The organism is Pseudomonas sp. GD04019 (assembly GCF_029837695.1).
Lineage (GTDB): Bacteria > Pseudomonadota > Gammaproteobacteria > Pseudomonadales > Pseudomonadaceae > Aquipseudomonas.
The window spans coordinates 169,045-395,144 of sequence record NZ_JAOEEA010000002.1; the positions used below are offsets into that span (position 1 = coordinate 169,045).

A 226,100-nucleotide genomic window follows, 5' to 3' on the forward strand; every position below is an offset into this window, starting at 1 on the left:
TTCACCCGCGCGTTCCGCGAGCAGTTCGGCATCACGCCGGAAGCGCTGCGGGCGAGCGGCCAACTGGATGGCATCGAACTGAGGGAGGCCATGCGCATGCAACCCACCAGCACTTATCCACTCGCCGAGCCGCGCTTCGAACACGGCGAGGAGCTGCTGATCGCCGGGCTTGGCGAGCGCTTCAGCGTCGACAAGTCCCAAGGCATCAGCGCGCTGTGGCAACGCTTCGTGCCCTATATCGGCCAGGTGCCGGGCCAGCAGGGCTGGGAGACCTTCGGCCTGTGCTGCAACCCGGACGAGGACGGCAGCTTCGAGTACATCGCCGGGGTGCGGGTCAGCCGCAGCGACGAGCTGCCACCAGGCTTCACCCACCAGCGCCTGCCCGCGCGGCGCTACGCGGTGTTCCGCCACGCGGGGCATATCTCCAGCATCCACGAGACCTTCGCCGCAATCTTCCAACGCTGGCTGCCGGCCTCCGGGCTGCAGGCCGCGGATGCGCCGGAGTTCGAGCGCTACAGCGCCGATTTCGACCCCATGGCCGGCAAGGGGCACGTGGATATCTGGGTGCCGCTGCGCGACTGATCGGGGCGAGCCGGCCTACACTGCAGACATTGCTGATGACGATGTCTGCAGATGCCCAACCCGTTTCAATCCCCGTGCTTGGTTCGCCTCGCCGCCTTGCTGTGCGCCGTCCTGGCCTGGCAGATGGCCGGCGCCGCCACGCCCGTGCAGGAGTACCGCGTGGGTGTGGAGGAGGTGGACTACTACCCGATCTACTCGGCCGTGCCGCCGGACAACCACTACCGCGGCTACGCCCGTGACCTGCTGGACCTGTTCGCCGCCCGCGAGAACCTGCGCCTGACCTACGTGGCGCTGCCGGTGCGCCGGCTGTCGCACGCCTACCGCGCCGGCCAGCTGGACCTGGTGTTCCCCGACAACCCGCGCTGGGAGGCCCAGCACAAGCCGGCCAGCATCCGCTATTCGCAACCGGTGCTGCAATTCCAGGACGCCATGCTGGTGCTGCCCAGGCGCCTCGGCCAGCCGCGCGAGAGCTTCCGCAAGCTGGGCTTCGTGCGCGGCTTCACTCCGTGGAAATTCCAGGACGACATCGCCGCCGGCCGCGTCAGCATCCACGAGTCGCCCAACCCCGAGGGGCTGATCCGCATGACCCTGGCTGGCTATATCGACGCCGCCAACATGGCGCGCCAGGTGGCGCACTTCCACCTCAAGCGCCTGGGCCGGCCGGACAGCCTCGTGCCGGAGCCGGTCCTGTTGCCGCTGCGCGACAGCTACTACCACCTGTCGAGCATCCGCCATCCGCAGCTGATCCAGCGTTTCGATGCCTTCCTGCTGCGCGAGCAGCAGGCGGTGCAGGCGCTGAAAGACAAGTACGAACTCTGAGCGGTGCTGGCCGCTTGGCACGACTTGCCCGCCGTGGCGAGTGGCGCGATAGTCGCAGGCCCACCCGGCGAGACATGCAACGATGGACAGCTTGCGCAGCAACGGACTGACGCCGACCCTGGTACGCGGCGACCTGATCGACACCCCGCTCGGCGTGATGATCGCCCTGGTGGACGCCCAGGGCGCCCTGCAGCGCCTGGAATTTCTCGACGACGAGGTGCACGAGCCGGTGATCTGGCGTGGCTACCAGCTGCAGCGCGAAGCCGCGCTGGTGGCGCCAGTGGCGCTCCAGCTGGACGAATACTTCGCCGGCCACCGCCGCGAGTTCGAACTGGCCCTGGCACCAATGGGCAACGCCTTCCTCCACGAGGCCTGGAAGCACCTGCGCCAGGTGCCCTACGGCACCACCATGACCTACGGCGCCCTGGCCCTGAAGCTGGATCGCAACACCTCGGCACGCGCCGTGGGCCGCGCCAATGCGGTCAACCCCATCGCCATCATCGTGCCCTGCCACCGCATCATCGGCGCCAACGGCAGCCTCACCGGCTATGCCGGCGGCCTGCACCGCAAGCAGGCATTGCTGGAGCTGGAAGGCGTGCTCACCCCGGCGCGCCAGCAGTCGCTGCTGTAGGCGTTTCCGGTAGGCGCCGCAGGATTCTTTACGCATTCTTAACGGCCAGGCCCTGGCCGCCAGGCGAGAATTGACGCGTCAGGGTGGTGTGCTGGGCGGTTTGCCTTCGCGCATGCCCACAGTCTCAAGTGCGGCGTCCGCCGCCACTCTTTCCCTGAGGTGCGTCGTTGAGTTCCAGCATCGCGGAGTTGGACGGGGTTTCCCGTAGCAAATCGTCATCCTTCGGCCTGCTGGTGGCCGCCATCGGCGTGGTCTACGGCGACATCGGCACCAGCCCGCTGTACACCCTCAAGGAAGTCTTCGCCGGCCACTACGGCGTGCGGGTCGATCACGACGGCGTGCTGGGCATCCTCTCGCTGATCCTCTGGTCGCTGCTCTGGGTGGTCTCGCTCAAGTACGTGCTGTTCATGCTGCGTGCCGACAACGGCGGCGAGGGCGGGGTGATGGCGCTCACCGCCCTGGCCCGCCGCGCCACCGCCGCGCATCCACGGCTGAGTGGCGTGCTGGTGCTGCTCGGCCTGTTCGGCACCGCGCTGTTCTACGGCGACAGCATGATCACCCCGGCCATCTCGGTGCTCTCCGCGGTGGAGGGGCTGGAGGTGGCGCTGCCGGGCATGAGCCACTGGGTGGTGCCGGTCACGGTGATCCTTCTGATCGGCCTGTTCCTGATCCAGAAGCACGGCACGGCGCGCATCGGCATCCTCTTCGGCCCGGTGATGGTGCTGTGGTTCCTGGTCCTCGGCGTGCTCGGCATCCACGGCATCGTCCAGCGCCCCGAGGTGCTGCAGGCGCTCAATCCCTGGTGGGCAGTGAACTTCTTCATCGCCCATCCGGGCATCGGCGTGACCATCCTCGGCGCCGTGGTGCTGGCGCTGACCGGTGCCGAGGCGCTGTATGCCGACATGGGCCACTTCGGCCGCAAGCCCATCGCCCGCGCCTGGTTTTCGCTAGTGCTGCCGGGGCTGGTGCTCAACTACTTCGGCCAGGGCGCTCTGCTGCTGGAGAACCCCGAGGCGGCGCGCAACCCCTTCTACCTGCTGGCGCCGTCCTGGGCGCTGCTGCCGATGATCGGTCTGGCCACCCTGGCCACCATCATCGCCTCCCAGGCGGTGATCTCCGGCGCCTTCTCCCTCAGCCAGCAGGCCATGCAGCTCGGCTACATCCCGCGCATGCAGGTGCAGCACACCTCCAGCGCGGCCCAGGGGCAGATCTACGTCGGCGTGGTCAACTGGGCGCTGATGGTCGCCGTGGTGCTGCTGGTGATCGGCTTCGGCTCCTCCGGTGCGCTGGCCGCCGCCTATGGCGTGGCGGTGACCACCACCATGCTGATCGACACCCTGCTGGTCGCGGCCGTGATGCTCCTGCTGTGGCGCACGCCGCGCTGGCTGGCCATCCCGCTGCTGCTTGGCTTGCTTTTGGTAGATAGCCTGTTCTTCAGTGCCAACGTGCCGAAAGTCTTCCAAGGCGGCGCCTTCCCGGTGGTGGCCGGCATCGCCCTGTTCCTGCTGATGACCACCTGGAAGCGCGGCAAGCAGATGCTGTTCGCCCGCCTGGACGAGACGGCCCTGCCGCTGCCGGCCTTCCTCGACAGCATTCGCCTGCAGCCGCCGCACCGGGTCGCCGGCACCGCGATCTTCCTCAGCGCCCGGCCGGACGCCGTGCCCCACGCGCTGCTGCACAACCTGCTGCACAACCAGGTGCTGCACGAGCAGGTGGTGATGCTCACGGTGGTCAGCGAGGACGAGCCGCGCCTGGCGCCGGAGCGGCGCTTCGAAGTGACGGCCTATGGCGACGGCTTCTTCCGGGTGATCCTGCACTTCGGCTTCATGGAAGAGCCCAACGTGCCGGAGGCGCTGCGCCTGTGTCATCTGGACCAGCTGGATTTCTCGCCGATGCGCACCACCTATTTCCTCAGCCGCGAGACGGTGATCCCGACCAAGCGCTTCGGCATGGCGCCCTGGCGCGAGCGCCTGTTCGCCTTCCTGCAGAAGAACGCCAACAGCAGCATGAGCTACTTCCAGCTGCCGGTTAACCGGGTGATCGAGCTGGGCACCCAAGTGGAGATCTGAGCCCGGAGCGGCGTTGCGCCCGGTAGAATGCCGGCTAGAGCAACTTTCCGAGGCAAGGGCGTGGATCTACAGCAAGGCTTCGTCCTGACCCGGCACTGGCGCGACACGCCGGCCGGCACCGAGGTCGAATTCTGGCTGGCCAGCGACGCCGGCCCGCGCCGGGTGCGCCTGCCACCCCAGCCCTCGGTGGCCTTCATCCCCGAGGTGCAGCGCGAGCGCGCCGAGGCGCAGCTGCGCGGCGAGCGCGACGTGGAGCTGCGCCCGCTGGGCCTGCGCGACTTTCGCCAGCGGCCGATGCTCGGCCTGTACTGCCGCTCGCACCGCCAGCTGATCAAGCTCGACAAGCAGCTGCGCAAGGCCGGCGTCGACGTCTACGAGGCCGATATCCGCCCGCCCGAGCGCTTCCTGATGGAGCGCTTCATCACCGCGCCAGTGAGTTTCGCCGGCACGCCGGGCGAGGACGGCACGCTGCTCGACGCGCGGCTGAAGCCGGACGAGAGTTATCGCCCGCAGCTGCGCCTGGCCTCCCTGGACATCGAGACCAGCGAGCGTGGCGAGCTGTACTCCATCGCCATCGAGGGCTGCGGCCAGCGCCAGGTGTATATGCTCGGCGAGCGGCCGGAAGTCGCTACCGAGGTGGACTTCGACCTGACCTACTGCAGCAGCCGCGCCGAGCTGCTGCACCGCCTCAACGCCTGGCTGGCTACGCACGACCCGGACGCCATCATCGGCTGGAACCTGGTGCAGTTCGACCTGCGTGTGCTGCAGCGCCACTCCACCGAGTTGCAGGTGCCGCTGCTGTTCGGTCGAGGCGGCGAGACGATGGAGTGGCGCGAGCACGCCAGCCACAACCATTTCTTCGCGGCGGCGCCTGGCCGGCTGATCATCGACGGCATCGAGGCGCTGCGCTCGGCCACCTGGAGCTTCCCCTCGTTCAGCCTGGAGAATGTAGCGCAGACGCTGCTCGGCGAGGGCAAGGCGATCGATACGCCGTACCAGCGCATGGACGAGATCAACCGCATGTTCGCCGAGGACCAGCCGGCCCTGGCCCGCTACAACCTCAAGGACTGCGAGCTGGTCACGCGCATCTTCGCCCACACCCGGCTAATCGACTTCCTCCTCGAACGCGCGGCCACCACCGGCCTGCCGGCCGACCGCAGCGGCGGCTCGGTGGCGGCCTTCACCCACCTGTACCTGCCGGCGATGCACCGCATGGGCTTCGTCGCGCCGAATCTGGGCGAGAAGATGCCCCAGGCCAGCCCCGGCGGCTTCGTCATGGATTCGCGCCCGGGGCTGTACGAGTCGGTGCTGGTGCTGGACTACAAGAGCCTGTACCCGTCGATCATCCGCACCTTCCTGATCGACCCGGTGGGCCTGATCGAGGGCCTGCGCCAGCCAGACGACGAGCACTCGGTGGAGGGTTTTCGTGGCGCGCGCTTCTCGCGTACCCGTCACTGCCTGCCGGCCATCGTCGAGCGGGTCTGGCAGGGGCGCGAGGCGGCCAAGCGCGAGGGCAACGCGGCGTTGTCGCAGGCGTTGAAGATCATCATGAATGCCTTCTACGGCGTGCTCGGCTCCAGCGGCTGCCGCTTCTTCGACACCCGCTTGGCCTCGTCCATCACCCTGCGCGGCCACGCCATCATGAAGCGCACCCGCGAGCTGATCGAGGCCGAGGGCTACCGGGTAATCTACGGCGACACCGATTCCACCTTCGTCTGGCTCGGCCACGAGCATGCCGAGGAGGATGCGGCGCGTATCGGCCGCGCGCTGGTGGCGCGGGTCAACCAGTGGTGGCGCGAGCACCTGCGTGCGGAGATGGGCCTGGAGAGCGCGCTGGAGCTGCAGTACGAGAGCCACTACCGACGCTTCCTGATGCCCACCGTGCGCGGCGCGGATGAGGGCAGCAAGAAGCGCTACGCCGGCCTGGTGCGGCGCGCCGATGGCAGCGAGGAAATGGTGTTCAAGGGCCTGGAGACGGTGCGCACCGACTGGTCGCCGCTGGCCCAGCGCTTCCAGCAGGAGCTGTACCGCCTGATCTTCGAACGCAAGCCGCATCAGGAGTACATCCGCGACTATGTGCGGCGCACCCTGGCCGGCGAGCTGGATGAGCTGCTGATCTACCGCAAGCGCCTGCGCCGCAAGCTCGGCGACTACGAGCGCAACGTGCCGCCGCATGTGCGCGCCGCGCGCCTGGCCGACGAGTACAACGACCGCCTGGGCCGCCCGCGCCAGTACCAGCGCGGCGGCTCAATCAGCTACCTGATCACCGTGGCCGGGCCCGAGCCGCTGGAGACCCGCGCCGCCGCCATCGACTACGAGCACTACCTGACGCGCCAGCTGCAGCCGATTGCCGACGCCATCCTGCCGTTCGTGGGCGATGATTTCGCGCGCCTGGTCAATCCGCAGCTGGGGCTGTTCTGAGGCTAGCTGGCGGCAGATCGCCGCTGGCCAGGGCCTGGCGGTAGGCATCGAGGCGAGGGCAGGTGGGTGAAGACCGCGCTGGCGCTCGGCTATTCCTCTTGGCGTCCAGTGCCCTCGCGGTCGCGTGCGTAATGTCTGCCGAGCGGGAATGCCGGCAGCCAGGCTTCGCGGCGGAGGGTCCAGCTCTCGTAGGTCGGCTGCAGCTGGTCGGGGGCGTCCAGCGAGCCCAGGTTCACTTCGATCTCGTCGGCGCTGCGGGCGAACACCGAGGAGCCGCAGCGCGGGCAGAAGTGCCGCCCGGCGTAGTCACGCGTCTCGCCGCTGATGCTTACCGCTTCCTCGGGAAATATCGCCGAGGCGTGGAACAGCGCGCCGTGGTGCTTGCGGCAGTCCAGGCAATGGCACAGGCCGACTCGGTAAGGGCGCCCCGAGGCCTCCAGGCGCACGTTGCCGCACAGGCAGCCGCCGGTGAATCGTTGCATGGCGCATCTCCTCTGCTAATCGTTTGTCGTTGGGTGACGTTAGCAGCTGAATACCGGCAAGCGATGCTGGGCGGGAAGCAGGCCCGTTCAGGCCGTCGCCGCTGTCCGTTGCCCGCCCAAGTCGGAGACCCGCTCCGTCGCGCCTGCTCGAGTGCTACAGGGCAGATGGCCGCGGGCCCTGGCATTTGCATCCAGGCCCTGCAGCCGTTGGACCAGGCCTTCGCACAAATAGACAGGCATCACGGCTGGCCGACATGTCCTTCGATCGCGCCTCTGTAGCTCTGAGTGCCGCAGGCCTGCTCCAGGACAAGCGATTGGGATGTGCTTCTGTTATTTAATATTGGAATATAAAAATAATTAAACAATATTTTTAAGGAATAAGAAAAATCCCTACTGTCACTCCACCCGGCCTACCCGCTGGGACCAAAGCCCACCTGTCCGACGGCTGAAGATCCAGCCGCGGCGCCTGAATCGAGATCATGGACATGAAGAAGACCTTGCTGTTGACCGCTCTGGCGGCTGCCCTTTCAGCCACTCTGGCGCATGCCGGAGAGAAGCTCAGCGTTGCCGCCACGCCCGTGCCCCACGCGGAAATCCTCGAGCTGATCAAGCCGCAGCTGGCCAAGGAAGGCGTCGACCTGGACGTCAAAGTCTTCACCGACTACGTGCAACCCAACCTGCAGGTGAGCCAGAAACAACTGGACGCCAACTACTTCCAGACCAAGCCCTACCTGGACACCTTCAACCACGACCGCGGCACCGATCTAGTGATCGTCAAGGGTGTGCACGTGGAGCCCTTCGGCGGCTACTCGCTGAAGTACAAGTCGCTGGCCGATCTGCCGAAAGGCGCGACCATCGCCATCCCCAACGAGGGCAGCAACGGCGGCCGTGCCCTGCTCCTGCTGCAGAAGGCCGGCCTGCTCAAGCTCAAGGACCCGAGCAACGCCCTGGCCTCGCCCAAGGACATCGCCGAAAACCCGCACCAGTTCAAGTTCAAGGAGCTAGAAGCGGCCATCCTGCCGCGCGTGCTGGACCAGGTCGACCTGGCCCTGATCAACACCAACTACGCCCTGGAAGCCAAGCTCAACCCGGGCAAGGACGCGCTGGTCATCGAGGGCAGCGACTCGCCTTACGTGAACTACCTGGTGTCCCGCCCGGACAACCAGAGCAGCGACGCCATCAAGAAACTCTCCGCAGCCCTGACCAGCCCGGAAGTGAAGGCCTTTATCGAGAAGCGCTATTCGGGGGCCGTAGTCCCCGCGTTCTAAGTGCGGTCCTTTCTTTTGTGTCGCTGCTGCCCACCGTAAACCACGGTGGTGAAGGCTGAACTGCCTTCTCCTTTTGACGCCGACCCGCGCAAGCTGGTCGGCGTTGTTTTTTGTGGGATATGGAGGGGAGGAGAGGGAGTATCTTGGTCCATGCAGCTGAGTGAGATCGCAGCCCCCAGGGCCGCCAGCCACTTCATGCTGCAGGGAGGGAACATCCTCACCCTGCAGAAAATCCTGGGTCACTCCAGCTTGGCCATGACCATACGCTATGCGCATTAGATTCCGTAGCATCTGGCGGAGGCGGTGAGGCTTAGTCCGTCAGCAGGAGCATATCTATGCTCATCGCACGCCAAGGAAAATGAATAGGACTGCGCCAGCTGCAGATACTGAGTACCTGAAGCCAAAGACTTTTCTTAGAGACTTGAGGGCTGCAAGGCGTGGGGCTGGATAGGACTTGTTCCGCAGTTGGAGCTGCCAGGTCATTCTCATTAGAGAGTATGTGTTCATGGCATCTCGAATGAGCAGGATGAATGTCATCAGCCCTGTGGTGACTAGCATAGAGGGCTGTAGCATCAGCGGTAGCCAAGGAGCGCTACTGCTTTGAGCTAGGTAGGCTGCAATACAACCCAGAGTCCATAGGAGCAGAACGTTCCTTCTCGGGAAAAAGCGCTGAACAGGCTGAAGCCATTTATCAGCTTGCTCTAGCTTGGTCGAAAACCAGCCTGGAATCTTCGACTCATCAACTGACAGCTGCCCTAAGCGTCTGCTGCTGGTGTTAGTGAACCAAGCCCAGGTGTCGTCAGGCTGTTCTACGCCACTTATGTGCTGGGCGACTCTCTCGAAGATCACTGCCCGCTCTGGCCATCGAGAGCCGAGAGCTTTTCTGGTATTGGCGGGGGCTTCTAGCCGCCACTCTATTTCTTGTGAGTCACCTAGCCGGGTAACGACTAGCTTGAAGATAAGAGAAAGCTCGCCTTCTCGGTAAGCCGCACTGTAGACCTGAAGCCCATTTCGGTACTCCGGCTCTCTAGGGTCGCCGGAGTAGAAGTCCACTGTATATGGCAAGGGCTCTGTCACTTCTATGTCCATATTCGCGTGTGACATTTTGGGGACATTCCTATGTCCTGCTACGCAAAAGCCCCCGAGTTTCACTAGGAAAATCAGGGGCTTCTGCTGTTCTGAATTGGTGGAGCCGGGGGGATTTGAACCCCCGTCCGCCAGCTCTCCGCTATCGGTTCTACATGCTTAGCCATCTCTACTGAGTTAACTCCGCGCGGCCCGAGTGGCAGGGCGCTTGGAGCGAGCTGCATAAGTTTTAGCCGTTACACCTGCAGCGAGCTTGGCGGCGATCCTGTTCTATCTGACTGACCTAATCGTCGGGTTTACAGGCATCCCCTAGGGTCAGCTAGCGGCACTTAGGCGGCTAGAGCGTAGTTGTCGTCGTTGGCAACTATAAAGTTGTGGCAGCGGATTTACGAGAACTGTCACCTACTCGGCATGCCCCTCAAGTTTTGCTACCGGCGTCGAATCCTAATCGGCCCCAGAACGGTCTTGCGAGGTTGGACGCGCAGTGTACGGCAAAGGTTCATCAGCGTCGACCATCGAACTGCCAGTACAATCCCCGGCAGGCACTGGCCGTTCGGCGGTCTTGTGCCATTCTCTTCAGATTAGAATTCGAGGAGCGACGGATGCCGCTCGCACCACCACTCAAGCCTTTGCGCCGCTGGATCTGGCGGGCGTTCCTGCAGAGTGCGCTGATTCCCCTGGTACTGGTGGAGTCGGTGCTGATCGCCGTCTATCTCTATACCAACGAATCCATCCGCGAATCCCAGGTCGGTTATCTGCAGAGCAGCGCGCTGCAGGATTTGGACAGCGCCGTGCGCCGCGAAGGGCAGGTGATCGACAGTCGCCTGCGCGCCATCGAGGCCCAGGTCGGCATCTACCGCGACGCGGTGACCGAGGCCCTGAGCGACCACCGCTTCGCCCCGGACGAGCTGGAGCGCAAGCGTCACGCCAGCGCGCCGAGCGGCGTGTTCTACAGCGGCAGTGACGACGGCCGCGCCGCCTCGTTCTATTCCGCCGCTACGCCACCGGCCAGGCAGGACCGCGACAAGGCGCTGCGCCTATCGCGGGTGGACCCGCTGATGCGCTCGATCCGCCAGGCCGATCCGCTGGTGGCGGCGGTCTACTTCAATACCTGGGACAGCTACAACCGCATCTACCCGTACTTCGATGTGCTGCAGCAGTACCCGCACGACATGGTCATTCCGCAGTACAACTTCTATTACCTGGCTAACGCCGAGCACAACCCCAAGCGCAGTACCGTGTGGACCGAGGTCTACCTCGATCCGGCCGGTCAGGGCTGGATGATGTCGGCCATCGCCCCGGTCTATCGCGACAACTTCCTCGAAGGCGTCGCCGGCCTGGACGTGACGGTCGGGCAGATGCTGGCCGAGATCGGCAATCTACAGGTGCCCTGGCAGGGTTATGCGCTGCTGGTGGGCAGCGACAACGCGATCATGGCGCTGCCCACGGCGGGCGAGAAGGATTTCGGCCTGCGCGAGCTGACCAGCTACTCCTACGCCGAGGCGGTCAGCCGCGAGGTGCTCAAGCCGGCCGACTTCAAGCTGGATCGTCAGCCCGGGCTGCGCCCGTTGCTGGAGGCCATGGCCACCCGGCACCACGGCGTGGTCGAGGTACAGCTCGGCGGCCGTGGCCAGCTGATGGCCTGGAGCGAGATTCCGCAGACCGGCTGGCGCTTGCTGCTGGTGGTGGACGAGGCGAACATCTTCAGCGAGACCAACCGCCTGGCCGAGCAATACCAGATCATCGGCTACCTGCTGATCGCCGGCCTGGTGTTCTTCTACCTGCTGTTCGGTACCTGGATGTGGATGCGCTCACGGCGCCTGAGCAACGAGCTGGCCGAGCCCATCGCCGGCATCGTCGGCATGATGCGCAGCCTGGCGGTGGGCGAGCGCAAGCCGGCGGCGCCGCCGACCTCGATCGCCGAGATGGCCGAGATGGCAGTGGAGGTGCAGCACGCCGGCCAGCAGTTGCAGGCCAGCGAGGAGAGCCGCCTGCGTGCCCAGCGCACCCTGGAGCTGGTGCTGGAGAGCACCACCGAGAGCTTGTGGGAAGTGGAGGCGGACAGCCTCAGCATCCGCATCAGCGACCGCTTCGTGCGGCGTTTCGGCCTGCCCAGCGACTGCATGCCTTTCGCCGAATTCAACCAGCGCGTGCACCCGGACGACCTGCCGCGCGTGCGCCACCTGCGCCTGAGCATGGCCGACGACAGCGCCGAGGACTTCTTCGAGGCCGAGTATCGCTATGCCGATGGCCTGGGTCGCTACGTCTGGCTGCTCAGCCGCGGCAAGGTGATCGAGCGCGACGAGCAGGGCCGCGCCGTGCGTGCGGCGGGCACCCACGTCGACATCACCCGCCTCAAGCAGGTGCAGGAGGAGCTGCGCCGCGCCAGTCACGAGGCCCAGGCCGCCAGCCAGGCGAAGAGTCGCTTCCTGTCCAGCATGAGCCACGAGCTGCGCACGCCGCTCAATGCCATCCACGGCTTCGCCCAGCTGATCGAACTGGAGGCCCAGGACCATGCCGAGCGCAATCAGGAGGCCGAGTACGCCCGCGAGATCGTGCTGGCCAGCCGGCACCTGACTTCGCTGGTGGACGACATCCTCGACCTCTCCAGCATCGAGAGCCGCCAGCAGCAACTGCAGCTGCAACCGGTGGATATCGGCCCGCTGCTGCGCAGCTGCGCCGAGCTGATCCAGCCCGAGGTACAGCAGCGCCGCCTGCAGCTGCAGGTGCTGGCCGAGGCGCATCCGCCGCTGTTCGTCCTGGCCGATCCGCGCCGTTTGCGCCAGGTGCTGCTCAATCTGCTGTCCAACGCGATCAAGTACAACAGCCCGCAGGGCATGATCCGCATGGGCTACGAGGTGCGCGCCAGCGGTGTGCGCCTATGGGTCGACGACAGCGGCCCGGGCCTTAGCGCCGAGCAGCAGGCGCAGTTGTTCCAGCCATTCCAGCGTCTCGGTCGGGAGAACTCCAACATTCCCGGCACCGGCATCGGCCTGGTCCTGTGTCGCGAGCTGGCGGAGCTGATGGGCGGCGAGATGGGCTTTACCAGCGACATTGGTCTGGGTAGCCGTTTCTGGATCGAGCTGCCCAGCGCCGCCGAGCCGCAGCCCGATGGCGCTGTCGAACAGCCGTCCGCGGCGCGCGCGTGTCAGGTGCTGGCCCAGGTGCTTTGCGTGGAAGATCACCCGGCCTGCCTGCGAGTGTTGCAGGAAGGGCTACGCGACATGGCGGTGGTCGGTGGTGTGGGCTCGGTGCGCCGCGCGCTGCTGCAGCTCGGCGAGCAGACGCCGGCGCTGGTGTTGCTGGACCTCGACCTGCCCGACGGCAGTGGCCTGGAGGTGCTGGAGTACATGCGCAGCGAGCCGCACCTGGCCGAGGTGCCGGTACTGGTGGTCAGCGCTGCGGCCGATGAGGAGCTGTTGGCGGAAGCCCGCGCCAGGGGCGCGCAGGCCTGTCTGCTGAAGCCGGTGGACCTGCAGCAGCTGCGCCAGATGGCGCTATCGTTGCTCGGGCAGGAAGCCTGACTACTCGCTGGCCTGCAGCAGGTTCAGCGCTTCCTCCAGCACCTTGACCGACTCAGTGTGGTTGCCGGAGTTGTGCAACTGCTCGCCTTCTGCGCGCAGGCGCTGCACTTCGGCGAGCACTTCGGCATCGGCGGGCGGGTCGGTCTTGAGCATTTCGTCGATCTTGGCCATGTCCTGGGGACAGTGCATGGCCCACAGCGAGGTGCTGAACAGCAGGGTGGAGCAGAGCAGGAAGAGCCGGCGCATGGTGAGTCCTCCATGGATGGGTGAACTCAGTATAGAGACGGACGCCAGGTCCGCCGCGCCGCCGGCTCTCCAGCCGTTACTCGGACGCGGCGCCGTCACCCTTGCCGGTTTTTTCCAGCAGGGTCACGGCCTGTCCGGCGTAGCCGGCGCAGCCTTCCAAGTCGCCAGCCTGCTGGGCCTGCACGGCCTGTTTGCGCAGATCGTCGACCTGTTGCTTGGCCGCCGCGCCGAGTGCGGTCTGGCTGGCCAGGTGGTCGTCGACTTTCTGCAGGTGGGTGGTGCACAGATCGTCATTGGCGAACGCCGGCGAGGCGGCGAGGGCACAGGCAAAAATCAGGGCAGTACGCTTCATCGAGGTCTCTCCTCTTCAGTCGTCGAAGCGAGCCCGGCAAGCGGGCCCGTGTGTAGTCGACTGGGCTGGAACGGCCTCGGTTCAGAGTTTTTTGCCTGGGTGACGCGATCCACCAGGTAGACCAGGCTGTGATAGTCGATGCCGCTGTGGGTCGACAGGCCTATCTCGCAGGTGCGGCTGGTGGAGATGCCTTCCTCGCAGATTTGCACCGCATCCTTCAGCGAGCGCAGCGCGTGGGCGTTCAGTTCCGGGGTGGTGAAGCCCTTGTCGCCGGCGAAGCCGCAGCAGTGGATGCCCTCGGGAATCACCACTTCCCTGGCGCAGCGCCTGGCGATGTCGATCAGGCCCTGGGCCTCGCCCAGGTGCTGGGTGGAGCAGGTAACGTGCACCGCTACCGGCTTGTCCTGCGGGGTGAACTCCAGGCGCTCGAACAGCTGCTCGCGGATGAACTTCACCGGGTCGTGCAGGCTCAGTCGCGAATCCAGCCCGTCCTGGATCAGGCGCAGGGTGCAGGGGCTGGTGTCGCAGTAGATCGGATCGAGGCCGCCGCGGCTGGCCTTGAGCAGTGCGTCGACCAGCTCCTGCTTCTTGCGTTCGGCCTGTTCCGGGTAGCCCTTGGAGGCGAAGGGCTGGCCGCAGCAGAGGTTGTCCGCATCGTCGGGGAACACCACCTGGAAGCCGGCCTTTTCCAGCAGGCGGCGGGTCTTGTCGATCAGCGGTGTCTGCTCGGCGTCGGCGAAGGCCGGGCCCATGGCGCGCGAGATACACGCGGCGAGGTAGACCACGCGCGGCCGCGCATCATTGCTGAATGCGGGCAGGTCGAGGTTGCGCACCGGCTGCGGCATGGCCGGCGTCCACTGCGGCACGCGCCCGGCGCTGGCCTTGTGCAGCAGGGCCGAGGTCTTGCCCAGCAGCGGCGCGCCCATCAGCATGCGCGCACCGTTGGCCACGTGCAGCAGCACTCGCGCGCCCTGCAGGGTGCGCCGGAAGTTGGCGGCCAGCCAGTCGGCGCTGCGCCCGTGCTCGGCATCGCGGGCGCGCAGTTTGCGCACCAGGTCGCCGGTGTTGATGCCCACCGGGCAGCGCTGCGAGCACAGGCCGGTGGCGGCGCAGGTGTCCACGCCCTGGTAGTGATAGGCGGCTTCCAGCTCCGTGGTGTCGATGCCGGCGCGCTTTCGCGCCTGGATGTCACGCCAGATGACGATGCGCTGGCGCGGCGTCAGGGTCAGCCCCTTGGACGGGCAGACCGGCTCGCAGAAGCCGCACTCGATGCACTTGTCGACGATCTCGTCGGCGGCCGGCAGTGGCTTGAGGTTCTTCAGATGGATCTGCGGGTCTTCCGACAACACCACGTCCGGGTTGAGGATGCCCAGCGGGTCGAACAGGCGCTTGATGGCCCACATCAGCTGGTAGGCCTCGCTGCCCCACTCCAGCTCAACGAAGGGCGCCATGTTGCGCCCGGTGCCGTGCTCGGCCTTGAGTGCGCCGCCGAACTCCACCGCCACCAGCTGCGCCACGTCCTGCATGAAGGCCTCATAGCGTGCGACCTGCACCGGATCGTCGAAGCCCTGGGTGAAGACGAAGTGCAGGTTGCCCTCCAGGGCGTGGCCGAACAGGATGGCCTCGTCGTAGCGGTGTTTCTCCAGTAGCGCGATCAGGCGGTTGACGCCCTCGGCCAGGCGCTCCACCGGGAAGGTGACGTCCTCGATGATCACCGTGGTGCCGGTCTGGCGTACGGCGCCGACGGCGGGGAAGGTCTCCTTGCGGATCTTCCACAGCTGGTTGTAGACGGCCGGGTCCGCGCTGAAGTCGACCTGCTTCTCCACCGGGAAGTGGGCGATGGAGGCCATGATCTGGCCGATCTGCTCGTGCAGCAGCGACTGCGTCGCGGCGCGCGACTCGATCAGCAGGGCGCAGGCGCCGCCCGACAGGCTGTGCACCCACACCGGCATGCCCTGCATGTTCTCCACCGAGCGCAGGCTGCGCCGGTCGAGCAGCTCCACGGCGGACACCGGCTGCTGCTTGAGCAGCGGCACGGCCTGGCAGCAGCTCTCCACGTCGGGGAAGACGATCAGCGCGCTGGCCTTGTGCGGGTGCTCCGGCACGGTGTCGTAGGTCACCGCACTGATAAAGCCCAGGGTGCCTTCGGAGCCGACCATCAGGTGGTTGAGGATGTCGAGCGGCTCGTCGAAGTCGACCAGCGCATTGAGCGAGAAGCCGGTGGTGTTCTTCAGCCGGTACTTGTGGCGGATCTTGTCGGCCAGCGCGGTATTGGCGCGGGTCTGCCGGCCCAGCTCGGCCAGGGTGTCGAGCAGCGTGCCGTGGCTCTGGCGGAAGGCCTTGATGCTGGCGGCGTCTTCGCTGTCCAGCACGCTGCCGTCGGCCAGCACCACGCGCAGGCCGGCGAGGGTCTTGTAGCTGTTCTGCGCGGTGCCGCAGCACATGCCGCTGGAGTTGTTGGCGACGATGCCGCCGATCTTCGCCGCGTTGATCGAGGCCGGGTCGGGGCCGATCTTGCGGCCCAGTGGCGCCAGCCAGGCGTTGGCCTGGGCGCCGATCACACCGGGTTGCAGGCGAATCTGCGCACCGTTATCGCGAATGTCGCGGCCGTTCCAGCTGTCGCCGAGGACGATCAGCACCGAGTCGCTGATGGCCTGGCCGGAGAGGCTGGTGCCGGCGGCGCGGAAGGTCACCGGCACGCGCTCGGCGCTGGCCAGCTGTAGCAGGCGCACCACCTCGGCCTCGGATTCGACCCGCACCACCAGCTGGGGAATCAGTCGGTAGAAGCTGGCGTCGGTGCCGAAGGCCAGGGTCGACAGCGGGTCGTCGAACAGGCGCTCGCGCGGGATCAGGCGGTGGACTTCGGTGAGGAAGGCGGCGGGCAGGCTCATGCGTGCTCCATGTATCACAGCGTTTTATCTCCCCTCTCCCGCTGGGAGAGGGGCCGGGGGTGAGGGTGCCTTGGGCGACTCGAACTTTCCCTCACCCTAGCCCTCTCCCGGAGGGAGAGGGGACTAGAACGTCACACGCCCAGTTCCCGCACCAGCGAGTCGCGGCTGATGTCGGCAATCGACTTGGCACCGGTCAGGACCATGGCCACGCGCATCTCCTTCTCGAACAGCTCGAGCAGGTTGCTCACGCCGGCGCCGCCGGCGGCGGCCAGGGCGTAGACGAAGGCGCGGCCGAGCATCACGCCGTCTGCGCCGAGGGCGAGCATGCGCACCACGTCGAGGCCGGTGCGGATGCCGGAGTCGGCGAGGATCTTCAGCTCGCCTTTCACCGCGTCGGCGATGGCCGGCAGGGCGCGGGCGCTGGACAGCACGCCGTCGAGCTGGCGGCCGCCGTGGTTGGACACGACGATGCCGTCGGCACCGAATTTAACGGCGTCGCGGGCGTCCTCGGGGTCGAGGATGCCCTTGATCACCATCGGGCCATCCCAGAATTCACGGATCCATTCCAGGTCCTTCCAGGAGATCGATGGGTCGAAATTGGCCCCCAGCCAGCCGATGTAGTCGGCCAGGCCGGTGGGGTTGCCACGGTAGGTGGAGATGTTGCCGAGGTCGTGCGGGCGACCGAGCAGGCCGACATCCAGCGCCCAGAACGGGTGCGTCATGGCCTGCAGCATGCGGCGCAGGGCGGCGTTCGGGCCGCTCATGCCGGAATGGGCGTCGCGGTAGCGCGCGCCGGGGGTGGGCATGTCGACGGTGAACACCAGGGTGGTGATGCCGGCGGCCTTGGCCCGCTCCAGGGCGTTGCGCATGAAGCCGCGATCCTTGAGCACATAGAGCTGGAACCACATGGGCCGGTCGATGGCCGGCGCCACTTCCTCGATCGGGCAGACCGAGACGGTGGACAGGGTGAAGGGAATGCCCTTGGCCGCTGCCGCCTTGGCCGCCTGCACCTCGCCACGGCGTGCGTACATGCCGGTCAGGCCGACTGGGGCCAGGGCCACCGGCATGGCCAGCCTCTCGCCGAACAGCTCGGTTTCCAGGCTCAGTTCGGACATGTTCTTCAGCACGCGCTGACGCAGGGCGATGCCGGCCAGGTCCTCGACGTTGCGGCGCATCGTGTACTCGGCGTAAGCGCCGCCGTCGATGTAGTGGAACAGGAACGGCGGCAGCTTGCGCTGCGCAGCGGCGCGGTAGTCGGTGGAGGCGGAAATGATCATGGAGGCAGTTTCCCAAAATGAAGATGCCGGGCCTCGCGGCCCGGCGGGTCACTCATCAGTGCACAAGCATGCCGGTCAGCCAGTAGGCCTGGACCAGGGTGATGAGGCCGACGAAGGCGGCGAAGATCAGGCTGTGCTTGAGGGTGAAGCGGAACAGGTCGGATTCCTTGCCGACCATGCCGGTGGCGGCGCAGGCCACGGCGATGGATTGCGGCGAGATCATCTTGCCGGTCACGCCGCCGCTGGTGTTGGCGGCCACCAGCAGGGTGTCGTTGACCCCGATCTGGTGCGCGGTGGTGGCCTGCAGCGAGCCGAACAGGGCATTGGACGAGGTGTCCGAGCCGGTCAGGAACACGCCAAGCCAGCCGAGGAACGGCGAGAAGAACGGGAACAGCGAGCCGGTGCCGGCCAGAACCAGGGCCATGGTGGTGGACATGCCGGAGAAGTTGGTGACGAAGGCGAAGGCCAGCACCATGCCGATCGACAGGATCGGCCACTTCAGCTCGACGAAGGTTTCCTTGAAAGTGGTCAGACCAGTTTTGAAGTCGATCTTCAGGATCAGCATGGAGATCAGTGCGGAGAAGAAGATCGCGGTGCCGGTGGCGGAGATCGGGTCCAGCTTGAATACGGCCGGGATCGGCGTGGGGTTGGCGACGATCGGGGCGACCTTCATCACCAGCTGGTCCAGGTGCGGGATGGCGAACAGGAAGACGAAACTTTCCAGCGCGCCACCCGGGGCGAACATGGCCTTGAACGGCTTGAGGGTCCAGATGGTGACCAGCACGGTCAGCACCAGGAAGGGCGACCAGGCCTTGAGGATCTCACCGAAGCTGTAGGGCGACGGGGTGGCGCCGCTCTGGCCGCCGAAGCCGCCGAGGGTGGCGGCACCGCCGGAGACGCTGACCACCTCGCTGTCCTCGGCGCGGCGCGGGCTCCAGACCTTGAGGAACAGGGTCAGGCTGACCAGGCTGACCAGGGCCGAAGTGATGTCCGGCAGTTCCGGGCCGATGAAGTTGGACGTGAAGTACTGGGTGACGGCGAAGCTGCCACCGGCGACCAGCGCGGCAGGCCAGGTTTCCTTCACGCCTTTCCAGCCATCCATCATCGCCACCAGCCAGAACGGCACGATGATCGACAGCAGCGGCAGCTGACGACCGGTCATTGCGCCGATCTTGAACGGATCGATGCCGGTGACCTGGCCGGCCACGGTGATCGGAATGCCCAGGGCGCCGAAGGCCACCGGTGCGGTGTTGGCGATCAGGCACAGGCCGGCGGCGTACAGCGGGTTGAAGCCGAGGCCGACGAGCAGGGCGGCGGTGATCGCCACCGGCGCGCCGAAGCCCGCCGCGCCCTCGAGGAAGGCGCCGAAGGAGAAGCCGATCAGCAGCACCTGCAGGCGCTGGTCATCGGTGATCGACAGCACCGAGCTGCGGATGACCTCGAACTGGCCGCTCTTCACCGCGAGTTTGTAGAGGAACACTGCGGCGACGATGATCCAGGCGATTGGCCACAGGCCATAGGCGAAGCCGTAGCCGGCCGCGGCGAAGGCTTTTTCGGCGGGCATGCCGAAGGCGAAGATCGCCACCAGCAGCGACAGCGCCAGGGTGATGGTGCCGGCGATGTGGCCCTTGAGGCGGAACACGGCCAGGGCCAGGAAGAAGAAGATGATCGGAATCAGTGCGGCGAGCGCCGACAGGCCGAGGCTGCCGAGCGGGGTATAGAGCTGTTGCCAGGTTTGCATTGCGGGTGGCTCCCTAATTGTTTTTGGAGGTGCCTCGCGCTCGGTGATCCTCAGGCTTCTGGCCCGGCGGCGGCAGATCGAGCGACTCGATGACTTTGCGATAATTGGTAATACCAATTTACAAGGCCAGGCGCTCAGGGTAAAAGCCTGGCTTCGGCCGTGTCAATTTGTCGGTCTGCGACTTTGGTCGAGTAGGGCGCTCGCGCCGCACCGCTTGTGGCGCCGGGCGGGGCTGGTTAGGCTGCCCGGCAAATGCCGTGGCACAGGCCGCGGCGCGCTGGGAATGAAGGTGAAAGTGGTATGACATTCGGTCAGGTGCGGCAGCGCCGCCTGTCGGACGACATCGTCAGTCAGCTCGAATCGATGATCCTCGAGGGCACGCTCAAGCCGGGCGAGCGCCTGCCGGCGGAGCGGGTGCTGGCCGAGCAGTTCGGTGTGTCACGCCCGTCGCTGCGCGAGGCGATCCAAAAGCTGGCGGCCAAGGGCCTGCTGGTCAGTCGTCAGGGCGGCGGCAACTATGTGGCGGCCGAGCTGGGCTCGACCTTCAGCGACCCGCTGCTGCATCTGCTGGAGAGCAATCCGGATGCGCAGCGCGACCTGCTGGAATTTCGCCACACATTGGAGGGTTCCTGCGCCTTCTATGCGGCGCAGCGCGCCACGCCGGTCGATCATGAGCGCCTGCAGGCCGCCTTCGACGAGCTGCAGCGCTGCTATGCGCCGAACAGCAAGGCCAGCCGGGCGGAGGAGGGCGCGGCGGATGCGCGCTTCCATCTGGCCATCGCCGAGGCCAGCCACAACGCGGTGCTGCTGCACACCATTCGCGGCCTGTTCGATCTGCTCAAGCACAACGTGGTGACCAATATCGGCGGCATGTACCTGCAGCGCAGCGAGACCCGCGATCAGCTGCGCGCGCAGCACCAGGCGCTGTTCGAGGCGATTATCGAGCGGCGTGCTGAGGAGGCGCGGGAGCTGTCGCACCGGCATATCCAGTATGTGCAGGAGGTGCTGACCGAGGCACAGCAGGAGGCGCGGCGGCTGGAGCGGGCGCAGCGGCGCCAGGGGCTGTAAGAGAAAAGGGCGGATGATCCGCCCTTGGTGTTATTCGTCCTTGCCCTTGCTGCGCATGGCGCGCTGGACCTCGCGGTCGGCATCCCGTTCTTTCTCGGTATGGCGCTTGTCGAAGTCCTTCTTGCCCTTGGCCAGGGCGATTTCGCACTTGATCAGGTGCGCCTTCCAGTAGATCGACAGGGCCACGCAGGTGTAGCCCTTCTGCTGCACCGAGCCGAACAGCTTGTCCAGCTCGCGCTTGTTCAACAGCAGCTTGCGGGTGCGCGTCGGGTCGGCGATGACGTGGGTGCTGGCGGTCTTCAGTGGGGTGATGTGGCAACCCATCAGCCAGGCTTCGTCATCCTTGAGCAGGATGTAGCTGTCTACCAGCTGCGCCTTGCCGGCGCGCAGGCTCTTCACTTCCCAGCCGGACAGGACCAGGCCGGCCTCGAACTTGTGTTCGATGAAGTAGTCGTGCAGCGCCTTTTTGTTCAGCGCGATGGTCCCGGTGGGGTGTTTCTTCTGCTTGGCCATAGGGCGCGCATTATAGGGAGTCGATGCGCCCGTGGCGACAGGTGCGCTTGAGGGGGCAGGTCGAATTCCGCACAATGCGCGCTCCGTGGCGCCCGGCTAGCCGGCGCAGCAGTTCAGGATCCAAGGCTGATGAGCACCCGCATTCAACGCTCGGCCCTGTTGCCTTACCCGGCACAGGCCCTCTATGACCTGGTCAACGACGTGGCCAGCTATCCGCAATTCCTGCCCTGGTGCGCGGCGTCCGAGGTGCTGGAGTCCAGCGAGAGCGAGATGCGCGCCACTCTGACGGTGGCCAAGGGGGGCATCAGCCAGCAGTTCACCACGCGCAATCGCCTGGTACCGGGCAGGTCCATGGACATGCAGCTGGTGAGCGGTCCGTTCTCCAAGTTGCACGGTGTGTGGGAATTCAAGGCGCTCGGCGACAAGGCCTGCAAGATCAGCCTGGACATGACCTTCGATTACGCCGGGCCGCTGGTCAAGGCGACGCTCGGTCCGCTGTTCACCCAGGCGGCCAACACCATGGTCGATGCCTTCTGCCAGCGCGCCAAGCAGCTTTATGGCTGAGATCGACATCGAGGTGGTGTATGCCCTCGAAGGCCAGCAGCGCCTGCTGCGCCTGAGCGTGCCGGTAGGTACCACCGTGCGCGAGGCGGCGCTGCGCTCGGGCATGCAGGCGTATTTTCCGGGGCTGGAGCTGGCGCAGGTGCCCCTGGGCATCTTCGGCAAGCTGGTGGCCAAGCCGGAGGGGCGGGTGCTGGAGGCGGGGGAGCGGGTCGAGATTTATCGGCCGCTGCTGGCCGACCCCAAGGAAGTACGCAAGGCGCGCGCGGCGCGAGCCAAGGCGGCGCAGCAGGGCGACTGAGCCATTTTCAGCGGCCATGAAAAAGCCCGGCATTGACCGGGCTTTTTGTGTAACGGATTACTGCGGCTGCGGGTCCAGCGGCTCCGGGATCGGCACCGGGATCGGCTCGGCGGCATCCACTTCGTCCTGGATCTGCTCCAGCAGGGAGCCAGGTTTGGCCGGCTCTTCGGCCTGCTGCTGCGGCTGCTGGTTGATGCTGGTATCGCTGCCTTCGCCGAGGATTTCCTGGTCGCGGCTGACGCCCGGCATGAAATCGCCGGCCAGGCCGATCAGTTGATCGCTGCCGTCGAACATCAGGCTGATGCGTTCCTGGTAACGCTGACGACCGCCAGGTTGAATGCTGTACAGATAATCCCAGCGCTTGGCGTGGAAGGTATCGGTGATCAGCGGGTTGCCCATGATAAACCGCACTTGGCGTTGGGTCATTCCGGGCTTCAACTGGTCTATCATGTCTTGTGTAACGACATTGCCCTGCTGGATGTCGATTTTGTAGACCCCGGGAAACGAACAGCCGGCGAGTGCGAACAGACCCACGAGGGTGAGGCTGGGCAGCAAGAGCTTGGTGTTTTGCATCGGTGGGTGACTTCCACTATCTTGGCTGGGCAAATTAAACCCCGATCATACCCGCATTAACGGGAGCTGCGAAGCAGCAACCACGAGAAAGCTGACCATGGTTGAAAACAACGAACTGCGTAAGGCTGGCCTCAAGGTCACCCTGCCGCGCGTGAAGATTCTGCAGATGCTCGATTCGGCCACTTCCGGCCAGCGCCACATGAGTGCGGAAGACGTATACAAGGCCCTGATGGAGGCCGGCGAAGATGTAGGCCTGGCCACCGTCTACCGCGTGCTGACCCAGTTCGAGGCCGCTGGCCTGGTCGAACGCCACAATTTCGATGGCGGTCATGCCGTGTTCGAGCTGGCCGACGGCGGTCACCACGACCACATGGTTTGCGTGGATAGCGGCGAAGTGATCGAGTTCTTCGATCCGGAAATCGAGAAGCTGCAGAAAGAGATCGTCAAGCAGCATGGCTTCGAGCTGGTCGATCACAATCTGGTGCTGTACGTGCGCAAGAAGAGCAAGTGATTCGAGCTGGATAAAAAAGGCGCCCCGCGGGGCGCTTTTTCATGGGCGGCTTTCGGCGTCAGCTCTGGGCGCTGGTGACCATCTTGCGGGCGTGCTGCAGGGATTCCTCGGTGAGGTCGACGCCGCCAAGCATGCGCGCGACTTCCTCGACCCGTTGTGCGGTGTCCAGGTTGGCCACGGCGGTGCGGGTCTCCGCGCTGTCGCGTTGCTTGTGCACGAACAGGTGGTGGTGGCCCTGGGCCGCGACCTGCGGTAAATGGGTCACGGTCAGCACCTGACCGCGCTCGCCCAGGCGGCGCAGCAGCTGGCCGACCACTTCGGCGGTGGGGCCGCCGATGCCGACGTCCACTTCGTCGAACACCAGGGTCGGTACCCGCGAGGTTTGCGCGGTGATCACCTGGATGGCCAGGCTGATACGCGACAGCTCGCCGCCCGAAGCGACCTTTGCAAGCGATTTCAGTGGCTGGCCCGGGTTGGCGCTGACCAGGAACTCCACCTGCTCCAGACCATAGGGTTGCGGTTCTTCGGCGCTACCCGCTTGCAATTCGATGCTGAAGCGACCGCCGGGCATGCCGAGGGTCTGCATTTCTACCTGCACGGCTTCGGCCAGGCGGCTGGCGGCCTGCTGGCGCAAGGTACTCAGCTCGGAGGCTTTCTCCTGATAGTGGCGGGCATAGGCGGCCAGCTCTTCGCCCAAACGCTCCACCGCCTCGTCGTCGGCGTTGAGGCTTTCCAGCTCTTCCAGCAATCGCTGCTGCAGTTCGGCCAGCTCGAAGGGCTGTACGCGGTGCTTGCGCGCGAGGCTGTAGATGGCGTCCAGGCGCTCTTCCAGCAACTGCTGGCGCTGCGGGTCGGCGTCGAAGTGGTCGAGGAAGCGATTCAGTTCGCCGACCGCTTCTTCGACCTGGATCTGCGCGCTGGCCAGCAGATTGGTCGCCTCGCCCAGGGCACCGGGCTGGCTGCTGAAGGCGGTGAGGCGGTTGAGGCTGGCGGTGAGAGCGGACAGCACATTGCCGGCGTCGCTCTCGCTACACAGGTCGAGCACCTGGCGGCAGGCGCCGAGCAGCTGTTCGGCGCTGCTCAGGGTCTTGTGCTCCTGCTCCAGCCTTTCCAGCTCGTTGTCGCCCAGGCCCAGGTTCTCCAGTTCTTCCAGCTGGTAGCTGAGCAACTGGTGGCGGGCACGCTGTTCGTCGCTGGTCGAGGACAGGCGCTGCAGCTCCTGACGAGTTTGGCGCCAGCGCTGGGCGGCCAGTTGTACCTGGCGAGCCAACTCCTGGCTGCCGGCATATTCGTCGAGCAGGCGGCGGTGGGTGTCGGGCTTGAGCAGTGATTGGTGCTCGTGCTGGCTGTGGATGTCGATCAGCAGCTCGCCCAGGGCCTTGAGGTCGCCGAGCGGGCAGGGCGCGCCGTTGATGTAGCCGCGCGAGCGGCCTTCGCTGGTGATGACGCGGCGCAGGATGCACGGGCCGTCGTTGTCCAGGTCGCGTTCGGCGAGCCAGGCGCGGGCCTCGGCGATGTCCTCCAGGTCGAAGCTGGCGAGGATGTCCGCTTTGTCGGCGCCGGGGCGGACCACGCCGCTGTCGGCGCGATCGCCCAAGGCCAGGCCGAGGGCGTCGAGCATGATCGACTTGCCGGCACCGGTTTCGCCGGTGATCACGGACATGCCGCGTTCCAGCTCCAGATCCAGGTGTTCGACGATGGCGTAGTTGTGAACGGACAGGTGCACCAGCATGGAGAGCGCTCCCAAAAGTTTGTGCTGGGTATTTATACAGTGTTTTGTTTTGTCCCGGCAATAACCCTTGAAACCGTGCGACCGGCCCCCATATAGGCGGCAAGAAGCGCGGGCCATGACCCGCCGATGTATAGACAGGAGGAACCAATGGCAGACGAACAGACCCTGGACACGACGAACCCGGAAGAGCAACTGGCGCCCGAGATGGCCGCCGGCGACGAGCTGGCTGCCCGTGTGCAGACCCTCGAAGAGCAGCTGGCCGCCGCCCAGGACAATTCCCTGCGCGTGGCCGCCGACCTGCAGAACGTGCGCCGCCGTGCCGAGCAGGACGTGGAGAAGGCGCACAAGTTCGCTCTGGAGAAATTCGCCAACGACCTGCTGCCGGTGGTCGACAGCCTGGAGCGTGGCCTGGAGCTGTCCAGCCCCAATGACGAGGCGATCAAGGCCGTGCGCGAAGGCATGGAGCTGACCCTCAAACTGTTCCACGACACCCTCAAGCGCTACCAGCTGGAGGCGGTCGATCCGCACGGCGCGCCGTTCAATCCAGAGCATCACCAGGCCATGGCCATGGAAGAGAGTACCCATGTCGAGCCGAACACCGTGCTCAAGGTGTTCCAGAAGGGCTACCTGCTCAACGGTCGCCTGCTGCGCCCGGCCATGGTCGTGGTGAGCAAGGCGCCAATCGCACCGCCGCCCTCCATCGACGAGCAGGCTTGAAATCCATCGGCTCGTCCCCATCTGTTACAGCAAGCGAATTCATAGCTGACGCGGCGGGCATGACAGGCCGCGGTTAACGACAAAGTTTCGGAGAGTTTGAACATGGGCAAAATCATCGGTATCGACCTGGGGACCACCAACTCCTGCGTCGCCATTCTGGAAAACGGTAACGTCAAGGTCATCGAGAACGCCGAGGGCGCGCGCACCACGCCGTCGATCATCGCGTACGCCAACGATGGCGAGATCCTGGTCGGCCAGTCCGCCAAGCGTCAGGCCGTGACCAACCCGCACAACACCCTGTACGCTGTGAAGCGTCTGATCGGTCGCCGCTTCGACGAAGAAGTCGTGCAGAAAGACATCAAGATGGTGCCGTACAAGATCGCCAAGGCCGACAACGGTGACGCCTGGGTCGAAGTGAACGGCCAGAAGATGGCGCCGCCGCAGATCTCCGCGGAAGTGCTGAAGAAGATGAAGAAGACCGCCGAAGACTACCTCGGCGAGCCGGTGACCGAGGCGGTCATCACCGTTCCGGCCTACTTCAACGACAGCCAGCGCCAGGCCACCAAGGACGCCGGCCGCATCGCCGGTCTGGACGTCAAACGCATCATCAACGAGCCGACCGCGGCTGCGCTGGCCTACGGCATGGACAAGGCCAAGGGCGACCACACCGTGATCGTCTATGACCTGGGCGGCGGTACCTTCGACGTGTCGGTGATCGAGATCGCCGAAGTCGACGGCGAGCACCAGTTCGAAGTGCTGGCCACCAACGGCGACACCTTCCTCGGTGGTGAGGACTTCGACATCCGTCTGATCGACTACCTCGTCGACGAGTTCAAGAAAGAGTCCGGCATCGACCTGAAAGGCGATCCGCTGGCCATGCAGCGCCTTAAGGAAGCTGCCGAGAAGGCCAAGATCGAGCTGTCGTCCGCCCAGCAGACCGACGTCAATCTGCCGTACATCACTGCCGATGCGAGCGGTCCGAAGCACCTCAACGTGAAGATTTCCCGCGCCAAGCTGGAAGCCCTGGTCGAGGAGCTGGTGACTCGCACCATCGAGCCGTGCCGCATCGCTCTGAAAGACTCCGGTCTGGACGTCGGCAGCATCGACGAAGTGATCCTGGTCGGTGGTCAGACCCGTATGCCGCTGGTACAGCAGAAGGTCGCCGAGTTCTTCGGCAAGGAAGCGCGCAAGGACGTCAACCCGGACGAAGCCGTGGCCATCGGTGCCGCCATCCAGGGCGCCGTGCTGGCTGGTGACGTGAAGGACGTGCTGCTGCTCGACGTCTCTCCGCTGACCCTGGGTATCGAAACCATGGGCGGCGTGATGACCGCGCTGATCGAGAAGAACACCACCATCCCGACCAAGAAGTCGCAGGTGTTCTCCACTGCCGACGACAACCAGAGCGCCGTGACCATCCACGTGCTGCAGGGCGAGCGCAAGCAGGCCGCGCAGAACAAGTCGCTGGGCAAGTTCGATCTGGCCGAGATCCCGCCGGCCCCGCGTGGCGTGCCGCAGATCGAAGTGACCTTCGACATCGACGCCAACGGCATTCTGCACGTCGGCGCCAAGGACAAGGCCACCGGCAAGCAGCAGTCGATCGTGATCAAGGCCAACTCCGGCCTGTCTGACGAGGAAATCGAGCGCATGGTGCGTGACGCCGAGGCCAACGCCGAGGAAGACCGCAAGTTCGAAGAGCTGGCCGCTGCCCGCAACCAGGGCGATGGTCTGGTCCATGCCACTCGCAAGATGATCACCGAGGCTGGCGACAAGGCGACCGCCGACGAGAAGGCGGCTATCGAGAAGGCCATCGGCGAACTGGAAGCTGCCTTGAAAGGCGACGACAAGGCTGCCATCGAGGCCAAGATCAACGCGCTGTCCGAAGCCACCACCCCGCTGGCGCAGAAGATGTACGCCGAGCAGCCGCAACCGGGCGCTGCCGCCCAGGGCGCGGATGACGTCAAGGACGCCGGCGACGATGTGGTCGATGCCGAGTTCGAAGAGGTCAAGGACAACAAGTAAGCTCCCGCTTACTGAAGGTGCCAGTCGGCCGGGTCCTACCCGGCTGGCGATTCTCCGCGCGGGGGCTTGCTCCCGCGTTGGTGTGTCTGGGGCAGACGAATTTAAAGGTGTAGATGTATGGCCAAACGTGACTATTACGAAGTGCTCGGTGTGGAGCGCGGCGCCAGCGAAGCGGACCTGAAAAAGGCCTACCGCCGCCTGGCGATGAAGCACCACCCCGACCGCAACCCGGACGACAAGGCCGCGGAAGAAAAATTCAAGGAAGCCAACGAGGCTTACGAGGTTCTCTCCGATGCCAGCAAGCGCTCGGCCTATGACCAGTACGGCCATGCCGGCGTCGACCCGCAGATGGGTGGCGGTGGCGGCTTCGGTGCCGGTGGAGCGAACTTCTCCGATATCTTCGGCGATGTGTTCAGCGATTTCTTCGGTGGTGGCGGTCGCGGCGGTCAGCGCGGTGGTGCGCAGCGCGGTAGTGACCTGCGCTACACCCTGGAGCTGGATCTGGAAGAGGCGGTGCGCGGCACCACCGTGACCATTCGCGTACCGACCCTGGTCGGCTGCAAGACCTGCGATGGCTCGGGTGCGAAGAAGGGCACCAGCCCGGTGACCTGTACCACCTGCGGCGGCATCGGTCAGGTGCGCATGCAGCAGGGCTTCTTCTCGGTGCAGCAGACCTGCCCGCGTTGCCACGGCAACGGCAAGATGATCACCGACCCCTGTGGCAGCTGCCACGGCCAGGGCCGTGTGGAAGAGAGCAAGACCCTGTCGGTCAAAGTGCCGGCGGGCGTCGATACCGGCGACCGCATTCGCCTGTCTGGCGAGGGCGAGGCGGGCTCCCATGGCGGGCCGGCCGGCGACCTCTACGTGGTGGTCAACGTGCGCGAGCACCCGATCTTCCAGCGTGACGGCAAGCATCTGTACTGCGAGGTGCCGATCAGCTTCGCCGACGCGGCGCTGGGAGGCGAGCTGGAAGTGCCGACCCTGGATGGCCGGGTCAAGCTGAAGATTCCGGAAGGCACCCAGACCGGCAAACTGTTCCGCCTGCGCGGCAAGGGTGTGGCTCCGGTGCGCGGCGGCGGTGCTGGCGACCTGATGTGCCGGGTGGCGGTGGAAACGCCGGTCAACCTGGACAAGCGTCAGCGCGAGCTGCTGGAAGAGTTCCGCAAGTCGCTGGAAGGCGACAGTTCCCATTCGCCCAAGGCCAGCGGCTGGTTCGATGGCATGAAGCGCTTCTTCGGCGACATCTAAGGAACAGGCTATGCAACGTATCGCAGTGATGGGCGCCGCCGGGCGCATGGGCAAGATCCTCATCGAGGCGGTCGGCCAGGCGGAAGGCGCGCAGCTGACCGCGGCGGTGGATCGCCCGGACAGCAGCCTGATCGGTGCCGATGCCGGCGAACTGGCGGCGCTGGGCAAGATCGGCGTGACCTTGATCGGCGACCTGAATGCCGTGCTGGGCCAATTCGATGTGCTGATCGACTTCACCCATCCGTCGGTGACTCTGAAGAACCTGGAAGTCTGCCGTCAGGCGGGCAAGGCCATGGTCATCGGCACCACCGGCTTCTCGCCGGAGGAGAAGCAGCTGCTGAGCGAGGCGGCCAAGCAGATCCCGATCGTCTTCGCTGCCAACTACAGCGTGGGCGTCAATCTGTGCCTGAAGTTGCTGGATACCGCCGCGCGCGTGCTGGGCGACGATGTCGATATCGAGATCATCGAGGCGCATCACCGGCACAAGGTGGACGCGCCGTCCGGCACTGCCCTGCGCATGGGTGAAGTGGTGGCCAGTGCCCTGGGGCGTGATCTGCAGAAGGTCGCGGTCTACGGTCGCGAGGGCCAGACCGGCGCTCGCGAGCGCGAGACCATCGGTTTCGCCACCGTGCGTGCCGGCGATGTGGTCGGCGATCACACCGTGCTGTTCGCTGCCGATGGCGAGCGCGTGGAGATCACCCACAAGGCCTCCAGTCGCATGACCTTCGCCAAGGGCGCGGTGCGTGCGGCGCAATGGCTGCAAGGGCAGTCTGCTGGCCTTTATGACATGCAAGACGTGTTGGGGTTGAACTGAAATGCCTGAACGGTCCATGCAAGCTGTGGACCGAAAAGGGCTTTTCCTGTAAGCTTCCCGCTTTAGTGTGTCCACTAAAAGTTACGCAGAATGAATCAGATAAAGAAGCGGGGTGACGGTCAATACGTCATCCCGCTTTTTTACAATCTGCGTTTGTGCAAGTTTCAGATCTAAGGGAGGTCTTCTTGACTAAGCCAGCCATTCTCGCCCTTGCCGACGGCAGCATTTTCCGCGGTGAAGCCATCGGGGCCGACGGCCATACCATTGGTGAGGTGGTGTTCAACACCGCCATGACCGGCTATCAGGAAATCCTCACCGATCCTTCCTATGCCCAGCAGATCGTTACCCTGACCTACCCGCACATCGGCAACACCGGCACTACGCCGGAAGACGCCGAGTCTAACCGCGTGTGGGCCGCCGGCCTGATCATTCGCGACCTGCCGCTGATCTCCAGCAACTGGCGTGACAAGCAGCCGCTGGACGAGTACCTGAAAGAGAACGGTACCGTCGCCATCGCCGGCATCGACACCCGCCGTCTGACTCGCATCCTGCGCGAGAAGGGCTCGCAGAACGGCTGCATCCTGGCTGGCGAAGACGCCACCGAGGAAAAAGCCCTGGAGCTGGCGCGCAGCTTCCCCGGCCTGAAAGGCATGGACCTGGCCAAGGTGGTTAGCTGCACCGAGCGCTACGAGTGGCGCACCAGCACCTGGAACCTGAAAGACGACAGCCATCCGGAAATCGCCGCCAGCGAACTGCCTTACCACGTGGTCGCTTATGACTACGGGGTCAAGACCAACATCCTGCGCATGCTGGTCGAGCGCGGCTGCCGCCTGACCGTGGTGCCGGCCCAGACTTCTGCCAAGGACGTGCTGGCGCTGAACCCGGACGGCGTGTTCCTCTCCAACGGCCCTGGCGACCCCGAGCCGTGCGACTACGCGATCGCCGCGATCAAGGAAGTGCTGCAGACCGAGATTCCGGTCTTCGGTATCTGCCTCGGCCACCAGCTGCTGGCCCTGGCCTCCGGCGCCAAGACCGTGAAGATGGGCACCGGCCACCACGGCGCCAACCACCCGGTCCAGGATCTGGATTCCGGCGTGGTGATGATCACCAGCCAGAACCACGGTTTCGCCGTGGACGAGCCGAGCCTGCCGGCCAACCTGCGTGCCACCCACAAGTCGCTGTTCGACGGCACCCTGCAAGGCATCGAGCGTACCGACAAGGACGCCTTCAGCTTCCAGGGCCACCCGGAAGCCAGCCCAGGCCCGCATGACGTCGCCCCGCTGTTCGACCGCTTCATCGAAGCCATGGCCAAGCGCCGCTAAGCCACGCCGACTGACCCAAGGATTCGAGTAAGAACCATGCCAAAACGTACAGACATCAAAAGCATCCTGATCCTCGGCGCCGGCCCCATCGTCATCGGCCAGGCCTGCGAGTTCGACTATTCCGGCGCCCAGGCCTGCAAGGCCCTGAAGGAAGAAGGCTTCCGCGTCATCCTGGTGAACTCCAACCCGGCCACCATCATGACCGACCCGGCCATGGCCGACGCCACCTACATCGAGCCGATCAAGTGGGCCACCGTGGCCAAGATCATCGAGAAGGAGCGTCCGGACGCGCTGCTGCCGACCATGGGTGGCCAGACCGCGCTGAACTGCGCCCTGGACCTGGAAAAGCACGGCATCCTGGAAAAATTCGGCGTCGAGATGATCGGCGCCAACGCCGACACCATCGACAAGGCCGAAGACCGTTCGCGCTTCGACAAGGCGATGAAAGACATCGGCCTGGCCTGCCCGGTTTCCGGCATCGCGCACAATATGGAAGAAGCCTACGGCGTGCTGGAGAAGGTCGGCTTCCCCTGCATCATCCGTCCGTCCTTCACCATGGGTGGCACCGGCGGCGGCATCGCCTACAACCGTGAAGAGTTCGAAGAGATCTGCGCCCGCGGCCTGGATCTGTCGCCGACCAGCGAGCTGCTGATCGACGAATCGCTGATCGGCTGGAAGGAATACGAGATGGAGGTGGTCCGCGACAAGAAGGACAACTGCATCATCGTCTGCTCCATCGAGAACTTCGACCCGATGGGCGTGCACACCGGTGACTCGATCACCGTGGCGCCGGCACAGACCCTGACCGACAAGGAATACCAGATCCTGCGTAACGCCTCCCTGGCGGTGCTGCGCGAGATCGGCGTGGAAACCGGCGGTTCCAACGTGCAGTTCGGCATCTGCCCGAACACCGGTCGCATGGTCGTCATCGAGATGAACCCGCGCGTGTCGCGTTCCTCGGCGCTGGCCTCCAAGGCCACCGGTTTCCCGATCGCCAAGATCGCCGCCAAGCTGGCCGTGGGTTACACCCTCGACGAGCTGCAGAACGACATCACCGGTGGTCGTACCCCGGCCTCGTTCGAGCCAGCCATCGACTACGTCGTGACCAAGATCCCGCGTTTCGCCTTCGAGAAATTCCCCAAAGCCGACGCCCGCCTGACCACCCAGATGAAGTCCGTGGGTGAAGTCATGGCCATCGGCCGCACCTTCCAGGAGTCCATGCAGAAAGCCCTGCGCGGTTTGGAAGTCGGCGTTGCCGGTTTCGACGAGAAGCTCGACCTGAACGACCCGGAAGCCGAGAGCACCCTGCGTCGCGAGCTGACCGTGCCGAGCGCCGACCGCGTCTGGTACGTGGCCGACGCCTTCCGCGCCGGCAAGACCGTCGCCGAAGTGTTCGACCTGACTCGCATCGACGAGTGGTTCCTGGTGCAGATCGAAGACCTGGTCAAGGACGAAGAGCGCATCAAGACCCTGGCGTTGTCGTCCATCGACCGCGACCTGATGTTCAAGCTCAAGCGCAAAGGTTTCTCCGACCTCCGTCTGGCCAAACTGCTGGGTGTGACCGAGAAGACCCTGCGCAGCCACCGCCACAAGCTGAAAGTGCTGCCGGTGTACAAGCGCGTCGACACCTGCGCCGCCGAATTCGCCACCGACACCGCCTACATGTACTCGACCTACGAGGAAGAGTGCGAGGCCAACCCGAGCGGCCGTGACAAGATCATGATCCTCGGCGGCGGCCCCAACCGGATTGGCCAGGGCATCGAGTTCGACTACTGCTGCGTACACGCGGCGCTGGCCATGCGTGAAGACGGGTACGAGACCATCATGGTCAACTGCAACCCGGAAACCGTATCGACCGACTACGACACCTCCGACCGCCTGTACTTCGAGCCGGTGACCCTGGAAGACGTACTGGAAATCGTCCGCGTCGAGCAGCCGAAAGGCGTGATCGTGCAGTACGGCGGCCAGACCCCGCTGAAGCTGTGTCGCGCCCTGGAAGAAGCCGGCGTGCCGATCATCGGTACCTCGCCTGACGCCATCGACCGCGCCGAAGACCGCGAGCGCTTCCAGCAGATGGTCCAGCGCCTGAACCTGCGCCAGCCGGCCAACGCCACCGCGCGTAGCGAAGACGAGGCCCTGGCCCTGTCCAAGGCCATCGGCTACCCGATGGTCGTGCGTCCGTCCTACGTGCTGGGCGGTCGTGCCATGGAAATCGTCTACCAGGAAGAAGAGCTCAAGCGTTACATGCGCGAAGCGGTGAAGGTGTCCAACGACAGCCCGGTGCTGCTGGACCGCTTCCTCAACTGCGCCATCGAAGTCGACATCGATGCGGTGTGCGACGGCGAGACCGTGGTGATCGGCGCGATCATGCAGCACATCGAACAGGCCGGCGTGCACTCCGGTGACTCCGCCTGCTCGCTGCCGCCATACTCGCTGCCGGCGCACATCCAGGACGAGATCCGCGACCAGGTCAAGAAAATGGCCCTGGAGCTCGGCGTGGTCGGCCTGATGAACGTGCAGATGGCCGTGCAGGGCGAAGACATCTACGTCATCGAGGTCAACCCGCGCGCCTCGCGTACCGTGCCGTTCGTTTCCAAGTGCGTCGGCGAGTCGCTGGCCAAGGTGGCGGCTCGCGTCATGGCCGGCAAGTCGCTGGCCGAAGCCGGCTACGCCGAGGAAGTGATTCCGCCGTACTTCAGCGTCAAGGAAGCGGTGTTCCCGTTCGCCAAGTTCCCGGGCGTCGACCCGATCCTCGGCCCGGAGATGAAGTCCACTGGTGAAGTGATGGGCGTCGGCGACAGCTTCGGCGAGGCCTTTGCCAAGGCCCAGCTGGGCGCCAGCGAAATCCTGCCGAACTCCGGCTGCGCCTTCATCAGCGTGCGCGAAGACGACAAGGCGCAGGCTGTCGAGGTCGCGCGCGACCTGGTCGGTCTGGGCTTCGAAGTGGTCGCCACCGCCGGTACCGCCAAGGTGATCGAGGCCGCCGGTCTGCCGGTACGTCGCGTGAACAAGGTGACCGAGGGTCGTCCGCACGTGGTCGACATGATCAAGAATGACGAAGTCACCCTGATCATCAACACCACCGAAGGCCGTCAGTCCATCGCTGACTCCTACTCCATCCGTCGTAACGCCCTGCAGCACAAGATCTACTGCACCACCACCATCGCGGCTGGTCAGGCGATCTGTGAAGCGCTCAAGTTCGGTCCCGAGAAGACCGTGCGCCGCCTGCAGGATCTGCATGCAGGAATCAAGGCATGAACAAGTACCCCATGACCGTCCAGGGCGCTCGCGCCCTGGAAGAAGAGCTGGCTCACCTGACCAAGGTGGTGCGTCCCAAGCTGAGCCAGGACATCGGTGAGGCGCGCGAGCTGGGCGACCTCAAGGAGAACGCCGAATACCATGCCGCGCGCGAACAGCAGGGCATGGTCGAGGCGCGTATCCGTGACATCGAAGGCCGCCTGCAGCATGCGGTGGTCATCGACGTCACCACCATCGCCCACACCGGCAAGGTGATTTTCGGCACCACTGTCGACATCGCCAACTGCGATACCGACGAGACCGTGACTTACCAGATCGTTGGCGAGGACGAAGCCGATATCAAGATCGGCAAGCTGTCGGTTAGCTCGCCCATCGCCCGCGCCCTGGTGGGCAAGGAAGAGGGCGACGTGGTGGCGGTGAAGACGCCGAGCGGCCTGGTCGAGTACGAGATTGTCGAAGTCCGTCATATTTAAGCGCCAACCGCTGCGGGCGGGTGCGATCAGCTGGCAGCTGGCTCAGACATTCTGGGTCGGCGGCCTGTGGCTGTTGCATTTCGTCATGCTGCCGACGCTGGAGAAGATGGGCCTGGCACCGCTGCTGATCGAAGAGGTCAATGCGGCGCTGAGTCCGCTGCTGATCGGCTTTGCCGCATTTTGTGCGGTGCTTCAGGGAATGGTGCTGGCGCAGGCGCAGGGGCTGTCCAGCCTGTGGCGCGAGTTGCGCGGCCAGCTGTTGCTGATCGTGTTGGTCATGGCCGTGGTGTTCTTCGCCGTACGCCAGTGGCAACCGGACGCCGAGCGTTGGTTGCTGTTCAACTATCTGGTGCTGGCCCTGTGCGGCCTGGTGCTGGTGCTGCAGCCGCTGCCGGGGCAGCGGAGCGAATGAGGCGGGACCGCTATCAGGCCTGATAGCGGTGGATGTTCGAGAGGTTCTTGTTCGGCTTGGGGTTCTTGCGATAGATCAGGGCCATCTTGCCGATCACCTGGACCAGCTCGCAGCGACCGACGGCGGCCAGTTCGTCGATCAGCGCACGACGGTCGTCGCGCTCGGTCAGGCGAAACTGCACCTTGATCAGCTCATGGTCGTTGAGTGCGCGCTCCAGCTCGGCCAGTACGCCTTCGGTCAGACCGTTCTCGGCGACGATCAATACCGGTTTAAGGTGGTGGCCGATGGATTTGAAGTGTTTCTTCTGTTCGTTGGTAAGCGCCATAATCTGATCCTGCTGCTGTTTGTATCGGCTCTGCCCGGCGGGTAGGTCGCAGCCTTTCACCCATTCCATTGCCGCGCGCCGGCCGCAAAAGCCGCGAAGTTTACCCGAGCCGGCCCGACTGCGGCCATTTCTCTTCGGGCGAGTAGTCCGAGGCATGCTCAAGACTAGTTGGCGTCGGGTAAGAAAGCTTCCGTAGCCTATCCGGGCGGGCTGTCGGGCGGGCCTTGTGATTTTCGATTTGGCCCCCACATGAGTGAGGTGGAGAGTTGCTGTCGGGTTCGCTGGCTGGTTCTGCTGCTGTGCGGCGCCTAGACTGGAACTGGCCCGACAGGGTCGGGTCGGATGGCCAAGTCTCATAAAGGGTTACAGACGGTTCCTGCCTGGGGTAGGGGTTGTGTAGTAAGTTAGGCTGGTAATCCACCAGCCGTCATGCGAAGCGCGTTTCCAGGACGAGGCTCGTTTCAGAGGGTAGCGAATTGAACGACATGGCAAAGAACCTGATCCTGTGGCTGATCATCGCAGCCGTCCTGGTCACGGTGATGAACAATTTCTCCAGCCCCAGCGAAGCCGGCAAGCTCAACTATTCCGAGTTCATCCAGCAGGTGCAGGAAGGCAAGGTCAAGCAAGTCACTGTCGATGGTTACATCATCAGCGGCAAGAACCTCGACGGTACTACCTTCGAAACCGTTCGTCCGGCCATCGAGGATCGCGGTCTGATCAAGGATCTGATCGACAACAACGTCGAGATCGTCGGCAAGCAGCCGGAGCGCCAGAGCATCTGGACCCAGTTGCTGGTGGCCAGCTTCCCGATTCTGGTGATCATTGCCGTGTTCATGTTCTTCATGCGCCAGATGCAGGGCGGCGGCGGTGGTCGAGGCGGTCCGATGAGCTTTGGCAAGTCCAAGGCGCGCCTGCTGTCCGAAGATCAGGTCAAGACCACCCTGGCTGACGTTGCCGGTTGCGACGAGGCTAAGGAAGAAGTCGGCGAGCTGGTCGAGTTCCTGCGTGACCCGGGCAAGTTCCAGCGCTTGGGTGGTCGTATTCCGCGCGGCGTGCTGATGGTCGGCCCGCCCGGTACCGGTAAAACCTTGCTGGCCAAAGCCATTGCTGGCGAAGCCAAGGTGCCGTTCTTCACCATTTCCGGTTCCGACTTCGTCGAGATGTTCGTCGGTGTCGGTGCTTCTCGCGTGCGTGACATGTTCGAGCAGGCCAAGAAGCACGCGCCGTGCATCATCTTCATCGACGAGATCGATGCCGTCGGTCGCCATCGTGGCGCCGGCCTGGGCGGTGGTCACGACGAGCGTGAACAGACTCTCAACCAGTTGCTGGTGGAGATGGATGGTTTTGAAATGAACGACGGCATCATCGTCATCGCCGCTACCAACCGTCCGGACGTGCTCGACCCGGCGCTGCTGCGTCCTGGTCGTTTCGACCGTCAGGTGGTGGTCGGTCTTCCTGATATCCGCGGTCGCGAACAGATTCTCAAGGTGCACATGCGCAAGGTGCCGGTGGGCGACAACGTCGAGCCCGCAGTCATCGCGCGCGGTACTCCTGGCTTCTCCGGTGCCGACCTGGCCAACCTGGTCAACGAGGCTTCGCTGTTCGCCGCTCGTGCCAGCAAGCGTCTGGTGGAGATGAAGGAATTCGAGCTGGCCAAGGACAAGATCATGATGGGCGCCGAGCGCAAGTCCATGGTCATGTCCGAGAAGGAGAAGCTCAATACCGCCTATCACGAGGCTGGTCATGCCATTGTCGGTCGTTTGGTGCCTGAGCATGATCCGGTCTACAAGGTGTCGATCATTCCGCGCGGACGCGCCCTGGGCGTAACCATGTTCCTGCCGGAGGAGGATCGCTACAGCCTGTCCAAGCGTGCGCTGACCAGCCAGATCTGCTCGCTGTTCGGCGGCCGCATCGCCGAGGAAATGACCCTCGGTTTCGATGGCGTCACCACTGGTGCCTCCAACGACATCATGCGTGCCACGCGCCTGGCGCGGAACATGGTGACCAAGTGGGGCCTGTCCGAGAAGCTCGGTCCGCTGATGTACGCGGAAGAGGAGGGCGAGGTGTTCCTCGGTCGTAGTGCCGGCAGTCAGCAGGCCAATGTCTCCGGCGAAACCGCCAAGGCCATCGACGAAGAGGTGCGCAGCATCATCGATGGCTGCTACGGCACCGCCAAGCGGCTGTTGGAGGAGAATCGCGACAAGCTGGACATGATGGCCGACGCGCTGATGAAGTACGAGACCATCGATGCCGACCAGATCGACGACATCATGGCCGGCCGTACTCCGCGCGAGCCGCGCGATTGGCAGGGCGGCTCCGGCACGCCTGCGCCCAAGGAGCAGACCGAGCGTCCGGAAACTCCGATCGGCGGCCCGGCGGGTGAGCACTAAGGCCCGAGCATGACCGTTCCGCAATACCCGCCCCGGCTGCCCTGCGGCAGCCGGGTGCTCGATCTGGCCCAGCCGCAAGTGATGGGCATCCTCAATGTCACCCCCGACTCCTTTTCCGATGGTGGTCGCTTCGCCGCGCGAGACGCCGCATTGCGTCATGCTGCGCAGATGATGGCGGCCGGCGCGACGCTGATCGATATCGGTGGTGAGTCAACCCGTCCAGGCGCTCGCCCGGTGTCGTCTGTCGAGGAGCTGGAGCGTGTGGCGCCAGTGGTCGAGGCCATTGCCGCCGAGCTGGATGTGATCATCTCCCTGGATACCTCGACTCCGGCAGTCATGCGCGAAGGCGCTCGGCTTGGGGCGGGACTGATCAATGATGTGCGCGCGTTACGTCGTGATGGTGCGCTGGAGGCAGCGGCAGACAGTGGTTTGCCGGTGTGCCTGATGCACATGCTCGGTGAGCCCGGCAACATGCAGCAGAATCCTCAGTATCGCGATGTGGTGGGCGAGGTTCGTGATTTTCTCGCTCAGCGCATGGCAGCTTGTGTCGAGGCGGGCATTCCCGCCGAGCGCATCGTTCTTGATCCTGGCTTCGGTTTCGCCAAGACTCTCGCCCACAACTTGAGCCTGTTCAAGCGCCTGGAGGTGTTGCATGAGCTCGGTCGGCCGCTACTGGTCGGTGTGTCGCGCAAGACCATCATCGGTCAGGCGCTGGGGCGCGAAATCCATGAGCGCCTGTCTGGCGGTCTGGCGCTGGCGGCGCTGGCGGTGGCCAAGGGGGCGTGTATCCTGCGCGTCCATGATGTCGCTGAAACTGTCGATGCGGTGCGCATGATCGCCGCCGTGCAGGCAGCAGAATAAGAAGTTGGAGTGACTATGAGCAGAAAGTATTTCGGTACCGACGGTATCCGCGGCCCTGTCGGCCAGTTCCCCATCACTCCCGAGTTCATCCTCAAGCTGGGCTGGGCTGCCGGCATGGCATTCCGCAAGCAGGGTAAGTGCCGCATCCTGATTGGCAAGGACACGCGCATTTCTGGCTATATGTTCGAGTCGGCGCTAGAGGCCGGGCTGGTGGCCGCTGGCGCGGATGTGATGCTGCTCGGTCCCATGCCGACCCCGGCCATTGCTTATCTGACGCGTACCTTCCAGGCCGATGCGGGCATCGTGATCAGCGCCTCGCACAATCCTCACCATGACAATGGCTTCAAGTTCTTCTCCGGCAAGGGTACCAAGCTGCCGGACGAGATTGAGTTGATGATCGAGGAGTTGCTCGATCAGCCGATGACGGTGGTGGAGTCTGATCAACTCGGCAAGGTCTCGCGCATCAACGATGCGGCGGGTCGCTATATCGAGTTCTGCAAGAGCAGTGTGCCGAGCAGCACCAGTTTCGCCGGCCTCAAGCTGGTCATCGACTGTGCCCATGGCGCCACCTACAAGGTTGCGCCCAGTGTGTTCCGAGAGTTGGGTGCTCATGTGTCCGTGTTGTCGGCCCAGCCCAACGGCCTGAACATCAACGACAACTGTGGCTCGACCCATGTCGAGTCGCTGCAGGTCGAGGTGCTGGCGCAGCAGGCGGACCTGGGCATTGCCTTCGATGGCGATGGCGATCGCGTGTTGATGGTCGATCACACCGGCACCGCAGTAGATGGCGATGAGCTGCTGTACATCATCGCGCGCGACTTGCAGGAACGCGGCAAGCTGCAGGGCGGTGTGGTCGGTACCCTGATGAGCAATCTGGGTCTCGAACTGGCGCTTGGCGAGCTGAGCATTCCCTTCGTGCGGGCCAAGGTTGGTGATCGTTATGTAATGGCCGAGCTGCAGGAGCGTGAGTGGCAGCTGGGTGGCGAGAACTCCGGGCACCTGGTGTGCTGTCAGCACACCACTACGGGCGATGCGATCATCGCTGCGTTGCAGGTGCTGATGGCGCTCAAACGCAGTGGGCAGACTCTGGCCGAGGCGCGCCAGGTGGTGCGCAAGTGCCCGCAGATACTGATCAACGTGCGTTTTTCCGGCGATGTCGATCCCGTGGAGCATGCCGCGGTCAAGGATGCCTGTGATCGAGTCACCGAGCGCATGGCGGGGCGCGGCCGTGTGCTGCTGCGCAAGTCCGGCACCGAACCGCTGGTGCGGGTGATGGTCGAGGGCGATGACGAAAATCAGGTGCGCGGCTATGCCGAGGAGCTGGCCAAAGTGGTCGGCGAGGTCTGTGCCTGATTCGGCTTGCTAGTGGAAAAGCTCTTGGGTAACATCTGCGCCCACTTTGAACGACGAGGTCTGGCATGCGTCGCCCCCTGGTAGCTGGTAACTGGAAAATGCACGGTACCCGCGCCAGCGTTGCAGAGCTGATCAAGGGCCTTCGTCAATTGGCGCTGCCTGGCGGTGTCGAGGTGGCAGTCATGCCGCCTTGCCTGTACATCAATCAGGCACTGGTTGGGCTGGAAGGCAAGGCGATTGCCGTTGGTGCGCAGAACTGCGCCGTGGAGCCCATGCAAGGTGCTCTGACTGGTGAGATTGCGCCCAGCCAGTTGGCCGATGCTGGTTGCAGCATGGTGCTGGTGGGGCACTCCGAGCGTCGCCTGATTATGGGTGAGCGTGACGAGCAGATAAGTCGCAAGTTTGCCGCTGCGCAATCCTGTGGTCTGGTTCCGGTGCTGTGCATCGGCGAGACCCTTGAGCAGCGTCAGGCGGGCAAGACGCTGGAAGTGGTCTCTGCCCAGTTGGGAAGTGTGATCGAGGAGTTGGGCGTAGGTGCCTTCTCCAAGGCTGTTGTGGCCTACGAGCCGGTCTGGGCCATTGGCACTGGATTGACTGCGTCGCCTCAACAGGCTCAGGAAGTCCATGCAGCTATTCGTGCGCAGCTGGATGCAGAAAATGCAGAAGTGGCGCGCGGTGTGAGAATTCTGTATGGCGGCAGTGTCAAGGCCGCCAATGCTGCCGAGTTGTTCGGTAAGCCGGATATTGATGGGGGGCTCATTGGTGGGGCCTCCTTGAACGCAGATGAGTTTGGTGCGATCTGTCGCGCCGCAGGAAACTGATAAATGCTGGAAACAGTCGTAATCGTCGTGCATCTGCTGGGCGCCATTGGCGTCGTTGGTCTGGTGCTGCTGCAGCAGGGTAAGGGTGCCGATGCTGGTGCTTCTTTCGGTGCGGGTGCTTCGGGTACCGTGTTCGGAAGTCAAGGTTCCGCTACCTTTCTGAGTCGCTTTACTGCTATACTTGCCGCGGCTTTTTTCATTACCAGCTTGGGTTTAGCCTTCTTTGCTAAAGAGAAAGCTGATAATCTGACGCAGGCTGGTCTGCCGGATCCGGCGGTGCTGGAAGTGCAGCAAGAGAAGCCGGCAGTTGAAGATGTTCCGGTGCTCGAAGAGCAGAAGCCGGCAGTCGAAAAGGCTGACGCGCCTCAGGTTCCGGAGCAGAAGTAATACCCTCTTTGCCGAGGTGGTGGAATTGGTAGACACGCTACCTTGAGGTGGTAGTGGCCATAGGCTGTAGGGGTTCGAGTCCCCTCCTCGGTACCATATTTCGGCAGGGCCCGCAGATTGCGGGCCTTGTCGTTTTCAGGAGTTCGGTTGACCCTCTGGGGTTAGGTCCGTATACTCTTGGCCCAGCTTTGGCGCGGGGTGGAGCAGTCTGGTAGCTCGTCGGGCTCATAACCCGAAGGTCGTTGGTTCAAATCCAGCCCCCGCAACCAGTCGTAAAGAAGCCCCTTATTCAGGGGCTTTTTGCTAGCTGGACAATCCGCCACCGGCATTATGATCGCGTGGCACGATGGATGGGCGTTTCGCCCATTTTTTATTTCTACGACATGCGCGGAGGGCTTCGGGTGTCGAGCAAGCTGGAACAGTTGCAGGCCATGTTGGCCCCGGTGATCGAATCTCTCGGCTATCAATGCTGGGGAATCGAGTTCATTTCCCAGGGGCGGCATTCCCTGCTGCGCGTGTACATCGATCATGCCAGCGGCATCTTGATCGAGGATTGCGAGGCGGTCAGCCGGCAGGTCAGCGCCGTGCTGGACGTCGAAGATCCGATCAGCAGCGAATACACCCTCGAGGTGTCTTCGCCAGGCATGGATCGACCGCTGTTCACCATCGAACAGTTCGCCAAGCATGTTGGCGAGCAGGTGAAGATCAAGCTGCGCTCGCCCTTCGATGGGCGACGCAATTTCCAGGGCCTCCTTCGCGGTGTGGAGGAGCAGGACGTGGTGGTGCTGGTGGATGACCACGAATTCCTGTTGCCGATCGATCTGATCGACAAGGCCAACATTATCCCCCGTTTTGACTGAGACGCGGATCCCGCGGATCCAATGGATTGCGAAAGGCGAGGCGTACGATGAGTAAAGAAGTACTGCTGGTTGTTGAGTCGGTATCCAACGAGAAAGGCGTACCGGCCGATGTGATTTTCGAAGCGCTGGAGCTGGCTCTGGCGACGGCGACCAAGAAACGTTTCGACGACGAAGTCGAGCTGCGTGTGGCGATTAATCGCCACAATGGCAGCTATGAGACTTTCCGTCGCTGGGAAGTGGTGGCCGAGGACGATCTGGAAAACCCGTCGGCCCAGCTGACCGTCGAGCAGGCGCAGGAGCGCGAGGCTGGCGCCAAGCTCGGCGATTTTGTCGAGGAGCCGGTCGAGTCCATCGAGTTCGGCCGTATCGCCGCGCAGACCGCGAAGCAGGTCATCGTGCAGAAAGTGCGCGAGGCCGAGCGTGCCCAAGTGGTCGACGCCTATCGCGAACGCGTTGGCGAGATCATCTCCGGCACCGTGAAGAAGGTCACCCGCGACAGCGTGATCGTCGATCTCGGCAACAACGCCGAAGCGCTGCTGGCCCGTGAAGACATCATCCCGCGCGAGACCTTCCGCGTCGGCGCACGCATGCGTGCCCTGCTCAAGGAAATCCGTACCGAGAACCGCGGTCCGCAACTGATCCTGTCGCGCACCGCGCCGCAGATGCTGATCGAGCTGTTCACCATCGAAGTGCCGGAAATCGCGGAAGGCCTGATCGAAGTGATGGCCGCCTCCCGTGATCCGGGTTCGCGCGCCAAGATCGCCGTGCGTTCCAAGGACAAGCGTATCGACCCGCAAGGCGCCTGCATCGGCATGCGTGGTTCGCGTGTCCAGGCCGTCTCCGGTGAGATCGGTGGCGAGCGCGTGGACATCGTGCTGTGGGACGAGAACGTCGCCCAGTTCGTGATCAACGCCATGGCTCCGGCCGAAGTGGCGGCGATCATCGTCGACGAAGATGCCCACGCCATGGACATCGCCGTCGGTGAAGACAACCTGGCCCAGGCCATCGGTCGTGGTGGCCAGAACGTGCGTCTGGCCAGCCAGCTGACCGGCTGGACCCTGAACGTGATGACCGAGGCCGACATCCAGGCCAAGCAGCAGGCCGAGACTGGCGACATCCTGCAGGCCTTCGTCGACGAGCTGGAAGTCGATGAAGAGCTGGCTCAGGTGCTGGTCGAAGAAGGCTTCACCAGGCTGGAAGAGATTGCCTACGTGCCGATGGAAGAGATGCTCAGCATCGACGGTTTCGACGAGGAGATCGTCAACGAGCTGCGCGCTCGTGCCAAGGACCGCCTGCTGACCAAGGCCATCGCCAACGAAGAGAAGCTGGCCGATGCCCAGCCGGCCGAAGACTTGCTTTCCCTGGAAGGCATGGACAAGACGCTGGCCCAGGAACTGGCGGTGCGTGGCGTAGTTACCCGCGAAGACCTGGCCGAGCAGTCGATCGACGACCTGCTCGACATCGACGGCATGCAAGAAGAGCGTGCCGGCAAGCTGATCATGGCCGCCCGAGCCCATTGGTTCGAGTAAGCGGTTGCGGCCTGAGGAGAGAGATGCATGACGCAAGTCACGGTGAAAGAACTGGCCCAAGTGGTCGATACACCAGTGGAGCGCCTGCTGCAGCAGATGCGTGAGGCAGGTTTGCCTCACACCAGTGCCGAGCAAGTGGTGACCGACAACGAGAAGCAGGCCCTGCTGGCGCACCTGAAAGGCAGCCACGGCGAGAAGCTGGAAGAGCCGCGCAAGATCACCCTGCAGCGCAAGACCACCACCACCCTGAAGGTTGCCGGTAGCAAGACCATCAGCGTGGAAGTGCGCAAGAAGAAAACCTACGTCAAGCGCAGTCCGGCCGAGATCGAGGCCGAGAAGCAGCGTGAGCTGGAAGAGCAGCGCGCCGCCGAAGAAGCTGTCCGCCTGAAGGCCGAGGAAGAGGCTCGCAAGCAGGCCGAAGCAGCCGCCAGCAAGCCGCAGGAAGCTGCTGCCCCGGCCGCCGCCGAAGCGCCTGTAGACGTTGCCCCGATCGTGGCTGCCGCCGCCGCTGCCGAACCTGCTGCTGCCGTCGAGCGCAAGAAGGAAGAGCCGCGCCGCGTCGAGAAAGACAAGCCGGCACGCAGCGACGACGACGAGCGTCGCGATCGCAAGCATGCCCAGCACCGTCCTTCCCTCAAGGAGAAGGAAAAGGCGCCGGCTCCGCGTGTCGCTCAGCGCAGCACCGACGAAGAAGTCGACGATTACCGCCGTCGCGGTGGTCGGATGAAGCCGAAGAAGCGTAACCAGCACGGGTTCCAGAGCCCGACAGGACCTATTGTGCGCGAAGTAGCGATCGGCGAGACCATTACCGTTGGCGACCTGGCTGCCCAGATGTCGGTCAAGGGCGCCGAAGTGGTCAAGTTCATGTTCAAGATGGGCTCCCCGGTGACCATCAACCAGGTCCTGGACCAGGAGACCGCGCAGCTGGTCGCCGAGGAAATGGGCCACAAGGTCAAGCTGGTCAGCGAGAACGCGCTCGAAGAGCAACTGGCCGAGTCCCTGAAATTCGAAGGCGAGGCTTTCTCCCGTGCGCCGGTAGTGACCGTGATGGGCCACGTCGACCACGGCAAAACCTCCCTGCTCGACTACATCCGTCGTGCCAAGGTAGCCGCAGGCGAGGCCGGTGGTATCACCCAGCACATCGGTGCCTACCACGTGGAAACCGACCGCGGCATGGTCACCTTCCTCGATACCCCGGGCCACGCTGCGTTCACCGCGATGCGTGCCCGCGGTGCCAAGGCCACCGACATCGTCATTCTGGTCGTCGCGGCCGATGACGGCGTGATGCCGCAGACCCAGGAAGCCGTGCAGCACGCGAAAGCGGCTGGCGTACCGATCGTGGTCGCGATCAACAAGATGGACAAGCCGGATGCCAATCCGGACAACATCAAGAACGGCCTGGCCGCGCTGGATGTGATTCCGGAAGAGTGGGGCGGCGATGCTCCGTTCGTAGGTGTTTCGGCGAAGGCCGGTACCGGGGTCGACGAGCTGCTCGAAGCCGTGCTGCTGCAGGCCGAGGTTCTCGAACTGAAAGCTACCCCGTCGGCTCCTGGCCGTGGTGTGGTGGTCGAATCGCGTCTGGACAAGGGCCGTGGCCCGGTGGCCACCGTGCTGGTCCAGGACGGTACCCTGCGTCAGGGCGACATGGTCCTGTGCGGTGTCAACTATGGCCGCATCCGTGCCATGCTCGACGAGAACGGCCAGCCGATCAAGGAAGCCGGCCCGTCGATTCCGGTCGAGATTCTCGGCCTGGACGGCACCCCGGACGCCGGTGACGACCTGACCGTGGTGGCGGACGAGAAGAAGGCCCGCGAAGTCGCTCTGTTCCGCCAGGGCAAGTTCCGCGAAGTGAAGCTGGCCCGTGCTCACGCCGGCAAGCTGGAAAACATCTTCGAGAACATGGGCCAGGAAGAGAAGAAGACGCTCAACATCGTCCTCAAGTCCGACGTCCGTGGCTCCCTCGAAGCGCTGCAAGGCTCGCTCAGCGGCCTGGGCAACGACGAAGTGCAGGTTCGCGTGGTCGGCGGCGGCGTCGGTGGTATCACCGAGTCCGATGCCAACTTGGCGCTGGCGTCCAACGCGGTGCTGTTCGGCTTCAACGTGCGTGCCGATGCCGGTGCGCGCAAGATCGTCGAGGCCGAAGGCCTGGACATGCGTTACTACAACGTGATCTACGACATCATCGAAGACGTCAAGAAAGCCCTGACCGGTATGCTCGGCAGCGATGTTCGCGAGAACATCCTGGGTACCGCCGAAGTGCGTGACGTGTTCCGTTCGCCGAAGTTCGGCGCCGTCGCTGGCTGCATGGTCATCGAGGGTACCGTCTATCGCAACCGTCCGATCCGCGTACTGCGCGAAGACGTGGTGATCTTCGAAGGCGAACTGGAATCCCTGCGTCGCTTCAAGGACGACGTCGCCGAAGTGCGTAACGGCATGGAGTGCGGTATCGGCGTGAAGAGCTACAACGACGTCAAGGTCGGGGACAAGATCGAAGTGTTCGAGAAGGTCCAGGTGGCTCGTACCCTGTAAGGGACGGCCCGCAACACCGGACGCCCGGCCCCGCATCAGCGCGGCCGGGCGTTTGCCGCTTGTGAACCCGCTGGCAGTGTCGCGGGTGAGGTAGGAAGAAATGGCAAAAGTGTATAGCCGTACCCAGCGTATCGGCGATCAGATCCAGCGCGAGCTGGCGCAGATGATTCCGCGCGAGGTCAAGGACCCGCGTCTGGGCTTCGTCACCATCACCGCCGTCGACGTCAGTCGCGATGTCGGCCACGCCAAGGTGTTCATCACCGTGATGGGCGAGAACGATGCGGAGAAGATCAAGCAGAACGTGCGTGTGCTCAATGACGCTGCCGGTTACCTGCGCATGCTGCTGGGCAAGGCGATGAAGCTGCGCAGCGTGCCGCAGCTGCATTTCCACTATGACGAGAGCATCTCTCGTGGTACGCACCTGTCGGCGCTGATCGATCGTGCGGTGTCCGAAGACAGCAAGCATCAGGACGACTGAGCGTGGCCCAGGTGAAACGTATCCGCCGCAATGTCAGTGGCATCCTGATCCTCGACAAGCCGCATGGCATGAGCTCCAACCAGGCCCTGCAGAAGGTGCGCTGGCTGCTCAATGCCGAGAAGGCCGGTCACACCGGCAGTCTCGATCCACTGGCCACCGGCGTGCTGCCGCTGTGCTTCGGCGAGGCCACCAAGTTCTCCCAGTATCTGCTGGATGCCGACAAGGGCTACGAGACCCTGGCGCAGCTCGGCGTGACCACCACCACCGGCGATGCCGAGGGGGACGTGCTCGAGCGTCGCGAGGTGACCGTCGGTCGGGATGACGTGGAGGCACAGCTGCCGCGTTTCCGTGGTGAAATCAAACAGATACCGCCGATGTACTCCGCCCTGAAGAAGGATGGCCAACCGCTGTACAAGCTGGCGCGTGCCGGCGAGGTAGTGGAGCGCGAAGCGCGATCTGTTACTATCGCGCGCTTGGATTTGCTGGCCCTGGATAATGCGCAGTTGCGCCTGTCCGTGGCCTGCAGCAAAGGCACCTATATCCGCACCCTGGTGGAGGATCTAGGTCGCGAGCTGGGCTGTGGTGCCCACGTAGCCGAGTTGCGGCGCACCCAGGCCGGGCCGTTCAGCCTGGCGCAGACGGTGACGCTGGCAGAGCTGGAGCGGGTACACGCGGAAGGCGGCAACGAGGCACTGGATCGCTTCCTGCTGCCATCGGACAGCGGCCTGGAGCACTGGCCACTGCTGCAGTTCAGCGAGCACAGCGCCTATTACTGGCTGCATGGCCAGCCGGTACGCGCTCCGGAAGCGCCGAAGTTCGGCATGGTCCGGGTGCAGGATCACAATGGTCGCTTCATCGGTATCGGTGAAGTGAGCGAAGACGGGCGCATCGCGCCGAAACGATTGATCTCTACCGCTACTTGATGCCGGTAGACGCTCCGGGCTCCGGCCCAGGGCAACTGATTCGGTCAAATGACCGGAACCGCGGGCGGACTCGTTCACTCGCGGCCAAGAGGGTGGCTGTCAACAGGCGCGGTCATTCCTCTATTTAAAACACGGGAGTCGCTCCCGGCCTGTTCACTCTAGGAGCCCATTACCATGGCACTGAGCGTTGAAGAAAAAGCCCAGATCGTTAACGACTACAAGCAAGCTGAAGGCGATACCGGTTCTCCGGAAGTGCAGGTTGCCCTGCTGACCGCCAACATCAACAAGCTGCAGGACCACTTCAAGGCCAACGGCAAAGACCACCACTCGCGTCGTGGTCTGATCCGCATGGTTAACCAGCGCCGCAAGCTGCTGGACTACCTGAAGGGTAAGGACACCAGTCGTTACAGCGCCCTGATCGGTCGCCTGGGTCTGCGTCGCTAAGACGTACACCTGAAGTGAGAAGCTGGAAGCTCGGAGTTGCAGGACGGTTGATACCGGCCCGTGGCTTCGGCCTTCCAGCTTCTGGCTTTCTACAGAACGGAATTTGAAACCCGTTCAAAAACCGGTTCCGCCGAGCCGAGTTCTGAACAGGTTTCAGGGGCAGCAGGCCCCTGTTGCAGCAGTTTCCCCCAAGGCAACAAAGAGAAGGAAAATACCGTGACTCCGGTTATTAAAAAGTTCCAGTTCGGTCAGTCGACCGTCACCCTCGAAACCGGGCGCATTGCCCGTCAGGCCTCCGGTGCCGTTCTGGTTACCGTGGACAACGATGTCAGCGTGCTGTGCACCGTGGTTGGCGCCAAGCAAGCCGACCCGGGCAAGGGCTTCTTCCCGCTGTCCGTGCACTACCAGGAAAAAACCTACGCTGCCGGCAAGATCCCTGGCGGCTTCTTCAAGCGTGAAGCGCGTCCTTCCGAGAAAGAGACCCTGACCTCGCGCCTGATCGACCGTCCGATCCGCCCGCTGTTCCCGGAAGGCTTCCTCAACGAAGTGCAGGTCATCTGCACCGTGGTCTCCACCAGCAAGAAGACCGATCCGGACATCGCCGCGATGATCGGCACCTCGGCCGCCCTGGCTATCTCCGGCATTCCGTTCGACGGCCCGATCGGCGCCGCGCGCGTGGCCTTCCACCCGGAAACCGGCTATCTGCTGAACCCGACCTACGAGCAGCTCAAGGCTTCCAGCCTGGACATGGTTGTGGCCGGTACCAAAGACGCCGTGCTGATGGTTGAATCCGAAGCCAAAGAGCTGACCGAAGACCAGATGCTGGGCGCCGTACTGTTCGCCCATGACGAGTTCCAGGCCGTGATCAAGGCCGTTGGCGAACTGGCTGCCGAAACCGGCAAACCGCGCTGGAACTGGACTGCCCCGGCCGAGAACACCGCTCTGCTCAGCGCCATCAAGGCCGAGTTCGGCGAGGCCATCTCCCAGGCCTACACCATCACCATCAAACAGGACCGCTACAACCGTCTGGACGAGCTGCGCGACCAGGTCGTTGCCAAGTTCTCCGGCGAAGAGGGCCAGCCGTCCTCCGGCGAAGTCAAAGACGCCTTCGGTCTGATCGAATACCGCACCGTGCGCGAGAACATCGTCAACGGCAAACCGCGTATCGACGGTCGCGACACCCGCACCGTGCGTGGCCTGAACATCGAAGTCGGCGTGCTCGACAAGACTCACGGTTCGGCCCTGTTCACCCGTGGCGAAACCCAGGCCCTGGTGGTTGCCACCCTCGGCACCGCTCGTGACGCGCAGCTGCTCGATACCCTGGAAGGCGAGAAGAAAGACCCCTTCATGCTGCACTACAACTTCCCGCCGTACTCGGTCGGCGAGTGTGGTCGCATGGGCGCCACCGGCCGCCGCGAAATCGGCCACGGTCGTCTGGCCCGCCGTGGCGTCGCCGCCATGCTGCCGGCTGCCGACGAGTTCCCGTACACCATCCGTATCGTCTCGGAAATCACCGAGTCCAACGGTTCGTCCTCCATGGCTTCGGTCTGCGGCGCTTCCCTGGCCCTGATGGACGCCGGCGTGCCGATGAAGGCCCCGGTTGCCGGTATCGCCATGGGTCTGGTCAAGGAAGGCGACAAGTTCGCCGTACTGACCGACATCCTCGGTGACGAAGACCACCTGGGCGACATGGACTTCAAGGTGGCCGGTACCGCCAATGGCGTGACCGCACTGCAGATGGACATCAAGATCCAGGGCATCACCGAAGAGATCATGGAGATCGCCCTGAACCAGGCCCTGGAAGCGCGCCTGAACATTCTCGGCCAGATGAACCAGGTCATCGCCCAGTCGCGCACCGAGCTGTCGGCCAACGCCCCGACCATGCTGGCGATGAAGATCGATCAGGACAAGATCCGCGACGTCATCGGCAAGGGTGGCGCCACCATCCGCGCTATCTGCGAAGAGACCAAGGCCTCGATCGACATCGAAGACGACGGCTCGATCAAGATCTTCGGCGAAACCAAGGAAGCGGCCGAGGCTGCGCGTCAGCGCGTTCTGGGCATCACCGCGGAAGCCGAGATCGGCAAGATCTACGTCGGCAAGGTCGAACGCATCGTTGACTTCGGCGCCTTCGTCAACATCCTGCCGGGCAAGGACGGTCTGGTGCACATCTCCATGCTGAGCGACGCTCGCGTGGAGAAGGTCACCGACGTACTGAAGGAAGGCCAGGAAGTCGAAGTGCTGGTACTGGACGTGGACAACCGCGGCCGCATCAAGCTGTCCATCAAGGACGTTGCTGCTGCCAAGGCTTCGGGCGTTTAAGTCCAAGTCAGGCGGTAAACAAGGAGGGCCCCTAGCGGGCCCTCTTTTTTTGCCCGCGATTTGCCCCGACAATGGCGCTTTGCGCAGTACCAACAAGGACGTCTGGCGATGGAAATCACTCACTGCCGCTATCACCCCGCCCAGCCCGCCACCTGGTATTGCCCACCCTGCCAGCGTGACTATGGCGATTGCTGCGTGCCGCTGAATGCCGACGCGCCGGAGCTGGAGCCGCAGTGTGCGCTGTGCGGCGGCAAGCTGCGCTTCCTGGGGGCGGCCAACACCGCGCAGCCGTTCTGGCAGCGCATTCCCGCATTCTTCCGCTATGGCCTGCAGCCGGGGCCGTTGGCCTTTGCCGCCGCGCTATGCCTGGCCAGCCTGTTCATGCCGGCCTGGAAGCTGCTGTGGCTGGCCCTGTTCTGCGTGGCCACCAAGTACCTGCAGAGCGTGATCGAGAGCGCCAGTCAGGGCACGCGCGAGGCGCCGACACTGCTCAGCGCCTTCGATGGCGAAGGCTTCAGCCTGTTCTGGCGCGTGCTGGTGATTTTCTTCCTGTCCTTCGCCGTGGTCTGGCTGGCGGCGGATTTCGACAGTGAGGCGCTGTTCTGGGCTGCCACCCTGGGCGTGCAGTTGCTGATCCCGGCCAGCCTGATCCGCCTGGCGCTGGACAAGACCCTGGGGGCCGCACTGAGCCCCGATCAGGTCGGCTCGGTGATCCAGGCCATGGGCTGGCGCTATCTGATTCTCTGGGTGTTCCTGTTCATCCTCTGGCAGTCGCCGGATTGGGTCATCTACATGCTGTCCAAGGGCTTGCCGGAGGTGGTACTGATCCCCGTCGCGGCGCTGCTGTTTGGTTATTTCAGCGTGGTGATGTGCGCCATGATGGGCTACGCCGTGTTCCAGTATCAGGGCGCCCTGGGTTACGTGGCGGTGGATGACGAGGCGTCGAGCGGCTTTCCCGCCGAGGAGTACCGGCGCCGCCGGGCTCTCGCCGATGCCGAGGTGCGATTGAAGGAAGGGCAGAGTGGCCATGCCCTGGAGGTGCTGGCCAAGGCGCTGGACGTGGCGCCCAATGACCTCAAGCTCAACGAGCGCTTCCATCAGCTGCTGTTCGGTCTCGATGCGCGCGAGCGCTGCCTGCGCCATTTGGCGCATTACCTGCCGCTGGCGGCACGCCTCAACCCGCCTCAGGCTGCCACGGCGCTGCTGAATGCCCGGCAGCTTAAGCCCGACTATCTGCCGGACGATGCCCAGGTCTGCGAGCGCGTGGCGGAGGCTCTGCTACAGCGGCACAAGACCCGCGAAGGGCTGAGCCTGCTGCGCAATCTGCATCAGCGCTTCCCAGATTATCCGCATATCCCGCGGGCCTATCTGTTGGCCGCGCGTGGCTTTGCCGAGGGGCTGGGGCAGCTGGAGCCGGCGCAGAAACTGCTCGGCTTTATTCGTGCCCGCTATCCGCAATCACCCTTGCTGGGAGAGGTGGCCGGCCTGGAGGCGATCATCGCCCAGCTGTCGGCACGGGCCTGACGCCAGGTATTGCAATCTGCACGGTCAATTCTTGCGGTTTCGGCATTTTGCATGCCCACGTTTGGCTTGTTGTTTCTTTAACTCTATGAAAAATAAAGATTTTTACTGATTTAAAAAGCTGGCATAGCGCTTGCGATATCTACTCCTGCAAGCGCAGCCAGGAGTTGGCTGCGAACACTTCCGAAGCAATCAGGAGTAGATCGCTATGAAACAGCCTTTCAACAAGTGGACCCTTGCCGCTCTTACTGCCGCTGTCATGGGCATGCCGCTGAGCAATGCGGCTTTCGCCGACGAACCTCTGCAGCTGGCCGCCAGTGAAACCGTCAACGAGGCGGAAGAAGCGGTTACCGATACCTGGATCACCAGCAAGGTGAAAGCCAGCTTCCTGGCCGACGACAGCATCAGCGGCCTGGATATCAAGGTGGAAACCAACGAAGGCGTGGTCTCGCTGTCCGGTGTGGTACCGACCGACGCCGAGCGTGATCTGGCGGTGGAAAAAGCCAAGGCGATCAAGGGCGTGACTTCCGTTTCCGCCGATGGCCTGAAATCCACCGAGTAATCCGCAGCGCTGCCGGCATGCCGGCAGCACGCCAAGGGAGGAAGCGCCATGAACTCCGATGTGATCAAAGGCAAATGGAAACAGCTCTCCGGCCGCATTCAGGAGCGCTGGGGCAATTTGACCAACGACGACCTGGATATTGTCGAAGGTCATAGCGAGTATCTGGAAGGCAAGCTGCAGGAGCGTTACGGCTGGACCAAGGAACGGGCGCAACAGGAAGTGCGCGACTTCAGCAGTAAGCTGTAGCAGCCGTTTGCCATAAAAAAGCCCCGATTCCGGGGCTTTTTTATTTGTGGCTTCATGGATTCAGCGCGCCAGATTCTGTTGATCGAAACTCAGTTGATGAGTCTGCTCCGCTTCGGGGAAGGCCTTGCGCAGATAGTGGGCCAGTTCGCTGACCGCGCGCAGATCCCGGCGCTGCCCCAGTTGCTTGGCCAGCTGCAAGGTCAGCGGCGGTAGCTGCGGGAGTGGTTGTGGCAGCTGGCTGAGCCGCCGCCATACAGCCAGGCCGTGAGGGCCTTCACCGAGGCGAATCAGCTTCTGCAGCAGGTGCAACTGCACGGCGGGATGCCCGAGCAGTTGGCGGTGCGTTTCGCTGCTGTCGTTGGCCATGCGCAGCAGCAGGGGCCTGGCCTCTAGCGTATCCGGCAGGGCGAACAGCTGTTTGAGTACCTGCGTCAGCAGCGCTTTGTCCTGGCGTCCGCAGGCGACTGTATAGAGGCGTTCCAGCAGTGCGGCGCGACCTGGATAGCGGGCTAGCAGGTCGGGGCCGCGCGTAGCGGCCTGGGGCAGGGCGAATTGGCCGATAAGCTGATCCAGCGCTGCCAATTCGCGCTTGAAGGGCGCGTCCGGGTCTTCCTTGAGCAGGTAGGCTTCATCCATCTGCAGGCGACCGCTGAGGCGCGCCAGCCACACGGCGAGGAAGCCTGCGCCGAGACCGCCGAGGTGGGCGTAGTAGTTGATGTGATCGTCCGCCGCCAGCAGGCCGTAGAGCTCCTTGCCTATCCAGACCGGCAGTATCCACAGGGCCGGTGCCTTGAAGTAGCCGATCAGCGGACCCAGCCAGTAGAAGAAGTTGATCCGGCGCAGGCCGTACACGCCGATATACATCCCCATCAGCCCAGAGATGGCGCCCGAGGCTCCCACGCCGGTGACCCACGCCGGGTCCAGCGCCCACCACAGCAGGTGCGAGGCTAGGCCACTGAGCAGGTACAGCCCCAGGTAGACCCAGCGGCCCAAGGCGATTTCCAGGGCGAAGCCGAAGATGAACAGGAACAGCATGTTGCCCAGCAGGTGGTCGAAGCTGCCATGCAGGAACATGGCGCCGAACAGCCCTTCGACGGTGAACTGCGCCGGAATGAAACCGAAGCGGAATGTGCTGAGCTGGTTGCGCGCCTCTTCGGCCCTGGCGCGTGCCGCCTGCCAGGCCGGATCGGCGCGGAAGTCGGCGCGCTGGTGCAGCGCGTGCTCGAACTGCAGATCGTGCAGTATCCACCCGGCCAGCTCCTGGCGGCGCATATGGTCGACATACTCGCGCTGCTCGTCGTCCAGCTTTTCCCGCTGGGCGATGTCCTCGAGGAACAGCGCCCGCTCGCGGCCGAGCAGACCGCCGTCGAGGTAGGCCTGCACCGCCACCTCGCGGCGAGCTTCGTCGCCGCCCTGGTAGGCGAAATAGATCAGGGTGTTGAGCAGAATCAGCAGCAGGGTGATGACTGGCGGGCGCTTCCAGTCCAGCGGGTGCTCGGCGGGGATGATCAGCATGGGGGTATGTCTGGGTCAGTTGCTGCGTTTGCTGTCGATCCGGACGAGACGTTCGCCCTCGAACTGCAGGAAGTACAGCATGCCGCCGTTTCTGGGGCCGTAGACCCACTCTTCCTTTTGAAATTTCTCGTTGCCGTCCTTGTCGAGGATATAGCCGGTCACGGCCTGGCTCGCCGGTGCCCCGCATTTGGCCAGTACTTCGGAGGTGCGATCACCCCTGTCGGCAATGCCATGCTCACAGCGCAGCGAGGCCTGAGCTTCCAGGGTTATAAGGGCACACAGAGTGGTAGCGAGCAGCTTCTTCATGGCGAGCATCCTTGTTCTGAAGGTGTTAACGGGCTGTCATTTGCCGCGTTTGCTTTCGATCTTGGTGACGCGGTTGCCTTCCAGGCGCAGGAAATAATACATGCCGTTCTTCGGCCCGTAGGTCCATTCCTCGACTTCTACCTCATGGACGTAGCCATAGATATCGAGCACTTCCTTGTAACCGAGGAAGTCGCGCTGAACCGGAGTCCCACACTTGTCTTCCACCTCGCCGGCCAGGTCATCCAGACTAATCAGGCGCGTGCCGCAGCGCAGCGTGGAGGCCGCTTCGGCCGTGGTGGCCAGCAGCAGGAGGAGGGCCGGCAACAGGTATCCGAGAGGCATGATGAGTGGCCCTGGGGGAGAGACGAAAGCCTACACGGTGGCCAGTCTTCTGTCAGTCGGCGCGCTTGGTTTCGATGCGGATCAGGCGATTGCCCTGGAAGGTGAGGATGCTGAGCATGCCATTCGTGGGGCCGTACACCCACTCTTCGATGACCAGCTCGCGGTCGCCATAGTTACCGCCGGTATAGCCGACCAGATCTCGATATTCGGGCTCCCCGCATTTACGCTGGACCTCGAAGGCGCGGTCGCCTTCGTTGATCAGCTTGCTACCACAGCGCAAGGTTCCCGCCTCGGCCAAGCCGCAGGCCAAGATCAGCGCAATAGCCAATAGACTTCGGTTCATCACAAGCTTCCCAAGTGCAGCGCCGTGGCCACCTGGCTACCAGCCGGGCCTTGGGCCAGGCTGACATCGAGCAGATAGATGCGTTGGTCTTCCAGACCGCCGCGCTCCACCAGGTAATCCTTGATGCTGGCCGCGCGGGCCTGGCCGAGTTGGCGCAGCAGCAGTTCGCTCTTGGACCACGATTCCAGCACGGCGTTGCGCATCTTCGCCGTGCGCTCTTCGTCCGGCAGCTCCTTCCATTCTGCGGGTGGTTGCTGCTTCAGCCGGGTGCGATAGATGCCTTCCAGCAGCACGGCCTTGTCGTCCTCGTCCACCACTAGCAGCTCGGGCTCGGCCGGTACCTGGTCGCCGTTGCGCTGCAGCATCTTGTACTGGGTGTTCTGGTATTCGCGCTCCAGACGTTGCGCGGCCAGCAGCGGGCCATCGCTGGCTTCGGCGCTCATGCCTTCGACCTCCAGGCGCAGCACCGGACGCTCCTTGAGTGCGGCAGCCAGGGTATCCAGGGACTTTTGCGCGGCGCCGTCCAGCTCGCTGCTGCCGGCGGCGAACTGCACCTGGCTGAGGTCGGCTTCGCCACCACCGACCAGGCCGGCGATGAACTTGAACGGTGCCTGGGCGGCGCGCAGCACCAGATTGCGCATGGTCTGCCAGACGATGGGCATGACGCTGAACTGCGGGTCGTTGAGGTTGCCTTGCACCGGCAGCTGGATGTCGATATTGCCCTGGGTGTCCTTGAGCAGGGCCACGGCCAGGCGAATCGGCAGGTCCACGGCGTCCTTGCTGTCGACCTTCTCGCCCAGCTGCAGGTCTTCCAGCAGCAGCTTGTTCTCGGCGTTCAGCTGGCCCTTCTCGATCTGGTAGTGCAGGTCCAGGTTCAGGCGCCCCTTGCGGATGCGGTAGCCGGCGAACTTGCCGGAGTAGGGGGTGAGGGTGGTCAGCTCGACGTTCTTGAAGCTGGTGGCGATATCCAGGCTGTTCATCGGGTCGAACGGCGTCAGCCCGCCCTTGATGGTGACCGGCGCGTACTTGTCGACCTTGCCCCTGATATCGACGCTGGCGGTCTTCGGGCTCTGGTTGTCCAGGATGCCGATCTGGCCATTGAGCTGCTGGATGGCGGTGGCGAAGTTGGGGGTCAGGCTGAAGTCGGCGAAGTTGGCCGAACCGTCCTTGATGTTTATGCCGCCGATGCGAATCGGCAGTTGCTTGCCGGCCGGCGCCGGTTTGGCAGTCGGATCGGCGGGCTGAGCGATGACCAGATCGTTGATGTTGGTGGTCAGGTCCTCGTTGATGATGAAGCGTGCATAGGGCTGCAGCAGATTGACTTTGTCGATCGCCAGGCCCTGCTCGTGCTGGTAGTTCAGCCCCTCTACCACCAATTGCTGCCACTTAAGGAAGTCGCGGTCCTTGAGGGTATCCAGGGTGTGCAGCTGGTTGACCTCGGCGCGACCGCCGATGCTGAAGGCCAGCGGGTCGACGCTCTTCAGGTCCACGGCCAGGTCGCTGCCGAGCAGGCCGCTGCGCAGCTCCAGACGGACGAAGGGACTGATGTAGGACTGGGCCAGGCGCAAGTCGATATCACGGGTGACCAGTTGTAGCTTGGCGGTGGTCGGCTGCAGCTGGACCTGACCTTCGGCCTTGAGCTGGCCGCGCTTGTTGACCCCGGTTTCCAGCTTGAGGCCGAAGGGCGAGGTGCCGAGGCTGTCGAAGTCCTTGATGTCGAGACTCAGCGGGGCCAGGTCGAGCTTGACCTCCTGGCTACCGGCGGCGCGGTCGGCCAGGTGGATCTGGTACTCACGCAACTGCACGTCGCGCAGCTGCACCTGCCAGGGTTTGGCCGGCTCTTGCGGTTTTTCTGGCTCTGCTGGTTTCGCGGCGCTGATGGTTTGCTGCTGTGCATCGACGGGGGCTGGCTCGGTTTTCTCCACGGTCGCTGGTGTGGGCGTGGAGCCGGCGCCACCCTCGTTTGGAGCTGGAGCTGGAGCTGGAGCTGGAGCTGGAGCATCGGGCGCGGCAACAGGGGGTTGTGGGGCGGCGGGCGTGGCTGCCGGTGCCGGCTTGCTATGGCTGGCGAACAGCTTCTGCCAGTCCAGTTGACCGTCCTTCTCCCGGGCCGCCCAGGTCTCCAGCTTGTGACTGCGAATCTTGCCCACGACCACCTGCTGCTTGGCCAGGTCCAGGCTGGTTTCGCTGACGTCCAGGCGTTCCAGGCGCGCCAGCGGTTTGTCCTCGGGGCTCTTGATGGCGAAGCTGGAGAGGGCCGCGCTGACATTGCTCAGCTGCAGCTCGGTGCCCTTGGCCAGGTTCAGCGAGTAGTCGGCGCTGAGGTCGAGCACGCCGTCTTCCAATACCAGTGGTACGGCATCGCGCACATAGGGCCACACGCCCTTGAGCTTGCCGTCGGTGATCTTGAGTTGGCCCTTTGACGTGATCGGAGTGAGGCTGACTTGGCCGTGCCAGTCGATGCGCCCGCCGCGGGGGCCGATGGCAACCATCTGCATGTCGGCGTTGTCGTCGGGCAGGGTACTGAGGTTCTTCAACTCCAGATTGAGCGAGTCGTAGATGAACTCCACCGGCTCGCTGGGGCGCAGGTCCTCGAAGTGCAGGCCGTTCTCGATCAGTTCGATGCGGCCGATACGCAGGGGGAAGGGTTCGCTCGGCTCTTCCGCTACAGGTTGCTCTGCGGAAGGCGGCAGCCGGAACAGGCCGGTCAGATTGAGCTGGCCGTCCTTGGCGAACAGCACCTCGGTATGCGCTTTCTCCAGCTCGATATCGGCCAGGTGCAGGGCGCCGCTCCACAGGCTGTCCAGTTGCAGATTGCCATACAGGCGCTGGAAGGCCACCTGCGGTTTGGCCGGCTCGCCGATATGCAGGCCCCAGAGCTGCAGCTCCAGGCTGAAGGGGTTGAGTTCGATGCGCTCCAGGCGCGCCGGCACGGTGGCCAGCTGGGTCAGTTGCTGGTTGGCCACCCGCAGCGCAATGCCTGGCAGGATCAGGAAGCCGAGCAGGCTGTACAGGCCGAATGCAATCGCGAGCGCGTAGGCGGCGCGTTTCAATCCTTTGGGCATGGTGCGGCACATCTTCCAGGCTGAGACGCCAGGAGTATGGCATGGGCCGTCACCCTTTGTGGGCCAGCACTGTGCCCTTGTGACCGACTTAGAAGCGCAGCACCAGGGTCTTCAACGGTGGCTGGCCGTCGCGCGAGGGGAAGTCGGCCGCGGGGACGATCTGCTCGTATTCGCGCACCGGGCGACCGAGTTTCTCGGCGCAGCGCAGCACCTGCGGGCGCCAGTCGTCCATCGCCACTTTCGCCAGATTGTTGCAGCAGATCAGCACACCATCCTCGGCAGTAGCGAGGATCGCCGGCTTGAGCAGGCTCTGGTAGTCGCGCAGCAGGTCGACGGTGCCGAACGCGCTCTTGGCCCAGGCCGGCGGGTCGAGCAGGACCAGGTCGAACTGGCGCTGTTCCAGGCGTGGGTAGCTGGGCAGCTTGTGCCCACGACGCGTGGCAATGGGCAGCCCAGCCAGCTGGCGGATGGCCGGGAAGTAGTCGGACTGCACGAAGTCCATCGCCAGGCCCGGATTGAGCGCCACGTTCTCGCGGCCCACCGCCAGGTTGCCTTCGGCGAAGTCCAGGTTGAGTACCTCGCGTGCACCACCGGCTGCGGCGCACAGGCCAACGCCGCAGGTGTAGGCGAACAGGTTGAGCACAGTCTTGCCGGCGCTGTTGGCCTTGATCCAGCCACGGGCGTTGCGCAGGTCGAGGAACAGCAGCGGGTCCTGGCCCGGATGGCGCCCGCGCACCCGGTAATTCAGCCCCCATTCGTGGCCGATCTGATCCTCTAGGGCCTCGGGCGTGGCCTGGTACACCGCGTCGCGGCGGTCGACACGCGAGTTGCCGCCGGAGCGGTCGTTGTAGACCAGCTGCAGATCGAGGCCGAGGCGTTCGTTGATGGCCTGGTGCAGGGCGAGCAGGGCATCGAGTTCCAGTGGCTGGTGGAAGCTCTGCACCATCAGCTGTGGGCCGTAGCGGTCGGCGGTGAGGCCGGGCGCGCCTTCCTGGCTGCCGTGGAACAGGCGGTAGCAGTCGGTCTGCTGCTGGTGCAGTTCGGCCAGCAGGGTCTGGCGGGCATCGAGGGCGGCGGAGAGCGCCTGGTCGAGCGAGGACATGGCGGCGTCTCGGAACGGGAGGGCGCGCAGTTTACCAAGAAAAACGCCGGCTCTCGGCCGGCGTGATTCGGTGCGGAGTGCGGATCAGCTGCGCTCGATGGCCAAGGCCACGCCCTGCCCGCCGCCGATGCACAGGGTGGCCAGGCCCTTCTTGGCGTCACGCTTGATCATCTCGTGCAGCAGAGTCACCAGCACGCGGCAGCCGGAGGCGCCGATCGGGTGGCCGAGGGCGATGGCGCCGCCGTTGACGTTGACCTTGGCCGCGTCCCAGCCCAGCTCCTTGCCGACCGACAGGGCCTGGGCGGCGAAGGCTTCGTTGGCCTCGATCAGGTCGAGGTCGGCCAGTTGCCAGCCGGCCTTCTCCAGGCAGCGCTTGGTCGCCGAGACCGGGCCGATACCCATGATCGCCGGGTCGACGCCGGCGTTGGCGTAGGAGGCGATCTTGGCCAGCACCGGCAGGCCGAGGGCCTTGGCCTTGTCTGCGCTCATCAGCAGCACGGCGGCGGCGCCGTCGTTGAGGCTGGAGGCGTTGCCGGCGGTGACGCTGCCGTCCTTCTTGAACGCCGGCTTGAGGCCGGCCAGGGATTCGGCGGTGGTGCCGGCGCGCGGCTGCTCATCCTTGGCGAAGCTGACCGGATCGCCCTTGCGCGACGGGATCAGGATCGGGGTGATCTCGTCGGCAAAGCGGCCGGCTTCGATGGCGGCCACGGCCTTCTGTTGGGAGGCGGCGGCGAAGGCGTCCTGCTGCTCGCGGCTGATGCCGTACTTGTCCACCAGGTTCTCGGCGGTGATGCCCATGTGGTAGTCGTTGAAGGCGTCCCACAGGCCGTCCTGGATCATGCTGTCGACTAGCTTGCCGTGGCCCATGCGTTGGCCGGTGCGGGCGGCGGGCATGACGTAGGGTGCCAGGCTCATGTTCTCCATGCCGCCGGCGATGATCACCTCGGCGTCGCCGCAGCGGATCGCCTGCGCTCCGAGGTGTAAGGCCTTAAGGCCGGAGCCGCAGACCTTGTTCAGGGTCAGGGCCGGCACGGCATTCGGCAGGCCGGCCTTGATCGAGGCCTGGCGCGCGGTGTTCTGCCCGGCACCGGCGGTCAGCACGTGGCCGAGGATCACCTCGTCCACTTCGCTGCCGTTGAGGCCGGTCTGCGCAAGCAACTGCTTGATCACCGCGGCGCCCAGCTCGACGGCGGGCACGCCGGCCAGGGAGCCCTGGAAGCTGCCGATGGCGGTGCGGGTGGCGGCGACGATGACGACTTCTTGCATGACGGGCTCCTCGAAATCGGGTGCGCGCACGGTGGGCGCGACGGGGGCGTTATGGTGGCATAGCCGATTCGACCCCGGCCAGTGCCGGAGCCGACCGCTCAGTCGCGCGGCGGCAGGCCCATGCGCTGGCGCGCGCGATGCACAGCGCCGCCGCGCACGGCCCAGCGCAGGGTGGGCGCCAGGCTGTTCACGCCCGTCTGAATCGCCCGACTGCGGGCGGCGCCGATGGGGTTGTCGAGCATGGCCTGGGCCCAGTTCGGTAGCAGGTCGAAGCCGGCCTGCATCAGCAGCCTGCCCACCGGTACGGCCAGGGCGCTGGGCGCCGGCGCGCCCTGCAGGATGCGCAGGATTTCCCGTGAACGCTCATCGCACAGCAGCTGCGGACGCACGGCGGCCAGGTAGGCGGCGACTTCGGTGCGCGAGCGCGGCACGTTCTCGGCACCGAGGCGTTCGGCGATCAGCGCCACCTCGGCGTAGTAGCGGTCCTGATCGGCTTCGCTCAGCTGTGGGTTGCGATAGCGCAGGTGGGCGGCGAGGAAGCTCGACACCTCGGCCACGTGCACCCAGGTCAGCAGTGCGGGATCGCTGGCGGCATAGGGGCGACCGTCTGGCGCGGTGCCGACCACTTTGAGGTGAATGGTGCGCACCTTGTCGATCAGCCACTCGGCATCGCGGCGCGAGCCGAAGGTGGTGCCGGAGATGAACTGGCCGGTGCGGCGCAGGCGGCCGATCAGGTCCTCGCGGAAGTTCGAGTGGTCCCACACGCCGGCCAACGCCAGCGGATGCAGGGCCTGCAGCAGCAGGGCGCTGATGCCGCCGACCATCATGCTGGTGAAGTCGCCGTGTACGCGCCAGCACACCGCGTCGGCGCCGAACAGGCCGGGGTCGCCCTGAGGCTGGCTGAAATCGATCTGGCCGAGGGCGATGCCGCTGAGGCTGAGGACCTGGGCTTCGATGCGGCGGCGGAGGAATTCCATGGGAGGTCTGTGCTGGCTCAAGTCCCTCACCCCCGGCCCCTCTCCCGGGGGAGAGGGGAGGGTCGTGGGGAAGGATTACTGGTTCAGGCGCTGCTCGATCAGGCTGTCCACCACCGACGGGTCGGCCAGGGTCGAGGTGTCGCCCATGTTGTCCAGCTCGTTGCAGGCGATCTTGCGCAGGATACGGCGCATGATCTTGCCCGAGCGGGTCTTGGGCAGGCCCGGCGCCCACTGGATCATCTCCGGCTTGGCGAAGCTGCCGATCTCCTTGCCGACCAGGGCCAGCAGTTCCTGCTTCAGCTCGTCGGAGGGCTCCAGGCCCTTCATGGTGGTGACGAAGGCGTAGATGCCCTGGCCCTTGAGGTCATGCGGATAGCCGACCACGGCGGCCTCGGCCACCGCGTCGTGCAGCACCAGGGCGCTCTCCACCTCGGCGGTGCCGATGCGGTGGCCGGAGACGTTGATCACGTCGTCGACGCGGCCGGTGATCCACCAGTAGCCGTCCTCGTCGCGGCGCGCGCCGTCACCGGTGAAGTAGTAGCCGGGGTAGGGCTTGAAGTAGGTGTCGATCATCCGCTGATGATCGCCGTAGACGCTGCGGATCTGGCTCGGCCAGCTGGCCTTGATCGCCAGCACGCCTGCACCGGGGCCCTCGATTTCCTTGCCCTGCTCGTCGAGCAGCACCGGCTGCACGCCGAAGAACGGGCGGGTCGCCGAGCCGGGCTTGAGATCGGTGGCGCCGGGCAGGGGGGTGATCAGGATCGAGCCGGTCTCGGTCTGCCACCAGGTGTCGACGATCGGGCAGCGCTGCTCGCCGACCACGTTGTAGTACCACTCCCAGGCTTCCGGGTTGATCGGCTCGCCCACCGAGCCGAGCAGGCGCAGGCTGGAGCGGTCGGTCTTCTTGACCGGCTCTTCGCCTTCGCGCATCAGGGCGCGCAGGGCGGTGGGGGCGGTGTAGAAGATGTTGACCTGGTGCTTGTCGATCACCTGCCAGAAGCGCGAGGCATCCGGGTAGTTGGGCACGCCCTCGAACATCAGGGTGATGGCGCCATTGGCCAGCGGGCCGTAGACGATGTAGCTGTGGCCTGTGACCCAGCCGACGTCGGCGGTGCACCAGTAGATGTCGCCCTCGTGGTAGTCGAACACGTACTTGTGGGTCATCGCCGCGCCCAGCAGGTAGCCGCCGGTGGTGTGCAGCACGCCCTTGGGTTTGCCGGTGCTGCCGGAGGTGTAGAGGATGAACAGCGGGTCCTCGGCGTCCATCGGCTCGGCCGGGCAGTCGGCATCGGCGTCCTTGAGGGCCTGGTGGTACCAGAGGTCGCGGCCGGGGGTCCAGGCGATCTCGCCCTGTGTGCGCTCGACCACCAGCACGGTGCTGACGTTCGGGCAGCTCTGCAGGGCCTTGTCGACGTTGTTCTTCAGCGCGATGTACTTGCCGCCGCGCACGCCCTCGTCGGCGGTGATCACGGTGCGGCAGTCGGCATCGAGGATGCGGTCGCGCAGGGCGTCCGGGGAGAAGCCGCCGAACACCACCGAGTGGATGGCGCCGATGCGCGTGCAGGCCAGCATGGCGTAGGCCGCCTCCGGCACCATGGGCATGTAGATGCACACCCGGTCGCCCTTCTTCACGCCGCGGCTCTTCAGTACGTTGGCCAGGCGGCTGACGTTGTGGTGCAGCTTGTTGTAGGTGATGTGGGCAGATTCGGCCGGGTTGTCGCCTTCCCAGATGATGGCGATCTGTTCGCCGCGTTTCTCCAGGTGGCGGTCGATGCAGTTGTAGGCGACGTTGAGCTGGCCACCCTTGAACCACTGCGCCTCGCCCTTGGCCAGGTCGCTGTGGTGGAGCTGGTCCCAGGGTTTGAACCAGTTCAGGAAGGCCTTCGCCTGCTCGCTCCAGAACTCTTCCGGCTGCTCGATGGACTGGCGGTAGAGGCGCTGGTAGGCCTCGTTGTCCAGGTGTGCACGCTGGCGAACCGCATCGTTGACCGGGTGAAGGCTGATTTCGAACATGGCGGGGGTCCTTGACTTATTGTTGAGCCGCAATGCCGAGCAGGGTGAACCAAGCAACTGCTCGGTTCAAGTGTCGGCGCCTCAGTGTGGCGTGCGCGGGTACTCAAGCTGCTGCATCACCAGCCGTTCGGTGGCCGTTCCATAACGTTCGGCAATGTCGCGCAGGGCCAGTTCCAGGCTGGCTATCGCCGTGGTTTGTCGGTCCGGCTCCGGCAGCAGCTGCAGGTCGCTACCCCGCTGCTGTGGCAACAGTAGCAGGCCCGAGTGGCTGCGCACCGGCCCCGCTGCTGCTGCCAGCACCTCGCTGCGGAAGGTGCGGCCGTAGGCGTCGGCGCGCAGGGCCAGGGCCACTTCGTCGAAGCCCTCGGTGACCACCAGGCCGAGACGCTGGTGCCGCCAGAAGGCCAGCCAATTGCCGGCGACCGTCAGGTAGTCGCCGCTGCTGAAGGCGAAGTCGCCGCTGGCATGCCGGGACGACCAGTTCTGCGCGCCTATCTCCCGGGCCACGCGCTCGGCCAGCGGCGTGCCGGCGATGGCCTCGACCAGCGCCAGGCTCAGCGGTACGGCGGCGCTGATGCCGGCACTGCTGACGATGCGCCCGTCCACCACGTAGCGGCGGTCGGTTTGCCAATCGGTCTCGGGGAACAACGCCTCGCGCTCTTCGCGCGAATACCAGTGACCGGTGGCGCGGCGCCCCTGCAGCAGACCGGCGTGGCCGAGCAAGAGTACGCCGTCGCAGATGGCCAGCAGCGTCGCGCCCTTGCTGGCCTGCGCGGCCAGCCAGGCGGTCAGGCGCGGATCGTCGCTGTGGTGCACGGCGGGCACGATCAGGTAGTCGGCGCCCTCCGGGTGGTCGCGATCGAACTCGGCGAGGCTGGCCTGCGCCTGGATGTGTAGCGCCGGCATCATCTCGATAGCACCCGGGTCGCGGGCCAGGGCCACCAGCTCGGCGACATCGGCGCGACCGAGGATGCCGTAGGGCACCAGGTAGTCGGCCAGTTCGGTCATGCGGTTATCGCCTACCACCGCCACCAGGGGGCGCTCGCGGCCGAAGCGCGGCTCATAGGCGGGCAGGCGCTCGTCGCCCAGGACGGGCAGCGAAAACAGTAGGAAAATGGCGAGCAGAGCAGGGCGCATGGCGGTTCTCCGCAGGAGACGGAGTTGCAGTCTGTGCGCGTGCAGGTTGGCGCGAATGACAGTCATGGATGAAAATCTGCCAGGTCTTCCCGAGATCTATGTCATGCCATCGCCCCACGAGGTTCTACTGCTGGTGTTTCCCGGCTTCCAGCTGCTCGATGCCAGTGGCCCGGCCGAGGTATTCGCCGCGGCCAACGATCTGCGGGGCCAGTCGCTGTATCGCTTGCGTCTGATCTCGCAGGAGGGCGGCCTGGTAGCGTCGTCCACCGGCCTGACCATGCACACCGAGCCGCTGCCGACGGCGGATGAACTGGCGGGCTGTACCTTGCTGGTCAGCGGCGGCTTCGGTGTGCAGCAGGCCATGGGTCGCGGCCTGCTGGCCGCCTGGCTGAAGCAGACGGCGCCGCAGCTGGCGCGTTGTGTGTCGGTATGTACCGGCGCTTTCCTGCTGGCCCAGGCCGGTCTGCTCGACGGGCGCCGCGCGACCACTCACTGGAGTTACGCCGAGTTGCTGCAGCGGCTGTTTCCTCGGGTGCGGGTCGAGGCGGATGCGTTGTTCGTCGAGGAGGAGCGGTTGTTCAGTTCGGCCGGTGTCAGTTCCGGGATCGACCTGTGCCTGGCCCTGCTGGAGGCCGATCACGGCCGCGAGCTGGCGCTGCAGGTGGCCAAGGGACTGGTGGTGCATCTGCGCCGCAGCGGTGGACAGCGGCAGTTCAGCGCCGAGTTGCTGGCTCAGGCGGCCGCGCCCGGCGGTGTGAGCGCGCGGCTGGTGGAGTGGTTACGTGAGCACCTGCACGAGGTGCTGGATATCGAGCGGATGGCGGCGGCGCAGGCTCTGTCGCCGCGCAGTCTGCACCGGCACTGCCAGGCGGAGTTGAGGGTGACTCCGGCGCGCCTGTTGCTGCAATTGCGCCTGGAACGGGCCTGTCGCCTGCTGGAGAACGGTGCGCCCTCGTTGAAGCGGGTGGCGCAGCAGACCGGCTTCGTCAGCGAGTACAACCTGCGGCGGGCCTTCCTGCAGGCGCTGGGCATTGCGCCCAGCGACTATCGGGCGCGCTTCAGCCGCGGTGACGACCGCGGAAGAAGTCGATCAGACCTTGGGTAGAGGCGTCCTCGGCCGGCGCAGCATCCCAGGCGGTGAGGCGCTGGTAGACGCCCTTGCCGAGATCCTTGCCCAGTTCCACGCCCCACTGGTCGAAGGCATTGATGCCCCAGATCACGCTCTGCACGAACACCTTGTGCTCGTACATCGCTACCAGCGCGCCGAGACGCCGTGGGCTGATGCGTTCCAGCACCAGGGTATTGCTCGGGCGGTTGCCAGGGATCACCTTGTGCGGCGCCAGGCGCTGCACTTCGTCCTCGCCCAGGCCCTTGGCGCGCAGCTCGGCCTCGGCTTCGTTGCGGCACTTGCCGAGCATCAGCGCCTGGCTCTGCGACAGGCAGTTGGCGTACAGCCACTGATGGTGGTCGGCCACCGGGTTGTAGCTGACCACCGGCACGATGAAGTCGGCCGGGATCAGCGGGGTGCCCTGATGCAGCAACTGGTGGTAGGCGTGCTGGCCGTTGCAGCCGACGCCGCCCCAGATCACCGGGCCGGTCTCGACGCTCACCGGGCTGCCATCCTGGCGCACGCTCTTGCCGTTGGACTCCATGTCCAGCTGCTGCAGGTGCTTGGTGATGTTCCGCAGGTAGTGGTCGTACGGCAGGATCGCGTGGCTCTGGGCGCCCCAGAAGTTGCCGTACCAGACGCCGAGCAGGGCCAGCAGCACCGGCATGTTCTTGTCGAAGCTGGTGCTGCGGAAGTGGTTGTCCATGCTGTAGGCGCCGGATAGCAGCTCCTTGAAGTTGGACATGCCGATGGCCAGGGCGATCGGCAGGCCGATGGCCGACCACAGCGAGTAGCGCCCGCCGACCCAGTCCCACATCGGGAAGATGTTCTTCTCGCGGATGCCGAACTCGATGGCCGCCTGGTTGTTGCTGGTGACCGCGATGAAGTGGCGGTACAGCTTCTCCTCGGTGCCTCCACGGGCCAGGTACCAGGAGCGGGCGGCCTGGGCGTTCTTCAGGGTTTCCAGCGTGCCGAAGGACTTGCTGGAAACGATAAACAGGGTGGTCTCGGCATTCAGCTTGGCGGCCAGTTCGTGGAACTCGCTGCCGTCGATATTGGCCAGGTAGTGGCAGCGCACGCCGTGCTGGGTGAACGGCAGCAGCGCCTCGGAGACCAGCTGCGGGCCGAGGAAGGAACCACCGATGCCGATGTTGACCACGTCGGTGATGGTCTTCTCGCTGTAGCCGCGCCACAGGTTGCTGTGAATGCGCCCGACGATGTCGGTCATCTGGTTGAGCACGCGGTGCACGTCCGGCATCACGTTGGCGCCGTCGACCATGACGCAGTCGCCAATGGGGCGGCGCAGGGCGGTGTGCAGGGCGGGGCGGCCTTCCGAGGAGTTGACCCGCTCGCCGTTGAACAGGGCCTCGATGGCCTCCTGCAGGCCGGCTTCCTCGGCCAGGTTGACCAGCAGCGTGCGGGTCTCCTCGCTGAGCAGGTTCTTCGAGTAATCGAGGAAGATGCCGCTGGTGCTTATGGAGAAGCGCTCGAAACGCTCGGCGTCGCTGGCGAAGGCGTCGCGCATGCTGAAGTCCTGCATGGCCTGGCGGTGTTGGCGCAGGGCCTGCCAGGCGGGCAGGGTGGTCACGTCGAGCGGTTGCTGGTAGTACGCCATGGGTGGCAATTTCCTTTTTATGCGGCGTTTCGGGCATTAAAAAGCCCGGAGATTCCGGGCTTGGAGTGTAGCGAGACGCGACCCGTTCAGGCGACTTGCACGGGAATCGCGTTGCTGGTGTGGCTCAGTTCGCCGTCGGCGCCCATGTACAGCACGCGCGGCTGGAAGTTGGCCAGCTCGGCCTCGCTGTAGTGGGCGTAGGCGCAGATGATCACGCGGTGACCGACGCCGGCCTTGTGCGCGGCGGCGCCATTGACCGAGATGATCTTCGAGCCTTCCTCGCCGCGGATGGCGTAGGTGGTGAAGCGTTCGCCGTTGTCGATGTTGTAGATCTGGATCTGCTCGTACTCGCGAATGCCGGACAGGTCCAGCCACTCGCCGTCGATGGCGCAGGAGCCCTCATAGTCGAGCACCGCATGGGTGACGATGGCGCGGTGCAGCTTGGCCTTGAGCATGATGGCGTGCATGACTATTTCCCTCTCGGAATACGGCGGCGGCAGAGTGTGCCCGAACCCCCGAAGGGGTTCAAGACCAGGCGATGTGCGGGTTACAGCTCAAGCGTCAGGTTATCGATCAGACGCGTGTTGCCCATGAAGGCGGCGCCCAGGATCACCAGCTGGCGGTCGTCGGCCTGGGCCGGACGCAGGCTCAGCGCCTCGCGAATCTCCAGGTAGTCGGGGCGGAAGCCGGCATCGGCCAAACTGGCCTGACCGCGCTCGATCAGGTGGGCGAACTGACGGTCGCCGCCGCGGATGGCTTCGGCCAACTGCTGCAGGGTGCGGTGCAGGGCCGGCGCCTGGGCGCGTTGCTCGGCGCTCAGGTAACCGTTGCGCGAGGACAGGGCCAGGCCGTCTTCGGCGCGCACGGTGGGCTCGCCGATGATCTGCACGGGCATGTTCAGGTCGCGCGCCAGGGTGCGGATCACCGCCAGTTGCTGGAAGTCCTTCTCGCCGAACACGGCGAGGTCCGGCTGGACCATGTTGAACAGCTTGGTCACCACCGTGGCCACGCCCTCGAAGTGGCCGGGGCGGCTGGCGCCGCACAGGCCCTCGGAGACGCCGGGTACGCCGACGCGGGTCTGGCCGTCCTGGCCGTGGGGATACATCTCCTCCACGTCCGGGTGGAACAGCAGGTGGCAACCGGCGGCGACCAATTTCTCCTGGTCGGCGGCCAGGGTGCGCGGGTACTTGGCCAGGTCTTCGTTGGGGCCGAACTGCAGCGGGTTGACGAAGATGCTGGCGACCACGAAGTCGGCGCGTTGGCCGGCCTTCTCCACCAGGGCCACGTGGCCCTCGTGCAGGTTGCCCATGGTCGGCACGAAGGCGATGCGCTTGCCTTCGCCGCGCGCGCGCGCCACGGCGGCGCGCAGTTCCAGTACGGTCTTGACGGTGTTCATGCGGAGAATCCGTGTTCCTCGGCGGGGAAGCTGACGTCCTTCACCGCGCGTACATAGGCGGCGAAGGCGGCCTGCACGTTGGCCTGGCCTTCCATGAAGTTCTTCACGAACTTCGGTGCGCGGCCGGTCAGGGACAGGCCAAGCATGTCGTGCATCACCAGCACCTGGCCATCGGTGGCCGAGCCGGCGCCGATGCCGATCACCGGGATCTTCACCGACTGGCTGATTTCGGCGGCCAGTTCGCTGGGTACACACTCGAGCAGCAGCATGGCGGCGCCGGCCTGCTCCAGGGCCATGGCGTCGGCGCGCAGCTGGCGGGCGGCGGCATCACCGCGGCCTTGTACCTTGTAACCGCCGAACACGTTGACCGCCTGCGGCGTCAGGCCCAGGTGGGCACACACCGGCACGCCGCGTTCGGCCAGCTGGCGGATCGGTTCGGCCAGCCAGCTCGCGCCTTCCAGCTTGATCATGTGGGCGCCGGCCTGCATCAGCGCAGCGCTGCTGGCGAAGGTCTGTTCCAGGGTGGCGTAGGCCATGAACGGCAGGTCGGCGAGGATCAGCGCGCCCTGGTTGCCGCGCTTCACCGCGGCGGTGTGGTAGGCCATGTCGGCCAGCGACACCGGCAGGGTGCTGTCGTGGCCCTGCAGGACCATACCTAGGGAGTCTCCCACCAGCAGCACTTCCACACCGGCCTGGCAGGCTGCCTGGGCGAAGGTGGCATCGTAGGCGGTGAGCATGGCGATCTTCTCGCCCTTCTGCTTCAGGCCCAGCAGGGTGCTTACGGTTACATCAGGCATGGGGGATTCCTCATCAGCGGGCCGGATTACGGCACTTGTGGCGCCTGCTCTCGGCCTCTTGGACGGCACTCTCTGCACCGCCTCGGGGCAACGGGACGCCTATAGTCCCGATGGGGGGGCGTGAAGTCAATCACGGGTGTTACCGCGTTGTTACGGCGTTACCGGCTGCGCTTACAGGCGCTCCAGCCCCTCGTAGGGGCAGGCGGCCAGCAGCTGCTCCAGGTTGCGTCCATCGGGCAGCTGCAGCTGCGGGGCGATCTCGGCCAGCGGGTAGAGGACGAAGGCACGCGCGTGCATGTGGTAGTGCGGCACGGTCAGGCGCTCCTCGGCGAGGATGCGCGAGCCGAACAGCAGGATGTCCAGGTCCAGGGTGCGCGGCCCCCAGCGCTCGGCCTTGCGCACGCGGCCCTGCCCCAGCTCGATGCGTTGCAGGGCGTCGAGCAGTTGCAGCGGTGCCAGTTCGGTGTCCAGCGCGGCCACGGCATTGACATAGCGCGGCTGGTCCGGCGGACCCAACGGGTCGCTGGCATAGAAGGAAGAGGTACTGGCCAGGGTCGTGTGCGGCAGCTCGGCGATGGCCGCGAGCGCGGCCCGCAGCTGCTGGTGTGGCTCGGCCAGGTTGCTGCCCAGACCGATATAGACCCTTTCCATTATTCGCCGGCCGGGGCTTCGCTGCGCGGGCCGCGGCGACGGTTGCGTCCGCCGCGCCGGCGTTTGCGCGCCGGGGCGCCTTCGCCGTCTTCTTCCTGGCGGTTGCCGAGCTCGCGGATCATGGCGCGGCGCTCGCTGTCGCTGGCGTCCTGGTAGTCGGTCCACCAGTCACCCAGGCCGTCGGTCTGCTCGCCGGCGTCTTCGCGCAGCAGCAGGAAGTCGTAGCCGGCACGGAAGCGCGGATTTTCCAGCAGCAGGTCGGCGCGCTTGCCGCTGCGGCGTGGCAGGCGCTCCTGCATGTCCCAGATCTCGCGGATCGGGATGGTGAAACGCTTGGGAATGGCAATGCGCTTGCACTGCTCGACGATCAGGTCGTGCGCCGCTTCCTGCATGGCCGGGATCGGCGGCATGCCGCGCGCCTGCAGCTGCGCGGCGCGGGCAGGTATGGCCGGCCAGAGCAGGGCGGCGAAGAGGAAGGCGGGCGTCACCGGTTTGCCCAGGGCGATGCGCTCGTCGGTATTGGCCAGGGCCTGGCGGATCAGGTCGCCGGCATACTCCGGGTCACGCTCCAGGGCCTTGGCACTGGCCGGGAACAGCGGGGCGAACAGGTCGTACTCGACCAGCAGTTCGAAGGTGCGTTCGGCGCGGCCGGCGAGGAACAGCTTGAGCACTTCCTCGAACAGGCGCGCGGCCGGGATGTCGCGCAGCATCGGCGCCAGGCGGCCGATCGGCGCGGCGCTGTGCTTCTCGATCTCGAAGCCGAGCTTGGCCGCGAAGCGCACCGCACGGAGCATGCGCACCGGGTCTTCCAGGTAGCGCTGCTCGGGGTCGCCGATCAGGCGGATCAGGCGGTTGCGGATGTCGTGCACGCCGTGGGCGTAGTCCAGCACGCGCTCGCCGCTGACGTCGAAATACAGGGCGTTGATGGTGAAGTCGCGGCGCTGGGCGTCGCTCTCCAGGGTGCCGTAGACGTTGTCGCGCAAGATGCGGCCGCTCTCGTGGCGTGCCGACTGGTGGCTGTCTTCCTCGTCATCGCCCTGCGGGTGATTGCTGCGGAAGGTGGCCACTTCGATGATCTCGCGGCCGAAGTGCACATGGGCCAGCTTGAAGCGGCGGCCGATCACCCGCGCATTGCGGAACTCGGCACGCACCTGCTCGGGAGTGGCGCTGGTGGCCACGTCGAAGTCCTTGGGCTGCACGCCGATCAGCAGGTCGCGTACGCAGCCACCCACCAGATAGGCCTGATAGCCGGCCTTCTGCAGACGATCTACCACGCCCACCGCATTTCGGCTGAACTGGCCACGCTGCAGCGAATGCTGGCGGGGACCGAGCACTTCAGGCGTGCTGCGAGGACGGGCTTGGCGCTTGAGCGAGAGCGGCGAACGAAGGGACTTGAACAGCTTTTTCAGCATGAGAGGCACTGTTTGCAGGAATAAGCGGCCGGAAATGCCGGTAACCGCACGATTGGCGCGGATTCTAGCATTGGGACGAAGAATGGTGGAGAAGGCAGGCTGGGGAAGGCGAGAGGGGTGAAGCGACTGGGGGAGCCGAGGCTCCCCCCCAAATAGGTGCGTGCTTTGTTTTTGTTATTGTGTCGGGCCTGTTGTTTTTGTTGTAGGCCCGTTTTAGGTATCCCAATTTGGGTACCAGGAGCAAACGGATTGCTTTGGATGCTGATATTGCCGTGGTCTTTCCGTGACCCAACCAGTACAGGCTCTGCTTTAGTGCAGTTTTTGTTGTTCTCAGCCTGGTCGTGGGGCGAACCCCAAAGGCACATCCTCTCCAAAAGAATCAGTTAGCTGCGCCTCCGCGTTATTGTTTTTGTTGTGCTGGAGTCGTTCTGTATTGTTTTTATTATTGAAGCTTGAAACGTTTTTTATTGTTGTTGTGCCAGAGATAAAGCAGGAGCCGTGCCAGTTTTTTAGAATCCTTGTTTTTCAAGGGCTTAGCGATATCGACGACAAGGCGGAGGCATAAAAAAGCCGGGTTCTCGTTACCGATGAACCCGGCTTTTGTTACGCGATGTTTGATTGGGGTAACAGCTGCGGAACCATCCGCCCGCAGCCCTGTCACCGCGCAGCGGCTCAGCCCGCCGCTGCGCCGGACTTGCGCCGCGGAATGCCCAGGCGCTGACGACGCTCCCACAGGCACTTGCGGCTGATGCCCAGCTTGCGTGCCAGTTCGGTCTCGGTCATGTGGTCCTGGTGTTCGAGCACGAAGTGCTGGAAGTAGTCCTCCAGCGACAGGTCTTCGGTCGGCTCGTGGTTATTCACGGCACCGGAGGGCATGGACTGCTCGCCGAAGTCATCGTCGCTGAGGTCGTCCAGCTCGATGTCGATGCCCAGCAGCTCCGCGGAGATCTCGTTGCCCTCGCAAAGGATCACCGAGCGCTCGATGGCGTTCTCCAGCTCACGCACGTTGCCCGGCCAGGGGTAGTGGCGGATCGCCTGTTCGGCATCGTGTGCAAAGCGCAGCCCCTCGCGGCCCATGCGTACACACTGGCGGGCGAGGAAGGCCTGGGCGATTTCCACCACGTCGGCACCGCGCTCGCGCAGCGGCGGCAGCTTGAGCGCAATGACGTGCAGGCGGTAATAGAGGTCTTCGCGAAATTGGCCGGTCTTGGCCAGGGTTTTCAGGTCGCGGTGGGTGGCGGCGATCAGGCGCACGTCGACCTTCTGAGACTGCACCGAGCCGACCCGACGGATCTCGCCCTCCTGCAGCACGCGCAGCAGGCGGGCTTGGGCTTCCAGCGGCAGCTCGCCGATCTCGTCGAGGAACAGGGTGCCGCCATCGGCCGCTTCCACTAAGCCGGCGCGGCCGGCGCTGGCGCCAGTGAAGGCGCCTTTCTCGTGGCCGAACAGTTCGGACTCGATCAGGGTCTCCGGAATCGCCGCGCAGTTCACCGAGATCAGCGGCGCCTTGGCGCGCTTGGACAAGTTGTGCAGGGCACGGGCGACCAGCTCCTTGCCGGTGCCGGATTCGCCCTGGATCAGCACGTTGGAGTCGGTGGGGGACACCTTGCGGATCTTGCCGTAGAGGTCCTGCATGGCGGCGCAGGAGCCGATGATGCCGATGTCGCCTTCGGCCGCGGCGCTGCCGGCCTTGCCGTTGGCCTTGCTCGGCGCGTCGCTGGGCGGATTGCGGCGGGCCTCCTGGTTGTCGCGCAGGATGCGCGCCACGGCCTGGAGCATTTCGTCGTGGTCGAAGGGCTTGGCGATGTAGTCCACCGCGCCCATCTTCATCGAGTCCACCGCCGAGCGCAGGCTGGCGTAGCTGGTCATGATCAGCACCGGGGTGCCTTCGGCCAGCTTGATCAGTTCGGTGCCGGGGGCGCCGGGCAGGCGCAGGTCGCTGACCACCAGATCGAAGCTGGAAACGCTGTAGCGCTCCTGGGCTTCCTGCACCGAACCGGCCTCGCTGACCTGGTACTGGTTGCGTTCCAGCAGGCGGCGCAGGGCGGAGCGGATGATGGTTTCGTCTTCGACGATGAGGATATGGGGCATTGATTCTCTCTCGACGGTCTCCGAATCGCGCGGGGCGCTTCACGGGCTCTCGGCGGTTCTAGGTCACTACTCAGGTCGCTACGGACGTCGCTTCGACATAGCGCGGCAGGGTAACGCGGAATCGAGTTCCGCGCTGGCGTTCGGGGTCGGCCGGGCTGTCGATGGTGATCTGCCCATAATGCTCTTCCACGATCGAATAGACCAGCGCGAGCCCCAAACCGGTGCCCTTGCCCGGATCCTTGGTGGTGAAGAAGGGTTCGAACAGGCGGTCCATGATCGTCTGCGGGATGCCCGTGCCCTCGTCTTCGACTATCAGTTCCACGCTCTGCTCCGAGGCATCGCTGGTCACCCGGATGGCGCCGCCGACCGGTGACGCGTCGCGGGCATTGGACAGCAGGTTGATCAGCACCTGGGCCAGGCGCTGCGGGTCGCCCTTGGCCAGGTGGTCGGGGTCGCACAGGTTGAAGAACTGCACTTCGGTGCTGTTGCGGTTCAGCGCCAGCAGGCCGATGGCGTCCTGCGCCACGTCGGCCAGGCTCACCGGATACTCGGCGCGCTGCTGCTGGCCGGCGTGGGCGAAGTTCATCAGCGACTGGACGATGCGCGAGATGCGCTTGGTCTGGTCGAGGATCTGCGTGCTCAGCTCACCCACTTCCTCGTCGCCCTCGCGCTCCTCGCGCAGGTTCTGCGCCAGGCAGGCGATGCCGGTGACCGGGTTGCCGATCTCGTGGGCCACGCCGGCGGCCAGGCGGCCGATGCTGGCCAGGCGCTCGGAGTGCACCAGCTGGTCTTCCAGTACGCGGGTCTCGGTAACGTCCTCGACCAGCAGCACCAGGCCGCTGTTGCCCGGCGCCAGCGGCTCGTCGATGGCGGCCTTGTGCAGGTTGAGCCAGCGCACCTCGCCATCCAGAGCCAGGTGCTGCTTGTGCAGGTGTTCCTCGTCCTGCTCGATGAAGTCCTTGAGCAGGCTGCGCCAGGGTTCATCCAGGCTGAGCAGGCGCGAGCCGACCACCTGCTGCGCGCTGATGTCGGTCAGCTCTTCCATGGCGCGGTTCCACATCAGCACTTCCTGGTCCTTGGCCAGGGAGCACACGCCCATCGGCAGTTCCTGCAAGGTCTGGCGGTGGAAGCGACGCAGGGCGTCCAGCTCGGCGGCCAGGCCGGTGAGGCGCGACTGGTAATCCTCCAGGCGGCTCTCGATGAAGTGAATGTCCTCGCTGACATAGGCCTCGCTGCCGGACTTGTAGGGCAGGAAGGTCTCGACCATGTCCTGGGCCACGCTCGGGCCCATCAGACCGGACAGGTTGGCCTCGAGGCGGTCGCGCAGGCGGCGCAGGGCATAGGGGCGGCGCTCGTCGAAGGGCAGGTGCAGGTCGCGCAGGGCGCGCTCCACTTCCTTCTGCGCGGTGACGGCGCCGAGCGGCTTGGCCAGCTCGGAGGCGAATTCCTGCGGCGAGCCGGCCAGCAGCTCACGACGCTGCGGGCGGCGCACGTTGTCCACGGTGCAGGCTTCGGCAGCGCTTTTTTCCTCGTCACCGGCTTCGGTGAACAGCGAGACCAGGGTGAATACCAGCACGTTGGCGGCCAGCGAGCCGACGGCGGCCAGGTGCCAGCTGTTCTCGTCGAGCACATAGACGATGTTGAACCAAGGCAGGTGCACGCCCTGCAGATTGCTGACCAGCGGCACCAGCATGCTCAACGCCCACACGCCGATGCCGGCCAGCAGGCCGGCGACGAAGCCGCGGTGATTGGCGGTGGGCCAGTACAGCACCGAGAGCACGCCGGGGAGGAACTGCAGGGTGGCGACGAAGGCGACGATGCCGAGGTTGGCCAGGTCCTGCTCGGCGCCCAGCAGCAGGTAGAAACCGTAGGCGGCGGCGATGATGGCGAGGATCAGCGCGCGCCGTGTCCACTTCAGCCAGCGGTAGATGTTGCCTTCGGCCGGCGGCTGATACAGCGGCAGCACCAGGTGGTTGAGCGCCATACCCGACAGCGCCAGGGTGCTGACGATGATCAGGCCGCTGGAGGCGGACAGGCCGCCGACATAGGCGAGCAGCGCCAGCGTGCGGTCACCGACGGCCAGGCCCAGGCCCAGGGTGAAGTATTCCGGATTGGTGGTGGCGCCGATCTTCAGGCTGGCCCAGAGGATCAGCGGCACCGACAGGCTCATCAGCAGCAGGAGCAGCGGCAGACCCCAGCTGGCGCTGACGATGGCACGCGGGTTGAGGTTCTCGGTGAAGGTCATGTGGTACATGTGCGGCATGACGATGGCCGAGGCGAAGAACACCAGCAGCAGGGTGCGCCAGGGGCCTTCCTGCAACGGGGTGTGCAGGGTGGTCAGCGCGTGCTGGTTCTGCAGCAGCCACTGCTCCAGCTCGCCGGGACCGCCGAACACGCCGTACAGGGCGTACAGGCCGATGCCGCCGAGGGCGACCAGCTTGACCACCGATTCGAAGGCGATGGCGAACACCAGGCCCTCGTGCTTCTCGCGGGTGGCGATATGGCGCGCACCGAAGAGGATGGTGAACAGGGTGATCAAGGCGCAGAAGCCGAGGGCGAAGCGGTCCTGCAGCGGCTCGCGGGTGAGGATGCCGATGGAGTCCGCCACCGCCTGGATCTGCAACGCCAGCAGCGGCAGCAGGCCGACCAGCATGAACAGGGTGGTGAGCACGCCGGCCCAGGTGCTGCGGAAGCGGAAGGCGAACAGGTCGGCCAGCGACGACAGCTGATAGGTGCGGGTGATGCGCAGGATCGGGTAGAGCAGCACCGGCGCCAGGAGAAAGGCGCCGGTCACCCCCAGGTAGCTGGCGAGGAAGCCGAAGCCGTACTGGTAGGCCAGGCCCACCGTGCCGTAGAAGGCCCAGGCGCTGGCGTACACGCCCAGCGACAGGGTGTAGGTCAGCGGGTGGCGGATGACCCAGCGTGGGATCAGGCCCTTCTCGCTGACCCAGGCCACGCCGAACAGCAGCAGCAGGTAGGCGGAGCTGATCAGGATCAGCTGGCTGAGATCAAAGCTGGTCGGCATTGCGCGGGCTCTGGGAGGGGATAGATGGGCAGTCGCACGGGCGCGGGTCAGAGTTCATCGGCATCGCGCTGACTCTGCAGGATCAGGGTGACGACGATGAGGATCAGCCACAACAGGTACGGGCGATACCAGGCGCCGTTGGGGTCGATCCACCAGTCCATGATGGCGGGGGAGAACAGGTAGATGCCCACCACCAGGATCAGTACCAGTCGGTAGATGTACATAGTTCGGGTCCGAAGGGGATGCTCGGATGGTACGGGAGCACGCGATGGTGGGAAAGCCGCCTCAGCGCAGCTGCGCCTCGGCCAGGGTTCGGCTGCGCGGAATACGCGTGGCGTCCCAGTGGGCGATGCCCCAGGCCAACACCTCGTGCGGCACGGCGCCGGCCAGCTCGGCCGGTGGCTGCTGGCCGAGGGCGCGCAGGGCGCGGGTCAGCAGCGGTGGCGCCTGGTCGGCGGGCAGCGGTGGCGAGCGGTAGCTCTTGCCCAGCTTGTGGCCATCCGGCTGGATGATCAGCGGTACGTGCAGGTAGCGCGGCTGCTGCAGGCCGAGCAGCTCCTGCAGATACAGCTGGCGCGGCGTGGAGTCGAGCAAATCGGCGCCGCGGACCACGTCGGTGACGCCCTGCCAGGCATCGTCCAGCACTACGGCCAACTGGTAAGCGAACAGGCCGTCCTTGCGACGAATGACGAAGTCGCCAACCTCGCGGCCCAGGTGCTGGCGGAATTCGCCCTGCACGCGGTCGATGAAGCGGTATTCCAGCTCGGGTACGCGCAGGCGGATGGCGGCATCATGATCGGGGTGGCCGACGTTGCGGCAGGTGCCGGGGTAGATGCCGCCCGAGCCTTCCAGCTGCTTGCGCGAGCAGGTGCAGGCATAGGCCAGGCCTTGGCCGAACAGGCGCTCGATCAGGGCGGCATATTCGGCGTGGCGATCGCTCTGTCGCACCAGTTCGCCGTCCCACTCGAAGCCGTACAGCTCCAGGCTGCGCAGGATCGCATCCTGGGCGCCGGGCACTTCGCGCGGCGGGTCGAGGTCTTCCATGCGCAGCAGCCACTGGCCGCCGACACTGCGTGCGTCCAGGTAGGAGGCGAGGGCCGCCACCAGCGAGCCGAAGTGCAGGTAGCCACTGGGCGTGGGGGCGAAGCGCCCGATGTAGGAGGAGTCTTTCATGGGCGGGAGGCTATCGGCTGGAGCCTTGCGGCGCCAGCCCGCTTATCGGTAGCCGGAAATGCAACGGGGCGCCTTAGCGCCCCGTCCGGAATCAGGAACCGATCTGCTTTTCCTTGATTTCCGCCAGCGTCTTGCAGTCGATGCACAGGGTCGCGGTCGGGCGGGCTTCGAGGCGGCGGATGCCGATTTCCACGCCGCAGGAATCGCACCAGCCGTAATCGTTGTCTTCGATCAGCTGCAGGGTCTCGTCGATCTTCTTGATCAGCTTGCGCTCGCGATCACGGGCGCGCAGTTCGAGGCTGAATTCCTCTTCCTGGCTGGCGCGGTCGGCCGGGTCCGGGAAGTTGGCGGCTTCGTCCTGCATGTGGTGCACGGTGCGATCCACTTCCTGCATCAGCTCCAGCTTCCACTTGTTGAGAATGCTGGTGAAGTGAGCACGCATCGGATCGCTCATGTACTCCTCGCCCTTTTTTTCTTTGTAGGGTTCGAAGCCACGAATCAGCTGGTTGCCGTTCTGTTTTGCTTTGGTGGGCATGGATGACCGCCTCTCACTCTCTCTGATCCATTGCGCAGGATCTGTTCCTTTGCCGGCTCGAACACCGGGCCTGCGGCTGCAAGCGGGCGAACTTACCAGATCGATTCCGGCGATGCTACTCCCGGTTGTCACGCTTCTTACTGGCAGCGTGGGCAGTTGGTTAGAATCCCCCCTTTTCCTTAATAAAGGAAGGCCAATGGCCCAGCCCTTCAGTGCGCGCAGTCGCGCCATCGAACCTTTCCATGTCATGGCGTTGCTGGCGCGGGCCAACGAACTGCAGGCCGCCGGCCATGACGTTATCCATCTGGAGATCGGCGAACCGGACTTCACCACCGCCGAGCCCATAGTGCGTGCCGGGCAAGCGGCCCTGGCCGCCGGCCACACCCGCTACACCGCGGCGCGCGGCATCCCGCAGTTGCGTCAGGCCATCGCCGGTTTCTACGCCAGCCGCTATGGTGTGGATATCGACCCCGAACGCGTGCTGATTACTCCCGGCGGTTCTGGCGCGCTGTTGCTGGCGTCCAGCCTGCTGGTCGATCCGGGCAAGCACTGGCTGCTGGCCGACCCCGGCTACCCGTGCAATCGCCACTTCCTGCGCCTGGTCGAAGGCGCCGCGCAGCTGGTGCCGGTGGGTCCCGAGAGCCGCTACCAGCTCACCCCGCAGCTGATCGAGCGGCACTGGGACGGTGACAGCGTCGGCGCTCTGGTCGCGTCGCCGGCCAACCCGACCGGCACCCTGTTGCACAAGGATGAGCTGGCGGCACTGGCGAGCACGCTCAAGCAGCGCGGCGGGCATCTGGTGGTGGACGAGATCTACCACGGCCTGACCTACGGCTGTGAGGCTGCCAGTGTGCTGGAAGTGGACGACGATGCCTTCGTTCTCAACAGCTTCTCCAAATACTTCGGCATGACCGGCTGGCGCCTGGGCTGGCTGGTGGCGCCACAGCACGCGGTGCAGGAGCTGGAGAAACTGGCGCAGAACCTCTACATCAGCGCGCCCTCCATGGCCCAGCATGCCGCCCTGGCCTGCTTCGAGCCGGCGACGATGGAGATCTTCGAGGAGCGTCGCCACGAGTTCCAGCGCCGCCGCGACTACCTGTTGCCGGCGTTGCGCGAGCTGGGCTTCCGCATCGCCGTGGAGCCGGAAGGTGCCTTCTATTTATATGCGGATATTTCAAGCTTCGGCGGCGACGCTTTCGCCTTCTGCCGGCACTTCATCGAGACCGAGCATGTGGCCTTCACCCCAGGCCTGGACTTCGGTCGCCACCTGGCCGGCCACCACGTGCGCTTCGCCTACACGCAGAACGTCGAGCGACTGGAGCAGGCGGTGGAGCGCATCGCCCGCGGCCTGAAGACCTGGAACCCCGATGCGCTTTGATCCGCCGCTGGAAGAGGGGCGCTTGCTGCGTCGCTACAAACGCTTTCTCGCCGATATCGAGACCAGCAGTGGCGAGACGCTGACCATCCACTGCCCCAACACCGGTTCCATGCTCAACTGCATGAGCGAGGGCTGCCGCGTCTGGTTCAGCCGCTCCAACGACCCCAAGCGCAAGCTGCCGGGCACCTGGGAACTGGGCGAGACGCCGCACGGCCGGCTGGCCTGCCTCAACACCGGCCGCGCCAATGCGCTGGTGGAGGAGGCGTTGCGCGCCGGCATCATCACCGAGCTGGCCGGCTTCACCGGCCTCAAGCGCGAAGTGGCTTATGGCAGCGAAGGCAGCCGCGCCGACTTCCGCCTGGACTACTTTTCGGGCTCGCTGTTTCTCGAGGTGAAGAGCGTCACCCTGGGCTTCGCCGACTCCAGCGTCGCCGCTTTCCCCGATGCGGTGACCGAGCGCGGCGCCAAGCACCTGCGCGAGCTGGCCGCGCTGGCCAGGCAAGGTGTGCGGGCGGTACTGCTGTACTGCGTGAACCTGTCCGGCATCGACGCGGTGCGCGCCGCCGAGGAGATCGACCCGGCCTATGCGACGGGGCTGCGTGAGGCGCGTGCGGCGGGTGTGGAGGTGCTGGCCTATGGCGCTTCGGTAGACACCGAGGAAGTGCGCCTGCTGCGTCGGCTGGAGGTGCTGCAGTAAGGGGCGGCTATAGCTCGATGCAGATCGACTCGGCATCTTCGCGGCAATCGACCTTGCGTAGCGATTGCCCGGCGCAGGGGCCGATCACGCACTCGCCATTCTCGATCAGAAACAGCGCGCCATGGTGGGCGCACTGGATCATGCTGCCGCTGGCATCGAGGAAGTCGTCCGCGCGCCATTCCAGCGTCAGGTCGCGATGGGGGCAGTTGTTCAGGTAGACATGGGCTTTGCCGTCGCGGCGTACCGCCAGCAGCTTGCGCCCTGCAACGAAAAAGCCCCGGCTCTGGCCTTCGACCAGCTCACCCGGGGCGCACAGATGAATCATGGGAATCTCCACGCCGAGGCGGGGATTATCCCGCACGGGCGTGGCGATGGGGTAGGGCGCGCGTCCTTGCGCGAAGTGGGTCGAGTTTTCCGGATCAGATTTCCCAGATCAGGTTGACCGCCGCATGGCGGCCCGGCTGGGTGTAGCGACCGATACTCGGGCTGTTTTCGGTAATGCTGCGTACGTCACCCCACTGGGTGTATTCCTTGTCGCCCAGGTTGAACAGGCCGGCGTTGACCGAGACCTCTTCGGTGACCTGCCAGTAGCCGGTCAGGTCGAGCGTGCCGTAGCCGGCTGGTTCGTACTGGTTGGCGATCTGGGTTTCATCCACGCGCTCCTTGGCTGCGACCAGGGTCCAGGCCAGTTCACCACCGAACTGTCCGCTCGGTGCGTCGTAGCCCAGGCCGAACACAGCCTTCAGCGGGTCGACGCTGTTGATCGGCTGGCCGCTCTCTTCATCCTTGCCGCGGGCATAGGCGATGGCGCCACGCAGGCGGGTGCCATCCGGCAGGCCGACGCTGTTGAGGAACAGCTCGCCCTTGGCTTCCGCGCCGCGGATGGTGACGCGATCCAGGTTCTGGTACTGGAAGGTCATGCGGCCGTTGCCGGTCGGGTCGTTGGCCAGGGTGACCTGCTCGATGAAGTCGTCGTACTGGTTGTAGAACAGTGCCAGGCCGAAGCTGCCTATGTCGTACTTGCCGCGCAGACCGAGCTCGTAACTGTCGCTGGTCTCCGCCTTGAGGTTGGGGTTGGCGATGGTCTGGTAGCCGCGAGCGAAGTTAACGAACTCGCCGAAGATGTCCACGGCGTTAGGCGCGCGGAAGCCAGCGGCGTATTGGCCATACACGCTGTGAGCGTCGTCGAGCTGGTAGGTGGCGCCGAATTTCGGCGAGATGGCGTCGTCCTTGTAGTCCGACGGATCTTGGTCGATCGGCTTGCTGTTCAGGTACTCCTGGGTGACGTCGGGCTTCATCTCGTAGTGGTCGTAGCGCAGGCCCGGCAGCAGGGTCCAGCGACCGATCTGGATGCTGTCCTGAGCGAACAGGGCGTACTCGGTGGATGTCGGATCCGGGAAGTCGCTCAGCGGGAAGGTCTCATCGCCCGGAACGGCTGGAACCGGCAGGCCGGTGGTGACGAACACATCGCGGCCGCGACGCAGGTCGCTGCTTTCCACGCGTTTGACGTCGATGCCATAGATCAGCTTGTGTTGCGCTGCGCCGGTGGCGAAGGCCTTGTCCAGTTTGGTGTTGAAGGCCCAGAGTTCTTCCTGGTACTTGGAGTCGCGGGTGCGGTCGCGATAGCGGCCACCGCTGAAGCGGGTCTGGTAGGTCTCCTGGCGAATCTGGCTATCCTGATGGCTGAGTTGCCATTCGGCGCTGTCGGCAATGGCGCTGCCGAGTTCAAAGCGGTGCTGCAGACTAATGCGCTCGCGGTCGGTGCTATCGACGGCATCCGAGGTGCGCACGGTCGCGGTGTTGCTGTACTCGCTGAGCACCTTGGTGTCGGCATCGTCTTCGTAGCGGTCGTAGGTCAGTTGCAGGCGATCGCTGTCGTTGTAGTTCCAGCCGAGCTTGGCCAGCAGGTTGTCGGCGCGGTAGTCCTGCGGGTTGGCCTCCTCACGCGCACTGCCGATGCCGCCACGGCCGCCATGGGTGTCGAGGGCCTGGCCATCGCGGCGGCCGAGGTGCAGCAGGCCGTCGAACTGGCCTTGGCGCGCGGCGAGAGTGGCACTGCGCATCCAGCTGTCGTCAGCACCGTCATAGCCGGTCTTAAGGCGCGCATAGGTGTCGTCGCCTTCATCCAGATAGTCGTCGGCGTCCTTGGTCAGGAAGCTTACGGCGCCACCGATGGCGTCGCTGCCATACAGCGAGCTGGCCGGGCCGCGAATGATCTCTACCTGCTTCAGGGTATCCGGATCGACATAGTTGCGGCGCGCGTCGAGGAACGGACCGAAGGTGAAGGCGTCGGGGGTCGGCACGCCGTCCACCTGGGTCAGTACACGGTTGCCGCCGATGCCGCGAATGGTAAAGCCGGCCAGGCCGAAGCGGGTGCCGGTGCCACTGACCGAGACGCCGGGCTCATAGCGCACCAGGTCTTTGATGTTCTTCACGTTCTTCTGGTCGATATCGCGCTCGGTCTGTACCGAGACGGTGTTCGGTACCTGGCCAATGGTTTGCTCGCTACGGGTCGCGGTCACCGTGACGGTGTCGAACTGGGTCGGATTTTTTTCCGCAGCCAGTGCAAGAGACGGAGACAGCAGGACGAGCGCCAGCCAGTGGCGGCGAGCGAAGGGTGGACGCAGTGACATGGATTACTCCCTGGTGTTATGGGCGTTCCAGAGGCTGACGTGCACGTCTTTTTCACGACTTGATGATCGAGAGGGCATCCCGCCCTGCGTGCTGAGTTATCGGCTTGTTCCTGCGCGAATGAGGTGTCAGTTCTTGAGCGCTGGTTGGCATCGGGGCGAGACCATAATCAGATTGACTTTTAAATGCAAACAATTATCAAATATATTCGTATTTAGATATTTGGCTCGCACATGTCGCGTTACGCTCTCTACTTCATGCTCTCGCTGGGTTTGCATGCCGGCGTGGGCTGGCTATTGCGCGACGTGCCTGTAGCGGCTGGTAGCAAGGTGGTTAGCGAAGCCCCGGTGACCATTCAGTTGGTTGAGCTAGTACCGCTGGAGCAGATAGAGAGGCATGGCTCCGTGGCGCAGCCAGTCGTCGAAGCGCGTCGAGAGCCCCCGGCAAAGGCAGCGCCGCAAGACGTCGAGCCAAAGGCTCCTGTGGTCAGCCAGACAGCGCGTCTTGCGGCAAAACCGGTCGCGCGCCCGGCGCCATCCGAGACTGTCGCGGCCAAGGGGCCAGCAACGCCTGCGCCCGTAACGCCGCGCAACGAGCCCAGCCGGCCTGTCGAGTCCGTTCGACAGGTGTCACGCCCCTCGGCCGTTCCCGCACCCAAGCGCGAAGTGTTTCGCCACGAGCCTGCGTTCCTTTCGCCGCCGCGGCCGCCGGTGTATCCGGCTCAGGCCAAGCGGCGCAATCAGCAGGGCGTAGTGCTGGTCGAAGTGCGCCTGGATGAATACGGAAAGCTGGTTGAGCTCAAGCTGCTGCGCTCTTCCGGTGTGGAAAGCCTTGACCGCTCCGCCATGAAGGCGGTCGCGGCCTGGCGTTTCCGAGCGGAGGTCGAGAACGGTCAGCCCGTTCCGAGCCGCGTTCACATACCTATCGAATTCGCCCTCACGGCGAGCCGTTGATCCTGAAGGAGAAGAAAAATGACTGCCCACATTCAACCTATCGCTGCTGCCAGCGACCTTTATCAGTCCTGGCAGAGCCTGCGTGCCGAGCAATCCGGCCTGCGTGCCCGCGATGCCGCTGCCAAGCTCGGTGTCAGCGAGGCCGAGCTGACTGCCAGCCGCCTGGGGGGGGATGCCGTGCGCCTGCGCACCGAGTGGGCCGAGCTGCTGCCGGCGCTGGGCGAGTTGGGCTACATCATGGCGCTGACCCGCAACGAGCATTGCGTGCACGAGCGCAAGGGCTACTACCGCGAGGTGTCGGTGATGGCCAATGGCGCCATGGGCCTGGTGGTCTCTCCCGATATCGACCTGCGCCTGTTCATGACCCAGTGGGCCAGCGTGTTCGCCGTCGCCGAAGACACCGAGCGCGGCGTGCAGCGCAGCATCCAGATCTTCGATCGCCAGGGCACCGCCGTGCACAAGGTCTACCTCACCGCCCAGAGCGAGGAGGCGGCCTGGGCGCCGCTGGTCGAGCGCTTCCGCGCCGCCGAGCAGAGCGCCGAGCTGGACCTGCAGCCGCTGGCCGAACGCAAGGCGCCGCGTGCCGATGCCGAGGTGGATGCCACCGCCCTGCGCGCCGACTGGGCCGAGCTGAAGGACACCCACCACTTCTTCGCCATGCTCAAGCGCCACGACGTGGCCCGTACCCAGGCCCTGCGTCTGGCCGGCCGCGAGTGGGCCGAGCCGCTGGCCACCGCCGAGCTGCCCAAGTTGCTGGAGGAAGCCGGTGCCCGTGAGGTGCCGATCATGGTCTTCGTCGGCAACCAGCACTGTATCCAGATCCACTCCGGCCCGGTGAAGAACCTGCGCTGGATGGGCGACTGGTTCAACGTGCTCGACCCCGAGTTCAACCTGCACCTGAAGACCCCGGGCGTGGTCGAGCTGTGGCGCGTACGCAAGCCCAGCAGCGACGGCATCATCACCAGCTATGAGGCCTTCGACGCCGACGGCGAACTGGTGGTGCAGCTGTTCGGCGCGCGCAAGCCGGGCGTGCCGGAGCTGGTCGAGTGGCGCGACCTGGCCGAATCCATTGCCGCCCTGGAGGCTTGAGATGCGCCTGTCCAAGATTCTCCTGCTGTGCGGCAGCCTGCTGTTCAGCCATGCCGCCGCGGCGGCCGATCTGCCGCAGCGCTGGGTCAGCTCCGGCGGTTCGCTGAGCGAGTGGGTAGTGCGTCTGGGTGGTGAAGGCAAGCTGGTCGGCGTCGACACCACCAGCCTGCACCCGCAGACCCTGCGCAAGCTGCCGAGCATCGGCTATCAGCGCGCGCTGTCCGCCGAGGGCGTGCTGTCGCTGCGCCCGGACATCCTGATCGGCAGCGAGGAGATGGGCCCGCCGCCGGTCATCACGCAGATCAAGGCCGCCGGCATCCGCATCGAGACCCTGCCGGCCAAGCCGGATCTGGAGACCCTGGAGCGCAACGTGCTGCGCCTCGGCGAGCTGCTCGGTACTCCCGAGCAGGCCCGCGAGCAGATGGCCGCCTACCGCGGCGACCTGCAGCGCCAGGCCGAGTGGGTCGCGCAGGCGCGCAAGAAACACGAGGCACCGCGCGTGCTGATGCTGCTCGGCCATGCCGGCAGCAACATCATGGCGGCAGGCAAGGACAGCCTGGCGGTGTGGCTGATCGAGCATGCCGGAGGCGAGAGCCGCACCGAGCACAACGGCTACAAGCCGATCTCCAACGAGGCGCTGCTGGCGATGGACCCGCAGGTGGTGATCTTCGCCGACCGCAGTCTGCACGGTGACGAGGCGCGCCAGGCGCTGCTGCAGCAGAACCCGGTGCTGCAGCAGACCAGCGCGGCGCGTGACGGGCGCCTGCTGACCCTCGACCCGACCCTGCTGGTCGGTGGCCTCGGCCCGCGCTTGCCCGAAGGGCTGGCCGAGTTGTCGGCGGCCTTTTATCCTGCTGAGCAAGCACTGACCGCCGAACTCGACCGATGAATCCTGTGTTTCGACCCCGCCCATTGCTGTTGGCAATGGGCGTTCTGCTGCTGCTCGCGTTCTGGCTGTCGCTGGCCCTCGGGCCGGTGAGCCTGCCGCTGGGTGACACCCTGCTGGCCGCCTTGCGCCTCATGGGCCTGCCCATCGATGGCGAAGGGCTGCAGCAGGCCGAGCTGATCCTCGGCCAGATTCGCCTACCCCGCAGCCTGCTGGGGCTGTGCGTGGGCATCGTGCTGGCGCTGTCCGGCGTGGCCATGCAGGGCCTGTTCCGCAACCCGCTGGCCGACCCCGGCCTGGTCGGTGTGGCCGGCGGTGCGGCGCTGGGCGCGGCCATCGCCATCGTCGGCGGCAGCATGGTCGGTGGCCTGCCCCCGGCACTGGCGCCGTACCTGCTGTCGATCTGCGCCTTCACCGGCGGCTTGATCGTGACGGCCGTGGTGTACCGTTTCGGCCGTCGCGATGGGCAGACCAATGTCGCCACCATGCTCCTGGCGGGCGTGGCGATGACCGCCATGTCCGGTGCCGGTGTCGGCCTGTTCACCTACCTGGCCGACGACGCCACCTTGCGCAGCCTGACCTTCTGGAACCTCGGCAGCCTCAACGGCGCCAGCTATCCGCGCCTGTGGCCGCTGCTGCTGGTGACATTGGGAGTGGCCGTCTGGCTGCCGCGGCGTGCCTCGGCACTCAATGCGCTGCTGCTCGGTGAGTCGGAGGCGCGCCACCTGGGCTTCAACGTCGAACGGATCAAGCTGGAGCTGGTGCTGTGCACCGCGCTCGGTGTCGGCGCTGCGGTGGCGGCGGCCGGGCTGATCGGCTTCATAGGTCTGGTGGTGCCGCACCTGATGCGCCTGCTGGTCGGCCCCGATCACCGCGTGCTGCTGCCGGCCTCGCTGCTGGCCGGCGCTACGTTGCTGCTGCTGGCCGATCTAGTCGCGCGCCTGGTACTGGCGCCGGCCGAGCTGCCGATCGGCATCGTCACGGCGCTGATTGGAGCGCCGTTCTTCCTTTATCTGCTGGTGCGGGGGCGAGCCTGATGTTGCGCGCGGAGAAATTGGGTGTGCGCCGCGGTGGTGCCACTGTGCTGGAAGGCGTCGACCTGGCGCTGCAGCCCGGCGAAGTACTCGGCGTGCTCGGCCCCAATGGCGCCGGCAAGAGCACCCTGCTCGGCGCCTTGTGTGGCGAGCTGGAGGCCGATGTCGGCAGCGTGACACTGGATGAGCGGGCGCTCGGCCAGTGGTCCGGCCAGGAGCGGGCGCGACGCCTGGCCGTACTGCCGCAGAGTTCGACCCTGAGCTTCGCCTTCACGGTGGCCGACGTGGTTGGCATGGGGCGGCTGCCGCATGACACAGGCCGCGTGCGCGATGCCGAGATCGTCGATGCGGCGCTGCGCGCGGCGGATGCCGAGCACCTGCGGGAGCGCAGCTACCTGGCGCTGTCCGGTGGCGAGCGTCAGCGCGTGCACCTGGCGCGGGTGCTGGCGCAGCTGTGGCCGGGCGGGGAAGGGCAGGTGCTGCTGCTCGACGAGCCGACCTCGGCCCTCGATCCGTTGCACCAGCACACCACCCTGCAGGCGGTGCGCGACTTCGCCGGGCAGGGCGCGGCGGTGCTGGTGATCCTCCACGACCTCAACCTGGCCGCCCGCTACTGCGACCGCATCCTGCTGCTGCAGGACGGCCGCCCGCATGCCTTCGGCAGCCCCGACGAGGTCATGCAGGCCGAGCCCCTGCGCGCGGTGTTCGGCCTCGACGTACTGATCCAGCGCCACCCGGAGCGCGGCCACCCGTTGATCGTGGCGCGCTGAAGTAGCCCGGAAGTAATCCAGGATGGTCCGCCCCCGGATTGCATCCGGGCTACGACCGATGCCTCTCTCTGATGAGGGAGGAACCGAACCAATAAGGAATCACCATGCGCATTCTGTTGCTCTGCCTCGTCTCCCTGCTGGCCGCCTGCCAGTCCCGCGGTGTGTTGCCGCCACCGGCGCCCATCGCTCCCGAGGGCCGCGATAACGCTCAACTGGGGCAGATCATCGATCTGGCCAGCGGCGAACACATCACGCCCGAGCAGCTGGTTGCACGCCTGGCCAAGGCGTCGCGCGTACTGGTCGGCGAACAGCACGACAATCCCGATCACCATGCCCTGCAGCTGTGGCTGTCGCGCGAGCTTTCGGCGCAGCGCGCCCAAGGCAGCGTACTGATGGAGATGCTCAACCCCAACCAACAGGCCAAGGTCGAGCAGGTACAGGCGCAGACCCGCGCCGGTCAGGCGCCAGCCGACACCTTCGCCGCGCTGGCCTGGCTGCCGAACTGGGATTGGGGCCTGTACGGCGCGCTGGTGCAGTACCAGTTGCGTCAGCCCTACCCGCTGCTGTCGGCCAACCTGGATCGCGCCGAGATCATGCAGATCTACGGCAAGCCGCCGGTTCTGCAGGGCCAGGCTTCCACGGCGCCGGCGGTGCAGGAGAAGTTGCAGGAAGACATTCGCGAGTCCCATTGCGGCCTGCTGCCGGACAGCCAGATTCCCGCGATGCTAGCCGTGCAGCAGCAGCGCGACCGGCGCATGGCCGAACGCCTGGCCGCCGCGCCGCAGCCGGCCATGCTGCTGGCCGGCGCCTTCCATGTACGCAAGGACCTGGGCGTGCCGCTGCATCTGAGTGATCTCGGCGCGGGCGAGGGCAATGCCGTGCTGATCCTCGCCGAAGTCGGCAAGGAACCGGCCGCCGGCAGTGCCGACTACGTCTGGTACACCGCCGCCAATGCCCCGGAGGATCACTGCGCCAAGCTGCGCAAGAAGTAGAGCCGCTCGCTCCTGCAGCGACAGCCTCACAACAAAAAGCCCCGCATTGCGGGGCTTTTTGTTTGCGATGCTAAGGATCGACTCTGCGAGCTAGAGCTGGGCAAGGCGCAACGATCAGCGGGAGTAACAGCCGTAGGCTGGCCCGAAGGGTAAGCGCCAGCGAATCAACTGGGTGAGGGCGCGGAGTTTACGAGCTGTAAATGAGCAGCCCGAACCCAGTTTCAACGCCGCCCGGCCGACGCGCAGCAAGTCGAAACGGACTTACAGGCGCAGGCCGCCGTCGAGCTCAAGAATACGACCGGTGTAGTAGTCGTTTTCCATGATGTAGGCCACCGAGTGGGCGATCTCGGTCGGCTTGCCCATGCGGCGCAGCGGGATGCCGGCGGTCATCTTCTCCAGGGCTTCCGGTTTCATGCCGCCGGTCATCTCGGTCTCGATGAAGCCCGGTGCCACGCCCGCTACGCGGATGCCGTAGCGCGCCAGTTCCTTGGCCCACACCACGGTGTCGGCGGCGACGCCGGCCTTGGCGGCGGAGTAGTTGGCCTGGCCCATGTTGCCGGCGCGGGAGATGGAGGAAATGTTGACGATCGCGCCCTGGTTCTTCAGCTCGATCATCTTGGCCGCCACTTCGCGGGTGCAGAGGAACACACCGGTCAGGTTGACGTCGATCACCGACTGCCACTGGGCCAGGCTCATCTTGGTCATCTCGCCGTCCTTGACCTTGATGGTCAGGCCGTCGCGCAGGATGCCGGCGTTGTTGACCAGGCCGTTGATGGCGCCGAAGTCCGCGGCCACCTGGGCGACCATGTGGGTCACCTGCTCTTCGTTGGCCACGTTGCACAGGTAGGCACGGGCATCGCCACCGGCGGCCTTGCAGGCGGCCACGGCGTCGTCCAGCTTCTCCTGGTTGAGGTCGACCAGCGCCAGCTTGGCGCCCTTGGCGGCCAGGTATTCGCCCATGGCGCGGCCCAGGCCCTGGCAGCCACCGGTGATGATGATGACTTTGTCTTTGAGTTCCATAACACTGCTCCTCGAAGGTCTTGAAGATTGCCCCGCTGGCGCTGGGCGCCTGTTCGTTTCGTTTTCGACGAATTCTTAGCGAGGAGTCATAAATTGAGCATGACAGCCGAGAAGCATGCCCGAGAATTGTTGCTCAAGGAATACCGCGGGGTGCTTTCCACCCACTCCAAGAGCATGCCAGGCTTCCCTTTCGGATCGGTGGTGCCCTACTGCCTGGATGAGCAGGGCCGGCCGCTGATTCTGATCAGCCGCATTGCCCAGCACACCCACAATCTGCAGAAGGACGCCAAGTGCTCGCTGCTGGTCGGCGAGCGCGACGCCGAGGACGTGCAGGCCGCCGGGCGCCTGACCCTGCTGGCCGAAGCTCGGCAGCTGGAGGAGGAGGCCGCCATCACTGCTGCGGCCGAGCGCTACTACCGCTATTTCCCCGATTCGCGCGACTACCACAGCGCCCACGACTTCGACTTCTGGGTGCTGGAGCCCGTGCGCTGGCGCTTCATCGGTGGTTTCGGCGCCATCCACTGGCTGCAGGGAGTCAACCTGGCCAATCCGCACGCCGGCGAGCCCGAGCGCAGCATGGTCGAACATATGAACGACGATCACGCCAGCGCCATCGCCCACTACGTCGAGCTGGCCGGGCTGCCGCGGCACGAGCCGGCACAGCTGGCCGGCATCGACAGCGAAGGCTTCCACCTGCGCATCGGCAAGGGCCTGTACTGGCTGGCGTTTCCAACATCCTGTAACAACCCCGGTGCGGTGCGCCAGGCCCTGGTATTGCTGGCTCGCGCCGCTACCTGGCCGACCGTCGAGCAGGCCTCAGCTTGAATTAAGCGCCAGGCCCCATACTTCATCCGTATCGGAAACCGTTCTTCCGCCAAGGACATCTGCAATGCGCGCTTTTCTGTTTCTGCTCCTGCTATTCCCCATCATCGAACTGGCCGTGCTGATCCAGGTCGGCAGTGCCATCGGTGTGCTGCCCACCCTGCTGCTGGTGATCGGCACCGCGGTGCTCGGCAGCGTTCTGCTGCGAGTGGCCGGCGTGGCCACCGCCTGGCGCGCCCGCGAGCGACTGGCGCGCGGCGAGATGCCTGAGCAGGAGATGTTCGAGGGTCTGCTAATCGCGGTCGGTGGCGGTCTGCTGTTGTTGCCCGGCTTTATCAGCGACGCGATCGGCCTGCTGTGCCTGATTCCCTTCACCCGCCGCCTGATGATCGGTCGCCTGCAGCGTCGCGCCCAGGAGCAGGCACTGCGCCAGCGGGCGTTCTTCGACGACGCCCAGGCCCGCAGCGGCCAGACCCACCCGCAGGTGATCGAGGGCGAGTACCAGCGCCGCGACTGCAGGCGGCTGTGTAAAAAAATTCACAGTCGCCCTTGAAATGCCTATCGCCGCCCCTATCTAGCGATCACCGCAAGGTTTCCACCGTTTCGGTGGAACAGTCTTCCGCGACTCGCCTTTGGCGTGCCGCGCCCGGCCCCAAGCCGGATTTGCCTAAACCCGCCGGCGCAGTCGCCGGCCAGTGAAAACAACTAATAGGAGAGATCGACAATGAAGCTTCGTCCTCTGCATGACCGCGTCGTCATCCGTCGCAGCGAAGAAGAAACCAAGACCGCTGGCGGCATCGTGCTGCCGGGTTCCGCTGCCGAGAAGCCGAACCAGGGTGTGATCGTTGCCGTAGGTACCGGCAAGGTCCTGGACAGCGGTGAAGTCCGTGCTCTGGCCGTCAAGGTCGGTGACAAGGTGGTGTTCGGCCCGTACAGCGGCAGCAACACCGTCAAGGTCGACGGCGAAGACCTGCTGGTGATGGGCGAGCACGAAATCCTCGCCGTTATCGAAGCCTGATTCGACACGCTCTCCGTTCAACCCAAGAATTTAAGGAACAACCACCATGGCTGCTAAAGAAGTCAAATTCGGCGATTCCGCTCGCAAGAAAATGCTGGTCGGCGTTAACGTCCTGGCTGATGCCGTCAAAGCTACCCTCGGCCCGAAAGGCCGCAACGTGGTCCTGGACCGCAGCTTCGGCGCTCCGCTGATCACCAAGGACGGCGTCTCCGTCGCCAAAGAAATCGAGCTGAAAGACAAGTTCGAGAACATGGGCGCCCAATTGGTCAAGGACGTTGCGTCCAAGGCCAACGACGCTGCCGGTGACGGCACCACCACCGCTACCGTTCTGGCTCAGGCCATCGTCAGCGAAGGCCTCAAGGCCGTTGCCGCCGGCATGAACCCGATGGACCTGAAGCGCGGCATCGACAAGGCGACCATCGCCATCGTCAACGAGCTGAAGAGCCTGTCCAAGCCGTGCACCGACACCAAGGCGATCGCCCAGGTCGGCACCATCTCCGCCAACTCCGACAACTCCATCGGCGACATCATTGCCGAAGCCATGGAAAAAGTCGGTAAAGAAGGCGTGATCACCGTTGAAGAAGGCTCGGGCCTGGAAAACGAACTGTCCGTCGTGGAAGGCATGCAGTTCGACCGCGGCTACCTGTCCCCCTACTTCATCAACAAGCCGGACACCATGGTCGCCGAGCTCGACGGCCCGCTGATCCTGCTGGTCGACAAGAAGATCTCCAACATCCGCGAGCTGCTGCCGGTGCTGGAAGCAGTCGCCAAAGCTGGCCGCCCGCTGCTGATCGTCGCTGAAGACGTGGAAGGCGAGGCCCTGGCTACCCTGGTCGTCAACAACATGCGCGGCATCGTCAAAGTCGCAGCCGTCAAGGCTCCGGGCTTCGGCGACCGTCGCAAGGCCATGCTGCAGGACATCGCCATCCTCACCGGCGGTACCGTGATTTCCGAAGAAGTCGGCCTGAGCCTGGAAAGCGCCACCCTGGAGCACCTGGGTAACGCCAAGCGCGTTCAGCTGAGCAAGGAAAACACCACCATCATCGACGGTGCTGGCCAGCAGGCTGACATCGAAGCCCGCGTTGCGCAGATCCGCAAGCAGGTCGAAGACACTTCCTCCGACTACGACAAAGAGAAGCTGCAAGAGCGTCTGGCCAAGCTGGCCGGCGGTGTTGCCGTGATCAAGGTCGGTGCCGGTACCGAAGTCGAGATGAAAGAGAAGAAGGCCCGCGTTGAAGACGCCCTGCACGCTACCCGCGCAGCCGTCGAAGAAGGCGTGGTACCTGGCGGTGGCGTGGCCCTGGTGCGCGCTCTGCTGGCCATCGAAGGCCTGAAAGGCGACAACGACGACCAGAACGTCGGTATCGCCCTGCTGCGTCGCGCCGTTGAAGCCCCGCTGCGCCAGATCGTGGCCAACGCCGGCGACGAGCCGAGCGTGGTGGTCGACAAGGTCAAGCAAGGTTCCGGCAACTACGGCTACAACGCCGCTACCGGCGTGTACGGCGACATGATCGAGATGGGTATTCTCGATCCGGCCAAAGTCACCCGTTCCGCCCTGCAGGCCGCTGCTTCCATCGGCAGCCTGATGATCACCACCGAAGCCATGGTCGCCGACATTCCGGAAGACAAGGCTGCTCCGGCCATGCCGGACATGGGTGGCATGGGTGGCATGGGCGGCATGATGTAAGCCGACCGGCTCCCTGAGCTGCAACGAAGAAGCCCCGCCCCGTGCGGGGCTTTTTCTTGCCCGTGAAAAATCCGTCAAAGGCGGCGGACGCCGGGACGTTCCGCGGTATCTTTGCCGGCATTGCGACGAATAGGGTTCTTTCCATGCGTATCCTCCTGGTCGAGGACAACCGCGACATCCTGGCCAACATGGCCGACTACCTGCAGATCAAGGGCTATACGGTGGATTGCGCCCAGGACGGGCTGTCCGGCCTGCGCCTGGCCAGCAGCGAGCATTACGACCTGCTGGTACTGGACATCATGCTGCCCGGCATCGATGGCTACACCCTGTGCCGCCGCCTGCGCGAGGAGGCGCGGCGCGACACGCCGGTGATCATGCTCACCGCCCGCGACCAATTGGACGACCGCCTGCAAGGCTTCCAGGCCGGCGCCGACGATTACCTGATCAAGCCGTTTGCTCTCTCCGAACTGGCTGCACGCATCGAGGCGGTGCTGCGCCGCAGCCTGGGCGGCGGCAAGCGTCTGCTGCAGGTGGCGGACCTCGGCTACGACCTCGATACCCTGGAGATCAACCGTGCCGGCAAGCCACTCCGGCTCAACCCGGTCGGCCTCAAGCTGCTCGCCATACTGATGCAGAAGAGCCCGCACGTGGTGCGCCGCGAGGTGCTGGAGGAGGCGCTGTGGGGCGACGACTGCCCGGACAGCGATAGCCTGCGCAGCCACGTGCACCAGTTGCGCCAGGTGATCGACAAACCCTTCGACAAGCCGCTGCTGCAGACCGTGCACGGCGTTGGCTATCGACTGGCGGAGCCGGGCGATGGCGTTTAGGGATGGTCTGTATCGGTACGGGCTGTCCAGGCAGAGCCTGTCACGCCGTATCGTCATCGCCTTCGTGCTGATGACCGCACTGGTCGGCGGCACCTTCTCTTTTGGCATCGTCGAGACCGTGCACCAAGTCGAGGAGCGGCTGATCTCCAGCGAACTGGGCGGCGATCTCGGGCGCTTCCTGAAGATGGAGAGCATCGACGAATGGCGCCATCGCCCCGAGCCCGGCCAGCTGTTCTATTTCAGCGATGGGCATGGCGAATTTGCCCTGCCGGAGGAGCTGCAGGACTTGTCGCCAGGTTTTCACGAGGTGTACCGCGAGGACACCTCCTACCACGGCTTCGTGCAACTGGTGGACGGTCGCCGCTATGTATTGCTGCAGGACCAGAGCGGTTTCGAGGAGCGCGAGCAGCTGTTGTTCGCCGTGGTGCTGGTGGGCTTCCTGATCAGCCTGGGGCTGTCCGGCCTGCTCGGCTGGCTGCTGGCGCGTAAGGTGATCGAGCCGGTGGTGCGCCTGTCGCGCCAGGTGCGTGCCCCCGAGCAGCTGCTGGACGAGGCTCCGCGGTTGGCGCGCGACTACGCCAGTGACGAGGTCGGTCAGCTGGCCGCCTCCTTCGACACCACCCTGGGCCTGCTGCGCCGCGCGCTGATGCGCGAGCGCCTGTTCACCAGCGACGTTAGCCACGAGCTGCGTACCCCGCTGATGGTGCTGGCCAGCTCCTGCGAACTATTGCTGGAGAGCCCGAGCCTGGATGCTCGCGGCAAGGCTCAGGTGCGGCGCATCGCCAACGCCTGCGAGGAGATGCGTGGCCTGGTGCAGACCTTCCTGATGCTGGCCCGCTCGCGCCAGGAAACCAGTGGCATACCTCAGGCCACTCTGCGTGAGGTGGCCGATGATCTGGTCGCCCAGTGGCGATCGGCCATCGAGGCCAAGGGCCTGGTGTTCGACTACTGCGCCGACCGGGTCTGCGAGCAACGCTACATCGCGCCGCTGCTGCGCTCGGTGCTGGGTAATCTGCTGCGCAATGCGCTGCACTACACCGAGCAGGGGCGTATCGGCCTGAGCCTGGGCGAGCAGGGCTTCCTGGTTGAGGACAGCGGTGTGGGCATCCCCGCCGCCGAGCGCGAGGCCATGTTCCAACCCTTCGTGCGCGGCGGCGCGGCGCGGGGCGAGGGGCTCGGTCTGGGGCTGTCGCTGGTGCAGCGCATCTGCGAGAGCCAGGGCTGGAGCGTCGAGCTGTCCGACGCCGAGCCCAATGGCTGTCGCTTTCAGGTCCGCCTGGGAGTTAGCGGCGCAGCCTGAGGCTTGGATCAAATGGGTATGCTGCTTGCTTATTTGTCTGAATTCGCTGCCATAGATCGGAAATGGCTACCGATATGTAGGCATTCGAGGCAGATTCGTTACCCGCTGTTACCCCGGCTATGCCTGTAGTCGTGTCCGCACAGTTTCTGGAGAGTTGATGTTGTCCGAGTTCATGTCCGGGGGCGCTATCGCCCCCGCTGGTCAGTTCGAGCATTGGTGGCAGTTGCAGGGCGAATGGGTCGAAGAGCCCAACCGACGCAGGGGCGGGGAGAGTGGGGTGCAGCGCCTGCACGATGCCCAGGGGCAGCTGCTGTACGCCAAGCGTCAGGTGGGGCATCTGTGCCGTAGCCTGAGTCACCCATTCGGTCGGCCCACCGTGCTGCGCGAGCGTGATGCGCTGCTGGGGCTGAGCCGCCTCGGTGTGCGTGTACCACGCCTGATCTACTGTGATGCGAGCTACCAGGAAGGGCAGGGTTGGCGTGGTCTGCTGGTCAGCGAGGCACTGGATGGCTTCAGCGATATCGACAGCTGGTATGCCGCCGGTGGTCGTGAACATTTCGGCCAGCAGCATGACGCACTACTGCAACAAATAGGTGCGACCCTGGCGCGCATGCACTTGGGACGCTGGCAGCATGGCTGCCTGTATGCCAAGCATGTGTTCGTCAAGGTGGCGGAGGAAGGCGTGGAAGTGGCGCTGCTCGATCTGGAGAAGAGTCGGCGTCGCCTGAGTCGCAAGCGCGCGGCGCTGCATGACCTGCGCCAGCTGCGGCGTCATTCGTCTTGGAGCGAAGCGGAATGGCAGCAACTTCTGTCGGGTTACCGCCGGCAGTGGGGCAGGGCGTTGCCGCTGGAGTGAAGGAACTTCGCCTCTGCATGGCGTTCTGATGAGCGCCATACCCGAGCCGAGAAACCATTCGTCGGCTGGGACGTTGCCAAGGACTGGCCTGAACTAGTTTTGCTTTTCAGGTGTTTGGCAGCGCCATCAAGGGGTTATCGAGATGAAATTAGAGATTGCTAGAGGATTGTTCCTCGTCGGTGCCCTGAGCGTCACGGCCCTCGCTGCGGCTGCCTGGCAGGAGCCAGCGCCGCAGGTAGTCGATTTGGTTAACTGTGCCGATCAGGTGTGTCCGGCAGTATCCGCCCGCCACGGCACGGCCCAGCCCTTGGAAGTGGATGGCAACAACCTGATGCTACTGGTGTTCGGCCTGTCCCATGCGATGAAGGGCGAGCAATAAGCCTTTCGCCCGATCCGGCCCGAGTGGCCCAGAAAAAAGCCCCGCCTAGGCGGGGCTTTTTCGTTTCCGGCTGATGTCTCAGTGTGCCGTCGCGGTCGATGCTGCCGGTGCCTTGTCCGGGCTGGCCAGCAGGGTATAGACGCAGGGCAGCACGAACAGGGTGAACAGGGTGCCGATGGACATGCCGGTGGCGATCACCAGGCCGATATCGTAGCGGCTCACTGCGCCGGCACCGGTGGCGAGGATCAGCGGCACCATGCCGAAGACCATGGCCGCGGTGGTCATCAGCACCGGGCGCAGGCGGATCGACGCGGCTTCCTCGATCGCCTCGCGCACCGACAGGCCCTTGTCGTGGCGCAGCTGGTTGGCGAACTCGACGATCAGGATGCCGTGCTTGCTGATCAGGCCGATCAGCGTCACCAGGCCCACCTGGGTGTAGATGTTCATGCTGGAGAAGCCGAGGAAGATCGGGATCAGCGCGCCGCAGATCGACAGCGGCACGGTGACCAGGATCACCAGCGGGTCGCGGAAGCTCTCGAACTGCGCTGCCAGCACCAGGAAGATGATCGCCAGGGCCAGGGCGAAGGTGATGAACAGCGCGCTGCCTTCCTGGATGTACTGGCGCGAGGCGCCGGCGTAGTCGAAGGTATAGCCGCGTGGCGCCTCCTTCTGCGCGATCTGCGCCACGGTGTCCACTGCCTCGCCCATGCTGACGATAGGCACGCCCTCGATGATCGCCGCGTTGAGCTGCTGGAACTGCTTGAGCTTGGTCGGCCGCGCACGGTCGCTAACCTTGATCAGGGTGCCCAGCGGCACCATCTGGCCGCTCTCGCTCTTCACGTGGTAGCTGCTCAGCCAGTTCGGGTTATCGCGGTAGGCGCGCTCGACCTGGGCGATCACCTTGTAGCTGCGACCGTCGATGGTGAAGCGGTTGACCTCGCCCTCACCGAGCAGGATGGCCAGGGTGGCGCCCAGGTCCTGCATGGACACGCCCATCTGCGCGGCCTTGGCACGGTCGATATCGACCACTACTTCGGGCTTGTCGAACGCCAGGTCGACGTTGAGGAAGGCGAACTTGCCGGACGCCATGGCCTCCTGCTTGATCTTCTCGGTCACCTGCAGCAGCGACTCGTAGTCGTTCGGCGTGTTGATCACGAACTGGAACGGCAGGCCCTCGCCGGTGCCGGGCAGGGACGGCAGGTTGAAGCCGAAGATCTGCAGGCCGGGGATGTCGTTGAGACGACCCTGGACGATCGGCAGCAGCTCCATCTGGGTGCGCTCGCGCTCGCCCCACGGCGTCAGCAGGAAGCCGCCGATGCCCGACTGCACGCCGTCGAAGCCGTTGATCTGGAAGGACGAGTAGTACTCGGGGAACTCCTTGAAGATCTTCACGAACTGGTCGGTATAGGCGTTCATGTAGTTCAGGTTGGTCGGCTGCGGCGCGTTGGCGAACAGGAACACGATGCCCTGATCTTCCTCGGGCGCCAGCTCGCTCTTGGTGAAGCTGAGCAGCACCGGGATCAGGCACATGACGATGATGCCGAACACGATCACCACCGGGCGGGTGTTGAGCGTGCCGTGCAGGGCCTTCTGGTAGCGGCGCTTGAGCTTGTCGAAGGCCATGTCCAGCTTGTGCGCCAGGCCCGTGGGATTCTCCTCGTGGCGCAGCAGCTTGGAGCACATCATCGGCGACAGGGTCAGGGCGACCACGCCGGAGATGATCACCGCGCCAGCCAGGGTCAGGGCGAACTCCTTGAACAGTGCGCCGGTCAGGCCCTCGAGGAAGCCGATGGGGGCGTACACCGCGGCCAGGGTGATGGTCATCGAGATTACCGGCACGGCGATCTCGCGGGCACCCTCGATGGCCGCATCGAATGGCGTCTTGCCCTCTTCGATATGGCGGTGGATGTTCTCCACCACCACGATGGCGTCGTCCACCACCAGACCGATGGCCAGGACCATCGCCAGCAGCGTCAGCAGGTTGATCGAATAGCCCATCAGCTGCATGAAGAACAGCACGCCGATCATCGACAGCGGGATGGTGATCACCGGGATCAGCACCGAGCGGAACGCGCCGAGGAACAGGAATACGACCACGATGACGATCAGCACCGCCTCGCCCAGGGTCTTCACCACTTCCTCGATGGAGGCGCGGATGAACTCGGTGGCGTCGTAGGCGATGGAGACCTTGAGGTTCGGTGGCAGCTGCGCCTCCAGCTCCGGCAGGATGCCGCGCACATGCTTGATCACATCCAGCGGGTTGGCGCTGGGCGTACCCTTGATAGCGATGTACACGGAAGGAATGCCGTCGAACGAGCTGATCGAGTCGTAGTTCTCGGCGCCCATCTCCACCCGGGCGATGTCGCGCACCAGCACGCGGCTGTCGCCGCTGGTCTTCACCGGAATGGCAGCGAAGGCCTCGGCCGACTTCAGGTCGGTGGTGGCGTTGATGCTGGTGACCACGTACTGGCCCTTCACCTCGCCGGCCGCGGCCAGGAAGTTGTAGCGCTGTACGGCGCTGGTCACGTCCACGGCGGTGATGCCGTAGGCGGCCATCTTCACCGGGTCCAGCCACAGGCGCATGGCGAACACCTGGTTGCCGAGGATCTCGGCTTCGGCCATGCCGGGCAGGGTGGCCAGCTTGGGCTGGATCACGCGTGACAGGTAGTCGGTGATCTGCGGGTTGGACAGCTCGTCGCTATAGAAGCTGACGTACATCAGCGCCGAGGCGTCGGCCGCTTCCTTGGACAGCACCGGGTCTTCGGCATCCTGCGGCAGCTGGTTCTTCACCTCGTTGGCCTTGGCCAGCAGCTCGGTGAACAGCCGGTCGGTATCCGCGCCGATGCGGGCGTAGATGGAGATGGTGGAGAAGTTCTGCTGGCTCGACGACGTCATGTAGTCGATGCCTTCGGCACTGGCCAGGCTCTGCTGCAGCGGCTGGGTGATATAGCCCTGGATGGTCTCGGCATTGGCACCGGGGTAGGCGGTGGACACCGTGATCAGGGCGTTTTCCATCTGCGGGTACTGGCGGATCACCAGCTTGCTGAAGGCCTGGAAGCCCAGCAGGATGATCAGCAGGCTGACCACGGTCGCCAGGACCGGGCGCCGGATGAACGGATCTGTGAAAGCCATAACGGGTTCCTTGGCGTCGAGTCTTACTGCTCGACGCTGGCTTGGGTGTCCTTGGTCAGGGACTGGTCATCGATGACAGTGACGTGGGCGCCGTTGTCCAGCTTGAGCTGGCCGGCAGTGACCACGCGCTCGCCGGCCTTCAGGCCCTTGCGCACCAGCACAACGCCAGCGCGGCGCTCGCCGGTCTCGACGAAGCGGCGCTCGACCGCCAGTTGGGTCTGGCCCTTGTCATCTTTCACCAGGGCACCCTGGTCGTCCTTCTGCTCGCCGATCACGTACACCGAGTTGCCGTACAGGGTGTAGGTGATGGCGGTTTCCGGCACCACGACCTGGGTCTTCTCGCCCGGCAGCAGCACCTCGAGGTTGGCGAACATGCCCGGCAGCAGTTTGTTGTCCGGGTTCGGCAGCGTGGCGCGGACCTGCACGTTGCGGGTGTTTTCCTCGACCTTGGGGTTGAGGGCGCTGATCTCGCCCTCGAAGACTTCGCCCGGATAGGCGGCGACCGACAGGCGCACGCGCTGGCCGATGGCCAGCTGCGGGTAGTCCTGCTCGGGCAGGAAGAAGTCGACGTACAGCTTGGACAGGTCCTGCAGGGTGGCGAAGTAGGTGCCCGGGCTCAGGTAGGCGCCGGTGTCCACCTGACGAATGCCGATGGTGCCGGCGAACGGCGCCAGTATGCGCTTCTTGTCCAGCTCGGCCTTGAGCTGGGAGACGCTCGCCTCGGCCTTGAGCAGTTCGGCGTTGAGGCGGTCGAACTCGCTCTTGGAGATGGCCTGCTTGCCGGCGATTTTCTTGCCGCGCTCGTACTCGACGCGGGCCAGGGCGCGCACCGCCTCGGCGGTGGCGAGGATCGCGCGCTCCACTTCGCTGTCCAGCTGCAGCAGCGGCTGACCGACAGTGACCTTCTCGCCGGACTGGAACAGTACTTCCTTGACCGTACCCTCCACCTCGGAGGTCAGGTCCACGCCCTGGAAGGCCTTGAGCGTGCCGATGGCCGGCAGGAGGCTCTGCCAGGGCTTCTCTTCGGCGACGGCGGCAGACACGCTGATGGCCGGCTGTGGGCCGGAGAACATCTGGATCTGCTGGTAAATGGAGAAGCCTTTGTAGGCGGCGAGGGCGAGCACCACGACGAGTACCACGCCCAGCATGATGAGCATGCGGCGGAGCAACATATTCCGAATCCTTGGCGAGGCGGAGAGGGCCTGGAATAGGCGAAGGTGGCACCTTAGTGCGACTTGACCATCAAGTCAAAAGCTTGGCGTTTGCAAAAGATTGCGTCGTTATTGTCGCGCAATGCAGCGTCGCGCGAACCGCACAGATGGATGAGAAATCGGTACTTCCCTGTACCGATTCAGAGCCTCAGGCGCCCAGGCGCTGGGTCACTTCGCTGAGTTCGCCGGACAGGCTGCGCAGGGTATGGCTGGCGGCCTGGGTACGCTCGACGTTCTCCTGGTTGGAGCTGGCGATGGCGGTGATCTCGGTGAGGTTGCGCGAGATGTCCTCGGCCACCGAGGTTTGTTCCTCGGCGGCGGTGGCGATCTGCCGATTCATGTCGCGAATCGCCTCCACCGCACCGGTGATGCGCTGCAGCATGGCGCCGGCCTCGGTCACCTGGGTCACGCCTTCCTCGCTGCGGTTCTGCCCGCTCTCGATGGCGCGCACGGCATTCAGCGCGCCGGATTGCACGGTGTCGATGATCTGATGGATCTCGGCGGTGGACTCGGCGGTACGCTGGGCCAGGGTGCGCACCTCGTCGGCCACCACGGCGAAGCCGCGCCCCTGCTCGCCGGCGCGGGCGGCCTCGATGGCGGCGTTGAGGGCCAGCAGGTTAGTCTGCTCGGCGATGCCGCGGATCACTTCCAGCACCTTGCCGATGCGGCCGCTGTCGGCCTCCAGGCGGCGGATCACCTCGGCGGTGTTGGCGATCTCTCCGCGCATGCCGGTGATGGTCTGGATGGTCGACTCCATCACCCGGCCGCCCTGGCGTGCCGAGCTGTCGGCGTCGTCGGCGGCGTGTGCGGCCTCGGCGGCATGGCGTGCCACCTCCTGGGCCGTGGCCGACATCTGGTGCATGGCGGTGGCGACCTGGTCGGTGCGCTCGAACTGCTCATTGATGCCCAGCGTCATGCGCGAGGCGATCTGGTTCAGCTCGCCGCTGGCGTTGTCCAGGTTGCCGCTGCTCAGGCGCAGGCTGTCGGTGGTGGCGGCGAGGAAGTCGCGCAGGGTGTTGGAGGCGATGGCTAGCATGCCCAGTTCGTCCTGGCGGGTGGCCTCGACACGCTGGCCGAAGTTGCCGTGGCTGAGCTGGTCGACATGGGTAATCAGATGGCGGATCGGGATGATCAGGTGGCGGTTGACCAGCCACAGGCTGAACAGGGCGATCACCACGCTGGCGGCGAGCATGACCAGCGTGCCCAGGGTGATGGTGCGGTCGGCGCTGGCGTTGATCTGCTCGGCCTGCTCGATGCTCTGCTCGCGCAGGTGGTCGACCAGGGCGGTCATCTGCTCGCTGGCGGCGCGGTCGATGCCCTTGACCGCGGCATCGCCGGCCTTGGCGTCACCGTTGGCGGCGACGAAGGCATCGCGGCCCTTGCGGTAATTGACGCCTAGGCTCTGGTGTTCGCTACGCAGGCGGTCCACCTGGCCCTTCAGCGTGGCATCGTCCTTGGCCTCCTGGGACAGCTCGCCGAGGATGTCCTGGACCTTGCGCTCCTGGGCCTCGAACTGGCCCCAGTACTTGTTCAGGTTCTCGGCATCCTGGCCGCGCAGCAGGACGTTCTTCCATTCCTGCACCTGGATCTTGAATTCGACGTTGGCCGAGTCGATCAGGCGGGCGGCCTGCAGCGGGCCGTCGAGCAGGCCGCGGTAGGCGTGCATGCCGCTGGAGAGGAAGCTGAAGCAGGCCAGGGCGGTGATCAGGATCAGCGCCAGGCTGCCGCCGAGCAGAGCGAGGATCTGCGCGCGCAGGGATTTCTGCAGGAACATGGGGATAAGCCTCTTCGGGGGGTGACTGCCCCCGGCGCTCGGGTGAGCGCCGGAACTGCGGATATCCCTATCACCCGGCCATGAAAAACCGGCGACACCGGCCGGCGGAAGCCGGCACGAGTGCAACGTGCAGTTCAGTATAGGTCGGCCGCGCTACGCTGGCCTTTAGCCGCATCTAGCTATTTTCAGGCCAGGCGCAGATGGTTGTCCCATAGCCCTGCCGGCAGCTCCAGCGGGCGCCCGGCGATCTGCTCGCCGCGGCAGTCGTACAGGCGGCAGCGGCCCTGGCCGGAGGTGACCACGAAGCCGTCGGCCACCGCGCCGACGCCGGCGCAGTCCGGCAGCGGCGCATCGAGCAGCAGCTCGGTGCTGTCCAGATTCCAGATGAAGAAGCGGTTGCCGCGCGGTGCGGTGAGCGCCAGCAGACGCAGCTCGTCGTGGATCGCCAGGCTGGCGGTGTACTGGTTCATCGCCACGCGCTGCGCCTCGCCCAGCGGGAAGGGCTGGAAGGCCTGGCCCGGGCGCTTGATCGCCAGCAGCGGCGCGGCATCCTGGGGGTCGCCCTCGTACTGCTGGCCGGAGACGATGGTGCCGTCCGCCGCCACGGCCAGGTGGCGCACGCTGTTCATCCGCTCGGGCAGCTGCTCCTTGCTGATCAGCGTGCCGTCGCGGTGCATCAGCACCAGGCTCGGCTCCATGGCGTCGAGGTTCATCATCACCCGGCTGTCGGCCTCGGTGCGGATGCCGCCGTTGGCTACCACCAGTTCTTCGCCGCCGGGCAGCCACAGCAGCTGGTGCGGGCCCAGACCATGGGTGCTGCGCTCGGCGACGCGCTCCAGGTGCTCGCCCTGCAGGCGGTAGACACCGAGTACGCCGCGGCCGGGCTGGCTGGTGTCGTTCTCGGTGCTGTAGAACCACTCGCCGCCCTTGTGGAACACGCCGTGGCCGTAGAAATGCCGCTCGGCCGGCGAGGCGATGGTCTGCAGCAGGCGGCCGTCGCGGGTGTCGATCAGGTAGCTCTCGCGGCTGGGCCGGCGGCCGACGAACACCGCCAGCGGCAGGCTGGGGTGCGGCACCACGTCATGGCAGCGCTCGCTCACGCGGGTGGCGAAGGCCTTGCTGCCGTCCAGGCGGTAGCCCACGGCGTAGTGGTGGCCGTCGCTGTCGTCGCGCGCCGACAACAACAGGGGCTGCGTACCGTGGCCGATCAGCTTCCAACCGCCCAATGCGCCGGTCGTCAGGGCGCCGGCGGCCAGGGCCAGGCCGCCGAGGCCGAGAAAGGCTCTGCGCTTCATTCAATCACCGTCGTGGGCGTTGAAGCCCAGCTGGATGCCGAGGGCCTTGGCCAGTTCGCCGCCCTGCAGGCGGTGCAGCTTGTTGAGTTCGTCGTAGAAGGCATTCAACTCGGCGCGGCCGGCCTCGTCGGCGAGCAGCTCGCCGAGCGGGCGCTGCAGCGCAGCCAGTTGCTGGCGGGTGTTGGCGTACTGCTGGTCGATGCTGGCGACCAGGGCCTGCTGGTCGTCGCCGAGCAGGCTGCGCACGCCATCCTTGTTGCCGCCCAGCCACAGGCGTTCGGCGCTGGCGACGCTGGCGGCGAGGCTGGCCAGGCTGGCGTTGCTGCGCCAGAACTCGGCCTGGTACGGCTGCGGTACACCCTTGCTCTGGCGGCCGAGGGCGGCGCCGAGCTTCTTCTTCAGGCCGTCGATGGCGTTGACCTGGGCGCGCAGCAGTTCGGCCACGGCCTCGGGGGCCTCGGCGTAGCGGGCGTTGGGGAACTCCTTGAGCTGGGCGGCCATGCCGCCTTCGGCCTGCCACTGGCCGAGCACGTCGGCGGAGAGCTTCTGCTGGTGCTCGCCGATGGCGCTCAGCAGCGGGCAGTAGCGGGTCTTCTGCGCGGCATCGGAGAGGTCGATGCCCGCATCGAACAGCACGTATTCATAGGCGGTCAGGCCCTGCACCACCACGCTGGCCTTCTCCACATCGGCCTGGGTCAGCTGCGGCTTGTTCTTTAGCAGAGCTTCCACCTGGCGCTGCACCAGGTTCTTCTTGTCCGGCCAGAACTGCACCTGCCAGGCGCGGTTGCCTTCGGCCAGCGGGCCGACCAGCAACGGCTGCAGGGCGGCCCAGCTGGCGACATCGGTGAGGAACGCCTGCTGCGCGTCGCCCAGCTCCTGTTTGCCTGCGCAGAATGCCTTGGCGCTCTCGGCCAGTTGCTGGTTGGACTGGTGCCAGGCGCTATAGGCCGGCAGCAGCACGCCGTCGACCAGGGCGGCGCTGGTGCGCTGTTGCGGGTCCTGCGGGCTGCAGGCGCTGAGGCCCAGGGCGAGCAGGGCGATGGCAATAGGGGAACGGGGCATTCCGGGCTCCTTACAGGGAGTTGAGGAAGGCCAGCAGCGCACCGCGCTCGCTGGCGTCGAAATCGATGACGGCCTGCCTGGCGCTCTGCGCCTCGCCGCCGTGCCAGAGGATGGCCTCCAGCAGGTTGCGCGCGCGGCCGTCGTGGAGGAACTGGGTGTGGCCATTGACGGCCTGGGTCAGGCCGATGCCCCACAGCGGCGCGGTGCGCCACTGGCTGCCGCTGGCCTGGAACTCCGGCCGGCCATCGGCCAGGCCCTCGCCCATGTCGTGCAGCAGCATATCGGTATAGGGGCGAATGGTCTGGTTGGCCAGTTCCGGCTCCGCGGCATCGGCGGCGGTGACGAAGCTGGGGATGTGGCATTGCTGGCAACCGGCGTCGCTGAACAGCTGCTTGCCGCGGCGCACTTCCAACTCGTCCACGCCACGGCGTGCCGGGACCGCCAGGTTGCGGGTGTAGAACAGCACGTTGGCGAGGATGTTGGGGCTGACCTCGGGCTTGCCGCCATCGGGCATGCCGCGGCAGTCGGTCTGGGTGGCACTGCAGTCGTCCTGCGGCAGCAGCGCGGTGGTCAGACCCATGTCGCCGGCGAAGGCATGCGCGTTCTGCTGGTTGAGGCTGGGCTGGCCGGCCTTCCAGCCGAAGCGGCCGAGCACCTGCTGGCCGCTGACGTCATCGTGCACGCGGTTGGGCGTGCCACGGATGCCATCGCCATCGCGGTCATCCGGGTCGGCATTGGCCAGGATCGCCGCCTCGGGAATCGCTTCCAGCAGGCCGAGGCCGATCATCGGCGGCGCCACGCGGGCGGAGAACAGGGTGTCGGGATGCAGCGCGCCGTAGCCCAGCTTGCTGATGAGCAGGCGCGGCTTGCGTAGCTCGACGGCGGTTCCGTCGGCGAGCGTCACCGTCTGCAGGTCGTAGTCGATCCGCACCTTGCCCTCGGGCGCCGCGCCAGGGTTGCTCATGTCCTGCAGCTGGCCGCCGTACACCGGCTCCGGCACTACGCCCAGGCGTTGGCGCAGCTCGGCGTGGGCCGGCGAGTCGTCGCCCTTGATGGACAGGCGCACCAGCATGGAGGCGGCGCTGAGCGCATCGCGCTGCGGCGGATGACCGCGGCCGTCCTTGATGTGGCAGTTCTGGCAGGCGTTGGTATTGAACAGCGGGCCGAGACCGTCGCGCGCCGTGGTGGTGGCCGGCGCGATTACCCAGGGATTGCGGAAGAAGCTGTTGCCCACGGCGAAGTCCAGACGCCGCGACGGCGCGAGGTTGGCAGAGGGCAGGGAGAAGGCGTTCTGGTCGCTCTGGCGCACCGTGGTGGCGCCACCGGACAGCGCCTCGCCCGGCTCGGCGGGAGGCGGCGTGCGCTCACAGGCCGCCAGGGCAAAGGCCAGCGGCAAAAAACAAAGGCGCAGCGGCGAGAGCATCGCGGAAAACCTGGACGGCCAATCAGGCCGGCAATCTTAGCAGGCTAAGGGAAGTCAAATAAGAGGAATTAGCGTTTGTGCCGGGGCCAGATTGTCGCGGGCATAAAGCGGTCGGGAGCAGTGTTGCGCGTCGCGTGGTGCGGGCCAGAAAAAGGCAGGCAAAAAAAACGGATGCGCCTTGTGGGCGCATCCGTCCTGGACAGCTCTGCGGGTATCAGAACTGGTGATCGGCGGTGTCCGGGTTCAGATCGCTGATGCCCAGAGCGGCCGAGGCCTTCTCGATGGCAGCGGTCTGCTTGACCAGGGCGGCGATGGCGTCACGAACGATCTGCTGGCCATCCTTGTTGTCGGCGGCGATCAGCTGGTCGAAGTGCACGTTGTTCTTCTCGGCGCTGTCGACCAGAGCCTGCAGCTTGGCTTCGCTGGCTTCCAGGTCGGCCTTCAGGGTGCTGTCGGCCTGGGCGTCAGCCTTGGCGACCAGGGCAGACAGGCTCGGGCCGGTCAGGGTGGTGCCGTCGACTTTCTTGTACTCGCCCAGGTAGACGTTGCGCACGCCCTTGCCGTTGTAGAAGTGCGAGTTGTGGGTGTTGTCGCTGAAGCAGTCGTGTTCGTCTTCGGTGGAGTTGGCTTCCAGGGCGACCTTCATGCGCTCGCCGGCCAGCTCGCCGAGGGACAGGCTGCCCATGCCGAACAGCATCTTGCGCAGGCCGCTCTCGGCCGGCTCGGCCTCCAGCTTGGCGCGGTAGTTGTCGGCGACGCCGGCTTTCCACTGGCCGACCATTTCGTCCAGATCGGCAACCAGCAGGTCGGTGGCGGCTTTCAGGTAGGCGCGACGACGCTCGTTGTGCTCGCCGGTGGCACCGGCGCCGACCACGAAGTCGGTAGCCGGACGGGCACCAGCGCCTGGGTTGGTGCCGTTCAGGTCCTGGCCCCAGAGGAGGAACTCGATGGCGTGGTAGCCGGTGGCGATGTTGGCTTCGGAACCGCCCAGCTCGTTCAGCTCGGCCAGCTTCGCGCTGGTGATCTCGGTGACGTCGATCTTGTCTTCACCGACCTGGATGGTGGTGTTGGCGATAATGTTGGCGGTGGCGCCCGGGTTGCCCTGAGCGTGCTGGTAGTCCTTGGCGACGTAGTCGATCAGGCCTTCGTCCAGCGGCCAGGCGTTGAGCTGGCCTTCCCAGTCGTCGACCACGGCGTTGCCGAAGCGGAACACTTCGGTCTGCATGTACGGTACGCGGGCGGCCAGCCAGGCTTCCTTGGCGGCTTTCAGGGTCTCTTCGCTAGGCTTGGCCAGCAGGGCGTCGATGGCGGCCTGCAGTTGCTTGCCGGTGCTGGCGGCGTCGCTGAATACGGCGGAGGCCAGATCGGCGTAGTGGCTGACCACGGCCTTGGCGGCGGCTTCGTCGACCTTGCCGACAGCGGCAGGAGCGGTGGCGGCAGCCGGAGCGGCGGCTTGCGGAGCAGCGGCCTCTTTCTTGTCGTCGCCGCAGCCGGCGAGGGAAATGGCGAGGGCCAGCAGGCTGGCGGTAGCCAGGGGCATACGAGTCATGGCGGAGTCCTTTGCTTCTAGTGTTGGAAGTCGGGAAAACCGCACAATGATGCGAAAGATTTTCATTAAATGCAAAGGGCGTTTTCCGTTCGTCGGCCGGGTAGACGCGGGGCATGGGGTCGCTAGAATGCCGGCAATTCACAAGGAGCGTTGTCCATGAGCCTCACTGCCGTTGCCGTACTCGTCGTGCTGTTTCTTCTCGCCGCCTGGGCGGTGGTTCTCTACAACGGTCTGGTGCGCCTCAAGCACGGCGTGAGCAAGGCCTGGTCGAACATCGACGTGCTGCTCAAGCAGCGCCACGACGAGCTGCCCAAGCTGGTGGAGACCTGCAAGCAGTACATGCAGCACGAGCGCACCACCCTGGAGCGGGTGATCGCCGCGCGCAGCGCCGTGGCGAGTGCCCGCGAGCAGCACGACGTGGGCGCCCTGGGCAAGGCCGAGAGCAGTCTGCGGGCCGGCCTCGGCCAACTGTTCGCCCTTGCCGAGAACTACCCGGACCTGAAGGCCAACGACAGCTTCCAGCATCTGCAGCAGCGCATCTCCGGGCTGGAGAACGCCATCGCCGATCGCCGCGAGCTGTACAACGAGGCGGTCAACCTGAACAACGTGCGCATCGAGCAGTTCCCGGACGTGATCCTGGCGCGCCTGTTCGCTTTCAAGGAAGCCGAGTTGCTGCAGTTCAGCGAGGAAGAGAAGGCCGACGTCGACCTCAAGTCGCTGTTCAACTGAAATGGATGTCCCGGGCTTGGCCATCAGCATGGCCTTCAGCGTCGGCGCGTGCGTCGGCGGCGGCTGGTGGTGCATCAAGCGCCTGTCCGAGGCGCGCTTTCTGCTCAACACGCCGACCTCGAAGATCCGCTCGGCGGCCCAGGGCTATGTCGAGCTGTATGGCGTGCTGCACGAACTCCCCGACGGTCCGCTGCAGGCGCCACTCACCGGTACGCCGTGCCTGTGGTGGCGCTTCAAGATCGAGGAGTACGACGACGATGGCAAGCGCAAGCGCTGGCGCGTGATCGAGAGCGGCGTCAGCGAAGGGCTGGTGCGCCTGCAGGACGCCACCGGCGAATGTCTGATCAACCCCAAGGGCGCCGAAGTGCGGCCGAGCACGCGCCAGGTCTGGAGCGGTAGCGAGCGGCATCCGCGTGGCCTGAGCGACGGTGGTGGATTGCTCGGCATGCTGTTCTCCGGCGGCAGCCAATATCGCTACACCGAGGAGCGCCTGCATGCCGGTCAGCCGCTCTACGCCATCGGCGATTTCCGTACCCTGGGCGGCACCGAGGCGTTCGACCTGACCCTGGCTCAGGGCGCGGTGGTGCGCGAGTGGAAGAGCGATTTCGCCGGCATGCTGCAGCGCTTCGACAGCAACGGCGACGGTCAGCTGGACCCGGCCGAGTGGGAGCGCATGCGCGAGTCGGCGCGGGTCGAGGCCCAGCGCCGCCAGACGGGGCGCAGCGAGGTGCCGGTGCATCATCAACTGCGCAAGCCGGGAGAGTCCTTCCCGTTCATCCTCTCCAATGGCGGCGAGGACGAACTGTCGCGTGGCTTCTACTGGCAGGCGGCGGGCGGCGCGCTGCTTTGCGTGATTGGGGCGCTGGCCACGACCTGGCTGGTGAGCAATGTGCTGCTGCCGGGGCTGGCTGGCGCCTGAGCCCTACTTGCCCTGCTTGTGGATGCCCTTGGGCAGTTGCACGACTCGGCTCTCCGAGTAGATGTCGTGCCAGCTGCGCTTGTCCTTGTCCCACAGCGCCCAGAGAAAGCCCAGGCCCAGGCACAGCCAGGAGCCGATGGCGATCACGAAGCGCAGCAGCGCCTGCCACAGGCTGATGGCCGAGCCGTCGGCGTTCTGGATACGCAGGCCCCAGGCCTGCATGCCGAGGGTCTGGCCGTTATGGGTCCAGAACTTGGCGAAGAAGCCGAACAGGCTGAGTAGCGCCAGGCTCGCCAGCATAGGGTCGTTATCCAGCGCGCCGGCCTGGGACAGCTGCATCAGGCGCTCGCTGCCGTAGATCAGGCGCAGCAGGCCCTGCTGGTAGAGCAGGCCCACCACCATGACCAGTGCCACGCACAGCAGGAAGTCGTAGAACATCGCGGCAAAGCGGCGGGGCAGGCCGGCGCCGGGGAATTCGCCCTGGGGGCGCAGCATGTGCTTGGGCATGGACAGCTCGGGAAGAAAAGACTGCGCGGGATTGTACGGGGTCGGCACCCGGGACAAAAACACCGGGCACAAAAAAGCCCCTGATGTTGCCATCAGGGGCTCTTCGTAGCAGCAGCGATTAGCCCAGAACCTGGACCTTGTCCGCTTGCATGCCTTTCTGGCCTTGCACGGCTTCGAAGGTGACCTTCTGGCCTTCTTTCAGGCTGCGGAAGCCCGAACCTTCGATAGCGCGGAAGTGCACGAACAGATCCGGACCGCTCTCAGGGGTGATGAAGCCGAAGCCCTTCTCGTCGTTGAACCACTTGACGGTGCCGGTTTGACGATTCGACATTGTCTTATTTCCTTGAAACTAGAGTTAGATGACAGCCTCGCGAGCTTGTGACGCGAGAGGGCTGGAACTGGTTGCAGAGAGTAAGAGAAGTCGAGCGGGATGTAGCGGATCTTAGGATCTACTGCACCAGGTCACGATTCAAGGCGACCCATGCAAACACAGTTGACCAACTCTACGCTAACTCAAATACGTTTGCCAACCCCCCTGGAATAGCTGATTCCAGAGGCCTTGCAGGCAATTAAGGAGGGAATATCGTGGTGCCCCGGGAGAGACTCGAACTCTCACTTCTTTCGAAAACGGATTTTGAATCCGCCGCGTCTACCGATTCCGCCACCGAGGCACGATGGGCGCGCAGTATAGGGAGGCGCCAAGGGGTGGTCAATCGCGCCGGCTTCGCCCGCAATGCCCTGCCATCCGTCCTCACAGATTTCCTGGATGGTGCTGATAAGTCCGCCAAATCAAGTGGTTAGGCCATGAGATCGGTTGCGTGGTGACCGCCGCAGCGGCGGGGCGGTTTGCACGGGAGGGCGCCGCGATGTATGCCCACGCCATCAGTTTCTTTCAGGAACTGGCCGTGATTATGCTGTTCCATCGCCAGCACCAGCCGGTGGTGCTGGGCTACCTGCTCGCCGGCTGCATCAATCGGCCCGCACACGCCAACCTTCGGCCTGATCCACGACGAGGGGTGATCAAGATCCTCGGGCTTGATCGTCCCGATGTTCTTCCTCGGTCTCGAATTCACCCTGCGCAAGCTGTTCAGTGTCGGCCACCGCTTTATCGCGGCCCTGCTGGAAATCGGCCTAGTGGCGGCGATCCGCATTGAGCGTGCCTTCAGTCGCCCGGTGCGTGGTCCGCCGGCCAGCTTTCCGGTAAGCTCTGCGCCCCCTGCGAGACTGACCCCATGCGTGTTGCCGACTTCCATTTCGACCTGCCCGATGCCCTGATCGCCCGCCATCCCCTGCCCGAGCGCCGTTCCAGCCGCCTGCTGGTGCTGGATGGTGAGAGTGGTGCGCTGGCCCACCGGCAGTTCGCCGACCTGCTCGAATACCTGCGCCCCGGCGACCTGATGGTGTTCAACGACACCCGCGTGATCCCAGCACGGCTCTTCGGCCAGAAGGCCTCCGGCGGCAAACTGGAGATACTGGTCGAGCGGGTGCTGGACAGTCATCGCGTGCTGGCCCATGTGCGCTCCAGCAAGTCGCCCAAGTCGGGCTCGCTGATCCATATAGAAGGTGGCGGTGAAGCCGAGATGCTGGCCCGCCACGATGCACTGTTCGAGCTGCGCTTCGCCGAAGAGGTGCTGCCGTTGCTGGAGCGGGTCGGCCACATGCCGCTGCCCCCCTATATCGACCGTGCCGACGACGCCTCCGATCGCGAGCGTTACCAGACCGTCTATTCCGATCGCGCCAAGGCCGGTGCCGTGGCCGCGCCGACCGCTGGTCTGCACTTCGACGAGGAGCTGCTGGCGGCGATTCGCGAGAAGGGCATCGAGACCGCCTTCGTCACCCTGCACGTGGGCGCCGGTACCTTCCAGCCGGTTCGGGTGGAGCGCATCGAGGATCACCACATGCACCGCGAGTGGCTGCAGGTCGGCCAGGACGTGGTCGATGCCGTCGCCGCCTGTCGCGCACGCGGCGGGCGAGTGATCGCCGTCGGCACCACCAGCGTGCGCTCGCTGGAGAGCGCTGCGCGCGATGGTGAGCTGAAGGCCTTCAGTGGTGATACCGACATCTTTCTCTACCCGGGCAAGCGCTTCCATGTGGTCGATGCCCTGGTCACCAACTTCCACCTGCCGGAGTCGACCCTGCTGATGCTGGTCTCGGCCTTCGCCGGTTACCCGCAGACCATGGCCGCCTATGCGGCAGCCGTGGAGCAGCAGTACCGCTTCTTCAGCTACGGTGATGCCATGTTCATCACCCGCAATCCCGCCCCGCGCGGTCCCGAGGAGACCCCATGAGCTATATGTCCTTCGAGCTGCTGGCCACCGACGGCCGTGCCCGTCGTGGCCGCCTGACCTTCCCGCGTGGCGTGGTGGAGACCCCGGCGTTCATGCCGGTGGGTACCTACGGCACGGTCAAGGGCATGCTGCCGCGCGATGTCGGCGATATCGGTGCGCAGATCATCCTCGGCAACACCTTCCACCTGTGGCTGCGTCCGGGCACCGAGGTGATCAAGAAGCACGGCGACCTGCACGACTTCATGCAGTGGCAGGGGCCGATCCTCACCGACTCCGGCGGCTTCCAGGTGTTCAGCCTGGGTGCCATGCGCAAGATCAAGGAGGAGGGCGTGTACTTCTCCTCGCCGGTGGACGGCGCCAAGGTGTTCATGGGGCCGGAAGAGTCGATGCAGGTACAGCGCGAGCTGGGCTCGGACATCGTGATGATCTTCGACGAGTGCACCCCGTACCCGGCCGATTTCGACGTGGCCAAGCGCTCCATGGAGCTGTCGCTGCGCTGGGCCAAGCGCTCGAAGAATGCCCACGAGGGCAACCCCTCGGCGCTGTTCGGTATCGTCCAGGGCGGCATGCACGAAGAGTTGCGCATGCGCTCGCTGGAAGGCCTGTGCGAGATCGGCTTCGACGGCCTGGCCATCGGCGGTCTGTCGGTCGGCGAGCCGAAGGAAGAGATGATCCGCGTGCTGGACTTCCTGCCGCCGCAGCTGCCGGCCGACAAGCCGCGCTACCTGATGGGCGTGGGCAAGCCGGAAGACCTGGTCGAGGGCGTGCGCCGCGGCGTGGACATGTTCGACTGCGTGATGCCGACCCGCAATGCGCGCAACGGCCATCTGTTCACCGAGACCGGGGTGGTCAAGATCCGCAATTCGGGGCACAAGCACGACGACTCGCCGCTGGATCCGAGCTGCGATTGCTACACCTGCAAACACTTCTCCCGCGCCTATCTGCATCACCTGGATAAATGCGGCGAAATGCTGGGAAGCATGCTCAATACCATCCACAACTTGCGCCATTACCAGAGCCTGATGGCTGGTTTGCGCGAGGCAATTCAACAGGGTACATTGGCCGCCTTTGTCGATGCCTTCTACGCCCGGCGCGGCCTGCCAACGCCGCCGCTGGAACCCTGATCGGTGATTCGCCGGCCTGCCGCTTGAAATACGGCGCGGCGCACCCATCTACTCGCGATGGCAGCCGACGCCCGTGCATTAAGCCCGGGCGCTCGCGAAAATAGCCTGAAAAACAACAGCTTCAAGACCTCGCAATAGGAGTTTTCCATGAGTTTTCTGATCCCCGCTGCTTACGCCGACACCGCAGCCCCGGCGGCAGGCGCCGCGCCCGGCGGTGACATGATGAGCATCCTGATGCTGGTCGGTTTCATGGTCATCTTCTATCTGATGATCTGGCGCCCCCAGGCCAAGCGCGCCAAGGAGCATAAGAACCTGCTCGGCGGCCTGCAAAAGGGCGACGAGGTAGTGACCAGCGGCGGCATCATCGGCAAGGTCAACAAAGTCACCGATGACTTCGTGGTGGTCGAGATCGCCGACAACGTCGAGCTGAAATTCCAGAAGCAGGCCATCGCAGCGACCCTGCCGAAGGGCACTCTGAAGTCCATCTAACGATTCTTCGTTCACCAATACGGGGCGCCTAAGGCGCCCCGTGTCATAACGGGCGGCGTCATGCTCAACAAATATCCTCTGTGGAAGTACCTGCTGATCCTGGCTGTGCTGGCGGTCGGCTTCATCTATTCCGCACCCAATCTGTATCCGGACGACCCGGCCATCCAGATCACCGGTGCCAGCACGGCGCTGGAAATCGGCCAGGCCGACCTCGACCGCATCGGCAAGGCGTTGAGCGATGCCAAGATTGAGGTCAAGTCCGCTCACCTGGGTGCCAAGCAGGGGCAGGGGGCGCTGCTGCGTCTGACCAAGAAGGATGACCAGCTGCCGGCCAAGGAGCTGGTACGCAAGCTGCTCGGTGACGAGTACGTGGTCGCCCTGAACCTGGCGCCGACCACGCCGCAGTGGTTGCGCAACCTGGGCGCCGGCCCGATGAAACTGGGTCTGGACCTGTCCGGTGGTGTGCACTTCCTGCTGGAAGTGGACATGGACAAGGCCATGGACGCGCGCATGAAGGTCTACGAGAGCGAGATCAAGAGCCTGCTGCGCAAGGATCGCGTACGTTACCGCAGCCTGCCGCAGCAGGACGGTGCCATCCAGCTCGGCTTCGCCGACAGCGAGTCGCTGGAAAAGGCCCGCGAGCTGATCCGTAGCAGCTTCAACGATTTCGAGCAGACCACCACCGAGCGCAACGACCAGCAGGTGCTGCGTCTGGCGCTGACCGAGGCCAAGCGCGCGGAAATCCGCGAGTACTCGATCAAGCAGAACCTGACCACCGTGCGTAACCGGGTCAACGAGCTGGGTGTGGCCGAGCCGCTGGTGCAGCGCCAGGGCGCCAACCGCATCGTGGTCGAGCTGCCGGGCGTGCAGGACACGGCGGAGGCCAAGCGTATTCTCGGCAAGACCGCCAACCTGGAGTTCCGTCTGCAGGCCGACGTCGATGCGGCGCGCGCTGCCACCGAGCCCTTCGAGTTCCGCGAGCCGGGCCGTCCGGCCGTGGCACTGGAGCGCAGCCTGATCATCACCGGTGACCAGGTCACCGATGCCCAGGCCAGCTACGACGAGAACGGTCGCCCGCAGGTGAACATCCGTCTGGATGGCCATGGTGGCGAGCTGATGAACCGGGCCACCCGCAACAATGTGGGGCGCAGCATGGCGGTGATCTTCATCGAGCAGAAGCCGCTGACCCGCTACGTCAAGCAGGTGGTCGACGGCGTCGAGAAGGAGGTGGCAGTGCCCTCCTTCAAGGAAGAGAAGAAGATCATCAGCCTGGCGACCATCCAGTCGCCTCTGGGCAGCCAGTTCCGCATAACCGGCCTCAATGGCCAGGGCGAATCCTCCGAGCTGGCCCTGCTGCTGCGTGCCGGTGGCCTGGCCGCGCCGATGTACTTCGCCGAAGAGCGCACCATCGGCCCGAGCCTGGGTGCCGACAACATCGCCAAGGGTATCGATGCGTCGATCTGGGGCATGATCTTCGTGTCCATCTTTATCATCGCCATCTACCGCTTCTTCGGCGTGCTGGCGACCGTGGCCTTGGGCTTCAACATGGTCCTGCTGCTGGCGCTGATGTCGGCGCTGAGTGCGACCCTGACCCTGCCGGGTATCGCCGGTATCGTGCTGACCATGGGTATGGCGGTGGACGCCAACGTGCTGATCTTCTCGCGGATACGCGAGGAAATCGCCAACGGCATGTCGGTGCAGCGCGCCATCCACGAAGGCTTCGATCGCGCCTACTCGGCGATCCTGGACGCCAACCTGACCACTCTGCTGGTCGGCGGCATCCTGTTCGCGATGGGCAGCGGTCCGGTCAAGGGCTTCGCCGTGACCATGTCGCTGGGTATCGTCACTTCGATGTTCACCGCCATCATGGTGACCCGCGCGATGGTCAACCTGATCTTCGGCGGGCGCGACTTCAAGAAGCTGTGGATCTAAGGGGCAGTCAGTCATGAAACTCGGAACTATCAACTTCATGGGCGTACGCAATTTTGCGTTTGCCCTGACCATGATCCTGACCGTCATCGCCCTTGGTAGCTGGTTCTTCAAGGGGCTCAACTTCGGTCTCGACTTTACCGGCGGCAGCCAGATCGAGCTGAGCTACGACAAGCCGGCCAACCTCGGCCAGGTGCGCGAGCAACTGGCGGCTGCCGGTTATGCCGATGCGGTGGTGCAGAGCTTTGGCGCGACCACCGATGTGGTGGTACGTCTGCAGGGCGATGACCCGCAGCTGGGCAACAAGGTGGCCTCCGTGCTGCAGGCGGCCAGCGGCGACAATTCGCTGCAGGTGAAGAAGGTCGAGTACGTCGGTCCCGCCGTGGGCGAGGAGCTGCGTGACCAGGGTGGTCTGGGCATGCTGCTGGCCCTCGGCGGCATCCTGATCTACGTGGCCTTCCGCTTCCAGTGGAAGTTCGCCGTCGGCGCCATCGTCTCGCTGGTGCATGACGTGGTCGTGACCATGGGTATTCTGTCGTTCTTCCAGATTACCTTCGACCTGACGGTGCTGGCCGCGGTGCTGGCCATCATCGGCTACTCGCTGAACGACACCATCGTGGTGTTCGACCGGGTGCGCGAGAACTTCCGCGTGCTGCGCAAGGCCAGCCTGATCGAGAACATCAACATCTCGACCACCCAGACCCTGCTGCGCACCATGGCCACGTCGATCTCCACCCTGCTGGCGATCATCGCGCTGCTGGTGTTCGCTGGCGACAACCTGTGGGGCTTCTCCATCGCCCTGTTCGTCGGCGTGCTGGCCGGTACCTACTCGTCGATCTACATCGCCAACGTGGTGCTGATCTGGCTGAACCTGACCACCGAAGACCTGATTCCGCCGGCGGTTGCCGAAGAGGTGGATGAGCTTCCCTGAGGCGCGCATGCCGATTGTCCGAAGCCCGGCCCAGCGCCGGGCTTCGTGTTTTATCGGTGTGCGTTTCGTCGCAGTTCTCGGGGCGCAGAGCAGCGAAGCCGGAACTCGCTCGGTCTGGCCTGATCCAAGGCAGGGAATAGGGCGTAATGCCTGGTAACCGAGAAGTCTCTGGAGGACCCCATGAACAAGTCGATGATCGTAGGTGCAGTATTGGGCGCGGTCGGTGTCACTGCCGGCGGTGCTGTGGCCACCTATAGCCTGGTGGGCGGTCCTCAGTATGCCGAGGTGCTGGCCGTGCAGCCGATCAAGGAGACCATCAAGACGCCGCGCGAGGTCTGCAAGGACGTTACCGTGACCCGCCAGCGCCCGGTCAAGGACCAGCACCAGATCGCCGGTACCGCCATCGGTGCGGTGGTAGGAGGCCTGCTGGGTAATCAGGTGGGTGGCGGCAACGGCAAGAAGATCGCCACCGTGGCCGGTGCTGTCGGCGGTGGCTATGCGGGCAACAAGGTTCAGGAAGGCATGCAGGGACGCGATACCTACACCACCACCGAGACCCGCTGTAACACCGTGACCGACACCAGCGAGAAGCTGGTGGGTTATGACGTGAAGTATCAGCTGGACGGCAAGGTCGGCCAGGTGCGAATGGATCGTGATCCGGGCAGTCAGATCCCGGTCAACAAGGAAGGCCAGTTGGTGCTGGTGCAGTCGCAAGTCGCCCAGTAAGCGACCTGAAACAAAAAAGCCGCCCTAGGGCGGCTTTTTCATGGGCTGGCGATCAGCGCTTCATCGAGGGCGCCAGATGCGGCTGGATGGCGGTCAGCACGGCCTTGAAGCACTTGGTATTGCCGGCAACGACCTGGCCTTTATCGAGGAAATCGTGGCCGCCGCTGAAATCGCTGACCAGGCCGCCTGCTTCCTGGATCAGCAGGGCGCCTGCGGCCATGTCCCACTCGGACAGGCCGAATTCCCAGAAGGCGTCGTAGCGGCCGGCGGCCACGTAGGCCAGGTCCAGGCTGGCGGCGCCGGCGCGGCGGATGCCGGCGGTCTGGCCGACCAGGCTGCGGAACATGCCCAGGTAGTTGTCCAGGTTGTCGACCTGCTCGGCGCGGAACGGGAAGCCGGTGCCGAGCAGGGCGCCGTCCAGGCTCTTGCGATTGCTGACGCGGATGCGGCGACCGTTGACGGCAGCGCCGCGGCCGCGGCTGGCGGTGAATTCTTCCTGGCGTACCGGGTCGAGCACCACGGCGTGCTCCAGACGGCCACGGTATTTGCAGGCGATGCTGACGGCGAAGTGCGGTACGCCGCGCAGGAAGTTGGTGGTGCCGTCCAGCGGGTCGATGATCCACTGGTAGTCGGCGCCGTCGCCAGTGCCGGCGATGCTGCCGCCTTCCTCGCCGAGGAAGCCGTGAGTCGGGTAGGCCTTCTGCAGCGCCTGGATGATGGTCTGCTCGGCGGCGCGATCGACTTCGCTGACGTAGTCGTTGGCATCTTTCTCGTTGACCGAGATGACGTCCAGGCGTTCGACGGAGCGGATGATCAGTTCGCCGGCACTGCGCGCAGCGCGCAGCGCGATATTCAGCATGGGCTGCATGGAAGGTTCACCTGGATCGTTAAAGAAGAAAGCCGGCCATTCTAGCAGACTAGCTTTTTCTGTGCAGCCGGCTCGTCGTTGTGCATGGCGCTGGGCTGGGGCCTTCTGTAACATTCATGGCCCTTTCGCATCCTTGGGCGGAGCTGGCGTTGCTGCAGAACATTCGCGTAGTGCTGGTCAATACCAGCCATCCCGGCAATATCGGCGGTGCCGCGCGGGCCATGAAGAACATGGGCCTGTCGCGTCTGGTGCTGGTCGATCCTGAAGACTTTCCCAGCAGCGAGGCGGTCGCGCGCGCCTCCGGCGCCACCGATATCCTTGATAACGCTGTGGTTGTGGCCACCTTGGAAGAGGCGCTGGCCGGTTGCAGTGTGGCGCTGGGTACCAGTGCGCGCGATCGGCGCATTCCCTGGCCGTTGCTCGACCCGCGCGAGTGCGCGACCACTGCGTTGCAGCAGGTCGAGCTGGGCGGCGAGGTGGCGCTGGTGTTCGGTCGCGAATATGCCGGCCTGACCAACGAGGAGCTGCAGCGCTGTCAGTTCCATGTGCATATCCCGTCCAATCCGGAGTTCAGCTCGCTGAACCTGGCGGCGGCCGTGCAGGTGCTGGCCTATGAGGTGCGCATGGCCTGGCTGGCGGCCGAGGGGCAGCCGACCAAGATGAACAAGCTGGAAACCACCGCGATGCTCAATACCCAGCCGGTGACCACGGATGAGCTGGAGCTGTTCTACGGCCATCTGGAGAGTACGCTGGTGGAGATCGGCTTCCTCGATCCGGCCAATCCGCGTCACCTGATGTCGCGCCTGCGTCGCCTGTATGGGCGCTCGGGCATCAGCAAACTGGAAATGAATATCCTGCGCGGCGTTCTCACGGAAACCCAGAAGGCGGTGCGTGGGGAGTCTCACAAGCGGAGAAAAGACGATGTTTGAGCGTGTGCGCGAAGATATCCAGAGTGTTTTTCATCGTGATCCGGCGGCGCGCAACGCTTTCGAGGTGGTGACCTGCTATCCGGGGCTGCATGCGGTGTGGTTGCACCGCGTGGCGCATGCGTTGTGGGGGGCGGGCTGGAAATGGCTGGCGCGCCTGGTGTCGAACTTCGGGCGCTGGATGACCGGCATCGAGATCCATCCGGGCGCGAAGATCGGGCGGCGCTTCTTCATCGACCACGGCATGGGCATCGTCATCGGCGAGACCGCCGAGATCGGTAATGACGTGACCCTCTATCAGGGCGTGACCCTGGGTGGCACCAGCTGGAACAAGGGCAAGCGCCATCCGACGTTAGAGGATGGTGTGGTGGTCGGCGCTGGCGCCAAGGTGCTCGGTCCATTCACTGTCGGTGCGGGTGCCAAGATCGGCTCCAATGCCGTGGTGACCAAGGCGGTGCCGGCTGGTGCTACGGCGGTCGGCATTCCGGGGCGGATCATCGCCAAAGCGGATGACGAGCGGGAGGCCAAGCGTCAGGCCATGGCTGAGAAGCTCGGTTTCGATGCCTATGGTGTCAGCCAGGACATGCCGGATCCGGTGGCGCGCGCCATTGGCCAGTTGCTCGATCACCTGCAGGCGGTCGACTCGCGTCTGGAAGGTATGTGCGGCGCGCTCAAGGCTCTGGGCAGCGACTATTGCGCCAAGGAGCTGCCGGCACTGCGCGACGAGGACTTCGCCGATGTGTGCAAGGAGCAGGGCGACAAGCCGGCTGCCTGACGACGCATAGTCTGCTATCATTCGCGCCCCGCACTGCCACTATATCCGACTGTTTTAATCGGTCTTATAGTTGACCTAAATAGTCGGAAAAGAGGATACTTGCGGCAACTCAGCTCACCCGTGGTGCGATAACCATGCGTCTGACCACCAAAGGCCGCTACGCCGTTACAGCCATGCTCGATCTGGCGCTGCATGCCCAGAGCGGGCCTGTGTCGCTGGCGGACATCTCCGAGCGGCAGGGCATTTCCCTGTCCTATCTGGAGCAACTGTTCGCCAAGTTGCGCCGCGGCAACCTGGTCAGCAGCGTGCGTGGTCCCGGTGGTGGCTATCAGTTGTCGCGCGACATGCGGGTGATTCAGGTGGCCCAAGTGATCGATGCGGTGAACGAATCGGTCGACGCTACTCGTTGTCAGGGCATGGGCGATTGCCATTCCGGCGACACCTGTCTGACCCACCATCTGTGGTGCGACCTCAGTCAGCAGATTCACGAATTTCTCAGCGGCATCAGCCTGGCTGATCTGGTGACCCGACGCGAAGTGCAGGAAGTCGCCCAGCGTCAGGATCAGCGCCGTTGTAACGGCAGGACGCCGCAGCTGGACAAGATCGAAGCGTCCGCCATCGAGTGAGCAGGGCGCCTGCCTGAATAGGAGATACCTGATGAGATTGCCGATTTACCTCGATTACTCCGCCACCACTCCGGTCGATCCGCGCGTGGCGCAGAAGATGAGCGAGTGCCTGCTGGTGGATGGCAATTTTGGCAACCCGGCATCGCGCTCCCACGTCTTCGGCTGGAAGGCCGAGGAAGCGGTCGAGAACGCCCGTCGCCAGGTGGCCGAGCTGGTCAATGCCGACCCGCGCGAGATCGTCTGGACCTCCGGTGCCACCGAGTCCGACAACCTGGCCATCAAGGGTGTCGCGCACTTCTATAGCACCAAGGGCAAGCACATCATCACCTCGAAGATCGAGCACAAAGCGGTGCTGGACACTGCGCGCCAACTGGAGCGCGAAGGCTTCGAAGTGACCTATCTCGAGCCGGGCGAAGATGGCCTGGTAACGCCGGCCATGGTCGAGGCGGCGCTGCGCGAGGACACCATTCTGGTGTCGATCATGCACGTCAATAACGAGATCGGCACCATCAACGACATCGCCGCCATCGGTGAGCTGACCCGCTCCCGCGGCGTGCTGTTCCATGTCGATGCGGCGCAGTCCACCGGCAAGGTCGAGATCGATCTGGAGAAACTGAAGGTCGACCTGATGTCCTTTTCCGCCCACAAGACCTATGGCCCGAAAGGTGTCGGCGCCCTGTACGTGCGCCGCAAGCCTCGCGTGCGTCTGGAAGCCCAGACCCACGGTGGCGGCCATGAGCGCGGCATGCGCTCCGGCACCCTGGCCACGCACCAGTGTGTCGGCATGGGCGAGGCCTTCCGTATCGCCAAGGAAGAGATGGCGCAGGAAAACCAGCGTGTGCTGGCTCTGCGTGATCGCTTCTACAAGCAGCTCGAGGGTATGGAAGAGCTGTACGTCAACGGCAGCCTGACCCAGCGCGTGCCGCACAACCTGAACCTCAGCTTCAACTACGTCGAAGGCGAGTCGCTGATCATGGCGCTCAAGGACCTGGCGGTCTCTTCCGGTTCCGCCTGTACCTCCGCCTCGCTGGAGCCGTCCTACGTGCTGCGCGCCCTGGGTCGCAACGACGAGCTGGCACACAGCTCGATTCGTTTCACCTTCGGCCGCTTCACCACCGAGGAAGAAGTCGATTACGCGGCCAGCAAAGTGGCCGGTGCGGTGAACAAGCTGCGTGAGCTGTCGCCGCTGTGGGACATGTTCAAAGAGGGTGTCGACATCTCCAAGGTCGAATGGCAGGCACACTGATTTTCGAGTCGCCTGTAGAGCGGCACCTGATGAGAGAGGATTTGCAACATGGCATACAGTGAAAAGGTCATCGACCATTACGAGAACCCGCGCAACGTCGGCAAGATGGACGCCGAGGACCCGAATGTCGGTACCGGCATGGTCGGCGCCCCGGCGTGTGGCGACGTGATGCGTCTGCAGATCAAGGTCAACGAGCAGGGCGTGATCGAAGACGCCAAGTTCAAGACCTACGGCTGCGGTTCGGCCATCGCCTCCAGCTCCCTCGCCACCGAGTGGATGAAGGGCAAGACCCTGGACGAGGCCGAGTCGATCAAGAACACCCAGCTGGCCGAAGAACTGGCCCTGCCGCCGGTGAAGATCCACTGCTCCGTGCTCGCCGAAGACGCCATCAAGGCCGCCGTGCACGACTACAAGCAGAAGAAAGGTCTGCTCTGATCCCGAGGAGTCGCTAATGGCCATTACCATGACTGAAGCCGCCGCTCGCCATGTGCAGCGCTCGATCGACGGGCGTGGCAAGGGCGAGGGCATTCGCCTGGGTGTGCGTACCACCGGTTGCTCGGGCCTCGCCTACGTGCTGGAGTTCGTCGACGAGGTGGCAGGCGAGGATCAGGTGTTCGAAAGCTTCGGCGTCAAGGTGATCATCGATCCGAAGAGCCTGGCCTACCTGGATGGCACCGAGCTGGACTTCGTCCGCGAAGGCCTCAACGAGGGCTTCAAGTTCAACAACCCCAACGTGCGCGGCGAGTGCGGCTGCGGCGAGAGCTTCAACGTCTGAGGCTGGTTGTGGGTAGTCCCTGTCATTTCGCCCTGTTCGAGCTGCAGCCCGCGTTCCGCGTGGATCAGGCGCAGTTGGCCGCGCGCTATCGCGAGCTGGCCAAGGCCGTGCATCCGGATCGTTTCGCCGATGCTGGCGAGCGCGAGCAGCGCCTGGCGCTGGAGCAGTCGGCCAGCCTTAATGAGGCCTACCAGACCCTGAAGAGCGGGCCGCGTCGCGCGCTCTACCTGTTGGCGCTGGGTGGTCGCGAACTGCCGCTGGAAGTGACGGTGCAGGACCCCGAGTTCCTGCTCCAGCAGATGCGCTGGCGCGAAGAGCTGGAAGACCTGCAGGACAGTGCTGATCTGGCTGGCGTGGCGGCCTTCAAGCAGCGCTTGAAAGTGGCTCAGGAAGAGCTGGACGAAGATTTCTCCGCCTGCTGGAGCGATGCCGCGCGACGCGAAGAGGCCGAGCGCCTGGTGCGCCGCATGCAATTCCTCGACAAGCTGGCTCACGAAGTGCGCGATCTGGAAGAGCGCCTCGACGACTAACCCGGCGCAGCTTCGCGCTGCGCGCCTGACACCTAGAGCACCATGGCCCTACTGCAGATCGCCGAGCCCGGGCAGAGCCCGCAACCCCACCAGCGCCGCCTGGCGGTGGGCATCGACCTGGGTACCACCAATTCGCTGGTTGCCGCCGTGCGCAGCGGCCTTTCCGAGCCGCTGGCCGACGCCGAAGGGCGAGTGATCCTGCCGTCTGCCGTGCGTTATCACGCCGATCGCGTCGAGGTGGGCGAGTCCGCCAAGGCCGCCGCCGCGCTGGATCCGCTGAACACCGTGCTGTCGGTCAAGCGCCTGATGGGGCGTGGTGTCGAGGACGTCAAACAGCTAGGCGACCAGTTGCCCTATCGTTTCGCCGAGGGCGAGTCGCACATGCCGTTCATCGAGACGGTGCAGGGTGCCAAGAGCCCGGTAGAGGTGTCTGCGGAGATTCTGCGGGCCCTGCGCCAGCGCGCGGAAGCCACGCTGGGTGGTGAGCTGGTCGGTGCGGTGATCACGGTGCCGGCCTATTTCGACGATGCCCAGCGCCAGGCCACCAAGGACGCCGCGCGCCTGGCCAATCTCAACGTGCTGCGTCTGCTCAACGAGCCCACTGCCGCCGCCGTGGCTTATGGTCTGGACAAGGGCGCCGAGGGCGTCGTGGCCATCTATGATCTGGGTGGCGGTACTTTCGATATCTCCGTGCTGCGCCTGACCCGAGGCGTGTTCGAGGTGCTCGCGACCGGCGGCGACAGCGCTCTGGGTGGCGATGACTTCGATCATGCCATCGCCGGCTGGATCATCGAGCAGGCCGGTCTGTCCCATGATCTCGATCCTGCGGCCCAGCGCCGCCTGCTGCAGTCTGCCTGTGCGGCGAAAGAGGCGCTGACCGATGCCGATAGCGTATCGGTGGCTTACGATGGCTGGTCTGGCGAGCTGAGCCGGGCGCAGTTCGAGGCTCTGATCGAGCCGATGGTCGCCCGCAGCCTCAAGGCCTGCCGTCGCGCGGTGCGTGACGCGAACATCGAGATCGAAGAGGTCGAGGCAGTGGTCATGGTGGGTGGTTCCACTCGTGTGCCGCGCGTACGCGAGGCGGTGGGCGAGCTGTTTGGTCGTCAGCCGCTGACCGATATCGACCCGGATCAGGTGGTGGCCATTGGTGCTGCCGTCCAAGCCGACACCCTGGCCGGCAATCAGCGCGGCAATGGCGAGGAGCTGTTGCTGCTCGACGTGATTCCGCTGTCCCTGGGGTTGGAGACCATGGGCGGGCTGATGGAGAAGGTCATTCCGCGCAATACCACGATCCCGGTGGCGCGGGCCCAGGACTTCACCACCTACAAGGACGGCCAGAGCGCCATGGCCATCCAGGTGCTGCAGGGCGAGCGCGAGTTGGTCAAGGACTGCCGTTCCCTGGCGCGCTTCGAGCTGCGCGGTATTCCGCCGATGGTCGCCGGGGCGGCGAAGATTCGCGTGACCTTCCAGGTCGACGCCGACGGCCTGCTCAGTGTTGCCGCGCGTGAATTGGGTTCTGGTGTAGAGGCGAGCATCCAGGTCAAGCCTTCCTACGGCCTGACCGATGGCGAGATCGCGCGCATGCTGCAGGACTCCTTCAGCAATGCCGGTGGCGACAAGGCGGCTCGCGCCTTGCGTGAGCAGCAAGTCGAGGCTGAACGTCTGCTCGAGGCCGTGCAATCGGCGCTGGACGTCGATGGCCAGCGCCTGCTCGACGAAGACGAGCGAATCGCCATTCTGGCGGCCATGGAAGAGCTGCGCGCGCTGGCGGCTAGCGACGATACTCATGCCATCGAGCAGCAGACCAAGCGTCTGTCGCAGATTACCGACGCTTTCGCCGCTCGGCGGATGGACTCGACGGTTAAGGCCGCCCTGGCGGGGCGCAATCTGAATGAAATCGAGGATAACTGATGCCACAGGTCATTTTTCTGCCGCACGAGAAGTTCTGTCCTGATGGCATGGTTGTGGAGGCCGAGCCCGGCACTTCCATTCTCGATCTAGCTCATGAGCACCATATTGAGATGGAAAGTGCCTGTGGCGGCGTATGCGCCTGCACTACTTGCCACTGCATCATTCGTGAGGGCTTCGACTCGCTGGAAGAGGCGGACGAGTTGGAGGAAGACTTCCTCGATCGGGCCTGGGGCCTGGAGGCGCAATCGCGGCTGGCTTGCCAGGCTGTCGTTGGCACCGAAGACCTGACCGTCGAGATCCCGAAATACTCGCTCAACCACGCCGCCGAAGCGCCGCACTGAGTCAAGGAGCCGACATGAGCCTGAAATGGACCGACGTGCTGGATATCGCCATCGAGCTGGCCGAGAGCAAGGCGGATGTCGATCCGCGCTACGTCAACTTCGTCGATCTGCATCGCTGGGTGCTGGCCCTGCCGGATTTTGCCGATGACCCGCAGCGCGGCGGCGAGAAGGTGCTGGAGGCCATCCAGGCGGCGTGGATCGAAGAGCTCGACTGAGTCGCACCGCTTCAGGGCACGGCCCTACGCATTTCCCCCTAACCCGCGTATAATTCGCGGGTTTAATTTTTCGCTTTAACTTTCTGGAGCTTCACATGGCCGTTCAACGCACTTTCTCCATCATCAAGCCGGATGCCGTTGCCAAAAACGTCATCGGTGAAATCACCACCCGTTTCGAGAAGGCCGGCCTGCGCGTCGTTGCTTCCAAGATGGTTCAGCTGTCCGAGCGTGAAGCCGCCGGTTTCTACGCCGAGCACAGCGAGCGCGGCTTCTTCAAGGATCTGGTTGCCTTCATGACCTCCGGTCCGGTCATCGTCCAGGTTCTGGAAGGCGAAGACGCCGTTCTGAAGAACCGTGAGCTGATGGGCGCCACTAACCCGAAAGAAGCTGCTGCCGGCACCATCCGCGCCGACTTCGCCGTTTCCATCGACGAGAACGCCGTGCACGGTTCCGATTCCGAGGCTTCCGCCGCTCGCGAAATCGCGTACTTCTTCTCCGCCACCGAGGTGTGCGCTCGCATTCGCTAAGCGCGAACCGGCGAGGGTGAATCCATGACTGATGCTGCCAAGACCAACCTGCTGGGGCTGACCCAGCCCGAGATGGAGAGCTTCTTCGAGAGCATCGGAGAGAAGCGCTTCCGTGCCGGTCAGGTCATGAAGTGGATTCACCATTTTGGCGTCGAGGATTTCGACGCCATGAGCAATCTCGGCAAGGCCCTGCGCGAAAAGCTCAGCGCCTGCGCCGAGATTCGCGGTCCTGAGATCGTCAGTCAGGACATCTCCAGCGATGGCACCCGCAAGTGGGTGGTGCGCGTGGCGTCCGGCAGCTGCGTCGAGACCGTGTATATCCCGCAAGGCGGCCGTGGCACCCTTTGTGTGTCGTCCCAGGCTGGCTGTGCGCTGGATTGCAGTTTCTGTTCCACCGGCAAACAGGGCTTCAACAGCGACCTGACTGCCGCGGAAATCATCGGCCAAGTGTGGATCGCCAACAAATCCTTCGGCACCGTACCGGCCAAGATCGACCGCGCCATCACCAACGTGGTGATGATGGGCATGGGCGAGCCCCTGCTGAATTTCGACAATGTCGTACCTGCCATGCAGATCATGATGGATGATCTCGGCTACGGCATTTCCAAGCGCAAGGTGACCCTGTCCACCTCTGGCGTGGTGCCGATGATCGACAAGCTGGCGACCGTCACCGATGTGTCCCTGGCTCTGTCTCTTCACGCACCGAACGACGAGTTGCGCAACCAGTTGGTGCCGCTCAACAAGAAGTATCCGCTGGAAGTGCTGCTGGCGGCTTGCCGCCGCTACATCGAGGGTCTGGGCGAGAAACGCTTCCTGACCGTCGAGTACACCCTGCTCAAGGACGTCAACGACCAGCCGGAACATGCTGCGCAGATGATCGCACTTCTCAAGGATTTCCCTTGCAAGATCAATCTGATTCCGTTTAATCCCTTCCCCCACTCCGGTTACGAACGGCCGAGCAACAACGCCATTCGCCGCTTCCAGGATCTGCTGCACAAGGCCGGCTTCAATGTCACTGTGCGCACCACCCGTGGCGACGACATCGACGCCGCCTGCGGGCAGCTGGTCGGGCAAGTGCAGGACCGTACCCGCCGCAGTGAGCGTTATATCGCCGTACGCCAGCTGGGTAACGAGGCCGCAGAGCCTCGCGATGCTGCCAACCGAAATTGAAGGGGGAGTAATTCATGACCTCGCGCGCTGCGCTGTACTTGCTTCTTGGTTGCCTTCTGGTCGGTTGCGTTACTGAAGGCAACGTTGATCCAATGAAAACCGGCAAGGGGAGAGATGAAGCGCGAGATGCATTCATTCAATTGGGCATTGGTTATCTCCAGCAAGGTGAAACCGGGCGTGCGAAAGTTCCACTTAAGAAGGCTTTAGAGCTTGATCCGAGCAGCGCTGATGCTCATGTGGCTCTGGCTCTGGTTTTTCAGCGAGAGATGGAGCCGGAACTCGCAGATGCACATTTCAGAAAGGCTCTTTCTCAAAATGGGAGCGATGCCAGAGTTCTCAATAACTACGGCTCCTTCCTGTTTGAGCAGAAACGTTACGAAGATGCACTAAGCAAATACGCCAAGGCCGCTGAAGATAGTTTGTATCCAGAGCGCGCCAGAGTTTTCGAAAACATGGGGTTGACTGCGCTACAACTTGGCAAGACTGGGGATGCCAAACTGTACTTTGAGCGTGCGCATCGCCTCAGCCCTCGTCAGCCTCGAACTTTGCTGGAGTTGGCATCGTTATCTTATGCGTCGCAGGACTTTGTTCAGGCCAGAAAGTACTACGACGAATTCCAGCGGGGATCAGGGCAGAATGCACGCAGCCTTTTACTCGGTGCGCGTCTGGCCAAAGTCTTCGAAGACCGCGACCACGCCGCCAGCCTCGGCCTGCAGCTGAAACGCCTCTATCCGGGCACCCCGGAATACCAGCAATACTTGTCGGAGCAGTGATGAAATCTACGCATCCTGAAGTTGCTGCCGCGCCCCGGATCAATCCCGGAGAGACGCTGCGCAAGGTGCGCGAGAGCCGAAGCCTGGCGCTGAACGATGTCGCCGTGCAGTTGAACCTGACTGCCCAGGCTCTGCGTAATGTGGAGGCGGGTGCCTTCGATCAATTGCCGGGACATACCTTCGCGCGTGGCTATATTCGTGCCTACGCCAAGTTGATGGGCATGGATCCCAGCCGTCTTGTCAGCGATTTTGACCACTACACCGGCACCGATGCCAATGGCAGTAGCGTCGCCAGTCTGGCGCGTATCGAAGAGCCGGCCCGGGTGTCGCAGAGCCTGGTGAAGGTCTTCAGTATCGTGGCCCTGGCCGCTCTGGGCGGTGTTGGCTTCTTCTGGTGGCAGGGCGAGACCGCACGCCTGGGCGCCGGCTCGGCCAAGGCGCCCATCGAGCATGTCGAAGTGGAGGCCGCAGACGGCACCACCGAAATTCATCCTCTGGACGAGCCGGAAGATCAGGCGGTCGCCGAAGCTCAGGCGGAAGCGCCCATCGCCGATATCCCGCCTGCTATCGACCCTGCGGCCAACGCCGAAGCGTCGCCAAGCGCCGAGATCAATCCAGCCGCTCCGGCACAGTCTGCTGCTCAGCCAGCGCCGGTTGTGCCGGCAGCGCCTCAGGCGTCGGCCAATGCCGAGCAACAGGCTCCTGTTGCCGCTGCGCCGCAATCGACCGAGCCGGCTGTTACTGCGCAGACTTCGGTTCCGGCCACGCCAGCTACCGAGCCGGCGGCGCCGGTCGCCAGCGCTCCGGTAGCGGCCGCTGCCGGTGAGGCCTTGGTCAATCTGCAGTTCACCGCCGATTGCTGGACCCAGCTCACCGATGCCAATGGCAAAGTGCTGCTTAGCGCCCTCAAACGCCGTGGCGACAGCGTCGAACTGGTTGGCAAGGCCCCGCTCGAGTTGCGCCTGGGTTACGCCCGCGGTGCCGTGGTGCTGGTCAATGGTCAGCCGGTCGATGTCGCTTCCTCCACCCACGGTGAAACCGCCCGCCTCAAACTGGGGCAGTGAGCCAGACCATGCATTGCGAATCTCCCATCAAGCGTCGCCTGTCCCGCAAGATCTGGGTCGGCTCGGTACCGGTTGGCGGCGATGCGCCGATTGCCGTGCAGAGCATGACCAACACCGAGACCTGTGACGTCGATGCCACGGTCGGCCAGATCCATCGTCTCGAAGATGCCGGCGCCGATATCGTGCGCGTCTCGGTGCCGTCCATGGAGGCGGCCGAGGCCTTCGGCAAGATCAAGCAGCAGGTGAAAGTGCCGCTGGTGGCCGATATCCACTTCGATTACCAGATCGCCCTGCGTGTGGCCGAGCTGGGCGTCGACTGCCTGCGCATCAACCCGGGCAACATCGGTCGTGAAGACCGCGTCAAGGCCGTGGTCGAGGCCGCGCGCGACAAGGGCATCCCGATCCGCATCGGCGTCAACGCCGGTTCGTTGGAGAAGGACCTGCAGAAGAAATACGGCGAGCCGACGCCCGAGGCGCTGGTGGAGTCCGCTCTGCGCCATGTCGAGCACCTCGATCGCCTGAACTTCCCCGATTTCAAGGTCAGCGTTAAGGCTTCCGACGTGTTCATGGCTGTCGCCGCCTATCGCCTGCTGGCCAAGCAGATCGAGCAGCCGCTGCACTTGGGCATCACCGAGGCCGGCGGTCTGCGCTCCGGCACCGTGAAGTCCGCGGTCGGCCTGGGCATGCTGCTGGCCGAGGGCATCGGCGACACCATCCGCATCTCCCTGGCCGCCGATCCGGTGGAGGAGATCAAGGTCGGTTACGACATCCTCAAGTCCCTGCGCCTGCGTTCGCGGGGCATCAACTTCATCGCCTGCCCGAGCTGCTCGCGGCAGAACTTCGACGTGGTCAAGACCATGAACGAGCTGGAGGCGCGGGTCGAAGACCTGCTGGTGCCGCTGGACGTCGCCGTGATCGGCTGCGTGGTCAACGGCCCGGGCGAGGCCAAGGAGGCCCATATCGGCCTTACCGGCGGCTCGCCGAACAACCTGGTGTACATCGACGGCGCGCCAGCCTCGAAACTGAACAACGACAATCTGGTGGACGAGCTGGAGAAGCTCATCCGCCGCAAGGCGGCCGAAAAGGCCGAAGCCGACGCAGCCGTTATCGCCCGCGGCTGATAAGGAAGATTCGTGAGCAAGACCCTGCAAGCCATCCGTGGCATGAACGACATCCTGCCGGAGCAGACGCCTGCCTGGCGCTACCTGGAAGGCACTCTGGCTAGCCTGCTCGACGGCTATGGCTACAAGGAAATCCGCCTGCCCATCCTCGAGTTCACCGAGCTGTTCGCCCGTGGTATCGGCGAGGGTACCGACGTGGTGGACAAGGAGATGTACACCTTCCTCGACCGCAACGAGGAGTCCCTGACCCTGCGTCCGGAAGGTACCGCCGGTTGCGTGCGCGCCGTACTGGAGCACGGCCTGTCCGGTGGTGGCCAGGTGCAGAAGCTGTGGTACGCCGGCCCGATGTTCCGCTACGAGAAGCCGCAGAAGGGGCGCTATCGCCAGTTCCACCAGATCGGCGTGGAGGCTTTCAATCTGCCGGGTCCGGACGTCGATGCCGAACTGATCGTGCTCACCGCGCGTTTGTGGCAGCAGCTCGGCCTGGCCGATGCGGTGACCCTGCAGCTCAACAGCCTGGGCTCCAGCGAGGCGCGTGCGGCCTACCGCGATGCCCTGGTGGCCTACCTCAACGAGCGCTTCGAGCAGCTCGACGAAGACAGCCAGCGCCGCCTGACCACCAATCCGCTGCGCATTCTCGACAGCAAGAACGCCCAGACCCAGGCCCTGCTGGTCGGCGCACCGACACTGTCCGACTATCTTGACGAGGAGTCGCGCCTGCACTTCGAGGGCGTCAAGGCACGCCTGGACGCTGTGGGCATCCGCTACGAGATCAACAACAAACTGGTTCGTGGCCTCGACTACTACAACCGCACCGTGTTCGAGTGGGTCACCGACAAACTCGGCGCCCAGGGCACAGTGTGCGCCGGCGGCCGTTACGACGGCCTGGTCACCCAGCTGGGCGGCAAGGCCACGCCGGGTGTCGGCTTCGCCATGGGCGTCGAGCGCCTGGTGCTGCTGCTGGAGACCCTGGAGCTGCTGCCGGCCGAGCTGAACGCCCCGGCGGATGTTTATCTGTGCGCCTTCGGCGAGGCCGCTGAGCTGGCCGGCCTGGGCCTGGCCGAGCGGCTGCGCGACGCCATTCCCGGTCTGCGCCTGCTGGTCAACAGTGGCGCTGGCAGCTTCAAGAGCCAGTTCAAGAAGGCCGACAAGAGTGGCGCACGCTTCGCCCTGATCCTGGGAGAGGACGAACTGACCGCCCGCGTGGTAGGTTGCAAGCCCCTGCGCGACGACGCAGAACAACAGAACATTGGCTGGGATGCGTTGGCACAGCATCTGGCCGCCTGCCTGCAGGCCTGAGAATAAAGAGAATCAAGGAGTTATTGGGGTGAGCATGACCGAAGAAGAACAAATTGCGCAGATGAAGGACTGGTGGCAGCGCAATGGCAAACCCCTGCTGACTGGTGGTGCCCTGGCCCTGGCCATCGTGGTCGGCTGGCAGGCCTGGCAGCAGTACCAAACCAACCAGGCCCAGGGTGGCGGCGCGCTGTATCAGCAACTGCTGGAAACCACCCTCACTCCTACCGGCCAGCCGGATGCCGGCAAAGTCACCGAACTGGCCGACAAGCTGAAATCCGAGTACGGCGGCAGCACTTACGCCCAGTACGGCAGCCTGTTCGTCGCCAAGGTGGCGGTGGACAACGCCAAGCTGGATGACGCCGTGGCCGAGCTCAAGCCGCTGGTGGACAAGCCCGCCGATGCCACCATCGGCGAACTGGCGCGCCAGCGTCTGGCCCGTGTGCTGGCCGCCCAGGGCAAGACCGAAGAAGGCCTCAAGCTGCTCGAAGGCGAGGCGGAAAAGGCCTGGCTGGCCAGCCGCGAAGAACTCAAAGGCGACCTGCTGGTACAGCTCGGTCGCAGCGATGAAGCCCATGCGGCCTACCAGAAGGCCAAGGATTCTCTGTCCGAGGACGCCGCTGTGGGCGGCCTGCAGATGAAGCTCGACGACCTGGCGAAAGGGGATGCCTGACGTGATGCGTTGGAAGAATGCCGCAGTGCTGGCCCTGGCCGTAGTGGCCGTGGGTTGCAGCAGCAACAGCAAGAAGGAACTGCCGCCGGCCGAGCTGCCCGATATCCAGGAAGAAGTACGCCTGGACGCTCAGTGGAGCCGCTCCATCGGTGATGGCCAGGGCGAGCTGTACAACCAGCTGACCCCCGCCGCCGACGGCGAGCGCCTGTACGCCGCCTCTGCCGATGGCGAAGTGGTCGCCCTGGATCGTCTGACCGGCGACAAGTTCTGGGAAGTCGAACTGGACCTGCCGATCTCCGGCGGCGTCGGCGCCGGCTACGGCCTGGTGCTGGTCGGCACCCTCAAGGGTGAAGTGGTTGCGCTGGACTCCAGTAACGGCGAAGAGAAATGGCGTGCCCGCGTGACCAGCGAAGTGCTGTCCGCGCCGGCCACCAACGGCGACGTCGTCGTGGTGCAGACCCAGGACGATCGCCTGATCGCCTTCGACGCCAGCACCGGCGAGCAGCGCTGGATCTACGAGAACAGCCCGGCCGTGCTGACCCTGCGTGGCACCAGCAGCCCGGTGATGACCAACCGCCTGGTGATGGCCGGCCTGTCCACCGGCAAGGTCCTGGCCCTCGACGCCAGCCGTGGCATCCCGGTTTGGGAACAGCGTGTGGCCGTGCCGCAAGGCCGTTCCGAACTGGAGCGCGTGGTTGATATCGACGGCAACCTGCTGCTCTCCGGCGGCACCCTGTACGTGGTGACCTACCAGGGCAATGTCGCGGCCATCGACGTGGAAAGCGGTCGTCCGCTGTGGAACCGCGAAGCCTCCAGCTACGTGGGCCTGGCCCAGGGCTTCGGCAGCGTCTACGTCAGCCTGGCCAGCGGCGCCGTGGAAGGCGTCGACGAGGGCTCCAATTCCGCCCTGTGGAACAACGACGCCCTGCAGCGCCGCCAGCTGTCGTCGCCGGAAGTGTTCTCCAGCTACGTGGCGGTCGGTGACTTCGAAGGCTACCTGCACCTGCTGAGCCAGGTGGACGGCCACTTCGTCGGCCGCAAGAAGATCGACGGCGACGGCCTGCGTGCCCGTCCGCTGGTGGTCGGTGACTGGATCTACGCCTACGGCAATAGCGGCAAGCTGGTCGGCCTGACCATCCGCTAAGCTGTTTTGCAATGTCCGGCCGCTGCCGTTCTACGGCAGCGGCCTTTGTGTTTTCTGGATTTAGCTGTGGAGGAGCCCAATGGTTCCGGTAATCGCCCTGGTGGGCCGTCCCAATGTGGGCAAGTCGACTCTGTTCAACCGCCTGACCCGCAGCCGCGATGCCATTGTCGGTGACCTGGCCGGCCTGACCCGCGATCGCCAGTATGGCGATGCCAAGTGGGAAGGGCGCAGCTACATCCTGGTCGACACCGGCGGCATCACCGGCGACGAGGAGGGCATCGACGAGAAGATGGCCGAGCAGTCGCTGCTGGCCATCGAAGAGGCCGACGTGGTGCTGTTCCTGGTCGACGCACGTGCCGGCCTGACCGCCAGCGACCAGATGATTGGCGAGCACCTGCGCAAGCGCAACAAGCGCAGCTACCTGGTGGTGAACAAGATCGACAACATCGATCCGGACATCGCCCGCGCCGAATTCGCCCCGATGGGCATGGGCGAAGCCCTGCCGATCGCCGGTGCCCATGGTCGCGGCATCACCCAGCTGCTGGAGACTACGCTCGGTGAGTACCCACGTGACGAGGACCACGATGCCCTCGACGAGAACGTCGCCGAGGGTGAGGAAGCCAAGCGCATTCCCGGGCCGAGCGAGAAGGATGGCATCAAGATCGCCATCATCGGCCGGCCCAACGTCGGCAAGTCGACCCTGGTCAATCGCATGCTCGGCGAGGAGCGCGTGGTGGTCTATGACCAGCCCGGCACCACCCGCGACAGCATCTACATCCCGTTCGAGCGCAACGAAGAAAAGTACACGCTGATCGACACCGCCGGCGTGCGCAAGCGCGGCAAGATCCACGAGGAAGTGGAAAAGTTCTCGGTGGTGAAGACCCTGCAGGCGATCAAGGACGCCAACGTGGTGATCTTCGTCATGGACGCCCGCGAAGGTGTGGTCGACCACGATCTCAACCTGCTCGGCTTCGCCATCGAATCCGGTCGCGCCCTGGTGATCGCCCTGAACAAGTGGGACGGCATGGAGCCCGGCGAGCGCGACTATGTGAAGACCGAGCTGGAGCGCCGGCTGTTCTTCGTCGATTACGCCGACATCCACTTCATCTCCGCCCTGCACGGCACCGGCGTGGGCAACCTGTACAAGTCGGTGCAGGCCTCGTTCAAGTCGGCGATCACCCGCTGGCCGACCAGCCGCCTGACGCAGATCCTCGAGGACGCGGTGCAGGAGCACCAGCCGCCGATGGTCAGCGGCCGGCGCATCAAGCTGCGCTATGCCCACCTCGGTGGTGCCAACCCGCCGCTGATCGTGATCCACGGCAACCAGGTCGATGCGGTACCGAAGTCCTACACTCGCTACCTGGAAAACACCTTCCGCCGCGTGCTCAAACTGGTCGGCACGCCGATCCGCATCGAGTACAAAGGTGGCGATAACCCCTACGAGGGCAAGAAGAACACCCTCACTGACCGCCAGGTGAACAAGAAGCGCCGCCTGATGAGCCACCACAAGAAGGCCGAGAAGAAGCGCAAGGACAAGAAGCGCTGATTCACCCGCGTTCCAGACAAAGGCGCAGCAGCTTCGGCTTCTGCGCCTTTTTCATGGGTGTCGCTGCTGCATCCTGAGCGGGCCATCGGCTATCCTCGCGGCTCGCACCACGCCAGCAGGAAGTCCCGATGCTCGCCAGCAAACTGCCCAATGTCGGCACCACTATCTTCACCCGCATGTCCCAGCTCGCCGCGGAAGTCGGCGCCATCAACCTGTCCCAGGGCTTTCCCGACTTTGACGGCCCGCAGGCCCTGCGCGAGGCCGTTGCCCGTCATGTGCTGGAGGGGCGCAACCAGTACTGCCCGATGACCGGCCTGCCGGCCCTGCGCCAGCAAGTGGCGGCCAAGATCGCGCGCAGCTACGGCGTGCAGCGTGATGCCGACAGCGAGATCACCATCACTCCCGGCGCCACCGAGGCGATCTTCTGCGCGGTGCAGGCGCTGATCCATCCCGGCGACGAGGCCATCGTCCTCGATCCCTGCTATGACAGCTACGAGCCTTCGGTGGAACTGGCCGGCGGCCGCTGCGTGCATGTGCCGCTGGCCCTGCCGGACTTCGCCGTGGACTGGCAGCGCCTGGCAGATGCCATCACTCCGCGTACCCGGCTGATCTTTATCAACTCGCCGCACAACCCCAGCGGCGCGCTGCTCACTCGTGACGATCTGGATCGTCTGGCTGCGCTGATCCGTGGCCGTGATATCCACATCATCAGCGATGAGGTCTACGAGCACCTGATCTTCGACGGCGCCCGTCATGCCAGCGTGCTGGCCCACGAGGAGCTGTACGCCCGCGCCTTCGTGGTCAGCTCGTTCGGCAAGACCTACCACGTCACCGGCTGGAAGACCGGCTACGTAGTGGCGCCGCCAGCGCTCACCGCCGAGCTGCGCAAGATCCACCAGTACGTCAATTTCTGCGGGGTGACTCCGCTGCAGCACGCCTTGGCCGATTTTATGGCTGCATGTCCGCAACATGTGGAGGAGCTGCCGGCCTTCTACCAGGCCAAGCGCGACCTGTTCTGCGACCTGCTGGCCGGCTCGCGCTTCCGCTTCACCCGTGCACCGGGCACCTACTTCCAGCTGGCCGACTACTCGGCCATCCGCCCGGACCTGGATGACGTGGCCATGGCCGAATGGCTGACCCGCGAGCAAGGCGTGGCGGCCATCCCGGTATCGGTGTTCTACCGGCAGGCACCGAGCGAGATGCGCCTGGTGCGCTTCTGCTTCGCCAAACGCGAGGAGACGCTGCGCGTGGCAGCGGAAAAACTATGCGCGATCTGAGCCAATTGCCCGACCTCGAACTGGCGCTGATCCAGAGCGAGCTGGACTGGCACGACGCCGCTGCCAACCGCACGCGCTTCGAGCCGCTGCTGGAACAGGCCCGTGGCGCCGACCTGGTGGTGCTGCCGGAGATGTTCAGCACCGGCTTCTCCATGCATTCGGTCGAACTGGCCGAGCCAGAGGACGGCCCGACCACCGCCTGGCTACGCGAGCAGGTCCGGCGCATCAATGCGGTTGTGACCGGCAGCCTGATCATCCAGGCCGCCGACGGCAGCTACCGCAACCGCCTGCTATGGGCGCGCCCGGACGGCTCGCTGTCCCACTACGACAAGCGCCACCTGTTCCGTATGGCCGGCGAGCACAAGCACTACAGCGCCGGCACCGAGCAGGTGCTGCTGGAAGTGAAGGGCTGGCAGGTGCGACCGCTGATCTGCTACGACCTGCGCTTCCCGGTATGGAGCCGCGACCCGCACAACACCGACCTGCTGCTCTATACCGCCAACTGGCCGGGCGCGCGCCGTCACCACTGGAACCGTCTGCTGCCGGCGCGGGCCATCGAGAACCTGTGCTATGTCGCTGCGGTAAACCGCATCGGCAGCGACGGCAATGGTCACCCCTACAGTGGCGACTCCCAAGTGCTGGACTTCCAGGGCGAGACCCTGCTGGCCCCAGGCGAGGCGAGCGGTGTGTTCCGCGTGCGGCTTTCGGCCGCCGAGCTGGCGGCCTATCGCGAGCGCTTCCCGGCCTATCGGGATGCCGATGGCTTCAGCCTGGATTGATCGGTCGCCCAGATGACAACGCCGGGTCCGAGCCCGGCGTTGTCGTTTCTCAGGCCTGCAGGCTGGCCATGTCGATCACGAAGCGGTACTTCACATCGCTCTTGAGCATGCGCTCGTAAGCCTGGTTGATCGCCTGGATCGGGATCATCTCGATGTCCGAGACGATGTCGTGGGCGGCGCAGAAGTCGAGCATCTCCTGGGTCTCGGCGACACCACCGATCAGCGAGCCGGCGATGCGGCGGCGCTTGAAGATCAGGCCGAACACGTCCGGCGACGGGTGCGGCGAGTCCGGGGCGCCGACCAGGGTCATGGTCGCGTCGCGCTTGAGCAGGTTGAGGAAAGGATTGAGGTCGTGCGGCGCGGCCACGGTGTTGAGGATGAAGTCGAAGCTGTTGGCGTGTGCGGCCATCTCCTCGGCGTTCTTCGACACCACCACTTCGCTGGCGCCCAGGCGCAGGGCGTCTTCACGCTTGTTCGGCGAGGTGGTGAACAGCACCACGCGGGCGCCCATGGCAGCGGCGATCTTCACGCCCATATGGCCGAGGCCGCCCAGGCCGACGATGCCGACCTTCTGTCCCGGGCCGACCTTCCACTGGCGCAGCGGCGAGTAGGTGGTGATGCCGGCGCACAGCAATGGCGCTACGGCAGCCAGCTGGGCGGGGTCGGTATGGCTGATGCGCAGGACGAAGCGCTGTTCGACCACTATGTGCTGGGAGTAGCCGCCGAAGGTGTTCTCGCCGCCGAAGACCGGGCCGTTGTAGGTGCCGGTGAAGCCGCTCTCGCAGTACTGCTCCAGGTTCTCGTTGCAGGAGGCGCAATGGCGGCAGCTGTCGACCATGCAGCCGACGCCGGCCACGTCACCGACCTTGAACTTGGAGACGTTGCTGCCGACCGCAGTGATGCGGCCGACGATCTCGTGGCCCGGCACCGATGGGTACAGGGTGTTGTTCCATTCGTTGCGCGCGGTGTGCAGGTCCGAGTGGCAGACGCCGCAATAGAGGATGTCGATGGCCACATCGTCCGGGCCGACGGCGCGGCGCTGGATCTCGACGGGCGCCAGCGGGGTGTGCGGGGCCTGGGCGGCGAAGGCGAGGGTCTTGCTCATGGAGGTCTCCTTGGCGAATCGGTAAGCCAGGGAGAGGTTAGAGCAGGGTGGCCGGGGCTGGTTTGCCCAATCCTGCCGAATCCATGCCCAGAGATGCGGGCATGAAAAAGGGGGCCGCAGCCCCCTGATTCAAACGCGCTGTGCTCAGGCCGCCTGTACTTCTGTCTGTGCCAGTGCGCGGTTGAGGGCGCTGAACAGGGCGCGGAAGGTCGCGGTGGTCAGGTTCTCGTCGATGCCGATGCCGTGCAGCGGGCGGCCACCGTTCAGGCGTACCTCGATATAAGCCACGGCCTGGGCGTTGGTGCCGGCGCTGATGGCGTGCTCGTGGTAGTCCATGATCTCGATGTTCTGCGGCAGCGCGGCGACCAGCGCCTCCAGCGGGCCCTTGCCGGTGCCGTGCTTGCGGCGGGCTTCGCCTTCGTAGCTGACGTCGACGTCGACGGTGCAGATGCCGTTCTCTTCCTGCAGGCGATGGCTCTTCAGCACGTACGGGCTGTCGGCTTGCAGGTACTCGCTCTGCAGCAGGCCGTAGATCTGCTGGGCGGTCATCTCCAGGCCGAGGCGGTCGGTTTCGCGCTGCACCACCTGGCTGAATTCGATCTGCATGCGGCGCGGCAGGCTGATGCCGTATTCCTGTTCGAGCAGGAAGGTGATGCCGCCCTTGCCGGACTGGCTGTTTACGCGGATCACCGCCTCGTAGTCGCGGCCGATGTCGGCCGGGTCGATCGGCAGGTACGGCACTTCCCAGACGCCTTCCGGGTCCTGCTGGGCGAAGCCCTTGCGGATCGCATCCTGGTGCGAGCCGGAGAAGGCGGTGTGGACCAGGTCGCCGACGTACGGATGGCGCGGGTGCACCGGCAACTGGTTGCACTCTTCCACCACCTTGCGCACGGCGTCGATGTCGGAGAAGTCCAGCTCGGGGTCGACGCCCTGGGTGTAGAGGTTCAGCGCCAGGGTCACCAGGCAGACGTTGCCGGTGCGCTCGCCGTTGCCGAACAGGCAGCCTTCCACACGGTCGGCACCGGCCATCACGGCCAGTTCCGAGGCGGCGACGCCGGTGCCGCGGTCGTTGTGGGTGTGCACGCTGATCAGCACGCTGTCGCGGCGGGCGACGTGGCGACCGAACCACTCGATCTGGTCGGCGTAGTTGTTCGGCGTGGCGCACTCGATGGTGGCCGGCAGGTTAAGGATCAGCTTCTGCGCTGGGGTCGGCTCGAACACGCCGATCACCGCGTTGCACACCTCGACGGCGAAGTCGATTTCGGTGGAGCTGAACACTTCCGGCGAGTACTCGAAGCCCCACTGGGTCTCCGGCTGCGCGGCGGCCAGGCGCTTGATGATCCGCGCGGCGCTGGTGGCGATCTCGACCACGCCGGCCTTGTCCTGGTTGAAGACGATTCGGCGGAAGCTCGGCGCGGTGGCGTTGTAGTAGTGGACGATGGCCTTCTTCGCGCCCTTGAGCGACTCGAAGGTGCGAGTGATCAGGTCCTCGCGGGCCTGGGTCAGCACCTGGATGGTCACGTCGTCAGGGATGTGGCCGCCTTCGATCAGTTCGCGGACGAAATCGAAGTCGGTCTGCGAGGCGGACGGGAAGCCCACTTCGATCTCCTTCAGACCCACGGCGACCAGGCACTTGAAGAAGCGCATCTTCTTCTCGGCGTCCATCGGCTCGATCAGCGACTGGTTACCGTCGCGCAGGTCGGTGGACAGCCAGATCGGCGCCTTGTCGATGATCTGGTCCGGCCAGGTACGGTCGGGCAACTGCACCTGGGTGAACGGGCGGTACTTCTTCGAAGGGTCTTTGAGCATGGTCATCGGGGGTAATCCTTGGGCGGCGGCAGGCCGGGCGAATCGAGAAATCGAAGTGTGCGTCGGAGGCGGGATTCAGCCACGCAGTCGTGGGCTGACCAGGCGCTGGCAGGCGTGTTGACGCAGCAGAATGAGGGTATGGGCCGTGTTCATGCTGACAACCCTACTGCTGGAGGTTAAAGCTGGCAAGGCTTGTGCGAAAAACGCGGATTGCTTGCGCTGATTATCTTGGATGAAAGAAATATTGCTGAACTAAGTTTTTATGCTGGATTTTATTGCGCGAGCACTTAGGGCTTGAACGCCCCGATAAAGATCGCCGGGTCGACGCGGGCGTCGTTGAGGCTGACGTTCCAGTGCATGTGCGGCCCGGTGGCGCGGCCGGTGGCACCGACGCGGCCGATTACGCCGCCGCGCGGCAGCTCCTGGCCCAGTTGCACGTCGACCTTGGACATATGGCAGAACATGCTGATCAGGCCCTGGCCGTGGTCGACGAATACCGTCTTGCCGTTGAAGAAGTAATCGCCAATCAGCGTTACCTTGCCGGCGGCTGGGGCCTTGATCGGCGTGCCGGCGCCCACGGCGAAGTCCAGCCCGGAGTGCGGGTTGCGCTCCTCGCCATTGAAGAAGCGGCGCAGGCCGAAGGGCGAGGAGAGCGGGCCGTTGACCGGTTTGTCGAACAGCAGGTTGCTCGGCTGGCGGGCGCTGAACTGCTGGTAGGCGCGGGTCTGCTCGGCCAGCTCGCGCTCGATGCGCGCCAGGTTCTTCGGGCTCGGGTTGACCTGTTCCTTGTTCTTCAGGGTGATGCGCTGTTCGCGGTAGTGCTTGGCGCCGACCTGGAAGCTCAGCGCCTGGCCGTTCGCCTCGATCTGCTGCGGGCCCGGTTTGACCGTCAGCGGGATGCCGACGATGGCGATCCAGCGCTGGCCTTCCTCCTTCACCACCAGCACCGGTTTGCCCTGGTAGCGGGCCTGCGGCGCAGCGGGGCCGTCGCCAAGGTCGAGCACGGCGACGCCGCCGGGGACCGGCTTGTTCAGCAGGCGGGTGATAAAGCCATCGGCATGCGCGGGCAGGGCAAGGCTTAGCAGCAGGCTGACAAGTAGGCGCTGCAGGAGCGAGCTTTGCTCGCGAAGCTTCTTCGTAGCTGATGTTCGCGAGCAGAGCTCGCTCCTACGGATAGTGGCGGGCATGGGTTTATCCAGAAATCAATCCAGTAGGGAAAGGGTCACCGGGGTGAGGTGGTTGTCCTCGACCCGTACATCGAGTTGGCCTTCGCCCAGGCGCGCCTTGAGGCGCTGACCGGGGCGGGTCTGGGCGGCGCTGCGCACGGCCTGGCCGCGCTCGTCGAGGAGGATGCTGTAGCCGCGACCGAGGGTGGCCAGTGGGCTGACGATATGCAGGGTCTGGGCAAGGCTCTGCAGCTGCTGCCGTTGCTCGCGCAGACGTGCCTGGGTGGCGCGCGGCAGGCGTTCGCCCAGGCTATCCAGGCGCTGGCGCAGCAGGGCCAGGGCGCGGCCCGGGTGCTGGGCGTGCAGGCGGCCTTCCAGGCGCGCTAGGCGCTCGTGGCGGCTGGTGGACTGCTGGGTGAAGGCGCGGCGCAGGCGCATGTCCAGGTCGTCCAGGCGTTGGGCCTGCTGGCGTAGGCGCTCGCCGGGATGGCGCAGGCGCCGGGTCAGGCTTTCCAGGCGCAGCTGTTCACGGTTCAGGCGCGTCTGCAGGCTCAGCGCCAGACGCCGGGTCAGACCGTCGAGGCGGCGTTGCAGGTCGGAGCTGTCCGGTGCCAGCAGCTCGGCAGCGGCCGAGGGCGTGGGGGCGCGCACGTCGGCGACGAAGTCGCTGATCGACACGTCGGTCTCATGGCCGACGGCGCTGACCACCGGCGTGACGCAGGCGGCCACGGCGCGCGCCACGGCTTCCTCGTTGAAGCACCACAGGTCTTCCAGCGAGCCGCCGCCACGGGCCAGGATGATCGCGTCGAAGCCGGCGCGGTCGGCCAGTTGCAGGCCGCGGACGATCTGCGCGGTGGCCTCGCGGCCCTGCACGGCGGTGGGAATCAGGGTCAGAGCCACCTGTGGCGCGCGGCGGCGGAACACGCTGATGATGTCGCGGATCACCGCGCCGGTCGGCGAGCTGACGATGCCGATGCGCTGCGGGTGGGCGGGCAGGGCGCGTTTGCGCTCGTTGGCGAACAGGCCCTCGGCGGACAGTTTCTCTTTCAACGCCTCGAAGGCCAGGCGCAGGGCGCCGTCGCCGGCCGGCTCCACCGTGTCGAGGATGAGCTGGTAGTCGCCGCGCCCCTCGAACAGCGAGACCTTGCCGCGCACTCTCACCGCCAGGCCGTCGCGCAGCGCCTGGCGCACGCGGGCGGCGTTCTGCCGGAACAGCGCGCAGCGCACCTGGGCCTGGCTGTCCTTCAGGGTGAAGTAGAGATGGCCGGAGGCGGGCTTGGCCAGGTTGGAGATCTCGCCTTCGACCCAGACCTGGGCGAACACGTCCTCCAGCAACAGGCGGGCGCGGTTGTTCAGTTGGCTGACGCTGAGGGTGTCGCGGTCGAGACCGAGGCGCTGGAAGGGATCGTTGAGCATGGCGGCATGATAAAGGCTTTACTGAAACAGCCATAGGCGCTTGACCGGTGCCGCGTGGTCATTAAGCTGCGCAGCCGTTTTTGCCTTGCGGTATTGCCATGAGCGACCAGATCATCCTCGTTCCGCGCATCTCCAGCCTGCCCGGCCACGAGGCCAAGGCCTGGAGCATCCTGCGCTGGCTGATCAAGCGCGACATCGTCGAGCAACTGCCGACCACCTGCGGCCGTGGCGCGCGTGGCATGGCCCACGCCATCGCGCCGGGCGCGCGGCAGATCGTCCAGCGTCCCGAGCTGCTGCCTTATGGTCAGGCGCTCAATGGTCTGGAGATAGTCACCAAGCGCTGCATCTATACGCCTACCGAGGGTTTCCTCGAGGAAGCCGGCTGCGCGGAGTGCCGCCAGGAGATCGGCGAGGCGCTTTTCGCCAGCCTGGAGGAGTGGATGCCCGGGCAGACCGACAACTTCACCTGCCCGGAATGCGGGCATGAAGACGACATCAACGGCTTCCTGTTCCTGCAGCCCTGCGCCTTCTCCAACCTCGGTTTCATCTTCAATGGCTGGGGCGCAGCGGGGTTTCGCCCGGCCTTTCTCGAAGAGCTGACCGAGCGCCTGGGGCAACCGTTGGCCCAGGTTCAGGTAAAGAGCTGAGAACCTGTTTACGATCTGCTGAGCGTCGGCCAAACAAGGTTCAAAACTCCCTCAGAATGCTCATTTACCACTCGTAAACGGCGCTTCTTCGGTCGTTTCACCCTCGTTTTGCTCTAGCTCGCGAGATCGTAAACAGGTTCTGAGCGGGCGAAACCGCGCATTGAGTGATGGCGGGTGGCTAGGTATAATGCCGCGCTTCTTATTTTTCCCTCCCGGGAGCCCCGCCATGCTGCGCATCAGCCAAGAAGCACTGACCTTCGACGACGTTCTGCTCATCCCCGGTTACTCCGAAGTCCTGCCCAAGGACGTCAGCCTGAAGACCCGCCTGACCCGTGGCATCGAGCTGAACATCCCGCTGCTGTCCGCCGCGATGGATACCGTCACCGAAGCGCGCCTGGCCATCGCCATGGCCCAGGAAGGCGGCATCGGCATCATCCACAAGAACATGACCATCGAGCAGCAGGCTGCCGAGGTGCGCAAGGTCAAGAAATTCGAGGCCGGCGTGGTCAAGGACCCGATCACCATCGAGGCCGATGCCACCGTACGCGACCTGTTCGAACTGACCCGCCAGCACAACATCTCCGGCGTACCGGTGCTGAGCAACGGCGACCTGGTCGGCATCGTCACCTCCCGCGACGTGCGCTTCGAGAATCGCCTGGACGCCCTGGTGCGTGACGTGATGACGCCGAAAGAGCGCCTGGTCACCGTCAAGGAAGGCGCCACCAAGGAAGCCGTGCGCGAGCTGCTGCACAAGCACCGCATCGAGAAAGTCCTGATCGTCGACGACGCCTTCAACCTGAAGGGCATGATGACCGTCAAGGACATCGAGAAGGCCAAGGCCTACCCGCTGGCCAGCAAAGACGACCAGGGCCGCCTGCGCGTTGGCGCCGCCGTCGGTACTGGTGCCGACACCGGTGACCGGGTTGGCGCACTGGTCGCCGCCGGCGTCGACGTGATCATCGTCGACACCGCACACGGTCACTCCAAAGGCGTGATCGACCGCGTACGTTGGGTCAAGGAGAACTTCCCGGAGGTCCAGGTGATCGGCGGCAACATCGCCACCGGTGACGCCGCCAAGGCCCTGGTCGCCGCCGGCGCCGATGGCGTCAAGGTCGGCATCGGCCCGGGCTCCATCTGCACCACCCGTATCGTCGCCGGCGTCGGCGTGCCGCAGATCAGCGCCGTGGCCAACGTCGCCGCCGCCCTGGCCGGTACCGGTGTTCCGCTGATCGCCGACGGCGGCATCCGTTTCTCCGGTGACCTGTCCAAGGCCATCGTCGCCGGCGCCTCCGCCGTGATGATCGGTTCCATGCTGGCCGGTACCGAAGAAGCTCCGGGCGAAGTCGAACTGTTCCAGGGCCGTTCCTACAAGGCCTACCGCGGCATGGGCTCGCTGGGCGCCATGGCCCAGGCCCAGGGCTCGTCCGACCGTTACTTCCAGGACTCCTCGGCCGGTGCCGAGAAGCTGGTGCCGGAAGGCATCGAAGGCCGCGTGCCGTACAAGGGTGCGATGAGCGCCATCGTCCACCAGCTGATGGGCGGCCTGCGCGCCTCCATGGGCTACACCGGCTGCGCCACCGTCGAGGACATGCGCACCAAGCCGGAGTTCGTGCGCATCACCGGCGCCGGCATGGCCGAGTCGCACGTGCACGATGTGCAGATCACCAAGGAAGCACCGAATTACCGGGTCGGTTGATCGACGCTTTATAGAAGAACGCACGGGGCTGACTGATCAGCCCCGTGTCATTTGCGAATTCCGCTACGAGAGACGGCCATGGCCCACGACATTCACGCCCACCGCATCCTCATCCTCGACTTCGGTTCCCAGTACACCCAGCTGATCGCCCGCCGCGTGCGCGAGATCGGCGTGTACTGCGAGATCCACCCGTTCGACATGTCCGACGCCGACATCCGTGCCTTCGCCCCGCGCGGCATCATCCTCGCCGGCGGTCCTGAGTCCGTGCACGAGGCGGGCAGCCCGCGCGCGCCGCAGGCGGTGTTCGACCTGAACGTGCCGCTGTTCGGCATCTGCTACGGCATGCAGACCATGGCCGAGCAGCTCGGCGGCAAGGTGGAAGGCTCCGACCTGCGCGAGTTCGGCTACGCCCGCGTCGACGTGGTCGGCAAGGCTCGCCTGCTCGACGGCATCGAAGACCATGTGGACACCGACGGTGTGCTGGGTCTGGACGTGTGGATGAGCCACGGCGACAAGGTCACCGCCATGCCGGCCGGCTTCCACATCCTGGCCAGCACCCCGAGCTGCCCGATCGCCGCCATGGCCGACGACAGCCGCGCCTACTACGGCGTGCAGTTCCACCCGGAAGTGACCCACACCAAGCAGGGCGGTCGCATCCTCTCGCGCTTCATCCTCGACATCTGCGGCTGCGAAGCCCTGTGGACCCCGGCCAATATCGTCGAAGACGCCATCGCCACGGTGCGCGCCCAGGTGGGCTCGAACAAGGTGCTGCTGGGCCTGTCCGGCGGCGTCGACTCCTCGGTGGTCGCGGCCCTGCTGCACAAGGCCATTGGCGACCAGCTGACCTGCGTGTTCGTCGATAACGGCCTGCTGCGTCACAAGGAAGGCGACCAGGTGATGGCCATGTTCGCCGAGAACATGGGCGTCAAGGTGATCCGCGCCAACGCCGAAGAACTGTTCCTCGGTCGTCTGGCTGGCGTCAGCGATCCGGAAGAGAAGCGCAAGATCATCGGTCGCAGCTTCATCGAAGTGTTCGATGAGGAAGCCACCAAGCTCAAGGACGTGAAGTTCCTCGCCCAGGGCACCATCTACCCGGACGTGATCGAGTCGGCCGGCGCCAAGACCGGCAAGGCCCACGTGATCAAGTCGCACCACAACGTCGGTGGCCTACCGGAGGACATGCAGTTCTCCCTGGTCGAGCCGCTGCGCGAGCTGTTCAAGGACGAGGTGCGCAAGATCGGCCTGGAACTGGGCCTGCCGTACGACATGGTCTACCGCCACCCGTTCCCGGGCCCGGGCCTGGGCGTGCGCATCCTCGGCGAGGTGAAGAAGGAGTACGCCGACCTGCTGCGCCTGGCCGACCACATCTTCATCGAAGAGCTGCGCAACTTCGACTGGTACCACAAGACCAGCCAGGCCTTCGTGGTGTTCCAGCCGGTGAAATCGGTCGGCGTGGTCGGTGACGGCCGTCGCTACGCCTGGGTCGTCGCCCTGCGCGCCGTGGAAACCATCGACTTCATGACCGCACGCTGGGCGCACCTGCCCTACGAGCTGCTGGAGAAGGTCTCCAACCGCATCATCAACGAGATCTCCGGCATCTCCCGCGTCACCTACGACGTGTCGAGCAAGCCGCCGGCGACCATCGAGTGGGAGTGATCCCGCGCTAGGGTCGCCAGAACGGGGCGAGTGGAGACACTCGCCCCGTTTGCATTTCAACCGTAGCGAAGCTGGCACTGCTCGCAGTAGTAGCTCTGGCGCTGGGTGCGCCCCAGCTTGGCCTTGCTCAGAGGGATGGCGCAGCGCGGGCAGCGGCTCTGCCGGTGGACCTGCCAGTGCTGCTTGAGCACGAAGGCCTTCTTCCAGGCGAGGAAGTCGAAGGCGTACTGGCGTACCTCGCTCACCAGCTCCCGCAGCTTGTCGACGGGCAGTGCGCCCAGCGGGCTCAGCGGGTGCACCTGGATACGAAACAGCACCTCGTTCTTGAAGATGTTGCCGGCCCCGGCGAACACCTGCTGATCGAGGATCGCATCGCAGGCCAGGGTGGCGGGCATCGTCTGCAGCTTGGCCAGGGCCAGCTCGGCGTCCCACTCATCGGCAAGGGTGTCGCAACGCCAGTCGTAGTGTTGGCTGAGTGGCGTCTGCAGGAGTTGCACCGAGCAGCCGTAGAAGTTCAGCTCGCCATTGGCGAAGCCCAGGCTCAGGCGCGGTGCCGCGTCCTTGCGCTCGTCGATGCGGTAGCTGCCGAACAGCAGCAGATGGATGCGCACCGCCACGTCTTCCAGCTCGATCAGGAAATGCTTGCCCCAGCTGCGCAGGGCCTTCACCCGCTGGCCATGCAGGCGCTGCAAGTCGACCTTGCTGTTGCCCTCGACACGCAGGATGCGCTGGCCGGCGAAGCGCTCGGTTTCCTCGCGCAGAATCAGGATGCTGGGGCCTTCGGGCATGCTGTGTGCTCCTGTCGGGATTTGCCGGTAGACCCGTTGCCCGCGCGTAGAGTTGCGGCAATCCGCCGCGCGCTCCTTGGCTTTGCCCGCACACAGCGCCTGCAGTTAATGAGAAACTATGTCGTTCAGGGCCGGATAGTCGGCCCGCATTCTCAGGAGTCGTCGGCGCATGTCGTTTACCCGCAGACAGATACTTGCCGGCCTGGCGGGGCTGGGCGTCGCCGGCCTCGGCACCGGAGGCGTGCGCTACTGGCTGGGGCGTCCGGAGAATGTGGCGACCCATGACTACGAGCTGATCGCTGCGCCGCTGGATATGGAGCTGGTGCCGGGCCACCAGACCCCGGCCTGGGCCTACGGCGGACAGGCGCCCGGCCTGGAGCTGCGCTGCAAGCAGGGCGAGCGTCTGCGGGTACGCTTCATCAACAGGCTGGATGTGGACACCACCATCCACTGGCACGGCATCCGCCTGCCGCTGGACATGGACGGCGTGCCCTATGTCTCGCAGCTGCCGGTCAAGCCGGGTGAATACTTCGACTACGACTTCATCTGCCCGGACGCCGGCAGCTACTGGTACCACCCGCACACCGCCAGCTCCGAGCAGCTGGGCCGCGGCCTGGTCGGCCCGCTGATCGTCGAGGAGCGCGAGTCGAGCGGTTTCGCCCACGAGCGCACGCTATGCCTGAAGACCTGGCACGTGGACGAGCAGGGCGCCTTCACCGAGTTCCTGGTGCCGCGCCAGGCGGCCCGCGAGGGCACTCGTGGACGCCTGTCGACCATCAACGGCCAGCCGCTGCCGACCCTGGAGCTGCCGGCCGGGCAGGTGGTGCGCCTGCGCCTGATCAATGTCGACAGCACCATCACCTACCGTCTCAACCTGCCGGGCGGCGAAGCACGCATCTATGCGCTGGACGGCAACCCGGTGGAACCGCGCGCGCTGGGCAAGGACTACTGGCTGGGCCCGGGCATGCGTATCGATCTGGCGCTCAAGGTGCCGGCGGCAGGCCAGGAACTGCCGCTGCGCAATGGGCCGCTGCGTCTGGCGACCATCAGGAGCGTGGCCGGCAGCGAGGCGCCCGGCGACTGGCCGCCGGCGCTGCCGGCCAATCCGGTGCGCGAACCGGACCTGAGCCAGGCCGAGACCCTGCGCTTCAACTTCGAGTGGGCGGCCATGCTCTCCGGCGATGTGCAGCGCGGTGGCAGTTATCGCTACTGGCAGATCAACGGCCAGGCCTGGGACATCAGCGACAAGGCCTGTGCCGATCGGCCGATCGCCAGCCTGAAGAAGGACGGCCATTACATCTTCGTGCTGCGCAACATGGCCCAGTACCAGCACCCCATCCACCTGCACGGCATGAGCTTCAAGGTGCTGGATTCGGACCGCAAGGACATCGTGCCGTACTTCACCGACACCTACCTGCTGGGCAAGAACGAGACGGCGCGCATCGCCTTCGTCGCCGATAATCCCGGGGTGTGGATGTTCCACTGCCATGTGATCGATCACATGGAAACCGGCCTGATGGCCGCCATCGAGGTGGTTTGATGCGCCAACCGAAGATCATCGACCGCAGCCAGGACGAGCGCTTTATGCGCCAGGCGCTGGCTCTGGCTGCCCAAGGAGCGGAGCGCGGCGAGGTGCCGGTGGGCGCGGTGCTGGTGCAGGATGGCGAGGTGATCGGCCGCGGCTTCAACTGCCCGATCAGCACCTCCGACCCCAGCGCCCATGCCGAGATGGTGGCGATCCGCGCCGCCGCCCAGGCCGTGCAGAACTACCGCCTGCCCGGCAGCACGCTGTACGTCACCCTGGAGCCCTGCAGCATGTGCGCCGGGCTGATCGTGCATTCGCGCGTCAACCGGGTGGTCTATGGCACCACCGAGCCCAAGGCGGGCGTGGCGGTCAGCCGCGGGCAGTTCTTCACCCAGGACTTCCTCAACCATCGGGTGCTGATCGAGGGCGGGTTGCTGGCGCAGGAATGCGGGGAAATGCTCAGTGCCTTCTTCAAGGCGCGGCGGGCCGGGGACAAGTAGCCCGGATGCAATCCTGGGAGGGCTGGCTTGGTCGCTGCCAGGTCGAAGCAGGTCGGGCGTGTTTCCCGGATTGCATCCGGGCTACAGCTGCGTCGGCTCTTCCTTGGGAATCGTCTTGTTCACGCCCGGCACATGCAGGCCACTCTCGGCGACGCGGGCGCCTTCCAGCTGCGGCTGGGTCACCCAGTTGAGGATGTCGTAGTAGCGCCGCACGTTGCGCACGAAGTGCACCGTCTCGCCGCCGCGGGCGTAGCCGTAGCGGGTCTTGCTGTACCAGCGCTTCTGCGACAGGCGCGGCAGCATCTTCTGTACGTCCAGCCACTTGTTCGGGTTGAGGCCTTCGGCCTGGGCCAGCTTGCGGGCGTCCGACAGGTGGGCGATGCCGATGTTGTAGGCGGCCAGGGCGAACCAGGTGCGGTCCGGCTCGCTCATCTCCTCGGTCAGGCCGCTATGTACCAGGGTGAAGTACTTGGCGCCGCCGGCGATGCTCTGCTTGGGGTCCAGGCGATTGACCACACCCATGGCCTGGGCGGTGGCCTGGGTCAGCATCATCAGGCCGCGCACGCCGGTCTTGGAGGTGGCGTCGGCGGTCCATAGCGATTCCTGGTAGCCGATGGCGGCCAGCAGGCGCCAGTCCACCTTGTGCTTCTCGGCGGCCTGCTTGAACTGCTGCTCGTAGCGCGGCAGGCGTTGCTGCAGATGCTTGGCGAAGGTGTACGCGCCGACATAGCCGAGTACGTCGACGTGGCCGTAGTAGCGCTCCTTGAGGCGCTGCAGGCTGCCGTTCTCCTCGACCAGGGTGAGGAAGAGGTTGGCCTCGCGCAACAGGCTGTCGTCCTCGCCGGCGGCCACCGCCCAGCCCAGGCTGCGCGCCTGGCCGAGGTCGAAGGCGACGCGCACGTTGGGGAAGTACACCTGGTTCATCGCCAGTTCGTTGGAGTCCACCAGGGTCAGGTCGACCTGACCTTCGTCGACCATGCGCAGCAGGTCGACCACCTCGACATCGGCGGACTCCTCGTACTGCAGCTCGGGCAGGGTCTTCTTCAGTTCGGCCAGCTGCTCGGCGTGGCTGCTGCCCTTGAGCACCAGGATGCGCCGGCCGATCAGCTCCTCGGGACGGCTGGGGCGGCGCTGGCCGTCGCGGTAGATGATCTGCGGGGTGACATCCAGGTAGGCGCGGGAGAAGTTGGCCTGGGCCTTGCGCCCCTCGCTGGCGACCAGGCCGGCGGCGGCCAGCACCGGGCCGTTGCTCTGGTTGAGGCGGGTGAACAGGTCGTCGAGGTTGTCGGCGGTCTCGACCTTCAGCTCGACGCCCAGGTTGTCGGCGAAGCGCTTGGCCAGCTCGTACTCGAAACCGGTCTCGCCGGCACGATCCTGGAAGTAGGTCGTCGGGCTGTTGCGGGTGACCACGCGAAGCACGCCGTCCTCCTGTACCCGCTCGAGGGTGCTGGGCTGCGCCGCTTCCGGAGAAGCATCGCAGCCCGCGAGCAGCAGGAGGATCGCGGTCGCCAACAAGCCGGCGGTCGTGCGGATGCGCAACACAATGTGGGCAAACATCGGCGCAGTATACGCAAAGCCCAACGGGCGCCATATCTCGACAGTATTTCGGCGCTCTGCTAGATGCGCCGCACCCTGTGCGCTCAGGGTGCCGTCGGCGGGTCCTTTAGGCTAGAATGCACGGCCTCAAAGAACCTGCTCCCGGGGGCCCGTGGCAGGTTCGAAGTACACCCCCTTCTCAGAGGCTGTTCTCCATGTTGATCCTGCGCGGCGCGCCCGCTCTTTCCGCCTTCCGTCACGGCAAACTGCTTTCGCAACTGACTGCCAAGGTCCCCGCCGTGACCGGGTTGTACGCCGAGTTCGCGCACTTTGCCGAAGTCACCGGAGTACTTACCGCCGATGAAGAGCAGGTGCTGGCCCGGCTGCTGAAGTACGGCCCGAGCGTTCCGGTGCAGGAGCCCAGCGGCAAGCTGTTCCTGACCATTCCGCGCTTCGGCACCATCTCGCCCTGGTCGAGCAAGGCCAGCGACATCGCCCGCAACTGCGGCCTGGCCAAGATCGAGCGCCTGGAGCGCGGCGTGGCCTACTACGTCAGTGGCGAGCTGAGCGAGGCCGATATCCAGGCCGCCGCCGCCCTGCTGCACGACCGCATGACCCAGCTGGTGCTGAGCACCCTGGAAGAGGCCGCCGGCCTGTTCAGCCACGCCCAGCCCAAGCCGCTGACCGCCGTGGACATCCTGGGTGGTGGTCGCGCCGCCCTGGAGCAGGCCAACGTCCAGCTGGGTCTGGCCCTGGCCGAGGACGAGATCGACTACCTGGTGAAGAGCTTCACCGAGCTGGGCCGCAACCCGCACGACGTCGAACTGATGATGTTCGCCCAGGCCAACTCCGAGCATTGCCGCCACAAGATCTTCAACGCCAGCTGGGACATCGACGGCGAGAGCCAGGACAAGTCGCTGTTCGGCATGATCAAGAACACCTACCAGATGCACAGCGACGGCGTGCTGTCCGCCTACAAGGACAATGCCTCGGTCATCGTCGGCCACACGGCCGGGCGCTTCTTCCCCAATCCGGATACCCGCGAGTACGGCGCTACCGTCGAGCCGGTGCACATCCTGATGAAGGTGGAAACCCACAACCACCCGACCGCCATCGCCCCGTTCCCCGGCGCCTCCACCGGCTCCGGCGGCGAGATCCGCGACGAGGGCGCCACCGGTCGCGGCGCCAAGCCCAAGGCCGGCCTGACCGGCTTCACCGTGTCCAACCTGAACATCCCCGGTTTCGTGCAGCCCTGGGAGAAGCCCTACGGCAAGCCCGAGCGCATCGTCACCGCGCTGGACATCATGATCGAGGGCCCGCTGGGCGGCGCCGCGTTCAACAACGAATTCGGTCGTCCGGCCCTGAACGGCTACTTCCGTACCTTCGAGCAGGCCGTGAACTCGCCGCGTGGCGAAGAAGTGCGCGGTTACCACAAGCCGATCATGCTCGCCGGCGGCATGGGCAACATCCGTGAAGACCATGTGCAGAAGGGCGAGATCTCGGTCGGCGCCAAGCTGATCGTGCTCGGCGGCCCGGCCATGCTGATCGGCCTGGGCGGCGGCGCCGCTTCCTCCATGGCCACCGGCGCCAGCTCCGCCGACCTGGACTTCGCCTCGGTACAGCGCGACAACCCGGAAATGGAGCGTCGCTGCCAGGAAGTCATCGACCGCTGCTGGCAGCTGGGCGCCGACAACCCGATCAAGTTCATCCACGACGTCGGCGCCGGCGGCATCTCCAACGCCCTGCCGGAGCTGATCAACGACGGCGGCCGTGGCGGTCGCTTCGAGCTGCGCGCCGTGCCGAACGACGAGCCGGGCATGGCCCCGCTGGAAATCTGGTGCAACGAGTCGCAGGAACGCTACGTGATGAGCGTGGACGCTGCCGACTTCGAGCGCTTCAAGGCCATCTGCGAGCGCGAGCGCTGCCCGTTCGCCGTGGTCGGCGAGGCCATCGCCGAGCCGCACCTGACTGTGTCCGACAGCCACTTCGGCAACAAGCCGGTGGACATGCCGCTGGAAGTGCTGCTCGGCAAGCCGCCGCGCATGCACCGCAGCGTGACCCGCGAGGCCGAGCAGGGCGATGACTTCGCCGCCGCCAGCGTCGACATCGACGAGGCCGTGAGCCGCGTGCTGCACCACCCGGCCGTGGCCAGCAAGAGCTTCCTGATCACCATTGGCGACCGCACCATCACCGGCCTGGTGGCCCGCGACCAGATGGTCGGCCCGTGGCAGGTGCCGGTGGCCGACTGCGCCGTGACCGCCACCAGCTTCGACGTCTACACCGGCGAGGCCATGGCCATGGGCGAGCGCACCCCGCTGGCCCTGCTGGACGCGCCGGCCTCGGGCCGCATGGCCGTCGGTGAGACTATCACCAACCTGGCGGCCTCGCGCATCGAGAAGATCTCCGACATCAAGCTGTCCGCCAACTGGATGGCCGCTGCCGGCCACCCGGGCGAGGACGCGCGCCTGTACGACACCGTGAAAGCGGTCGGCATGGAGCTGTGCCCCGCGCTCGGCATCACCATCCCGGTGGGCAAGGACTCCATGTCCATGAAGACCCGCTGGCAGGACGAGGGCGTCGACAAGAGCGTGACCTCGCCGCTGTCGCTGGTGATCACCGGCTTCGCCCCGGTCGCCGATATTCGCCAGACCCTGACGCCGCAGCTGCGTCTGGACAAGGGCGAGACCGACCTGATCCTGATCGATCTCGGCCGTGGGCAGAACCGCATGGGCGGCTCGATCCTGGCGCAGACCTACGCCAAGCTCGGCCAGGCCGTGCCGGACGTGGACGACGCCGAAGATCTCAAGGCGTTCTTCGCGGTGATCCAGGGCCTCAACGCCGACGGTCACCTCCTGGCCTACCACGACCGTTCCGATGGTGGCCTGCTGACCACCGCACTGGAAATGGCCTTTGCCGGCCACTGCGGCCTCAACCTGTTTCTCGACGGCCTGGCCGATGACGCCTCCGAACTGGCCGCCGTGCTGTTCAACGAGGAGCTGGGTGCGGTGATCCAGGTGCGCCAGGACGCCACTCCGGAAGTCCTCGCCCAGTTCAGCGCTGCCGGTCTCGACGATTGCGTGGCGGTGATCGGCCAACCGGTCAACGGCAGCGACGTGGCCATCAGCTTCAACGGCGAGCCGGTATTCGGCGGCGAGCGCCGCATGCTGCAGCGCCAGTGGGCCGAGACCAGCTTCCAGATCCAGCGCCTGCGCGACAACGCCCAGGGTGCCGAACAGGAATTCGACCTGATCCTCGATGAGGACAACCCCGGTCTGTCGGTGAAGCTCAGCTTCGACGTCAACCAGGACATCGCCGCGCCCTACATCAAGAAGGGCGTGCGGCCGCAGGTGGCGGTATTGCGTGAGCAGGGCGTCAACGGCCAGGTGGAAATGGCCGCGGCCTTCGACCGCGCCGGCTTCGCCGCGGTCGACGTGCACATGAGCGATATCCTCAGTGGCCGCGTCAGCCTGGAGCAGTTCAAGGGCCTGGTGGCCTGCGGTGGCTTCTCCTACGGTGACGTGCTCGGTGCTGGCGAGGGCTGGGCCAAGTCGGCGCTGTTCAACAGCCGAGCGCGTGATGGCTTCGCCGCCTTCTTCGCGCGCAAGGACAGCTTCGCCCTCGGCGTGTGCAACGGCTGCCAGATGATGAGCAACCTGCACGAGCTGATCCCGGGCACCGAGTTCTGGCCGCACTTCGTGCGCAACCGCTCGGAGCAGTTCGAGGCGCGCGTGGCCATGGTCCAGGTGCAGGAGTCGGCGTCGATCTTCCTGCAGGGCATGGCCGGTTCGCGCCTGCCGATCGCCATCGCCCACGGCGAAGGCCATGCCGAGTTCGAGAGCGAGGAGGCCCTGCTGGAGTCGGATCTGTCCGGCACCGTGGCCCTGCGCTTCATCGACAACCACGGCAAGGTCACCGAGAACTACCCGGCCAACCCGAACGGCTCGCCGCGCGGCATCACCGGTCTGTGCAGCCGCGATGGCCGCGTGACCATCATGATGCCGCACCCGGAGCGGGTGTTCCGCGCCGTGCAGAACTCCTGGCGCCCGGACGAGTGGCAGGAAGACGGCGGCTGGATGCGCATGTTCCGCAACGCCCGCGTCTGGGTCGACTGATAGCGCAGCGAATGCCCTCTCCCGCGTCCTACGGGGGAGGGCTTCCCGACGAGGCTGGCGATGTCAGGCTCCGAAGATAATTCCCTCCCCGAAGTGCGTCAGGTCAACCCCGGCGAGACTCATCTGCTGTGCCGCTGCGGGCGCTCGCCCGTGCTCCCCGACTGTTCTCCAGGCTGCTGCGAAGGGTTGCGGCTCGAACCCGTGCGCCAGCAGTTCGTCCTGCTTTGCCGCTGCGGGCAGTCGCGGCGTATGCCTTATTGCGATGGCAGTCACAGCCCGCCGGCGCAAGGTCTGAAGGCACGCTGGCGGCGTTTCGCCAAGGGTGATTAAGCCCGCTTCGTTTTATGGCCAAAGGCTCTAGTCAGGAAATGGACGATTCGCCTGCGACGAACTCCAATGCACAGTTGCGAACTAGGCCACGCGCGGGTGATGAGGCAAAATGCCATTATTGCCTTGGCAGTGCGGCTCGCGGGTCGCTGTATTCGTCGATGCTCGGAGGGGCTGGATGTACAAATTCTGTTTCTATGTGCCGGAAAGCCATCTGGAAGAAGTAAAGGTCGCGGCATTCGCGGCGGGTGCAGGACGCATTGGACAGTACGACAGCTGCTGCTGGCAGACCTTGGGCAAGGGCCAGTTCCGCCCGCTGGAGGGCAGCGCCCCCTTCATCGGCCAGCCGGGCCACAGCGAGGAAGTGGCGGAGTGGAAGGTGGAGATGGTGGTGGCCGACGAGCTGATCCACGACGTGGTAAAGGCCATGAAGAAGGCCCATCCCTACGAGACCCCGGCCTTCGATGTGTGGCGGCTGTCCGACCTGCAGTTCTGATCTGCACTTATAGATAGAAGAAGCCCCGGCAATCCCGGGGCTTCTTTTTTCCGCCTGCTGTTACTGCAGATGCTGCTTCAGCTCGGCACCGGCCTGGCGCATGGCGGCGTGCACGGCCGGCACATGGGCCAGCGGGTTGAGCAGGCCGTAGTCGTGGATCATGCCGTTGTAGCGCACCGCGGTGACGGTGACGCCGGCGGCGTCCAGCTTGCGCGCATAGGCCTCGCCCTCGTCACGCAGCACGTCGAACTCGGCGGTCTGGATCAGCGTCGGTGGCAGGCCTTTCAGCTGCTCCGGGGTGGCGCGCAGCGGCGAGGCGAAGCGTTCGGCGCGCTGCTTCGGGTCGGTGGTGTAGCTGTCCCAGAACCACTGCATCATCGGCTTGGTCAGGAAGTGGCCCTGGGCGAACTGGTTGTAGGACGCCGTCTCGAAGCTGGCGTCGGTCACCGGCCACAGCAGCAGCTGGAAGCGCAGTTTCGGCGAGCCGGCTTCCTTGGCTTTCAGGGCAACCACGGCGGCCATATTGCCGCCGACGCTGTTGCCGGCCACGGCCAGGCGCGAGCTGTCCACGCTGATTTCCTTGCCGTGCTCACCGACCCACTGGGTGGCGGCGTAGGCCTGGTCGATGGCGGTCGGATACTTGGCTTCCGGCGACGGGGTGTAGCCGACGTAGACGGCCACGGCGCCGGAGTTCACCACCAGGTCGCGGATCAGGCGGGCATGGGTCGGGTAGTCGCCGAGCACCCAGCCGCCGCCGTGGAAGAACATGAACACCGGCAGCTCGCCCTTCCCGCCTTCGGGGCGGACGATGGTCAGCGGAATCGACTGGCCGCCGGCCTGGATGGTCTTCTCGGACACGCTCACGCCGGACAGGTCGACTTTCACGGAGGCCTGGGCACCGACCAGCACGGCACGGGCGTCTTGCGGGCTGAGGGTTTCCAGCGGCTTGCCGCCGCCGGCTTCCAGGGCCTGGAGGAAGGCCTGGGTCTGGTGTTCCACGCCGGGGCTGCCGGCGGCGAAGGCGTTACCGATGGCCAGGGTGAGCAGGCCGCTTCCAACGAGTTGCTTGATGTTCATCATGATTCTCCTGGCGATTCGAATTGGGGTGTGGTGAACCAGGGCCTCAGCCCTGGTTGTGGCAGTTGTCGGCTTGCTTGAGGTAGGTGACGGTCTGCAGGTCACCCGTCGAGTCACGGTAGATCATCTGCGCCTCGACCACGCTGCAGCCGGTGCTGATGGCTTCCTGCAGGCTGATCACCTCCGCCACATCCAGCTGCTGGCCGTAGCGGTACTGCTGGCTGACCGGTTGTTCGGCAAAGCTCGCCGAGGTGGTGATCAGGGCCAGCGCGGCAAGCGCGCTGGCAAACATGCGGCGGGTTTTCATCGTGTTTCTCCTCGTGTCTCGCTGGGCTCAGGCCACGACCAGGCGGACGTCGATGTTGCCGCGGGTGGCGTTGGAGTAAGGGCAGACCTGGTGGGCAGCGGCGACCAGTTCTTCGGCGACGGTGCGCTCGATGCCCGGCAGGCTGATGGTCAGCTCCACTTCCAGACCGAAGCCGCCGGGGATCTGGCCGATGCCGACCTTGCCGGTGATCGAGGCGTCGGCCGGGAAGGCTTGCTTCTTCTGGCTGGCGACGAACTTCAGGGCGCCGATGAAGCAGGCCGAGTAACCGGCGGCGAACAGCTGTTCCGGGTTGGTGGCTTCGCCGCCCTGGCCGCCCAGTTCACGCGGGGTGGTCAGCTTGACGTCGAGGAAGCCGTCGGAAGAAACGGCACGGCCGTCGCGGCCTCCGGTAGCGGTAGCAGTGGCGGTGTAGAGGGCTTTGATGGTTTGCATGGCGATGTCTCCAATTTGTTTGCTGTCTAAAGTTTTGTGCGCTAAGTAAGTGCGTGAGGCAGAAGTTAGTCGCATTTAATTTTGCGCGCAAGATAATTTTTATAAATTTTCCATCTGAGCAATCTGCTCTTGTGGAATAAGTGCGGGCTAGAGCGGTTGAGGACGGGGAAAAAACGAGGCGCCACCCCAGTGCGGGTGGCGTAACGGTCAGAGCGACTGCTGCAGCTGATCGCGCAGGGCGACTATCTGGTCCTTGAGGGCGCCGATCTGTTCCAGGGTCAGGCCGCTGGCTTCGAGGATACAGGCGGGAAACTGCTCGGCCTGCTGCTGCAGGGAGCGGCCATGTTCGGTCAGGCGCAGCTCCACCACGCGCTCGTCGGCGCTGCTGCGGGTGCGGGTGATGAAGCCCTCGGCTTCCAGACGCTTGAGCAGCGGTGTCAACGAGCCGGGATCGGTGAGCAGGCGCGCGCTGATGTCGCCGACGGTGATGCCGTCGCCTTCCCACAGCACCAGCATGGCCAGGTACTGCGGGTAGGTCAGACCGATGCTCTGCAACATCGGCTTGTAGGCCTTGGTCATCAGCAGCGAGGTGGAGTGCAGGGCGAAGCACAGCTGGTTGTCCAGCTGCAGGGCGGCACAGGATTTGGGTTGTTGCATGGTGCGGAACCTCCACTCGATATCTGCGCAATAATTTATCGCGCCAACTAACATTGAGCAAATTTTGATCGGCGGGCATGAAAAAGGCGCCGCGGGGGCGCCTTGCAGAATTTCAGAGTCTTTAGCGAGCTAGGCGCCGCAGAGCTTCAGGGGCGGATCTCGATCAGCGTGCCGTCCTTGACCAGATCCCAGACCTCGCGCATATCGGCGTTACGCATGGCGATGCAGCCTTCGGTCCAGTCCAGGGTGCTGAAGAACCACTCGGGGTACTCGTCGTCCAGCGGCGTGCCGTGGATCATGATCATGCCGCCGGCCGAGACGCCTTTCTTGCGTGCGTTGGCCGCGTCGCGGGCGTTGGGGTAGGAGATGTGCATGGACAGGTTGTACTTGTCGCTGGTCTTGCGCCAGTCGATCCAGTAGAAGCCTTCCGGGGTCTTCAGGTCGCCCTCGCGCACCTTGGCGCCATCGGGCGCCTTGCCGAGCGAGATGCGATAGGACTTGAGCACCTCGCCGCGCCCCATCAGGTGCAGCTTGCGCTCGGATTTGACCACCAGCACCTTGTCGATCGCCTTGCCGCGCAGAGTCGGGGCGGTGGAGGCTTGGGCGAGGCCGATGGAGGTAATGCAGAGTAAGGCGAGCAACCAGCGCATTGCGATGTTCCGAGGTGTTTCAGTGTTGGCCCTGATGGTTCAGGTTGTTATAGCGCGAGAGTCTGCCTATGCCGAGGATGATGTTCAATCCTCGCCAGTCGGATGGTGGGCTGGGGTAGGATCAGTCGCTTGGAACAATCCGCCCATGGAGTAGGCCATGTCCCAACCCAAGCTGCTGCGTACCCTGGTCCTCGACCCGGTCGCTCATCCCCTTGGCCAGGCGCACCTGAGCGCCGCCAGTGCGCTGGTGCGGGTCGACGAGCGTCTGTATGTGGTGGCCGACGACGAGCTGCACCTGGGCCTGTTCAGCCTCGCTGATGACCAGCCTGGTCAACTGGTTCGCCTGTTCGAGGGCGAGCTGCCGGCGCCAAAGGCTGAGCGCAAGGCGGCCAAACCGGACCTGGAGGCCCTGGCCCTGCTGCCGGCGTTGCCCGGCCACGCCCGGGGTGCGCTGCTGGCGCTGGGCTCGGGCTCCAAAGCCAATCGCCAGCGTGCGGTGCTGCTGGGGCTGGAGCAGGACGCGCAGCCTGCGCTGATCGATCTGACGCCGCTGTACCAGCCGCTGCTCGCGCATTTCGCCGATCTGAATATCGAAGGCGGCTTCCTGCTCGGTGAGGAATTCCTGCTGCTGCAGCGCGGCAACCAGGGCCAGGCGGCCAATGCCGCCGTGCGTTATCGCTGGGTCGAGCTGCGCGACTGGCTGCTGGGCGAGGGCCCGCTGCCGCCGCCGACCATTCAGCCGGTGGAACTGGGCGAGCTGGGCATCGTGGCCCTGGGCTTTACCGATGGCGCCGCGCTGGCCGACGGGCGTTGGCTATTCAGTGCGGCGGCGGAGAACACGGCGGACAGCTACAACGACGGCGCCTGCCTGGGCGCCGTGATCGGGCTGGTGGAGCGTGACGGCCGGGTGCGTCGCCTGGCTGAGCTGGATGGCCGCTGGAAGGTGGAGGGCATTGCGCTGGATGAGGCGGGTGACCTGCTGCTGGTCACCGACGCGGATGACCCGGCGACGGCAGCCAGCTTGCTGCACCTGCCTCTGTCAGGGCTTCTGGGTTAGTGACACGGCCAGCTCGTCGACCTGGATCGCCCAGTCGGAATCGCCCTTGAGCGATTCGGCGAGGAAGTTGGCCTGGGCCTCGGTCCAGAACGGCGCCTTGGCCAGCTTCTCGCCGTTGGACAACTGGTGGTCGCGGATGAAGGCGGCGATCTCCTCGTTGCTGGACGGCAGGCCGAGCTGTTCGAACAGGGTGCGCAGACTGTGATGGTTGCTGGTATCCATGGCAATGCTCCCTTCGGGTAAGTAGTTACTGACGAGGGCGGAGTGGGGCCAGCCCCTCGTTGCGCACCGGAAAAAGCTGATCGCGACGGTCGGCGAAATAGCATTCCAGAGTACGTCCGACCGTCGGGAAGGCTAGCTCGTTCCAAGGGATATCGCGCTCGTGGAACAGCTGTACCTCCAGGCTCTCCTCGCCGGCGCAGAAGTCCAGGTCGACCAGCTCGGCGCGGAAGAACACATACAGCTGGCTGATGTGCGGCAGGTCGAACAGGGTATAGAGGTGCAGGTCGTGCACCCGCGCACAGGCCTCCTCGTCGGTCTCGCGCATGGCCGCCTCGGCCATGGTCTCGCCGTTCTCCATGAAGCCGGCCGGCAGCGTCCAGTAGCCGCGGCGCGGCTCGATGGCCCGGCGGCACAGCAGCACCTGCTCGCCCCACACCGGCAGGCAGCCGGCGACGATGCGCGGGTTCTGGTAGTGGATGGTCTCGCACTGCGGGCAGACGAAGCGCAGGCGGTTGTCGCCCGTGGGAATGCGCTGCTCCACCGAACCGCCGCACTGGCTGCAGAATTTCATGCCGGTCTCTCCTGGGTCATCGCCCATGTTGGCGCCAGAAGCATCGCGGCGGCAAGCCGGGGCGAGGATGCGCGGGGAGCGCCTTCATGCCATGATGCCCGGCAGACGAGAAGAACCGAGAACAATCATGCTCGACGAGCTCCTGCAGCGCGTGCGCGACCACAGTCCGCGCATCCTGGAGACCGACCAGCGCCACCCCGAGGCGGCCGTGCTGGTGCCGCTGACCCGCAGCGACGAACCGGAGCTGGTGCTGACCCTGCGCGCCAGCGGCCTGTCCACCCACGGTGGCGAAGTGGCCTTCCCCGGTGGCCGCCGCGACGCCACCGATCCCGATCTGGCCTTCACCGCCCTGCGCGAGGCAGAGGAGGAAGTCGGCCTGCCGCCCGGCCTGGTGGAGATGGTCGGCCCGCTCAGCCCGCTGGTGTCGCGCTTCGGCATCCGCGTCACGCCATGGGTCGGCGTGGTGCCGGACTACGTCGAATACCGGCCCAACGACAGCGAGATCGCCGCGGTATTCGCCGTGCCGTTGCGCTTCTTCCTCGATACCCCGCGCGAGGTCACCCATCGCATCGATTACGAAGGGCGCAGCTGGTACGTGCCCTGTTACCACTACGAGAGCTACAAGATCTGGGGCCTGACGGCGGTGATGATCGTCGAGCTGCTGAATGTCGCGTTCGCCGCCGGCATCGACCTGGAGCAGCCGCCGCAGCCCTCGGTAAAGATCATCCGCCTGTGAGAAGCAACTGTCTGTGAGGAACCAACGATGAAATACCGCCTGGGCGATGCCCGCGTGGAGGCCCACCCCGAAAGCTGGATTGCCCCGACTGCCGCAGTGGTCGGCAAGGTGCGCCTGGACCAGGGTGCCAGCGTCTGGTTCGGCGCCGTGCTGCGCGGCGACAATGAGCTGATCCATATCGGCGAGAACAGTAACGTGCAGGACGGTACCGTCATGCACACCGACATGGGCTTCCCGCTGACCCTCGGCAAGGGCGTCACCGTCGGTCACAACGTGATGATGCACGGCTGCACGGTGGACGATTACAGCCTGATCGGCATCAACGCGGTAATCCTCAACGGTGCCAAGATCGGCAAGTACTGCATCATCGGCGCCAACAGCCTGATTCCCGAGGGCAAGGTGATTCCCGATGGCAGCCTGGTGATGGGCAGCCCGGGCAAGGTGGTGCGCGAGCTCACCGAGCAGCAGAAGAAGATGCTCGAAGGCAGCGCCGCCCACTACGTGCACAACGCCCAGCGCTACGCCCGCGACCTGGTCGAGGACGACGCGTGAGCGACGAACGCCCGGTCAAGTCGCCCTGCGTCAGCGTCTGCGCGCTGGACGACCACGACATCTGCATCGGCTGCCAGCGTACGGCGGACGAGATCACCCGCTGGGGCCGCATGAGCAACGAAGAACGCCGCGAGGTGCTGGTGCTCTGCGCCGAGCGCACCCGCGCCGCCGGGCAGTTCCTGCAGCAGCCTGCCCGCCACTGAATTCCCTTTCTCCCTTTTCCGAGGACATCCGCATGCCCCGTATCGGTACCCCCTTGTCGCCCACCGCGACCCGCGTCCTGCTCTGTGGCTCCGGCGAGCTGGGCAAGGAAGTGGTGATCGAACTGCAGCGCCTGGGTTGCGAAGTGATCGCCGTCGACCGTTACGCCGACGCGCCGGCCATGCAGGTGGCGCACCGCAGCCACGTGATCAGCATGCTCGACGGCGCCGCCCTGCGCGCGGTGATCGAGGCGGAGAAACCGCACTATATCGTGCCGGAGATTGAGGCCATCGCCACCGATACCTTGGTCGAGCTGGAGGCCGAAGGCTTCACCGTGGTGCCCACCGCCCGCGCCGCCAAGCTGACCATGAATCGCGAGGGCATCCGTCGCCTGGCCGCCGAAGAGCTGGGCCTGCCGACCTCGCCGTACCACTTCGCCGATACCTATGAGGCCTATGCCGAGGCGGTGAAGTCGGTCGGCTATCCCTGCGTGGTCAAGCCGATCATGAGTTCTTCCGGCAAGGGCCAGAGCGTGCTGAAGAGCGACGCCGACCTGCAGGCTTCCTGGGATTACGCCCAGGAAGGCGGCCGCGCCGGCAAGGGCCGGGTCATCGTCGAGGGCTTCATCGATTTCGATTACGAGATCACCCTGCTCACCGTGCGCCACATCGGCGGCACCTCGTTCTGCGCGCCGGTCGGCCACCGCCAGGTCAAGGGCGACTACCACGAGTCCTGGCAGCCGCAGGCGATGAGCGCCAAGGCCCTGGCCGAGTCCGAGTGCGTGGCCCTGGCCGTCACCGAGGCTCTCGGCGGCCGCGGCCTGTTCGGCGTCGAGCTGTTCATCAAGGGCGATCAGGTGTGGTTCAGCGAGGTGTCGCCGCGCCCCCACGACACCGGCCTGGTCACCCTGATCTCCCAGGACCTGTCCGAATTCGCCCTGCATGCGCGGGCGATCCTCGGCCTGCCGATCCCGAGCGTTCGCCAGCTCGGCCCGTCCGCGTCCTCGGTGATCCTGGTCGAGGGCGAGTCGCGCCAGGTGGCCTTCGCCAACCTCGGTGCCGCTCTGGCCGAACCAGACACCGCGCTGCGCCTGTTCGGCAAGCCTGAGGTCAGCGGCCAGCGGCGCATGGGCGTGACCCTGGCGCGCGATAAGAGCATCGAGGCGGCACGCGCCAAGGCCGTGCGTGCGTCCGAGGCGGTCAAGGTCGAGCTGTGAGCCGTCTACGCGCCGGGCTGTGGTGGTGGCTGCTGCTGGCCCTGACGCCGATTGCCCTGCCGCAGGCCCTATGGACCCGGCGCACGGCGCTGCGTCTGCCGGAGGCCTCGGGCGCGCAGAGTGGCGTTGTTGGTGTCGAGCGGGTGGGCGAGCCGCTGCGTCTATTGCTGATCGGTGAGTCCACGGTGGCGGGCGTCGGCGTCGAGGCCCAGGAAACCGCGCTGGCCGGTCAACTGGCCCGGGCGCTGTCAGCACGCCTGGGGCACCCGGTGGCCTGGCGCGCCTGTGGCGAGAACGGCATCACCGCCGGCGAGGCCTGCGAGCGCCTGCTGCCGCTGGCGCTGAGCGAGCCGGCGGACCTGGTGCTGCTGGTGTTCGGCGTGAACGACACCACCCATCTCAGTTCGCTGAGCCGCTGGGAAGGTGCGTTGCGGGCCCTGAGCCAGCGCATGGCGGCCCATGGCTGCCGCGTGGTGTTCACCGGGGTGCCGCCAATCCAGCACTTCAGCGCCTTGCCCTGGCTGCTGCGCCGTCTGCTCGGGCTGCGCGCCGGTCTGCTGGATAGCGAGTTGCGCCGTATCAGCGTTCAGGAGCGGGCGCAGTATGCGCGGCTGGACCTGCAGTTTGCCGATGACTATCTGGCGCGGGACGGTTATCACCCGTCGGCGCTGGGCTACCGGGTCTGGGGCGAGGGGCTGGCCGAGCTGATCACTCGCTCGGCCTGAGGCGCGTCTGCCACAGGCGCACGCTCTTCACCCGGTTCTCGCTGGATTCGAGGATTTCCAGGCGATAGGGGCCGATCTTCAGGCATACCCGGCTGTCCGGAATGGTTTCCAGCGCCTCGGTGACCAGGCCGTTGAGGGTCTTGGGGCCCTCGCTGGGCAGGTGCCAGCCCAGGGCCTTGTTGATCTCGCGGATACTGGCCGCGCCATCGATGATCTGCGAGCCGTCTTCCTGCGGCAGGATGTCCGGGTTGCCGGCACCTTCGACATGGCTGAAGTCGCCGATGATCTCGTCCAGCAGGTCTTCCAGGGTGACGATGCCCTGTACGTCGCCGTATTCGTCGACCACCAGGCCGAGGCGGCGCTTTTCCTTCTGGAAGTTCACCAGCTGGGTCGCCAGCGGCGTGCCTTCGGGCACGAAGTAGGGCGGTTGGCAGCAGGCCAGCAGGGTGGCGTGGCTCAGGCGATTCTGCGTCAGCAACACGGCCAGGCGGCGCATATGCACGATGCCCTGGATCTGGTTGATGTCGCCGCGGTACACCGGCAGGCGGGTGTGGCTGACGCCGCGCAGCTGCTCGATCAGCTGCGGCAGCTCGTCGTCCAGGTCGATGCCAGTGACTTCGCTGCGCGGGATCATGATGTCGTCCACCGTGACTTTTTCCAGCTCCAGCAGTTGCAGCAGGGCGCGCTGGCGTTGCTGGCGTTCTTCCTGGGCATCGCCGTTGCGTGGCGTACGGCGCCGCTCGTGGCGCGGCGCGCCGGCGGCACGGGCCTCGCGGCTGGTGCGGCGGAAGGGTAGGGGCAGCAGGTTGCGTTCGCGCAGCAGCAACAGGCCGCCGATCAACAGGATCAGCGTGCCGAGCCACCATTCGTAGGGGGCGAGAGTCATGGGGTCAGATGTGCAGGATGAATTCGCGGACCAGCTTGCTGCCGAAGTAGGCGAGCATCAGCAGGCAGAAGCCGGCCAGGGTCCAGCGGATAGCCTTGTGCCCGCGCCAGCCGAGCTGGTGGCGGCCCCACAGCAGCACGGCGAATACCACCCAGGCAAAGCAGGACAGCACGGTCTTGTGTACCAGGTGCTGGGCGAACAGGTTGTCGACGAACACCCAGCCGGACAGCAGCGACAGCGACAGCAGCAACCAGCCGGCCCAGAGGAAGCCGAACAGCAGGCTCTCCATGGTCTGCAGCGGCGGGAAGTTGCGGATCAGCCCGGACGGATGCTTGTGCTTGAGCTGGTGGTCCTGCAGCAACAGCAGCAGCGACTGGAACATGGCGATGGTCAGCAGGCCGTAGGCGAGGATCGACAGCAGGATGTGGGCGAGAATGCCCGGTTCCTCGTTGATCGGCAGGCTGGTACCGGCCGGCACCAGCTGGGCCAGCAGCACGGTCAGCGCGCCCAGCGGGAACAGCGGCAGCAGCAGGTTCTCCACCGGGATGCGCGTGGTGCCGATCAGGATCAGCGCGATGACCGCGCAGGCGATCAGGCTGGAGGCGTTGAAGAAGTCCAGGTTGAGGCCGCTGCCCGGCAGCAACTGGATGCCCAGGCTGAAGATGTGGGCGATCAGGGCAAGGCCGCCGAGCAGGCCCAGCAGGCGTTTGTCCGGCGCCTGGCGGCGGGAGAAGCGCAAGCCCTGATAAAGGGTGGCGCCGGCATACAGGCCGGCGGCGGCGAGACTGGGCAGCAGAGGGTGCATAAATCCGTGTATGGCTGGGCCCGAAAGGCCGTGAGTGTGGCACACAAGAAGCGTTTCACGAAAGACCGCCGGCGGTGTCAGCGACCTCACCTCTTGGTTATACTCCGCGGCTTGCTGCAAGCACCCCGCTCAAAGGATCGCGCATGTTCGAGAACCTAACCGACCGCCTGTCACAGACGCTGCGCCATGTCACCGGCAAGGCCAAACTGACCGAGGACAACATCAAGGACACCCTGCGCGAAGTGCGCATGGCCCTGCTCGAGGCCGACGTCGCCCTGCCGGTGGTCAAGGACTTCGTCAACAAGGTCAAGGAGCGTGCGGTCGGCACCGAGGTGTCGAAGAGCCTGACGCCGGGCCAGGCCTTCGTGAAGATCGTCCGTGCCGAGCTGGAAGAGCTGATGGGCGCGGCCAACGAAGACCTCAGCCTGGCCGTCACTCCGCCGGCCGTGGTGCTGATGGCCGGCCTGCAGGGCGCCGGTAAGACCACTACCGCCGGCAAGCTGGCGCGCTTCCTCAAGGAGCGCAAGAAGAAGACCGTGATGGTGGTGTCCGCGGACGTCTACCGTCCGGCGGCGATCAAGCAGCTGGAGACCCTGGCCAGCGACATCGGCGTGACCTTCTTCCCCTCCGATATCAGCCAGAAGCCGGTGGCCATCGCGCAGGCAGCGATTGCCGAGGCCAAGCTGAAATTCATCGACGTGGTCATCGTCGACACCGCCGGCCGTCTGGCCATCGATGCCGAGATGATGGCCGAGATCCAGGCCGTGCATGCCGCGATCAAGCCGGCCGAGACCCTGTTCGTGGTCGACGCCATGACCGGTCAGGACGCCGCCAACACCGCCAAGGCCTTCGGCGATGCCCTGCCGCTGACCGGCGTGGTGCTGACCAAGGTCGACGGTGACGCTCGTGGTGGTGCCGCGCTGTCCGTGCGGCAGATCACCGGCAAGCCGATCAAGTTCATCGGTATGGGCGAGAAGAGCGAGGCCTTGGAGCCTTTCCATCCGGACCGTATCGCCTCGCGCATCCTCGGCATGGGCGACGTGCTCAGCCTGATCGAACAGGCCGAGCAGACCCTCGACCGCGAGAAGGCCGAGAAGCTCACCAAGAAGCTGAAGAAGGGCAAGGGCTTCGACCTCGAAGACTTCCGCGATCAGCTGCAGCAGATGAAGAACATGGGCGGCCTCGGCGGCCTGATGGACAAGCTGCCGTCCATCGGCGGCGTCAACCTGTCGCAGATGGGCGGTGCCCAGGGCGCGGCGGAGAAGCAGTTCAAGCAGATGGAGGCGATCATCGACTCCATGACGCCGTCCGAGCGTCGCGATCCGGAAATCATCAGCGGCTCGCGCAAGCGCCGCATCGCCCTCGGCTCCGGCACCCAGGTGCAGGACGTCGGCCGCTTGATCAAGCAGCACAAGCAGATGCAGAAGATGATGAAGAAATTCACTGCCAAGGGTGGCATGGCCAAGATGATGCGCGGCCTCGGCGGCATGATGCCGGGCGGGCTGCCGAAGCTGTAAGCCCGGGGCCGATGGGTGGCCCGAAAAAGAGATTTGCAAATAGCCGGATAATCCTTAGAATATGCGGCCTTTCGGGCCTAGGCCCATTAAAGTGTGTGCCTTTTAGTTAGCACCGATTACAGGAACGAAGTTCAATGGTAACCATCCGTCTTGCTCGTGGCGGCTCCAAGAAGCGCCCCTTCTACCACCTGACCGTGACCAACAGCCGCAATGCGCGCGACGGTCGCTTTGTTGAGCGCATCGGTTTCTTCAACCCGGTCGCCACTGGTGCTGAAGTGAAGCTCTCTGTGAACCAAGAGCGCGCTACCTACTGGCTGAGCCAGGGCGCCCAGCCGTCTGAGCGCGTTGCTCAGCTGCTGAAGGAAGCTGCCAAGGCTGCTGCCTAAGCACTATGAACGCCACGCCGTCCGCTGAGGACCTGATCGTCCTCGGCAAGATCACTTCGGTGCACGGCGTGCGTGGGGAAGTGAAGATCTATTCCTTCACCGACCCGATCGACAACCTGCTCGATTACAGCCCCTGGACGCTCAAGCGCGAGGGTGAGGTCAAGCAGGTGGAGCTGGTCAGCGGCCGCCTCCAGGGCAAAGTCCTGGTGGCCAAGCTCAAAGGGCTCGATGACCGCGAGGTAGCACGTACCTTCGCGGGTTTCGACATTTGCGTGCCTCGTGCATTGCTGCCCGAGCTGGATGACGGCGAGTTCTACTGGCATCAGCTGGAAGGACTGAAGGTGATCGATCTGCAAGGGCAACTGTTCGGGCGCCTCGATCATCTGCTGGAGACCGGCGCCAACGATGTGATGGTGGTCAAGCCCTGTCCGGGCAGCCTGGATGATCGCGAGCGCCTGCTGCCCTATACCGAGCAGTGCGTGCAGCAGGTCGACCTGGCCGCCGGCGAGATGCGGGTGGACTGGGACGCGGATTTCTGAGCCCCTGGCTCTTGCCTGAGCGAGTGCCATGCGTGTCGAAGTCATCAGCATCTTCCCGGAGATGTTCGCCGCCATCAGTCAGTACGGCATTACCAGTCGTGCGGTGAAGCAGGGGTTGCTGCAGTTGAACTGCCGGCAGCTGCGTGACTACACCGACGATCGTCATCAGACCGTGGATGATCGCCCCTTCGGCGGCGGCCCCGGCATGGTGATGAAGATCAAGCCTCTGGAAGGCGCCTTGGCTGCTGCCAGGGCCGACGCAGGGGCAGCGGCGAAGGTGATCTACCTGTCGCCGCAGGGCCGCCAGCTGTCTCAGCAGGGGGTTCGTGAACTGGCTAGCGAGCAGGCGTTGATTCTCATCGCCGGCCGCTACGAAGGCATCGACGAGCGCTTCATTCAGGCGCATGTCGATGAGGAATGGTCGATCGGCGATTACGTCCTCTCCGGCGGTGAGCTTCCGGCGATGGTGCTGATCGATGCTGTAACGCGGCTGCTACCGGGTGCGCTCGGGCATGCAGACTCCGCCGAGGAGGACTCGTTCAGCGATGGTCTCCTCGATTGCCCGCACTACACCCGTCCCGAGGTGTACGAAGGCAAGCGTGTTCCGGACGTGCTGCTTAGCGGCAACCACGAACACATCCGGCGTTGGCGCCTCCAGCAGTCCCTTGGTCGGACCTGGGAGCGTCGCTCCGATCTTCTGGATAGCCGCTCGCTTTCTGGAGAAGAGAAAAAGCTGCTGGAGGAATACATCCGCCAGCGGGACGATAGTTAACGTATCGATGGCAAACCCAGGTTTGTCTTAGGAGCACAGCATGACCAACAAAATTATCCAGATGCTCGAAGCCGAGCAGATGAACAAAGAAATCCCGGCCTTCGCCCCGGGTGACACCGTCATCGTTCAGGTGAAGGTAAAGGAAGGCGACCGCTCCCGTCTGCAGGCCTTCGAAGGCGTCGTAATCGGCAAGCGTAACCGCGGTCTGAACAGCGCCTTCACCGTGCGCAAGATCTCCAACGGCGTTGGCGTAGAGCGTACCTTCCAGACCTACAGCCCGCTGATCGACAGCCTGAGCGTCAAGCGCCGCGGTGACGTGCGCAAGGCCAAGCTGTACTACCTCCGCGACCTGTCCGGCAAGGCGGCTCGCATCAAGGAAAAACTGTCCTGATCGGACGGTCTTCCGACCTGAAGAAAGCAGCCTGCGGGCTGCTTTTTTCGTTTATGGGTTCGTTGACTGGCGAGCCCAGCGTTTCTGCCGCACGGGCAGCGTGACAACAAGCACAACAGCGCAGCACGAGGCAGCCACATTCTTCAGCAGAGCAGTAGTGGCATGACCCCGAGAGAGCAAGAGATCCAGCGCCGTACCGAGCTGTCGGAAACCCGCGTGACCAAAGCGGTGTTCCCGCCCAGCACCAACCATCACAACACCCTGTTCGGCGGCACCGCGCTGGCCTGGATGGACGAGGTGTCGTTCATCGCCGCCACGCGTTTTTGCCGCCTGCCGCTGGTGACCGTGTCCAGCGATCGCATCGACTTCAAGCACGCGATCCCTGCCGGCTCAATCGTCGAACTGGTCGGCCGGGTGATCAAGGCCGGCAACACCAGCCTCAAGGTCGAAGTGGAAGTATTCGTCGAAGGCATGTACTGCGGCGGTCGGGAGAAGGCCATTACCGGCGTGTTCAGCTTCGTCGCCATCGGCGAGGACAAGAAGCCGGTGCCGGTGCTGCCGGATTTCGCATGAGAGAAGGCGCCCACGGGCGCCTTTGCTTTTTCAGTCTTCGGGGGCGATCAGGGCCAGCAGCGTCCAGTCTGCGGCCGGGGTGAAGTTCAGCTCGGCGCTGGCGACGTGGAACCAGCCGCGCGAGTCGAAGGCCAGCAGCAGTGTGGCGCGTTCGCCATGCAGGGCCTGGTAATCGCTCCAGCCGAAGCTGTCGGTGAGGGTCGTGGCGCGTACTTCCGCGCCACGGGCCAGGGCGCTGGCCAGCTGGCCATAGCTCTGCGCCGGATACCCGAACGGCTGGCCGCGATGCTCGTCGCTGGTCCTGTGCTTCTCGCTGAGGCGCTGCTCGCGCTGGCTCGGCAGGTAATAGAGGTTGGCCTTGCCGAAGTCAGGGCGGAAACGTGTGCAGGCCGTGCCGTTCTGCTCGCTGGAGGGTGACAGGGCGAGCAGTTGGCCGAGGCCGATCAGGTCGAGGTGGGCGTCGGCATGCTGCGACGCGGGATTGCCGAAATAGGTGGGCAGCCCGTCCATGCGTGCGGCGCTGATGTTCTCCCAGCTGGAGTCGGTCAGCAGCACGCGCTGGTCGCGCTGCTGCAGGGCCTTGCCGATGGCGCGGGCCACCGGGTTGGCGCCGATGAGCAGAAAGCCGCGTGGCGACGGTTCGGCCACCTTGAGCAGGCGGGCCAGGGGGCGGGCGGTGGCACTCTGCAGTACCACCGTGCCGATGATCACCAGGAAGGTCAGTGGCACCAGCAGGTGAGCCTGCTCCAGGCCATGCAATTTCAGGCGCTCGGCGAAGATGGCGGAGACCGCGGCGGCGACTATGCCGCGCGGGGCGATCCAGGCCAGCAGGGCGCGCTCGCGCCAGTTCAGGCTGGAGCCAAAGGTGCTGAGGGCCACGCACAGGGGCCGTGCGACGAACTGGATCAGCGCCAGTAGCACCAGGGTCGACGGCCCCAGGGCGACCAGCGCGGCGAGATCCAGGCGTGCCGCCAGCAGGATGAACAGGCCGGAGATCAGCAGCACGCTGAGGTTCTCCTTGAAGTGCAGGATGTGCTTCACGTCCACCCCGCGCATGTTCGCCAGCCACATGCCCATCACCGTCACCGCCAGCAGGCCGGACTCGTGCACCAGCAGGTTGGCGGCGATGAAGATGCCCAGCACCGCGGCCAGCGCGCCGAGGTTCTCCAAATATTCCGGAAGCCAGCGGCGGCGCAGTGTTTGGCCGAACGACCAGCCGCCGGAGGCGCCGAACAGCGCGCCACAGGCGATCACCTCGGCGAAGGTCAGCAGGCTCTGCCCCAGTGGGGCGCCACCGCTGCGGCTGGCGATGAAGCTGTAGACCACCACGGCCAGCAGGGCGCCGATCGGGTCGATGACGATGCCTTCCCAGCGCAGGATGTTGGCAACCGCGGTGTTCGGACGCATGACCCGCAGCATGGGCACTATCACCGTGGGGCCGGTGACCAGGGTCAGGGTGCCGAACAGCACGGCGAGGTCCCAGGGGAAACCCAGCAGATAGTGGGTGGCGCAGGCGATCACCGCCCAGGTCGCCAGGGCGCCGAGAGTCACCATGCGCCTGACCACGCCGCCGATCTCTTGCCACTCGCTGAGTTTGAGGGTCAGGCTGCCTTCGAACAGGATCAGCGCCACCGCCAGCGACACCAATGGGAACAGTAGGGGGCCGAACAGCTTCTGCGGGTCCAGCCAGCCGAGCAGGGGGCCGGCGAGGATGCCGCACAGCAGCAGGAAGAGAATCGCCGGCAGGCGCAGGCGCCAGGCCAGCCACTGGCTGGCCAGCGCGGCCGCGGCGATGCCGCCGATGCCGAGCAGGATCTGGGTCTCGTTCATCAGGACTCCTTGTCTCTGGAAGTGCCCATCGCTGGAGTTGCGGCTCGGGGCTGTGGAAGACTAGCCCGCCATTTAGTCGGAAAGACAGTCGCGCAATGCCCATTCTGGATCATCACCTGATCGACCGCTTCCTCGACGCCCTGTGGCTGGAGAAGGGCCTGTCGCCGCATACCCGTTCCGCCTATCGCAGCGACCTCGGGCATTTCCACGCCTGGCTGCAGGAGCGTGGCCTGGAGCTTGAGAGCGCCGGCCGTGAGGTCATTCTCGATCACCTGGCCTGGCGCCTGGAGCAGGGTTACAAGGCCCGCTCCACGGCGCGCCTGCTCTCCGGCCTGCGGGGCTTCTACCGTTATCTGCTGCGCGACGGGCTGATCGGCGAGGACCCGACGCTGCAGGTGGATCTGCCCCAACTCGGTCGGCCATTGCCCAAGTCACTGTCCGAGGCCGATGTGGAAGCGCTACTGGCGGCGCCGGAGCTGGAGGACCCGATCGGCCTGCGCGACCGCGCCATGCTCGAAGTGCTCTATGCCTGCGGCCTGCGGGTCACCGAGCTGGTGTCGTTGACCCTGGAGCAGGTCAACCTGCGCCAGGGCGTGCTGCGCGTGTTCGGCAAGGGCAGCAAGGAGCGCCTGGTGCCGCTGGGTGAAGAGGCGATTGTCTGGATCGAGCGCTATGTGCGCGAGGCACGACCGCTGCTGCTGGATGGTCGGCCCAGCGATGTGCTGTTCCCCAGCCTGCGTGGCGAGCAAATGACCCGCCAGACCTTCTGGTACCGCATCAAGCACCAGGCCAAGGTGGCCGGCATTCTCAAGCCGTTGTCGCCACATACCCTGCGCCACGCCTTCGCCACCCATCTGCTCAACCACGGCGCCGACCTGCGGGTGGTGCAGATGCTGCTGGGCCATAGCGATCTATCGACCACGCAGATCTACACCCATATCGCTCGTGCGCGGTTGCAGGAGCTGCATGCCCAGCACCATCCCAGGGGGTGAGTGCACTCCGTCACGTCAGCAGGGCCGCCCAGCGTCTGCGGTCGGCTGCGCGGGTGCGCTGTGGTAGGCTGGGGGCACTGTCATAGGAGTGTTCCATGTCCGTTATTCGTGTTCTGGGCGGTGCCGTTCTGGGTCTCGCCGCTTCCGTCGCCTTCGCCGCCGATCCTGACCAGGCGATTCGCGCCACCCTGACCAAGCTGCAGCCCGATATGCCCATCGAGGCCATCGCCGAGAGCCCGATGAGCGGCCTGTATCAGGTCCATCTGAAAGGCGGTCGCCTGCTCTACGCCAGTGCCGACGGCCAGTTCCTGATGCAGGGCAACCTCTATCAGTTCAAGGGCAACGATGCGGTCAACCTGACCCGCCAGGCCGAGAGCAAGGGCGTGGCCAAGGAAATCAATAGCATTCCTACCAGCGAGATGGTGGTGTTTTCGCCCAAGGAGCCAGCCAAGGCACATATCACCGTATTCACCGATACCGACTGCGGCTACTGCCAGAAACTGCACAGCGAAGTTCCGGAGCTCAACCGCCGTGGCATCGAGGTGCGTTACGTGGCCTTCCCGCGCCAGGGGCTCGAGAGCCACGGCTACAACACCCTGGTCAGCGTCTGGTGCGCCAAGGATCGCCAGGCGGCCATGAATCAGGCCAAGTCCCGTCAGGAGCTGCCGGCAGCTACCTGTGATAACCCGGTGGCCAAACAGTACCAGCTGGGCCAGATGATCGGCGTCAACGGCACGCCGGCCATCGTCATGGGCAATGGTGAGCTGATTCCGGGCTACCAACCGGCACCCGAGCTGGCGAAAGCTGCCCTGGAGGCCAAGTAATCGGGCCTTCGGTTCGATTGACCTGGGGTCTGGCGCTTCGTAAAGTGCGGCTCTTTTGTGCGGCCGGGGCTCGCCCCGGCCGTTTCGTGTAGGCAGATGGGGAAAACAACGTGAAACCGGTGAAAGTGGGCATCTGTGGGTTGGGTACCGTCGGTGGCGGTACCTTCAATGTACTCAAACGCAACGCCGAGGAGATTGCCCGCCGTGCCGGGCGTGGAATCGAAGTCGCGCAGATTGCCGCTCGTCGCCCCAACCCGAAGTGTGAAACCGGTGCCACCCCCATCACCGCCGACATCTTCGACGTGGCCAACAACCCGGAAATCGACGTGGTCATCGAGCTGATCGGTGGCTATACCCTGGCCCACGAGCTGGTGCTCAAGGCCATCGAGAACGGCAAGCATGTGGTCACCGCCAACAAGGCGCTGATCGCCGTGCACGGCAACGAGATCTTCGCCAAGGCCCGCGAGAAGGGCGTTATCGTCGCCTTCGAAGCCGCCGTGGCCGGCGGTATCCCGGTGATCAAGGCGATCCGCGAAGGCCTGGCTGCCAACCGTATCAACTGGCTGGCCGGCATCATCAACGGCACCGGCAACTTCATCCTCACCGAGATGCGCGAGAAGGGCCGTGCCTTCTCCGATGTATTGAAGGAAGCCCAGGCCCTCGGTTACGCCGAGGCCGATCCGACCTTCGACGTCGAAGGCATCGACGCCGCCCACAAGCTGACCATCCTCGCCTCCATCGCCTTCGGCATCCCGCTGCAGTTCGACAAGGCCTACACCGAGGGCATCAGCAAGCTGACCAGCGCCGACGTCAACTACGCCGAGGCCCTGGGCTACCGCATCAAGCACCTCGGCGTGGCCCGTCGCACCGAGGCCGGCATCGAGCTGCGCGTGCACCCGACGCTGATCCCGGCCGATCGCCTGATCGCCAACGTCAACGGCGTGATGAACGCGGTGATGGTCAACGGCGATGCCGCCGGCAGCACCCTGTTCTATGGTGCCGGCGCCGGCATGGAGCCGACCGCCTCGTCCGTGGTCGCCGACCTGGTCGACGTGGTTCGCGCCATGACCAGCGATCCGACCAACCGCGTGCCGCACCTGGCCTTCCAGCCGGATTCGCTGTCTGACCACCCGATCCTGCCGATCGCCGAGTGCGAGAGCGCCTACTACCTGCGCATCCAGGCCAAGGATCACCCGGGCGTGCTGGCCCAGGTGGCGAGCATCCTCTCGGAGCGCGGTATCAACATCGAATCGATCATGCAGAAAGAGGCCGAAGAGCACGACGGTCTGGTCCCGATGATCCTGGTTACCCACCGGGTCGTCGAGTCGCGTATCGACGACGCCATCGCCGCCCTCGAAGGGCTGGCCGATGTGGTTGGCAAAGTCGTGCGTATCCGCGTCGAGCAACTGGTCTGAGGTAGAAAGTCATGCGTTATATCAGCACCCGCGGCCAGGCCCCGGCCCTCAACTTCGAAGACGTCCTGCTGGCCGGCCTGGCCAGCGACGGCGGCCTGTATGTGCCGGAAAATCTGCCGCGCTTCACCCAGGAAGAGATCGCTTCCTGGGCCGGCCTGCCGTACCACGAGCTGGCCTTCCGGGTGATGCGCCCGTTCGTTGCCGGCAGCATCGCCGATGCCGATTTCAAGAAGATCCTCGAAGAGACCTACGGCGTGTTCGCCCACAACGCCGTGGCGCCGCTGCGCCAGCTCAACGGCAACGAATGGGTGCTGGAGCTGTTCCACGGCCCGACCCTGGCCTTCAAGGACTTCGCCCTGCAGCTGCTCGGTCGCCTGCTCGACCACGTGCTGAGCAAGCGCGGCGAGCGCGTGGTGATCATGGGCGCCACCAGCGGCGACACCGGTTCGGCCGCCATCGAAGGCTGCAAGGCCTGCGAGCACGTCGACATCTTCATCATGCACCCGCACAACCGTGTGTCCGAGGTGCAGCGCCGGCAGATGACCACCATTCTCGGCGAGAACATCCACAACATCGCCATCGAAGGCAACTTCGACGACTGCCAGGAGATGGTCAAGGCCAGCTTCGCCGACCAGGGCTTCCTCAAGGGCACTCGCCTGGTGGCGGTCAACTCGATCAACTGGGCGCGGATCATGGCCCAGATCGTCTACTACTTCCACGCAGCCCTGCAGCTGGGCGGCCCGGCGCGTTCCATCGCGTTCTCGGTGCCGACCGGCAACTTCGGCGACATCTTCGCCGGCTACCTGGCGCGCAATATGGGCCTGCCGATCAGCCAGCTGATCGTCGCCACCAACCGCAACGACATCCTGCACCGCTTCATGAGCGGCAATCAGTACGTCAAGGGCACCCTGCACCCGACCTTGTCGCCGTCGATGGACATCATGGTCTCGTCCAACTTCGAGCGCCTGCTGTTCGACCTGCACGGCCGTAACGGCGCGGCCATCGCCGGCCTGATGGACACCTTCAAGCAAGGTGGCGGCTTCAGCGTCGAGGAAGACCGCTGGACCGAGGCGCGCAAATTGTTCGATTCCCTGGCCGTCAACGACGAGCAGACCTGCGAGACCATCGCCGAGGTGTACAAGGAGTGCGGCGAGCTGCTCGACCCGCACACCGCCATCGGCGTGCGTGCCGCGCGTGAGTGCCGCCGCAGCCTGGCGGTGCCGATGGTCACCCTGGGCACCGCGCACCCGGTCAAGTTCCCGGAAGCGGTGGAGAAGGCCGGCATCGACGCGGTTCCGGCCCTGCCGCCGCACCTGACCGACCTGTTCCAGCGCGACGAGCGCTGCACCGTGCTGGCCAACGACCTGCAGACCGTGCAGCAGTTCGTCGCCGCCCACGGCAACCGCGGCAAGCCGCTGTAAGGTTGAGCCGTGACGAAGAGCCCCGCCCAGTGCGGGGCTTTTTTATGGGCGGTGCATGGCCCTGTAGTAGCCAGCTGTTACCCTGGCTCGGGTGAGGCGGCGCAGATTGGTGCCACATTCACCCAGAGGAGGCAGCTGTCATGACGGCGAAGAAGATCCTGATGCTGGTCGGCGACTACGTCGAAGATTACGAGACCATGGTGCCGTTCCAGGCACTGCAGATGGTCGGCCATACCGTGCACGCGGTGTGCCCCGGCAAGAGCGCCGGGCAGACCGTGCGCACCGCGATCCACGACTTCGAGGGCGACCAGACCTACAGCGAGAAGCCGGGGCACAACTTCGCCCTCAACTTCGACTTCGCCAAGGTCTCCGAGGGCGCCTATGACGGCCTGTTGATTCCCGGCGGCCGTTCCCCCGAGTACCTGCGCCTGAATGCCGAGGTGATCGCCCTGGTGCAGGCCTTCGCCAAGGCTGGCAAGCCGATCGCCGCCGTCTGCCACGGCGCCCAGTTGCTGGCCGCCGCCGACGTGCTCAAGGGCCGTGGCTGCAGCGCCTACCCCGCCTGCGCGCCGGAAGTGCGCCTGGCCGGTGGCGAGTACGTGGAGGTGCCGATGGATGGCGTGCACGTCGACGGCAACCTGGTCACCGCTCCCGCCTGGCCGGCGCACCCGGCCTGGCTGGCGGCGTTCCTGAAGGTATTGGGCTGAGAGAGGAGGGCAGTGCGATGTGCGAACTCTATGTGAAGGCCGACCCCATCCTCTACGAGTCGCGCTCGCGCTCCCTGCGCATCCGTGGGGTGGTTACCACCCTGCGTCTAGAAAATCAGTTCTGGGACATCCTGCGCGAGATCGCCGAGGTCGACGGCATGACCACCAACCAGCTGATCACCAAGCTGTACGAGGAGGTCATGGACTACCGTGGCGAAGTGATCAACTTCGCTTCCTTCCTGCGCGTCAGCTGCACCCGCTTCCTGGCGCAGCGGCCGCAACAGAGCGCCGAGGTGCTCAGCCTGGTGCGGTCGCGCTAGGGGCGTTGAAGGCTTGTAGGAGCGAGCTCTGCTCGCGAAGCTCTTGCGCGGCCATTCGCGAGCAGAGCTCGCTCCTACGGGAAGCTGGTGAGTGCCCACAAAAAAGTGCCGGTGTCAATTCTTTCGAGCAAATCAAGAAGGACTTGAAACCGTATATGGGACAGTAGGTTAGCTCCTTTCGGGGCCGCTTAGAAGAAGAGCGGCGTTGTCGGCTAGGAGCGACATAGGAGCGTTGGGAGAGAAAGCCGCATCGCACTGTGTAGTGCTGGATTGCCGAGGAACGGCGGGCCTGTCGCATCATCATAGCCCAACAGGCTCGGCGGCATCCAGAATGAAGAACGCGCAGCCTGGGCTGCGCGTTCGATGGATGCCGTTGAATAGCATGCGGTGCAATCATGGCGGCTTCGGTGGTGTGCTGCGGGTCGCCGTGCCCTTCCTGAATCCTCGATCCCCCGCCATGAACGCTTCCAGCATATGCGGGATCAGCGTCGCCGCATCAACGGCCTCGCCATACGCCTGCGCGTGTAGCGCGGCGTAGCGGTCGAGGTCGACTTTCAAGCTGGTCGGGCAAACGAAAGTCAGCTTGGTGCTCTCGGTCTTCGGCAGCGGGCCGAGCCGCAGCTTCTTGGTCGTGCTCATCGTGAAGTCCCCCGGTTGAAGAACAGCGGCTGGTACGGCCGCAGCACCAGATCCCGGTTGACGATGATGCGAACCGGCAGGCCCGGCCGTTGCGTTAAGGTCGGCTGGATGTTGAGGTTGCGCCGGGTCATCTCCTGGCCGACCTGATTGATGCTGTCCTGCGCGCTGTCGCGCCCAGCGATGATGACGCGATCACCATCCTGCCGGTTCTCCGGCGCGGCCAGCTCGGCACCGACGCCCAGCAGCGTGGTGAGTGCCGCACCGGCAAAGATGCGGCCCCAGTGGTAGTCCACATCGTCCTCCAGCCCGGCATAGCCGGCTGGGTCGGTGCCGGCCAGGTTGTCGAGCGTGAGCGAAGACGTGTCCGGCAGGATGATCCGGTTCCAGACGACTTGAACGCGGCTCTGCCCGTAGCTGACCTGGCTGTTGTATTTGCCCAGGATGCGCGAACCCTGCGGAATCAGCAGGAAGCGCCCGGTGGCTGTGTCATAGACCGGCTCCGTCACCGTGGCGATCACGTCGCCGGGCAAGTCCGACTTGATGCCCGTCACCAAGGCACCTGCGACCACTGTTCCGGCCATAACCTGATACGGCGAAATTGGCAGAGTCAGATTGCCGGAATTACGGGTTTCAGTGGGGCCAGCTTTCATGAAAGCCTCTTTCTGGTCTTGCCGGTTTTGCACCGCTGTCGGGTCAGCAGGTTGGGCCGCCGTGGAGGCCGGCCCGGCCGCCAGCGGGTCAAACGCCGCATTGGCGGCGAAGCCCGGCGCAGCGGCCACCTGTGTCTGCGCTACCGGCGCCGCATTCTGCCCACCCGAGCGGAAGAACACGGACGAGGCCGCGGCCGCCTCGGCTTCTTTTCGCAGGGCATCGTTCGGGTCGTGACCGGGGGCCGCGTAGGCAGCCGTCGCCGGTTGCTGCGACTTCACGATAGCCGGGCCAAGATCGCCCGGCAGCGGTGGCCCTAGTTCGGGAACGGCAGGCAGCAACGCCGGCGGCAGCTTGGAATAGTCCGTCGGCAGCGCATCCAGTCCTTCCGACTTTGACACGCGATCGACGTTGTAAAGCTCGGTCTGCTCGCCTGTGCTGCGTCGATGAGGTTGCAGCGACCACATCAGCGCGCCGAGCACGGCGACCGCTAGGACGCCGGCAAGGATGGCCAGCGAGCGCCGGTTCAGGCGTGTGACTGGACGCGGCTGGGCGCGCAGCGCCACTGCCTCCGGCGCCACCTTGTCCGCCTGCGGCGCGGCAAGGTCGGGAGTGTCATCCTGGCTCATGGTCAGTTCCTCCGTGCAACACCATCGGTGCGCTCGATCCGCACCACGTCGCCGCCATCGCCGCCCAGCCGCAGTTCGGCCGCGCCGAACAGGCGATCCACGACGTAGTACGGCGAGCGAAAACGGTAGTTCACCAGTTGCCCGTCGCCCTGCGCGCCGATGACAAACAGCGGCGGCAGCTCGCCCTGGGCGATGCCCGGCGGGAACTGGATATAGACCTTCTCTCCATCATCGAAGGCGCGCAGAGGCTTCCACGGCGGGTTGCTGCCCGATACCGCGTAGCGGAAGCGGATCTTGTCCAGCGACAGGCCCGTATCGACAGGCGTTGTTGCCTGCGCTGCCTGCGCCTGGCGCTGCAACGCGAGCATTCGGTCTTTCGGATAGTCCCAGGACACCGACGCCATCCATGCCCTCTCGGTCGAGGTCAGCTCCAGCAGGTAGGTGCGCCGACTGGTGGTGATGACGAGATTGGTTTTCAGACCGGAGCGGATAGGCTTGACCAGCACATTGACGCGCAGATCGGCCCCGCCGCCGCTGGACGTGTCGCCCACGATCCAGCGCACGGTATCGCCGGCGGCGACCGTTACCAGTTCCTCGCCCGGTTGAAGCGAAACCACCGTCACGCGCCCCGGCGACGCATAGACCTGATAAAGCGCGCCATCGGTGAACGGCCACACCTGAATCGCGTTGACGTAGCCCTCACGGGTAGGCGCGATACGCGCTTCTGCATTGGCACGGGAAACGCGCACCTTTTCGTCGGCCGGCTCCGGCGCAACGGGGGCCTCATCGAGTTCCGGCAGGGGCTTCAACTGCGCCGGCAGCGCCAGCGGTTCAGGGACGGCGACGACTTCGACGGGCTTGGGCGGTTCGGGCAACGGCTGGGCCAGCACCGTCTCGTCGAGCGAGATGGATGGCGGCGGCTTCCCCTGCGAGGCGCAGCCCGCGAGGGCCAGCAGCGTCAAAGGAACAACGTAAAGGCGGAAACGAAGTTTCATGGTTTGGCTCCTTCGGAAGAATCCAGTTCGCGGCTCCATGACAGGCCGTTGACGTAGATACCCAATGGGTTCTTGAGCAGGCGCTGTTCAGTACGCGGGGTTTGCAGGACGGTCGAAAGCACGGCGTTCCAGCGTTCGGTGCCGGCGGGCGCACCGTTGACATAGCGCTGCTCTGTCCAGCGCACGTTGAAAGACGTGTCGCTCGCGCGAACCACGCTGGTGATTTGCACCGTTACCGATTCCTTGCCGATGCGGGCGAATGGGTCATTGGTGCGGGCGTAGTCGTTGAGCACCGCCGCGCCCTTGTCGGTGGTGTAGTCGTAGGCATCGAGCCAGTTCTGCCGCACCACGATGGGGTCGATGGACAGCGAGCGAACCAGCGTCACGAAGCGCGCCAGGTGGTGCGCGATCTGCGCGTCGCCGGGCCGGTACGGCGTGGCGGCCTCTCCCACGGCGCGCACCTGCCCGGCTTGATCGACCTCGATGACATAGGGCGTCACGATGGACTGCGCCGAGCGCCACACCAGGCCGCCGGCCATCAACAGCGCGAGCACTAGGCAGCCGAAGGCCATCAGGCGCCAATTCTTCGCCTGCACGCGGGCGGAGCCGATACGGTCGTCCCACACCTGGGCGGCGGCTTGATACGGGGTGGCAGGCTGCGGCGTATCGGCGTAGCGCACCTGCGGTCGTTTGAATCGCATGGGTGTTCTCCTTGAAGGTTAGGTATCGGAATCCCGCAGGCTCGGGCCTTGCCCGGAGCCGCCGCCGTCGCCGCCGCGCAGCGTGTGGGCGGCAGTGGTCGCGGCATGGGTAGCCTGCTGGCGGCGGTGCATCCGCTTGGCCCAGGCCGGTTGCTGTTGCTTCTGCGAGCCTGCGGTGCCGTCTGCGGTCTGGCCGGGGCCAGCACCGTCGCTGCCGGCTTCTGTGCCGTTCCAGCCAGCGCGGAAGGAGTCGGCCACCTTCTGCCCAACAGCGGAAGCACCAGAGGTGACGCTGCGGCCTGCGGCTTGTGCGCCAGTCTTGGCGACATTGCCGAGGCCAGCCGCCGCGCCCTTGGCACCGCCGCCGGCCGCAGCGGAACCGGCCTGGAACGCCGATCGGGCACTGCCGGCCGCCGAAGTCGCGGCACGCGCACCGGCACCGGCCAGCTTTGCGGCCGCCGGGGCCATTCGTGCCCCGGCCATGACGGCGCCGCCCACGCCCGTTACGGCGGCGCCGATGGCAACGCCGGTGCCGACAGCCCCGACCGCAGCACCAGCCATCGCGCCCGCACCAAGCTGTGGCGCACCGGACACCAGGCCGGTGGCGATACCGGGGCCGAAAATGCCCAGCGCCAGCAGCGCGAGCGAGGCCAGCATCACGACCAGCGCGTGGTCGATGGATGGTTCGTCGGGATGCACCTGGAACTCGGCGAACAGGCCTGAACCGATGCCGACGATGACGGCCAGCACCAAGACCTTGATGCCTGACGACACCACGTTGCCTAGCACCTTTTCCGCGAGGAACGAGGTCTTGTTCCAGAGTGCAAACGGGATCAAGACGAAGCCGGCGAGCGTAGTCAGTTTGAACTCGATCAGCGTGATGAAAAGCTGTACGGCCAGCACGAAGAAGCAGAGGATCACCACCAGCCAGGCGATGAACAGAACCACGATAGGGTCGATGTTCACGAACACCTCGGGGAACCCAGCCATGTCCCCGATCTGTTCCAGAATCGGCGCGGCTGCGTCGATGCCGGTCTTCGCCAGCCGGCCCGGCTGAAGGAAGTTCTCCATCGTGATGGCCGAGCCGGTAGCGGTAATTCCCAAGCCGGCGAACGAGCGGAACACGATGCTCGCCAGCCAGTTGAAGTTGCCGATGATGTAGGCGAACGCGCCGACACAGAGCACCTTGCGCAGCAGCTTGGCGATCACGTCGTCGCCCTGGCCGGTGGCGTGGCTCATGGCCCAATACAGGCCAGCGATCGTCATGTCGATGACGATGAGCGTGGCGGTGAGAAATGCCACTTCGCCCTGCAATAAGCCGAAGCCCGAGTCGATGTAGCGCGAGAACGTATCGAGGAAACGGTCGATGATGGTCACGTCGTTCATGGCGAATCCTCGGGCGGAGTGAGCGGAACGGCGCCCTCTGGCAATTCATCTGCGGGCGTATCGAAGCTCGGCGGAATCGGCGGGAGTTCAGCCAGCGAGTTGTATTCATCCGGCCCGGTATGGCCGGCGAAGAAGCGCCGCCGGAAGGCTTCAGCGGCGGCGCGGCAGGCATCCTCGCCCACGGCCTGCCGGTCGGCCGCGCATTGCCCGCGCAACGCCTTGAGCCGCACCGGATCTGCGGCCAGGGCGTCGGCCAGGTTCTCGGCCGGCTGCTGGCCGCACGCGGTCAGCAGCACGGCCATCAGGACGGAAGCGCATCGCATGGCCGCCTCCGGTCAGTTGTTATAGAAGTTGACGGACTGCGGCGTGTACGGCGTGCCGGTGCCCAGAAAGCGCCGCCGCACTTCGCGGGCGCGCTCCATAGCCGCCGCTTGCCGCGCCAGTTCCAGTGAAGCGGCCCGGTCTTGCGTGATCTGGAGCTGCTGCGCCTGGATCGACTGCTTGGCCTGCAAAGCCAGGAGCTGGTTCGTCGCCTGCATCGCTTGCAGCGCGCCGGTGGCCGACTGGCTCTGGCTCACGAGATCGGCCAGCGCGCTTTCGTCTTGGGCGAGGTTCTGCGACACCTGCGCCTGCATCCGCATCGCGGTGTGCAAGCCGTTCAAGGTGTTCTGCCAGCGTTCGCGGGCGTCCTGTGCCATGCGGTCGCCGCTGATGGTGGCGGCGTACTGTTCCGGGTACAGGCGGGCGAACGTGGCATCCATGCTCTGCACGTCGTAGGCCAAGCCGCGCGCCTCGGCGATCAGGCGCTCGGTGGTGGCGAGCGTCGAGCGCAGGCGGTTGACGATGTTGAAGTCGAGATTTGCCAGGTTCCTGGCCTGGTTCATCAACATCTGCGCCTCGTTCTGAAGCTGGTTGATCTGGTTGTTGATCTGTTCCAGCGTGCGCACGGCGGTCAGCGTGTTCTGCACGAAGTTGGACGGGTCGAACACCGTCAGCGCGGATGCGGGCTGCACGGCCAGCAGCGATACCGACAGCACGGCAGCGAGTGAGACAGAGAGCAAACGGGGCTTGGTCTTCATGGTGAAACCTCCAGCGGTTGAGAAGCGAGAAAGGAAGCTGCCGCCGGAGCGGACGGCAGCAGGTCGGCGGCCCAGCCGAGGCCGCGATGGCGCAGCCACGCGCCGGCGAAGCCGGGAGCGCCGGCCTGCGTCAGCACGCGGTCAATATCGCGTTGGTCTTGAGGGGTGGATGCGCCCGCGAATGCGAGCGCGACAGGCCCCAGGTCGAGGTCGAACAGGCGATTGCCGAGGCGCGACTGGTAGTAGTAATCGCGCTTGGGCTGTGCGGTCGCCACGATCTCAATCTGGCGGCTGTTCAAGCCGAAGCCTTCGTAGATCGTGCGAATCTGCGGCTCGGTGGCCTGCGGGTTAGGTAAGAAGATCCTGCTCGCGCAGCTTTCGATGATGGCTGGCGCGATGGTCGAGTCCTTGATGTCGGCCAGCGACTGCGTGGCAAAGATGACGCTGACGTTCTTTTTTCTGAGCGTCTTGAGCCATTGCCGGATGCGGGCCGCGAAGGACGGCTCATCGAGGAACAGCCACGCTTCATCGAGGATCAGCAGCGTGGGCGCGCCGTCAAAACGTTCGTCGAAGCGGGCGAACAGGTAGCGCAGCACTGCTTGCACGGCGGCGGGGCTGTGCATCAGTTCTTCCATCTCAAAGCCCTGCACGTCGGCCATGCCCAGCCGGTCGTGGTCAGCGTCCAGCAGCTTGCCGTGGGCGCCGCCCAACACATAGGGCGCGAGCGCTTGGCGCAGCGCGTTGGACTGCAATAACACCGACAAGCCGGTCATGGTGCGCTGCTCCACTGGCGCACCGGCAAGGCTTCGCAGCGCCGACCAAATGGCAGCCTTCTCGTCCGGGCCGACCGTCACGCCTTCGTGCAGCAGCCGGCCCTCCACCCATTCGGCGGCCCAGGTGCGGTAGCCCTCGTGGGCTATTCGCGCGAGTGGCTGGAAGGCGATGCCGCCATCGGCACCGAGGTCGTAGTGCTCACCGCCAAGGCCGAGGATGGTGGCGCGCATCGAGCGCCCCATGTCGAAGGCGAAGATCCGCGAGCCGAAGTAGCGCCGGAACTGCATGGCCAATATGGCGAGCAGCACCGACTTGCCCATGCCGGTCGGCCCGGCGACAAGGGTGTGCCCCACGTCGCCGATGTGCGTCACCAGCCGGAACGGCGTCGCGCCATCGGTGCGGGTGACGATCAGCGGCGGGCCATCGAGGTGTTCGTTCTTCTCCGGCCCAGCCCATACCGCTGACATCGGCATCATGTGCGCCAGGTTCAGCGTCGAAACGATGGGCTGACGCACGTTCGCGTATGCGTTGCCGGGGACGGACGACAGCCAGGCATCGACTGCGTTGAGGGTTTCGGGGATGGTCACGAAACCCCGGCCCTGGATGACGCGCTCCACCATGCGCAGCTTCTCGTCGGCCACGGCCGGGTCGGCGTCGAGCACCGTCACCGTGGCGGTGAGGTAGCCGAAGGCGACTTGATCGCTGCCCAGCTCCTGCAAGGCGGCATCGGCGTCGGCGGCCTTGTTGCTGGCATCGGTATCGACCAGCGGGCTTTCCTGCTGAAAGATCGTTTCGCGCAGCAGCGCGATGACGTTCTTGCGCTTGGCGAACCATTGGCGCCGCAAGCGCCCCAATTCCCGTTCCGCCTCGGCTTTGTCCAGGCACAGGAAGCGCGTACTCCAGCGATACGCAAAGCCCAGGCGGTTGAGGTCGTCCAAGATCCCCGGCCAGGTCGAGGTCGGGAAGCCTCGTACCGACACCACGCGCAGGTGCTGATCGCCCAGCATGGGCGCCAGGCCGCCGACCAGCGCGGCATCGGCCAGCAGTGCGTCGATATGGAACGGCACGTCGGGCACGCCGACGCGATAGCGCCGCGTGGAGACTGTGGCATGCAGGTAGGTCAGCGTCTGGCTATCGTCCAGCCAGGCAATCTCCGGCATCACACCATCGAGCAGGTCGAACACGCGATCGGTCTCTGCCACGAAGGAATCAAGCCGACCACGCCAGTCCACACCCTCAGTGGGCCGGTTCTCGTACAGCATCCCAGCCGCACGGGCGCGAGACTCTTGCGGCGGTAGGTGTTGCAACGTGAAGTGATAGACGCTCTCGAAATGGCCATCCGACTCCTCGAACGCCGCGCGTCGCTCCTCATCCACCAGCCAGGACAGTGGTTCGGGAAAGGAGGATTGCGGATAGCTCGATGCCCGCATCCGCTCGGCCTCGATATAGAAGGCCCAGCCAGACCCGGTACGGCGAAGCGCGTTGTTCTGCCGCGCCGACGTGGCAATCAGCTCGCCCTGTGTCGCACTGTCCAAGTCGGGGCCGCGAAACTGGAACGTGCGTTGAAACGAACCATCTTTGTTCAGCACAACGCCCGGCGCGACCAGCCCGGCCCAGGGCAGCCAGTCGGCAAGCAAGGCCGGGCGCTGACGATATTCGGCAAGGTTCAGCATGGCGTCCTCCCCTCACACGTCCAGAAGCGGGCGGTGTTTGATATGCCGCGCGAAGACCTGCATGAACTGCGGATCGACGCGCGCACCCCATACGGCCAGCGAGTGGCCGACGATCCAGAGCACCACGCCGGGAATCCACAGTTGCAGGCCCAGCCCGACGGCGGCGGCTAGCGTGCCGTTGGCAATCGCCACGGTGCGCGGCGCACCGCCCAGCAGGATCGGCTCGGTCAGCGAGCGATGCAGCGGCACTTCAAAGCCCGGAAGATCGGTGGCCTTACTCATACGACGGCCCCTCCGGAGAAGCTGAAGAACGACAGGAAGAACGAGGACGCGGCGAACGCGATGGACAGGCCGAACACGATCTGGATCAGCTTGCGAAAGCCGCCGCTGGTATCACCGAACGCCAGCGCAAGCCCCGTCGAGATGATGATGATCACCGCCACGATCCGGGCGACTGGCCCTTGGATGGATTCGAGGATGGAGGTCAGCGGCCCTTCCCACGGCATCGAGGAACCGGCGGCCTGCGCCGTGCCCGCCAGCAACAGCATCAGCGCGGCCAGCAGCAGCCCTTGCCCTGCGGGACGGGCCAGGTGGCGCAGCCGCGCCATGCTGGACAGGCGAGAAATAGGATTTACGGAAAGACGGAAAGCATCAACGTGCGTCATGGCAGTTCTCCAGGTTGGTCAGGGGTCGAGGAAGGCGCAGCGGCAGCGGCTGCAAGAGGAACCGGCGGCAGCTCGGGAAACGGCGTTTCCAGCGCATCTGTCAGGCGATAGCCCGCACCGTCGAAGCCGACGACACGGGAGATGGTTTCGACGTGACGTTTGCGGCCACGGCCTGCGATGTGAATCACCACGTTGACCGCCTCGGCGATCAGGGCGCGGGGCGGATTCACTGCCACTTCGAGGATCAGTTGCTCCAGACGCAGCAGTGCGCCCAAGGCGGAGCCGGCATGGATGGTGGCAATGCCGCCGGGGTGGCCGGTGCCCCAGACCTTCACCAAGTCCAGGGCTTCGCCGCCACGCACTTCGCCGACGATCACGCGGTCAGGCCGCAGGCGCATCGTGGCCCGCACCAGCTCGGTCATTGTGACGACGCCGGCGCGGGTGCGCAGCGGCACATGGTCGCGGGCCGCGCATTGCAGCTCGATGGTGTCTTCGAGCACCAGCACGCGGTCGCCTGTGGCGGCGATCTCGGCCAGCAGCGCGTTCGCCAGCGTGGTCTTGCCGGTGCTGGTGCCGCCGGCGATCAGGATGTTCTGCCGCTCGCGCACGGCGCGGCGCAGGAACTCGGCCTGCCCGGCGGTCAGGATGCCGTCGGCCACGTAGCGATCCAGGCCGATGATGCTCACGGCCCGCTTGCGTAGCGCGAAGGCTGGCCCCGGGGCGGCCGGAGGCAGGATGCCCTCGAAACGCTCGCCGGTTTCCGGCAACTCGGCGGTCAAGAGCGGCTGGCCGCGATGCACCTCCGCGCCGACATGCGCGGCGACCAGGCGGATGATGCGTTCACCATCGGCCTCGGGCATCTCCACGCCCAGCGGCGAGCGACCCGACGACAGCCGATCCACCCACAGGGTGCGATCGGGGTTGAGCATGATTTCCACAACATCCGGATCTTCGAGCGCAGCGGCGATCAGCGGCCCCATCGCCGTGCGCAGCATCTGGATGCGGCGATCCTGGGACGCCGCGGCGGATGAGCGAGATTCAGGCGGAATCTGCGGAACGGCACTCATGACGCACGCTCTGCAGCTCGCTCATCGGCGGACGCCATCGCTGCTGCGTCATCCATCCGCATCGGATCGGGGTGCAGTTCCTCCACCACGTCGCGCACCAGACTGCGGCCACGCAGCAGGTGGCGACCCAACTGCTCGACGAACTGCTCGAAGCGCGCTTTGCCCTGGGCGCGGGCCGCGTCCTTGTGGGCTTCTGGCACCGGCGTGCTGATGGTCAAGAAATAGCGGATGAACAGCGCCAGCGTTTCGATCTGGATGTTCTGGTCGCGCTCCATGCGTTCGGTCTGCCGCGACAGTCGATCCAGCCGCTTGGCAATGGCGGCCTCACGCTGGTCGCCCGCATCGGGTGACAGCCAGGACGCCAAGGCCGCTGCGACGATGGAGGACTTGGACACGCCTTTCTTGGCGGCAAGTTCATCCAGGCGCTTGGCGTGCTCGGGCTGGATGAAAAGATTGAGGCGGTATTGGCTCATAGGTCGATTCCGTCGTTGGGGTCGAGAGAAGCCAGCCGGGCCGTGCGCTGCATGGCCGGGTCGAGCTGGCCGGGAAGCGGGAGCGCCAGGTCGTCGTCATCGAGCAGCTCCAGGTCGTTCGCACACGCGTCCAACTCGGGCTCGTAGGCGACGGTTTCGGAGAGTTCGAGCTGGCGGCGCGGGCCGCCGTCATCGGTGCCGCCCGGACCATCGGCGGATACCGAGGTCGGCGCCGTAGGTACGGCCGGGATCGCCAAGCCGCTCCAGTCGTCGGGGCGGGCTGGCGGCGCGTCGGCGTACCTCCCGACTGCGAGCACGGGCGGTGGCAGGACGCGATCCTTGAAATTGGCGTCGACGTAGTAACGCAGCTTCTTCGCGCGGATCGGGGCAACGCTGGACACCATGACTACGGCGTCCTCAGGTGGAAGCTGCATCACCTCGCCGGGCGTCAGCAGCGGACGTGCAGTTTCCTGACGCGACACCATCAGGTGCCCCAGCCACGGAGCGAGGCGGTGGCCCGCGTAGTTGCGCTGCGCGCGAAGCTCGGTGGCGGTGCCGAGGGTTTCGGAAATCCTTTTCGCCGTCCTTTCGTCGTTGGTGGCGAAAGTCACCCGGACATGGCAGTTGTCGAGGATGGAATGGTTCTGCCCATACGCCTTGTCGATCTGGTTCAGGCTTTGAGCGATGAGAAAGCTGCGGATGCCGTAGCCGGCCATGAAGGCAAGCGCGGACTCGAAAAAATCGAGGCGACCCAGCGCCGGAAACTCGTCCAGCATCAGCAGCAGCTTGTGCCGGCGCGCGATGCCATCGCTGCCGTCGAGCGATTCGGTCAGCCGCCGCCCGATCTGGTTCAAGATGAGCCGGATCAGCGGCTTGGTGCGGCTTATGTCGGAGGGCGGCACCACCAGATAGAGCGATACCGGGTGCTCGGCGGAAATCAGGTCGGCGATGCGCCAATCGCAGCGCGATGTGACTTCGGCCACGGTCGGGTCGCGGTACAGGCCGAGAAACGACATGGCGGTGGAGAGCACGCCCGATCGCTCGTTGTCCGACTTGTTGAGCACTTCGCGGGCAGCGGATGCGACAACCGGGTGAGGCGCATCGCCCAGGTGCTTCGTCGTCATCATCCGGTGCAGCGTCAGCTCGAACGGACACGCCGGGTCGCTGAGGAAGTTGGCGACGCCGCGCAGCGTCTTGTCCTCGCCTGCGTACAGAACATGCAAGATTGCACCGACCAGTAGCGCGTGGCTGGTCTTCTCCCAATGATTGCGCTTCTCTAACGCACCTTCAGGGTCAACCAGAATGTCGGCGATGTTCTGCACGTCGCGCACTTCATGTGCGCCGCGCCGGACTTCAAGCAGCGGGTTGTAGGCGGCCGACTGCCTATCGGTGGGGTTGAAAAGCAGGCAGTGCGAAAAGCGCGAACGCCAGCCCGCCGTGATCTTCCAGTTCTCTCCCTTAATGTCGTGAATGACGGCGGACGCCGGCCACGAAAGCAACGTAGGCACCACCAAGCCCACGCCCTTGCCCGAGCGCGTGGGTGCGAAGCTCAGGACATGTTCCGGCCCCTCATGTCGGAGGTATTGGTCGTCGTGTTGGCCGAGGAAGACGCCCGCCGGGAGGGTCAGTCCAGCTTTGCGGATGTCGACGGCATCGGCCCAGCGTGCCGAACCATAAGTCGTAACCAGCCGCGACTGCCGAGAACGCCATACCGACATGGCGATGGCGACGAGTAAAGCGAACAAACCGCTACCACCCGCAATCGCACCGCCTGTGTCGAAGACGTGCGGCGCGTAGGCATCAAAGAAGAACCACCATTCGAACAAGCGCCACGGGTGATAAACCGGTACACCTAGAAGATCGAACCAGGGCGATCCGAGGCGTACTTGATAGCCAAGGGTCGCTGCTGTCCATTGTGTGGCGCCCCAGACGCCGGCGATCACGATGCCGATTACCACAGCGATCTGGCCGAACAGAACGTTCGTCCCTTGCATGACCTGTCCTCCGATTTCTCCTGCGCTGGTGTCTCATTGAAAGCGTTGCACAGGGGGTGTCGCAGGCGTCAGGATCGGTTCTGGGCTAGTGCCGGTCAAAGACCGTTCGCAGCACAATGGTCGAGGGAAAAGAAAGAATGAGCGCGGTGGCGAGTCAAAGAAAAGCGCCGCAAGCGAAAGCGCACTGCGGCGCATACAGAGTTCCAAGCAAGTTACCCAAAAAAAGCCGTCAATGGGCCTTGCTTCCACTCATAGGCAATATTTAGATATCATGAAAAACGATGATATTTAAGATTGGAATAAAAATGAAAAATATCAAGAGTATGGATCTCAACTTGCTCAAGGCGCTGGACGCATTGTTAGACGAACGCAATGTGACACGGGCGGCGGCCCGTCTGGGACTAACCCAGCCGGCCTTGAGTGGCATGCTGACGCGGTTGCGCGAGAGCTTCGGTGACCCGCTTTTCGCGCGCTCGCAGCGGGGTATCGTTCCAACGCAGCGGGCGCTGGATCTAGGGATGCCTGTCAAGCAGGTGCTCGCCGAAATCGACGCGCTGCTCCAGCCACCTTCCTTCAATCCGGCCACCGCACAACTGACCTTCTCCATCGCCGCGACGGACTATGCGCTGCGTGCCGTTGCTGTCCCATTTCTATCGGCACTTAAACGGCACGCACCGCGTGTACGAGTCTCATTAGTGCCAGTCGAGAGCGGGCAGCTACAGAACCAGCTTGAGCGCGGTCAGATCGATTTAGCCCTCCTGACGCCAGAGATCACTCCGCCAAATCTGCATGCCCGAGAGCTGTTCAAGGAACACTATGTGTGTGTCCTGCGGGAAGACCATCCTGCGGCTATGGGGCGCAAGCTGACCGTTAAACAGTTCTGTGCTCTCGACCATGCGCTTGTTTCCTACGATGGTGGAGGTTTCCGCGGCGTCACCGACGATGCGCTAGAACAGTTGGGCAAACGACGCAGCGTCACACTGTCGGTCAAGAGCTTTCTGATCTTGCCAGACATCCTGCGTGCCAGTGACATGGTTGCGATCTTGCCGAGCCGCTTGGTCGCCGGTATGGACAAGCTGGCTATCTCCCTGCCGCCGGTGAAGATACCGGGGTTCACCAAGACGGCTGCTTGGCACGAACGCACCCATCACGATCCAGCACATCGCTGGATACGAGCACTGCTGTTCACTTCCTGTGCTAACAACAAGTAGGCAAGATCGCTCCTATCGTCATGCTCAGCACAACTCTACCTCGCACTACAAATAAGCAATCAGTCGGCTCAATTGGAGACGCGCCCTTTCGTAGCGCCGCTGCGAGATAGCCTAGTCGGTGGATGGCAGAACCTAGGCCTTGATATCATATTTTATGATATCAAAAATAGAAACTTAGGATTTCACTTATTGCAGATGGAGGCTCATGATTTGCTCCATGACCACTTGAATGACGCAGCCACCCCTGTTGCGTCATCGACATTTTGTGAAGGAGCTTCGATATGAGCAAGCAACAGAACGCCATCCTCTGGCCCGAAGGCTACACGCCGGGCTTTACTGAGAATTTCGCCTCCAATGAGATCATCGCCGCCGGCTTGAGCGCGGCCGACGTATGGCCTCTACTCGTCACACCATCGCTGTGGCCAAGCTACTACGCCAACTCGGCTAACGTGTGCTTTCATGACGGCAAAGGCCCGGTACTGGCCGACGGCGATCGGTTTTACTTCGAGACCTTCGGCTTCCCGGTAGAGGGGCAGTGCAACGAATACGTGCCACCTGCGGATGGGCAACCCGGCCGCGTGGCCTGGCACGGCTGGTCCGGCGAGGAAGGCACAGATACGCGCCTGGATGTGCATCACGCCTGGCTGGTTGAGAACCTGGACGGCAGGCGCGTGCGCATCCTCACGCAGGAAACTCAGAAGGGCAAACCGGCCGAGGAGCTGCACAACGCCAAACCCAACCCGATGATCAACGGCCATCAGGACTGGCTCGACAGCTTGGTCGAGGCAGCGCGCAAAGCCAAGCAGGCGTAGTGGTCTCCGGCCGCTTGATCCCAAGCGTCTGAACGGAGAAAACCATGATGAGAACTCCCCTCAGGATTCTGCTGGTCCTGACTTCGCAGGCAACGATGGGCGACGAACTGCTCAACCGCGAATGGTTCCGCAGTCGGACCGAAGCGAAGGTGCTGATCGAACGTTGGCGACAGTTCTACAACGAGCAGCGGCCGCATAGCGCGCATGCTTACAAACCGCCGGCGACGATCCGGCGCAACTGGATCCAATCCGATAGCATCCCCTCCGAACTCACTGCCTGACTGGCTACAAAGTTCGTACTCAGGTCACCTTGGCGCAGGCACTGAAGGTGGAGCCACCCGGAATGGGTGCTCCCACCGCCTTACGCGCACTGGCTCGAACTCTCCCGAGGCGCCGGCAAGCTCGTCACATAGCGACTAGAGAGAGGAGGTGACCGTACGAGTTCCCAGCGCCCGATCCACTCTGGGAGCTGGGTCGCCTAGCGACTACGCTACCAATGGAGCTAGCGATCAACTCGATAACTTGAGCGTGATAACGCCCAGGATGATCAACGCCACGCCAAGGTATCGCATCAGGGAGGTTGGGTCGCCATAGAAATGAATTCCGACTAAGAAAGTTCCCGCCGCTCCGATACCCGTCCACACCGCATAAGCAGTCCCAATCGGTATCTGACGCTGAGCAAGCCATAGGAAGGCGCCGCTAATTGTCATGAAAGAGACGGCTACTGCGACCCCACTCCAACGCGATGTTGGCTCTTGCGCCATTTTCAGCCCGACCGGCCATCCGATTTCAAACAATCCAGCCAAAACAAGATAGATCCAACCCATTGCGATTCTCCTTCAAATTTTTCATATCCGGCATACATACTCCGGCATGACCACCAGCTTAGAACTTCGGCGGCTCTTTAGGCGTGGTGTGGGGCACATCGCCATCTTCGTAAAAGCGCTTTCGCGTAGCCTCGGCAACCCGGTTACATAGTTGGTCGCCCAGCATTGGTCGATCCAACTTGCATTGCTTGCGCAACTCTTTCAGACGCTCAGGATTGAGCGCTAATTCATCGACTGTCGGAAGGTTGGCTTTATCTGGTTTCCCAGATGGGCTGCAGGCTGCCAATGTCGAGGAAAGCAATATGAGAGCAATCTTCTTCATGGTTAATTTTCTTTGGGAGATTGTGTGATGGTTTACCGCCGACCTTTGGCATCTGGAGATTTGATCGAATGAACGCGTTCCATGAAGCGAGTCAGCATTTCTGACGGCTCGCTGGCCGGCCGTAGTAGATAGGTCGTGAGCATTGGCGAACGTCCAGTCAGCGGCCGTGCGACCACCCCCTGTTCCCTGCTGGCTGTGATATGCGCGCCTCCTGTGAGGCCTAGTGCAAGTCCCGCCGAAACCAGGACCATCATTAGATCGCTGGAAGTCACGCGTTCGGCAATCAGTGGCTCTATGTCCACGCGACGTAGCACCCGTTCAACTTGCCGAGCATGGCCCTCACACGCCACCGCGTCGCAGAGCACCAGCGGATACCGCAACAGCTCTTCTAGGGGAATCTGTTTGTGGGATAGCAAGGGGTGCCGTGCGGGCACAGCTACCATCAGAGGGTCACTCCACACCGGCACGGCGATGATGCCTTCGCCGACTTCATCCGATTGAGCGAAGCCGAGATCGTACAGTTCGCCACACAATCCCTTGATTTGCTGTGCCAAAGGCACCTCGAAGAAGCGAACTTCCACTTCCGGCTCTTCCTGCCGGCAGAGCGCCAACAACGCAGGCAGGCGCGATGGCGTGATTCCATCAGACAATGCAATACGGAGCTGGCAATGAAAGCCATTGGCTGCGGCGTTCACACTGTCGCGCGCCTGCTGCAAAGCTGCGAAGACACGCGGCACGCTCTCAAAGAAGAGCCTGCCCGCACGAGTCAAGCGGGTGCTCCGAGTGGTTCTCGCAAATAGCGCTACGCCCAACTCTTCCTCAAGTTCCTTGATGGCGCGCGACAGCGGCGATGTCTCTATGTGGAGGCGCTCTGCGGCTCGGGCAAAGTGCAGCTCCTCTGCCACCGCCAGAAAGTAGCGCAGGTGTCGAATTTCCATGTTCGCATTCCTCATCACTCAGGCCTCACCACCTTCGCCTTGCGTCACGCTATTTAGCTAGCCTTCGCAAGCTGCTCCAGCATGTTTCTGCGATCAAACAGGAGAGCCGGATAATGCTTTTGCCAGGACGCCCCATTGCATGGCTGTCTCGGCCCGCGTGCGGATCAGCGAAGCCTGCGCTGACAGCACCCCGGCCTCAGCCTCGGCCACCACCGTGGCGTCCACTTGTCCCGCCTCGAACAGACGTCGGCTGCGATCGAGCTGACGCTCCGCGACTGCGACACCCTCGGCCTGATGCTCCAGTGCTGCGTGCTGCGTATGCCAACCGAGATATGCGTTCTCTACGTCCTGCAAAGCACTCAACAAAGTGCGCTCGAACTCCGCACGGGCAGCTCGGCTGCGCGCCTCTCCGGTCTCGATGCCGGCACGGATCGCGCCACCATCGAAGATCGGCAACGACACCCCGGCCCCAAGTGAAAAAATGTTTCCAGTGATGCGGGTTCCCACACTCTCTACGCGCTGCCGTCCGCCGCTCAGGTCCAACACCAGCCTGGGGAAGCGTTCGCCTTCGGCTGCGTTCCAGCGCGCGGTTTCGGCGGCGAACTTCGCTTCGGCGGCGCGCACGTCGGGCCGCTCACTCAGCAGGTCCGCAGGTATGCGTGTCGGTGTCCAGTCCGGGACGGCGAGCGACGCAAGAGTTGGGGAAGCTGCAGGCGCTCCGGGCGTTTGTCCCACTAGTACATCGAGTGCATGCGTCGCCTCGCCGCGCGCACGCCGCAGTTGCTCTTGCTCCACGCGCAGTGCGACGACGCCGGCGCGGGTACGCTCGATGTCGAAGCCGGTAGCTTGTCCGGCCTCGAACTTCCGTTGCATCAGCAAGACGAGTCGTTCTGCGGATGCCAGCCGCGCCGCGGCTAGCGCTTCGAGCTCACTGGCTTGGCGCTGCTGCACAGCCGCCGACACTGTTTCAAACGCGACCTGCCACCGCGTGGCAACCCACGCTTGTTCGGCTGCCACCGCATCCAGGCGCGCACCTTCTGCTGCCTGCGAAAGCCGTCCCGACAGGTCTGCCTCCCACGATGCGGACAACGTGGCGCGGCCATCATTGCCGATTGCAACGTTCTCTGAATAGTCGCGTCCTCGAGTTGCCTGCGTGCCCGCGGACAACGAGGGGAGCAGGGAGGCCCGTGCTCGCCGCGTGGCGGCCGATGCCTCGTCCACGCGCGCTCGCGCAATCGTCAGTTCGGTATTGCGCTCCAGCGCCGCCCGGACCAAGGCATTGAGGTGCGGATCGCCGTAGGCCGTCCACCAATCGACGGGAAGAGTACGGCGGGACGATTTGTCCAAGATGCCTTCACCTCCCTCTTCATTTGAGAAATGGGCCGGTACATCCAGGCGAGGTGGATCGGCAGAGTGCGGGGCATGGCTGCAGGCCGCAAGAAGCAGTAGCGGAGAAATCATGGCAATGAGGCGATAGCGTTCAAGAATTTGAGACATGGCAGCTCCTTGCGCTCCGAAAAAGTCTTGACGGACTGTTGTATGGCTTCTACTATACCGTCTGGACTGTATATGACTCAAGCTTTTTTGGAGCACGACCATGCCGCCCCGCGCGAAAACAAAGTTGCCCCCCCCGTCCACTGCCCATAGCAGCGCCGATGCGCAGCCCGGCCTCCAGCAAGGAGCCCAGCGAACTCGCGACCGCATCCTGCAGGCCGCCCGCGAACTGGTGCTGGAGGAAGGTGCCAGTCGCTTGACACTGGACGCCGTCGTTGTGCGGGCCGGGTTGAGCAAAGGGGCGTTTCTCTATCACTTCAAGACCAAACGCGATTTGTTCGTGACACTGATCGACGAGATGATCCGGGCGTTCGACGCGGTACAAGCCAATCACGAGCGCAGGTTTGCCGGAGATCCGGACCCCTGGCTGTCGAGCCAGGTGGAAGCGATGCCCGACGACGAGATGCAGAAGATGGGCGCAGCGCTGCTCGCGGCAGCTGCGGAAGATCCAACACTTCTCGACCCACTGCGCGAGTGGTACCGCGTGCAGTACGAACGCGTGCGTCGATCCCCGCGTGGCACCGAGACCGCGGCACTCATCATGCTGGCATTGGATGGCGCCCTGTTCGCCGATCTTCTGGGTTTGCCAATACTCGCACCCGCAGAGCGGCGGCATTTCTTTCGGGCGCTCCAGGATCTCGCCTCGGGCCATCTCGAACTTGTCCCGGCAAAAGGACGCACATGAGTCGCGTCCGTAGCGGTGTCATGACCGCGTGCGCACCGCGCTCCTTGGCGGTTGCTTGCACACTATCCATTTCGACTCTGCTCTCAGGGTGCGGAAACTCGCAATCCACCGTATCCGAGCCTCCGCGCGCAGTGAAGCTCGCCGCCGCGCAGTCGGATCTCCCGCATAGCTCTCGCATCGAATTGACTGGCTCGGCGCGAGCAACCGAGCGCAGCATCCTAGGATTTGAAACAGGAGGACGGATCGCCAAGTTGAACGTCGACGTGGGTGAACGGTTCTCCCGCGGCCAAGTCCTGGCAGAACTTGATGCGCAACCTGACCGGCTTCGCGTGACACAAGCGCAAGCATCCCTGGCGGCCGCCGAAGCCGGCCTGATGGATCGACGTGTACAGACAGATCAACAGCGCCGGTTGCTCGAAAGCGAAGTCATCTCCCCTGCTGCGTTCGAGAGCGCGAAGGCGCAGCTAGCGGTCGCAGAGGGTCAAGCGCGCACTGCCAAGGCGGCGCTTGGCCTGGCCGAACGAGCACAACGTGGCACGATGATCGTCGCTCCTTTCGATGGTGTCGTGGCGGAAAAGCTGGCTTTGGCGTTCACCGACATTGCTGCTGGTGCGCCGGTATTTCAGGTCGACGGCGTGCGCAGTGGCACTGAGATCATCGCGAACGCGTCTACTACACAGGCACCTCACATAGATGTCGGCCAACGCGCAGAACTGAGCTGGAGCGGAGCCGAACAACCAATCCGAGCGGTGGTACGTCGTGTCGGTCTGCGCGCCGAAAATGGCTCGCTCCTACCCGTGGTGCTAGTGCCTGAAGATAACGCGCAAGCGCGCGCACTTCGGCCAGGTATTCCCGTACAGGTCGTGCTCGACGCACCTGCGGCAACCTCCAAGACCTCTCGGCCCGAGACTGTATCCATACCTTATGCCTCGCTGGTGCTCGGCACGAAGCCGGGCGAGGCTTCCGTCTTCGTCTACACCCCTGAAGATAAGAAGGTGCACCGTCGCGCGGTGCGCTTCACGCCGGTACAGGAAGGAGACAGCGCGCGCGTCCTCGCTGGACTCAAGCCCGGCGAGACGGTGGTTGCCGCCGGAGGAGGATGGCTCACCGATGGACAGCCAGTGACACCACTGGAAGCCACCACTCAATTGACCAAGCGCTAACGCGATCCACCAGGTTACTTCATCATGAAGATCACCGAGATGGCGCTGCGCGCCAGTCGACTTACCTACTTTGTAGCGCTCATCATTTTCGTCGCCGGCATCGCGACCTTCCTGAATTTTCCTTCTCAGGAGGAGCCGACTGTCACGGTCCGCGATGCGATGGTCACGGCGTTGAACCCGGGGCTGCCCGCCGAACGCGTTGAGCAACTCATTGCCCGGCCGATCGAGGAGCGCTTGCGCGAACTGGCAGAGGTCAAGCGCGTGACGAGCACCGTGCGCGCAGGCAGCGCCATGATCCAGGTCACGATCTGGGACCGCTACACCGACTTGGCACCGATCTGGCAGCGCGTCCGGGCCAAGGTCGCCGATTCGAAGGATGCCTTACCACAGAGCACGATGGGGCCTTTCGTCGACGAAGACTTCGGCCGCGTCGCGGTTGCCTCGATTGCGGTCACTGCACCAGGTTACTCCATGAGCGAGATGCGCGTCGCGCTCAAGCAGATGCGCGACCGCCTGTACACCGTGCCTGGTATTGAGCGCATCACTTTCTACGGCCTGCAGGAAGAGCGCGTCTATCTCGAATTCGATCGGCCTAGGCTCGCGCGATTGGAGCTGACACCACAGGGGGTGATCGACCAACTCGTCAAACAGAACGTCGTCGCTTCGGGTGGACAAATTGTTGTCGGCGGCATCAATGCAACCTTGGCGGTCAGTGGCGAAGTGCGTGACGCTCCCTCCCTGCGAGCAATGCCGATCGCGCTGCCACGACCGCAAAGTAGTACGGCGCCCGTGCCGACGATCGCATTGGGTGAACTGGCGCAGGTGAGTGTGCGGCCAGCCGATCCGCCGGAATCTGCTGCCATCTACAAAGGCCAGCCCGCTGTCGTCATGGCGGTTTCGATGGCCTCCGGTCAGAACGTGGAGCAGTTCGGAAAAGCGCTCAAAGCACGGGTTGCAGACCAGGAGAAGCTGCTGCCGGCGGGTTTCGATCTGTCATACGTCACTTTCCAGGCCGATGTCGTCAAGCACGAGATGGGCAAAATGAACCACGTCATGATGGAGACGATCATCGTCGTCCTCGGTGTCGTCGTGCTATTTCTCGGTTGGCGCACCGGGATCATCGTGGGCATGATCGTGCCGTTGACGATCCTCAGTGCACTCATCGTCATGCGCGCGATGAACATCGAGCTTCAGAACGTCTCGATGGGCGCCATCATCATTGCGCTCGGCTTGTTGGTGGACAACGGCATTGTGATTGCCGAAGACATCGAACGCCGCCTGGCCGGTGGCGAAGATCGTAAGCATGCCTGCCTCGAGGCGGGCCGCACGCTCGCCATTCCGCTGCTCACGTCCTCGCTCGTGATCGTGATCGTGTTCTCGCCGTTCTTTTTTGGCCAGAACGCCACGAGCGAGTATCTGCACAATCTCGTGGTCGTGCTGGCACTGACGTTGTTCGCTTCGTGGCTGCTGTGCCTGACTGTCACGCCCCTATTGTGCTACCACTTCGCCAAACCCCATCACAAGCAGGAGCAGGGCGACGCCTATGACACCCGCTTCTACCGTGGCTACCGGCGCGTACTGGAGTGGGTGCTCCACCATAAGGCGGTCTATGTAGCGTCGATGATCGCGGCGCTTGCCATTGCGCTGTATGGCTTCACCACCCTGCCGTACGATTTCATGCCCAAGTCCGACCGGCTTCAGTTCCAGATTCCGGTGCAGCTCGCCCCCGGTACCGACTCGCGCGAAACGCTCGCCCGCGTGAAGCAGATCAGTGGTTGGCTGGGCGACACGAACATCAATCCAGAAGTCTCCGATCACATCGGCTACGTCGCCGATGGTGGCCCGCGCTTCATCCTTAGCCTGAATCCACCACTGCCGGCATCGAACATCGCGTACTTCGTTGTCACATTGAAGCCGAAGAGCGACATCGACGCCGTCCTCGCCCGCACCCGCAGCTACTTTGCGCAAGCACATGGCGACGTGCGCGCCGAGCCCAAGCGTTTCTCGCTCGGTGCGACCGAGTCAGGGACTGCCATTTATCGCGTCAGCGGTCCGGATGAGGAGGTATTGTTGGGGGCCGCGTCCAAAATCGAAGCAGCGCTGCGCAAGCTGCCCGGCACCATCAACGTCAAGAACGATTGGGATACGCGCGTTGGCCGCATCGACGTACGGGTCGACCAGGACCGCGCGCGTCGGGCGGGCGTGACGACTGAAGACATCGCTGGCGGGCTGGATGTCCGCTACAGCGGCAGATCGATCTCGGTTATTCGCGACGGTGACACCTCCGTCCCGATCGTCCTGCGCAGTATCGTAAGCGAGCGTCGCAGCACGGCAGACGTAGGCGCGACGCTCATCTATCCCACCAACGGCGGTCCAGCGGTGACGCTGGCTCAGGTCGCAGACGTATCGCTCGCGAGCGAGCCCTCGGTCATCCAACGGCGCAATCTCATCCGCACGATCACCGTGCAAGGACAGAACACCTCTTACACCGCCCAGGAGATCATCAACCGCCTGGCGCCTAGCGTCGCTGCCCTGGACCTGCCCGCGGGCTACTCGGTTGAACTTGGCGGCGAGATCGAGGAAGCCGCCGAATCGAACGCCGCGCTGTCGACCTACATGCCCCTCGCATTTCTGGCGATGCTGATGCTGTTCGTATGGCAGTTCAATTCTTTCCGCAAGCTCGGTGTGATCCTCGCGACGATCCCTTTCACGCTTATCGGCGTGGTATTGGCTCTGAAGCTGACCGGCACACCTTTCAGCTTCATGGCGACCTTCGGCGTACTGGCCCTGTTCGGGATCATTGTCAACAACGCCGTGCTCTTGCTGGAACGCATCGACCAGGGGCTAGCGGAAGGCCTGCCACGCCATGAAGCCTTGGTTGGGGCCGCGATACAACGGCTTCGTCCAATCGTGATGACCAAGGTCACCTGCATTTCGGGACTGGTGCCACTCATGCTCTTCTCCGGACCATTATGGAAAGGGATGGCGATCGCGATGATCGGTGGGCTGGCACTCGGAACGCTGGTGACGTTGGGCTTGATTCCGCTGCTTTACGAAGTCCTGTTTGGAATCAAGCGAATTGGGCCGTGGAACCTGAGTGTCGCCACCGCGCATGGAGATCGCTCATGAGTCTCTTGCGAGCCGCCGCGTGCTGCGCATTCTCAGAATTCGTATGCACCCACGCTTCATGCGTATGTCTCGCTAGGCTTATGCGATTCAGCACCCATCCGCTGATCTGGAAATCCTGGTCGATTGTCATTGCCGCAGGGGTTCTAGGAGCGGGCTATCCACTGGGCCTGCGGGCCATCACGGCGGGCGGTCCGATGCGCTGGGTCGGCCTCTGTGTGGCAGTGACGTGCATGGCGGCCAGCGGCGCACTTTTGTGGTTCGCGCTCAAGCGGATTCCGATCAGCGCGGCCTCTGCAGCCTGGGCAGGAATCGGGCTACTTGGAAACTTGGGCGTCGGCGCCCTCCTACTAGGCGATGTCGCATCGGTAACGCGCTGGTCTGGCACCGCCCTCATCGCAGCAGGCATTGCCTGTCTTAGTTTCGTTTGATCAAGGAGACCCATTATGAAGAGCAAAACTGCATTGATCCGCGGCGGCATCTTTTTTTGCGTAGCAGGCGCGCTCTCTGGATGCGCGACCAACAGCATGACGCGCTCCGGATTTCTCGGCGACTACGAGAAGTTATCGCCGACACGATACGAGAACGTACTGATGTACCGCGCAGCGGGATTCGAGCCCAAGCGTTATGCCGCTGTCGTGGTGGAAGAAGCGCAGATCAAGACCGCCTCGGGTCGCATCGATGGGCTCGATGACGCGCAGCAGCGCGAAGTGCTAGACCATGTGACGAGCGAACTGAAACGCCAGGAAGGCAAAAGTCCCGCCCCCCCAGGTGGCGCGGGACAGGTTCGGGTGCGTGTAGCGGTCACCGAACTGCAGACACCGAATCGGGCAGTCAATGCAATGACGACCCTGCTGGTTGGACCCGTGACGACGGGTGGTGCCAGCCTAGAGTTCGAAGCAGTCGATTTAAGGACGGGACGCCGGGTTGCTGCCGCCAGTTGCTTCGAGCGCGGCAACGTCATTAAAGAGTTCGCCGGTTCGTACACATTGCTGGGTCATGCCAAAGCGGCGATCACGAACTGCATCGAGCGCATCGACAGCGCTTGGCGGGACACGCAGCCATGAGCAACGCTTCACAGGCTTGGCTCCGGCAGGATGCCATGGTCGGCGGTGATCACAAATGGCTGGCGGGTGGCGACTGGACGATAGAGCACTACGCCAGTCTGGCAAAATCCGTGTCCGCCGCCCGCATCAGTCATGCCGAGGGGTACGCCACTCCCTTACTCGACTGGACGCAAGTCCAGAGACTGGACACCGCCGGCGCGGCTCTGCTGGTGGAAATTCTCGGGCCAGACTCGATACTCGACCGGCCGGAGGCAGCTCCAAATCTGTCCTCGGATCGCCTCGCCCTAATGAGAGCGCTGGCCGCCGCTGCTACCGATCAGCAGAAGACGGAGAAAGCAGCGGTGAGCGGGAATCCTCTGCTCCGCGGTCTGGGACGCATAGGCCTGACCTTGGAACAGGGCTGTCGTGCGTGTCTTGGTCTGGCCGGGTTCGTGGGCCAGATCATCGAAACATGGAGCCGTACCGTTCGTCACCCGCGTCGCTGGCGCGCGACCTCGGTGATCGCTCAAATCCAGCGATCAGCGGTGGACGCCATTCCCATCGTGGCGCTACTGAGCTTCATGGTAGGAATGGTGGTGGCGTTCCTGGGAGCAACGGTGCTGGCCAACTTCGGTGCGAGCATCTTCTCGGTGCATCTGGTCGCCTTCTCGTTCATGCGCGAGTTCGGAGTGCTGCTCCCGGCCATATTGATTGCAGGCCGTACCGCAAGCGCGTACACCGCCCAAATCGGTTCGATGAAGGCAAATGAAGAGATCGATGCGCTTCGCTCCAACGCGCTCGACCCCATCGAGTTACTGGTGCTGCCACGCGTGCTGGCGCTTCTTGTGTCCTTGCCACTGCTCACCTTAGTAGGCATCTTGGCTGGCATTGCGGGCGGCGCCACCGTATGCGCACTGAGCTTGGAAATTCCTCCCGCACAGTTCCTTGCCATCGTGCAGGAAAAAATCGAGGTGCGCCATTTTCTTGTCGGAATGAGCAAGTCCCCGCTCTTCGCGGTGATGATCGCCGCTATCGGCTGCCATGAAGGGTTCAAGGTCGCCGGTAGCGCTGAGTCGGTAGGCGACCACACGACGTCTAGTGTCGTGCAATCAATCTTCATGGTGATCCTGATAGACGCCATCGCTGCACTGTTCTTCATGGAGATGGGCTGGTGAGCGCGGTGAAGCAAGACACCGACAACGGTGTGCGACACGCTATTGAAGTGCGCGGCCTGGACAACAGGTTTGGAACCCAGCAGGTCCATCAGGACCTAGACCTGGACGTGCGGCGCGGGGAAATCCTTGGCGTGGTGGGAGGGTCAGGCACCGGGAAATCCGTGCTCTTGCGTAGCGTCGTCGGGCTGCAGAAGCCGCATTCGGGCGTGGTCCGTATCGGGGGGCGCGACCTACTGCGAGCCCAATGGCTTGCGCGCGCGCGTATGGAGCGAAGGTTCGGCATTCTGTTCCAGAAGGGCGCGTTGTATTCATCGCTGACCGTCTTGGAGAACGTCGCTCTTCCTTTGATCGAGCATGTCGGTCTGGCGCGGCCTCTTGCCGAGCGTTTGGCAAGAAGCAAGCTGGGCTTGGTGGGGTTGCCTGCCGGAGCGGGAGACAAGTATCCGGCCTCGTTGTCCGGAGGCATGGTGAAACGAGCAGCACTGGCGAGAGCCTTGGCGCTTGATGCGAACATCCTGTTTCTTGACGAACCCACCGCAGGACTGGATCCAATCGGGGCTGCATCTTTCGACCAATTGATTCTGACCCTGCGCAATGCACTGGGCCTCACGGTGTTTCTGGTAACCCACGACCTCGATACGCTGTACACCATATGCGACCGTGTCGCGGTCCTGGCGAACCAGAAGGTACTCATCAACGACGGCATCGAGGCAGTCGAGCGCTTCAAGCACCCGTGGATACAGGAATACTTTCACGGCCCCCGTGGCCGTGCGGCCGCACAGGCCACTGGTGCTTCCAGCCAAGAGACGCAGCCATGAAACCCCTCCGCATCTGCATCATTCTTCCGTCGCGCACGCATTGGGCTGGGCGCACGCAATATTTAAACTCTGAGAACGAGGTGGTCTGATCATGGAACCACGTGCCCATCATGTATTCATTGGTCTGTTCGTCGTGCTGCTCGGTGCGATTGGTATTGGCTTCGCGCTTTGGCTCAGCGACACACGTTCCGACCACGATTACCAGTATTACCGGATTATGTTCGATGAGCCAGTGACCGGGCTTACGCCCGGCAGCCAGGTTCAGTACAGCGGAATCACGATTGGCGAAGTCGTTGCACTTTCTCTTTCACCGCGAGACCCAAGGCGGGCGATAGCGCGCGTACGCATCAATGCCACCATCCCGGTCCGGCAGGATACCCGCGCTGAATTGGTCATCACGGGAATTACCGGCAACGCGGTGATCGAGTTGAGCGACGGTGGGCCAAACGTGCCATTGCTGGATCGGAGAGAGGACGAGGAACCGTTGATCCTCGCACCACGTTCGGCGATGGCATCCCTGGTCTCCGGTGAGGGGAACAGCATGACGACACTCAACGGCATCTTGCTGCGCACGCAGGAGTTACTGTCGAAGGAGAATTTGGCTCTTGTGCACCGCAGTCTGGTGAATCTTGAACAGACCACGGGCGCGGTCGCTGACCAGAGGGCCGAGATCGCGACGTTAATCAGCAATCTGACCGAAGCAAGCAGAGAATCGACAGCTGCCGTGCGCCAAGCAAATAGCACTCTTCGCGATGCCAACCTGCTACTAAATAACGATGGTAAGCAAATCATGGTGAACACGCGTGATGCAACGGCATCCCTCGAACGCGCCGCTTTCAGGGTTGAGACGCTACTGCAAAACAATCAGGAATCGCTGAACCAGGGCTTGGCCGCCACAGGTCCTGCCATGCACGAACTCCAGCAGGCGCTGGCCAATCTAAACACCGTGCTGCGCCGACTGGATCGCAATCCGGCGCAATACCTGCTCGGTGGAGAGAACATTGAGGAAACCAAGCCGTGAACACTTCCGCCAGGATGATTCCCGTCGCTGCCGTGACTATGACGCTAGTACTCGGCTTGTCCGCGTGCAGTGTGCTTCCCAAAGCAGCTCCAATGGTCACCTACAAATTGCCCGACTATCACATCGCCCAGGCGGAGAGTACGCCGCGCGCCGTTCCGGGACCCGGGGCGCTGCGCGTCTACGCCCCTGAGAGTAGTCGCGTCCTGGATTCGGAGCGGCTGTTCATTGCGCAGCCCGATGGTCGCTTGTCGGCTTGGCAAGGAGTGCGTTGGGCCGACCCCGCACCGGTGCTGCTGCGTGACCGAATCGTCGAAGCCTTCATGCGCGATGGGCGGTCGACTTCCGTGATTACCGATAGCACCCCAATGAGCGCCGATATGGAGTTGCGCAGTACGCTGCGGGCGTTCCAGCTCGAATACCGCGGCACTGAAGCGATCGCCGCGGTTCGGCTCGATGTGCAACTGGTCGATCCGGCCAAACGGACTGCTATTGCCAGTAGACGCTTCGAAGCAATCCAAGCCACAGGCAGCAAGCGAGAGGCCGATGTGGTGAGCGCGTTCGGTGTCGCCACGGATATATTGGCCGGGCAGATCGTTGAATGGGCAGTTCAGGTCGGGGCAGCGCGTTTGCGAGTTGCACCGGAATTGGCAAGCAACCATGCACCCACAGCGTCGTCGATAAGCACAGACTAGTCGTCTTAACGGAGCACAGAAGCTAGGGCCAAAACGCTGCTCGACACCTTAACTCGGTACGACAGCCTACGGCCCCGATCCAATCCCAGGACCTCTTTGCCGTCCAACCTCCCATGACACACCGCCGCCGCGTACAGTCGCGGCGATCTGCTGCCCCAGTCGTGGCTCGATTATCGGCCGCCAAGGCACCAGACTGAATCCCATGCCGTCATCGAGCAGCGCATAGCGACCGCTGGCGAGCATGACCGAGCGCCGGTAGATGCCGGCTACGCGCTGCCCGTCTGTGACGTGCCGATGCTCCAATCCGCTATCGGCGGCAATGTGCTGGGCGGCCTGCGCCAGCTCCCGATTGCGCAGCGTTTCCAGCAGATTCCGGGAGAGAATCAGCCGCTGCCCGCGCCGCTGGGCCAGCCCCTGTTCTTCGAGGAAGTCGGCGCGCTGCTGCAAGGCTTGCCTAGCATCGCCGCCAAAGCCCAGGTCGCCCAGTCCCTTGCCGCCGCCGATCAACTGCTGATCCAGCCAGGTCGCGCCGATGACGCGGGCCTGCCGTTCAATCGGCAGATGCGATTTCAGTTCGACCGCCACGCCGCCCAGCCGCTGCGCGTCGTACTGGCGGCCACGCTCGGCCAAGTCGTCCGGCACCTTCCATAACCCCTCGGCCACGCGCTCCACGATGCCGGCCCGCCGTAGGGCTTCCAGCCGGCGGATATGGGCCGCCACAGCCTCTTGCGGGTCGCGGCCGGGCTTGGCTCGGCCTTGCTCGATCGCCAGGTGGTGATCGGTGCGGTACAGGCCATTGCTCGCCAGCGTGGCGATGTTCTTGTCGGCCGCCCGCACCTCGGCGGAACCGCGTACCTCCACCACCGCGCCGATGGGATAGTTCGCCAGCTCGTCGCGGGCGTCCAACGCGACGTAGTGGGCTTTGCCGTCCAACCCGTCGATGACCAGATAGCCGCGGTCGTGCAGCTCGTCGGCCAGACCCTTAGCAGCCACGCGACCGACGATAGTGCGGCCGTCGTCGCCCGGCTCGAACACCGCCAGCTCGCGAGGCTTGCCGCTCATGGCCCGCTGCATCGTTCGGATGATGTCGCCACGCTCGCCCAGGGCACGCAAGGTCTTCTCCGCGTCCGCATGGACGGCCCAGGTGCCGGGCTGCACCTCGTCGGCCAGGCCCAGGCGCTGCAAGTGTTGCAGGCGGCCGATCAGCAGCAGGCGCTGGCGTTGCAGCCGGGGTTCGTTGAAGCGTTCGATCTGCACCCGGCCATCCTCGCCGGCCTCGCGCTGCAACGTGCGGTCGAGGCTCGTCCACCGCTCTTGCTCCACCTCGCGCTGCAAGGTCTGCTGGATCTCCAGTTCGGTGCGCGGCCCCAGCCATTCCGTCGCCAGCTCGGCGGCGCGATGGCGGAAGCCGTGGGCGATGTAGTCGCCCGCGATGATGAGGTCTTTGCCGGTATCGTCGCGTCCGCGCACGATCAGGTGCGTGTGCGGGTTGTCGGTGTTCCAGTGATCGACCGCCACCCAATCCAGCCGCGTCCCCAGGTCGGCCTCCATCCGGTTCATCAGGTGCCGGGTGTAGGTGCGCAGGTCGTCCAGCTCCGCACTGTCTTCAGGTGAGACGATGAAGCGGAAATGATGTCGGTCGTCCTGGCAGCGTTCCTTGAAGGCATCGAGGTCGGCTTCGTCGGTCTGCGGCCCGTAGGCACGGCCCGGCTCGCCGTTCCGGCCGGCACCGTCGCGCTCGATGTAGCGCAGGTGCTTGGCGAGCGACTGCGGACTGGCGTTGCGCTGGTTGACCAGCAGCGTCTTGATGGTCACGCGCCGTGACATAGGGGGCAGCTTTGCGCCTGCGAAGCGCGCCGCCGTATGGCCGCGTCCAAGCCGTGAGCCGGGCCGCTGGCCGGCGTGCTGGCCGCTCCCGCCAGCGGTAGGACGGCGCACCGCCGACTTGCCGCCGCTGGCCTTGCCAGCCTGCTTGAGCACCTTGGAAACGAAGCTCTGGCCCTGGCCTTTGCCTCGGTTCTTCGGCGCGCCAGGGCGCACCCAGAAATCATGGTCGCCGCGGTCGGTCATGGCTGTGCTCCCTGCAAGCTCCGGCGTGTCCGAGCGTGCGAAGCACGCGGACATGCCTGCATCGGCGCGTGCCTCGCGCCCCACGCGGCACGGCGGCGAAGCCGCGCCGTGCCGCGCCACCCCCACGTGCAGACTGGCTTTGCGGGCGGCAGAGTGCCGAACCCTTTTGTCTTGCCTTCCGCCTTTGCCCCTCGCTCCCGCTCCGGGCATCGGCGGCCCGGCGGCGCTGCTGCACGAGCAGCCAGCCCGCCGGCGAACACGCCAATGGCCGCAGGCCAGGCGCGTTCGAGGCAAGACGCCTGCACGTTGGGCGGCTGCGCCGAAGGCAGCGCGAAGTGCGGTGCGAATGCACCCGCACTGCACGCGCGACGACACGGCGACGAACAGTAGAACGACATGCCCGATGGCACGATGAGAGGCGCGGCAAAGTGCAGCGAATCGGCGGCCATCATGGACGTGTCTCCAGCCAGATCGGATGCGCAACGCCGATCACGGCGAACGCGCTGACCGGCCCGAAATAGCGGCTGTCGAACGACGCCGGGTTGGTCGCGCTCAACAGGAACAGTTCGCCCGGTTGGAGACGGCGGCAAAGCTGCAAGGATGGCAGCGGCCGGCCCAGCCGGTCGGCAGGCAGGGCGGCGGCCACCGGCACGCCGTCGATGCGAACCTGGCCGGCGACGATGCAAACGTGTTGTGGCGCGACTGCGCCCACACGTTTGAGCAGCGGAACGCGGGTCGGCAGGTAGCCGCGCTGCGCAGCCAGCATGGCGGCCCTGTCGGGCAGCGGCATCAGCACGATGCTGTCCACGGACAGCGGACGTGGCCGCGAGGCGGTGCGCGGGTCGAACGGTTCGATGCGATACCAACCGACCGCCACGCTGTCGGACGGGTTGTAGGCCATTCGCGGCAGGGGCTGCACGAACGCCGCCCAGGCCAGCGCAGCGAGGCCGACGGTGGCGAAGCCTGCCAGCACGAGGCGAGCGCGCAGGCGCGAGCGAGGATGCGGCACGGGGCCGGTCGTGGAAATCGTGGTCATGGCAATGCCCTCCCGGCCAGCCAGGCGGCGTGCCGTTCTGCGGTGTATGTGGGTAGCGCCGAGCGCGCTGCGAGCCGGTTCGCGAGCGTGCGCCAGTACGCGGGCGATGTGTCTGCGGCTGCGATGCCCAGCGCCTCGATGCCGTCGATGCGTTCCAGCACGGCGCGCACGTTGGCATCGCCTTCGGCGTGCAGCAGCAGACGCGCGCCCGGCTGCACGCCGGGGATGCGCTGCACGGCGTCCAGCGGCGTGGCGGTCTGCATCACCATGAGCTGCCAGCGGATCGTGCCGTAGTCGTTGGCCTGCCAACGGATGCGGCACAGAACCGCGTTCGGCAGGAACACGGCGCAGCGCCGCCAGCGGTCGAGCTGGAGCGTGCGCGCCGGTTCGCCGAAGCGCAGGTAGAGCTTGAAGCGCGGTTCGATGTAGGCCAGCGCCACGCGCGTCAGCGGCACGTTGCCGGCCTGGCCGGCGAGTGTCGAAGGCGCCGGCGGCGGCGCAGCCGTGGGCGCACTTGCTTTGGGGGTGTGGGCGGTCGAAGCGGATGCGTTCACGGCGTGCCCTCCGGGGGAAACTCCCGCTCCAGCAGGTCGCGCAGCAGTTCGGCTACGGTCACGCCTCGCGTGAAGGCCGACACCTTGATGCGCGCCCGCATGGCGGGCGTGATGTCGAGCGTCAGTCGAGCGGTGTAGAGGTCGCCTTTCTGCACGGCATCTGCGTCGCCCTGGCGAATCCACGCTTCGGCGTGCGGATTCGCTGGGGGACGCGCACCGATGCCGACGCGCTTGCTGCGTGGTGGTGGCTTCCCAGTCATGTCGGCCACCGCAGCAGTTCGTCGGTGAGCGCGGCGATCTCGCGGGCAGCGGCGCTGTCGGGCGCGGTTTCGCGGGCGAGCCGGCCAGCGGCTACGCTGTCGGCAAAGACGATGCGCTGGTGGATCTCCGAGCGCAGCGCGGGCAGCGGCTGTTCGGCCAGCGATTGCCGTGCCTCCCTGCCGATGATGGTGGTGCTGACGCGCCGGTTGATGACGAAGGCCGCGCGCAGCGCTGGCCGGAACACCTGTGCTTCGCGGATCAGTGCGACCATCTCGGCAGAAGCCCATACGTCGTAGGGGCTGGGCTGCACGGGGATCAGCACGCGCTCGGCCGCCAGCAGCGCGGAACGCGCGAGGGCGGCGATGCGCGGCGGGCCGTCGATGATGATGTGATCGGCCCGCCTGGCGAGTTCTGGCGCTTCCTGATGCAGCGTTTCGCGGGCAAGGCCCACGGCGCTGAACAGACGGGGCAGGCCCTGCTGGCTACGCCGCTGCGTCCAGTCGAGCGATGACCCCTGCGGGTCGGCATCCAGCAGGATGACATGCAGGCCGCGCATCGCCAGTTCGCCGGCGATGTGCGTGGCGAGCGTGGTCTTGCCGACGCCGCCTTTCTGGTTGAGAAACGCGAAGATCATGGCGCGGCCCTCCGAGCTGGAAAGCCGGCCTGGCCGTGCCGTTTCGTGGTTGTCCACCGAAACGGCGCGCTTCTACTAAAAGTTATGTATTTCTTGTTAGGTAAGTTAGAGGGAACGCAAACCCGCGCCGTTGTTGGCTTTCCGGCGTTTTCGTACTCCTGATAGCACGAGGGTCGTACTCCTGATAGCACGATACCCGGTACTCCTGATAGCACGAGGCCGTCCACAGGTTCTCCCGCAGTTATCCCCGTGCCGCGTGCGGCACGGGCCGGAAGGTCAGCAGCTCGGTGTTGTCGTCCGGCATCCGCTCGATGCCGAGGACGTAGCCGGGCAACGACTGCCGCGCCACCAGGGCGCGCACGTCGTAGGCGAAGTCCGAGAAGCGGGCCGCGCTGCCGGATTTGCGGTACAGGTGTCGGAAGTCGAATTGCCAGCCGTGCTCCTGCCGCCCGCCATGCTTGCGCACCAGGCGGTACAGCCAGCGTTCGATACCGCCCTTCAAGCGGAAATAGGCCGGGTCGATGGTCAGCACCAGGGCGGCGTCGAGCACGCCGGCATAGAACCAGTCCGGCAAGATCAGCTCGATGCCCAGCGGGGTGCCGCTGGCGTCGGCGAGTTCCTTCCACTCGTTGATCCACGAGAAGCGATGCAAGCGCCTTCCCGTGGTTTCGCGGATGGACGTGGCCACCGTGGTCGATTGCAGCCGGTCGAGGGCGGCCTTCAGGCGCTGGTAGTCGTTGAGGGACGTGCCGCGCCCGATGAAGCGCAAAATCTCGTAAGGCGTGGCGCGTATCCAGCGCGACGGGCGCAGGCCCGCGTCGCGCGCCTCCACGATCTGCGAGGCGGCCCATATCAGCACGTCGGCATCCCATATCGTTGCGATGCCGTGCTCCTGCGTGCCTTCCACGCGAATGGTGACGTTCCCGCTGCGGAAGTCGATCGGCGCCGTGCGCCGCGACTTGGCAAGCGAGAAGAACGGAAAGGCCATCAAGTCCTGGGAATCGCGTGGCGCCATGTCGCCCGGCAGCGCGCGGAACAGATCGAGCTGTTCGCGCTGCGGCAAGGCTTGCCCTGGCGGGCTGGACATGGCGAAGGCCACCCACGCGCCGACGATCAGCGGCCATCACGGTAGTCGCCCGCGTGGCGCTCGGCGTATTCGGGATCGGACGTGGCCTCGTAGCTGCGCTGGTCGGCCCAGGCATCGAGGTCGGACACCGCGTACATGACGCGGCGGCCGAACTTGCGGAACTTGGGGCCGCCGCCGATCACCCGCTGCTTCTCCAGCGTGCGCGGCGACAGCCGCAGGTAGTCGGCGGCTTCGTCGTTTGTCAGGTAGCGTTGAGGCTGCGAGGTCGCAGTGACGGCAGCGGCGGCAGGCCGCGAGGGAGCAGGTCGCATGGGATGTACCTCCATCAAGCCCGGCCACACCACGCGGCCGGATAGAGGCACTCTCAAGAAAGCAAGGCTTCTTGCTAAGGGACGATTCGCACGGGTCGAGAAACGTCCCCCCTAATGCGACGGGAACATTGGAAGCTGCGCTAGTCGGCGGTAGCCGCCGTGCATCAGCTCATCGCCGCGGCGTACCAGCCGCCGTACGCGGGCACGCAATGCACTGTCTTTGTGCCAGTCGGCCGCGACGGCATCCGCGCCGAACAGACCTTCGCCCACCTCGCGCAAGGAGGCTCCCGCGAGGGTCGCGTCGAGCGCTTGCAAGGTATGCAGTTCCAGCAGCGCGGCGGGCGTGGGGCGGGAGCGGGCTGTTGCCACAGGCGTGGCCACGGTTGCGGCAGATAGCGCATCCAGCTTCGCAGCGAGCGTGCGGTAGCGCGCACAGGGCGTGGCGCAGGCGCGTGTGGCGTAGAGATAGGCCGAACCATCTTCCAGGTCGGGTGCGAGTGCCAGCCGAACGCAGCAGCCTGGCCAATGCGATACGAGCACCAGGCGCTTGCCGTCGTGGGTCAGTTGCTTGCGCCCAGGAATGCGCCAGAACTCGAAGGTATGCGCATCGGGTGGTGGGTCGGCGTCGGGGTATAGCTGCACCACGGCATCGTGATCGGGGAACCAAGCAGGATGTGCGTCGCGCGCATCCAGGCCGGGATCTTCCAGCAGGCGCAGGCCCCAGGCCTGCGCCGCATCAGGCTTGCGACGCCGGCGTAGCCAGTCGCGCCGGTAGCTTGGATTCCTGCGCAAATACTCCCAAGCCAGCGCTGGGCCATCGAGGTGCAGCGTGTAGAGATACGCGGCCGTGGGATACCAGTGTTGGCTGCTGCGGTCAGTCATGGCGAAACCTCCCTGTTTCTGGGAACGTCGCCACAATTCCGCTGTGCGGGAGCTATCGAATCGCCATCAAGTGGTCATCAAACTCGGGTTACGCTTTAACTGCTGGTGTCAAGACAGATTCGCTCCAGTGCATTGCCGAAATCGTCTAAATGCGACGACTGCACCGCCCGGAAATGGGGTGCAGCATTGAACACCGTGCCGAATCTCGCGCCTGGCATCATGACTGTTTTGGTCAGGAGCGCACCACCCTGGTGCAAGCATGCGGATCAAGACTTGCCAGGTCTTGGCTAAGACCGAAATAGTCACAATGCGATACTTTTTGCCTGGTCGCGCTGGAATGCGTCAATCGGTGATCGAACCGTTTTCCTGAGCCAGTCGAACGTATTCCGACAGCGGCCGCGTCGGCTGGAAATACCGATCTCGTATCACGGGCTGCTTGAGCGGCCCGACGATGGACGCCAGATCGGACAGCTTCACCGTCGCCAGGGCAGGCATCCCGATCCCGAGGTCGATCAGGCCGTAGGCCGTATCGCCATCGGTCGGATCGAGCGCGGCCAATAGCCAGGTCGCATGTGCGTCCGGTGTGAACAGGCGCACCACGGGCAGCGGGTCACATTCCTGGCCTGCGGCGCGGGTGAGGCCGTGGGCCAGTAGGTGCACCCGGTCTTCCTCGGTGACAAGCGTGGTCAAGGCCGCGCCCCTTCCACGAACACACGCAATCGCCGAGGCGCATCTGTGCCTGCGGACGGATGCACGTATGCGCAAGCGCACGAAGCCGCAAAAGCGGAGAGGCACGAAGGCGTATTGGTGGAAGTCAGGAAAGACACGGATGCGGTTCCCTGGGTCTGAGGAAATCCGCAGATGCGGATCTCCGTAAAAGCACGGAAAAGGAAAACATCACCACCAAATGAACACTATAGATTGTAGTCCTATAGGGCGCAATGGGCTGTCATCTTGGTTTTTTGGGGAAACCATAGGTGGCAGCGAAGAACTCATTGGCAGCGGCGATTCGGACGGTAAGGAAGGCGCGTGGTTTGAGCCAGGAAGCGTTCTCCAACGTGTCCAGTCGCACCTACATGAGCACGCTGGAGCGCGACCTGAAAAGCCCAACCATCCAGAAGCTGGCCGATCTGTGCGAGGTCATGGAAGTGCATCCGCTCACGCTGCTCACATTGGCTTATGCCGGTGACAGCACCCGCGAAGCTGATGAATTGCTGGCACAGGTGCGCCAGGAACTCAGGGCGATATTGGAAGAGCCCGACACGCCTTAGCGCGTTGGCGTGTGGTACTGAATTGCAGCAAGCGGAGCGCGCAGCGCCGCAGGCGCGAAGGCGTGAGGGATTGAAGCCGGATGGCCGTGACGGCTTGCCGGCACGGGGCGAAGCCCGAAAGCCCGGCGGCGCTTACAGCGCCGACACGCCACACACCGCTCGTTGACACGGATTGCGAGCCACAAGGCACGCATGCAGGCCCGCCGTGACGGGCGTATCCAGCACGCGGCAGCAGCAGAAATCCTGCGCGTGCGGTGCTGCGATCAGCAGCATCGCGCCCCGCCGCAGTGGGCGGGACGCGGTAAGCGGCTGTCAGGCCGCCTTCGGCTTGTTGCGCGACCAGATCAGGTCGTGCGTGCCGTCCTCGTTCTCGATCAGGCGGGCATAGACCGTCGCCGGGAACGAAGGGTCGTCGATGGATACGGACAGGTATTCCCGCCCGGCCTCGCTGGTCTTCTTCCACGCTGCGCCGACTTCGTGGCCAGCCGCTTGCAGGTGGAAGTCGGGGGCGTTCTCGGTGTCGCCCTTGTCGTTGGGAACCAGCTTGACCTTGACGTTGAGCGTCAGGGTGCGAAGCGTGCCGGTGAAGCCGTCTTTCTCTGCGGTGAAGGTGCCGATGTTAGCCATGATGTTTCTCCTTTCGGGTTGAACAAGGTCGCGCCAGTGCGTCCTTGTTGTGATCCGGCCGGCGGGGGATGGGCTGGTCGCACCGCACAGCGGTCGCAACAACGTGGAGAACCTGGAAGCGAAAAGAATTTGTCCCGCGAGGAATGCGCGCAGCGCAGGGGAAATTGTTTTCGCTGCAAGGTTGCGGCCATCAAGCACAAGGCGCAGCCGCGCCACCGCCAGGATTCACAACAAGACAAGGACGCACAGGCCGCCCGCTCCCGAATGGAGACGTGGCCAACTCGGCATCCCCGCGTGACGGCTGCACCGGCTTGCGCCCTGACGCGGGCCAGGTCAATGCCCCGACGACAAGGCCAGAGCGCCCCTGCCGCAGCTCACGGCCACATACTGAGGCGTGGTGTGGAAGCTCCATAGAAGCGAGGCTGGGCGGCGTGTCGGTGAACCGTCTTTCGTGACGTACAGACAACGAACCGCCAGCGTCGGGGACGGCACGCTTTCGTGCAACCTGCCGCAGCAAGCCGGGGCGTAGCCACACCAGCCCCGCCCATTGCGGCGGGGCTCGGTCGAATCGTTGGCGGCGCGATGCGCCGCCACACTTGCTGGCTTCGTGGATTTCGCGCACGAGCGCCCTTGTGCGTGGCCCCATCGCCGCCTGTCCGAAGGCGGCGATGGGGCGTTTTGGCTTTGAGCAGTGAAACCGGGCGCGGCCACCGCCGCGCCCGGAGTTTTCGACCACCGGCCCCAAGGCGGCACGGCTTGGGGCCGGTGCGGCTCGTTATTCCTTGGTTTCGATGATCCACCACACGGCGCGCGGCAAGGCGCGGCCCGTGAGGGGATGCAGATCGGTCAGGTCGGCGCGGGCCGTCCAGCCACGCGGCGGACGGTAGCCGCGCACGTCGCCGTCGCCGTGCCAGCGGCGGGCGCGCACCGTGCCGGAGGCATAGGTCGCAGCTATGCGGGGGCGGTTTGCGGGTTGGTGGGTCATGGCAGGCATCCTCAACATGAAGCGCCCCGGCCGGAACCGGGGCGCTATCTACGGTGCGAAGTCACGCGGCCAAAGCCTCGGCCTGCGGCTGGTCATCCGCCACGGCGGCCACTTCTTCCTGTGCTTCGGCTTCGCCATCCGCCGGCGCGTCCTGCCCGGTCTGCTGCGGGCCTTCGGAGCGGAAGATGGCGGGCATCCAGCCGGTGCCAGCGGCCAGCCGTTCGGCTTCGCTGGCAATGTCGCCCTTCTTCAACTTCGCCAGTCGGGTGACGTGCGAGGGCGCGAACCCGCCAACGGCTTCCAGAATCGCGGCCTTCGGCACATGCCGGAAGTAACCCTCATTGGTGGGCTGCCACCACGCGGCCATATCCAGCCCCACGGCCTGCGCCAGTTCCGCGCCGGGCTGGTGCGGCGTGGCGCGAGGCGTCACCACGTCCACCGTGGAAGCTAAGCACACGGCCAACAGCCGCACCAGTTCATCCTGTGATTTCGCCAGCAGCGCGGCGAACAGTTCGGCGCTGTCCTCCGGCAAGGTTTCGCCTGCCACCTGTTGCAGTTCGCGCAGCGCCACGGCGGCGGGTGATTCCGGCCAGTCCGGGGCCATGCCTTCCAGCCGGTCTTGCACCGTGAGGCGCACACCCAGCGGCAGGTCGTGCCCGTAGTGCCTTTCCTGCAAGACGGTCTGCACCATGCCATGCACCACGGCGGCCAGCGCTGCTTGCGGATGCCGTGCAACTTCGATTTGCAGCGCAGCGGTACGGTGCGCGCTCAACCGCTGCGCCAGTCGGTCAGACATGGCGGCGGTCTTGGGCTGCTCGTCGTCCTCGCCTGCGTCCTCGTTCGCGGCTTCGCCTTCGCTGCCGAAACCCTGCCGCAGCCGCTCCAGCGTGCGCAGTGCCTTGGCCTCCGCTTCGCGCAGCAGCCCGCGATGAATCGCGGCCTGCCCGTCGCGGTCGATGGTGACAATGGCACCGGCTGCGGCCTTCACGTTGGCCGCATAGTCCAGCAAGCCATCTTCCAGCGCCTGCAACTGCTCGCCCAGGCGTTCGCCTTCTTCCTGCAAGGCATCGGCCTTTTCCTCGTCCTCGTCGTCCAGCGCGGCATCCACCGCCTCGGCCAGTTCGTGCAGCTTGGTTTGCAGCTTCTCGATGCGCTGCGCGTCGCGCTTGTTCGGACTGCGGCGTTCCCTTGGCGCACGCTGGAAGGCTTGCAGATCGGCATGGGTCATGCCCGGCGTGGCATCCACCCACGCCCAGCCCTCGGCCTGCACCTTGGCGGCGATACCTGCCAGCTTGTCCTGCGCCAGCCGTTCCAGCAGTGCGGCATCGGTCAGATACACGCCTTTGTCGCCCTCCGCGAACAGGTCGCGGCGGATGCCACCGCCTTCCTGCTCGTAGCCGTCCAGCCCGACAAAGCGCACCAGCGGATGCCGGTAGGCGTCGATTTCGCGTTCGGTCAGGCGGTCGCGCAGGTTGTGCGGGCCGCGCTGCCATGTGGGCGCATCGTAGAACGCGGCTTCCTGCGCAGCATGGTCGTCGGTGATGGCGAGGGCCATCAACTGGTCAAGGCTCACGGCCTCGGCCCGGTAGTCGGCCAGCAGGCGCGGCGACACGTTGGCGAGTTTCAGACGGCGCTGCACCACCAGCGGCGTGACGCTGAAATCCGCTGCAATGTCCTCGATGCTGCGGCCTTCGGCCACGAGCGCGGCGAACGCCTCGAACTGGTCGGCGGGGTGCATGGCTTCGCGCTGCACGTTCTCGGTGAGGCTGGCCGTGCGGGCGGTGCCATCGGCCACCAGCAGGCAAGGCACCTCCCATTCCTTGCTAATGCGGTGCTTTTTCGCCAGCAGCTTCAACGCTGCGAGGCGACGGTCACCGGCCACGACCTCGTAATGCTCGCCATCGGCGGCGGCAATCACGATGAGGTTTTGCAGCAGGCCGACACGCTGGATGCTGGCGGCGAGTTCGGGAATGGACATGCGCGGGGTCTTGCGCACGTTGCGGCCAGTGGGACGCGACACCAGCCGCGACAGCGGAACCAGAATCAGGTTCTTGGTCGGATCAGCGGCTTCCAGCGGGATAGCGGCGGCGGTGTTGATGGCGCGGGCTTCGGTTTGGGTAACGGCGTTCATGGTGATAACTCCTATCGGTTCAGGGATGCAGCAGCGAAGAAAGCGACAAGGGCTGCTGCCTGCCCCTGCCGCGTGGGGATTCAGGCTTTCAACTGGCGCATGCCATCGGCCAGCAGCCAGAGGGCGCGATTTAGTCGGATGTTTTGGTCGATGCCCTGCACCGGGCGGGTTTGCTGTCGGCGCCCGTTGGCGCTGCGGCCACGCAGCCCGCCTTGGGTCAGGTTTTCTTGGGTGCGGTTGAACACGCTCCACAGGTCGGGGCGGCGGTCGTCGAAGCGGCGCGGCATCAGGATTTGCGATTCCGTGATGGGCGCGGGCTTGTCGGGGTCGTCGTACTTGAGGGCGAGCGCGGCGCGGGCGAACACTTCGGATTCGCCATCGTCCAAGGTGATGCCGCGCATGGCATCGCGCGATTCCTTCACCCGATCGAAACCGCTCAAGACTTCGTAAGCCCCCTCAATGACCAGACCGGCCACGTCGCCTTTATGGGGCACTCGCACATCGGCCACGGTGTTGCCGCAGACAAGGCCATTGCTGCACACGAACCGGAACATTCCGGCCAGCATCTGATAGCTGCTGGTGCCGTCGTGCGAGTTCAGCAGCACGATTTCGTTGGCCTCCGCGCCGTTGATCTGGCTGGCATGGCGCAAGCGAATCATGTGTTTGGTGTGCTCGCGCTTGCCTTCGTCGCGCACGCGGGTTTGCGTCACCATGAAAGGCTGGAAGCCTTCTTTGCGAAGCTCGGTCAGCACGGCGGCGGTGGGGATATAGGCGTACCGCTGCGAACGGCTCTCGTGCGGGGCATCCGCGAAGATGGACGGGGCCACGCGGTGAATCTGGTCGTCGGACAGCGGGTAATCGCTGCGCAGCGAGGGGGAGCGGAAAGCGAAACGGGATGCGAGTTGCATGGTCTTTCTCCTGACAAAAGAGGTTTGCTGTTCACACCGCACACCGGATTTCTAGATTCGGAGCCCAGCCTTTCGGCTGTTTGGTGCGGTCGGCACGAGGAACCCGGTTGGCCCTGTTGCCACCGTCTTTCCTGAGTTCATCGCCCGCGCCCAAAGGAGCGCGCGGACGGGGGCCGTCAAGGAGCCAAGCGCAGGGTTGGTGCGGCCCGCAGGCGCAGCCGAGGACACGGCCCTGCGCGCCTTGACGGCACACGGTCGCGGGCTACGGTCGCGGGTAAGGTGATGAAGTCAGGGGAGACGGCTGGACAAGGCAACGGCCATCCCTTTGTGCTGACCGCACGCAAGCGAAGCGCGCAGGCCCGAAGCTGGAAGCCGGGCCGTAGGCGTCAGCGATGCGGAAGGCTGGCGAAGCCAGTCCCGCCAGGGATGAGCGACTAGCGAACCTGGAGCAGCGCGATCCGCGAAGCGGAGACGCAAGAGGACTCTTCGTTTACCATTTGTTTCGCAAGCAAATGATGGGAAAGCAAGAACACGGAGATATAGAGATGATTGTCTGCATCAACCGCCTCAAACAGTTCGGAATCTTCAGCGACTTCAATGGAACGAAGATCCAAAAGTTCGGCCGGTACAACCTGGTCTATGGTTGGAATGGAACAGGCAAGTCAACGTTATCGAATCTATTCTCTTGCTTTGAGCTTCGCTCGATGGTTCCCCGCTTCAGCACGGGCCAATTTTCAGTAGTTCTGGAGGATGGCTCAACGATCACGGAATCCACACTCCACTCATCCCAATTGAATATTCATGTTTTCAATCAACGCTTCGTGCATGAGAACATTGATTGGGACAAATCCGTAAAGAGCATCCTTCTTATTGCGAAAGAGAAGATTGATGACTTGCAGAAGCTGGAGAAGCTGAAGAGCGAGCTTCAGTCGAAAAAGAAGGCTCACGACGACAAGCAAAGCGATATCAAGAAGCAGCGTGAGGCATTAGAGAAGTTCCTGACCAATGCTGCCAAGAAAATGAAGCTTGGACTTCAGGCGATTGATACGAGCGACAGTTATTACTTGAATTACGACCGCCGCAAGCTCTTCAACTTCATACAGAATAACGGCGAGACAATTATCAAGGCGGAGTCGGTTCTTCCAGATGAGAGGGTTATCGACCTTACGAATGCCGCCAAGCCAGATCAGCTTCCAAGCATTGCTTTCGCCTCAACGGCCATTGAGCCGGACTACTTTAAGAAAGCGGCGGGCCGCATCAGAGATTTGATTGGGACTACGGCGGTCAATCAAGCAATCCAGCGGCTGACCGATAACCCGGAAATCCGCGAATGGGTTCAAGCAGGCTTGGAAATCCATAAAAACCACGACTCGCAATCCTGCGAGTTCTGCGGCTCTCCGTTCGCCCAGCTTCGTGCCGAGGCGCTTGCTGCCCACTTCAGCAAGGAGTTCACGGAGTTTCAGAGCCGACTTCAGAACGCGGCGACATGGATTGAATCTCAAGGCGCTCCAGCTAATCAGTTTCCCGCATCGACCGAGTTTTATAAAGAACTATCGGCCGAGGCAGAGAAGCTTCAAAAGGACTACGCAACTGCTGCTGAAAAGATCGACCAGCAAATCGACGCCTGGCGGGAAGCCCTGAAGGCCAAGATCACAGACCCTGGGAAGACAGACATTCAGATCTCGGATGTGGTTGAAGACGATGTCACCAATTTCAATGACATCCTGAAATCGATTGTTGCTCTCGTTGGAAAGCACAACAATAAGACTTCAAATTTCAAATCTGAGACCTCAAAAAGCAAGGTGGCACTGGAGCTTCACTTTGCTGCGGCTGAGGTGCAAGAGTTTGACTATGCTGGAAGTGAGAAGAAGTGCAATGACCTTGAGTCAGAAGCAAAGAACGACCATAAGGAAATTGAAAAAATTAGTCTAGAGGTCGGAGCCATAGAAGCGGCGCTCTCGAATGAAACGGTCGGGGCAAAGGAGTTCAATGACATCCTGCATCGCTTCATTGGCCGCTCTGAGCTTTGCCTGAACTTCAATCAGAAGAAGAAAGGCTATGAGATCATCAGAAACGGGGTTGGTGAGCACGATGGGAATTTGAGCGAAGGTGAGAAAACTGCGATTGCATTTGTCTATTTCATCACGAAGCTCAAAGAAAATGGAAATAACATCAAGGATACGATCGTCGTCGTTGACGATCCGGTCTCAAGCTTTGATTCTAATCACTTGTTTCACGCCTACTCGTTTTTGAGAACGCAATGCACTGAAGCCAAGCAACTTTTTGTGCTGACTCACAACTTCACTTACTTTAAGCTAGTGAGAGACTGGTTCACTGGCACCAATAGGAATCGAGTCAAAAAAGGCAACGCCGAGAATTGCTTCTTTTATCGCCTGGATGCGCCACCTGGCTCCCCTCGTCACTCCCTACTTGTGGATGCCGACGACTCACTCAAGAACTACGGTTCCGAGTACCACTATATCTTCAAGAAGCTCTACGAATATAGGGCGCACACAACACTCAATCGAGATGAGGCGTTCTTGACCGCCAACCTCGCCCGAAAGCTTGTTGAATCGTTTTTCACCTTCAAATATCCAAGGCGTCGAAGCGACATTAGTCAATTGATGGAGGCTGGCCTAAAAGATTGCACCATCACGACACCAGAGCTTAAAGAAAAAATCTACCGCTTTATCAATAAGTATTCACATAGCGACGTTATTGAGATAACAGAGGAATCCGCAGAAAACTTGGCAGGCGAAAGCCACAGCGTCATCGGGAACATCTTCCAGTGGCTGGAAGAGGTGGACAAGAAACATTACGACGAGATGATTCAGGTTGCGACGGCCTGAGCATCAGGCCGCGAGGGCCATAGCTATGCCACCAGGCGCAGCAAAAAGGGGCCGAAGCCCCTTGGGCTAGATCAGCCCATGCTCGGCGAACGATGCCGTTTCGTTGCCCGCAACGATGATGTGATCGAGCACGCGCACGTCCACCAGACCCAACGCTTCCTTGAGCCGCTGGGTCAGCGCCCGGTCAGCCGCGCTCGGCTCGGGGTTTCCGCTCGGATGGTTGTGCGAAACGACGACCGCCGCCGCATTGAGCCGCAGCGCCTCCTTGACCACTTCGCGCGGATACACCGACGCACCGTCAATAGTGCCGTGGAACATCTCCCTGTATTCGATCAGACGATGGCGCGTATCCATGAACAGCACTACGAACACCTCATGCTCGAAGCTGGCCAACTTTGTACGCAAGTATTCCTTGACCGCCGCCGGCGAAGTGAACTCTGCTCCGCGCCGCATTTTCCGGTCAATGACCTGGCGCGCAGCTTCCAGAATGTCGTCGGCCGATGCCGGTAGATAGCGCCCGTGCGCGTCGCGCACCAGCAGACAGGAATCGAACGAGGGAAAGGACAGTTGCGACATGATCGTGCTCCGGTTGCTCGGGCGGAATTGCCCGGAACCGGCGGCAGCACGGCGCAGCGCAAGCAGTCAGGGGTCGCAGACGGCCGCCAGGACGCAAGCGCGCATGGCGCGCGCCGCCCTTGACGGCGAGAACGCCGTGATACGGTGAAGGGAACAGCAAGACCGCCCACACCCGCCCACTGCACAGAGTCGATTTTTGGCAAGCGGAGCGCGCAGGCCCGGATCAACGAGCCGGGACGGAGGCGTCAGTGATGGAAGCCCGACAGGGGCGAGACTCGCGCAGCGAAGCTCGATGCGCAGCACGACAGCGCGACGGCGGCACGCCGGGACGCCCGACTGCTTGGGACAGGACTACTCGTTGTCCGTCTTGCGCTGCTCGATTTGCAACTGCGCCCGTTGCGTTGCCTGTTGCAGCCGCTCCACCAGCACGCCCCTCGGCGGCAAGGCGGTCAGATACTCGGCAACGTGGATGCCGGACTTGTCCAGCTCCAGCAATTCGATCTGCTCGCGCTTCTTGCCGGTGCAAAGGATGATCCCGAGCGGCGAGGCTTCCTCCGGCTCCCGTTCGTGCTTGTCTAGCCACCGAAGGTAAAGCTCCATCTGCCCTTTGTAGGCCGCCTTGAAGTCACCTACCTTCAACTCCACCGCAACCAGCCGCCGCAGCTTGCGGTTGTAGAACAGAAGGTCAAGGTGGAAATCCTCGTCGTCGATCGGAATGCGCTTCTGCCGGGCGACGAATGAGAAGCCCGCGCCCAGCTCCAGCAGGAAGGACTCCATTTCACGGATGATCGCCGCTTCCAAGTCGCCTTCCTGCCAAGTGTCCCGCAGGCCCAGGAAGTCGAGGATGTACGGGTCGCGCATGACCAGGGCCGGCGACATGCGCTGCGCATCGCGCAGGGTCGCCAACTCCTGCGCTATGGTTTCTTCCGGCTTTTGGGAAAGCGCCGTGCGCTCGTACAGCATCGAGTCGATACGCTCGCGCAGCGTCCGCACGCTCCAGCGTTGGGTGCTGGCCATCTGTGCGTAGTAGTCCCGCTGGAGCGGGTCTTTCAGCGGCATCAGGGCGATGAAGTGCGTCCAGCTCAATTCTCGTATCAGTGATACGAGAATTCGCTCGTCGGGGAAGGTGGCGGCGAACTGCACCATGCGGCGCAAGTTCTGCTCTGCAAAGCTGCTGCCGTACTCCTCCACCAACTGCGCAGCCAAGGTGGGCAGAACTTCCTTGCCGTAGGCGCCCCGGCGCCTGTCCAAGACCTGCGTGTGGATGCGTTGGCCGATGCGCCAGTAGAGCATCGTAAGCTCGCTATTCACCGTCGAGGCGGCGCGCAAGCGCGCCGCCTCGATCAGTGCCCGAATGTCGCCCAGCAGCGCCGCGGGCGCTGCGAGCGATGCTGCTGATGGCCGGCGCCCGTTCATGCCACCGCCTCCGCAAGCTGCCGCGCGCCCGTGATGGCTTGGCGGCGGCTGGCCACCAGCTCGGCCGCCTCGCGCACCGGCTTGTCCTCGGTGTGGACGTAGTGCATGAACATCGCCACGGTCTTGTGGCCCGTCAGCTTCATTCCCACTTTGGTCGGCACACCGGAATTGGCAATGTCGGTGGTCGAGCGATGACGGATGCCGTGCGTGCCTACGTGCGGCACGCTGGCGGCCTTGAGCGTCCGGCACCAGCCGCCATAGTGCTCGCCAAAGGTCAGGTGCTTGGCCGGGTCGTTCGGCGACGGCAGGACGTAAGGGCAGCCTTCCAGACGCGGCGCCGTCGAAAGCAGCCGATAGGCTTCCTCGCTCATGGGCTTGGAAATGCCGCCAACCTTGCTGTCGGGCCACACCACGCGCCGGTTCTCGAAGTCCAGCCAGCTCCATTCGAGCGGGCAGATTTCGGAGCGCCGCGCCGCAAACTCGAATTGCAGCCGGATCGCCAACGGGATGACGTAGTTCTCCAGCCCCTCCGCCTCCAGTTTCTCCAACTGGCGGAAGATCCGCACCATTTCCTCGTCCACGATGAGCCGGGTTTCCTTGCCCGGCGGGTACATCGGGACGTGGCGGCACGGATTCGTGCCGTCCGGGCGGAAGCCCCAGACTTCGGCCAAGTTGAACATCTTGCGCAGCACGCCGAAGGTCTTGTTGGCCTCGGTCGGCTTGTAGGCCAGCTTTTCCATGAGCCCCGCAATGTCGGGCCGCTTCACGTCATGCACCTTCTTGCGGCCCAGCAGCGGGATGATGTTGCGGTCGATGACGCCCTGGTAGCCGTCCTGCGTGCTGACCTTGTTGCGCTTCTTGGAGTAGTCCTCCATGAACTTTTTGCACAACTCGGCCATCGTGGGCGCCTTGCGCGCCTCGGCCTTGGCACCGCCGGGATCACCACCCCGGCGAACCTCGGCCAGCCAGTCCTGCGCTTTGACCCGCGCCTGTTCGACGGTTAGCTCCCCGTAGAGTCCCAGCGAGGGCTTGCGGGGCTGGCCAGAGTTCGTGCGGTACTGGAGCATGAACACCCGGCGTCCCGTCGAGGTAATCTTGCAAAGGAAGCCGGGCACGACGGTATCCCGTAGTTCGATGTCCTTCGCCTGGGGTTGCGCCGACTCTACGGCGGTCTTGGTGAGCTTGATCTTTGCCATGATGACTCCTTGGAACGACCCGGATTCCAGGAGCCAGATAGGAGCGGCGCGAGGGAGAACCGGGTCAAGTTTCAGAAAGCACCGGCATATGATGGAAGCGCGTAAGCTATTGATAAACCTGCTGTATCGGGCTACGTCGCAGTCCAGCGAACTACCGGGCTGGAGTCATCGTGAAACAAAAAAGCCCGCGTCGAGCGGGCTTTTTTATGGGCTGCCGGTCAGTGCTTGCGCGGCACCGGCTTGAGCAGCTCTTCCGGCGGCATCTCGCAATTGATCTTGCGGCCGAGCAGCTCTTCGATCGGCGGCAGGGCGAAGGCGTCGTCCTCACCGGCGAAGCTGATCGAGGTGCCGCTGGCGCCGGCGCGGCCGGTTCGGCCGATGCGGTGCACGTAGTCGTCCGGCACTTCCGGCAGGGTGAAGTTGATCACGTGGCTGATGCCGTCGACGTGGATGCCACGGCCGGCCACGTCGGTGGCGACCATCACGCGGATCTTGCCTTCGCGGAAGCCTTCCAGGGTCTTGATCCGCTTGTGCTGCGGCACATCGCCGGACATCTGCGCGGCGCTGACGCCGTCGCGGATCAGTTTCTCCTCGATGCGGCGCACCTCGTCGCGGCGGTTGGCGAACACCATCACCCGCTGCCAGTCATTCTGCGTCACCAGGTTGTACAGCAGCTTGTACTTGTCCTGGCTGGACACGGCGTAGACGTGCTGCTCGACGGTGTCGCTGGCGACGTTTTCCGGCTCGATCTCGACAATGGCCGGGTTCACCGTCCACTGCCGCGCCAGGTTCATCACGTCCTCGGTGAAGGTCGCGGAGAAGAGCAGGGTCTGGCGGTCGCCCTTCATCGGGGTCTGGCGGATGATCTGACGGACCTGCGGGATGAAGCCCATGTCGAGCATGCGGTCGGCTTCGTCCAGCACCATCACCTCGACCATGTCCAGGTGCACTTCGCCGCGCTGGTTGAAGTCCAGCAGGCGGCCTGGAGTGGCGACGAGGATGTCGCAGTAGCGCGATTCCAGCTGCTTGAGCTGCTTGTCGAAGTCCATGCCGCCGACGAACTGCATGACGTTGAGGCCGGTATACTTGGTCAGGGCCTCGGCATCCTTGGCGATCTGCACCACCAGCTCGCGGGTCGGCGCGATGATCAGCGCGCGCGGCTCGCCCATGTAGCGCTCTTTCGGCGGCTGGGTCTGCAGCAGCTGGGTGATGGTGGAGATGAGGAAGGCGGCGGTCTTGCCGGTACCGGTCTGGGCGCGGCCGATGGCGTC

At 64.7% G+C, this 226,100-nt stretch carries 211 protein-coding genes, 3 tRNA genes, 1 other RNA gene and 5 pseudogenes (2 of these 220 only partly in view); 124 read left to right on the top strand and 96 right to left on the bottom strand.

Annotated elements, in window-relative coordinates; translation table 11 throughout:
- From N7607_RS03460 to N7607_RS03480, 5 genes are all read left to right on the top strand, one after another.
- Positions 1-582 carry the 3' portion of an AraC family transcriptional regulator gene (locus N7607_RS03460; RefSeq protein WP_279864410.1) on the top strand. It extends 252 nt beyond the left edge of the window, so 582 of the gene's 834 nt are visible here — the last part of the coding sequence; the start codon falls outside the window, past its left edge; its stop codon occupies positions 580-582.
- A gap of 51 nt (positions 583-633) precedes the next feature.
- The gene (locus tag N7607_RS03465; RefSeq protein WP_279864409.1) at positions 634-1,401 is read left to right on the top strand and encodes a transporter substrate-binding domain-containing protein; all 768 of its coding nucleotides are present in this window, start codon (positions 634-636) and stop codon (positions 1,399-1,401) included.
- A 91-nt stretch (positions 1,402-1,492) separates the two neighbouring features.
- Positions 1,493-2,032: a methylated-DNA--[protein]-cysteine S-methyltransferase gene (locus N7607_RS03470; RefSeq protein ID WP_279864408.1), complete on the top strand. Its 540-nt coding sequence runs from the start codon at positions 1,493-1,495 to the stop codon at positions 2,030-2,032.
- 167 nt (positions 2,033-2,199) lie between these two features.
- Positions 2,200-4,101 (top strand): potassium transporter Kup, encoded by a 1,902-nt coding sequence (locus N7607_RS03475; RefSeq protein WP_279864407.1) that lies wholly within the window; start codon positions 2,200-2,202, stop codon positions 4,099-4,101.
- Positions 4,102-4,161: 60 nt separating this feature from the next.
- A complete protein-coding gene (locus tag N7607_RS03480; RefSeq protein ID WP_279864406.1) occupies positions 4,162-6,522 on the top strand; it encodes a DNA polymerase II in 2,361 nt (786 codons plus the stop codon).
- 89 nt (positions 6,523-6,611) lie between these two features.
- On the opposite strand, the gene N7607_RS03485 is transcribed toward N7607_RS03480, so the two are convergent.
- A complete protein-coding gene (locus N7607_RS03485) occupies positions 6,612-7,004 on the bottom strand; it encodes a GFA family protein (RefSeq protein WP_279864405.1) in 393 nt (130 codons plus the stop codon).
- Between the two features lie 485 nt (positions 7,005-7,489).
- On the opposite strand from N7607_RS03485, the gene N7607_RS03490 reads away from it, so the two are divergent.
- Positions 7,490-8,272 carry a MetQ/NlpA family ABC transporter substrate-binding protein gene (locus N7607_RS03490; RefSeq protein WP_279864404.1) on the top strand — a complete coding sequence of 261 codons (783 nt, stop codon included), beginning with the start codon at positions 7,490-7,492 and terminating at the stop codon, positions 8,270-8,272.
- 183 nt (positions 8,273-8,455) lie between these two features.
- Positions 8,456-8,551: pseudogene (locus N7607_RS03495) on the top strand (integrase); the annotation flags it as partial.
- Positions 8,552-9,456: 905 nt separating this feature from the next.
- Here N7607_RS03495 and ssrA read toward each other — a convergent pair.
- Positions 9,457-9,814, bottom strand: a transfer-messenger RNA (tmRNA) gene (gene ssrA, locus N7607_RS03500).
- Between the two features lie 146 nt (positions 9,815-9,960).
- Here ssrA and N7607_RS03505 point away from each other — a divergent pair.
- Positions 9,961-12,882 carry an ATP-binding protein gene (locus N7607_RS03505; protein WP_279864403.1) on the top strand — a complete coding sequence of 974 codons (2,922 nt, stop codon included), beginning with the start codon at positions 9,961-9,963 and terminating at the stop codon, positions 12,880-12,882.
- Here N7607_RS03505 and N7607_RS03510 read toward each other — a convergent pair whose 3' ends face one another.
- The 5 genes and pseudogenes from N7607_RS03510 to N7607_RS03530 all read right to left on the bottom strand — a co-directional run bounded on the left by N7607_RS03510 (position 12,883) and on the right by N7607_RS03530 (position 19,389).
- Positions 12,883-13,128, bottom strand: a complete 246-nt coding sequence (locus N7607_RS03510; RefSeq protein ID WP_279864402.1) for a hypothetical protein — start codon at positions 13,126-13,128, stop codon at positions 12,883-12,885. It abuts the gene before it with no gap.
- 76 nt (positions 13,129-13,204) lie between these two features.
- On the bottom strand, positions 13,205-13,480 hold the full coding sequence (locus tag N7607_RS03515) for a hypothetical protein (protein ID WP_279864400.1): 276 nt from the start codon (positions 13,478-13,480) through the stop codon (positions 13,205-13,207).
- A gap of 74 nt (positions 13,481-13,554) precedes the next feature.
- A pseudogene (locus N7607_RS03520) lies at positions 13,555-16,371 on the bottom strand (FAD-binding and (Fe-S)-binding domain-containing protein); the annotation flags it as partial.
- Positions 16,372-16,502: 131 nt separating this feature from the next.
- On the bottom strand, positions 16,503-17,648 hold the full coding sequence (gene lldD / locus N7607_RS03525; RefSeq protein ID WP_279864399.1) for an FMN-dependent L-lactate dehydrogenase LldD: 1,146 nt from the start codon (positions 17,646-17,648) through the stop codon (positions 16,503-16,505).
- Positions 17,649-17,703: 55 nt separating this feature from the next.
- On the bottom strand, positions 17,704-19,389 hold the full coding sequence (locus tag N7607_RS03530) for a lactate permease LctP family transporter (RefSeq protein ID WP_279864398.1): 1,686 nt from the start codon (positions 19,387-19,389) through the stop codon (positions 17,704-17,706).
- A gap of 300 nt (positions 19,390-19,689) precedes the next feature.
- Between N7607_RS03530 and N7607_RS03535 the strand changes: the two genes are divergently transcribed.
- Positions 19,690-20,457: an FCD domain-containing protein gene (locus tag N7607_RS03535; protein WP_279864397.1), complete on the top strand. Its 768-nt coding sequence runs from the start codon at positions 19,690-19,692 to the stop codon at positions 20,455-20,457.
- Positions 20,458-20,487: 30 nt separating this feature from the next.
- On the opposite strand, the gene smpB is transcribed toward N7607_RS03535, so the two are convergent.
- Complete coding sequence (smpB, locus tag N7607_RS03540; RefSeq protein ID WP_279864396.1) at positions 20,488-20,970, bottom strand: SsrA-binding protein SmpB; 483 nt, start codon at positions 20,968-20,970, stop codon at positions 20,488-20,490.
- 129 nt (positions 20,971-21,099) lie between these two features.
- On the opposite strand from smpB, the gene N7607_RS03545 reads away from it, so the two are divergent.
- Complete coding sequence (locus N7607_RS03545) at positions 21,100-21,534, top strand: type II toxin-antitoxin system RatA family toxin (protein WP_279864395.1); 435 nt, start codon at positions 21,100-21,102, stop codon at positions 21,532-21,534.
- Positions 21,527-21,832 carry an RnfH family protein gene (locus N7607_RS03550; protein WP_279864394.1) on the top strand — a complete coding sequence of 102 codons (306 nt, stop codon included), beginning with the start codon at positions 21,527-21,529 and terminating at the stop codon, positions 21,830-21,832. The genes N7607_RS03545 and N7607_RS03550 overlap by 8 nt, the downstream gene beginning before the upstream one ends.
- A gap of 57 nt (positions 21,833-21,889) precedes the next feature.
- Here the strand turns inward: N7607_RS03550 and N7607_RS03555 are convergent, their stop codons facing one another.
- The gene (locus N7607_RS03555; protein WP_279864393.1) at positions 21,890-22,405 is read right to left on the bottom strand and encodes an outer membrane protein assembly factor BamE; all 516 of its coding nucleotides are present in this window, start codon (positions 22,403-22,405) and stop codon (positions 21,890-21,892) included.
- A 97-nt stretch (positions 22,406-22,502) separates the two neighbouring features.
- Between N7607_RS03555 and fur the strand changes: the two genes are divergently transcribed.
- Positions 22,503-22,916 carry a ferric iron uptake transcriptional regulator gene (fur, locus tag N7607_RS03560; protein WP_279864391.1) on the top strand — a complete coding sequence of 138 codons (414 nt, stop codon included), beginning with the start codon at positions 22,503-22,505 and terminating at the stop codon, positions 22,914-22,916.
- Positions 22,917-22,974: 58 nt separating this feature from the next.
- On the opposite strand, the gene recN is transcribed toward fur, so the two are convergent.
- A complete protein-coding gene (recN, locus tag N7607_RS03565; RefSeq protein WP_279864390.1) occupies positions 22,975-24,648 on the bottom strand; it encodes a DNA repair protein RecN in 1,674 nt (557 codons plus the stop codon).
- Between the two features lie 147 nt (positions 24,649-24,795).
- Here recN and grpE point away from each other — a divergent pair, with 147 nt between their 5' ends.
- The 8 genes from grpE to N7607_RS03605 all read left to right on the top strand — a co-directional run bounded on the left by grpE (position 24,796) and on the right by N7607_RS03605 (position 34,911).
- Complete coding sequence (gene grpE / locus N7607_RS03570) at positions 24,796-25,365, top strand: nucleotide exchange factor GrpE (protein ID WP_279864389.1); 570 nt, start codon at positions 24,796-24,798, stop codon at positions 25,363-25,365.
- Positions 25,366-25,467: 102 nt separating this feature from the next.
- Positions 25,468-27,384 carry a molecular chaperone DnaK gene (gene dnaK / locus N7607_RS03575; RefSeq protein WP_279864388.1) on the top strand — a complete coding sequence of 639 codons (1,917 nt, stop codon included), beginning with the start codon at positions 25,468-25,470 and terminating at the stop codon, positions 27,382-27,384.
- Between the two features lie 117 nt (positions 27,385-27,501).
- A complete protein-coding gene (gene dnaJ, locus N7607_RS03580; RefSeq protein WP_279864387.1) occupies positions 27,502-28,632 on the top strand; it encodes a molecular chaperone DnaJ in 1,131 nt (376 codons plus the stop codon).
- Between the two features lie 10 nt (positions 28,633-28,642).
- The gene (gene dapB / locus N7607_RS03585) at positions 28,643-29,446 is read left to right on the top strand and encodes a 4-hydroxy-tetrahydrodipicolinate reductase (RefSeq protein ID WP_279864386.1); all 804 of its coding nucleotides are present in this window, start codon (positions 28,643-28,645) and stop codon (positions 29,444-29,446) included.
- A gap of 185 nt (positions 29,447-29,631) precedes the next feature.
- Positions 29,632-30,768 (top strand): glutamine-hydrolyzing carbamoyl-phosphate synthase small subunit, encoded by a 1,137-nt coding sequence (gene carA, locus N7607_RS03590; RefSeq protein ID WP_279864385.1) that lies wholly within the window; start codon positions 29,632-29,634, stop codon positions 30,766-30,768.
- Positions 30,769-30,804: 36 nt separating this feature from the next.
- A complete protein-coding gene (carB, locus tag N7607_RS03595) occupies positions 30,805-34,026 on the top strand; it encodes a carbamoyl-phosphate synthase large subunit (protein ID WP_279864384.1) in 3,222 nt (1,073 codons plus the stop codon).
- Entirely contained in the window at positions 34,023-34,499 is a 477-nt protein-coding gene (gene greA, locus N7607_RS03600; RefSeq protein ID WP_192321973.1) for a transcription elongation factor GreA, read from the top strand. Before carB ends, greA begins: the two co-directional genes overlap by 4 nt.
- A gap of 10 nt (positions 34,500-34,509) precedes the next feature.
- The gene (locus tag N7607_RS03605; protein WP_279864561.1) at positions 34,510-34,911 is read left to right on the top strand and encodes a DUF4149 domain-containing protein; all 402 of its coding nucleotides are present in this window, start codon (positions 34,510-34,512) and stop codon (positions 34,909-34,911) included.
- Between the two features lie 13 nt (positions 34,912-34,924).
- Here N7607_RS03605 and yhbY read toward each other — a convergent pair whose 3' ends face one another.
- Positions 34,925-35,236 (bottom strand): ribosome assembly RNA-binding protein YhbY, encoded by a 312-nt coding sequence (gene yhbY / locus N7607_RS03610; RefSeq protein ID WP_137971029.1) that lies wholly within the window; start codon positions 35,234-35,236, stop codon positions 34,925-34,927.
- Positions 35,237-35,721: 485 nt separating this feature from the next.
- On the opposite strand from yhbY, the gene ftsH reads away from it, so the two are divergent.
- The 17 genes from ftsH (at position 35,722) to N7607_RS03695 (ending at position 52,462) form a co-directional block, all read left to right on the top strand.
- The gene (gene ftsH / locus N7607_RS03615) at positions 35,722-37,626 is read left to right on the top strand and encodes an ATP-dependent zinc metalloprotease FtsH (protein WP_279864382.1); all 1,905 of its coding nucleotides are present in this window, start codon (positions 35,722-35,724) and stop codon (positions 37,624-37,626) included.
- 9 nt (positions 37,627-37,635) lie between these two features.
- Positions 37,636-38,487 (top strand): dihydropteroate synthase, encoded by an 852-nt coding sequence (folP, locus tag N7607_RS03620; protein ID WP_279864381.1) that lies wholly within the window; start codon positions 37,636-37,638, stop codon positions 38,485-38,487.
- A gap of 15 nt (positions 38,488-38,502) precedes the next feature.
- Complete coding sequence (gene glmM / locus N7607_RS03625; RefSeq protein WP_279864380.1) at positions 38,503-39,840, top strand: phosphoglucosamine mutase; 1,338 nt, start codon at positions 38,503-38,505, stop codon at positions 39,838-39,840.
- 65 nt (positions 39,841-39,905) lie between these two features.
- Positions 39,906-40,661, top strand: coding sequence for a triose-phosphate isomerase (tpiA, locus tag N7607_RS03630; protein ID WP_279864379.1), 756 nt, complete (start codon positions 39,906-39,908; stop codon positions 40,659-40,661).
- A 3-nt stretch (positions 40,662-40,664) separates the two neighbouring features.
- Positions 40,665-41,048 (top strand): preprotein translocase subunit SecG, encoded by a 384-nt coding sequence (gene secG, locus N7607_RS03635; RefSeq protein ID WP_279864378.1) that lies wholly within the window; start codon positions 40,665-40,667, stop codon positions 41,046-41,048.
- Positions 41,049-41,058: 10 nt separating this feature from the next.
- Positions 41,059-41,144, top strand: a tRNA-Leu gene (locus tag N7607_RS03640).
- Between the two features lie 96 nt (positions 41,145-41,240).
- Positions 41,241-41,317 (top strand) — tRNA-Met (locus N7607_RS03645).
- Between the two features lie 132 nt (positions 41,318-41,449).
- Positions 41,450-41,908, top strand: a complete 459-nt coding sequence (gene rimP, locus N7607_RS03650; RefSeq protein ID WP_279864560.1) for a ribosome maturation factor RimP — start codon at positions 41,450-41,452, stop codon at positions 41,906-41,908.
- Between the two features lie 47 nt (positions 41,909-41,955).
- A complete protein-coding gene (gene nusA / locus N7607_RS03655; RefSeq protein ID WP_279864377.1) occupies positions 41,956-43,437 on the top strand; it encodes a transcription termination factor NusA in 1,482 nt (493 codons plus the stop codon).
- A 27-nt stretch (positions 43,438-43,464) separates the two neighbouring features.
- The gene (gene infB / locus N7607_RS03660; protein WP_279864375.1) at positions 43,465-45,966 is read left to right on the top strand and encodes a translation initiation factor IF-2; all 2,502 of its coding nucleotides are present in this window, start codon (positions 43,465-43,467) and stop codon (positions 45,964-45,966) included.
- A gap of 100 nt (positions 45,967-46,066) precedes the next feature.
- On the top strand, positions 46,067-46,444 hold the full coding sequence (gene rbfA, locus N7607_RS03665) for a 30S ribosome-binding factor RbfA (RefSeq protein WP_137971038.1): 378 nt from the start codon (positions 46,067-46,069) through the stop codon (positions 46,442-46,444).
- A 2-nt stretch (positions 46,445-46,446) separates the two neighbouring features.
- Entirely contained in the window at positions 46,447-47,367 is a 921-nt protein-coding gene (gene truB, locus N7607_RS03670; protein WP_279864374.1) for a tRNA pseudouridine(55) synthase TruB, read from the top strand.
- Between the two features lie 174 nt (positions 47,368-47,541).
- On the top strand, positions 47,542-47,811 hold the full coding sequence (gene rpsO, locus N7607_RS03675; protein ID WP_021700421.1) for a 30S ribosomal protein S15: 270 nt from the start codon (positions 47,542-47,544) through the stop codon (positions 47,809-47,811).
- A gap of 216 nt (positions 47,812-48,027) precedes the next feature.
- Positions 48,028-50,133: a polyribonucleotide nucleotidyltransferase gene (gene pnp, locus N7607_RS03680; protein ID WP_279864373.1), complete on the top strand. Its 2,106-nt coding sequence runs from the start codon at positions 48,028-48,030 to the stop codon at positions 50,131-50,133.
- Positions 50,134-50,241: 108 nt separating this feature from the next.
- Positions 50,242-51,657 carry a hypothetical protein gene (locus N7607_RS03685; RefSeq protein WP_279864372.1) on the top strand — a complete coding sequence of 472 codons (1,416 nt, stop codon included), beginning with the start codon at positions 50,242-50,244 and terminating at the stop codon, positions 51,655-51,657.
- A 205-nt stretch (positions 51,658-51,862) separates the two neighbouring features.
- Complete coding sequence (locus N7607_RS03690) at positions 51,863-52,216, top strand: BON domain-containing protein (RefSeq protein ID WP_279864371.1); 354 nt, start codon at positions 51,863-51,865, stop codon at positions 52,214-52,216.
- Between the two features lie 48 nt (positions 52,217-52,264).
- Positions 52,265-52,462: a CsbD family protein gene (locus tag N7607_RS03695; RefSeq protein WP_043308795.1), complete on the top strand. Its 198-nt coding sequence runs from the start codon at positions 52,265-52,267 to the stop codon at positions 52,460-52,462.
- A 60-nt stretch (positions 52,463-52,522) separates the two neighbouring features.
- Here N7607_RS03695 and N7607_RS03700 read toward each other — a convergent pair whose 3' ends face one another.
- The 10 genes from N7607_RS03700 to N7607_RS03745 all read right to left on the bottom strand — a co-directional run bounded on the left by N7607_RS03700 (position 52,523) and on the right by N7607_RS03745 (position 64,528).
- Positions 52,523-53,977, bottom strand: a complete 1,455-nt coding sequence (locus N7607_RS03700; protein ID WP_279864370.1) for a rhomboid family intramembrane serine protease — start codon at positions 53,975-53,977, stop codon at positions 52,523-52,525.
- 15 nt (positions 53,978-53,992) lie between these two features.
- Complete coding sequence (locus N7607_RS03705) at positions 53,993-54,283, bottom strand: DUF2845 domain-containing protein (protein WP_279864369.1); 291 nt, start codon at positions 54,281-54,283, stop codon at positions 53,993-53,995.
- A 36-nt stretch (positions 54,284-54,319) separates the two neighbouring features.
- Complete coding sequence (locus N7607_RS03710; protein WP_279864368.1) at positions 54,320-54,625, bottom strand: DUF2845 domain-containing protein; 306 nt, start codon at positions 54,623-54,625, stop codon at positions 54,320-54,322.
- Between the two features lie 52 nt (positions 54,626-54,677).
- The gene (locus N7607_RS03715; protein WP_279864367.1) at positions 54,678-54,968 is read right to left on the bottom strand and encodes a DUF2845 domain-containing protein; all 291 of its coding nucleotides are present in this window, start codon (positions 54,966-54,968) and stop codon (positions 54,678-54,680) included.
- Entirely contained in the window at positions 54,968-58,033 is a 3,066-nt protein-coding gene (locus tag N7607_RS03720; RefSeq protein WP_279864366.1) for a DUF748 domain-containing protein, read from the bottom strand. The genes N7607_RS03715 and N7607_RS03720 overlap by 1 nt, the downstream gene beginning before the upstream one ends.
- A gap of 88 nt (positions 58,034-58,121) precedes the next feature.
- Positions 58,122-59,135 carry a class I SAM-dependent methyltransferase gene (locus N7607_RS03725; RefSeq protein ID WP_279864365.1) on the bottom strand — a complete coding sequence of 338 codons (1,014 nt, stop codon included), beginning with the start codon at positions 59,133-59,135 and terminating at the stop codon, positions 58,122-58,124.
- An 84-nt stretch (positions 59,136-59,219) separates the two neighbouring features.
- Positions 59,220-60,401, bottom strand: a complete 1,182-nt coding sequence (locus N7607_RS03730; protein ID WP_279864364.1) for an acetyl-CoA C-acetyltransferase — start codon at positions 60,399-60,401, stop codon at positions 59,220-59,222.
- Positions 60,402-60,499: 98 nt separating this feature from the next.
- Positions 60,500-61,378, bottom strand: a complete 879-nt coding sequence (locus N7607_RS03735; RefSeq protein WP_279864362.1) for an oxygenase MpaB family protein — start codon at positions 61,376-61,378, stop codon at positions 60,500-60,502.
- Between the two features lie 75 nt (positions 61,379-61,453).
- Positions 61,454-63,391, bottom strand: a complete 1,938-nt coding sequence (acs, locus tag N7607_RS03740; RefSeq protein WP_279864361.1) for an acetate--CoA ligase — start codon at positions 63,389-63,391, stop codon at positions 61,454-61,456.
- A gap of 81 nt (positions 63,392-63,472) precedes the next feature.
- Complete coding sequence (locus N7607_RS03745) at positions 63,473-64,528, bottom strand: DJ-1/PfpI family protein (RefSeq protein WP_279864360.1); 1,056 nt, start codon at positions 64,526-64,528, stop codon at positions 63,473-63,475.
- 103 nt (positions 64,529-64,631) lie between these two features.
- On the opposite strand from N7607_RS03745, the gene N7607_RS03750 reads away from it, so the two are divergent.
- Positions 64,632-65,633, top strand: coding sequence for a helix-turn-helix domain-containing protein (locus N7607_RS03750; protein ID WP_279864358.1), 1,002 nt, complete (start codon positions 64,632-64,634; stop codon positions 65,631-65,633).
- Here the strand turns inward: N7607_RS03750 and pgi are convergent.
- From pgi to dksA, 11 genes are all read right to left on the bottom strand, one after another.
- Positions 65,587-67,251, bottom strand: coding sequence for a glucose-6-phosphate isomerase (gene pgi, locus N7607_RS03755; RefSeq protein ID WP_279864357.1), 1,665 nt, complete (start codon positions 67,249-67,251; stop codon positions 65,587-65,589). The genes N7607_RS03750 and pgi overlap by 47 nt on opposite strands.
- A gap of 86 nt (positions 67,252-67,337) precedes the next feature.
- Entirely contained in the window at positions 67,338-67,718 is a 381-nt protein-coding gene (panD, locus tag N7607_RS03760; protein WP_137971053.1) for an aspartate 1-decarboxylase, read from the bottom strand.
- Between the two features lie 80 nt (positions 67,719-67,798).
- A complete protein-coding gene (gene panC, locus N7607_RS03765; protein WP_279864355.1) occupies positions 67,799-68,647 on the bottom strand; it encodes a pantoate--beta-alanine ligase in 849 nt (282 codons plus the stop codon).
- Positions 68,644-69,444, bottom strand: coding sequence for a 3-methyl-2-oxobutanoate hydroxymethyltransferase (panB, locus tag N7607_RS03770; RefSeq protein ID WP_279864353.1), 801 nt, complete (start codon positions 69,442-69,444; stop codon positions 68,644-68,646). Before panB ends, panC begins: the two co-directional genes overlap by 4 nt.
- A gap of 171 nt (positions 69,445-69,615) precedes the next feature.
- Positions 69,616-70,095, bottom strand: coding sequence for a 2-amino-4-hydroxy-6-hydroxymethyldihydropteridine diphosphokinase (folK, locus tag N7607_RS03775; RefSeq protein WP_279864352.1), 480 nt, complete (start codon positions 70,093-70,095; stop codon positions 69,616-69,618).
- Positions 70,095-71,507 carry a polynucleotide adenylyltransferase PcnB gene (locus tag N7607_RS03780; protein ID WP_279864351.1) on the bottom strand — a complete coding sequence of 471 codons (1,413 nt, stop codon included), beginning with the start codon at positions 71,505-71,507 and terminating at the stop codon, positions 70,095-70,097. The genes folK and N7607_RS03780 overlap by 1 nt, the downstream gene beginning before the upstream one ends.
- Positions 71,508-72,179: 672 nt before the next feature.
- The gene (locus N7607_RS03785; RefSeq protein ID WP_279864350.1) at positions 72,180-73,598 is read right to left on the bottom strand and encodes a sigma-54 dependent transcriptional regulator; all 1,419 of its coding nucleotides are present in this window, start codon (positions 73,596-73,598) and stop codon (positions 72,180-72,182) included.
- Between the two features lie 70 nt (positions 73,599-73,668).
- Positions 73,669-76,623 carry a sensor histidine kinase gene (locus tag N7607_RS03790; protein ID WP_279864349.1) on the bottom strand — a complete coding sequence of 985 codons (2,955 nt, stop codon included), beginning with the start codon at positions 76,621-76,623 and terminating at the stop codon, positions 73,669-73,671.
- A 47-nt stretch (positions 76,624-76,670) separates the two neighbouring features.
- A complete protein-coding gene (locus N7607_RS03795; protein ID WP_137971060.1) occupies positions 76,671-76,847 on the bottom strand; it encodes a hypothetical protein in 177 nt (58 codons plus the stop codon).
- 61 nt (positions 76,848-76,908) lie between these two features.
- A complete protein-coding gene (gene gluQRS / locus N7607_RS03800; RefSeq protein WP_279864348.1) occupies positions 76,909-77,796 on the bottom strand; it encodes a tRNA glutamyl-Q(34) synthetase GluQRS in 888 nt (295 codons plus the stop codon).
- A 91-nt stretch (positions 77,797-77,887) separates the two neighbouring features.
- Positions 77,888-78,331 carry an RNA polymerase-binding protein DksA gene (dksA, locus tag N7607_RS03805; protein ID WP_021700399.1) on the bottom strand — a complete coding sequence of 148 codons (444 nt, stop codon included), beginning with the start codon at positions 78,329-78,331 and terminating at the stop codon, positions 77,888-77,890.
- A gap of 196 nt (positions 78,332-78,527) precedes the next feature.
- Here dksA and N7607_RS03810 point away from each other — a divergent pair, with 196 nt between their 5' ends.
- Together N7607_RS03810 and sfsA are read left to right on the top strand one after the other, a co-directional pair.
- Positions 78,528-79,709, top strand: a complete 1,182-nt coding sequence (locus N7607_RS03810) for a pyridoxal phosphate-dependent aminotransferase (protein ID WP_279864347.1) — start codon at positions 78,528-78,530, stop codon at positions 79,707-79,709.
- Positions 79,699-80,406 (top strand): DNA/RNA nuclease SfsA, encoded by a 708-nt coding sequence (sfsA, locus tag N7607_RS03815; RefSeq protein ID WP_279864346.1) that lies wholly within the window; start codon positions 79,699-79,701, stop codon positions 80,404-80,406. The genes N7607_RS03810 and sfsA overlap by 11 nt, the downstream gene beginning before the upstream one ends.
- A 7-nt stretch (positions 80,407-80,413) precedes the next feature.
- On the opposite strand, the gene N7607_RS03820 is transcribed toward sfsA, so the two are convergent.
- The gene (locus N7607_RS03820; protein ID WP_279864345.1) at positions 80,414-80,731 is read right to left on the bottom strand and encodes a Rieske 2Fe-2S domain-containing protein; all 318 of its coding nucleotides are present in this window, start codon (positions 80,729-80,731) and stop codon (positions 80,414-80,416) included.
- A gap of 94 nt (positions 80,732-80,825) precedes the next feature.
- Positions 80,826-83,039 (bottom strand): TonB-dependent hemoglobin/transferrin/lactoferrin family receptor, encoded by a 2,214-nt coding sequence (locus tag N7607_RS03825; protein WP_279864344.1) that lies wholly within the window; start codon positions 83,037-83,039, stop codon positions 80,826-80,828.
- A gap of 231 nt (positions 83,040-83,270) precedes the next feature.
- Between N7607_RS03825 and N7607_RS03830 the strand changes: the two genes are divergently transcribed.
- The 6 genes from N7607_RS03830 (at position 83,271) to N7607_RS03855 (ending at position 88,761) form a co-directional block, all read left to right on the top strand.
- Positions 83,271-83,990 (top strand): TonB family protein, encoded by a 720-nt coding sequence (locus N7607_RS03830; RefSeq protein WP_279864343.1) that lies wholly within the window; start codon positions 83,271-83,273, stop codon positions 83,988-83,990.
- 18 nt (positions 83,991-84,008) lie between these two features.
- Positions 84,009-85,079 (top strand): ChuX/HutX family heme-like substrate-binding protein, encoded by a 1,071-nt coding sequence (locus N7607_RS03835; protein WP_279864342.1) that lies wholly within the window; start codon positions 84,009-84,011, stop codon positions 85,077-85,079.
- A 1-nt stretch (position 85,080) separates the two neighbouring features.
- A complete protein-coding gene (locus tag N7607_RS03840) occupies positions 85,081-85,968 on the top strand; it encodes an ABC transporter substrate-binding protein (RefSeq protein ID WP_279864341.1) in 888 nt (295 codons plus the stop codon).
- 50 nt (positions 85,969-86,018) lie between these two features.
- The gene (locus tag N7607_RS03845) at positions 86,019-87,002 is read left to right on the top strand and encodes an iron ABC transporter permease (protein WP_279864559.1); all 984 of its coding nucleotides are present in this window, start codon (positions 86,019-86,021) and stop codon (positions 87,000-87,002) included.
- A complete protein-coding gene (locus N7607_RS03850; RefSeq protein WP_279864340.1) occupies positions 87,002-87,769 on the top strand; it encodes a heme ABC transporter ATP-binding protein in 768 nt (255 codons plus the stop codon). The genes N7607_RS03845 and N7607_RS03850 overlap by 1 nt, the downstream gene beginning before the upstream one ends.
- 104 nt (positions 87,770-87,873) lie before the next feature.
- Positions 87,874-88,761, top strand: a complete 888-nt coding sequence (locus tag N7607_RS03855) for a ChaN family lipoprotein (RefSeq protein ID WP_279864339.1) — start codon at positions 87,874-87,876, stop codon at positions 88,759-88,761.
- A gap of 261 nt (positions 88,762-89,022) precedes the next feature.
- Here N7607_RS03855 and N7607_RS03860 read toward each other — a convergent pair whose 3' ends face one another.
- Positions 89,023-89,781 carry an SDR family oxidoreductase gene (locus N7607_RS03860; RefSeq protein ID WP_279864338.1) on the bottom strand — a complete coding sequence of 253 codons (759 nt, stop codon included), beginning with the start codon at positions 89,779-89,781 and terminating at the stop codon, positions 89,023-89,025.
- Between the two features lie 93 nt (positions 89,782-89,874).
- On the opposite strand from N7607_RS03860, the gene N7607_RS03865 reads away from it, so the two are divergent.
- The 8 genes from N7607_RS03865 (at position 89,875) to N7607_RS03900 (ending at position 96,670) form a co-directional block, all read left to right on the top strand.
- Positions 89,875-90,606, top strand: a complete 732-nt coding sequence (locus tag N7607_RS03865; RefSeq protein ID WP_279864337.1) for a DUF2470 domain-containing protein — start codon at positions 89,875-89,877, stop codon at positions 90,604-90,606.
- A gap of 64 nt (positions 90,607-90,670) precedes the next feature.
- The gene (locus tag N7607_RS03870) at positions 90,671-91,156 is read left to right on the top strand and encodes an FxsA family protein (RefSeq protein WP_279864336.1); all 486 of its coding nucleotides are present in this window, start codon (positions 90,671-90,673) and stop codon (positions 91,154-91,156) included.
- A gap of 171 nt (positions 91,157-91,327) precedes the next feature.
- Entirely contained in the window at positions 91,328-91,621 is a 294-nt protein-coding gene (locus N7607_RS03875) for a co-chaperone GroES (RefSeq protein ID WP_137971074.1), read from the top strand.
- Between the two features lie 46 nt (positions 91,622-91,667).
- A complete protein-coding gene (gene groL / locus N7607_RS03880) occupies positions 91,668-93,308 on the top strand; it encodes a chaperonin GroEL (RefSeq protein ID WP_279864334.1) in 1,641 nt (546 codons plus the stop codon).
- A gap of 143 nt (positions 93,309-93,451) precedes the next feature.
- Entirely contained in the window at positions 93,452-94,135 is a 684-nt protein-coding gene (locus tag N7607_RS03885; RefSeq protein ID WP_279864333.1) for a response regulator transcription factor, read from the top strand.
- The gene (locus N7607_RS03890; protein ID WP_279864332.1) at positions 94,125-95,435 is read left to right on the top strand and encodes a HAMP domain-containing sensor histidine kinase; all 1,311 of its coding nucleotides are present in this window, start codon (positions 94,125-94,127) and stop codon (positions 95,433-95,435) included. Before N7607_RS03885 ends, N7607_RS03890 begins: the two co-directional genes overlap by 11 nt.
- Positions 95,436-95,592: 157 nt before the next feature.
- Positions 95,593-96,291 carry a lipopolysaccharide kinase InaA family protein gene (locus N7607_RS03895; protein ID WP_279864331.1) on the top strand — a complete coding sequence of 233 codons (699 nt, stop codon included), beginning with the start codon at positions 95,593-95,595 and terminating at the stop codon, positions 96,289-96,291.
- Positions 96,292-96,433: 142 nt separating this feature from the next.
- Positions 96,434-96,670 carry a hypothetical protein gene (locus N7607_RS03900; protein ID WP_279864330.1) on the top strand — a complete coding sequence of 79 codons (237 nt, stop codon included), beginning with the start codon at positions 96,434-96,436 and terminating at the stop codon, positions 96,668-96,670.
- A 78-nt stretch (positions 96,671-96,748) separates the two neighbouring features.
- Here the strand turns inward: N7607_RS03900 and N7607_RS03905 are convergent, their stop codons facing one another.
- The 7 genes from N7607_RS03905 to N7607_RS03935 form a co-directional block, all read right to left on the bottom strand.
- Positions 96,749-99,802, bottom strand: a complete 3,054-nt coding sequence (locus N7607_RS03905; RefSeq protein WP_279864329.1) for a multidrug efflux RND transporter permease subunit — start codon at positions 99,800-99,802, stop codon at positions 96,749-96,751.
- A gap of 23 nt (positions 99,803-99,825) precedes the next feature.
- Positions 99,826-100,974 (bottom strand): efflux RND transporter periplasmic adaptor subunit, encoded by a 1,149-nt coding sequence (locus tag N7607_RS03910; protein ID WP_279864328.1) that lies wholly within the window; start codon positions 100,972-100,974, stop codon positions 99,826-99,828.
- A gap of 187 nt (positions 100,975-101,161) precedes the next feature.
- Positions 101,162-102,787, bottom strand: coding sequence for a methyl-accepting chemotaxis protein (locus N7607_RS03915; protein WP_279864327.1), 1,626 nt, complete (start codon positions 102,785-102,787; stop codon positions 101,162-101,164).
- Positions 102,788-102,972: 185 nt separating this feature from the next.
- Positions 102,973-104,082: a DUF1513 domain-containing protein gene (locus N7607_RS03920; RefSeq protein WP_279864326.1), complete on the bottom strand. Its 1,110-nt coding sequence runs from the start codon at positions 104,080-104,082 to the stop codon at positions 102,973-102,975.
- A complete protein-coding gene (locus tag N7607_RS03925; RefSeq protein WP_279864325.1) occupies positions 104,083-105,144 on the bottom strand; it encodes an imelysin family protein in 1,062 nt (353 codons plus the stop codon).
- Positions 105,145-105,154: 10 nt separating this feature from the next.
- A complete protein-coding gene (locus N7607_RS03930; RefSeq protein WP_279864323.1) occupies positions 105,155-106,567 on the bottom strand; it encodes a di-heme oxidoredictase family protein in 1,413 nt (470 codons plus the stop codon).
- Between the two features lie 214 nt (positions 106,568-106,781).
- Entirely contained in the window at positions 106,782-108,116 is a 1,335-nt protein-coding gene (locus N7607_RS03935) for an imelysin family protein (RefSeq protein ID WP_279864322.1), read from the bottom strand.
- Between the two features lie 156 nt (positions 108,117-108,272).
- Between N7607_RS03935 and N7607_RS03940 the strand changes: the two genes are divergently transcribed.
- The gene (locus N7607_RS03940) at positions 108,273-108,845 is read left to right on the top strand and encodes a LemA family protein (RefSeq protein WP_279864321.1); all 573 of its coding nucleotides are present in this window, start codon (positions 108,273-108,275) and stop codon (positions 108,843-108,845) included.
- 1 nt (position 108,846) lies between these two features.
- Positions 108,847-109,764 carry a GIDE domain-containing protein gene (locus tag N7607_RS03945; protein WP_279864319.1) on the top strand — a complete coding sequence of 306 codons (918 nt, stop codon included), beginning with the start codon at positions 108,847-108,849 and terminating at the stop codon, positions 109,762-109,764.
- A gap of 3 nt (positions 109,765-109,767) precedes the next feature.
- Here N7607_RS03945 and N7607_RS03950 read toward each other — a convergent pair whose 3' ends face one another.
- The 3 genes from N7607_RS03950 to N7607_RS03960 form a co-directional block, all read right to left on the bottom strand.
- A complete protein-coding gene (locus N7607_RS03950) occupies positions 109,768-110,271 on the bottom strand; it encodes an RDD family protein (protein WP_279864318.1) in 504 nt (167 codons plus the stop codon).
- Positions 110,272-110,389: 118 nt separating this feature from the next.
- Positions 110,390-110,602, bottom strand: coding sequence for a cold-shock protein (locus tag N7607_RS03955; RefSeq protein ID WP_021700367.1), 213 nt, complete (start codon positions 110,600-110,602; stop codon positions 110,390-110,392).
- 255 nt (positions 110,603-110,857) lie between these two features.
- Positions 110,858-110,942: transfer RNA gene (locus tag N7607_RS03960), tRNA-Leu, on the bottom strand.
- 195 nt (positions 110,943-111,137) lie between these two features.
- Here N7607_RS03960 and N7607_RS03965 point away from each other — a divergent pair.
- The 7 genes and pseudogenes from N7607_RS03965 to N7607_RS03995 all read left to right on the top strand — a co-directional run.
- Positions 111,138-111,408 (top strand): annotated as a pseudogene (locus N7607_RS03965) (cation:proton antiporter); the annotation flags it as partial.
- Between the two features lie 95 nt (positions 111,409-111,503).
- Positions 111,504-112,559 (top strand): tRNA preQ1(34) S-adenosylmethionine ribosyltransferase-isomerase QueA, encoded by a 1,056-nt coding sequence (queA, locus tag N7607_RS03970; RefSeq protein WP_279864317.1) that lies wholly within the window; start codon positions 111,504-111,506, stop codon positions 112,557-112,559.
- A 5-nt stretch (positions 112,560-112,564) separates the two neighbouring features.
- Complete coding sequence (tgt, locus tag N7607_RS03975) at positions 112,565-113,683, top strand: tRNA guanosine(34) transglycosylase Tgt (protein WP_279864558.1); 1,119 nt, start codon at positions 112,565-112,567, stop codon at positions 113,681-113,683.
- A gap of 147 nt (positions 113,684-113,830) precedes the next feature.
- On the top strand, positions 113,831-114,172 hold the full coding sequence (gene yajC, locus N7607_RS03980; RefSeq protein WP_192399400.1) for a preprotein translocase subunit YajC: 342 nt from the start codon (positions 113,831-113,833) through the stop codon (positions 114,170-114,172).
- Positions 114,173-114,232: 60 nt separating this feature from the next.
- A complete protein-coding gene (secD, locus tag N7607_RS03985; RefSeq protein WP_279864316.1) occupies positions 114,233-116,104 on the top strand; it encodes a protein translocase subunit SecD in 1,872 nt (623 codons plus the stop codon).
- 13 nt (positions 116,105-116,117) lie between these two features.
- Entirely contained in the window at positions 116,118-117,032 is a 915-nt protein-coding gene (secF, locus tag N7607_RS03990; protein WP_279864315.1) for a protein translocase subunit SecF, read from the top strand.
- Positions 117,033-117,212: 180 nt separating this feature from the next.
- The gene (locus N7607_RS03995; RefSeq protein WP_279864314.1) at positions 117,213-117,758 is read left to right on the top strand and encodes a glycine zipper 2TM domain-containing protein; all 546 of its coding nucleotides are present in this window, start codon (positions 117,213-117,215) and stop codon (positions 117,756-117,758) included.
- Between the two features lie 52 nt (positions 117,759-117,810).
- Here the strand turns inward: N7607_RS03995 and suhB are convergent, their stop codons facing one another.
- Positions 117,811-118,626: an inositol-phosphate phosphatase gene (gene suhB, locus N7607_RS04000; RefSeq protein ID WP_279864313.1), complete on the bottom strand. Its 816-nt coding sequence runs from the start codon at positions 118,624-118,626 to the stop codon at positions 117,811-117,813.
- A gap of 149 nt (positions 118,627-118,775) precedes the next feature.
- On the opposite strand from suhB, the gene trmJ reads away from it, so the two are divergent.
- From trmJ to N7607_RS04105, 21 genes are all read left to right on the top strand, one after another.
- Positions 118,776-119,555, top strand: a complete 780-nt coding sequence (trmJ, locus tag N7607_RS04005; protein WP_279864557.1) for a tRNA (cytosine(32)/uridine(32)-2'-O)-methyltransferase TrmJ — start codon at positions 118,776-118,778, stop codon at positions 119,553-119,555.
- Positions 119,548-120,327, top strand: a complete 780-nt coding sequence (gene cysE, locus N7607_RS04010; RefSeq protein ID WP_279864312.1) for a serine O-acetyltransferase — start codon at positions 119,548-119,550, stop codon at positions 120,325-120,327. Before trmJ ends, cysE begins: the two co-directional genes overlap by 8 nt.
- A gap of 134 nt (positions 120,328-120,461) precedes the next feature.
- The gene (gene iscR, locus N7607_RS04015) at positions 120,462-120,953 is read left to right on the top strand and encodes a Fe-S cluster assembly transcriptional regulator IscR (RefSeq protein WP_137971083.1); all 492 of its coding nucleotides are present in this window, start codon (positions 120,462-120,464) and stop codon (positions 120,951-120,953) included.
- A gap of 31 nt (positions 120,954-120,984) precedes the next feature.
- The gene (locus tag N7607_RS04020; protein WP_192399395.1) at positions 120,985-122,199 is read left to right on the top strand and encodes an IscS subfamily cysteine desulfurase; all 1,215 of its coding nucleotides are present in this window, start codon (positions 120,985-120,987) and stop codon (positions 122,197-122,199) included.
- A gap of 48 nt (positions 122,200-122,247) precedes the next feature.
- Entirely contained in the window at positions 122,248-122,634 is a 387-nt protein-coding gene (iscU, locus tag N7607_RS04025) for a Fe-S cluster assembly scaffold IscU (RefSeq protein WP_137971085.1), read from the top strand.
- A gap of 16 nt (positions 122,635-122,650) precedes the next feature.
- A complete protein-coding gene (gene iscA / locus N7607_RS04030) occupies positions 122,651-122,974 on the top strand; it encodes an iron-sulfur cluster assembly protein IscA (protein WP_279864310.1) in 324 nt (107 codons plus the stop codon).
- Positions 122,975-122,982: 8 nt separating this feature from the next.
- Positions 122,983-123,504: a co-chaperone HscB gene (gene hscB / locus N7607_RS04035; RefSeq protein WP_279864309.1), complete on the top strand. Its 522-nt coding sequence runs from the start codon at positions 122,983-122,985 to the stop codon at positions 123,502-123,504.
- 42 nt (positions 123,505-123,546) lie between these two features.
- Positions 123,547-125,415, top strand: coding sequence for a Fe-S protein assembly chaperone HscA (hscA, locus tag N7607_RS04040; protein ID WP_279864308.1), 1,869 nt, complete (start codon positions 123,547-123,549; stop codon positions 125,413-125,415).
- Complete coding sequence (gene fdx, locus N7607_RS04045) at positions 125,415-125,756, top strand: ISC system 2Fe-2S type ferredoxin (RefSeq protein ID WP_279864307.1); 342 nt, start codon at positions 125,415-125,417, stop codon at positions 125,754-125,756. Before hscA ends, fdx begins: the two co-directional genes overlap by 1 nt.
- Positions 125,757-125,770: 14 nt before the next feature.
- The gene (gene iscX / locus N7607_RS04050; RefSeq protein WP_137971090.1) at positions 125,771-125,971 is read left to right on the top strand and encodes a Fe-S cluster assembly protein IscX; all 201 of its coding nucleotides are present in this window, start codon (positions 125,771-125,773) and stop codon (positions 125,969-125,971) included.
- Between the two features lie 95 nt (positions 125,972-126,066).
- A complete protein-coding gene (gene ndk / locus N7607_RS04055; protein ID WP_043308688.1) occupies positions 126,067-126,498 on the top strand; it encodes a nucleoside-diphosphate kinase in 432 nt (143 codons plus the stop codon).
- A 24-nt stretch (positions 126,499-126,522) separates the two neighbouring features.
- Positions 126,523-127,668, top strand: coding sequence for a 23S rRNA (adenine(2503)-C(2))-methyltransferase RlmN (gene rlmN / locus N7607_RS04060; RefSeq protein WP_279864303.1), 1,146 nt, complete (start codon positions 126,523-126,525; stop codon positions 127,666-127,668).
- A gap of 14 nt (positions 127,669-127,682) precedes the next feature.
- On the top strand, positions 127,683-128,441 hold the full coding sequence (pilW, locus tag N7607_RS04065; protein WP_279864302.1) for a type IV pilus biogenesis/stability protein PilW: 759 nt from the start codon (positions 127,683-127,685) through the stop codon (positions 128,439-128,441).
- Complete coding sequence (locus tag N7607_RS04070) at positions 128,441-129,505, top strand: helix-turn-helix domain-containing protein (RefSeq protein ID WP_279864301.1); 1,065 nt, start codon at positions 128,441-128,443, stop codon at positions 129,503-129,505. Before pilW ends, N7607_RS04070 begins: the two co-directional genes overlap by 1 nt.
- A gap of 8 nt (positions 129,506-129,513) precedes the next feature.
- The gene (gene ispG, locus N7607_RS04075) at positions 129,514-130,626 is read left to right on the top strand and encodes a flavodoxin-dependent (E)-4-hydroxy-3-methylbut-2-enyl-diphosphate synthase (RefSeq protein ID WP_279864300.1); all 1,113 of its coding nucleotides are present in this window, start codon (positions 129,514-129,516) and stop codon (positions 130,624-130,626) included.
- Between the two features lie 12 nt (positions 130,627-130,638).
- The gene (hisS, locus tag N7607_RS04080; protein WP_279864299.1) at positions 130,639-131,925 is read left to right on the top strand and encodes a histidine--tRNA ligase; all 1,287 of its coding nucleotides are present in this window, start codon (positions 130,639-130,641) and stop codon (positions 131,923-131,925) included.
- A 34-nt stretch (positions 131,926-131,959) separates the two neighbouring features.
- Positions 131,960-132,595: a tetratricopeptide repeat protein gene (locus tag N7607_RS04085; protein WP_279864298.1), complete on the top strand. Its 636-nt coding sequence runs from the start codon at positions 131,960-131,962 to the stop codon at positions 132,593-132,595.
- Positions 132,588-133,739 carry an outer membrane protein assembly factor BamB gene (gene bamB, locus N7607_RS04090; RefSeq protein WP_137971096.1) on the top strand — a complete coding sequence of 384 codons (1,152 nt, stop codon included), beginning with the start codon at positions 132,588-132,590 and terminating at the stop codon, positions 133,737-133,739. Before N7607_RS04085 ends, bamB begins: the two co-directional genes overlap by 8 nt.
- A gap of 79 nt (positions 133,740-133,818) precedes the next feature.
- Positions 133,819-135,285, top strand: a complete 1,467-nt coding sequence (der, locus tag N7607_RS04095) for a ribosome biogenesis GTPase Der (protein WP_279864297.1) — start codon at positions 133,819-133,821, stop codon at positions 135,283-135,285.
- A gap of 128 nt (positions 135,286-135,413) precedes the next feature.
- A complete protein-coding gene (locus N7607_RS04100) occupies positions 135,414-136,562 on the top strand; it encodes a pyridoxal phosphate-dependent aminotransferase (protein ID WP_279864296.1) in 1,149 nt (382 codons plus the stop codon).
- Positions 136,550-137,341 (top strand): amidohydrolase, encoded by a 792-nt coding sequence (locus tag N7607_RS04105; RefSeq protein WP_279864295.1) that lies wholly within the window; start codon positions 136,550-136,552, stop codon positions 137,339-137,341. Before N7607_RS04100 ends, N7607_RS04105 begins: the two co-directional genes overlap by 13 nt.
- Before the next feature lie 49 nt (positions 137,342-137,390).
- Here N7607_RS04105 and N7607_RS04110 read toward each other — a convergent pair whose 3' ends face one another.
- From N7607_RS04110 to xseA, 4 genes are all read right to left on the bottom strand, one after another.
- Positions 137,391-138,446: an NAD(P)-dependent alcohol dehydrogenase gene (locus tag N7607_RS04110; protein ID WP_279864294.1), complete on the bottom strand. Its 1,056-nt coding sequence runs from the start codon at positions 138,444-138,446 to the stop codon at positions 137,391-137,393.
- A 144-nt stretch (positions 138,447-138,590) separates the two neighbouring features.
- On the bottom strand, positions 138,591-140,261 hold the full coding sequence (gene leuA / locus N7607_RS04115; RefSeq protein WP_279864293.1) for a 2-isopropylmalate synthase: 1,671 nt from the start codon (positions 140,259-140,261) through the stop codon (positions 138,591-138,593).
- 281 nt (positions 140,262-140,542) lie between these two features.
- On the bottom strand, positions 140,543-141,364 hold the full coding sequence (locus N7607_RS04120) for a M23 family metallopeptidase (RefSeq protein WP_279864556.1): 822 nt from the start codon (positions 141,362-141,364) through the stop codon (positions 140,543-140,545).
- A 93-nt stretch (positions 141,365-141,457) separates the two neighbouring features.
- On the bottom strand, positions 141,458-142,837 hold the full coding sequence (gene xseA, locus N7607_RS04125) for an exodeoxyribonuclease VII large subunit (RefSeq protein WP_279864291.1): 1,380 nt from the start codon (positions 142,835-142,837) through the stop codon (positions 141,458-141,460).
- Between the two features lie 98 nt (positions 142,838-142,935).
- Here xseA and N7607_RS04130 point away from each other — a divergent pair, with 98 nt between their 5' ends.
- From N7607_RS04130 to guaA, 3 genes are all read left to right on the top strand, one after another.
- Positions 142,936-143,484 carry a sugar ABC transporter ATPase gene (locus N7607_RS04130; RefSeq protein WP_279864290.1) on the top strand — a complete coding sequence of 183 codons (549 nt, stop codon included), beginning with the start codon at positions 142,936-142,938 and terminating at the stop codon, positions 143,482-143,484.
- Between the two features lie 226 nt (positions 143,485-143,710).
- Positions 143,711-145,180, top strand: coding sequence for an IMP dehydrogenase (gene guaB, locus N7607_RS04135; protein WP_279864289.1), 1,470 nt, complete (start codon positions 143,711-143,713; stop codon positions 145,178-145,180).
- Between the two features lie 78 nt (positions 145,181-145,258).
- A complete protein-coding gene (guaA, locus tag N7607_RS04140) occupies positions 145,259-146,836 on the top strand; it encodes a glutamine-hydrolyzing GMP synthase (protein WP_279864287.1) in 1,578 nt (525 codons plus the stop codon).
- Positions 146,837-146,892: 56 nt separating this feature from the next.
- Here guaA and N7607_RS04145 read toward each other — a convergent pair whose 3' ends face one another.
- Entirely contained in the window at positions 146,893-147,624 is a 732-nt protein-coding gene (locus tag N7607_RS04145; protein ID WP_279864286.1) for a DNA-formamidopyrimidine glycosylase family protein, read from the bottom strand.
- 169 nt (positions 147,625-147,793) lie between these two features.
- Between N7607_RS04145 and N7607_RS04150 the strand changes: the two genes are divergently transcribed.
- Both N7607_RS04150 and tadA read left to right on the top strand, forming a co-directional pair.
- A complete protein-coding gene (locus N7607_RS04150; protein WP_279864285.1) occupies positions 147,794-149,164 on the top strand; it encodes a multicopper oxidase family protein in 1,371 nt (456 codons plus the stop codon).
- Complete coding sequence (tadA, locus tag N7607_RS04155) at positions 149,164-149,649, top strand: tRNA adenosine(34) deaminase TadA (protein ID WP_279864283.1); 486 nt, start codon at positions 149,164-149,166, stop codon at positions 149,647-149,649. Before N7607_RS04150 ends, tadA begins: the two co-directional genes overlap by 1 nt.
- 81 nt (positions 149,650-149,730) lie before the next feature.
- Here the strand turns inward: tadA and mltF are convergent, their stop codons facing one another.
- Complete coding sequence (gene mltF, locus N7607_RS04160; protein ID WP_279864282.1) at positions 149,731-151,206, bottom strand: membrane-bound lytic murein transglycosylase MltF; 1,476 nt, start codon at positions 151,204-151,206, stop codon at positions 149,731-149,733.
- Positions 151,207-151,400: 194 nt separating this feature from the next.
- Here mltF and purL point away from each other — a divergent pair, with 194 nt between their 5' ends.
- The 3 genes from purL to N7607_RS04175 all read left to right on the top strand — a co-directional run bounded on the left by purL (position 151,401) and on the right by N7607_RS04175 (position 156,120).
- The gene (purL, locus tag N7607_RS04165; RefSeq protein ID WP_279864280.1) at positions 151,401-155,297 is read left to right on the top strand and encodes a phosphoribosylformylglycinamidine synthase; all 3,897 of its coding nucleotides are present in this window, start codon (positions 151,401-151,403) and stop codon (positions 155,295-155,297) included.
- A gap of 60 nt (positions 155,298-155,357) precedes the next feature.
- Positions 155,358-155,627 (top strand): CDGSH iron-sulfur domain-containing protein, encoded by a 270-nt coding sequence (locus N7607_RS04170; protein WP_279864279.1) that lies wholly within the window; start codon positions 155,358-155,360, stop codon positions 155,625-155,627.
- Between the two features lie 175 nt (positions 155,628-155,802).
- Positions 155,803-156,120 (top strand): YqfO family protein, encoded by a 318-nt coding sequence (locus N7607_RS04175; RefSeq protein WP_279864278.1) that lies wholly within the window; start codon positions 155,803-155,805, stop codon positions 156,118-156,120.
- 60 nt (positions 156,121-156,180) lie between these two features.
- Here the strand turns inward: N7607_RS04175 and N7607_RS04180 are convergent, their stop codons facing one another.
- The 5 genes from N7607_RS04180 to N7607_RS04200 all read right to left on the bottom strand — a co-directional run bounded on the left by N7607_RS04180 (position 156,181) and on the right by N7607_RS04200 (position 159,264).
- Positions 156,181-157,197, bottom strand: coding sequence for an alpha/beta hydrolase (locus N7607_RS04180; RefSeq protein WP_279864277.1), 1,017 nt, complete (start codon positions 157,195-157,197; stop codon positions 156,181-156,183).
- A 46-nt stretch (positions 157,198-157,243) separates the two neighbouring features.
- On the bottom strand, positions 157,244-157,504 hold the full coding sequence (locus N7607_RS04185) for a DUF2790 domain-containing protein (protein WP_279864276.1): 261 nt from the start codon (positions 157,502-157,504) through the stop codon (positions 157,244-157,246).
- Between the two features lie 27 nt (positions 157,505-157,531).
- Positions 157,532-157,957, bottom strand: a complete 426-nt coding sequence (locus N7607_RS04190) for an organic hydroperoxide resistance protein (RefSeq protein WP_279864275.1) — start codon at positions 157,955-157,957, stop codon at positions 157,532-157,534.
- A gap of 207 nt (positions 157,958-158,164) precedes the next feature.
- Entirely contained in the window at positions 158,165-158,614 is a 450-nt protein-coding gene (locus tag N7607_RS04195; protein ID WP_279864274.1) for a MarR family transcriptional regulator, read from the bottom strand.
- 146 nt (positions 158,615-158,760) lie between these two features.
- Entirely contained in the window at positions 158,761-159,264 is a 504-nt protein-coding gene (locus tag N7607_RS04200; protein ID WP_192397957.1) for a L,D-transpeptidase family protein, read from the bottom strand.
- A 157-nt stretch (positions 159,265-159,421) separates the two neighbouring features.
- Here N7607_RS04200 and N7607_RS04205 point away from each other — a divergent pair, with 157 nt between their 5' ends.
- A complete protein-coding gene (locus N7607_RS04205; protein ID WP_279864273.1) occupies positions 159,422-160,321 on the top strand; it encodes a hypothetical protein in 900 nt (299 codons plus the stop codon).
- Here the strand turns inward: N7607_RS04205 and N7607_RS04210 are convergent.
- Positions 160,304-160,543 carry a DUF2789 domain-containing protein gene (locus N7607_RS04210; protein ID WP_137971121.1) on the bottom strand — a complete coding sequence of 80 codons (240 nt, stop codon included), beginning with the start codon at positions 160,541-160,543 and terminating at the stop codon, positions 160,304-160,306. The genes N7607_RS04205 and N7607_RS04210 overlap by 18 nt on opposite strands.
- A 25-nt stretch (positions 160,544-160,568) precedes the next feature.
- Positions 160,569-161,114: an NUDIX hydrolase gene (locus tag N7607_RS04215; protein ID WP_279864270.1), complete on the bottom strand. Its 546-nt coding sequence runs from the start codon at positions 161,112-161,114 to the stop codon at positions 160,569-160,571.
- Between the two features lie 127 nt (positions 161,115-161,241).
- Between N7607_RS04215 and N7607_RS04220 the strand changes: the two genes are divergently transcribed.
- Genes N7607_RS04220 through N7607_RS04240 form a run of 5 tightly spaced genes read left to right on the top strand, consistent with a single transcriptional unit; the run spans position 161,242 to position 164,544 of the window.
- Positions 161,242-161,850, top strand: coding sequence for a CoA pyrophosphatase (locus tag N7607_RS04220; protein ID WP_279864269.1), 609 nt, complete (start codon positions 161,242-161,244; stop codon positions 161,848-161,850).
- Positions 161,851-161,877: 27 nt separating this feature from the next.
- Entirely contained in the window at positions 161,878-162,402 is a 525-nt protein-coding gene (locus N7607_RS04225; protein ID WP_279864268.1) for a gamma carbonic anhydrase family protein, read from the top strand.
- Positions 162,399-162,605, top strand: a complete 207-nt coding sequence (locus N7607_RS04230) for a DUF1289 domain-containing protein (protein ID WP_279864267.1) — start codon at positions 162,399-162,401, stop codon at positions 162,603-162,605. Before N7607_RS04225 ends, N7607_RS04230 begins: the two co-directional genes overlap by 4 nt.
- 32 nt (positions 162,606-162,637) lie before the next feature.
- The gene (gene purT, locus N7607_RS04235; RefSeq protein ID WP_279864266.1) at positions 162,638-163,819 is read left to right on the top strand and encodes a formate-dependent phosphoribosylglycinamide formyltransferase; all 1,182 of its coding nucleotides are present in this window, start codon (positions 162,638-162,640) and stop codon (positions 163,817-163,819) included.
- A complete protein-coding gene (locus N7607_RS04240) occupies positions 163,816-164,544 on the top strand; it encodes an SGNH/GDSL hydrolase family protein (protein ID WP_279864265.1) in 729 nt (242 codons plus the stop codon). The genes purT and N7607_RS04240 overlap by 4 nt, the downstream gene beginning before the upstream one ends.
- Here N7607_RS04240 and N7607_RS04245 read toward each other — a convergent pair.
- Positions 164,528-165,223: pseudogene (locus tag N7607_RS04245) on the bottom strand (transporter associated domain-containing protein); the annotation flags it as partial. The gene N7607_RS04240 and the pseudogene N7607_RS04245 overlap by 17 nt on opposite strands.
- 211 nt (positions 165,224-165,434) lie before the next feature.
- A complete protein-coding gene (locus tag N7607_RS04250) occupies positions 165,435-166,235 on the bottom strand; it encodes an inner membrane protein YpjD (RefSeq protein WP_279864264.1) in 801 nt (266 codons plus the stop codon).
- 143 nt (positions 166,236-166,378) lie between these two features.
- On the opposite strand from N7607_RS04250, the gene ffh reads away from it, so the two are divergent.
- From ffh to N7607_RS04280, 6 genes are all read left to right on the top strand, one after another.
- On the top strand, positions 166,379-167,752 hold the full coding sequence (gene ffh, locus N7607_RS04255; RefSeq protein ID WP_279864263.1) for a signal recognition particle protein: 1,374 nt from the start codon (positions 166,379-166,381) through the stop codon (positions 167,750-167,752).
- Positions 167,753-167,886: 134 nt separating this feature from the next.
- Entirely contained in the window at positions 167,887-168,138 is a 252-nt protein-coding gene (gene rpsP / locus N7607_RS04260; protein WP_021700306.1) for a 30S ribosomal protein S16, read from the top strand.
- Positions 168,139-168,143: 5 nt separating this feature from the next.
- Complete coding sequence (gene rimM, locus N7607_RS04265; RefSeq protein ID WP_279864261.1) at positions 168,144-168,677, top strand: ribosome maturation factor RimM; 534 nt, start codon at positions 168,144-168,146, stop codon at positions 168,675-168,677.
- Between the two features lie 28 nt (positions 168,678-168,705).
- On the top strand, positions 168,706-169,449 hold the full coding sequence (gene trmD / locus N7607_RS04270; RefSeq protein WP_279864259.1) for a tRNA (guanosine(37)-N1)-methyltransferase TrmD: 744 nt from the start codon (positions 168,706-168,708) through the stop codon (positions 169,447-169,449).
- A 40-nt stretch (positions 169,450-169,489) separates the two neighbouring features.
- On the top strand, positions 169,490-169,840 hold the full coding sequence (rplS, locus tag N7607_RS04275) for a 50S ribosomal protein L19 (RefSeq protein WP_137971131.1): 351 nt from the start codon (positions 169,490-169,492) through the stop codon (positions 169,838-169,840).
- Between the two features lie 162 nt (positions 169,841-170,002).
- On the top strand, positions 170,003-170,413 hold the full coding sequence (locus tag N7607_RS04280; RefSeq protein ID WP_192397946.1) for an acyl-CoA thioesterase: 411 nt from the start codon (positions 170,003-170,005) through the stop codon (positions 170,411-170,413).
- 30 nt (positions 170,414-170,443) lie between these two features.
- Here the strand turns inward: N7607_RS04280 and N7607_RS04285 are convergent, their stop codons facing one another.
- Positions 170,444-172,243, bottom strand: coding sequence for a sodium:proton antiporter (locus tag N7607_RS04285; RefSeq protein WP_279864257.1), 1,800 nt, complete (start codon positions 172,241-172,243; stop codon positions 170,444-170,446).
- Between the two features lie 95 nt (positions 172,244-172,338).
- Here N7607_RS04285 and xerD point away from each other — a divergent pair, with 95 nt between their 5' ends.
- The 6 genes from xerD to N7607_RS04315 all read left to right on the top strand — a co-directional run bounded on the left by xerD (position 172,339) and on the right by N7607_RS04315 (position 177,922).
- A complete protein-coding gene (xerD, locus tag N7607_RS04290) occupies positions 172,339-173,235 on the top strand; it encodes a site-specific tyrosine recombinase XerD (RefSeq protein WP_279864256.1) in 897 nt (298 codons plus the stop codon).
- Positions 173,236-173,330: 95 nt separating this feature from the next.
- Positions 173,331-174,059 (top strand): thioredoxin fold domain-containing protein, encoded by a 729-nt coding sequence (locus tag N7607_RS04295; protein WP_279864255.1) that lies wholly within the window; start codon positions 173,331-173,333, stop codon positions 174,057-174,059.
- A gap of 110 nt (positions 174,060-174,169) precedes the next feature.
- Positions 174,170-175,474 (top strand): homoserine dehydrogenase, encoded by a 1,305-nt coding sequence (locus tag N7607_RS04300; RefSeq protein ID WP_279864254.1) that lies wholly within the window; start codon positions 174,170-174,172, stop codon positions 175,472-175,474.
- An 11-nt stretch (positions 175,475-175,485) separates the two neighbouring features.
- Positions 175,486-176,895 carry a threonine synthase gene (gene thrC / locus N7607_RS04305; RefSeq protein ID WP_279864253.1) on the top strand — a complete coding sequence of 470 codons (1,410 nt, stop codon included), beginning with the start codon at positions 175,486-175,488 and terminating at the stop codon, positions 176,893-176,895.
- Positions 176,896-177,035: 140 nt separating this feature from the next.
- Positions 177,036-177,602: a DJ-1/PfpI family protein gene (locus N7607_RS04310; protein ID WP_279864252.1), complete on the top strand. Its 567-nt coding sequence runs from the start codon at positions 177,036-177,038 to the stop codon at positions 177,600-177,602.
- A 17-nt stretch (positions 177,603-177,619) separates the two neighbouring features.
- Positions 177,620-177,922 (top strand): ribbon-helix-helix domain-containing protein, encoded by a 303-nt coding sequence (locus tag N7607_RS04315; RefSeq protein ID WP_279864251.1) that lies wholly within the window; start codon positions 177,620-177,622, stop codon positions 177,920-177,922.
- A 393-nt stretch (positions 177,923-178,315) separates the two neighbouring features.
- Here the strand turns inward: N7607_RS04315 and N7607_RS04320 are convergent, their stop codons facing one another.
- From N7607_RS04320 to N7607_RS04380, 13 genes are read right to left on the bottom strand one after another with little or no spacing between them, the layout of a single operon-like run.
- Positions 178,316-178,561 (bottom strand): DUF2274 domain-containing protein, encoded by a 246-nt coding sequence (locus tag N7607_RS04320; protein ID WP_000108283.1) that lies wholly within the window; start codon positions 178,559-178,561, stop codon positions 178,316-178,318.
- On the bottom strand, positions 178,558-179,838 hold the full coding sequence (locus N7607_RS04325) for a TrbI/VirB10 family protein (RefSeq protein WP_003092274.1): 1,281 nt from the start codon (positions 179,836-179,838) through the stop codon (positions 178,558-178,560). The genes N7607_RS04320 and N7607_RS04325 overlap by 4 nt, the downstream gene beginning before the upstream one ends.
- A gap of 2 nt (positions 179,839-179,840) precedes the next feature.
- Positions 179,841-180,833: a P-type conjugative transfer protein TrbG gene (gene trbG, locus N7607_RS04330; protein WP_000776560.1), complete on the bottom strand. Its 993-nt coding sequence runs from the start codon at positions 180,831-180,833 to the stop codon at positions 179,841-179,843.
- Positions 180,830-181,534, bottom strand: coding sequence for a conjugal transfer protein TrbF (trbF, locus tag N7607_RS04335; RefSeq protein WP_001211312.1), 705 nt, complete (start codon positions 181,532-181,534; stop codon positions 180,830-180,832). The genes trbG and trbF overlap by 4 nt, the downstream gene beginning before the upstream one ends.
- 18 nt (positions 181,535-181,552) lie before the next feature.
- Positions 181,553-182,920 (bottom strand): P-type conjugative transfer protein TrbL, encoded by a 1,368-nt coding sequence (trbL, locus tag N7607_RS04340; RefSeq protein ID WP_023093366.1) that lies wholly within the window; start codon positions 182,918-182,920, stop codon positions 181,553-181,555.
- The gene (locus N7607_RS04345; RefSeq protein ID WP_014603538.1) at positions 182,917-183,243 is read right to left on the bottom strand and encodes a hypothetical protein; all 327 of its coding nucleotides are present in this window, start codon (positions 183,241-183,243) and stop codon (positions 182,917-182,919) included. Before N7607_RS04345 ends, trbL begins: the two co-directional genes overlap by 4 nt.
- Before the next feature lie 12 nt (positions 183,244-183,255).
- Positions 183,256-183,999 carry a P-type conjugative transfer protein TrbJ gene (gene trbJ / locus N7607_RS04350; RefSeq protein WP_003092277.1) on the bottom strand — a complete coding sequence of 248 codons (744 nt, stop codon included), beginning with the start codon at positions 183,997-183,999 and terminating at the stop codon, positions 183,256-183,258.
- Positions 183,996-186,446 (bottom strand): conjugal transfer protein TrbE, encoded by a 2,451-nt coding sequence (gene trbE, locus N7607_RS04355; RefSeq protein WP_000933135.1) that lies wholly within the window; start codon positions 186,444-186,446, stop codon positions 183,996-183,998. The genes trbJ and trbE overlap by 4 nt, the downstream gene beginning before the upstream one ends.
- Positions 186,447-186,458: 12 nt before the next feature.
- On the bottom strand, positions 186,459-186,728 hold the full coding sequence (locus tag N7607_RS04360; protein WP_003092280.1) for a VirB3 family type IV secretion system protein: 270 nt from the start codon (positions 186,726-186,728) through the stop codon (positions 186,459-186,461).
- Positions 186,725-187,111 carry a TrbC/VirB2 family protein gene (locus tag N7607_RS04365; RefSeq protein WP_000150010.1) on the bottom strand — a complete coding sequence of 129 codons (387 nt, stop codon included), beginning with the start codon at positions 187,109-187,111 and terminating at the stop codon, positions 186,725-186,727. The genes N7607_RS04360 and N7607_RS04365 overlap by 4 nt, the downstream gene beginning before the upstream one ends.
- Positions 187,108-188,178 (bottom strand): P-type conjugative transfer ATPase TrbB, encoded by a 1,071-nt coding sequence (trbB, locus tag N7607_RS04370; protein ID WP_023093367.1) that lies wholly within the window; start codon positions 188,176-188,178, stop codon positions 187,108-187,110. Before trbB ends, N7607_RS04365 begins: the two co-directional genes overlap by 4 nt.
- Positions 188,175-188,651, bottom strand: a complete 477-nt coding sequence (locus N7607_RS04375) for a ribbon-helix-helix protein, CopG family (protein ID WP_000085131.1) — start codon at positions 188,649-188,651, stop codon at positions 188,175-188,177. The genes trbB and N7607_RS04375 overlap by 4 nt, the downstream gene beginning before the upstream one ends.
- A complete protein-coding gene (locus tag N7607_RS04380) occupies positions 188,648-190,645 on the bottom strand; it encodes an IncP-type conjugal transfer protein TraG (RefSeq protein WP_001163195.1) in 1,998 nt (665 codons plus the stop codon). The genes N7607_RS04375 and N7607_RS04380 overlap by 4 nt, the downstream gene beginning before the upstream one ends.
- 305 nt (positions 190,646-190,950) lie before the next feature.
- On the opposite strand from N7607_RS04380, the gene N7607_RS04385 reads away from it, so the two are divergent.
- The 3 genes and pseudogenes from N7607_RS04385 to N7607_RS04395 form a co-directional block, all read left to right on the top strand.
- Positions 190,951-191,856 (top strand): LysR family transcriptional regulator, encoded by a 906-nt coding sequence (locus N7607_RS04385; RefSeq protein ID WP_023093368.1) that lies wholly within the window; start codon positions 190,951-190,953, stop codon positions 191,854-191,856.
- Between the two features lie 281 nt (positions 191,857-192,137).
- A complete protein-coding gene (locus N7607_RS04390) occupies positions 192,138-192,668 on the top strand; it encodes a hypothetical protein (RefSeq protein ID WP_000043569.1) in 531 nt (176 codons plus the stop codon).
- 95 nt (positions 192,669-192,763) lie between these two features.
- Positions 192,764-192,949, top strand: a pseudogene (locus N7607_RS04395) (integrase core domain-containing protein); the annotation flags it as partial.
- Between the two features lie 228 nt (positions 192,950-193,177).
- Here the strand turns inward: N7607_RS04395 and N7607_RS04400 are convergent.
- The 4 genes from N7607_RS04400 to N7607_RS04415 form a co-directional block, all read right to left on the bottom strand.
- Positions 193,178-193,495 carry a multidrug efflux SMR transporter gene (locus N7607_RS04400; RefSeq protein WP_000539741.1) on the bottom strand — a complete coding sequence of 106 codons (318 nt, stop codon included), beginning with the start codon at positions 193,493-193,495 and terminating at the stop codon, positions 193,178-193,180.
- Positions 193,496-193,553: 58 nt separating this feature from the next.
- Entirely contained in the window at positions 193,554-193,817 is a 264-nt protein-coding gene (locus tag N7607_RS04405) for an EexN family lipoprotein (protein WP_000717310.1), read from the bottom strand.
- Positions 193,818-193,849: 32 nt separating this feature from the next.
- Positions 193,850-194,755 carry a LysR family transcriptional regulator gene (locus N7607_RS04410; RefSeq protein ID WP_000405670.1) on the bottom strand — a complete coding sequence of 302 codons (906 nt, stop codon included), beginning with the start codon at positions 194,753-194,755 and terminating at the stop codon, positions 193,850-193,852.
- A gap of 93 nt (positions 194,756-194,848) precedes the next feature.
- Entirely contained in the window at positions 194,849-196,252 is a 1,404-nt protein-coding gene (locus tag N7607_RS04415) for a TolC family protein (RefSeq protein ID WP_000078291.1), read from the bottom strand.
- 100 nt (positions 196,253-196,352) lie between these two features.
- Between N7607_RS04415 and N7607_RS04420 the strand changes: the two genes are divergently transcribed.
- From N7607_RS04420 to N7607_RS04460, 9 genes are all read left to right on the top strand, one after another.
- Complete coding sequence (locus N7607_RS04420; RefSeq protein WP_023093369.1) at positions 196,353-196,994, top strand: TetR/AcrR family transcriptional regulator; 642 nt, start codon at positions 196,353-196,355, stop codon at positions 196,992-196,994.
- Between the two features lie 20 nt (positions 196,995-197,014).
- On the top strand, positions 197,015-198,157 hold the full coding sequence (locus N7607_RS04425; protein WP_223294861.1) for an efflux RND transporter periplasmic adaptor subunit: 1,143 nt from the start codon (positions 197,015-197,017) through the stop codon (positions 198,155-198,157).
- A gap of 24 nt (positions 198,158-198,181) precedes the next feature.
- Entirely contained in the window at positions 198,182-201,286 is a 3,105-nt protein-coding gene (locus tag N7607_RS04430; RefSeq protein ID WP_003092293.1) for an efflux RND transporter permease subunit, read from the top strand.
- 80 nt (positions 201,287-201,366) lie between these two features.
- Entirely contained in the window at positions 201,367-201,714 is a 348-nt protein-coding gene (locus tag N7607_RS04435; protein WP_038421338.1) for an SMR family transporter, read from the top strand.
- A 15-nt stretch (positions 201,715-201,729) separates the two neighbouring features.
- Positions 201,730-202,350, top strand: a complete 621-nt coding sequence (locus N7607_RS04440; RefSeq protein ID WP_000837791.1) for a DUF3313 family protein — start codon at positions 201,730-201,732, stop codon at positions 202,348-202,350.
- Positions 202,347-203,504: an ABC transporter permease gene (locus N7607_RS04445; RefSeq protein WP_000063629.1), complete on the top strand. Its 1,158-nt coding sequence runs from the start codon at positions 202,347-202,349 to the stop codon at positions 203,502-203,504. The genes N7607_RS04440 and N7607_RS04445 overlap by 4 nt, the downstream gene beginning before the upstream one ends.
- Entirely contained in the window at positions 203,501-204,322 is an 822-nt protein-coding gene (locus tag N7607_RS04450; protein ID WP_023093371.1) for an ATP-binding cassette domain-containing protein, read from the top strand. The genes N7607_RS04445 and N7607_RS04450 overlap by 4 nt, the downstream gene beginning before the upstream one ends.
- Positions 204,323-204,413: 91 nt before the next feature.
- On the top strand, positions 204,414-205,343 hold the full coding sequence (locus tag N7607_RS04455; protein WP_000433686.1) for an MlaD family protein: 930 nt from the start codon (positions 204,414-204,416) through the stop codon (positions 205,341-205,343).
- A 92-nt stretch (positions 205,344-205,435) separates the two neighbouring features.
- A complete protein-coding gene (locus tag N7607_RS04460) occupies positions 205,436-206,035 on the top strand; it encodes an ABC-type transport auxiliary lipoprotein family protein (protein ID WP_003124411.1) in 600 nt (199 codons plus the stop codon).
- Positions 206,036-206,101: 66 nt separating this feature from the next.
- On the opposite strand, the gene N7607_RS04465 is transcribed toward N7607_RS04460, so the two are convergent.
- The 9 genes from N7607_RS04465 to N7607_RS04505 all read right to left on the bottom strand — a co-directional run bounded on the left by N7607_RS04465 (position 206,102) and on the right by N7607_RS04505 (position 213,560).
- The gene (locus tag N7607_RS04465) at positions 206,102-208,105 is read right to left on the bottom strand and encodes a relaxase/mobilization nuclease and DUF3363 domain-containing protein (protein WP_279864250.1); all 2,004 of its coding nucleotides are present in this window, start codon (positions 208,103-208,105) and stop codon (positions 206,102-206,104) included.
- A 448-nt stretch (positions 208,106-208,553) separates the two neighbouring features.
- A complete protein-coding gene (locus tag N7607_RS04470) occupies positions 208,554-209,141 on the bottom strand; it encodes a S26 family signal peptidase (protein ID WP_003092304.1) in 588 nt (195 codons plus the stop codon).
- Positions 209,138-209,695 carry a DUF2840 domain-containing protein gene (locus N7607_RS04475; RefSeq protein WP_023093372.1) on the bottom strand — a complete coding sequence of 186 codons (558 nt, stop codon included), beginning with the start codon at positions 209,693-209,695 and terminating at the stop codon, positions 209,138-209,140. The genes N7607_RS04470 and N7607_RS04475 overlap by 4 nt, the downstream gene beginning before the upstream one ends.
- Positions 209,692-209,955, bottom strand: coding sequence for a hypothetical protein (locus N7607_RS04480; RefSeq protein ID WP_000147048.1), 264 nt, complete (start codon positions 209,953-209,955; stop codon positions 209,692-209,694). The genes N7607_RS04475 and N7607_RS04480 overlap by 4 nt, the downstream gene beginning before the upstream one ends.
- On the bottom strand, positions 209,952-210,590 hold the full coding sequence (gene parA / locus N7607_RS04485) for a ParA family partition ATPase (RefSeq protein ID WP_003092312.1): 639 nt from the start codon (positions 210,588-210,590) through the stop codon (positions 209,952-209,954). The genes N7607_RS04480 and parA overlap by 4 nt, the downstream gene beginning before the upstream one ends.
- Positions 210,591-210,831: 241 nt before the next feature.
- Complete coding sequence (locus N7607_RS04490) at positions 210,832-211,677, bottom strand: replication initiator protein A (RefSeq protein WP_022652188.1); 846 nt, start codon at positions 211,675-211,677, stop codon at positions 210,832-210,834.
- Positions 211,678-211,703: 26 nt separating this feature from the next.
- Positions 211,704-211,988, bottom strand: coding sequence for a helix-turn-helix domain-containing protein (locus N7607_RS04495; RefSeq protein WP_001247107.1), 285 nt, complete (start codon positions 211,986-211,988; stop codon positions 211,704-211,706).
- A gap of 111 nt (positions 211,989-212,099) precedes the next feature.
- Entirely contained in the window at positions 212,100-212,870 is a 771-nt protein-coding gene (locus N7607_RS04500; protein ID WP_003092318.1) for a DUF2285 domain-containing protein, read from the bottom strand.
- A gap of 342 nt (positions 212,871-213,212) precedes the next feature.
- Positions 213,213-213,560, bottom strand: coding sequence for a DUF2958 domain-containing protein (locus N7607_RS04505; protein ID WP_016487838.1), 348 nt, complete (start codon positions 213,558-213,560; stop codon positions 213,213-213,215).
- 287 nt (positions 213,561-213,847) lie between these two features.
- On the opposite strand from N7607_RS04505, the gene N7607_RS04510 reads away from it, so the two are divergent.
- Positions 213,848-214,141, top strand: coding sequence for a helix-turn-helix transcriptional regulator (locus tag N7607_RS04510; protein ID WP_006379425.1), 294 nt, complete (start codon positions 213,848-213,850; stop codon positions 214,139-214,141).
- Positions 214,142-214,453: 312 nt separating this feature from the next.
- Here N7607_RS04510 and N7607_RS04515 read toward each other — a convergent pair whose 3' ends face one another.
- The 4 genes from N7607_RS04515 to N7607_RS04530 all read right to left on the bottom strand — a co-directional run bounded on the left by N7607_RS04515 (position 214,454) and on the right by N7607_RS04530 (position 218,792).
- Positions 214,454-214,768 carry a DUF736 domain-containing protein gene (locus N7607_RS04515; RefSeq protein ID WP_001273857.1) on the bottom strand — a complete coding sequence of 105 codons (315 nt, stop codon included), beginning with the start codon at positions 214,766-214,768 and terminating at the stop codon, positions 214,454-214,456.
- 775 nt (positions 214,769-215,543) lie between these two features.
- On the bottom strand, positions 215,544-215,753 hold the full coding sequence (locus N7607_RS04520) for a hypothetical protein (protein WP_022580212.1): 210 nt from the start codon (positions 215,751-215,753) through the stop codon (positions 215,544-215,546).
- Between the two features lie 61 nt (positions 215,754-215,814).
- On the bottom strand, positions 215,815-217,884 hold the full coding sequence (locus tag N7607_RS04525; RefSeq protein WP_000994919.1) for a ParB/RepB/Spo0J family partition protein: 2,070 nt from the start codon (positions 217,882-217,884) through the stop codon (positions 215,815-215,817).
- An 80-nt stretch (positions 217,885-217,964) separates the two neighbouring features.
- Positions 217,965-218,792: a DUF932 domain-containing protein gene (locus tag N7607_RS04530; RefSeq protein ID WP_003092327.1), complete on the bottom strand. Its 828-nt coding sequence runs from the start codon at positions 218,790-218,792 to the stop codon at positions 217,965-217,967.
- A 545-nt stretch (positions 218,793-219,337) separates the two neighbouring features.
- On the opposite strand from N7607_RS04530, the gene N7607_RS04535 reads away from it, so the two are divergent.
- Positions 219,338-221,641, top strand: a complete 2,304-nt coding sequence (locus N7607_RS04535; RefSeq protein WP_006379607.1) for an AAA family ATPase — start codon at positions 219,338-219,340, stop codon at positions 221,639-221,641.
- 66 nt (positions 221,642-221,707) lie between these two features.
- Here N7607_RS04535 and radC read toward each other — a convergent pair whose 3' ends face one another.
- The 4 genes from radC to rhlB all read right to left on the bottom strand — a co-directional run.
- A complete protein-coding gene (gene radC / locus N7607_RS04540) occupies positions 221,708-222,217 on the bottom strand; it encodes a DNA repair protein RadC (protein WP_003092330.1) in 510 nt (169 codons plus the stop codon).
- 351 nt (positions 222,218-222,568) lie between these two features.
- Positions 222,569-223,633, bottom strand: a complete 1,065-nt coding sequence (locus N7607_RS04545) for a PDDEXK nuclease domain-containing protein (protein ID WP_003092331.1) — start codon at positions 223,631-223,633, stop codon at positions 222,569-222,571.
- Positions 223,630-224,829 (bottom strand): site-specific integrase, encoded by a 1,200-nt coding sequence (locus N7607_RS04550; protein WP_001062689.1) that lies wholly within the window; start codon positions 224,827-224,829, stop codon positions 223,630-223,632. Before N7607_RS04550 ends, N7607_RS04545 begins: the two co-directional genes overlap by 4 nt.
- 218 nt (positions 224,830-225,047) lie before the next feature.
- Positions 225,048-226,100 carry the 3' portion of an ATP-dependent RNA helicase RhlB gene (rhlB, locus tag N7607_RS04555; RefSeq protein ID WP_279868380.1) on the bottom strand. 372 nt of this gene lie beyond the right edge of the window, so only the last 1,053 of its 1,425 coding nucleotides appear in the window; its start codon lies off the right edge, out of view; the stop codon is at positions 225,048-225,050.

Excerpts from the sequence above, each read along its gene's own strand:
- N7607_RS03465 (WP_279864409.1), top strand. The coding sequence starts at position 634 with ATGCCCAACCCGTTTCAATCCCCGTGCTTGGTTCGCCTCGCCGCCTTG.
- N7607_RS03485 (WP_279864405.1), bottom strand. The coding sequence starts at position 7,004 with ATGCAACGATTCACCGGCGGCTGCCTGTGCGGCAACGTGCGCCTGGAG.
- N7607_RS03490 (WP_279864404.1), top strand. The coding sequence starts at position 7,490 with ATGAAGAAGACCTTGCTGTTGACCGCTCTGGCGGCTGCCCTTTCAGCC.
- N7607_RS03505 (WP_279864403.1), top strand. The coding sequence starts at position 9,961 with ATGCCGCTCGCACCACCACTCAAGCCTTTGCGCCGCTGGATCTGGCGG.
- N7607_RS03510 (WP_279864402.1), bottom strand. The coding sequence starts at position 13,128 with ATGCGCCGGCTCTTCCTGCTCTGCTCCACCCTGCTGTTCAGCACCTCG.
- N7607_RS03515 (WP_279864400.1), bottom strand. The coding sequence starts at position 13,480 with ATGAAGCGTACTGCCCTGATTTTTGCCTGTGCCCTCGCCGCCTCGCCG.
- lldD (WP_279864399.1), bottom strand. The coding sequence starts at position 17,648 with ATGATCATTTCCGCCTCCACCGACTACCGCGCCGCTGCGCAGCGCAAG.
- N7607_RS03530 (WP_279864398.1), bottom strand. The coding sequence starts at position 19,389 with ATGCAAACCTGGCAACAGCTCTATACCCCGCTCGGCAGCCTCGGCCTG.
- N7607_RS03535 (WP_279864397.1), top strand. The coding sequence starts at position 19,690 with ATGACATTCGGTCAGGTGCGGCAGCGCCGCCTGTCGGACGACATCGTC.
- smpB (WP_279864396.1), bottom strand. The coding sequence starts at position 20,970 with ATGGCCAAGCAGAAGAAACACCCCACCGGGACCATCGCGCTGAACAAA.
- N7607_RS03545 (WP_279864395.1), top strand. The coding sequence starts at position 21,100 with ATGAGCACCCGCATTCAACGCTCGGCCCTGTTGCCTTACCCGGCACAG.
- N7607_RS03550 (WP_279864394.1), top strand. The coding sequence starts at position 21,527 with ATGGCTGAGATCGACATCGAGGTGGTGTATGCCCTCGAAGGCCAGCAG.
- N7607_RS03555 (WP_279864393.1), bottom strand. The coding sequence starts at position 22,405 with ATGCAAAACACCAAGCTCTTGCTGCCCAGCCTCACCCTCGTGGGTCTG.
- fur (WP_279864391.1), top strand. The coding sequence starts at position 22,503 with ATGGTTGAAAACAACGAACTGCGTAAGGCTGGCCTCAAGGTCACCCTG.
- recN (WP_279864390.1), bottom strand. The coding sequence starts at position 24,648 with ATGCTGGTGCACCTGTCCGTTCACAACTACGCCATCGTCGAACACCTG.
- grpE (WP_279864389.1), top strand. The coding sequence starts at position 24,796 with ATGGCAGACGAACAGACCCTGGACACGACGAACCCGGAAGAGCAACTG.
- dnaK (WP_279864388.1), top strand. The coding sequence starts at position 25,468 with ATGGGCAAAATCATCGGTATCGACCTGGGGACCACCAACTCCTGCGTC.
- dnaJ (WP_279864387.1), top strand. The coding sequence starts at position 27,502 with ATGGCCAAACGTGACTATTACGAAGTGCTCGGTGTGGAGCGCGGCGCC.
- dapB (WP_279864386.1), top strand. The coding sequence starts at position 28,643 with ATGCAACGTATCGCAGTGATGGGCGCCGCCGGGCGCATGGGCAAGATC.
- carB (WP_279864384.1), top strand. The coding sequence starts at position 30,805 with ATGCCAAAACGTACAGACATCAAAAGCATCCTGATCCTCGGCGCCGGC.
- greA (WP_192321973.1), top strand. The coding sequence starts at position 34,023 with ATGAACAAGTACCCCATGACCGTCCAGGGCGCTCGCGCCCTGGAAGAA.
- yhbY (WP_137971029.1), bottom strand. The coding sequence starts at position 35,236 with ATGGCGCTTACCAACGAACAGAAGAAACACTTCAAATCCATCGGCCAC.
- ftsH (WP_279864382.1), top strand. The coding sequence starts at position 35,722 with ATGGCAAAGAACCTGATCCTGTGGCTGATCATCGCAGCCGTCCTGGTC.
- folP (WP_279864381.1), top strand. The coding sequence starts at position 37,636 with ATGACCGTTCCGCAATACCCGCCCCGGCTGCCCTGCGGCAGCCGGGTG.
- glmM (WP_279864380.1), top strand. The coding sequence starts at position 38,503 with ATGAGCAGAAAGTATTTCGGTACCGACGGTATCCGCGGCCCTGTCGGC.
- tpiA (WP_279864379.1), top strand. The coding sequence starts at position 39,906 with ATGCGTCGCCCCCTGGTAGCTGGTAACTGGAAAATGCACGGTACCCGC.
- secG (WP_279864378.1), top strand. The coding sequence starts at position 40,665 with ATGCTGGAAACAGTCGTAATCGTCGTGCATCTGCTGGGCGCCATTGGC.
- nusA (WP_279864377.1), top strand. The coding sequence starts at position 41,956 with ATGAGTAAAGAAGTACTGCTGGTTGTTGAGTCGGTATCCAACGAGAAA.
- infB (WP_279864375.1), top strand. The coding sequence starts at position 43,465 with ATGACGCAAGTCACGGTGAAAGAACTGGCCCAAGTGGTCGATACACCA.
- rbfA (WP_137971038.1), top strand. The coding sequence starts at position 46,067 with ATGGCAAAAGTGTATAGCCGTACCCAGCGTATCGGCGATCAGATCCAG.
- rpsO (WP_021700421.1), top strand. The coding sequence starts at position 47,542 with ATGGCACTGAGCGTTGAAGAAAAAGCCCAGATCGTTAACGACTACAAG.
- N7607_RS03685 (WP_279864372.1), top strand. The coding sequence starts at position 50,242 with ATGGAAATCACTCACTGCCGCTATCACCCCGCCCAGCCCGCCACCTGG.
- N7607_RS03690 (WP_279864371.1), top strand. The coding sequence starts at position 51,863 with ATGAAACAGCCTTTCAACAAGTGGACCCTTGCCGCTCTTACTGCCGCT.
- N7607_RS03695 (WP_043308795.1), top strand. The coding sequence starts at position 52,265 with ATGAACTCCGATGTGATCAAAGGCAAATGGAAACAGCTCTCCGGCCGC.
- N7607_RS03700 (WP_279864370.1), bottom strand. The coding sequence starts at position 53,977 with ATGCTGATCATCCCCGCCGAGCACCCGCTGGACTGGAAGCGCCCGCCA.
- N7607_RS03705 (WP_279864369.1), bottom strand. The coding sequence starts at position 54,283 with ATGAAGAAGCTGCTCGCTACCACTCTGTGTGCCCTTATAACCCTGGAA.
- N7607_RS03710 (WP_279864368.1), bottom strand. The coding sequence starts at position 54,625 with ATGCCTCTCGGATACCTGTTGCCGGCCCTCCTCCTGCTGCTGGCCACC.
- N7607_RS03715 (WP_279864367.1), bottom strand. The coding sequence starts at position 54,968 with ATGAACCGAAGTCTATTGGCTATTGCGCTGATCTTGGCCTGCGGCTTG.
- N7607_RS03720 (WP_279864366.1), bottom strand. The coding sequence starts at position 58,033 with ATGCCCAAAGGATTGAAACGCGCCGCCTACGCGCTCGCGATTGCATTC.
- N7607_RS03725 (WP_279864365.1), bottom strand. The coding sequence starts at position 59,135 with ATGTCCTCGCTCGACCAGGCGCTCTCCGCCGCCCTCGATGCCCGCCAG.
- N7607_RS03730 (WP_279864364.1), bottom strand. The coding sequence starts at position 60,401 with ATGCAAGAAGTCGTCATCGTCGCCGCCACCCGCACCGCCATCGGCAGC.
- N7607_RS03735 (WP_279864362.1), bottom strand. The coding sequence starts at position 61,378 with ATGGAATTCCTCCGCCGCCGCATCGAAGCCCAGGTCCTCAGCCTCAGC.
- acs (WP_279864361.1), bottom strand. The coding sequence starts at position 63,391 with ATGTTCGAAATCAGCCTTCACCCGGTCAACGATGCGGTTCGCCAGCGT.
- N7607_RS03745 (WP_279864360.1), bottom strand. The coding sequence starts at position 64,528 with ATGCGCCCTGCTCTGCTCGCCATTTTCCTACTGTTTTCGCTGCCCGTC.
- N7607_RS03750 (WP_279864358.1), top strand. The coding sequence starts at position 64,632 with ATGCCATCGCCCCACGAGGTTCTACTGCTGGTGTTTCCCGGCTTCCAG.
- pgi (WP_279864357.1), bottom strand. The coding sequence starts at position 67,251 with ATGGCGTACTACCAGCAACCGCTCGACGTGACCACCCTGCCCGCCTGG.
- panD (WP_137971053.1), bottom strand. The coding sequence starts at position 67,718 with ATGCACGCCATCATGCTCAAGGCCAAGCTGCACCGCGCCATCGTCACC.
- panC (WP_279864355.1), bottom strand. The coding sequence starts at position 68,647 with ATGAACACCGTCAAGACCGTACTGGAACTGCGCGCCGCCGTGGCGCGC.
- panB (WP_279864353.1), bottom strand. The coding sequence starts at position 69,444 with ATGCCTGATGTAACCGTAAGCACCCTGCTGGGCCTGAAGCAGAAGGGC.
- folK (WP_279864352.1), bottom strand. The coding sequence starts at position 70,095 with ATGGAAAGGGTCTATATCGGTCTGGGCAGCAACCTGGCCGAGCCACAC.
- N7607_RS03780 (WP_279864351.1), bottom strand. The coding sequence starts at position 71,507 with ATGCTGAAAAAGCTGTTCAAGTCCCTTCGTTCGCCGCTCTCGCTCAAG.
- N7607_RS03785 (WP_279864350.1), bottom strand. The coding sequence starts at position 73,598 with ATGCCCCATATCCTCATCGTCGAAGACGAAACCATCATCCGCTCCGCC.
- N7607_RS03790 (WP_279864349.1), bottom strand. The coding sequence starts at position 76,623 with ATGCCGACCAGCTTTGATCTCAGCCAGCTGATCCTGATCAGCTCCGCC.
- N7607_RS03795 (WP_137971060.1), bottom strand. The coding sequence starts at position 76,847 with ATGTACATCTACCGACTGGTACTGATCCTGGTGGTGGGCATCTACCTG.
- gluQRS (WP_279864348.1), bottom strand. The coding sequence starts at position 77,796 with ATGAAAGACTCCTCCTACATCGGGCGCTTCGCCCCCACGCCCAGTGGC.
- dksA (WP_021700399.1), bottom strand. The coding sequence starts at position 78,331 with ATGCCCACCAAAGCAAAACAGAACGGCAACCAGCTGATTCGTGGCTTC.
- N7607_RS03810 (WP_279864347.1), top strand. The coding sequence starts at position 78,528 with ATGGCCCAGCCCTTCAGTGCGCGCAGTCGCGCCATCGAACCTTTCCAT.
- sfsA (WP_279864346.1), top strand. The coding sequence starts at position 79,699 with ATGCGCTTTGATCCGCCGCTGGAAGAGGGGCGCTTGCTGCGTCGCTAC.
- N7607_RS03820 (WP_279864345.1), bottom strand. The coding sequence starts at position 80,731 with ATGATTCATCTGTGCGCCCCGGGTGAGCTGGTCGAAGGCCAGAGCCGG.
- N7607_RS03825 (WP_279864344.1), bottom strand. The coding sequence starts at position 83,039 with ATGTCACTGCGTCCACCCTTCGCTCGCCGCCACTGGCTGGCGCTCGTC.
- N7607_RS03830 (WP_279864343.1), top strand. The coding sequence starts at position 83,271 with ATGTCGCGTTACGCTCTCTACTTCATGCTCTCGCTGGGTTTGCATGCC.
- N7607_RS03835 (WP_279864342.1), top strand. The coding sequence starts at position 84,009 with ATGACTGCCCACATTCAACCTATCGCTGCTGCCAGCGACCTTTATCAG.
- N7607_RS03840 (WP_279864341.1), top strand. The coding sequence starts at position 85,081 with ATGCGCCTGTCCAAGATTCTCCTGCTGTGCGGCAGCCTGCTGTTCAGC.
- N7607_RS03850 (WP_279864340.1), top strand. The coding sequence starts at position 87,002 with ATGTTGCGCGCGGAGAAATTGGGTGTGCGCCGCGGTGGTGCCACTGTG.
- N7607_RS03855 (WP_279864339.1), top strand. The coding sequence starts at position 87,874 with ATGCGCATTCTGTTGCTCTGCCTCGTCTCCCTGCTGGCCGCCTGCCAG.
- N7607_RS03860 (WP_279864338.1), bottom strand. The coding sequence starts at position 89,781 with ATGGAACTCAAAGACAAAGTCATCATCATCACCGGTGGCTGCCAGGGC.
- N7607_RS03870 (WP_279864336.1), top strand. The coding sequence starts at position 90,671 with ATGCGCGCTTTTCTGTTTCTGCTCCTGCTATTCCCCATCATCGAACTG.
- N7607_RS03875 (WP_137971074.1), top strand. The coding sequence starts at position 91,328 with ATGAAGCTTCGTCCTCTGCATGACCGCGTCGTCATCCGTCGCAGCGAA.
- groL (WP_279864334.1), top strand. The coding sequence starts at position 91,668 with ATGGCTGCTAAAGAAGTCAAATTCGGCGATTCCGCTCGCAAGAAAATG.
- N7607_RS03885 (WP_279864333.1), top strand. The coding sequence starts at position 93,452 with ATGCGTATCCTCCTGGTCGAGGACAACCGCGACATCCTGGCCAACATG.
- N7607_RS03890 (WP_279864332.1), top strand. The coding sequence starts at position 94,125 with ATGGCGTTTAGGGATGGTCTGTATCGGTACGGGCTGTCCAGGCAGAGC.
- N7607_RS03895 (WP_279864331.1), top strand. The coding sequence starts at position 95,593 with ATGTTGTCCGAGTTCATGTCCGGGGGCGCTATCGCCCCCGCTGGTCAG.
- N7607_RS03900 (WP_279864330.1), top strand. The coding sequence starts at position 96,434 with ATGAAATTAGAGATTGCTAGAGGATTGTTCCTCGTCGGTGCCCTGAGC.
- N7607_RS03905 (WP_279864329.1), bottom strand. The coding sequence starts at position 99,802 with ATGGCTTTCACAGATCCGTTCATCCGGCGCCCGGTCCTGGCGACCGTG.
- N7607_RS03910 (WP_279864328.1), bottom strand. The coding sequence starts at position 100,974 with ATGTTGCTCCGCCGCATGCTCATCATGCTGGGCGTGGTACTCGTCGTG.
- N7607_RS03915 (WP_279864327.1), bottom strand. The coding sequence starts at position 102,787 with ATGTTCCTGCAGAAATCCCTGCGCGCGCAGATCCTCGCTCTGCTCGGC.
- N7607_RS03920 (WP_279864326.1), bottom strand. The coding sequence starts at position 104,082 with ATGAAGCGCAGAGCCTTTCTCGGCCTCGGCGGCCTGGCCCTGGCCGCC.
- N7607_RS03925 (WP_279864325.1), bottom strand. The coding sequence starts at position 105,144 with ATGCCCCGTTCCCCTATTGCCATCGCCCTGCTCGCCCTGGGCCTCAGC.
- N7607_RS03930 (WP_279864323.1), bottom strand. The coding sequence starts at position 106,567 with ATGCTCTCGCCGCTGCGCCTTTGTTTTTTGCCGCTGGCCTTTGCCCTG.
- N7607_RS03935 (WP_279864322.1), bottom strand. The coding sequence starts at position 108,116 with ATGACTCGTATGCCCCTGGCTACCGCCAGCCTGCTGGCCCTCGCCATT.
- N7607_RS03940 (WP_279864321.1), top strand. The coding sequence starts at position 108,273 with ATGAGCCTCACTGCCGTTGCCGTACTCGTCGTGCTGTTTCTTCTCGCC.
- N7607_RS03945 (WP_279864319.1), top strand. The coding sequence starts at position 108,847 with ATGGATGTCCCGGGCTTGGCCATCAGCATGGCCTTCAGCGTCGGCGCG.
- N7607_RS03950 (WP_279864318.1), bottom strand. The coding sequence starts at position 110,271 with ATGCCCAAGCACATGCTGCGCCCCCAGGGCGAATTCCCCGGCGCCGGC.
- N7607_RS03955 (WP_021700367.1), bottom strand. The coding sequence starts at position 110,602 with ATGTCGAATCGTCAAACCGGCACCGTCAAGTGGTTCAACGACGAGAAG.
- queA (WP_279864317.1), top strand. The coding sequence starts at position 111,504 with ATGCGTGTTGCCGACTTCCATTTCGACCTGCCCGATGCCCTGATCGCC.
- tgt (WP_279864558.1), top strand. The coding sequence starts at position 112,565 with ATGTCCTTCGAGCTGCTGGCCACCGACGGCCGTGCCCGTCGTGGCCGC.
- yajC (WP_192399400.1), top strand. The coding sequence starts at position 113,831 with ATGAGTTTTCTGATCCCCGCTGCTTACGCCGACACCGCAGCCCCGGCG.
- secD (WP_279864316.1), top strand. The coding sequence starts at position 114,233 with ATGCTCAACAAATATCCTCTGTGGAAGTACCTGCTGATCCTGGCTGTG.
- secF (WP_279864315.1), top strand. The coding sequence starts at position 116,118 with ATGAAACTCGGAACTATCAACTTCATGGGCGTACGCAATTTTGCGTTT.
- N7607_RS03995 (WP_279864314.1), top strand. The coding sequence starts at position 117,213 with ATGAACAAGTCGATGATCGTAGGTGCAGTATTGGGCGCGGTCGGTGTC.
- suhB (WP_279864313.1), bottom strand. The coding sequence starts at position 118,626 with ATGCAGCCCATGCTGAATATCGCGCTGCGCGCTGCGCGCAGTGCCGGC.
- cysE (WP_279864312.1), top strand. The coding sequence starts at position 119,548 with ATGTTTGAGCGTGTGCGCGAAGATATCCAGAGTGTTTTTCATCGTGAT.
- iscR (WP_137971083.1), top strand. The coding sequence starts at position 120,462 with ATGCGTCTGACCACCAAAGGCCGCTACGCCGTTACAGCCATGCTCGAT.
- N7607_RS04020 (WP_192399395.1), top strand. The coding sequence starts at position 120,985 with ATGAGATTGCCGATTTACCTCGATTACTCCGCCACCACTCCGGTCGAT.
- iscU (WP_137971085.1), top strand. The coding sequence starts at position 122,248 with ATGGCATACAGTGAAAAGGTCATCGACCATTACGAGAACCCGCGCAAC.
- iscA (WP_279864310.1), top strand. The coding sequence starts at position 122,651 with ATGGCCATTACCATGACTGAAGCCGCCGCTCGCCATGTGCAGCGCTCG.
- hscA (WP_279864308.1), top strand. The coding sequence starts at position 123,547 with ATGGCCCTACTGCAGATCGCCGAGCCCGGGCAGAGCCCGCAACCCCAC.
- fdx (WP_279864307.1), top strand. The coding sequence starts at position 125,415 with ATGCCACAGGTCATTTTTCTGCCGCACGAGAAGTTCTGTCCTGATGGC.
- iscX (WP_137971090.1), top strand. The coding sequence starts at position 125,771 with ATGAGCCTGAAATGGACCGACGTGCTGGATATCGCCATCGAGCTGGCC.
- ndk (WP_043308688.1), top strand. The coding sequence starts at position 126,067 with ATGGCCGTTCAACGCACTTTCTCCATCATCAAGCCGGATGCCGTTGCC.
- rlmN (WP_279864303.1), top strand. The coding sequence starts at position 126,523 with ATGACTGATGCTGCCAAGACCAACCTGCTGGGGCTGACCCAGCCCGAG.
- pilW (WP_279864302.1), top strand. The coding sequence starts at position 127,683 with ATGACCTCGCGCGCTGCGCTGTACTTGCTTCTTGGTTGCCTTCTGGTC.
- N7607_RS04070 (WP_279864301.1), top strand. The coding sequence starts at position 128,441 with ATGAAATCTACGCATCCTGAAGTTGCTGCCGCGCCCCGGATCAATCCC.
- ispG (WP_279864300.1), top strand. The coding sequence starts at position 129,514 with ATGCATTGCGAATCTCCCATCAAGCGTCGCCTGTCCCGCAAGATCTGG.
- N7607_RS04085 (WP_279864298.1), top strand. The coding sequence starts at position 131,960 with ATGACCGAAGAAGAACAAATTGCGCAGATGAAGGACTGGTGGCAGCGC.
- bamB (WP_137971096.1), top strand. The coding sequence starts at position 132,588 with ATGCCTGACGTGATGCGTTGGAAGAATGCCGCAGTGCTGGCCCTGGCC.
- der (WP_279864297.1), top strand. The coding sequence starts at position 133,819 with ATGGTTCCGGTAATCGCCCTGGTGGGCCGTCCCAATGTGGGCAAGTCG.
- N7607_RS04100 (WP_279864296.1), top strand. The coding sequence starts at position 135,414 with ATGCTCGCCAGCAAACTGCCCAATGTCGGCACCACTATCTTCACCCGC.
- N7607_RS04105 (WP_279864295.1), top strand. The coding sequence starts at position 136,550 with ATGCGCGATCTGAGCCAATTGCCCGACCTCGAACTGGCGCTGATCCAG.
- N7607_RS04110 (WP_279864294.1), bottom strand. The coding sequence starts at position 138,446 with ATGAGCAAGACCCTCGCCTTCGCCGCCCAGGCCCCGCACACCCCGCTG.
- leuA (WP_279864293.1), bottom strand. The coding sequence starts at position 140,261 with ATGACCATGCTCAAAGACCCTTCGAAGAAGTACCGCCCGTTCACCCAG.
- xseA (WP_279864291.1), bottom strand. The coding sequence starts at position 142,837 with ATGCTCAACGATCCCTTCCAGCGCCTCGGTCTCGACCGCGACACCCTC.
- N7607_RS04130 (WP_279864290.1), top strand. The coding sequence starts at position 142,936 with ATGAGCGACCAGATCATCCTCGTTCCGCGCATCTCCAGCCTGCCCGGC.
- guaB (WP_279864289.1), top strand. The coding sequence starts at position 143,711 with ATGCTGCGCATCAGCCAAGAAGCACTGACCTTCGACGACGTTCTGCTC.
- guaA (WP_279864287.1), top strand. The coding sequence starts at position 145,259 with ATGGCCCACGACATTCACGCCCACCGCATCCTCATCCTCGACTTCGGT.
- N7607_RS04145 (WP_279864286.1), bottom strand. The coding sequence starts at position 147,624 with ATGCCCGAAGGCCCCAGCATCCTGATTCTGCGCGAGGAAACCGAGCGC.
- N7607_RS04150 (WP_279864285.1), top strand. The coding sequence starts at position 147,794 with ATGTCGTTTACCCGCAGACAGATACTTGCCGGCCTGGCGGGGCTGGGC.
- tadA (WP_279864283.1), top strand. The coding sequence starts at position 149,164 with ATGCGCCAACCGAAGATCATCGACCGCAGCCAGGACGAGCGCTTTATG.
- mltF (WP_279864282.1), bottom strand. The coding sequence starts at position 151,206 with ATGTTTGCCCACATTGTGTTGCGCATCCGCACGACCGCCGGCTTGTTG.
- purL (WP_279864280.1), top strand. The coding sequence starts at position 151,401 with ATGTTGATCCTGCGCGGCGCGCCCGCTCTTTCCGCCTTCCGTCACGGC.
- N7607_RS04170 (WP_279864279.1), top strand. The coding sequence starts at position 155,358 with ATGTCAGGCTCCGAAGATAATTCCCTCCCCGAAGTGCGTCAGGTCAAC.
- N7607_RS04175 (WP_279864278.1), top strand. The coding sequence starts at position 155,803 with ATGTACAAATTCTGTTTCTATGTGCCGGAAAGCCATCTGGAAGAAGTA.
- N7607_RS04180 (WP_279864277.1), bottom strand. The coding sequence starts at position 157,197 with ATGAACATCAAGCAACTCGTTGGAAGCGGCCTGCTCACCCTGGCCATC.
- N7607_RS04185 (WP_279864276.1), bottom strand. The coding sequence starts at position 157,504 with ATGAAAACCCGCCGCATGTTTGCCAGCGCGCTTGCCGCGCTGGCCCTG.
- N7607_RS04190 (WP_279864275.1), bottom strand. The coding sequence starts at position 157,957 with ATGCAAACCATCAAAGCCCTCTACACCGCCACTGCTACCGCTACCGGA.
- N7607_RS04195 (WP_279864274.1), bottom strand. The coding sequence starts at position 158,614 with ATGCAACAACCCAAATCCTGTGCCGCCCTGCAGCTGGACAACCAGCTG.
- N7607_RS04200 (WP_192397957.1), bottom strand. The coding sequence starts at position 159,264 with ATGCGCTGGTTGCTCGCCTTACTCTGCATTACCTCCATCGGCCTCGCC.
- N7607_RS04205 (WP_279864273.1), top strand. The coding sequence starts at position 159,422 with ATGTCCCAACCCAAGCTGCTGCGTACCCTGGTCCTCGACCCGGTCGCT.
- N7607_RS04210 (WP_137971121.1), bottom strand. The coding sequence starts at position 160,543 with ATGGATACCAGCAACCATCACAGTCTGCGCACCCTGTTCGAACAGCTC.
- N7607_RS04215 (WP_279864270.1), bottom strand. The coding sequence starts at position 161,114 with ATGAAATTCTGCAGCCAGTGCGGCGGTTCGGTGGAGCAGCGCATTCCC.
- N7607_RS04220 (WP_279864269.1), top strand. The coding sequence starts at position 161,242 with ATGCTCGACGAGCTCCTGCAGCGCGTGCGCGACCACAGTCCGCGCATC.
- N7607_RS04225 (WP_279864268.1), top strand. The coding sequence starts at position 161,878 with ATGAAATACCGCCTGGGCGATGCCCGCGTGGAGGCCCACCCCGAAAGC.
- purT (WP_279864266.1), top strand. The coding sequence starts at position 162,638 with ATGCCCCGTATCGGTACCCCCTTGTCGCCCACCGCGACCCGCGTCCTG.
- N7607_RS04250 (WP_279864264.1), bottom strand. The coding sequence starts at position 166,235 with ATGCACCCTCTGCTGCCCAGTCTCGCCGCCGCCGGCCTGTATGCCGGC.
- ffh (WP_279864263.1), top strand. The coding sequence starts at position 166,379 with ATGTTCGAGAACCTAACCGACCGCCTGTCACAGACGCTGCGCCATGTC.
- rpsP (WP_021700306.1), top strand. The coding sequence starts at position 167,887 with ATGGTAACCATCCGTCTTGCTCGTGGCGGCTCCAAGAAGCGCCCCTTC.
- rimM (WP_279864261.1), top strand. The coding sequence starts at position 168,144 with ATGAACGCCACGCCGTCCGCTGAGGACCTGATCGTCCTCGGCAAGATC.
- trmD (WP_279864259.1), top strand. The coding sequence starts at position 168,706 with ATGCGTGTCGAAGTCATCAGCATCTTCCCGGAGATGTTCGCCGCCATC.
- rplS (WP_137971131.1), top strand. The coding sequence starts at position 169,490 with ATGACCAACAAAATTATCCAGATGCTCGAAGCCGAGCAGATGAACAAA.
- N7607_RS04280 (WP_192397946.1), top strand. The coding sequence starts at position 170,003 with ATGACCCCGAGAGAGCAAGAGATCCAGCGCCGTACCGAGCTGTCGGAA.
- N7607_RS04285 (WP_279864257.1), bottom strand. The coding sequence starts at position 172,243 with ATGAACGAGACCCAGATCCTGCTCGGCATCGGCGGCATCGCCGCGGCC.
- xerD (WP_279864256.1), top strand. The coding sequence starts at position 172,339 with ATGCCCATTCTGGATCATCACCTGATCGACCGCTTCCTCGACGCCCTG.
- N7607_RS04295 (WP_279864255.1), top strand. The coding sequence starts at position 173,331 with ATGTCCGTTATTCGTGTTCTGGGCGGTGCCGTTCTGGGTCTCGCCGCT.
- thrC (WP_279864253.1), top strand. The coding sequence starts at position 175,486 with ATGCGTTATATCAGCACCCGCGGCCAGGCCCCGGCCCTCAACTTCGAA.
- N7607_RS04310 (WP_279864252.1), top strand. The coding sequence starts at position 177,036 with ATGACGGCGAAGAAGATCCTGATGCTGGTCGGCGACTACGTCGAAGAT.
- N7607_RS04315 (WP_279864251.1), top strand. The coding sequence starts at position 177,620 with ATGTGCGAACTCTATGTGAAGGCCGACCCCATCCTCTACGAGTCGCGC.
- N7607_RS04320 (WP_000108283.1), bottom strand. The coding sequence starts at position 178,561 with ATGAGCACGACCAAGAAGCTGCGGCTCGGCCCGCTGCCGAAGACCGAG.
- N7607_RS04325 (WP_003092274.1), bottom strand. The coding sequence starts at position 179,838 with ATGAGCCAGGATGACACTCCCGACCTTGCCGCGCCGCAGGCGGACAAG.
- trbG (WP_000776560.1), bottom strand. The coding sequence starts at position 180,833 with ATGAAACTTCGTTTCCGCCTTTACGTTGTTCCTTTGACGCTGCTGGCC.
- trbF (WP_001211312.1), bottom strand. The coding sequence starts at position 181,534 with ATGCGATTCAAACGACCGCAGGTGCGCTACGCCGATACGCCGCAGCCT.
- trbL (WP_023093366.1), bottom strand. The coding sequence starts at position 182,920 with ATGAACGACGTGACCATCATCGACCGTTTCCTCGATACGTTCTCGCGC.
- N7607_RS04345 (WP_014603538.1), bottom strand. The coding sequence starts at position 183,243 with ATGCGATGCGCTTCCGTCCTGATGGCCGTGCTGCTGACCGCGTGCGGC.
- trbJ (WP_003092277.1), bottom strand. The coding sequence starts at position 183,999 with ATGAAGACCAAGCCCCGTTTGCTCTCTGTCTCACTCGCTGCCGTGCTG.
- trbE (WP_000933135.1), bottom strand. The coding sequence starts at position 186,446 with ATGCTGAACCTTGCCGAATATCGTCAGCGCCCGGCCTTGCTTGCCGAC.
- N7607_RS04360 (WP_003092280.1), bottom strand. The coding sequence starts at position 186,728 with ATGAGTAAGGCCACCGATCTTCCGGGCTTTGAAGTGCCGCTGCATCGC.
- N7607_RS04365 (WP_000150010.1), bottom strand. The coding sequence starts at position 187,111 with ATGACGCACGTTGATGCTTTCCGTCTTTCCGTAAATCCTATTTCTCGC.
- trbB (WP_023093367.1), bottom strand. The coding sequence starts at position 188,178 with ATGAGTGCCGTTCCGCAGATTCCGCCTGAATCTCGCTCATCCGCCGCG.
- N7607_RS04375 (WP_000085131.1), bottom strand. The coding sequence starts at position 188,651 with ATGAGCCAATACCGCCTCAATCTTTTCATCCAGCCCGAGCACGCCAAG.
- N7607_RS04380 (WP_001163195.1), bottom strand. The coding sequence starts at position 190,645 with ATGCAAGGGACGAACGTTCTGTTCGGCCAGATCGCTGTGGTAATCGGC.
- N7607_RS04385 (WP_023093368.1), top strand. The coding sequence starts at position 190,951 with ATGAAAAATATCAAGAGTATGGATCTCAACTTGCTCAAGGCGCTGGAC.
- N7607_RS04390 (WP_000043569.1), top strand. The coding sequence starts at position 192,138 with ATGAGCAAGCAACAGAACGCCATCCTCTGGCCCGAAGGCTACACGCCG.
- N7607_RS04400 (WP_000539741.1), bottom strand. The coding sequence starts at position 193,495 with ATGGGTTGGATCTATCTTGTTTTGGCTGGATTGTTTGAAATCGGATGG.
- N7607_RS04405 (WP_000717310.1), bottom strand. The coding sequence starts at position 193,817 with ATGAAGAAGATTGCTCTCATATTGCTTTCCTCGACATTGGCAGCCTGC.
- N7607_RS04410 (WP_000405670.1), bottom strand. The coding sequence starts at position 194,755 with ATGGAAATTCGACACCTGCGCTACTTTCTGGCGGTGGCAGAGGAGCTG.
- N7607_RS04415 (WP_000078291.1), bottom strand. The coding sequence starts at position 196,252 with ATGTCTCAAATTCTTGAACGCTATCGCCTCATTGCCATGATTTCTCCG.
- N7607_RS04420 (WP_023093369.1), top strand. The coding sequence starts at position 196,353 with ATGCCGCCCCGCGCGAAAACAAAGTTGCCCCCCCCGTCCACTGCCCAT.
- N7607_RS04425 (WP_223294861.1), top strand. The coding sequence starts at position 197,015 with ATGACCGCGTGCGCACCGCGCTCCTTGGCGGTTGCTTGCACACTATCC.
- N7607_RS04430 (WP_003092293.1), top strand. The coding sequence starts at position 198,182 with ATGAAGATCACCGAGATGGCGCTGCGCGCCAGTCGACTTACCTACTTT.
- N7607_RS04435 (WP_038421338.1), top strand. The coding sequence starts at position 201,367 with ATGCGATTCAGCACCCATCCGCTGATCTGGAAATCCTGGTCGATTGTC.
- N7607_RS04440 (WP_000837791.1), top strand. The coding sequence starts at position 201,730 with ATGAAGAGCAAAACTGCATTGATCCGCGGCGGCATCTTTTTTTGCGTA.
- N7607_RS04445 (WP_000063629.1), top strand. The coding sequence starts at position 202,347 with ATGAGCAACGCTTCACAGGCTTGGCTCCGGCAGGATGCCATGGTCGGC.
- N7607_RS04455 (WP_000433686.1), top strand. The coding sequence starts at position 204,414 with ATGGAACCACGTGCCCATCATGTATTCATTGGTCTGTTCGTCGTGCTG.
- N7607_RS04460 (WP_003124411.1), top strand. The coding sequence starts at position 205,436 with ATGGTCACCTACAAATTGCCCGACTATCACATCGCCCAGGCGGAGAGT.
- N7607_RS04465 (WP_279864250.1), bottom strand. The coding sequence starts at position 208,105 with ATGACCGACCGCGGCGACCATGATTTCTGGGTGCGCCCTGGCGCGCCG.
- N7607_RS04470 (WP_003092304.1), bottom strand. The coding sequence starts at position 209,141 with ATGACCACGATTTCCACGACCGGCCCCGTGCCGCATCCTCGCTCGCGC.
- N7607_RS04480 (WP_000147048.1), bottom strand. The coding sequence starts at position 209,955 with ATGACTGGGAAGCCACCACCACGCAGCAAGCGCGTCGGCATCGGTGCG.
- parA (WP_003092312.1), bottom strand. The coding sequence starts at position 210,590 with ATGATCTTCGCGTTTCTCAACCAGAAAGGCGGCGTCGGCAAGACCACG.
- N7607_RS04490 (WP_022652188.1), bottom strand. The coding sequence starts at position 211,677 with ATGTCCAGCCCGCCAGGGCAAGCCTTGCCGCAGCGCGAACAGCTCGAT.
- N7607_RS04495 (WP_001247107.1), bottom strand. The coding sequence starts at position 211,988 with ATGCGACCTGCTCCCTCGCGGCCTGCCGCCGCTGCCGTCACTGCGACC.
- N7607_RS04500 (WP_003092318.1), bottom strand. The coding sequence starts at position 212,870 with ATGACTGACCGCAGCAGCCAACACTGGTATCCCACGGCCGCGTATCTC.
- N7607_RS04515 (WP_001273857.1), bottom strand. The coding sequence starts at position 214,768 with ATGGCTAACATCGGCACCTTCACCGCAGAGAAAGACGGCTTCACCGGC.
- N7607_RS04520 (WP_022580212.1), bottom strand. The coding sequence starts at position 215,753 with ATGACCCACCAACCCGCAAACCGCCCCCGCATAGCTGCGACCTATGCC.
- N7607_RS04525 (WP_000994919.1), bottom strand. The coding sequence starts at position 217,884 with ATGAACGCCGTTACCCAAACCGAAGCCCGCGCCATCAACACCGCCGCC.
- N7607_RS04530 (WP_003092327.1), bottom strand. The coding sequence starts at position 218,792 with ATGCAACTCGCATCCCGTTTCGCTTTCCGCTCCCCCTCGCTGCGCAGC.
- N7607_RS04535 (WP_006379607.1), top strand. The coding sequence starts at position 219,338 with ATGATTGTCTGCATCAACCGCCTCAAACAGTTCGGAATCTTCAGCGAC.
- radC (WP_003092330.1), bottom strand. The coding sequence starts at position 222,217 with ATGTCGCAACTGTCCTTTCCCTCGTTCGATTCCTGTCTGCTGGTGCGC.
- N7607_RS04545 (WP_003092331.1), bottom strand. The coding sequence starts at position 223,633 with ATGAACGGGCGCCGGCCATCAGCAGCATCGCTCGCAGCGCCCGCGGCG.
- N7607_RS04550 (WP_001062689.1), bottom strand. The coding sequence starts at position 224,829 with ATGGCAAAGATCAAGCTCACCAAGACCGCCGTAGAGTCGGCGCAACCC.